We start from the raw sequence: 230,686 nt of genomic DNA on the forward strand, positions 1-230,686 counted from the left end.
CCAAAACATTGACAGCATCGGACATACTGCAGTTCTTGGATTGTTGCTTGTGGTGACGCTGACTTGTTTTTACTTTTGCTTTAAAAATCATGTTGGCTTCAAAAAAGAAGAAGCGCCATTCCCCAATCCTCTTTATGATTATTTGGTCCTTACGGCGGTTATATTGAGTTGTACATTTGTGGGATATTTACAGTTTCAATACCAAACTTTCGGAACTCATTACGGATTGGCTACTTTGGTACCAACGGTTATCAGTCTTTTTTGTGCTTATTATTTTGACAACAAAAGTGTTTTATCGATCGGAATCACAGGTATGGCGGCTTATTTGGGGCTTTCTGTTGACCCAAAACATGTTTTTGATAACGAGATGATCAATAATACCTACTTGAGCTATATTGGCTTGGCCTTTGGATTGACGTTATTACTTTGGGTTTTATATACTACCAAAATCAATCTGAAAAAACACTTCAATCTAGTCTACCTTACTTTTTCCCTGCACTTGGTTAGCATTGCCTGTATTGTCAATTTATTTGAAGATTATTGGTTGGCTTTTGGGGTAGTTTTGGGAATTGCAGCTTACTATTTTTATAATCTAAGTTTCCAAATCCGCTCAATTTCTCTGTTTATTTTTACAGTTTTATATGGATATATTGGAATGAACATTTTATTTTTTAAAATTTTAGAATCAATCCATTCAGACGATATATTCTCTTTATTCTTTTTCACAACACCTTTTTACTTTATTGGGTCCATAATTGGATTTATAAAATTGATTAAACACTTCAACAAAAAAACTACTGATGATAGTATACGATAAGACACTTTTAGACAACGTTTATATAGACGAAGAAGCCCATCGATTGAAAGAATCAGGCTTTATTAGTACAGAACAATACAAAACTTTAAGCTATCAATTACCGAAGCTTAAAACTCAAAATAATATCTTTATCCGAATTGGATTTTTTATTTTGGGTTGTCTGTTGTATTCCTCGATTTGTGGAATGTTATCATTATTTGGATTGGCAATTATGGCTGACTCCTATTTATTTTTTATCTATGTCTTCGCCATAATTGGTTTTGGTACCAAGGAGTTCATGTCGAGAGAAATGAAGTATTTTGGTTTTGGTCTGGACGATGCTTTTATTTTAGGTGCTATTGCAACACTACTGACTGCAGTAGGACTCACCTTTGAACAAAACTACAATACAAACTATCTGGCTGTTATCATAGTGATGGCTGTTGTTTCAAGCGTGACCTATATCCGATATCTCAATCTATCTTTGGCGCTACTTGCTTGTCTTGGGATAACTGGAAGTTTAGCCTACACAACATTCGAGTATTTTACGATCGGAAAAACCATATTACCGTTTGTGATGTTGCTTTTTTCTGGTGGGTCTTATTTTATTTCTAAAAATAAGCTGCAAAACTTAACTGCTCCCTATTACGCTAACGGTCTGAAACTAGCCAAAGCCTTCTGTTTAATTCTATTCTATCTTGCAGGAAATTATTATGTGGTAAGAGAATTAAATTTTGCCCTTTCCGAAAATTATTATTATAATGATGTGAGTCCCGAAATTCCTTTTGCTATACTTTTTTGGGCTTTCACGATTTCAGTTCCCGCCCTTTATCTATTTTTCGCTCTGAAAAACAAAGACCGAGTAATGCTTTGGATTGGTTTTTTGGCGATTTGCTTTACTTTTTTCACTATCCGAATGTACCATCACGTTTTACCGCCAGAAGTAGCTTTAACGATTGGAGGACTTGCTGTATTTGCTTTTACTTATTTTTCGATAAAAAAAACAAAATACAACGAAACCGGAATCACATTCAAAGAAGACCGATTTGCAAATCCAAATGCTTTTGCCAATCTGCAAACTCTTGTTGTCGCTTCACAATTTGGACTTAAACCAGAAACAAAAGTTGAAGATTCTCCAATGGAGTTTGGCGGTGGTGGATTTAGCGGCGGTGGTTCAAGTGAGGAGTTTTAATCTAAAAAATCTACAGTAAAACTCCCGAATGGTTACATTCGGGAGTTGTTGATTATGCTTTTTTTCCAACATAAATGCAGATGGGATAATGAAGATAATACTTGCCTTCAATACGGTTTACGCTTATACCCAAATCATTTTTATCAACATCTTGTGTAATCATCAATCGAAGTTTTTCTTTTTCAATATTCGAAAGATAAGATGCATTCAGCTGTGTTTCTAATTCTATTGGCATTTCATAAAAGAACTTTTTGCATTCTTTTATTTGAGAGGCTTGAAATAATGCATCAAAACTTTCGCCCGTCAAAACTCCTGCATGAGATGAATCTCTAATTTTTTCCATCTGATCATATTTATTTACTTTTTCATTTGGCAAAACAGCATCAACAACCATAATAGTTCCATTGGTTTTACAAACTCTAATCATTTCATCAAAAACTTTTTCATAATCTATAAAATGATGAAAACTGAAACGGGTAACAACAATCGAAAATTGATTATCAAAAAATTGCAGCGGCACTACATCATCTAATATCCAATTGATGTTCGTTAGATTATTAGCCAATTGTAATTTCTCTGCTTCATCAAGCATTCCTTTTGTAATGTCAATTCCTGTAACATGATGAGCATACTTGGCAAACTCACATGTTACAATACCCGAACCACAGGCGATATCAAGAACAATGTCTTCTTTTGACACATCCGCCATTTCAATCAATAATTCCAATGAATCCCGATGTGCCGCAACAGCCGTATAGGATGTGGCCTGTTTTGAAAACTGTTTTTTAATATTTTCGTTATGCAATTGCTTATCCATATTTTTTTTATTCAAAAATAATTAAAAGCAATAGTGTAAATTTGCGACATTATGACAAAAAGTATCAAAAAAGAGACAATGTTTCCAATTGAATTGGGTTTCATCATAAATCCCGAATTACCCATTATAGCTTTGGCTTTAGATGTTTTTGAAACTCAATGTGCCGATAAACACTCACATCCAAGAGCACAATTAATTTATTCCTGTAGCGGAACAATGAGGGTAACCGTTGAAAATCATGTATGGCTAGTCACCTCAAGACAAGCCATTTGGGTACCAAGTCTGTATGAACATCACGTTGCTTTTTTAAAAAACAATCATGTTCGCAATTTATTTATTGACACATCGGTATTAAGCAATTTACCAGACACTTGCTTTGCTTTGGATGTTTCTCCTTTTCTTAGGGAATTAATTTTAAGAATTGTAAACATTGGAACAGATTACCAAATGAATAGTGCTGAAGGCAGAATCATTCAGGTTACACTTGATGAATTGGCAGGAATAAAGTCAACCAAATGTTTTTTACCTATTTCAAATGAACCTCGTTTAAAAAAAGTAATGGATGAGCTTATCAATAATGCAAGTGATAAAAGAACGATAGAGGAGTTTGCTTCGCTAGCCTGCACAACTTCCCGTACTTTATCCCGGTTATTTATCAAAGAAGTTGGAATGACCTTCGTAAATTGGAGAAAGCAAATCCGTATGATGGAAGCAATAGAAAGACTCGAAAAAGGAATTCCTATTGCTCAAATTGCATTAGAACTAGGGTACAATAGCACCAGTTCATTTATTGAAGTATTCCGCAAAGAATTTGGGGTTTCACCCAGCAATTATCTGAAAGAAAAAAATTAAACCTACAACCTCTCCACCAAATCTCCAGCATCAATATCACTATGTGAGACATCATAAACGGATTGACCATTTTTAATCAGCAATAATTGTGGCGACTGATGATAAACTCCAAAACGTGAAGCTATTTCATTGGAAATATCTCGGTATTCCAATAAATCCAAGAAATAAGTATCTACTCTATCTTCCAAAGCAAATTCATTTTCAAATTGTTTCAACGCAAATCTGCTTATACTGCAACGCGTGCTGTGTTTAAAAATCGCTACCGGTTTTTCATTTGATGCGCTAACAATCTCATTCAGTTGATCTAAATTGGTTAATGGAATCCAATTGATTTTGCCCACAATTTCTTTCTTTTCTTCTGAATTACCAAATAGGGAATTGAATATACTCATTTTGTCGTATTTTATGTCTTTTTGTCTTTATAAAGTAATGAAAATCATAGCTAAAACGTCAAATTGTCCGTAAATTTATAGTGGAATATAATTTGATATTTAGATTGCAAAGTTAGTTATTAAACATCTAAAAAAACATAAAACCTTTAATCATGAACATTAATAAATTTACCATTAAATCGCAGGAAGCCATACAGCTTTCACAGCAACTGGTTCAGAGTTTGGGTCAACAACAAATCGAGAACGAACACATTTTCAAAGCTATATTTGAAGTAGACGAAAATGTGGCTCCGTTTATTTTGAAAAAACTCAACGTCAATGTGCCTTTGTTTATTCAAATTTTAGACAGTACCATTCAGAGTTTTCCAAAAGTATCCGGAGGCGAAATTCAGCTTTCGAGAAGTGCCAATACGACCCTGAACGAAGCCGAAATCATTGCCAAAAAAATGAACGACGAATACGTTTCCATCGAGCATTTGATTCTGGCCATTTTTGATTCCAAAAGCAAAGCAGCCCAAATCCTAAAAGACCAAGGCGTAACCGGAAAAGGATTAAAAGCCGCTATCGAAGAATTACGCAAAGGCGAAAGAGTAACTTCTGCTTCTGCCGAAGAAACCTACAATGCTTTGAATAAATATGCCAAAAACTTAAACGAATTGGCTCGAACCGGAAAACTGGATCCAGTAATTGGCCGCGACGAAGAAATTCGACGAGTGTTGCAAATACTTACCCGAAGAACCAAAAACAACCCTATGCTTGTGGGAGAACCCGGTGTAGGTAAAACCGCCATTGCCGAAGGTCTCGCGCACCGAATTGTAGATGGCGACGTACCCGACAATTTGAAGGAAAAAATTGTATTCTCACTCGATATGGGAGCCCTGATTGCAGGTGCAAAATACAAAGGAGAATTCGAGGAACGATTGAAATCGGTGGTTAAAGAAGTAATCGCCGCCGAAGGAGATATCGTCCTGTTTATTGACGAAATTCACACACTTGTGGGCGCAGGCGGTGGCGAAGGCGCGATGGATGCCGCCAATATTCTGAAACCGGCTCTGGCTCGTGGAGAATTAAGAGCTATCGGTGCTACGACTTTGGACGAATACCAAAAATATTTCGAAAAAGACAAAGCCCTTGAACGCCGTTTCCAAAAAATCATGATTGAGGAACCAGATACCGAAAGTGCGATTTCGATTCTCAGAGGAATCAAGGAAAAATACGAAACCCATCATAAAGTACAAATCAAGGACGACGCCATCATTGCTGCCGTAACGCTTTCGCAACGCTACATCACCAATCGTTTCCTTCCAGACAAAGCTATCGATTTGATGGACGAAGCTGCTTCGAAACTGCGTATGGAAATCAACTCCAAACCAGAAGAATTGGACGTTTTGGATCGAAAAATAATGCAGCTGGAAATTGAAATCGAAGCCATCAAACGCGAAAAAGACGAAAGTAAACTCAAAGTATTGGGAATGGATTTGGCCAATCTCAAAGAAGAACGAAACGAGATTTACGCCAAATGGAAATCCGAGAAAGAAGTTGCCGATAATATTCAGGATGTAAAAACCGAAATCGAGAATTTCAAATACGAAGCCGAACGTGCCGAACGTGACGGGGATTACGGTAAGGTAGCCGAAATTCGTTACGGAAAAATCAAAGAAGCCCAAGAACGGCTAGCAGTTTATACCAAACAATTACAAGAAAACCAATCGGGAACTTCGTTGATCAAAGAAGAAGTAACCCGCGAAGATATTGCCGAAGTGGTAGCCAAATGGACCGGAATTCCCGTAATGAAAATGTTGCAGGGCGAACGCGAAAAACTGTTGCATCTGGAAAACGAATTGCACCATCGCGTGGTGGGTCAGGAAGAAGCCATCCAAGCCGTGAGCGATGCCGTAAGACGCAGCCGTGCCGGATTACAGGACGTAAAAAAACCGGTGGGAACCTTCCTTTTCCTTGGAACAACAGGAGTGGGGAAAACCGAGCTTGCCAAAGCCCTTGCCGAATATCTGTTTGACGATGAAAACGCCATGACCCGAATCGATATGAGCGAATACCAAGAACGACACAGTGTGAGCCGATTGGTAGGAGCGCCTCCAGGATATATAGGCTATGAAGAGGGTGGACAATTAACCGAGGCCGTACGAAGAAAACCGTATTCCGTGATTCTGTTGGACGAAATCGAAAAAGCCCATCCCGACACCTTCAACATTTTGTTGCAAGTGCTTGACGAAGGCCGTTTGACTGATAACAAAGGACGCTTGGCCGATTTCAAAAACACCATTATCATTATGACTTCCAACATGGGAAGCCAAATCATACAAGAAAAATTTGATAATCTAAAAGGAAGTATTGAAGCCGCCACCGAGATTGCCAAAATCGAAGTACTCGCCTTATTGAAACAAACCGTGCGCCCCGAGTTCATCAACCGTATCGACGAAATCGTAATGTTCACGCCATTAACCAGTGCTAACATTGCTCAAATAGTGGGATTACAATTGAAAAATGTGACCAAAATGCTTGCTCAACAAGGCATCACGATGGACGCCACACCTGAAGCCATCGCGTATCTGTCCGAGAAAGGTTATGATCCGCAATTTGGTGCCAGACCCGTAAAACGAGTAATTCAAAGAGACGTTCTCAACCAACTCTCCAAAGAAATTCTCGCCGGAAAAGTACATCCCGACAGCATCATCCTACTCGATGCCTTCGACAACGAACTCGTTTTTAGGAATCAAACCGAGTTGGTACACGAATAAATAAAAATATCCGTAAAAACCTTTGCCAAAGTTTTGAACTTTGGCAAAGGTAACAGAAAGCACTAGTCGAAAGATTGGTGCTTTTTTTTTTAGGAGCAGAGATATTCGGTTTTTCATCAGCTTTACTCCCGCTGTCCGCAATATCTTTTATGCCAAACCCCGGCATAAAAGGATATTTGCTCTCATCGGGGCTAGTCGAGATGGCTTGTTTTTAAATAATGCTTTCTTTTAAATTTTATGGTAAACCGTAAAACATTAAGTAATATCTTTATTAAAATTACTTTAAACAAATAATTTAATGATAGTTAATAATATTTTCAATACAAAAAATCACGATTTAGGAAATGGAAATACTCTAAATATTATCGAAATTGATGAAATTGATGGTAATCTAAAAAATTATCTTGACGAAAAATTAATTTCAATATGTTATGGTCCAAGAGAAATAGATATATCAACTGTGAAATTAAAAATATTGAAATTCTTAAATAGCAAAAAGAAAACGCTTAATGGAGTTTCAGATAATACAATAGTAATGGGTGCAATTACCGAATTTATGGTACATCTTTTTTTAAATAGTCTAAATTTTGTACAAGAATTTACATTTAAAAATTTGGAAGAAGGTTCTATGAAGAAAGGATTTGATGGTTATTACAGTTTGGAAGAAAATTGTTGGATTGTCGAGAGTAAATCTGGAAGTATTCAAACGAAAGGCAATTCACATGCTACAAAAATAAATGAAGCTTATTCTGGTTTAATAAAAATGCTTGAAGGAAAAACAAATAATAGTCCTTGGGAAAATGCTTATAACCATTCCATAATGGTTAACTCAAAAAAGAGTATTTCAGATAAATTGAATGAACTTGATATTAATTATACACGCGGAAAATTTGAAAACATTAAAGATTTTAATATTATTCCAGCATCAACAATGATTTATAATAATGAATGGGACAATAGATGCAATAATTTTGAAGATGAAGTTATAAAAGCAATAGATGACTTTAATTATAAAAACATTAGAGTAATTTGTATAAATAAAAAGTCTTTGAGTAATTTTAGAAAATACCTTGAAAGCTAATGCAAAATCCAAATCGACAATTTACAGCAGCTTTCAAAAACAATAATTTTAGGAATGTTATTGAAAAATTAACAAGTGATAAAATTCTTGATACAAATGAAAAATCATATGTTTTAGCTTGTGCTTTACTGTTTCTAAAAGAGTATGAAAATGATAAAAGATATAAAAGTTTTGCGGATTTTGCATATTTTTTAATTTTAAAGTACTCCGTTTTTTATAAAGACTACAAACCTCTTTATGATTTCTCAACAAATTTTGGTTTTTACCCCATTACAAAAATAATTTTAGAAAATAATTTACTTGAAACAACTGGAATAAATGATGAATTAATTCAGATTGGGCTTGATAATTTTCAGAATATAGACGAGAAGTATTACGAAACACTAGAGCAAAATAAGAATAAAAATTTATTTTTAGAAGACCAAACAAATGAAAAAAGTTATTTAGCACCAACCTCATTTGGTAAAAGTTCAATAATTATTGATTACATTAAAAGACTTGAAAACAAGGAAAGGATAGCAATAATAGTACCTACTAAATCATTATTGATGCAAACATACAAGATGATTAAAGGAGCTAATTTAAATTACAAATTACTTTTTCATGATGAAATGTATGAGAAAGAAAAATCCTTTATTGCAATTTTCACTCAAGAAAGAGCATTGAGGTTATTAAAAAAACAAAAAAAAATATTTTATGATGTTTTGATAATTGATGAGGCACACAAAATTTTAGAGAGTGTTAAAGACAAAAGCAATAGAAGTGTATTATTATCAAGATTAATATCATTAAATAAAAATTTAAACTCAAATCATAAAGTCATATACTTATCTCCTTTAATTGAAGATGTCGAAAATATAAAAATCTATGAGAATCAAAACATTAAAAACTACAGAATTAATTTCAACATAAAAGAACCTGAACTATTCGAATATAAGTTAAATGGCGATGTTATAAAACATAATAGGTTTTTTATAAATAATAATTTTGAAGGTTTTCTAACAGATAATATTACAAATTATTTTAAATATCTTATTTCTAATTCAGGAGAAAAAAATTTCATTTATCACGCAAGGCCAATAAAAGTAGAGGAAATAGCTAAAGACTTTTGTAAAAATTTAGAAAAAACGACTGATTTAGTCAATATCAAAATAATTATTGATATCCTAAAAAAGGAAGTACATAAAGATTTCTATGTTATAGATTATTTAGAATATGGTCTTTTATATATCCATGGCCAAATGCCTGATTTAATTAAAGAATATTTAGAAAAAAAATATAAAGAGTTAGATGAAATAAAGTATTTAGTGGCTAATTCTGTTATTCTTGAAGGAATAAACATGCCAATAGACACACTATTCATATTTAATACTTATGGATTAGGAGGAAAAGGATTAACCAATTTAATAGGAAGAGTAAATCGTTTAAATGAAATATTTAAGGATAACAAAGATAAGTTATACAAATTACTACCAAAAATCCATTTTATAAATACCAAAGAGTATAACTCAACCGAAAACAAAATTAGTAATATGCTTCCAATAATTAAATCATTAAGATCTAGTGTTTTTAAAGATGAAGTCAAGAATCCTCTTCTCTTAAATTATGATATAGAAAGCATTAAAAATAAAGATTCTAATGAGCAGGAACGGTTAAGAGAATCAAAAAGAAAAATCCAAGAACAGGAAAGATTTTTAAATACTATACCTGAAAATAAATTTGAAAAATTAAAACAATATTTAATAGAATCTGGAATTATCAATCTATACAAATGTGAAATAGATGAATTGACAAAAATGATATTACTCAAATTAGACTTAAAAAATCAGTGGGAAGATATTGAAATATTAGAAAAAATATATTCAATTTTTATTGAAGATAATTTAGATATAATTTCAGATAATGAATTTAAAAGGTTTGAATATAAAGAAACTAGAAATCATTATAAATTTTATATAACAGTAAATCAAAAGAGATCTTTAAAAGAAAATATAGAGGATTTATTAAGATATTTTATTGAAAAAGCAAAATCTCCAATAAAAAAAGAAAGAATGTTTTATTTTGGAACTGCTTATGGTAGAGAAGTATATGATCAAATAAATAGTCCTAAAGGATCTAAAGTCTATATTGACTTAAGAACAGTTGAGAAAGAGAATGAATTGATTAATTTGGCAATTGTTAAGTTAAAAATGGAAGATAATTTTATTAGTTTCACACTGAATAAATTTATTGTATTTCTTTATGATTATGACTTAATATCTGAAGATATCTATAATCTATATGTTTATGGAACGACTGAAAAAAACAAAATAAAATTCACAAAATTTGGAATGAATGTTAGTCTTGTAAGTAAACTTGATCTTGATAATCAATTAAAAAACATTGAACTTGATAAAAATAATAACATAAAAGTTAATCTATTATTTAAAGAATACTTAAAATCTTTAAATGACTTTCAAAGATTTGAAATTGAAAGATTTATAAATTAAATACTAGCTCCGATGGCACGGATATATTGCCCGATAGCGCGGATTTGCAATCCGTGCCCATTCCTATCGTCAAGTCCAACTTACTATTCTCTATTTATTAAAGCATTCTTTATACTATCATTATCGAATCACTTTACAAGCACGGATTGCAAATCCGCGCTATCGGAGCAAACAATACAACACTTATCAAAACTATAGGCACCCCCGCTAGCGCGAGCGTCCCGCTCGTGAACACTAGCATAAACAAACAATTATAAATTTGAAATCGGCACGAGCGGGACGCTCGCGATAGCAGAGAAATAAATAACTAGATTACGAATTATCTAAAAATCCTTTCAGCATAAGTGCACCTATCAAAAGTATAGGAACTCCGATCAAAATAGTAGGTCTTCCTACAAAAACTATAGGAGCTCCTATCAAAACCGTAGGTCCTCCTACTAAAACCGTAGGTCCTCCTACCAAAACTATAGGAGCTCCTATCAAAACCGTAGGTCCTCCTACTAAAACAGAAGGAGCTCCTATCAAAACTGTTGGTTCTCCTACCAAAATCATAGGAGATCCTATCAAAACTACTGGAGAACTAACCACAAAAAAAGCCAGCCTAAAAATAGGTTGGCTTTTAAACATACAATCAAATCATATAACTATAAATCAGCAGGGATTTCAGTTGCAGGTTCTGTTTTGTGTGCAAAACGCTTGTTCCATTGATCTACTTCTCCCATGGCAAGATCGAGAGAACCTTCGTTTCCTCGAGATACCTGCAGGTTTATAGCGTAACGATCAACCAAAGTCATTACATCAGTTGCAGCACCCAACTGAATTTCTTCGATAGTTTCCATTGCCTGCATTAGTGCAATTTTGTTAGCTTCTAGACTATTGTAATAATCCAAAAGATTGGCTAACTCTGAGGGAACATCGGCACGGCTCAATGAATTGGGAAATTGATTGGCAATTCTAGAAATTAAACGGGCATACCCTTCTCTTCCTTCCGCCATGGAACGTGTTCCTTTTTTTTCCTCATCGGTCAAATTGATTTTGAAAGGATTCAATGGTGTTAATGCCGACGTAACGGCTGTTGTGAAAGCAGTCAGCACTGCTGGTGGCGCGATGGCCGCAATTAATTTTGACATAAAAAAGTTATAGTTTGGTTAATAAAAAATGAATTTAAATAAACTTATTCTTACTTTTAAATTATTAACAATAATTTAACGTATAACTTTTCCTATAAATAATCTAAATTCGATTACTACTGCTTTTTTTGGAATGATGACAAAAAAGCAAAATACCTCCTTTTAGCCCCGATAGAAGTGGAAATCCTTGTGAGCCGGGGTTCGGCTCACAAGATTGAAGCGGAAAGCGGGACCAATACCGATAAAAGAGCCAAAACTTTCTGCTCCTAAATAATAACAATAGAACATAGCTTACCGTCAAATTGTACAAACCATTATTGCTTAACTTTGTCTTTATAATGAATGCTATAAAACATCAAAAAAATAGAACTATGGATATTTTAGAATTAATACAAAAAAGATATACAGCAAAGAAATACAACTCTGATAAAGCGATTCCGCAAGAAAAAATTGATGCCTTGAAAGAAATTTTACGCCTCACTCCTTCTTCCATAAACATTCAACCTTGGAAATTTACATTTGTGCAAGATCCAGAAATGAAGACAAAATTAGCTTCGGTTTCAAAGCATAATACCGAAAAAGTAAATCAAGCCAAACTATTGATTGTATTTAGCGTAGCGGATGATTTGGATGCTTTTCAAAAAGTGGTTGACAACGAGTTGCCGGAAGCCAGAAGAGATTGGTACAATCAAATAAGAGCTAGTACCCCAGAAGCCGACCTGAAAGTTTGGCTAGCCAAGCAAGTTTATATAGCCTTGGGAGTTGGTTTGACAGCCAGTGTTGCATTAGGTCTGGATTCGTCACCTATGGAGGGTATTGAAGCGGATAAATATGCGGCTATCCTCAATATGACGGCTTACAAGCCGCTGTTTGCAATGGCTGTAGGTTACGCTTCGGAAGATGATTTTAACCGAATTGAAGTTATGCCAAAATCCAGAAGATCACTAGAAAATGTAATTGAAAGCATTTAAATACAAGCTGAATAACTACAATCCAAAAAAAAACAAGAAAGCAACTCCATTACGAGTTGCTTTTTTAATTTATGCCATTTTAAAGAATAACCCGTAAATAATATAACTTTTCTAAAAAGTATTATAATACAATCTTTAACCTATACTCTGACCTTTACAAAGTTGAAATTAATTTAAAAACAAAACATTATGAACAATATATTCAGAGGTCTATTGGCAGGTTATGGAGCAAAAAAACTAGGAGGCGGATGCTTCGGTACAATTTTAGTTTTTATAATTATCTGGATGCTTTTGGGGCAGTGTAGTTAAAAATTTAAATTCTATTCAACAAAAAAATATAAACAATCTAAAACAAAACAGTTATGAGTACAGGTAAAGTAATATTAGGAACAGTAGCGGGACTTGCCGTAGGCGGAATTTTAGGAATTCTATTTGCTCCCGAAAAAGGTTCGGTAACCCGAAAACAAATTTTGGATAAAGGAAATGATTATGCTGACGATTTGAAATCAAAACTTAACGAGTTTTCAGGTTCAATCACAGATAAACTTCAGAACGCAAAAGAATTTGCTAAAGGGTTAGCAGATGATGCGAAAGCAGAATTTGATGAAGCAAAATTTGATACCAATCACAGCGCTTCAAAATATTAATTCGAAATAAAATAAATTATGACTGACGATGCAACTCCCATAGCAATGCTTTTTGAGCGGGCAGAAGATTACAGCAAAACAACCTTAAGGTTGTTTAAGCTAAATGCCATTGACAAATCCGCCGACGTAGCTTCAACTCTCGTTGCACGACTTGCAGTGATTATGACGGTTGTATTCTCAGTTTTAATTATAAGCATTGGCGTGTCAATATGGTTAGGAAAACTGCTTGGTGATGCCTCTTACGGATTTTTTATAGTAGGTGCTTTCTATGTCTTCATGGCAATTCTTCTTCATCTATTTCGTAAGCAATGGCTAAAATATCCCGTTAGCAATTCTATTATTAAACAATTGCTTAAAGAAAAAATGGTATGAAATGAGCATTAACGTAAATTGGTCACAAACATCGCTTTATATATGCAACCCGAGCGAAAGCGAACAGGTGAAGCAATTACATATGACCGATAAAAAACAATAAATATCTACATATGAAAATGAGAAACGAAACAGATTCATTAAATGAATTGATAGTTCTTCAGGAACAGAAGCATGATTCTGAATTGAAAGCCCTAAAAGAGCAATTTGATCTTGCCTATGAAAGTTTAAAACCTGTTAACTTGATCAAAAGCCTATTTCACGAAGTAACCGCTTCGCCCGAAATAAAAAATGATTTTGTTGGAAATATCATTGGCTTAGGTACAGGATTTATTTCCAAAAAATTTTTTGGAATCAATTCACAAAGTCCTGTCAAAAATATGTTAGGAACCATACTCCAATTTGCTATGACCAATGTGGTTGCTAAGCATTCCGATAGTATCAAAAACATTGGAAGCAATCTTTTGAGTCATTTTTTGCATAAAAATAAAAGCTAAGCAAATTATTTTGCAGACAACAAATTAGATTTTCTTTTATCAATAAACCAGCTCTGTGATTCCAATACTAAATTATAAAAGTGTAGTTTTTTAGTAGATATTCTTCAGATTTATATCATCTCTTAAAATAATGTTATTTTCTTACTTTTAAATAAAATAAACGTATTTTATCGATATTTTAATAAAGTTTAACTAATTTTATAACAGATTTTGAGAACCAAATACAAGCTAAAAAACAGTAACAGTTTGTCTTTCAAAGAATTTAAAAACAAAAGGAATAAAACAACTATACTTATGAAATCAACTTTACACTTCTTTATTGATTTTTTTGCAACAATATATGATTTGGTTATAGAATTTTTTGCTTTGCAATATGATTTGGTCGTTGGCTTTATAGTTTTTTTAGGAGAGTATTTAAAATGGGTTACCACTAGCTCTCGCAAGTCTGCTGATTTTGTCAAACACGCTGAGGAACCAGTAAAAGTCAACAATCAAAATCCTTTCGATATCCGATAATTGTTTCCTACAAAAGCAAATCAACATATGCGTCGGAGAACCATTGCAAAAGGCAAATAACTATAATTTATAAAATCCACAAACGTTTAAAAAACAATATTCCTACCTTTGGCACAATACAACAATCGAAAAGGCTATCTTTTCGATTGATTAAAGAGTAAAAAATGAAGTTCAAAGGAGTTATTTTTGATTTAGACGGAACACTGGTGAATTCACTTGAAGATATTGCAGATGCTATGAACAGTGTTCTTCAAGGTCGCAACTACCCTACTCATGATTATGATGCGTATCAATATTTCATTGGGAGCGGCCTTCGCAATCTGGTGAGCAAATCATTGCCAGAAACACATAATGATGAAAAGCATATCGATCATTGTTACCAATTGATGATTGAAGAATATCGTGATAATTGTACCAATAAAACAAAACCTTACGACGGGATTATCGAATTATTGGATCACTTAATTTCACACAATATCAAGCTAAGCGTATTCTCCAATAAATCGGATGAACTTACCAAGAAAATCACGACTGCCTTATTCCCAAACTATTTTAACCCAATAGTGGGTTTGAGTATTGAATCACTAAAAAAACCAAATCCCTCTGAAGCCATAGAAATAAGCAAAAGTCTAGGATTAAAAACCGAAGAACTTATTTTTGTGGGAGATTCTGGTATTGATATGCAAACGGCTGCCAATGCCAATATGTTTGCGGTGGGGGTTTCATGGGGATATCGACCAGAAGAAGAGTTAACTGCAAATGGAGCAAAATATATATTAAACCATCCACTGGATTTAATTAAAGTTTTGCAGGCCGAAGGCGTTAAAATATTGACATAGCTATTCGGTTCCTCCCAAAAACTCAACTCACATCAAACTTTGACCAGGAATTGGTATTCAAAAAACGAAAAATAATAAAACAAATTTTTCTATATCTTTGATATTCAATCCAAAAAATTATAATTATGGTCAATAACATCTTAAAAAATGGAATTTTAGGAGGCATGATTGCTGCAATTGTTATGGCTTCGATGGTATTTTATATGAAAGCCAATCCGGGAGAAGAGCCCAATGCAATTATAAGTTTTATCAGTATGCTTTTGGCTTTTACCTTCCTCATATTGGGTATCAGAGAACAACGCGAAATCAATAATGGCACAATCACTTTTGGAAGTGCATTCCTAACAGGATTGGGAATTTCATTTGTCATCGCAACCATTTACGTATTGGTCTGGCTGTTTATTTATAATAATTTTTTTCCTGATTTTATGGATAGATATGGTGAAATGGTCTTAAAAAACGCCAAACCCGAAGGTCTAGCAGCCAAAACCACCGAAATAAACCAAATGAAGGAATGGTATAAAAGCCCCGTAATGGTGGTCTTACTCACTTATATGGAAATTTTTCCAATTGGAATTGTAATTTCTTTAATTGCAGGATTAATTTTAAAGAAAAAATAAGCTGTTTTTTTATTGTACTATTTTTTCAAAAGTCAGATAATCAATGGCAATTTCATCCTTACTGTCATCTTTCAACATCAAAGAACTACCGGTGTTATCCATTACTTTCCAATCCCATTCAAGTCCTAAAAAATATCAACTGGACTCATGGAAATTTTAAAAATCGTACTGAAAAGATCATCATCGCTAGTGCTTTTGGCTACAAAACACCATCCGGTATAGGTATTGATTTCTTTGGAAGCATTCAATACGTTATTGCCTTCAAAAACAAAATTATATCCTGTATAATTTACAGTTTTATCTTTTCCTGAATCGTAAAAATAACTAACCTTCCACATCCCTTCTTTCACAGTATCGGCTCCCCCATCTACTGTATTTTTACTTTCGTCGCTACTGCAAGATACAAAAGTTGAAACCACTACAGTTATCAATAAAACGAATCGGAATATATTTCCTAATTTCATATTCATTTACAAGTTTTTAAGTTATCTAATTTTAAAATGCTTCTTTTGTTAAAATCAACAATTAAAATTCGACTTCAAACAAGTACTGGAAAGTAATATGTTATTAAAATATCCGATGCAAAATCTAAAAAAACCTTTTTTGAAGCTAAATAATTACCAAAAACTACACATTTTTAACTCTTATTTACATCTCTTTTTTTTATTAAATCGATACATTTGTTAAGTAACCATATTTATAGTATCATGAGAATAGAAACCGAACTTAAATTAGGATTTAAAGATGTAATGATCAGGCCCAAACGCTCTACTTTGAAGAGCCGATCACAGGTTTCTCTAGAGAGGGAATACAAGTTTTTGCACAGTTCTATCGCTTGGTCAGGAGTTCCTATCATGGGAGCCAACATGGATACAGTGGGAACTTTTGAAATGGCATTGGCACTGGCCAAAGAAAACCTTTTCACGGCCATCCACAAACATTATTCTTTGGAAGAATGGAATGAATTTATAAAAAATGCACCCGAGAATATTGAGGATTATATCGCGGTGAGCTCAGGAACCGGGAAAAATGATTTCAAGAAAATAGGCGAAATATTTGAGCAGAGTCCGCAATTAAAATTCATTTGCATTGATGTTGCCAACGGCTATTCCGAGCATTTCGTTAGTTTCCTAAAAAAAGCACGTGAGCAATATCCGGACAAAGTAATTATTGCAGGCAATGTAGTCACTGGCGAAATGGTCGAAGAATTGCTATTGGCCGGTGCCGATATCGTAAAAGTGGGAATCGGCCCAGGATCAGTATGTACCACAAGAGTAAAAACAGGTGTTGGCTATCCCCAACTTTCCGCCATAATTGAGTGTGCTGATGCCGCACATGGTTTGGGAGGACATATCATCAGCGATGGCGGATGTGCCACGCCAGGCGATGTTGCCAAAGCCTTCGGTGCCGGTGCCGATTTTGTAATGCTTGGCGGTATGCTTGCCGGACACAACGAAAGCGGTGGCGAAATGGTTGAAATCGGAGGTGAAAAATTCAAAAAATTCTACGGAATGAGTTCGGAGACGGCCATGAACAAACACGTTGGCGGTGTTGCCGAATACAGAGCCAGCGAAGGAAAAACAGTTCAGGTTCCGTTCAAAGGGGATGTCATTAATACCTTAAAAGATATTCTTGGCGGCATTAGAAGTACTTGTACGTATGTAGGCGCTTCCAAATTGAAAGAATTGACCAAAAGGACCACGTTTATAAGGGTTATGGAACAAGAGAATGTTATTTTCAACAGGTAATCATAATAAAAGCACTATTCAAATGGCTGGTGTTTTTTTTAGTAGCACGACAATGGTTTTTTACGACAGCTGTACTCCCGCTGTCCGCTTCAATCTCCCGAAGAAAAATCGGGAGGATTTTCACTTCCATCGGGGCTAAACCAGAAATATAGTATTTCAAAACACCGATTTCATAAATAAATTCAACCAAAAAGTAGTAGTTTCGCATAAATAATCAAAACGTATTGACTCAATTTTTGACAAAACAATACCAAAATCAATTCACTTTTTAAACCAAATTATAATGGCATCAGGTTTTTTCGCACTATTGGATGATATCGCAGCACTTATGGATGATGTTGCAGTAATGAGCAAAATTGCAGCAAAAAAAACGGCAGGTATTTTAGGAGATGATTTGGCAGTTAACGCCGAAAAAGCCTCTGGATTTGTCTCATCAAGGGAACTTCCCGTATTATGGGCAATCGCAAAAGGTTCTTTTATCAATAAATTGATTATTTTGCCTATCGCCTTTCTGCTGAGTGCTTTTTTTCCTTTGGCAATTATAATAATTTTGGTGCTTGGAGGTCTTTTTTTGGCGTATGAGGGCGCCGAAAAAATATACGAATACTTCTTCCCACATAAACATTCAATTGTAGAAACAACAATCCAAGATTATACAGAAACCGAAATTCTGGCATTTGAAAAAGACAAAATAAAATCCGCGATAATAACTGATTTTATTTTATCGGTAGAGATTGTAATTATTGCGCTTGGAACCGTAATTGAGGAAACGCTAACATCTCAGATTGTGGTTGTCTCATTTATTGCCATATTGGCCACCGTTGGTGTTTACGGCATTGTAGCGATTATTGTAAGAATGGATGAACTGGGTTTCAAACTTATTGGAATGAGTACCAAAGAAAACAGCCCGTCAAAAATTATTGGAAATTTACTGGTACAGGCCTTGCCAAAAGTAATTAAAAGTTTAGCAGTAATTGGCACTATAGCTTTGATTTTAGTAGCTGGAGGTATATTTGTCCATAATATTGATTTCTTGCATCATATATTACCTCAATTGCCTTCCTTCTTAAAAGAATTTATCATCGGACTTACAATCGGCTTGGTGGTTTTAGGAATTGTAAACGTATTCAAAAAGGTATTTGGGAAGAAGTAAGGAAAACATTTTTAACCGATAAAGTCATATTAGATATGAAAATAAATCGAGAATGGCATTTGGAACACAGAATGCCCAAAAATCCAACTTTCGAACAAAGAGTCGCATGGCATTTGGAACACGAAAAAAATTGCAAATGCAGACCAATTCCCGAGAAACTCCTGGAGGAAATGGTAAATAAAAAAGCCAAACCCAATAAGCGCTAATTATTGGGTTTGGCTTTTTTATTTTATACTTCCACTATTTTTCTCTCGCCTATTTGTTGTCTCCACATTGCATAATACAACCCTTTTTCATTCAATAAATCTTGGTGCTTTCCTTGTTCGATAATGGATCCCTGTTCCAATACATAAATTCTGTCTGCGTGCATAATCGTGGACAAACGATGGGCAATCAATACCGTAATTTGGTCTTGCTTGGAAGAGATGCTTCGAATGGTTTGCGTAATCTCCTCTTCGGTGATGGAGTCCAGAGCCGAAGTCGCTTCATCAAATAACAGTAATCTTGGGTTTCTCAATAACGCTCTTGCAATCGACAATCGTTGTTTTTCTCCTCCCGAGACTTTAATACCGCCTTCACCGATAGTCGTGTCCAAGCCTTTTTCGGCACGAGACAATAAATTTTGACAGGCCGATTTTTGCAAAACATCATTTATCTCTTCATCGGTTGCATTGGGTTTTACGAACAGTAAATTGTCTTTTATGGTTCCTGAAAACAGTTGAGCATCTTGAGTCACAAAACCCAATTGTTGACGCAACTCGGTTAAGTCTATTTCTCTGGCATTTTTTTCATTATAAAAAATAGCACCTTCTTCTGGAGTGTATAATCCAACCAGCATTTTGACCAATGTCGTTTTACCGCTTCCCGAAGGACCGACAAAAGCAATTGTTTCCCCGGCTTTGGCCTCAAAAGAAATGTCTTTGACAGCGTAAGAAGTTGCTGTTTGGTGCTTGAACGAAATATTTGAAAATCTCAAATTATTAATAAAACCAATCGTTTTTGGAAACAAAGGTCTTTCTTCGCTTTTGGCATTCATCAAATCACCAAAATTATCCATCGAGGCTTTTGTTTCGTTATAAGTTGCTATAACATTCCCAAGTTCCTGCAGCGGATTAAACAAAAAGAAGGAGAAAAACATTAGCGTGATCAAATCTCCCGGCTTGATGATTCCTTGAAAAATAAACATGTATAACGCAAAAACCAATCCAGTTCTCATAAAATGAACCGTAGTTCCCTGTATAAAACTCAATGAACGGATAAATCTAACTTTCTTCAACTCCAGTCCCAATATTTTTATCGTGGTACTGTTGAGACGATTCACTTCCTGCTCCGTCAAACCCAAACTTTTCACTAATTCAATATTACGTAGCGATTCGGTGGTAGCACCTGCCAAAGCGGTTGTTTCGCCAAGAATTTCCTTGGACACTTTTTTGATTCTTGTTCCTAAAAATGAACTGATAAAAGCAATAACGGGAACGGTTGCCAAAAAGATAGGCCCCAACAGCCAATGGATATTAATCGCATAAGCCATCACAAATACAATCCCAATAAGCGTTTGAAAAATTAGGGAAATGGACAAAGTGATGAACTTTTCACAATCTATTTTTACCTTCTGAAGCTTTCCGAGTGTTTCACCGCTTCGTTGGTCCTCAAAATCTTGAAATGGCAACTCAAGCGCCTTTTGAATACCGTCAGTGTACATTTTTGCACCTGTTCTCTGAATAATGATATTGGTGAAATAATCCTGAAAATTTTTAGCAATTCTTGACATCATGGCGGCTCCTAAAGACAGTGCCAACCAGCCCAAAACGGCTTTGGTGAAAAGAGCAAAATTGTGATGAAACCCAGCAACTCCAACACCGCATTGATTCAATAATTTACCAATAATAATGGAGTCACATAGGGAAAAACATTGGTTGATAGCCGCTAAAAATAAAGCTAAAAATAACAGGGACTTGTGTTCTTTGATGTAGGTATATAATATTTTCATGTGTTTTTCTAAAATTAAAATACAAAACTACAACTATTGGCTTCAAAAAATTAAAATTAACTCCAATAATAATACCGATTATACAAAATATATAACTCGATGAATTGTTCCATTATTTTGTTATATCGGCATTATACCAGAAAGCTTATTTGTAAAAACAATAAATACAATTGCTATAACATGCAAAAATTATTAGTGTCAATTGTCCAATAATAAATCTCATGATCAGCACTTGTATCTTCAAAGTTAAAATAAATATAATAGATAAATATTTATTGTTTATCAATAAATATTTATCTATATTTGACTATTATTTTTTAATTAAGAAGATTATGAAAACAAAAACAGAAAGCATTTTGACAGCAATGAATGTCTTAACATGGATTGTATTCATTGGTTTGTTAATCCATACGGGAGCCATTATTATTTCCTATTCGATTAGCATTTTCAATCCTGACGGAGCCAAAAATCTGTATATGGGACTAGATCTATTTTCACTTAGACAACTGGATATTTGGAAATATTCCGTCACAGTATTCTTGACGATTACTATATTGGGGCTAAAAGCATACACAGCCTATTTGGTGATACTAATTTTGTCAAAAATCAATCTTGAACACCCTTTCACCATGAGCATAGCCCTATTAATCGAAAAAGTCAGCCATGTGATACTTGGTACTTGGGTTGTTGCCATGCTTGCCAATGCCTATCAGGAATGGTTACGCCAAAAAAGTTTTCCGATACCCGAGAATTGGATTTCGGGAGAGTTCATCTTTCTGGCAGGAGTGATATTCATTATAGCCCAGATTTTTAAAAAAGGAATAGAATTACAATCCGAAAACGAACTAACTATCTAAATTATGCCTATAGTAGTAAACCTTGACGTCATGATGGCAAAAAGGAAAATGTCATTAAACGAACTTTCAGAAAAGGTAAATTTGACCTTGTCCAATCTTTCTATCTTAAAAACAGGAAAAGCTAAAGCCATACGCTTTAGCACACTCGAAGCAATCTGCAAAGCTCTGGACTGCAAACCAGGTGATTTGCTGGAATATAAGGAATAACTCTTTTACATTCCCAGCAGCATAAATATTATTCTTGTTATATACAATCTGTCTCCTATTCAATCATTAAAACATCAGTTAAAAGCTAGTATTTTTTTTGTGCTATATTTACAATAACAATATTCCAATTCAAGAACTATCACCTGAAAAAATGAAAAAAGAAACTTTAGAAATTCCTTTTTACGGCGAAATCAATGACTTTTTAGCATCGGTATCTTTACACAACAGGACTCAAAATCCACTTTTTTATTGCCTGCGATTAAAACCTAATGACGATACTATACAATATTATAAGCCCTTGTTTAAGAAAAACTTTTATTTTATCAGTCTGATTACCAATTCCGAAAACACAAAGATAATTTACGACACCACCAAAGAAGAACAACTGGATAGTTTCTTGGTCTTCCAATCGCCAAACCAAATCTATAGTTTTCACAGGGACAACAACGCACAAGGATATTTAATTTATTTTAAAAAAGAATTATTCGATTTCTATAAGCCCCATTTCGATAAAGAGTTTCCTTTTTTCGACATATTGAAAACCAATTTTTTCAAAATAGACAGTAACAAGTTCAAGGAATTTGCACCGCATTTCGAATATGTTTTTGAGGCTTACGACAAATCCCCTAATCAAAAACACCAATTGTCCATTTATCGTTTTCTGGCATTATTATTTCAACTCAAAGAATTCACTAATGCCTATGATCAATGGGAAACCAGTTTCAACACCCCCCAACAATTACTCTATAAAAACTTTATGCGACTCCTGAATAAATTTTATATAGAAAAAAGAACAGTTGAAGACTACGCCCTACTCCTTCATGTAACGGCCAATCATTTGTCAAAAACCATAAAAAATGTCTCTGGACAAAATGCATTAAGCTTAATCAACGAACGAATTTTGGCTGAAGCCAAATCCTTAATCCATTATACTGATAATGATATGGCTCAAATTGCCTACCAACTCAACTTTTCGGACCCTGCCAATTTTGGAAAATTTTTCAAGAAACACACTCTTTTGTCCCCTTTGGAGTATAAGAAATCCAGTCAATCCTAAATGGAATATTTACACCCATTTTTGGACTATTAGCTTCCATCATTACCGTTCTATATTTGCATTATCAAATAACCAAATAAAATTTACAAGATGAAAATAGCAGTTTTAGGAACAGGAATGGTAGGTACAACCATAGGTTCAAAATTAGTGGAATTAGGACATGAAGTAATGATAGGTTCGCGAACAGCCACCAACGAAAAAGCGGTTGAATTTGCAAACAGCAACGGAAAAATTGCCAGTGCAGGAACTTTTGCCGATGCAGCTAACTTTGGCGAAATTATTTTTAACTGCACCAAAGGTGAAATTTCTATAGATGTATTAAAACTCGCAGGAAACGGAATTGATGGCAAAATCATTGTTGATATTGCAAATCCTCTAGATTTTAGTCAAGGTATGCCTCCATGTTTGATTCCTGCTTTGTCTAACACCAATTCACTGGGAGAGGAAATCCAAAAAAACTTCCCAAGAACAAGAGTGGTAAAAACACTAAATACTATGTGGTGTGGCCTTATGGTAAATCCAGCAATGATTGGAAATGGTGACCATATCAATTACATTAGTGGAAACGATGCCGAAGCCAAAGCCACCGTAAAAACACTCTTGAATGACTTTGGTTGGAAAAATGAAAATATCTTAGACCTAGGCGACATCACCAATGCTCGAGGAACTGAAGCTACTTTACCAATTTGGCTAAGAGTTTGGGGAGCAACTAACAACGGTGCTTTCAACTTTAAAATTATCAGCTAATTAAAAAAACTTTCAACAATAGAGAACTCCATCGAAAGCTGGAGTTTTTTTGTTTTTAATAGCCTTTTCATCACCCTAATACAATAATAACACAACAAATTCCCGTTATTATATAACACTTCGTTTTGATCAAATTGTCATTTTTACAACAAAGAAATTAGTTATGCAAAAAGCAGCCTTTATAGCAATCCTCCTTGTTTTTTTCTGTTCGTGTAAACAACAGAATCAGGAGATTTTGGTATCCAAAAAAACAATAATTCGAAAACATCCCAAAAAAATTTCGTTTCATTTCGAAAACACAAAAGAATGGCTCGCAAAGACTTCGGATAACGCACAAATCCGAATCGTTCTCGCCGTTAACCGCACAGACAAAGCTAATTTAGGTAAAATGGATTCAATCATTATTCCTGAGGATTTAACTGGTGATATAGAATTTTATCTTCCGTTTCCAATTGCAGTTCCCTATCTAAAAGACATCAATAAAGTGATCTTCTTTTCATATCCTACACAAACTTTCGCCGCTTATGAAAATGGTGACTTGATTTATACCGGTCCCACCAATATGGGGCGAAAAAAAGATCCCACTCCCATTGGACTTTTTTATACCAATTGGAAAGCCGAAAAAACCACAAGCACGTTTAATGATGAGTGGGATTTGCGTTGGAATTTTAATATTGCCAATAAATTAGGCGTCGGTTGGCATCAATATGAATTGCCGGGATATCCAGCTTCGCATTCTTGTTTGCGACTGCAAGAAAAAGACGCCAAATACCTTTATACTTGGGCGGACCAATGGATATTAAAGGATGATGAAAATGTACTCGTGAAAGGAACTCCCGTGATCGTTTTTGGCAAATACAATTTTGACGCCCCAAAACCCTGGCTGCAATTGGTTCAAAATCCTAAAGTCTTGAACATTTCAGTAGCCGAAATAGAAAACACAACGAAACCCTACTTAAACAGTATTTTATCCGAACAGAAAAAAAGAGAAAATACCGCAAGCAAGGAGTGAAAAAGATTGCAGTCCGCAGATTGCAGAAAGCTAAAAATGCTTTATTTCTTGCAAAAGCGCAAAGTTAAAAAACTCCTCTTCTTTGTGCCTTCAGGCCTTTGCGAGAGACTGATTCAGTAAAATCTTAGCATGAAACTATATCAATACAGTCTCATTTATCCCATCAATAACTTCCTTAGTTATCTTCAAACTCTTCAATTTATCCTGATGACTAAAAATCGGACTAGTGATCATCAATTCATCAACTCGAGAATGCCTGATAAATTCTTTTAATTCTTTAGTCAATGTTTCTCTGCTGCCTATAAAAGAACCGGCCGTCATTTGGTTAACATGAAAACGAGCTTCTTCGCTCATATCATTCATCAAATTGGTCAAGGAATCTACAGGAGGCTGCAGCGGTTTTCTCGTGTTTTGAACTAAATTCTGAAACATTTGATACAAACTGGTCGATAAAACTTCGGCTTCACTATCCGTATCGGCGGCAATAACATTGACACAAGCCATCGATTTTGGTTTATCCAAATATGCGGAAGGCTTAAAATTATCCCGATAAAACTCAAAAGCCTGAATCATCAGTCTTGGCGCAAAATGTCCCGCAAAAGCATACGGCAATCCATAGGCTGCCGCCAATGTGGCGCTGTCCATACTCGAACCCAAAATCCAAATAGGAACATTTGTCCCTTCGGCTGGAAAAGCCCGCACTTTGGCAGTAGCGTTCGCTTCCGAAAAATAGTCCTGCAATGCCGATACATTCTTAGGAAACCGCTGTGATTCCTCAAAAAAATCAGGTCTTATGGCTTGTGCCGTCAGAGAATCGGTTCCGGGAGCTCTTCCCAAACCAAGGTCGATTCGGTCCGGATACAAAATACCCAATGTCCCAAACTGCTCGGCAATAATCAATGGCGAATGATTTGGTAACATAATTCCACCCGATCCAACTCGAATATTCTTGGTCTGGCTTGCAATAAAACCGATTAAAACAACCGTTGCCGTACTCGCAACGTGAGCCATATTATGATGCTCGGCCAACCAAAACCGTTTATAGCCCAAACCATCGGCAAGTTGCGCCAGTTCTTTCGTCTTTTGCATGGTTTCGCTGGCATCGCTGTCTTGCGTAATTATCGCTAACTCTAATAGGGAAATCGGAATTGGGTTTTTCATATTCATCATAAGTTTGTACAAATTTAATCATTACCGCTTAGGGTATTTATGCCGAAACGTTAATTCAATTATAATATTTAAACCGAGTTCCTTTACAATTATTTTGGAGCAGAAGTATTTGGTTTTTCATCAACAGTTGTCCCGCTATCCGCTACAATCTTGTAAACCGAACCCCGGTTCACAAGGATTTTCGCTTCTATCGGGGCTAGGTGAGGTATTTAGTTTTCCAATTGAATTGATGCCGAAGTATGATTACTAAGATTTTAGTTTCAAATTAAATACATATATTTACTACAATCACAACATAAAGTTTCTCAATTATATAGTTAGTGGCAATTTAAACAGAACAGTACTATGGCAAAAAAAGGATTATGGATTTTATTAGTTTCATTAGCAATTATAATTGGACTCTACCCAACTCTTTATTTTATGATAGACAGGAAATTCGGGTTATTAAGTTCAAAATCCACTGAGTTATTGACAAACTCTTTTTGGAACATAGGTTTTTATACTCATATAATTTTGGGAGGAATTGCTTTGCTCATTGGATGGACACAATTCAGTTCAAAAATCAGAATATGGAATCTTACTTTACATAAGCGAATTGGTAAAATTTATCTAGTTTCAGTTATTTTTAGTTCAATAGCAGGTATTTATATTAGCTTTTATGCAACTGGAGGACTTATCAGTTTCTTAGGCTTTATTTGTTTAGGTATTGTATGGTTTTACACAACTTTAAAGGCTTATTTATACATCAAGAATAAACAAATTGAACAACATCAAAAGATGATGATTTATAGCTATGCTGCTTGTTTTGCTGCCGTAACATTAAGAATATGGCTTCCACTTCTGACATTTATTTATGGTGATTTTGTAAAGGCCTACGTTATTGTAGCTTGGCTATGTTGGATTCCAAACTTAATTGTTGCTAGTCTAATAACAAGACGATTTGCTTCGCAAAAAAAATAAACGGCCACTGTCACTTCCTACTGAAAAAAAAGCAACTTTTGATTCTTAGAATAGAGTTTTTCATAACTTTAACACATCTTTTTAAAACAATAAAAGTCATGGAACCGAAATTTATATGGGCAAACTTAGCCTCAAGTGATCTGGAAAGAACGACCCAATTTTATACAGCATTAGGTTTTGAACCAAATGGGAAAATGGATGAAGGAACCAGTTTTTTCTTTGGACAAAACAAGTTTGTTGTCAATTTCTTTACGGAACAAAGACTAAAAAAAGACGTAAATGGCAATATTGCTCTTCCAGAAGAGAACGAAGTAATATTTTCCCTTTCTGCAGACAGTAAAGAAGAAGTAAACAATTGGGTCGAAAAAGTTAAATCGGCGGACGGAACAATCTTCGCCGAGGCACAAGATTATGAAAAAGGTTATACTTTTGGCTTTGCTGATCCAGATGGTCATAAATACAATATTTTGTATTGGCCAGGAATGTAATACCTTCCACTAACCATAAGCTTAAAAAAATATAGAATTATGAACAACAATTGGATTAATCATCCTGTACTATTAAAAGGAGACGAAATAGAACTGCTCCCTTTAGAGAAAGAACATTTAGAAAATCTATTTCTTGCCGCAGCCAATAAAGAAATATGGGAACTGACATCTGTAAACTATTCAGTTGAAGAAATATTTTACCCCAATTTCAACAATGCAATAAATGACAGAGAAAAAGGAACAGCATATCCTTTCGTTATCGTTCACAAACACTCCAATAAAATTATTGGAACCACACGATTTCTTGAAATATATCCTAATGACAAAAAATTAGAAATAGGCGTTACTTGGATAATGAAAGAATATTGGGGAACAACCGTAAATCTGGAATGCAAATTATTATTACTCAACTACTGCTTCGAAACTTTAAAAATCAACAGAGTTCAATTTAGGGCAAAAGACAATAATTTACGTTCCCGCAAAGCAATCGAAAAAATTGGTGGACAATTTGAAGGAATTTTGAGAAAAGATAAAACAGAACCGAATGGAGTACCTAGAAACACTGCTTTTTATAGTATTCTGGATGATGATTGGGAAAATGTAAAACTAAGTATTAAAAAACAAATTGAGATAAAAGCCGATCGCTAAAATTCCGGTTATCAAACTAAATGTTAATCTGAATACTTCAAGTCTTAACAAGCTGATAAACTTACCATTTCCGTTGCCTGTTTACATTATTTTTTTAACTTTATAATTCAATAACCCAAAATAGAGTATAATGAAAATAGCAATTTTAGGAACTGGAGCCGTTGGCACAACAATAGCCACCAAATTGATTGAGTTAGGTCATCAGGTAATGATAGGCTCCCGTAGCAATACCAATGAAAAAGCAATCGAATTTGTTAATAAATTTGAAAAAAATGCGAGTAATGGTACTTTTGAAGAAGCAGCAACTTTTGGAGAAATCATCTTCAATTGTGTTAAAGGTGAATTTGCGATGACAGCATTAAAATCAGCCGGAAAAGGTCTTGAAAACAAAATCATCATCGATATTTCCATCCCTACCGATACAAGCAAAGGAGCACCATTGAGCTTAATTCCTGAACTTTGTAATACTAATTCATTGGGAGAAGAAATCCAAAAAGCCTTTCCGAATACCAAAGTAGTAAAAACGCTTAATACGATGTGGAGTACTCTGATGGTGGTTCCGACAATGCTAAAAGAGGGAGATCATACCAATTTTATATGCGGTAATGATGAAGAAGCCAAAAATACAGTAAAAAAATTACTCCATGAAATAGGATGGAAAGAAGGCTCAATCCTAGATTTAGGTGACATCACAGCTTCCAGAGGAACCGAAAGTCTAGTACTGTTATGGCTAAGAATCTGGGGGACAACTATAGGGACTTTTAGTTTTAAAGTTGTCAATTAATGCTTCAACTGTTTATACTCGGATACTAAAACACATTTGAAATGCCTCCAAAAAGCCATGACCTTTTTGGAGGCATTTTTCTTTACTATTTATGCAAAACTACAACCGATTGAACTTTAAAAAAAATCTAAAAACCATTACCGCTACTCTTTTAAAAAATAACTATTTTTGCAGTCTAATTTTTTTACCATGTCAAAGAAGAAATATAAAATAGCGGTGATCCAATTGAATCTCAACGATGTTGCCGAAAACAATCTAAAAAAATGTTTGAGTTGGGTGCGTGATGCCGCAAATCAAGGAGCTGAGGTGATTTCGCTCCCTGAGTTATACAGTAGTCATTATTTTTGCCAAAGCGAAGATGTTGACAATTTTGCTTTGGCAGAACCATTATACAGCACTTCGTTTATTGCTTTTAGTGCATTGGCAAAAGAATTGGGAGTGGTTATTATTGTTCCTTTCTTCGAAAAAAGAATGGCAGGAATTTACCACAACAGTGCTTATATCATCAATACCGATGGATCGGAAGCAGGATTGTACCGCAAAATGCATATTCCGGACGATCCACATTTCTATGAAAAATTCTATTTTACACCAGGTGATTTAGGTTTCAAGGCCTTTCCAACCGAAAAAGGAAAAATAGGAACTTTAATTTGTTGGGACCAATGGTATCCAGAAGCAGCTCGATTGACGGCCTTACAAGGCGCCGATGTGCTATTTTACCCAACTGCAATTGGTTGGCATCCACTTGAAAAAGAACAATACGGAGAAAACCAACACGGTGCGTGGATGAACGTAATGAAAGGTCATGCCGTTGCCAATGGTGTGTATGTAGCTGCCGCCAACAGAATTGGTTTGGAACAATATATTGAAGGAACTGCGGGAATTCAGTTTTGGGGATCATCGTTTATTGCGGGGCCACAAGGTGAAATTTTGGCGCAAGCCTCACATGATAAAGAAGAAATTCTGATTGCAGAAGTAGATTTGGATTTACAAGAAAATGTACGCCAGAACTGGCCTTTCTTTAGAGACAGAAGAATCGATGCCTTCGGAGATATTACCAAAAGAGCAATCGACTAATCATGAGCGCAAACAACAGACGTTTCCCCGCAGAATGGGAAAAGCAACAAGGTATTTTATTGTGTTTTCCACATAACGGTAAAGATTGGCCGGGCAAATACGAAGCCGTACAATGGGCATTTGTTGAGTTTATCAAGAAAGTTGCTACTTATGAGCAAGTATTTTTAGTCGTTGCAGATGAAAATCAAAAAGAAAAAGTAGCCGAAATGCTCGAAACAGCTCATGTTAAAATAAACAATGTCTCTTTCATTATTCATAAAACCAATCGTAGCTGGATGCGTGATTCCGGACCGATTATTATAAAAAATGGCACAAAAAGAGAGGCTTTAAATTTTAATTTTAATGGTTGGGCAAAATATAAAAACATCAATTTAGACAAACACGTTCCTTCCAAAGTAGGTGAATTTCTAAATATCCCTGTTACTCAGGTGATATACAAAGGAAAACCCGTAATTGTGGAAGGAGGCGCTATTGATGTGAATGGACGTGGTACTTTATTAACCTCAGAAGAATGCTTGATGCATCCCGATATCCAGGTTCGAAATCCAGGTTTTACAAAAGAAGATTACGAAGCAGTTTTCAAGGAATACCTGGGAATTACCAACGTTATCTGGTTGGGTGACGGGATTGAAGGCGATGATACACACGGGCATATCGATGATTTATGCCGATTTGTAAACGAAGACACTATTGTGACAATAGTCGAATTAGACCCTAACGACAACAACTACAAACCACTGCAAGACAATCTGAAAAGACTTCAAAATGCCAAACTTGAAAACGGTAAAGCTCCAATCGTAGTAGCCTTACCAATGCCAAAAAGAATTGATTTTGAAGGATTACGTTTGCCTGCCAGCTATGCCAATTTCTTAATTTTAAACAATTGCGTTTTGGTTCCTACTTTTAATGATGTAAATGATAGAGTTGCCCTAAATATTTTGGCAGAATGTTTCCCTGATAGAGAAATTATAGGAATTAGTGCCATTGATTTCATTTGGGGATTTGGAACGTTGCATTGCTTGAGTCAACAAATTCCGGAGTAAAAATTATCAGAATAAAAGAAACTTAAACTCATTGAAGTTATATTAACAAAAAAAAGACTTGTAGAAACCTACAAGTCTTTTTTTTGTTGTATGACAAGCCTTTTTAATCTCTCGTAAAAGGCAGTTTTTGATTTGAACTAATAATCATATCAAATGCGTTTTTAGCGTCGTTAAACTCAAATGTAACTCCTGCTTCTTTGGATTCAAATTTATCTTTACCAATTGGTTCAAGTGAGAATTTTGGGTAATTGGTAATTTCAGCAAAAAGCACACTATTTTTCTCTGTAATTTCAATTTTCAAAGGCGCTGCTTTAGTAGAAAATTTACCTAAGTAACCGTCCAAAACGACATCTTTTTCAACAGTTCCACTTCCCGATTTCCATGTGTTATTACTTTCGTTTACGTCCGGAAATGCATGATCAGGATCAATAACTACGCTCTCTATTTCTTCAGTGGTATTAACCTTGAAAGACCAGTCTGTATTGCGTTGCCAAATTTCCACAGGTAATTTGATGCGGGTTACTTTTCCACTTTTAGTTTTTACGTCCAAAACAACTGGCATGGCCATTTTTTCAAAGTTTTCAATAGTGATTATAGCTCCTTTACTTGAATCATTTTTCACGTATTTAACAGAATTCACGCCTTGATCCAAACGCCAGTTATTAACAAACCAACCTCTCCAAAACCAACTTAGGTCTTCACCCGCCACATTCTCCATTGTTCTGAAAAAATCGTCTGGAGCTGGGTGTTTGAAGGCCCAACGATCTACATAAGTCCTAAAAGCCAAATCAAAACGTTCTGGCCCCAATACCTGTTCTCTTAAAACAATCAATCCAGAACTTGGTTTGAAATAGCACAAAAGACCAATATTTCTTTCCTTCATATTGTCTGGAGAACTCATTATTGGCTCGTTCTTTGGATCTGTAAAGTATTCCGCATTTTTATGAAGATCAGTTATCTTGCTTTTATATTCTCCATTATTAAAATCAACCGAACTAATTGAATTGATAAAAGTATTGAATCCTTCATCCATCCAGCCAAACAAACGTTCATTCGAACCTACAATCATTGGAAACCAACCATGACCAAATTCATGATCCGTAACTCCCCATAAATCCTCTCCTTTGGATTCCCATCCACAAAACACAATACCTGGATATTCCATTCCGCCTTCATTTCCAGCTACGTTTGTCGCAACAGGGTACGGATATTCAAACCATCTTTTGGAATAATTCTCAATTGAAGTTTTAGTATATTCTGTTGCACGTCCCCAAGCTTCTTTTCCTGCACTTTCAACAGGATAAGCTGATAGGGCTAAAGATTTTTGTCCACTTGGCAAATTAATTCTGGCTCCATCCAATATAAATGCCGGTGAAGATGCCCAAGAAAGATCACGAGCGTTTTTGATTTTAAAATGCCATGTTTTTTCAGAAGTAACTGCTCCTTTTGACGCATTGGCTGCCACTTCTTCAGCAGTGCGGATCATCACTGTATTTTCACTTTGTTTGGCTTGGGAAATTCTTTTTTGTTCTTCAGCAGAATAAACTGCAGATGAATTCAACAACTCTCCTGAACAAACTACAACGTGGTTAGAAGGTACGGTAATATTTACATCAAAGTCACCGTACTCCAAATAAAACTCAGAAGCGCCTAGATAAGGATTGGTATTCCAGCCTCTCAAATCATCATAAACACACATACGAGGATACCATTGTGCTATAGTAAAAATTTTACCGTTTTTGGTTTCCAAGACTCCCGTTCTATCCGAACCTTCTTTTGGTGAAATGAAAGAGAAATCAACTTTTATTTTCACAACTCCACCTTTCGCTTTCAAATCGTCTGTTAAAAAAACTTGCATTCTAGTGTCAGTGACGATATATTTTGCCTCTTTTTCTATAGATTTACCACCTTTGGAAGTGGTTACAATTTTAACCGATTTAATTTTGTGGCCTCCGTCAAAAACTTCTCCTCTAGCGCCGTTACGACTACCAGTTAATGGAATAAGCGCATTTCCTCTGGAATCAGATTTGAATAGATTTTGATCCAAATTCATCCATACAAAAGACATTTTATCATAACTGTTGTTTGTATAGGTAACGATACCTGTTCCAACAATTTCATTGGTTTTTTCATTCAGCTTGGCAGTCAATTTATAGTCTGCCCTATTTTGCCAGTATTCATGTCCCGGCTCACCGCTTGCAGACCTAGTTGATGTACCATTATTTACATAAAAAAATGGCCCAAAGGCATCATGATAATCATACTTTGAAACTGGTTTGGTAATAGATGTGCTAGTTGGAGGAGCATCCTGACTCCATGAAGTACTAAACACAATTAATAAAGTCAGTTGAAACAAGACTCTAATACAATTATTTCTCATAAGTTTATTTTTTATTGATTTTTATTTGGGGGTATTATAATTAGCATACCTGTAATCGATATTTGAAACTATTTTCTTTATGCTTATTTCATAAAATTTGTGTTTCTAAAACAAATTAATGGAAAAAAAATCATATTTCAGCTTAAAATTAAGAATTTGATTGATTTCTTGTCTCAAATATATTCTCTATTTTCTTTCTTAAAACAAGAATTATAAAATATCTTTACAACACTAATTTTGATAACAAAAAAAGCTATTATTGTGACCACAACTATATCCAACTCCTATTTAACTGCTCAAATAAAACATATTGGAGCTGAATTATGCTCCTTAAAAGACAATTCTAACAAAGAATACATTTGGAATGGAAACCCAGCATTTTGGGGAAAACACTCGCCGGTTTTATTCCCAATTGTAGGTACCCTAAAAGACAATTCCTACCAATATAACAATATTCAATATCAAATGTCACGACATGGTTTTGCTCGTGAAATGGAATTTGAACTGATTGACAGGCAAGAAAATAGCGCTACTTATTCATTAGTTGTATCTCCAAAAACTAAAGAGAAATACCCTTTCGATTTTGATCTGCACTTAGTTTATACTTTAGAAAATAAATCCTTAAAAATAGAGTATAAAGTCTTTAATAACGGAGAAACAAAAATGCCGTTTTCGATAGGAGCTCATCCAGCATTTGATTTACCAGGCAATTTTGAAAATTACAGTTTGGCTTTTGAAAAAGAAGAACCTTTGAAATATTATATACTGGAGGATGGTTTGATTTCGAATACGACCAATGAATTGACTTTGGACAAAAATGAATTGCACTTGAATTATGAACTTTTTGCAAATGACGCTTTGGTTTTCAAAAATATAGCTTCCAAATCGATAACTATTTTGGAAAAATCCAAACCATTTTTGAAAGTAAGTTATTCTGATTTTCCGGATCTGGGAATTTGGACTCCCACAAATGCGCCTTTTATATGCATAGAACCTTGGTTTGGTTATTCTGACACAATCGATAAATTTGGAAATCTTTTTGAAAAGGAAGGTATTCAAATATTGGAAGCAAACGCTGCTTTTCATTCTGTTTTCAGTATTGAAATTCTCTAAACTAATAATAATTGAACGCTATGCTAGAAATTAATTTTTTACCATTTCCAATATTAAAATCCCAGCGTTTACTATTGCGTCAAGTCGGTGCAAATGATGCTGATGCTATTTTATCCTTGCGTTCGAATGATGAAGTCATGAAATACATTCCGAGACCTTATCTCAAGAGCAAAGAAGATGCATTGGAACTTATCGCCATGTTTGATGATAAAATAGAAAATGGTATTGGCATCAACTGGGGTATTTATTTTCTTGACGAACCTGAAAATCTTATAGGAATCATTGGCTATTACCGCATGAAACCTGAGCATTACAGAGCTGAAGTAGGTTATATGCTATTCCCTGAATACAATGGAAAAGGAATCGTATCGGAAGCATTACAAAAGGTTGTAGAATATGGTTTCAAGGATATGAAATTACATTCCATAGAAGCTATTTTGGACCCTGAAAATAAAGGCTCAGAAAAGGTTTTGATAAAAAATGGTTTTGTAAAAGAAGCACATTTAATTGAAAATGAATACTATGAAGGTCGTTTTCTTGATTCGATGATCTATTCCCTTTTGAATAAATAATTTTAAATATCTGCTAATGCATAATTGCTTCAATTTAAAAAAATGAAAATCAAAGAAGCAAGTATAAATGACAATGAAATTTTGACAGAAATAACAAAAAAGTCAAAATCATATTGGGGATATTCTGAAAAGCAGATCTTAAAATGGAATGACAACCTAACCATTTCCGCAGCCTATATTGAAAACAATTGTGTTTTTGAACTAATAAACAACAATGAAATAATTGGTTATTATTCTTATCTCGTAAAAGAAGAAAAGAATGTAATACTTGACAACTTATTTATTTTACCAGAATACATTGGAAAAGGATTTGGAAAATATTTGATGACCGATTTTTTGAATCGAATGAAAAACGGGAAGTTTGAAAAAATAACACTTAATTCTGATCCGAATGCTGAAAATTTTTATCTAAAAATTGGATTCAAAAAAATTGGAGAGTTCAAAACTTCAATAAAAAATAGGTTTATGCCAATTATGGAAATGAGTCTTTAAAAAACAGCCAAAATGGATTTAGACAATCAAAAAGAATATTGGGACGAAGTAGCCGAAATCAAAACTTTTACACATCCAATAGACATAGAGTTAATAAATAAATTTTTAAACAAGCAAAGCCGAGTCGTTGATTTTGGGTGTGGCTATGGCAGAATTGTAAAAGAATTGACAGATTTAGGTTTTGAAAATGTTTCGGGGTTTGACACTTCCAAAGAATTAATTGCGCGAGGAATATCCGAAAACAATCTTTCGATTTACCATATTGAAAATCCAACCGATCTGAAACTTGAAGATAATTCTGTTGATTGCATTATTCTTTTTGCTGTTTTAACTTGTATACCTTCCAATGAAGGGCAAAAGAGTTTAATAAATTTACTGTTGTCCAAACTTAAAAAAGGTGGCATAATCTATATAAGCGATTACTATATACAAGAAAAATCAGTTGAAGTTGAACGATATGAATATTTAAATGGAGACGAAAACAATTTTGGCGTTTTTAAACTTCCGGAAGGAGCCACTTTTCGTCATCACACAAAAGAGTGGATTAAAACATTGATGAAAGATTTTGAAATTTTAATCAAAAAACCTCTAATTGTAAAAACAATGAATGGAAATATTGCCAATGGATTTCAAATAATAGGTAAAAAATAATCACTAATCATTCTTATGAAAACCAATGCCCTAGCCCTGATGGAAGCGATATCCTTATTGTTTTTTTTAAAACAATAAGATAAAGCGGACAGCAGGATAAAGCTCCAAATTATTTGGATGGTTTTTTTTGGATGGTTTTTACATACAACTCTTCGACTTGTTTTCTAGCCCAGTCGGTTTTTCGTAAAAAAGTGAGGCTTGATTTCACACTTGGATTTTCATTAAACGATTTTATTTTAATCAATTCTCCCAAGGTGTCAAATCCATAATATTCCACTAATGTTTCGACTATTTTTTGAAGTGTGACTCCGTGAAGCGGATCCTTTGACTGTTGTTTTTCCATAATGCAAATTTATAGCATTTTCCTAAAAACAATTGGTCTTTCATTAATTAGTTCCTAAATTTGCCCAACTATGCAAAAAACTGTCAACATACTCAATAAAAGAGCTCGTTTCGATTATGAAATCCTTGAAACCTATACCGCTGGTATTGTTTTGGCTGGGACCGAAATCAAATCCATTCGATTAGGAAAAGCAAATATTACTGAAAGTTTCTGTGAATTTAGTGGCAATGAACTTTTTGCCATCAATACTTATATTGAAGAATACACTTTTGGGAATCAATTTAACCATAAAGCAAGAAGCGAACGTAAATTGCTTTTGAACAAAAGAGAATTGAAAGGTTTGCTCAGAAGTGTACAAGCCAAAGGACTTACTATAGTTCCACTAAAATTATTTACTAATGAAAAAGGTTTGGCCAAACTACAAATTGGTCTTTGCAAAGGTAAAAAAACATACGACAAAAGAGAATCGCTTAAGGAACAGGACACTAAAAGAGACTTAGACAGAATAAAAAAAGCATTTTAAAGCAATTCGGGTTAAAATTTAACCTCTTTTCATAGTTTTTATTTTTAAATTATAATTACTTTTACTTACATTATAACGAAAAACAAACAAACTATGAAAAAATTATTTATCACATTAATCTGTGTATGCTTAGCAAGTTGCGGAAGTAATACAACAATTGTATCCAGCTGGAGAGACCCTAACTCTACACTTGCAAAAGAAAACTTCAAAAAAGTTTTGGTGGTTGCCTTGGTAAAAGATGAAAGCACAAGAAGAACAACTGAAAACAGAATTGCTTCCATAAACCCGAGCATTTTGCATCCTTCTTACAATTATTTAAACCAACAAAATCTAAATCTTACTCAGGAACAAAAAATAAGTATTGTACAATCAGAAGGTTTTGATGGTGTAATCACAATGCGTTTCATTAGAGCAGATAAAGAAACACAATATGTTCCGGGAACAACAAACTACTATAGCGGTATGGGATATCCTGGTATGGGATATGGCTATGTCGGTGGTTATGGTATGGGTTACGGAGCAGGATTTGGTGGATGGTACGGTGCATATGCTCCGGCTTACTACTCTCCAGGGTACTATCAAGAAAACACCTATTACTATATTGAAACCAATATTTTTGACTTAAAAAACAACAAACTTGTTTGGAGTGCCACCACAAAATCTTTGGATGTATCGCACGTAGATACTACTGTTGATGAAATCATGGAAGCCTGTGTAAAACAAATGAGAGCTGATGGTTATATGGCTCCAAAATCAAAATAAAATATAGTTCATTTCCCTTAAGGATTGAAACTAAAAAAGCAACACGGAAAATTTGGTGTTGCTTTTTTTTATGTCATTCGTTTTTTTTTAATTTTTATCCTCCAATAAAGGAACAAAACGAAACTCTCCAAATTCATGTTTTTCAAATTGCGTTTCATTGATTCGAATTAACAGCGTCATAATTTGAATATCCTCTCCTAACGGAATTACAAGCCTTCCTCCTACTTTAAGTTGTGCCATCAAAGGCTGGGGAATTATTGGAGCGCCCGCAGTAACAATGATACTGTCAAAAGGAGCGTGATTGGGTAGACCTTTATATCCATCACCGAAAGAAAGATGTTTGGGGCGAATTCCGAGTTTAGGCAATAATGCAGATGTTTGTTTGAACAACTCATTTTGTCTCTCTATGCTAAACACCTGAGCTCCAACCAAACACAAAACGGCCGTCTGATAACCGGAACCTGTTCCTATTTCCAAAACTTTATGTCCTTTTTTTATTTCTAACAACTGGGTTTGAAAAGCAACGGTATAAGGTTGGGAAATAGTCTGACCTGCAGCGATAGGAAAAGCTTTATCTTGATAGGCGTAATCTTCAAAACTTGAATTTAAAAATAAATGGCGTGGGATTTTTTTAATAGCTTCCAGAACATTCTTATCTGCAATCCCCTTTTTCTGTAAAACGGTTACTAATTGATTTCGAAGTCCTTGATGCTTGGCTGTATCTTTCAAAATTTAAGGTTTTATTATAGAACAAAAATAGAAAACTAAATCAATTTCCAATCCAAAATAAAACCTAATTCGCATTCTAAATAATAATACATATCAGCTGAATTTAGTATTTTTATAAATTGGATTTTCTTAATTTATTACTATTTTTGTGGAAACAACTTTATTATGCTGAAAATTGGAGTATTGGGTGCTGGGCATCTAGGTAAAATACATTTGCGTTTATTACAACAATCTGAGAAGTATGAATTAGTAGGTTTTTATGACCCCAATCAAGAAAACGCTGAAAAAATAAGTAAAGAATTTGGATACAAAAATTTCAGTACTATAGCAACATTGATTCATGCAGTTGATGTTATTGATATTGTCACTCCTACCCTTTCCCATTATAAATGTGCCAAAGTAGCCATCAAATCGGGTAAACACGTTTTTATAGAAAAACCTATCTCCAATACGGTTGAAGAGGCCGAAGAAATTATTGCTCTTGCTAAAGAATATAATGTGAAAGGACAAGTTGGGCATGTAGAAAGGTTCAATCCTGCATTTATTGCAACCAAAAACATGATTGAAAATCCCATGTTTATCGAAACTCATAGATTGGCCGAATTCAATCCTCGCGGAACTGATGTGCCTGTAGTTTTAGATTTAATGATACATGATATTGATGCCATTTTGAGTGTAGTCAAATCAAAAGTAAAAAACATCAATGCCAGCGGAGTTTCTGTTATAAGTGAAACTCCAGATATTGCCAATGCCAGAATTGAATTCGAAAATGGCTGTGTTGCTAATTTGACTGCTAGCCGAATTTCGATGAAAAACATGCGCAAATCACGCTTTTTTCAAAAAGACGCCTATATCTCAGTTGATTTTCTGGAAAAAAGATGTGAAGTGGTAAAAATGAAAGATGCCCCAGAAGTGCCCGGAGATTTTGACATGATTTTACAAAATGCTGAAGGAGTAAAAAAACAAATCTACTTCTCGAACCCTGATGTAGAGCAAAACAATGCTATCCTTGACGAATTGGAATCATTTGCAGATGCTATCAATAACGATACAACTCCAGTAGTTACATTGGAACAAGCTACTGAAGCTTTGAGAGTAGCGTATCAAATTATAGATTGTTTTAAAAAATAAAAACTAAAAAATATACATTGAAAGTTTAAAGTTTAAAGTCAATCACTGGTCTTTAAATTTTAAACTTTTTAACTTTTAAATACAAAAAAATGAAAATTATAGCTGTAATCGGGGCAGGAACTATGGGTAACGGAATAGCTCATACTTTTGCACAAAGTGGTTTCACCGTAAAATTAATTGATGTTTCCGAAAAAGCATTGGATAAAGGAATGGCAACAATAGCAGCCAACTTAGATCGAATGGTTTCAAAAGGAACTATAACCGAAGATGACAAAGCCAAAACAATTACCAATATTATTACCTATACCGACATTAAAGATGGTGTTGTTGGTGTCGATTTGGTAGTAGAAGCAGCTACCGAAAATGTAGAATTAAAATTGAACATTTTTAAGCAATTAAACGAAGCGTGTTCTCACAATACTATTTTGGCGACCAATACTTCGTCAATTTCCATTACTCAAATTGGAGCTGTTGTAGCACATCCAGAACGAGTAATAGGCATGCACTTCATGAATCCGGTGCCAATTATGAAACTAGTAGAAATAATCCGTGGCTATAATACGAGTGATGAAGTAACGAACATTATCATGAAGTTATCTGAAAAATTAGGTAAAGTTCCGGTAGAAGTAAACGATTATCCAGGTTTTGTTGCCAATAGAATTTTGATGCCAATGATTAATGAAGCAATCGAAACTTTATACAACAAAGTAGCGGGTGTTTATGAAATAGATACTGTAATGAAACTCGGAATGGGACATCCAATGGGGCCTTTACAACTAGCCGATTTTATTGGTCTTGACGTGTGTCTTGCAATATTGAATGTAATGTACGACGGTTTCAAAAACCCAAAATATGCTCCCTGTCCGTTATTGGTAAACATGGTGAGAGCCGGAAAATTGGGAGTGAAGTCTGGTGAAGGTTTTTATGACTATAGCGAAAGTAAAAAAGCTGAAAAGATTTCAAAACAGTTTATTTAATCTATAATAAATCAGTGTCATGTCCATTCAACAAAACCTCCTCGATATAAAATCGACTCTTCCAAAGCATGTTACTTTGGTAGCGGTTTCCAAAACCAAACCCGTTCCTGATTTGATGGAAGCCTATAATGCTGGTCAACGCGTTTTTGGTGAAAACAAAATTCAGGAAATGGTCGAAAAATGGGAACAAATGCCCAAAGATATCGAATGGCACATGATTGGACACGTACAAACCAATAAGGTCAAATTTATGACTCCTTTCGTGAGTTTGATTCACGGGGTGGACAGTTTGAAATTATTGGAAGAAATCAATAAACAAGCCTCAAAAAACAATCGAGTTATCGATTGCTTACTCCAAATACACATAGCCGAAGAAGAATCAAAATTCGGACTTGATGAAGAAGAACTGTCAGCACTCCTAGCCTCACCAACTTTTAAAGAGATGAAAAACATCCGAATTGTTGGTTTAATGGGAATGGCTACTTTTACAGATAATCAAGACCAAATCAAAAAAGAATTCTCGCATTTGAAATCGGTTTTTGATGGATTGCAATCACTGCAAACTGCAAACTGCAAACTGCAAACTGTTTCAATGGGAATGTCTGGCGATTATCAATTGGCAATTGCTTGTGGCAGTACAATGGTTCGGATTGGAAGTAGTATCTTTGGAGGAAGATAAAAATTTTTGATCCAGATTAAAAAACTGATTACTAAAAACCGTAAACTGAACACTGAATTTTGTACGCAATACTCGACATAGAAACCACTGGAGGACAATTCAACGAAGAAGGAATTACGGAGATTGCTATCTATAAATATGATGGGCACGAAATCGTAGATCAATTTATCAGTTTAATCAACCCAGAAATCCCTATTCAGCCCTTTGTAGTCAAACTTACTGGCATAAACAATGAAATGCTTCGTGGCGCACCAAAGTTTTTTGAAGTAGCCAAACGCGTTATCGAAATGACAAACGACTGCGTACTTGTGGCACACAATGCTTCTTTTGACTATCGAATTCTCCGTACCGAATTTCGTCGATTGGGATATGATTTCAACATAAAAACTCTATGTACCGTAGAATTATCCCAACGATTGATGCCAGAACAACCCTCCCATAGTTTAGGAAAATTAGTTCGTGCACTAGGAATCCCAATGGCTGACAGACACAGAGCCAGCGGTGATGCAATGGCAACAGTCAAACTTTTCAAGATGCTTTTGGACAAAGACCTCGAAAAAACCATCACAAAAGAGCTTATCAAATTTGAAGTTATCAAAGGGGTCTCTCCAAAACTACTGGATATTATTGAAAGCCTGCCTTCAAAAACCGGGATTTATTACATCCATCGCGAAGACGGTAGCATTATATTTATCGGGCAAAGCAAAAACATCAAAAAAAGGGTCAATCAGCATTTTACCGGTATAACCAAAAGTTCCAAGAAAATCCAAGCCGAAGTATTCACCGTAACTTTTGAGGAAACAGGAAGTGAATTGATTGCATTATTAAAAGAGTCAGAGGAAATAAAGAAAAACAGCCCCATTTACAACCGAATGGCGCGCAAAAACACTTTGTCCTGGGCTATTTATGCCGAAAAAGACCCAAATGGATATTTGAATTTAAAACTTCAAAAAGCCGATGGCCGTAAAAAAGAAATAACGGCATTTGCCAATCAACAAGAAGGAAAAGGCGCCCTGAATCGTATTACTGTCAGCTATCAGTTATGTCCAAAACTTACTAGTCTTTCCAATTCAAAAACTCCTTGCGCCCAACATGAAAACAATCAATGTGATGGCGCTTGTATTGGACAAATAACTCCCGAGGAATACAATTCAAGGGTTCAGGTTTTCATCGACAAAAATCTTTTCGACAACAAAAACATGATCATCATTGACAGAGGAAGAAAAACAGGTGAACACAGTGCAATATTAATCGAAAAAGGAATTTGCAAAGGATACGCATTTTATGATTTAAATTATCAAATCATAAACCCCGAAATCCTAAAAAACATATTGGTCCCAATACCAAATAACAGAAACACTCGAACTTACATCCAAAGCTATTTAAGAAAACATAGAGTAATGAAAATTATTAATTTTTAATATGTAACAACAATAATTTGGGAAAGATAAAATCAAAATATAATGTTTTCAGACAAAAAGCACAAATTATAATCTACGGAACAAATACAAAAGCCGGGAGATTATTTGATTTGATTCTTTTAGGAGTTATTCTATTGAGTGTCTTTTTAGTGATGATGGAAACAGTAGAAGGTTTTGATGCAAAATACCATAATCAGCTTGTTTTTGTCGAATGGGTAATTACCATTTTCTTCACTCTTGAATATATCTTACGAATAATTTCTATTGACAAACATATAAGATATATATTCAGTTTTTACGGCCTAATAGATCTAATTGCGACATTACCAATGTATTTATCTTTATTTTTCCCCGGAACAAGAATATTATCAGTAATTCGGGCATTGCGCTTATTACGGCTATTCAAAATCCTCAATCACCCCAAATTTACAAGCCAATCCTTACACATGAAACAGGCTCTCAATGCCAGTAGGGGAAAAATTATAGTCTTTATTTATTTTGTACTTATTAGCACCATTATAATTGGATCAGTAATGTACATTGTAGAAAGCAAAGAAAGTGGTTTTACGAGTATTCCCATGAGTATTTACTGGACTATTGTGACCTTAACAACAGTTGGATATGGTGACATTTCACCTCAAACTCCCCTAGGTCAATTTTTAGCCGCATTGGTTATGATACTGGGGTATGGAATCATCGCAGTTCCTACCGGAATTGTAACCGCTGAATTTGCAAAAAGAAACACTAATCAAGAGACAGACTTAAACGCGACTAAAACTACTTGTTCATCATGTGGCACATTCACTCTAAATAAGGAAGCTAAATTTTGTTACCGTTGCGGAAACAAATTAAACAATAATAATTAGGAGCTAATCCAGCTGTACACTGCAACTCCTCATTATTCCAGAAGTTTTTCTAAGACATAAAAGGAGCTTCTTTCAGTCGCTCTTTTACACCAAGAAAAATAAACTAGAATAACTCCGGGGTTTTCGCTACCATCTGGGCTAGTGACACAATTACGTTAAAAAGAGGAAATGAAAACATTGCAATAAAACTAAATGAAATATTTAATCACCATAGTCGGACCAACAGCCATAGGTAAAACAGCCTTGAGCATCGACCTTGCCAATCACTATAACTGCGAAATAGTTTCCTGCGACAGCCGGCAGTTTTTCAAAGAAATGACAATTGGAACAGCTGTACCCAGCCCAGAAGAATTGGCTTTAGCTACACATCATTTTATCCAAAACAAATCAATTTTCGATACTTATACCGTAGGTAATTTTGAAAAAGAAGCGCTTTTAAAAATAGAAGAGTTATTCCAAAAAAATGATTACGTAGTTCTTGTTGGAGGTTCCGGATTGTATATAGATGCCATTTTAAAAGGCTTTGACGAGTTTCCAACTATAGATCCCTCCATTCGTGAAAACGTAAATTTAAATTATGAAAATCTAGGAATAGAATATTTACAGCAACAATTAGAAACACTCGATCCAATTTATTTTCAAAAAATAACTTCAGAAAATCCACAAACTTTACAAAACCCGCAACGAATGATGCGATTTGTGGAAGTTTGTCTTGGAACCGGAAAACCCTATTCCTCTTTTTTAAATCAGAAGAAAAACAATCGAAACTTCATGCCAATCATCATAGGACTTGAAGCCGATAGAAATGTGATTTACGAAAGAATAAACCAACGAGTAGACATTATGCTCAATCAGGGGCTTTTGGCCGAAGCTCAAGCTTTATATGAACATAAAGAATTAAATGCGTTGCAAACGGTAGGATATAGAGAATTATTCAGTTATTTTGATGGTGATTTTACACTGTCTTTTGCCATCGAAGAAATCAAAAAAAACACCCGCCGTTTTTCAAAACGCCAACTCACTTGGTTCAAACGCAAAGAAAACACAAAATGGTTTGATTATCTAACTGATAGAAATGACATTATTAGCTATATAAATCAACAAATTCATAATTCATAATTCATAATTATTTCCATGCCAATAGATCCTAATTTCACTTCCATATTGAGTAAAGACTGGGAAATCAATTTTACCCAGTGTACACCCAATGGCTATTTAAAATATACTGATTTATGCAATCTGTTGCAGTTAACAGCCGCTGCCCATTCAGAATTGGGAGGAATTAGTTTTACCGATATGCAGGAATTCAACCAAGCTTGGGTTTTAAGCAGAATGAGGGTAGAAATTACCGAGTTGCCTAAATGGAGGGATGTTGTAACCGTAAAAACTTGGATCAATTCCCTAGAAAATTCACGTTCGGTAAGAGCGCTTGAAATGTATGTCAACGGGAAAAAAATAGTTGGATCCGAAACCTTTTGGGCCGTTTTTAATACCAAAGCCCGCAGACCGGAACCTTTAGCACTTCCTTATCAGCATTTTCAATTGTATCCTGAAAACAAAGCTACAGAGATGGGTTTCTCAAAAATAAATCTACCTCCAGAAAAAGAAATAATTTTTGAAAGAACCGTTTTTTTGTCTGATTTAGACATTGTCAATCATGCCAATAATGTAAAATACTTGGAATGGTGTTTGGATTTGGTTGATGAAAACAAAATACTTTCCCAACAGGTAAAAAGCTTTGAGATGAACTTTTTAAAAGAACTTTCGCTAAAAGATAAAGTTACTATTCACGAATGCATCAATGACAATAATGTTGTTTTCAGCATCACCAAAGAAGACAAAACATGCTTTGCTTTACAGATCAATTGGAAATAAAAAAAGCTTCGAATAATTTCGAAGCTTTTTTATGATTTAACGAGACTGATTATTTTCCTTTCACAACTAGTCTGAATCCTTCACCATGAATGTTTAAAATTTCAACATCTTCGTCTTGTTTTAAATACTTTCTTAGTTTGGCGATGTAAACATCCATACTTCTAGAAGTAAAATAGTTATCATCTCTCCATATTTTTGTTAAAGCCAATTCCCTTGGCATCAAGTCATTTTCATGTAAAATTAACATTTTAAGAAGTTCATTCTCTTTTGGAGACAACTTAATCGGTTCCTCGTTATTAAAAGTTAAGAAACGAAGTTTTGAATTAAGATGAAACTTACCAACATTAAATTCAAATTGAACAGCTTCTGTTTTAACATCAGACGCTTTTCTTTGAATGATCGCTTTAATTTTCATCAATAAAACCTCAGAATCAAAAGGTTTGTTCAAGTAATCATCTGCACCTGCTTTATATCCTTTCAATACATCCTCTTTCATTGACTTTGCAGTAAGAAAAATTATAGGTACATCATTGTTCTTTTCTCTTATTTCTTTTGCTAAAGTATACCCATCTTTGTAAGGCATCATCACATCGAGGATGCATAAGTCATAGGTGTCTTTTTTGAATTTTTCAAAACCTTCCATACCATTTTTAGCCAAAACAACATCAAAATCATTTAGCATTAAATAATCTTTTAGAACTGCACCAAAATTAAGGTCATCTTCTACTAATAGTATTTTTTTATTTGTGTTTTCCATACTCTAATTTATTAAAGGTAATTTTATAATGAAGGTACTTCCTTTTCCCTTTTCACTTTCTACATATATTTGACCATTATGATCGTCTACAATTCTTTTTACATAAGCAAGACCTAAACCATGTCCTTTCACATTATGTATGTCTCCGGTATGTTCTCTATAAAATTTTTCAAAAATTCTTTTTTGAGCAATTTTACTCATACCAACGCCATTATCTTTTATTTTAATAAGAACCATATCCTTGATGTTTTCCGTATAAATATCAATTTTAGGAATACCAGGCGTATATTTTATGGCATTTTCCAAAATATTAACTATTACATTGGTAAAGTGAACATCGTTCAGTAGTACTGTTTTTCTAACAGCTCCAAAATGAATATCAATAGTTCCTTCTCTATCCTCTAAAATCAAGTTTACATGCTCGATAGCATCATTTATAACTTCTTCAATATCACTAGATTCCTTAATAATATTTAATTCTTTCTTTTCTAATTTAGAAATCCTCAATACATTTTCTACTTGGGCATGCATTCGTTTATTTTCATCCCGAATCATTTCGAGGTACTTAAAAACTTTCTCTTTATCTTCAATAATCTTAGGATTTCGGATAGCATCCAAAGCCAAATTTATTGTCGCAATTGGTGTTTTAAACTCGTGCGTCATATTATTAATAAAATCGGTCTTAATCTCCGAAATTTGTCTTTGACGAATCAACTGATTTAAAGCAGTGGTATAAGCGATTATAATAATTAACGTAAATATGATAGACAATATGGTAATACTTACTAATTCAGACAGTAAAAATTTCTTTTTATGTGGAAAATAAACCAATAATTTATATTTTTCATTTCCTTCATTATCTGTAAAAATTGGAATAGAATAAGTAGCATCCTTAACATACATGAAATTATCAGACTTGACTTTGGTTTGTATACCATTACTTAAAATTCCAAACTCAAACTTGGTTTTCACACCATATTCTTCTAATTCCTTTTTAATAATATCTCTTAAAACTTCCTTTGAAATTCTTTCTTGAAGGGGCATTGCAGAAGCAATATCTTTAAAGAAGATTTCAAACTGAGCATTATCCAATATGTCTAAATTACCCGATTTTTCAATTTTCACATCCGGAATCAAACTCTGTTGTATACTGGAATTATCAAGGCTATTTTTATTATAAACTTCGGTAACCCTTCTAGAATTGAAGTTTTTAAAACTTTCAGTATCAAATTTTTTATCAAAAAGACCAGCTGAAATTTTAAAATCTTCGGATATTATACTATTCGAATAAATAATAGTCTGATTTGTCTTTGGATTTTTTTGAACATAATAAAATTCTAATAAATCATCTCTTTTAGGTATTTTACCGGTACTATCTTTATAGTGATTGTATTTATCATAAAAACTGTAAGCTTCACGATTCTGCAGTTTTTCAGCAACATTCCCAATTACCTGTTTAACATGAAACTTAAATTGTTCATCATTATTCTTAAATGAGCTATTAAACCAATATACTTGCACAAGAATTATCCCTATCAAGGATAAACTCATTAGCAATACAAGCAATCTAAAAAATAATTTATTCATTCAAGCAAAATTAGTATTTTAACAATATAATAGATAAAGCATTAACCAAAGATTAACATTTAAGACTTCATTTGTTTAATTCCTAAAAAATTAAGAATTTTAACAATTTCTAGCTTTATCGCCTCCATACTAGTATTTTTAACAATAAAATCACTTTTTGATGATTTTTCCTCATCATTCCACTGATTTTTTACTCTTTCCAAAACTTTTTCACGCGTTGTTTTATCTCTTTCTATAACTCTTTGAATCCTAATTTCAAGAGGTGCCACAACATTTACAATATAGTCACACTCTTTATAACTCCCGCTTTCAAACAAAATTGCACTCTCGTAAATGACACATGGATTGTTTTGATGCTCTAAAAGCCATTCTTTGAAATGTAGTTTCACTGCTGGATGCACAATATTATTAAGCTTTGCTAATTTCTTCTTATCATTAAAAACAATTTCAGATAGTTTATCCCTAAGCAAAACACCTTTATCAAAAACTGTGCTTCCAAATTCTTCTTTGATTTGATTCAAAACAGAATCAGTTTGCATCATTTTTTTAGCTTCCAGATCTGCAATGTAAACTGGAATTCCAAGAGTGGCAAATTCATTAGCAACGGTAGTTTTACCGCTCCCAATTCCTCCAGTTAAACCAATTATTTTAGTCATATCATACTTTGAAAAACAATTCAGGAAAAGCCTCCTTTGGATCTTGTTTTAAAATTATTACTTTAATATAAGACTTTAAAAATCCAATACCATATCCATAAAACTGTTTCCACACTGCAATAATAGATAAATAGCCAATTTTAATACTTTTATTCTGAATAGAAGACAGCAAAAATAATGCCAAAAAGTAGCCAAAATAAAATTTAAGCAGAATATCTTGATTAAAAACCAACAATACTAAAGATACAAAAAATCCTATTATAAAAAACGTTGGGAAGAAAAAAGTTAATTTATTATATTCTGGATACCAACTATTTAGTATTGGTCTGGCTTTACCAAATTTATTTACTTGCACAGAAAATTTTCCCCAATCAATTCTTCTTTTATGATAAACAAATGCTTTCGAAAAAAGTCGGGTTTCAAAACCTAAATTCCACAAACGTATAGACAAATCTGGATCTTCTCCAGGATGAATATTACCAAAGCCTTTTGAAACTTCAAATGCTTTGCGGGAAATCCCCATGTTAAAACTTCTAGGTTGAAATTTTCCTATTTTTTCCGAACCTCCTCTAATCCCTCCTGTAGTAAGAAAAGAAGTCATTGCAAAATTAATGGCTTTTTGAATATCCGAAAAACTATCCAAAGCTTTATCAGGGCCACCAAAACAATCCACATAATTTTCTTTTAAGGCTTTTTCAACTTCATTCAAATAATTACTTGGTATAATACAATCAGAATCGAAAATGATATAATAATCCCCCCTAGCCTTATTCATTCCGTAGTTTCTGGAATCACCTGGACCTGAATTTTCTTTATAGTAGTACGAAATATCCAATCTATCACCATATTTTTTAGCAACATCTTGACATCGAATTGTAGAACCATCCTCTATCAATACGATTTCAAAAATTTCCTCATAAGTTGATTTTGCTAAACTTTCTAATAATTCATCTACTTCATCAGGGCGATTATAAACGGGAATGATCAATGAAAACAACATAATAGTAATTGGGTTATTATTTTTTATTCTTTTAATTTAAATTTTGGCAAAGGTACTCTTTATCAATAAAAAAACCATCAAATAAATAATGATGGTTTTTTTATTGCAAGCGTCTTTATATTCCTATTCAAACATTTCCATCACTTCTTGACTAACCCCCATATTGGAGAATCCGCCATCATGTAATAAATTTTGCAAAGTCACTTTTCTAGTAAAATCCGAAAACATAACAACTATATAGTCAGCACATTCGGCAGCTGTTGCATTACCCAAAGGAGACATTTTATCTGCGAAAGCAATAAAACCACCAAATCCCTTAACGCCTTGTCCAGCTCTAGTGGCAGTTGGAGATTGAGAGATGGTATTCACTCTCACTTTTTTGTCTCTCCCAAAAAAATAACCGAAACTACGGGCAATGGATTCCAGAAAAGCTTTATTGTCTGCCATGTCGTTATAATCCGGAAAAACACGCTGTGCAGCCATATATGATAATGCTACAATACTACCCCATTCATTCATGGCATCTTTTTTATACAACACCTGCATCAGTTTATGAAACGAAACGGCCGAAACATTCCAGCCTTTTTCTGTATATTCATAATTTTGATTCGTATAATGATTTCCTTTTCTAACATTAACAGACATTCCGATAGAATGCAAAACAAAATCAATTTTGCCACCAAGAATTTCAATGGCATTGTCTACCAATACTTCTAAATCAGCAACCGAAGTAGCGTCGGCAGGAATAACTTGACATCCAATTTTTTCAGCCAATGAATCAATATTTCCCAATCGCATTGCTGCAGGAGCATTTGTCAAAACAAAAAAACCTCCTTCTTCGTGAATACGTTCAGCAGTTTTCCAAGCAATTGAATTTTCATCCAAAGCACCAAAAATAATTCCTCTTTTTCCTTTTAATAAGTTATACATAAAATGACATTAAAAATTATACGATAAATCCGATATTGTATCTCTCTTTTTTTTAGAATGATTACAAAGAAGCAAAAATCTCTTCCTTTAGCCCCGATTACTTCACTTTAATTTCATTTTTACAGGAGTTCAGTGAACTTCGTTTGAAGTGGAAATCCTTTTCTTTTTTTTTTATTTAAAAAAGAAAAGATTGCAACGGAAAGCGGGACGATCTTTCCAAAAATGCAAAATCTTTCTGCTCCTAATTTAATTAATCAAAACTAGGCTATAAAAAAACACCTTATTCTCTTGATTTTAAACCATCAAGTAATAAGGTGTTTTTGAAAATTATAAATATTGTTTGCTAATTACCCAATACTTGGAATAGCAACCATTTCGTTTGTGTCTGCTTTATAATCAACACCATCAAATCCAAAACCAAACAGATTGTAGAAATCACTTCTGTATCCTTCTAAATCTCCTAATTCAGCAAGATTCTCAGTTGTAGCTTCCAACCAAAGCTTTGCTACTTGAGCCTGAACATCCTCACGCATTTCCCAATCATCAATACGGATTCTTCCTTTGTCATCAGTAATCATAGGTTCTCCCGTATATAATCTTTGTTGGTACAAACGCTGAATTTGTTCAATACATCCTTCGTGAATTCCCTTTTCCTTCATTATTTTGTACAATAAAGAAATATACAATGGAATAACCGGAATAGCGGAACTTGCTTGCGTTACCAAAGCTTTATTTACAGAAACATAAGCTTTACCGTTGATATCAGCTAAACTATCCGAAATAGTGAATGCTGTAGCTTCAAGGTGATCTTTGGCACGACCAATTGTTCCTTTTCTATAAACAGCCTCAGTTAATGATGGCCCGATGTATGAATAAGCAACAGTTGTAGCTCCTGGAGCCAATAAATTTTCAGCTTTCAAAGCATCAATCCACATAGCCCAATCTTCACCACCCATTACTGCTACCGTATTGGCAATGTCTTCATCAGTACAAGGTTCTATAGAAATATCAGAAACTTTTCCAGTATGAAAATCAACTGTTTTATTGGTAAAAGTACTTCCGATAGGTTTCAAAACCGAGCGGTGCAAAACTCCTGTATTTGGATTTAATCTCACTGGTGAAGCAAGACTGTATATAATTAAATCAACTTGACCTAAATCAGCTTTAATAAGGTCTAAAGTTTGTCTTTTTACTTCATTAGAAAAGGCATCTCCATTAATGCTTTTAGCGTACAAACCAGCTTTATGAGCTTCATTTTCAAAAGCAGCTGAATTATACCAACCTGGAGAAGCTGTTTTTCCTTCTGCAGGTTCTTTTTCAAAAAACACACCAATTGTAGCGGCATCAGAACCAAAAGCACTTGTTATTCTTGAAGCCAAACCAAATCCTGTAGAGGCTCCAATAACCAATACTTTCTTGGCTCCGGCTATAGTTCCTTTTGATTTTACATATTCAATTTGATTTTTAACACTTTGTTCGCATCCTTTTGGTTGGGCTGTCAAACAAATAAATCCTCTCATTCTTGGTTCTATAATCATATTATCAGTACGTTAATTTATATTATATATTTTCAATTAATTGAATCTTTTAAAGCTTTTAAAATTGAATGGGCAAATATAGTCCAATTATTTAGTTCAACAAGGCTTTTGCGTGATTTAAGGCCGAATCTGAAATAACAGTTCCTGACAACATTTGTGCAATTTCCACCACTCGTTCATCGACTGTCAGTAGTTTTAATTCTGATTGGGTATCCTCTCCAACAGTAGATTTGAAAACTTTAAAATGCTCCGTTCCCTTAGCCGCAATTTGAGGTAAATGCGTTATGGCAAATATCTGCATCTGAGTACTCATTTCTTTCATAATTTCTCCCATTCTATTGGCAATTTCTCCAGAAACACCTGTGTCAATCTCATCAAAAATCAATGTCGGTAATTTTGAATATTGCGCCAAAATCGCTTTCACTGCCAGCATAATTCGTGACATCTCACCTCCCGAAGCCACTTTTTTCAATAAACCAAAATCAGTTCCTTTATTGGCAGAAATTAAAAATTGCAACTCGTCTTTACCATTTTCAAAATAAGTTAGAGTACTATTTAATTCCATATTAAAACGCACATTAGGCATTCCCAAAGTCTCCAAAATAGTTACTAATTTCTGCGACAAAAGAGGAATTGCCTCTTGCCTATTCTTATGTATGGTATTGCAAACTTGATCTAATTCCTTGATATTGTCATCAACCAACTCGGTTAGTTTTGCGATCTCTTCATCAATATTCCCCAATTCCAATACTGAGTTTTCCAATTTGGATTGAAGGTCCAATAACTCATCTACCGTTTTTACCTGATGTTTCTTTTGTAAATTATAGATCAATTGCAATTTCTGATTAATCAGATTCAATTGTTCAGGATCATTGATTAATTTTTCGGAACAGCGGTTGAGTTCTATTGCAATATCTTCAAATTCTATTTTCAAACTTGTTATTCTTTCAAAAAGCAAATTATAATCGGTTGAAAAAGGAGCAATTTTCTGGATGGCATTTTTTATTTCGTTCAAATTATGAAAAACCCCAATCTGCTCTTCATTGGCAATAGCTAACGATTTATCAAGCGATTCTTTGATAATTTCAACATTATTCAGTTGCTCATAATTTTCTTCCAGAAATTCTTGCTCGCCAGATTTTAGTTTGGCAGACAATAATTCTTCCAAAAGAAAAGTATTGTATTCTTGTTCTTTAGAAGCCTCCGATTTTCTTTTGGTTAAAGCATTTAATTTAGACTTATTCGATTTATATTTTTTCAAAATCGATTGATAAGCCACAATTGTATCTAAATTACCAGCAATGGCGTCAATAATTTTGAATTGCACCTCTTCATCGGACAGCTCTTGAGTTTGTTGTTGCGAATGAATATCTATTAAATACAAACTTAACTCCTGTAATTCCTGCAAATTGACAGGACTGTCATTTATAAAGGCTCTTGATTTCCCTGAAGGTAAAATTTCTCTACGAATAATTGTTTCTGGTTCATAATCCAAATCATTAGCTTCAAAAAAGGGAAGCAAATTGTATTTAGATATATCAAAATGAGCCTCAATCACACATTTTTCTTCTTTATTTTTAAGTGAAGTTAAGTCGGCTCTTTTTCCCAAAGCCAAACCTAAAGCTCCCAATATTATTGATTTCCCAGCTCCAGTTTCTCCTGTAATTATTGAAAACCCTTTTGAAAAATCGATTGTTAATTTTTCGATTAAGGCATAGTTTTTTATAGCTAGTGAAGTTATCATTTTTGAAATTTTATAAGTAGATTGGGTTAAATAAAAGAAATTATAAAAAGACTAATATTTTAACAATTGCCATTTACCGGAGTTTGATGAAGATGTTTTATTTAAACTATCTACCATGTCATTTATTGCAATACTTGGCCCTCCAGAAAAAATAGATACAATTTCATCTGATTTTGAATCCATAAAAACGCGTAACAAATAGGAATTAGGTTTGGTATTATTCAATTTGGACAAATTCATTAAAGAGCCTTTAACAATTTCTTTCGCTTTTTTAAGATCTTGGTGCATCGTATCCAAACCTAAATAATACTGAAAACTCGATTGTCTTATTTCATTGTAAGTTGGGGACATTAAATCATTAATCAAAACAAATCTACTCAATGTACCATCAGACTGATTCCATCCTTTGTAACCACCTTGTTGTGCCAAATTAGAAATATTCAATGCCTCTTTATAATAGCGATCTCCAAATAATGGAATAAAAGTATCAGCATCCATTCCTAAAATTATGTAACTATAAAATGAAAGTACAGAAACCAGATTGGAATCATAACTTGTTGGGATATAAGTCAAATTCTCGAATTCAGTATAATTAAAAGTAAAGTCTTTGTCATTTATATTTATAACTGGAGAGGAATAAGTTGAATTGTAAATATTTCTGGAAGATTGCACTTGGATATTCGCTACAAATTGATCAGAACTATAACTAGAAATGGTAATATACATCGAACAATTAACCTTTTCTTTTTGCGAAAGTGATTGCCCCGTCCAATCCGTTTTATTAACAAATTCATTTATGGCAGTTTCCAGCGTTTTGAAAACCTGTTGATTGGCATTGCTTATCTTTTGTGTATTTAAAGTCACTGTACAATTCAGCTGTTGGGCCTGGATAAAGCCACAACTTAAAAATAAAAACAAAACAAATCTAACCATAAAAATGTGCTATTACTTTGTTTAAAATATCATAGGCGACAGCTTCTTTCGATTTCAAATCCATTGGCTCGATTTGAAATTTACTATCTATAAAGGTAACTTTATTGGTCTTTTTCCCAAATCCAGCACCTTCATCTTGAAGCGAATTAAGAACTATCAAATCTAAGTTTTTTTTCTGAATTTTTGCTTTAGCATTCTCAATTTCATTTTCAGTTTCTAAAGCAAAGCCAATTAAAAACTGATTTTTCTTAACTTCCCCGAGCGAAGCCAAAATATCTTTGGTTTTCTCAAGTTCAATAGTAAAATCATCCGCTGCTTTTTTTATCTTTTGCGTAGCGACATTTTTTGGTTTATAATCGGCTACAGCAGCAGCTGCAATAGCTACATCCACCTCCTGATAATACCGATGACAGGCATCATACATTTCTTGGGCAGAAACAACTGGAACTACTTGAACCAAAGGATGATTTATTTTACAATGAGTTGGCCCCGAAATCAAAATAACCGATGCGCCAAGATTGGCTGCGCTTTGAGCAATATCAAATCCCATTTTACCTGAAGAATGATTACCTATAAAACGAACCGGATCAATAGCTTCATAGGTAGGCCCTGCGGTAATTAATATTTTTTTACCTTTTAAAGGTAATTTACTTTCGAGATCTGCTTCCAGAAAAGCAACAATATTTTCAGGTTCAGCCATTCGTCCTTCTCCAGATAATCCGCTTGCTAATTCACCGTTTTCGGCAGGAATCATTGTGTTTCCAAATTCCTTTAAAGTTTTAAAACTTTCCAGTGTAGAAGGGTGAATATACATGTCTAAATCCATTGCTGGCGCAAAATAAACGGGACATTTTGCAGATAGGTAACAGGCAATTAACAGATTATCGCACAAACCATTTGACATTTTGGATAAAGTATTGGCAGTAGCAGGTGCTATAATCATTAAATCTGCCCAAAGACCCAATTCTACATGACTATTCCATTCCTCGTTTTTTTCATCTTTATTGTAAAATTCTGAAAAAACGGGATTCTTGGATAGTGTGGATAAAGTAAGTGGAGTTATAAAATCCTTAGAAGCAGGTGTCATTATCACTTGGACATGTGCACCTGCTTTTATGAAGAGTCTAACTAATGAAGCCGTTTTATATGCAGCAATTCCGCCAGAAATTCCCAGCAAAATCTTTTTTCCGCTTAAAACTGACATTAGATTGATTATTTATTTGCTTCTCTATGGTAAATTTTACCGTCTAACCACTCTTGAACCGCCAAAGCGTGTGGTTTTGGAAGTTTTTCGTAAAACTTTGAAACTTCTATTTGCTCTTTATTTTCAAAAACTTCTTCTAAACTATCATTATAAGTAGCAAATTCTTCTAATTTTTCTGTTAATTCTTTTTTAATTTCAGAATTAATTTGATTTGCTCTTTTAGCCATAATTGTTATCGCCTCATACACATTTCCAGTAGGTGCTTCAATAACCGTTTTATTGTAAGTTATTGTATTTACTGGAGCATTTGTCTTTTTTAAATCCATGACTTTATTTATTTATTATATTTTTGCAATTCAACATCAATTTGTGCTAACATTTCGTCAGCTTTCTTTTTATATTCTGTATTTGGTTTGAATTTAACCAAATTATTGTAACTTGTTTTGGCTGTAATCAATCGTTCTTCCATTTTTGAAGGAACACTGTTTATTGCCAACGAATAAGCGGAATCCAATTTATAATACAAAGCTTTTTCTTTTAAAGTAGTTCCCGGGTAATCAGCAATAAAGTTATCAAAAGCGATAATAGCCGATTTATAGTTAGAAATCCTATTGTATTCTAGTGCATTTTCGTAAACTTTACGTTCAATCTTATCATTTAGCTTTCTGGAAATCGCATTAGCTTCAGTAATATATTGAGAATTTGGATAACGGTCAATAAAACCTTGAATCTTTTCTATTGCCTTGAAAGTATCCGTTTGGTCAATACTGTAAACCGGTGACAACATTGAATAACTTTGAGCACCCAAATAAGCACATTCTTCTGATTTTTCACTTTTAGGATAACCAGAAACAAAACTATCGAATTGATATCCAGCCAAATAATATTGTTTGGTTTTGTAACATGATTGGGCATACATGTAAAACAATTTCTCCCCTGAAGGTTTACCTCTATATGCTGGCGCCAACTGTTCAAAAAGACGAATTGCTTTCGTATATTTCCCAGCTTCGTACATTTTAGTTGCAACATCAAACTTTGCTGCGACATCCTCATTCTTCAATGCTGCCTGATAATCACTACAAGAGTACAAAAAGAGAGCAACAAGCAATACAGATATTATTTTCTTCATTTTATTCACTGATTTTATTTTTACAGCATAATGTTATATGCAATAAAAGCCACCAAAGTTAGGTGGCAAATTTAGTTATTAATTTAGCTATTACAAAATATTTCTTTATTTAAAAAAAACTACAGCTATTTATGTGTTTTTAACAATTTTCTTTACAAAAGAATCCAATCGGCTTGCCAAAAATTCATCAACAGAAACCAACGGCAAACGAACAACATTCTCTGTAATACCAAGGATACTGAATACTTCTTTGATACCTGCAGGATTACCTTGCTCGAAAATCATATCTATGCAATCCGCCAATAAATAATGCAATTTAAAGGCATCATCTACTTTTCTATTCAAGCCCAATCGAATCATCTCTGAAAACTCTTTTGGAAAACCTTGTCCAATAACCGAAATTACTCCCGCACCTCCAGCCAAAACTACTGGCAAAGCAATCATATCATCACCAGAAATAACCAAAAAATCTTTAGGTTTATTTTTCAATAACTGCATTGCCTGAACCAAATCTCCAGCTGCTTCTTTTATTGCTACAATATTATCAAAATCATTTGCCAATCTAAGAACCGTTGACGGCAGCATGTTACTGGATGTTCTTCCCGGAACATTATATAAAATCACAGGAATAGGCGACGCTTCAGAAACGGCCTTAAAATGTTGGTATATTCCTTCTTGACTAGGTTTATTATAATAAGGAGAAACAGACAAAATAGCTACAAAAGCGGATAAATCTCTAGTGCGTAATTCTTCAACAACATTTAAAGTATTATTTCCTCCCACACCAAGAACTAAAGGCAATCTACCAGCATTCACTTCAATTACTGTTGCGATTACAAGCTCTTTTTCTTCCTCCGACAAGGTCGCATTTTCGGCAGTTGTACCTAAAATAACAAGATATTCGATTCCTCCGTCTATTGAAAAATTCACAACTCTTCTTAAAGCATCAATATCAATTGTAAAATCGTCTTTAAACGGTGTGATTAGGGCAACACCTGTTCCTATTAATGATTGCATATTTTAAATTATATTTTGTTTAATATTTTTAAGTACCGAAATAACTCACTTGTAAACCCCTTGTAATTCTCTGGATCAATATTTATCAGAAAATGATTTAATCTTTTATCAACAGTTGAAAAACCAACCTTAAATTTTGCATTAGAACTATTCGTTAAAATCAACAAAAAGGGGTTTTCCTCACTATAATAATTAATCAATAAATCAAATTCCTCTGAAATAAACTCATTTATTGGCTGTTGTGTAAATTCACTTTTGAAATTCAAATCCTTTAAACCAAATGTAGGTTCTAAATAAACTTCTTTACTTTTTAAAACATTTCGGAAAACAATCACTTTAATATTGTTCTCTAAAACTCCATTGGAAATAATTTCCTGTTTCAAAGCTTCTGTTTCCAAAAAATTGCTTTCATCAACAATCAAACCAACCTTAATAATAGGCGAGTTTAATGACTCATCCTTTACATTACGCAGGCTCTTTTTTAAAGTTTTTTTTAAGATAAAGCTCTTTATATAATTTAAAAACATAGCACTTTTAAAAGATTACAAATTTAATTATTTAAGTTACATTTGAGACGGCAAATCTAAAAAACTATAGCGACTTTTTAAAACTTTTTGTTATATTCTTAACATTTTTTATGTTTTTGATTTAAGTAAAACCAAATCAATTTTCAGTTAAAGCATCTCAACCTTTATCTTTTTCCAATAAATAATTCACCATAAAGAAATAGGATAAAAATTGGGTAATAATGCTAAGCAAAGTAAAAGCATAATTGTAAAAATAAAATTTGTACAACACAAAAAAGATATCCGTTATTATAAAACAAATACACATTAGCATAGCATTAAAAAAAGCATAACTCCCACTTTTAATGTAGTTTATAATAGAAAGAATACTCAAAATACTTAAAATTATACCAAAAGTCACATATAATGAAAAATCAAGCTCTAAGTTTTCAAGCTCTAAGTTTAAAACAGAATAGCAAATACTCCCAATTCCCAGAATCAAAATAAAAATCGGAAAACCATCTCTAAAACTAAATTGCAGGTATTTAAAATCTTTTTGTCCTAAATATAAAAGCAAAATATAAACTGTCAGTACACATATAAAAGAACCCATTGCAGATTCACTAATATTGAGAGTGGTAAAAATATCCCTCACAAACAGCAGCAAGAAAATCAAGCCCTTAAAGAAGGTAATCTTGTAATTATTCGAAACAAAATAATAAATAAACAAAGAAGGAATTATAATTGACTTACCGCATAATACTAAACCATCATAATTTAATAACTTAAACAGCACTACTAATGCTGAAGTAACAAAAAACAATATAAGTGATGGTGTACTAGCTTTCATTTAACATATTTATAAATTGATCTTCTGAGATTATTACTACATTAAGTTTATTAGCTTTTTCAAGTTTAGCAGGCCCCATATTATCTCCAGCCACAACAAAATCTGTTTTGGTTGATATAGAACTTCCAACTTTTCCTCCATTGTCTTCAATAGCCTTTTTTAATTCATCTCTAGAAAAAGTCGAAAAAACACCTGAAACAACAAATGTTTTTCCTAAGAATTTATCAGTTGCATTTGGATTCACTTTTTCGACAATTTCAAATTGTATTCCGTAACTTTTCAACCTTTCGATGATGATTTTATTTTCATTATTTTCAAAAAAGTCAATCACACTTTGCGCAATTCTTTCTCCAATTTCATCAACCAAAACCAAATCCATAAGAGTTGCCCCTCGCAATGCATCAATATTTTTATAATGCTTAGCCAATTTCTTAGCCACAGTTTCACCTACAAACCGAATTCCTAAAGCAAACAAAACGCTTTCAAAAGGCATCTTCTTAGACTTTTCAACTCCCTTTACTAAATTCTCAGCCGATTTTTGCGCCATTCTATCCAATGGCAAAATTTGCTCGACAGTCAATTCATATAAATCGGCATAGTTATGAACCAATCCATTATTATACAGCAAGGCAACCGTTTCTCCACCGAGCCCTTCAATATCCATTGCTTTTCTCGAAATATAATGCTGGATTCTTCCTATAATTTGTGGAGGACAACCATAAAAATTAGGACAATAATGATTCGCTTCACCTTCTCCACGAATCAATTCTGTACTACACTCAGGACAATGGGTTATATACTTTGTAGGCACAGAATTATCAGGTCGCTTACTCAAATCGACAGCTATAATTTTAGGAATAATCTCCCCTCCTTTTTCAACAAAAACAGTATCATGAACTCGAATATCCAACTTTTCAATTTGGTCGGCATTATGCAAAGAAGCTCTTTTAACAATCGTCCCAGCTAATTGTACAGGCTCAAGATTAGCAACGGGTGTAATAGCTCCAGTACGCCCGACTTGATACGAAATGGAATTCAGTCTTGTAGTAACTTGCTCTGATTTAAATTTATATGCAATCGCCCAGCGCGGTGATTTCGCGGTATATCCCAATTCTTCCTGGTGGCTAAATTCATTTACCTTTATAACTACACCATCTGTTTCATAAGGCAATTCATGACGATGTACATCCCAATAGTCAATAAACTCAAAAACTTCATTCATATTTTTTGCCAACTTCGCTTCGGTTGGAGCTTTGAATCCCCAGTTTCTTGCAACTTTAAGCCCTTCAAATTGAGTGTTAAACGGTAAATTTGGCCCAATCAAAAAATAAAGCAAACAATCCAAAGGACGTTTTGCCACTTCAGCACTATCCTGTAATTTTAAACTTCCTGATGCAGTGTTTCTAGGATTGGAATAAGGTGTTTCGCCAATTTCGATTAATTCCTGATTCATTTTTTCGAATCCAGCAAAAGGCAAAATAATTTCACCTCGAACAGCAAATTGCTCAGGATAATTTCCTTTCAACTGCAAAGGAATAGATTTTATTGTCTTTATGTTATTGGTCACATCATCTCCCTGAAAACCATCTCCACGAGTCACTGCGCGTTTTAGTATGCCATTTTCATAGGTAATGCTTATTGATGCTCCATCATATTTTAATTCACAGGTATATTCCAAAGGCACGTTTCCTAAAACCTTTTGGATTCTATTTTCCCAATCAATCAAATCTTCCTTGGAATAGGAATTATCCAAAGAATACATACGATATTCATGCGGTATAGTCTCGAAATTTTTTGTTATTGTTCCTCCCACTCTTTGTGTTGGAGAATTGAGATCGAAAAATTCAGGATATTTATTTTCTAAATCTTGGAGCTCCTTTAATTTCATATCAAACTCATAATCAGATAATGTTGGCTTATCCAAAACATAATAATTATAATTGTGAAGATTGAGTTCTTCCCTAAGCGTTTGTATGGTTTCCTTTATATTCATAAAACAAAAATTGGCTATTCTAGTCGATTAAATAATCTACTAAAATAACCAATTTAAAGTTTAAAAATCAAATTTATGATTCAATAATCGTATTAATTTGATTGTATAATTGTCCATCGCTCAAAAAAGAACCTTGTTGAATCAACTGAAAAATAGAAAGATTTCGTTCTTCCGTAAATTCCTTTTTTCCAGCTTTCATTTCTATTGTTTCTGTAAACATATTATCGCTAAGCCACTCTAAGCCTTCTTTGGTTAAAAAATCAACTTCCGGAACTAATGATTTCAAAACAATAGATTTTATATAAGTATCAAAACAATGAAAAAGGAAAATATGATTTTTGGAAAAAAATTCTAAATAAGTTGCTTTTGTAAGCACTCCTTCCCAAATCAAATCAGAAAAAACATCCAATTCCTGTTCGGCGACTTCTGGTTTTTCGGCTTTAATTTGATCCCACTCCGCTTTATCAATTGCCTGAGTAGCCAAAAAATTAGTAAATTCTTGCGTTAACTCTTCAAATTGTTCTTTTGTTAATCTAGTGTATTTCATGTATTTTTATTAAATTCTTCTGCTTTTTTGACAAATTATTTCAAATGCAAATTTAAACTTTTTAGACCATAAAAAAGCCTTCTTTTTCAAGAAGGCCAATTAAAATAATTGTTTTTTTTTTAGAAAATATATCTAATTCCGAATTGCATTTGCCATCTAGAAGCAAGACTGGCGTCATATGCAAACGTTTTGGTTTGAGTTCCATTAAAAGTATAAGTTGGACTATTACCTGCAACCGAAACCCCAATTGGCTGAATACTTACTGGAGTTTGAACTAATCCCCAATCAGAATTCAATAAATTAGTCAAATTCAAAATATCGATACTAAATTGAATTGTATTCATTTTTTCTGAAGCTGATGAAACTTTGAAATTAAAATCTTGTAATATCTTCATATCCCACTTACCTCTCCATGGGGATAAAACACCATAACGTTCCGCATACTGACCTCTTCTATCACTCAAATATTTGTCCTGACTAATAAACTTATCAAATGCATCAGCTTGACCTGCACCAGAAAAATTCATAGTTTGTATTTCGGCAGATGTAGGAACATATATCAAATCATTAGCCCCCGAACCATCATTATTGATATCCCCTCCATAAGTATATGTAAAACGACCACCTTGAGCATATTCAAAAACTGTTGAAACCGTTGTAGCCCATTTGTCTTTTCCATATTTCCATTTTTTAGAACCAACACCAACAAAACGATTATTATCACCATATTTAGAGTTAGCAAGCACATCTTTGTTTACATCTCCTAAAGCTGGATTAAAGGCAAAAGCATCCCCAGTAATTTCTGCTTCTATAGAGTTCACATCTTTAGAAATCATATAATTATAAGCAATACTCGCATATAATCCGTTATCAAAAGTCTTTTGTACTTTTATGGAAGAGTTGAATGCATAACCTTTGTTAGAGTTAGTCATTACATAAGCATTATTTACCCCTTTGTCACTTGCCAAATAAATCGCTCTATCATCAGCACCTGCAAGAGTTCCCGAAGGTGTTTTCAATCCCCAGTTTTGAACATGCACTGCATTTATATCCTTATTATAAGACATATCAATCGTTAAAATATAATTATTCTTGAATTTATGGTCATATCCTAAACTAGTTCTCCACACTTGTGGCCATTTGTAATCAGGATCCATAATTTGAAAAAATGAATCATCCGCTCCACTTACTTGATTCCCTAACCACACAAAAGGAATTCTTCCCGTAAAAACACCTGTTCCACCACGAAGCTGAGAAATATTATCCCCGTTTATGTTCCAGTTAAAACCTAGTCTTGGAGACCAAAGAATTTTATCCGATGGCAAATCAGTAGAAATTAACTTAACAGCTTGTCCTGTTGCTGGATCATAGTAATCAATAGTTTCGTCACGAACTGCACCACTTGCAGCATTAACATCCATGTATTTTTGAATCAAATCTGCTGTATTAAAATACAAAGGCTTATCTGCTCTTAAGCCTAAAGACAATTTAAAATCATCATTTAAATTCCAATCGTCTTGTCCATAAAAAGCAACTTGCCCAACATTCAATTCTGATAATTTCCAACCACCAATATCTCCAGCGGCAATTTTACTTTTACTGTTGTATGTATCTATTGCATATTGCATGTTTTGGGCAACGATACTTGCTGCATAAGGTTTTGCCGCATCAGCTAAGAAATCAGCAACAGTAAAGTATGGAGAAAAGAACAAACCTGCATATCCATTTGGATTACCAAAATTTTCATACCCAGTTAAGTTAAATGAATTTTTAAAAGCAAATTTTTCAAATGACCCCCCAAATGTAAATGAATGATTCCCCACAACATAAGTTAAATTATCAGTAATCTGGAAAACCTTTTGATCTAAAGTATTATTAATTGAAAAAGGTTCATGCCCTGCAATGATATAATTGGCCCCAGCACCATCTTGAATATTAATAATAGGCGCAGGAGTGGAAAACGGATTTCTAAAATCATTGAAATAAGTATAACCAGCCTGCAATTTGTTTGAAACTTTCTCACTGATTTTTGAATTCAACTCGATCAAAAATGAACTCAATTCATTATTGATTTGATATCCTGCATTTTGAAATTGCAGAATAGAAGCGCTTGGACCTCGAAATCCTAAAGCCGTTGGATGTGCCGGCTTATCTTTGGAAGCATCCAAGAAGTTATAAATAACTGCCAGTTTATTATTGTCGTTGATGTTCCAATCTAATTTTATAATCCCTTTACTGGAATTTGAGTTGTGAATAAATCCCTGATAAGCCCCTGGATCATAACCAAAACTATTACCGTTAGCATCTTTCAAATTAGTTAAAGCATTGTAAACAGCTATCAAATCACTTTCCAATACTCTCGATTCATTCACGCCCGTAACTCCATCACCATTGTTTGCTACAAAGCTTGAACCTAAATCACTTCTTTTATCAATTTCATAATTTGCAAAAAAGAATAATTTATCTTTTATAATTGGCCCTCCTATACTAAATCCAGCTTGCGTTTGTTCTAAAGAAGGCACAAAAATATTTTCGCCATGTACTTTGTCGCCTGTCATATCCTCATTTCTAAAATAACCATATGCAGTACCGTGAAATTCATTTGAACCCGATTTTGTTACAGCATTAACCGAGGCTCCAGTAAAACCTGACAAAGTTACATCATAAGGTGCAGTCGCAACTTGTATTTGATCAATTGCATCCAATGAAATAGGTTGAGCATTTGTTTGACCTCCAGGTGTTGCTGCATCTAATCCAAAAGGATTATTAAAAACAGCTCCATTCAAAGAATAATTATTGTATTGGTCATTTCTACCTCCAAATGAACCTCCACTTGCAGTTGGCTCCAATCTTGTAAAATCTTCTGCTGATCTTGAAATAGATGGCAAAGCCGCCAATTCTTTTCTTCCAATTGTTGTTTCAGCACCAGTTTTATTGCTTTGAAAAATTTTATTTTTAGAATTTACAATTTTAACTTCTTCTAATGTTTGACTTTCATCAGTCAAAACGACATCCAAACTAAAAGTCTTTCCTAATTCAAGATAAACATCACTGAACTCTTCTTTATGAGAACCTATAAAGGTCACTGTCACTTTGTAAGGACCACCAACTCTCATGTTCAAAATACTAAATCTTCCTTCGTCATTCGAAATTGACGAATATTTAGTCCCGGTAGGAGTATGAACAGCCAGAATTGAAGCTCCGGGAACCGACTCCCCAGTTACATTTTTCACAACTCCCTTAATATTAGAGGTTGTCGTTTGCCCCGTCATCACAAAGAAGCCGAAAACAAAAAAAAACAATGTTAATAATTTTTTCATTTTGGAAGGTTTTTATATTGGTTTAACCTCAAAATTAGATAAAAAAAAATCACTCCGAAGAGTGATTTTTTAATTTTATTAACAAAATGTTAACTGAATGTTATTTTTCAGCGATAATTTCATAAGGTAATTCAACGATAACATCTCTGTGTAATCTAACAGAAGCGCTGTATTTACCAATACGTTTTACAATCCCTGAAGTGATAAATTTTCTATCAATTACTTGACCACCTTTAGCCAAAGCTTCAGCAATATCAATATTTGTAATTGAACCAAATAATTTTTCACCACCTGCTTTTGCAGAAATTTTAATTTCGATAGCTTTCAAAGTTTCAGCCAATGCTTTAGCGTCAGCTACAACTTTAGCTTCTTTGTGAGCTCTTTGTTTTAGGTTTTCAGCCAATACTTTCTTTGCAGAAGAAGTAGCCAAATGAGCGAATCCTTGTGGAATTAAGAAATTACGACCGTATCCGTTTTTCACAGTTACTACATCATCTTTAAATCCTAAATTTTGAACATCTTTTCTTAAAATAAGTTCCATGTTGTTGTCCTTTATTTGAGAAGTTAGGTTTCATATTTCAGAAAACCAACAACTGTTAATTTTTAATTATTTTAATAAATCGGCCACGTATGGCATTAAAGCTAAGTGACGAGCTCTTTTTACAGCTACAGACACTTTTCTTTGGTATTTCAATGAAGTACCAGTTAAACGACGAGGAAGAATTTTTCCTTGCTCGTTAACGAATTTCAATAAGAAATCAGCATCTTTATAATCGATATATTTGATACCTGATTTTTTGAAACGACAATACTTTTTAGTTTTGTTAGTTTCTATGTTCAAAGGCGTAAGATATCTGATATCCCCGTCTTTTTTTCCTGAAGCAGATTGTTGTAATGTTGCCATGATAATTAAGCTTTTTGAGATTTAAGTTTTGCTCTTCTTCTTTCAGCCCAAGAAATAGCATGTTTGTCAAGACTTACAGTTAAGAAACGCATAACTCTTTCGTCACGTCTAAATTCAGTTTCAAAAGCGATAAGAACTTCTCCTGATACTTTGAATTCGAACAAGTGGTAAAATCCACTTTTTTTGTTTTGAATTTCGTAAGCCATTTTTTTAAGGCCCCAATCTTCTTTCGACACCATTTCTGCTCCTCTACTAGTAAGAAAATCTTCAAATTTGCTTACTGTTTCCTTTACCTGAACTTCAGATAAAACGGGATTTAAAATGAAAACAGTTTCATAATGATTCATAAAAAATTTATTTATTTGTTAAATTGGGTGCAAAAGTAACCTTTTTTTTTGAACATGCAAGCACAAAAATATCATAATCGACGTATGACAAAAAAAGATTTGATTTTTTTAGTTTTATAAAAAAAAAAAAGGTATTTTTACTTGACCAAATCAAAAATTTGAAATTATGAAACTAAACTGTGTAGTCGTAGATGATAGTTCAATACAAAGAATGATTATTGCAAAGTTAGTTAATAATCACACTAATTTAAATTTAATTGGTGATTTTTCTAATGCAATAGAAGCCAAAAGTTGTATGACTGTTCATACGGTAGACTTAATATTTCTTGATATTGAGATGCCTGTTATTAGTGGTTTTGATTTCCTTGATGGTTTAAAAACCAAGCCCCAGATTATCTTCATCACATCAAAAGCCGAATACGCAATGAAAGCTTTTGACTATGATGCCACAGATTATCTACAAAAGCCTATTTCTATTGAGCGCTTTAACGCCTCAGTTCGTAGAGCTATTGATCACTACCTTCTTAAGAAAGAAAACAAAGAAGATGAAGGCGAACATATATTTATCAAAAGCAATCTGAAGAAATTAAAAGTTTTTACTTCCAAGATCAAATGGATTGAAGCTTTTGGTGATTATGTAAAAGTAGTTACTGAAGACGACAGTAATCTTGTACTTTCAACTATGAAATCTTTTGAGAATGATTTGTCAAAAGATAAATTCATAAGGGTTCACAAATCTTACATTGTAAATATCGATAAAATTGATCGTTTCAACAGTAAGTTTGCCGAAATTGGAGTTACAAAAATTCCTTTAAGTCGCAACAAAAAAGAAGACTTGGTAAAAGCACTGGCTTATTCTTAAAAATTTACCCTAATAAAAATCTACATTTACAGTAACTTTTATAGCTCTGTATTTTGATACAGCTTCAAAACTATTCAATATCTTCTGAATAGTTTTTTTTGTGCTTACAATTGAGGTGTTTTGAGGAATCTTAATAATTATAGTCCTTATATACTCATTCCGTATTCTACTAATTGCAGGTTCTTCCGGACCTAAAACCGGCATAACCAAATTTTGACTCAATACCTGATACAACCACATGGCACCTTCCTTGAGCTTATCAAAATCACGTTGTTTCAAAGTTAATTTCACAATCCTAAAATAAGGCGGATATTTATAAATTTGCCTATCATACAATTGCTCCTTGTACATTCCAATATAATCGTTATTTGTAACTTGTTGTATGGTATTATGATTCGGGTTATAAGTCTGAATAATTACTTTTCCTTTCTTTTCAGATCGACCTGAACGCCCTGCGACCTGTGTCATCATTTGAAAACTTCTTTCGAATGCCCTAAAATCGGGATGATATAACATGGTATCAGCATTCATAATACCAACCAAATTAACATTGTCAAAATCCAATCCTTTGGCAAGCATCTGGGTTCCAACCAAAATATCAAGTTCTCTGTTTTTAAAACTGTCAATAATTCTCTCAAAACCAAATTTGCCCCGTGTCGTATCTTGATCCATCCTGCCGATTTTTGCACTAGGAAAAATAGATAGTAATTCTTGTTCAATTTGTTCTGTCCCCAAACCTTTGGTTGTCAAATCAACACTATGACAAGCATGACAATGAGTAGGATTCGCAATAGAGTAACCACAATAATGACAACGCAACTGATTCTTGTGTTTATGATAGGTCAAACTTACATCACATGACTGACAGTGCGGAACGTGACCACAGGTAATACATTCGATAATAGGCGAGTATCCTCTTCTATTTTGAAACAAAATCACTTGTTCTTCCAAAGACAAAGCAGTCGTAATTTCATCTATTAAAACATCGCTAAAATGACCATTCATTTTTTTTCGAAAGTATTTATCTTTCAAATCTACCAATTCAATTTCGGGCAAACTTACATTACCAAAACGTTTCAAAATTTCGACAAAACCAAATTTACCCGATATTGCATTATAATACGTTTCAATACTTGGCGTAGCTGAGCCCAAAAGCACTTTGGCCTGATGTGCATTTGCCAAAACAATAGCCGCATCGCGGGCATGATAGCGGGGCGCAGGATCGGATTGCTTAAAAGTCTGCTCATGCTCTTCATCAATAACCACAAAACCTAAATCATTAAAAGGTAAAAACAAAGCCGATCTGGCTCCAATTACAATTTGGGCTTTTTCTGCATTTAACAAAACCTGGTTCCAAACTTCGACTCTTTCATTATTACTGTATTTCGAATGAAAAACAGCCACTTTATTTCCGAAATGAGCCCGTAATCTGGAAACCAATTGAGCCGTTAAAGCAATTTCAGGCAACAAATACAATACTTGTTTCCCAATAGCCAAATATTCTTCTATAAGTTTAATGTAAATTTCAGTTTTACCGCTTGAAGTGATTCCATGTAAAAGACATACTGCTTTTTCCTTGAAATTTTCTTTTATGGATTCAAATGCGAACTGTTGGTTAGCACTTAATTCAAGTTCACCATCTCTTCCATTTCCGGAAAAATTAATTCGGTCTTCCTGCAAAAAATACTCTTCAAAAATTTCTTTTTCGACTAATGCTTTAACAATAGCAGGAGAAGATTGAGCTGTTTCAACCAACTTTTTTACGGTAATTGGCTTTTTTTCAGTAGCGCTTAATTGGAAATAATTCAAAACTACTTCCTTTTGCTTATTGGCACTTTTTAGAATTTCAAGCAATTCCTTTAAACCATCGTTCGTATTGTATTTTGGATGCAATCGAACATATCGCACTAACTTTGGTTTGTAACTTTCCTGAATTTCTTCTTGTAATACTAAAATATTTTTATCGATCAATTTTTGAATAACAGGAAAAATACTCTTCCTATTCAGAATTGAAATAATATCCTGAACTTTTAAAGAACTTTGTTTTTGAAGAGCCTCGTAAACTAAATATTCATCATCCGAGAGTAAACTTTCATCAACAAATAAATCATTCTTTTTAGTAATCACTGTTTCGCTTTCCAGCAACAAGGCGCTTGGCACAGCACCACGATACACATCACCAAGAGCACACATATAATAATCGGCGATCCAAATCCAATGATTGATTTGAAATTCGGTCACTATAGGAGTGTTGTCTAAAATTTGATGAATTTCTTTGGCTTCGTATAATGTAGGTTTGTTATTGTGAATTTCAATCACCAAAGCAGTGTAGATTTTACTTTTCCCAAAAGGTACCGTCACCCTCATTCCTTTTTTTATAAAAAGAAACTCAGCTTCAGATACACGATAGGTAAATGTTTTAGCTAAAGAAAGTGGTAAAATGACTTCTACGAAATACATGTAAAGGTTTTATAGTCTGTAAAATTACTTTTTATTTAATCCAGCAGATGCATTTTTTTTATATTCCTGAACCAATTTCAAAGTATGATCCAAAGACCCTGTATCAGTCCAATCTTCATGGCCCGGAATAATATATTTTGGATTTTTAAATTTAGCCTGTACTTTTTTAATAGATTTCTCCCACTCATTCACATTGGAATCTCCCAAATAACCTAAATCTTTTGCCTCCGCGCTTTTAACAAAGCATCCTCCATAAAGTACTTTTTCTTTGCCAAACCAAACTACAATATTGTCCGGCGCATGTCCTTTTCCTGGATAATAAACTTCAAACTGATAGTTTCCTACTTGAAAAACAGTATCATTCGGAATTACGAATTCAGCTCTTTTTTCATTTTTATTTTTTAGAATCTCGTCAGTTAATTTTATAGTATAGGTTTTAATTCCTTTTTGTCTAAAAAACTCCAAACCTCCTGCACGATCCTCATGAGAATGTGTCGCAAAACACATCACAATATTTTTATTATGTTTAGATTTTATACTATCTAATAAAGGCTGAAATTGAGATTTATCCCAAGGTGCATCAAATAAAACAGCTCCTTTATCTGTTATCAAATACAACGCGTTTGCAGAAATGAGAGTTCCTTTATAGTCATGAAAAGTTTTATAAACATAAAAGTCACCTACAAGATGACTTATCTGCAAAGGCGAATTTTTAGATTGTCCAAAACTATTTGACAGTATTATGAAAAATAAAACTATAGCTGCTACTTTTCGCATATTATATATTAAGAAATTAATTTTTCAATCTATACCAGTATTGTGTTCTTCCAAATAAAGAAACACCAACAAAACCTCTCACTTTTAGTTTATCTTTACTGTCAAGTGCTATTAAGCATTTATATTCTTCACCTTTTAAAGGATCTAAAATCTTGCCTCCATTGTATTCATCTCCATCTTTCTCGAGACCTTTGATGATTATTAATCCCATAATCGGTGCATTTTTATCTTCACCGGAACATTTTGTACAAAGGGATTTTCTTTTTTCTGGATTTAATACATCTATAATTTTTCCGTAGATTTTACCTGATTTCTCATAGATTTCCACTATAGATTTTGCTTGTCCTGTTTCATCATCAATTGTTTTCCATTTTCCAAAAACAGTTTGGCTTTGGGCATTGAAAATCATTGTAAAAAACACAACTAAACTAAATACGATACTTTTTTTCATTTTTCTTAAATTATTGTCTCACTTTTTTATTATTCCAAATCGCTGTAAAAAAACAGCCAATGGGTTTCTTTCGACAAGAATACAAAATTCCATTTAAACAATCTCATTATATTGTTAAACTTTAATACTGTCCTTTGTCTTTTTTAGCTTATGAATTGTAGCATTCAACTCAAATCCAAGCAACAAAATCATACAGTTAATCCAGATGTAAAACATCATAATTAATAATGTCCCAATCGAACCATACAATTCGTTGTATTTTGAAAAGCGAATCACCCAGATTCCAAAAAAATAGGAAGAAATAATTATAAGTACCGTTGTAAAAACTGAACCTACACTAATAAATGGAGGTTTATGTGATTGTTTTGTTCCATATCGCAATAAAATTGAAGAGGTAATTAATATCATTAATATTACGAAAATATACCTTCCTAAAATAATCAACGGAATTCGATCACTTAAAACATCTTGAATAATTGTTTTTTGAATAAAAACCTCAAAAACAACTATAATAGAAACAGTCATTAACAAAAGAATTGATAATATTAGTGAAATTCCCAATGCAACAAAATATTGATTTAAAAAACCTCTTTTTTCTATTACATGACGGGAAGATTCAAAACCCCCCAAAATACCATTTATACCATTTGCCATCAAAAAAATAGACAGCAAGAATCCTGAAGACATCAACCCTGAATGACTATTGTTAAGGATGTCGTTTATGATATTTGCAATGGCATCGTATGTATTAGGAGGAACACCTTCTTTCACAAATTGAAGAAAATCGCCCTGAAATCCTTCGATAGGAATATAAGGAATTAAGTTTAAAATAAACAATGCAAAAGGAAATAAAGCCATGAAAAAACTGAAAGCAACTGCGCTGGCATGGTATGAAAATGCCCCGTCGATGATTCCCTCAAAATACAGTTCTAATAAATCATAAAAAGAAAACCCTCCCAAACCGGGAACTTTAACCTTTTTCAAGATGTGCATTAAGTTTCTTATAACGGGAATTTTTTCGAGTTTAGCCTCAATTATTAAGCTCATAATTCTAAATTGCTTTTAGACTTAAATCCATATTATAAACAGAATGAGTTAACGCTCCCGATGAAATATAATTAACACCACATTCAGCATAAAACCTCATGGTATCTTCGTTGATATTACCCGAAGATTCTGTTTGGCATTTGTCACCTATTAAAGCCACTGCGGCTTTTGTATCTTCATAATTAAAATTGTCTATTAAAATCCTGTGCACTCCTTCGCTTTTTAAAATTTCTTGAATTTCAACAAGGTTTCTGGCTTCAACAATAATTTTAAGATCTAAATTATTTTCCTTGAGATAGGCTTGTGTTTTGGCAATAGCCAATGTAATACCTCCTGCGAAATCAATATGATTATCCTTTAACATAATCATATCATACAATGCAAAACGGTGATTTTCGCCGCCACCAATTTTAACAGCCCATTTTTCAGCCACACGAAATCCTGGTGTTGTTTTTCGTGTATCCAATATTTTTGTATTTGTGCCTTTCAATAACTGTACAAAACTATTTGTTTTGGTAGCAATCGCACTCATGCGTTGCATTGTATTTAATACCACTCTTTCGGATTTTAAAATAGATTGAGAACTGCCCGAAACATGAAAAACAACATCTCCTTTTTTGACTGCAGTTCCATCTTCAATGAAGGTTTCAATTTGCATTTTAGGATCTACATATTCAAATATCAGTTTGGCAAATGCAACTCCTGCAATTATACCATCTTCTTTTACCAATAACTTTGCTTTTCCTTGAGCATCTGCAGGAATACAGGCTAATGAGCTATAATCTCCAGATCCTAGATCTTCTCTAATAGCATTAGCAATTAAAGTATTTAATTCGTTTTGAAACTGTGCTTCACTTATCATTTTTTCATTCTTTTAATGGAATGCTAAAGTAGGATTTATTTTGTGTATTAAAAAGTAAGTCGGTTTTAAAAATTTGGAATTTCACATTTATTTATGACCATTCATTCCTTCAATTACTAAATCGTCAAAATAACTCTAAATAAGACTATTTTTTAAAAGAAAACCTGCAAGCATCTGGATTACTTACAGGTTTTCAATTTCTTTTATTTTGGTTTTAATCTCAATTATTCAATAGCATTTTGGTCCATCATATAGATCAAAGCAGCCATAGTTCCCGCTCCTAGTTCTAATTCTCTTTTATTGATTGCATCAAATTTATCGTTTGCTGCGTGATGGTAATCAAAATAACGTTGTGAATCTGGCTTTAACCCGGCTTTCACAATTGCTTTTCCTGTTAATGGACCGATGTCCGATCCTGAATGTCCTTTCACAAAACTATGAATTAGATAAGGCTCGAACAATGTTTTCCAATTTGTAATCTTACTAAAATTAGCGTCATTACATTCTAATGAAAAACCTCTTGGGGTAAAACCTCCTTCGTCACTCTCTAAAGCAAAAATGTGATTTTCTTTGTTTGCTAATGACAATTCTTCGTATTTCTTCCCGCCTCTTAACCCGTTTTCTTCATTCATAAAAAGAACTACACGAAGCGTATTTTTAGGTTTGTAATTTAAATTTTTAAAAACATTCATCACTTCCATGCTTTGCACTACTCCTGCTCCGTCGTCATGCGAACCATCAGCCAAATCCCAAGAATCTAAATGACCTCCTACTACCATGATATTATCTGGATGCTCAGTTCCTTTGATTTCACCAACAACATTGTAAGAAAGAGCATCTTCCAATTGCTGACAGGATTGCTTGAAATAAAATTTCAAATTAGGATTGCTTTTTAAAGTCTTGCTTAACAATTCGGCTCCATTAGTACTAATAGCAGCCGTTGGAATGTATTTTTCTTTTGCAATATCTCCATAGCTCTGTCCTCCTGCATGCGGATAATCGTCCAATCGCAAATTCATTGAACGCACGATTGTTCCAACTGCTCCCATATTGGCAGCTTCTTTAGCACCGGCATATCGTTGATCAACCGCCCCAGAATAGGCATCAAAGGCTTCAATAGCCCCATTATCCATAGGTCTATTATAGAACACTATTTTTCCTTTTATTTTATCCGCTCCCAAAGCTTTCATTTCATCAAAACTATGAATTTCGATTACTTCGGCAGTCAACCCATTTTTCGGAGTTGCAATTGACCCACCCAAAGCACAAATTGGCACTTTGATTTTGGTTTTATTATCTTGAATATAAGCTGTTTCTTTTTCTCCACGAACCCAATGAGGCACCATTACCTCTTGCAAATACACTTTATCAAATCCTAATGTTTCCATTTGACTTTTGGTATATTGAACCGCTTTTTCAGCTCCCACAGAGCCAGATAAACGAGATCCTACATTATTTGATAAATGATCCAACCAAGAATAACATTGTGATTTTGTTAACGCAGAATTGTAAATTTCCTTAAAGAACTGTTCGTCTTTGTTTTGGGCAAACAAAGCAACACTATTTACAAAAAGTAAAGAAAGAAGTAGGTTTTTTTTCATTTTGGGTTATTCTTAATTTATAGTTTTAATTAATCGATGTGCAATTTCGAAATTCTAAAGTAAAATTGATGTTAAAATCAAAAAAAAATCCTGCTCACTTTAAAAGTTTACAGGATTTAATGAAATCACAACTAAGTTTATTACTTAATTGGTTCAAAACTAACGGCAGTTCCTCCACCAGGAGCCAAAACCAAATTTAATTTAGATTTATTCGTTACCTCAACAGTTCTGATTTTGTAAGCCATTGGATTCTTTTTCCAATCGGCATCTTTAGCATCTTCATAAATAATAGCTTTATACTTTTGACCTTTGGTTAAAAAATCTAGTGCTATTTCAGATTTTCTGGCATTTTCGTCTGTAATTGCTCCTAGGAACCAAGTTTCCTTTCCTTTAGTTTTTCTGGCAATGGTCAAATAATCTCCTGGTTCTGCTTCCAAAATTTTGGTATCATCCCAATCCAAAGCAACATCTTTGATGAATTGAAAGGCATCCATGTGTTTCTCGTAGCTTTCAGGTAAATCGGCGGCCATTTGCAAAGGAGAATACATCGTTACATACAAGGCTAATTGTTTGGCCAATGTAGTGTGAACTTGTTCTTTTTTATTTTTATCATAATAGCTCATTTTGATTTCGAAGATACCCGGTGTATAATCCATTGGTCCACCAAGAAGTCTTGTAAATGGTAAAATGGTTTCGTGACTTGGTGCATTACCAACACTCCAAGCATTAAATTCATTACCTCGTGCGGCTTCCGCGTCGATGTAATTTGGATACGTTCTACTGTAACCTGTTGGTCGAGACGATTCATGTGAATTGAGCATTAATTTATAATCAGCAGCACGTCTTGCTACAAAGTTGAAGTGGTTCACCATCGTTTGTCCGTCATGAAATTCGCCACGAGGAATAATTTTGCCAACATAACCGGTTTTTACAGCTGGGTAATCGTATTTTTTCATCAAATCGAAAGCGCGGTCCAAATGACGCTCATAATTAGCAACAGAACCCGAAGTTTCATGATGCATAATCATTTTTACGTTTTTTTCTTTGGCGTAAGCCGTAACTTCTGCCAGATTGAAATCAGGATAAGGAGTCGTAAAATCAAATACTTCTTCTTTCCAATTGCCCGCCCAGTCTTCCCAGCCTACATTCCAACCTTCGACTAATACTCCATCAAATCCATTTTTGGCAGCAAAATCAATATATTTTTTGGTATTTGCTGTTGTTGCGCCGTGTTTTCCTGTAGGAATTAAATCTTGCGACGATAAATTTTGTGCGTTTTGTGAACCTGCATAGTCCCAAGTAGATATTCCAACATGCATTTCCCACCAAATCCCAACATATTTCATTGGTTTTATATATGAAACATCGTCCAGTTTACAAGGCTCATTTAAATTCAAAATCATTTGTGACCCCACAATATCACGGGCATCTTTGCTTATCATAATTGTTCTCCATGGAGATACACAAGCTGCTTGCAAATAGGCTTTGTCGCCAATTGCATTCGGTACCAAATGTGAAGTAAGTTTATAATTGGTAACATCAACATCTAAATGCATGACTGGATAATTCACAACAGCTGCTTCAAATATATTGACATACAATCCCGAAGGAGATTTCATCATTAAAGGTGCTTGAACTCTACTTTTACCAAGATCCGTTGTCATGCCAATTCCTGTATTTTTGTCCAATTTTGCATTGTCAATTTCAGAAAGTTTGGTTTCGTTATAAGGATATTCATTGGTATCAAAATCGCCAGGAATCCAAAAGGCCTTATAATCTTCGGTTAAATTAAAATGAGTTTCTTCATCAGAAATAATGAAATAATTTAGTTTCTCTTGTTTTGGAAATTCATATCTAAAAGCCACTCCTTCGTCATAGACTTTGAAAACAATATTCATTTTTACATTGGTCGCTTTTTGAACCAAAGCAATGGTAAGTTCATTATAATGATTTACAATTGATGCTTTTTGACCTAAAACAGGTTTCCAAGATTCATTGAAAGTATCTGCTTTTGAAGACTGAACCTCAAAATTGGCATCAAGAGCCGTTTTGTCTTTGAGTTTTATCCCCAAAGTACTTTCTACAATAACGGGTTTGCCATTGTAATTTACAGTATAAGATGGTTGCCCATTATTTACCAATTTGAAATTTACCTCAAGGGCATTGGATGGGGATTTTACGCTTTGCGCATGAAGCAAACTCAATGCTAAAACGAGAATAATAGAAAATATTTTCTTCATTTGGTTATGTATTTATATAGATAGTAAAAATACTTATTTACATTATTAAATTCTAAATAAAATACAACTACCACCTTGTAGTAAAATCGAAAACGTTTTCGATTTTACTAATAAAGTAATTTAAAAATTCAATTCTTTAAAATGTATAAAGAATTGAATTTTTAGTCATCGTTTTTTTAAACTAATGTTTCTCTTTTACTGCTAAATCTAAACTTAATTCGAAACAGGAAGAGTGGTTTTCGCCCCAATTCCATTTTCATTAAACGCTTCTATCGCAAAATAATACCCTGTTCCCTTGTCTAATCCTCTAAAGTCATATGAATTTGCATCATAAACCATTATGCTGTTGTATAGTTTATCAGGGGCAATCCCATAGTAAATATTATAGCCGACAGCTCCAGGTTGTGTGACCCAATTAATCATTGCATTGCGGGAATCCTCAACACTTCTGCTTACTTTAAATCCAGTAACCGATTTTGGTTTTTCTGATAATCCATTTCCAAAAACACGAAAATCAGAAACAGCAAATAATCCTGATGCGTTGTGAATATTCACCATTTTTACATAACGGGCTTCAATTGGTTTTGTCAATTCAAGATAATCGTGCGGACTATCTTTATCGCTTTTGGATTTATCAACTACCAAAGTCCAATTTTGATTATCATCCGACATGAATATTTGGTATTGATAATAAATATCCATTGCCTTGTTATATTGAGTAGCTTTATGATCGGCATAATTAATTTGTAAAGCGTTAATTCTCATTTTTCTGCCCAAATCAATCTGCAGCCATTCTCCTGGTTTATCAGTTTTGGCCGACCAGTAGGTTTGAATATCCTCATCAGTCAAATTCTGGGCATTGTAACAAATTTTTTCAAATACTTTTTTTCCACCTGTATCCACTCTGTGTGTTTGTACATCCATACATTCTTCCGAAGAAGAAACTGTTGCCACTTTTCTATACGAAAGCAACATCCAACCTGAGAAAGTTCCTTTGGTTTGGTCACGCTTGTTATTTGGCAACAAAGTTGGGAAATCTCCATAAGAAGTAATCGAATACATAACATCATCTTTGTCAAATCCTGCAGGAAACATATCAATCCGGCGTTCAAAACGATCTTTAACCGAAATTTTACAGGTTCCGGTATTCCAATAATTACCGTAGTTATCGGCAAAAGTATTTCCGTGCCCTGCCCCAATTACAAATCCTCCCGGTTTATATGACATTGGATTATGCTTTTGATACGTAAACGGCCCCAAAGGACTATTCCCAACATGAACACCATTGGCATAGCCCTTAAATTCGGTGGCTGGAGCTCCATATTGCATGTAATATTTACCGTTGTGTTTCGTCATCCAAGCTCCTTCTATAAAATTGCCCCAAGGTGCTGGTTCCATATCATTATTGGGTCCAAAGCGCTCCCAACCGTGCGTAGAAGGATCCAAACCTACAACTGCTTTTATATCGCCATAAGGACGCTGAATATCCTCAACTTCGGTTGCTGCATATAGCTTTTCATAATCTGTCTGATTCCCCTTCGGTAACCAAGTATTATAATCTACCTCTACTCCACAAAGCGGTAATTTCCCACTCGAACCATAATACATATACACTTTTTTGTCATCATCCTGAAAAATTGCGGGATCCCAAGTAGGCAACATCGCAGTATTGACATGACGAACCCAGCGACCCGATTTTGGATCAGCAGTTTTCCAAACCGGGTGATCTTTTTTCCAAGTTGACCCTACATAAAACAAAGTATCGTTTACTACCCAAGCGGCTGGTGCGCACTGGTCATCATCACCAGGATTTCGTTGAAAACTACCGTAAACAAATTTCCAGTCCGATAAATCTTTGCTCCAGAAGAAACCAGCTTGATTGGTTGCAAACAGATAATAATCTCCTTTATAGGTGATAATTAATGGATCAGCACTGGAACGACGAGAATCAGGAATTCCATTATGGTTTGCTGTAGTATAATTGTACCCGATATTTATGGGATTACAATAAGTAGACGCTGATTTATTAGGATCAAACCATTTCGTTTTTCCAATACTATTGGTTTTAGATTGCGCCATACTGACTTGAAAGCAAATCAATAGCAACAATGCTGATATTAAATATAGTCTTCTCATTTTTATTTTTTTTATAACCATATAAGAAATATAAGTTCATTTAAGCAAGAATATAAAAATCAAAACCTTATATCTTCTTATATTTCTTACATGGTAAATCTTTAATTCTGGGTTTAAAAAAAGCCCTCCGTCTAACCAAAAACGAAGGGCAACCAAACAAACTAACCAAGCTTAATTTACTAAATTAAAACTTACCTTATTGTCTGCGTTTGAGTTCCCTCCAACGAAAACTTCAAACTGTCCAGGCTCAGCAACAAATTGCAAATCAGAATTGTAAAATTTCAAATCTTCAGCGCTAATTTCGAATGTTACCGTTTGTTTTTCTCCTTTTTTAAGGGCTATTTTCTGGAAACCTTTAAGTTCCCTAACTGGTCTTGTTACAGAACCAACTACGTCTCTTATGTACATTTGTACGGTTTCTTTTCCGTCATAATTTCCAGTGTTTGCAACCTCAATGCCTACGTTTACTTTACCATTGGAATTCATTTTATCCGATGAAATTTTCAAGTTTGAATAATCAAAATTGGTATAACTCAATCCGTAACCAAAAGGGAATAATGGCTCGTTTCTTTCATCTAAATAATTGGATCTGAATTTTTCGAATTTACCTTCTGTGTTAGAAAGTGGTCTTCCTGTGTTTTTATGCGCATAATAAATTGGCAACTGCCCAACACTTCTTGGAAAAGTAGTCGTTAATTTCCCTGAAGGATTTACATCTCCAAACAAAACATCGGCGATGGCATAACCTGCTTCGCTACCGGCAAACCAAACATTCAAAATTGCCGGAACCATTGCATTTTCATCATTTAATATTAATGGGCGACCATCAAATAAAACTAGAACTACAGGCTTCCCTGTTTTTAATAATGCATTCAATAAATCTTTTTGAGCCTGAGGAATTTCCAAATTAGTACGGCTACTGCTCTCTCCGCTCATTTCGGCAGATTCTCCTAATGCAGCCACAATAACATCTGCCTGATTGGCAATTTTTAAAGCTTCTGCAGTCATTTCTTCTTTGGAACGTTTGTCTCTGTTTAAAGTTTTTCCAAACATTGTAGCATTAGTTTCAAAAGTTTCGTCATAGTCTAAGTTACTTCCTTTGGCATAAAGTACATTAGTCGATTTACCCGCTACTTCTTTGATTCCAGCCAATAATGAAATACATTTATCCCCATTTGTGGCCACACTCCAAGTTCCAGACATATTGTTTTTGGCATCCGCCAATGGTCCGATAAGCGCAATAGTTCCCGATTTTTTCAAAGGCAACAACTGGTTTTTATTTTTTAGTAAAACCAATGATTGAGCAGCCGTTTTTCTAGCTTCATCTCTACTGCTTGCAGTAAAAATTTCAGTTTTAGCTCTTTTTTCATCACAATATTTATAAGGGTCTTGGAACAATCCTAAATCGTATTTGGCATTCAAAATAAGTGTTACTGCATTGTTGATTTGTTCAATAGTAACTTTCTTTTCATCCAATGATTTTTTCAAAGTGGTCAAAAATCCTTCACCAACCATATCCATTTCAACTCCGGCATTTAGAGCCAAAGCAGATACTGCTTGCAAATCACCCATTCCGTGAGCAATCATTTCAGGAATTCCTGTAAAATCAGTAACCACAAAACCTTTAAAACCCCATTGTTTTCTCAAAACATCTGTCATCAACCATTTATTTCCGGTTGCAGGAATTCCATCAATTTCATTGAAAGATGCCATAACCGAACCTGCTCCAGCATCAATAGCTGCTTTGTAAGGTGGAAAATAGTCATTGTACATTCTAATGTGACTCATATCGACTGTATTGTAATCGCGACCTGCTTCAGGAGCACCATATAACGCAAAATGTTTAACACACGCCAAAATGGAATTGTTTTTGGAAAGGTCGTGTTGTTGGTATCCGTTTACCATCGCTTTGGCAATTTGGCTTCCCAAAAAAGGATCTTCTCCAGAACCTTCGGAAATTCTTCCCCAACGTGGGTCACGAGAAATATCAACCATAGGCGAAAAAGTCCAATTGATTCCATCCGCACTTGCCTCCTGTGCGGCGATTTGAGCACTTCTTTCGATCAATTTCATATCCCAGGTACATGACAGTCCAAGAGGAATAGGAAAGGTCGTCTCGTACCCGTGAATTACGTCCATTCCAAAAATCAAAGGAATTTTCAAGCGGCTTTTTTCGACTGCAATTCGCTGAACTTCTTTTATTTTCTGAACCGATTTGATATTAAATAATCCACCGACCTTGCCTTCTTCGATTTTCTTTGCAACATCAGAGCTATTGGCTTGACCGGTGGTTATATCTCCCGAAGTTGGTAAATTCAATTGACCCAATTTTTCATCCAAAGTCATTTTGGATAACAACTCGGCCACAAATTCAGCTTTAGGTTTAATTACAACGGCTTTTTTATTTTCTTTCTTTTGGCTATAGCCCAAAAAAATGGAGCCTAAGAGTATTACAATTAATGTCTTTTTCATTTTTTTATTATTTTAAATACATCCCTCCCTTTATTGATGCACATCAGTAACCGTGTCGGGTTATCTGACTCTTTTAGAGCTTAGTATATATATTACTGTGTTATTTTCTTCGAATATTAGTATTTTATAACTCTATTATTGGTTCAAACAACCAATAGTATTGGTTTTAACCACCCCCATTACTGGTACAAACAACCAACAATACTGGTTTTAACCACCACTATTACTGGTACAAAGAACCAACAATACTGGTTTAAACTACCACTATTACTGGCAAAAACAACCAACAATACTGGTTTTAACTACCCTTATTAAGGGGTGTTTGTACCCCTATTAATGATATAAACAACCAATAGTTATGAATTATAATAACTTGTTATCTCTTTTAACTTAAAACCCATATTTTCCAGAATGAAAACCAAGATTCAATAAACCTTGCTTTACCTCCGGTGCATTCATAAACAATTTCCATATCAAGCCAGTACGATAATTTTCAATCATTGGAGCTATGGTTCCTTGGTCTATTGCCAAATAACGTGGTGTAACCCAACTATAATGTGGTGAAAAAGCATCATAAGGCCCTGCAATTCCTACATAAGTACTTTTCTTTTCATCATATAAATAATGTAAAAACTTCATACTTTCCGTCGGAGTATATGGAAAAGAAGACAATGCAGCTGTTGGAGTAATAACCCCTAAATCATTATCGGTGTCATGAGCAGAATAGCCTGTTGTTCCGTCAGTATTTCGGGAATAACTAGCTGTAAGACCCCAACATTTTTCAGAATAGCCGCCCCAATTTTTTGGATTAGCAACACAATGACTGTAAATGATTTTTGCCTGATTTTGGGTTAATTCCCAATAATTTGCATATTTATCCGATAATTGAGAAGGATCTAATCCTAAGTAAGAATATTGAGCCCAAAATAAAGGTCCAGTATTTCCACTTCCTGTATTGTATTTGAATACTAGAGGAATTCCATATTGTGTTTTACTAGTTGTAATCGTTCCGTTTCGTGCCCATCCTTCGTGATATGCGGCGGCAGGAATTGGATGAGTTGTGGAAGCAGCTCCTAAAATATAGGCAATCAAACATTCGTTGTATCCTTCCAATTTGAATTTCATTTCCCATTGATAGGTTGGTGACCAATGCCAATACATCGCGTTTTCACCATTTGTGTACCAACTCCATTCTACCCCTTTCCAAAGATTATCCGCTTTGGCAGACAATGCTTTTTCTTGATTATTTCCATCTTTGAAATATTCTCTCATGGCAATCAAACCTTGGCATAAAAAAGCAGTTTCCACTATATCCCCACCATCATCTTTATTCCCAAAAGAAATGGCATGACCAGTGTTTCCATCTATCCAATGTGACCAAGCTCCGTGAAAACGGTCGGCTTTTTCCAGAAAATCCATTGCGATGGTCATTCGAGTAACGGCTTCGGCTCTTGGAATAAAACCTCTTTCTACTCCAACAATCAAAGACATTAAACCAAAACCTGAACCTCCAGTGGTTACTTTGTTGGCTTCGAAACTTGGATCGTCTGTGTGATAACGCTCTCTGCCTAATTTTGAATTAGGTTCGGCATAATCCCAAAAATACTTTATGGCATCTTTTTGAACCTGATTCAAGACTTCATCATCTGTCAAAGCTGTGACAGGAGGTTTTGGAGTTGTAGGCAATGGCGTACCTCCAGTATTCCCATCCGATGGATTTGATGATGAACATGAATTGAAAAAACTCAAAAAAAATATTAAGAATAGATGATTTTTCATTTTTAATTTATCTAATTAATTATTCCATAAATTAGCATTAGACCAAGCACTAAAATCTGTTTCTCCACCATCAAGACATTTAGACTTTACTCTAAACTTAATAAATTTTTCTCCTGAAATTGAGCTTGTAATAATTGTTGTAGCATATGAAGTACTTGAAGTACTAAAAGTCCCCGATACTTTTTGGCCTGCTAAATTATATATCATATATTCTCCATTATACATTTGAGAATTCGCACTTTTTATCCAATTGAAAGTTCCCGTTCCTCCACTGTTATAAATATTTAAACCTGTTGGCCTTTCACAAGTTGGAGCTAGAATAGTTACCCAATCTGTATGCATATTACACTCTTGAAGAAATCTAAACTTAAAGTTGTGATTAGATGGTATATTATAGAAAAAACAATAATAATAATCTGGAGCTGATGAATATGCTATTTGAGTCGCTCCACCACTATTACTCACTAAATCAAAATATTCCATCGTATAATATGTAACATTTGGAACTGGAACAAACGATATTCTCCATGCTCCATCCAATGGAGTTGCATTTAGATTAGTAGGTTTAGATGTTGGGCAAGGGGGAGGTGGTAATGTCGAAACTGATCCAAATGCCCAATTTCCAGAATAATAATCCGGAAAATTAGTAGAACACTCAGCTCTCAATTGCCAATCGTATTTAGTATTAGATGTTAAATTAGTAATAGTCTGTGTACATGTAGTAGAATTGCAAACTACATTATCCAAAAGTAAAACAGAACTACCACTAACTCCATTTGTCGAATACCCAAAAGTATATGAAACTGCTCCCGGAACTTTATTCCATTTTATTGTTATAGCGTTCTGTAAACCTTTAGCGTCTATGCCAGTTGCTATTGGCAAATTACAAGTGGGAATAGTTATTGGAGCACCAATATAGTTGACCGTAATTCTTATTTGAGGAGAGTTACAGCTTCCATTATTTGTAAATAAGTAAGTAATCGAAGTATTTGCGGTTACTGTTTTTTTAAATTTAAATTTTATTACCGTAGAGTGACCTGGAGTTAAAGAAGTTATATTATCAGTGTAGTTAATCCCTGTATACCCATCAATATTAGAACAAGTATTCGCTGGCTGAACTCCAACTAATGTGGTTGGCATATTACCTGAACAAGTTACAGTTATAGGAACTAAGACTTCAACTCCTGAATTCGCTGAAATTGTTGTTGACGAAGGGGAATAACTTACTGAATTTTGAGATAACATAATTTGAGTACTAAACAATAGAAACAGTACTATGCCTGAAGTATATTTATTCATTTTTTTGTTTTTTATTTTACTAATTAATGACTAAAAAAATACACACCTGATTTTGAGTTGATCAGGTGTGCAAATAAATCCTTATCTTTTATCTTTTTCTAATTTGTATAAAGCAGTAACCTCATTATCAGTAAGAGCGGAATCATAAATTCTGAATTCATCTATTAATCCTACAAAACTAGTTGCCCAACCTTGATCAGAACCGTTATTTAAAGGGGGGGTTGTTTCAAATTGGTGTGTTCCAAAAACAATTTTCCCATTTGTGCCAACCATTTCAAATGCTCCGTATTTTGGTGCATTGTTTGGGTTACTCGGTCCACCTGGGTCATTTGCATACCATATAGCGCTTGTGTTTAATACCCCGTTTGCATAACATGAAATTGTACTTGTTCCAGAATTATAACATAAAACAACATGAACCCAGGTATTTAAACTATTATCAATATTCATAATAATGGCTTGTGTTTTCCAAACCACACCAGTTCTTCCATTTTCTACTTCCAATTTTACTCGCAATCTATCAGGAAAAGGACTGTCCGGGTTTTCTAAAAACAAATTAATTCCTCCCCAAAATTCCGTTGGTCTAACGATTGAAAAAATACCTTGTGCTCCTTTTCCTTGAGCAGGGCTTCCTCCATCTGGAACTGTATTAGCTGTATTCATCCAAAATGAAATTGAGTAATCATTTAAAGAAGTAATTTTAGAAGTAGCATTTCCTATAGCATATCTAGCTTCTGAACTAGAACCTAAATAAGCATTTCCTTTTATTCCATCACCAAATCCTACATTAGTTCCTACAAGACCTGTAATATTACTTTTACTGTCATTTAAATTTCCATCAAAACTAAATTTAGAAATTAAATGGTCTGCCGCAACATCATCAGAGCTATCATATCCACCAATTGACTCATAAGGAATTGGGTCGTTAACTTTATCTATACTATCCTCATTACAGCTCCCAAAAAATTGTGCAGCTATAACCGAAGCAAATAAGAAAATATATTTATTTTTTTTCATTTTTACAGTTTTTAAGAATTAATAACCAGGATTTTGTTGTGACAATCCGCCTGCTTGATTTATGAATAAAGCTGGAATAGGAAACAGTTCATTTTTCCCTTCAGTAAAGACTTTTCCATCTACCTCAAAAGCTGCTTTAGCTTGACCTGTGCGAACTAAGTCAAAAAATCTATCATGCTCAAAAGCCATCTCTACTCTTCTTTCTTTCCAAATAGCTATTCTAACATCCGTTTGAGACACAGCAGTAGTATTCCCCAGCCCCGCTCTGTTTCTTATTTGGTTTAAAAACGGAATTGCTTCTGATGTTTGTCCTAATTCATTTAAAGCTTCAGCCTTCATTAACAAAACTTCAGCATATCTAAGGTATTTAATATCAACATCCGTTTCCCATGCATTTGTATAAGCTGATGAATACGCTTTGTAGTTATAACGCTCATTCTCTACTGTATTTGGCACTAACCTGCCATCATATAATGTTTGACCTCTAAAAATAATAGTGGCTGCTTTTCTGACATCACCTGCTTCATATGCATTAACTAAACTCTGAGACGGCGTATTGAAACCCCATCCCCAACCACCAGTACCACGAGCACCTTGTGTGTTAGAATATCCCTCAATTCCTTTGACTGGATCTGCACCGTAAGCATAAATTTCGAAAATAGATTCAGAATCAAATTTTCCTGTAGCTTTGAACATTGAGGCATAATCACTAACGATAGAATAACCTGTAACCTTATTACAATTATCAATTACTTTTTGCCAATTTTCTTGATACAAACTAACTTTTGCCAATAAAGCATAAGCTGCACCTTTTGAAGCTCTTGATCTTTCATTTACTGAATAAGCTGATTTATCTGGCAATGCAGCAATTGCCTCGTTTAAATCACTTTCGATAAAAGCATAAACCTCTGCAGATGTTTTACGAGTCAGCTGCATGATTCGATCAGAATCTGAACCAGGAACCGGCAAATGATCTACAATTGGTACTCCACCGTAGCATTTCACCAAAGTAAAATACATAAAAGCTCTTAAAAATTTAGCTTCCCCAATTAACCTAGCTCTTAAATTTGGATCAGCCTTATCTAATTTTGGAATAATGTTTAAGGCTTGATTGCATCTGTTAATTCCATCATAATTTGCAATAAAAGTACTTTCTGCAGAGGGGTTTGAAGCATTGTAAGTTAAGGCATCCAGCACATCCTTATCAGTACCGGTATCTCCAGGTGAAGAACCTTTATCGGCATCATCGGAGGTTATACTTGAAAGACCTATCCATCCGAATGAAGTCATATCCCAATTCAAGAATTTATTATAAATGGCCGTAACAAACTGAGCTGCACCTGCATCATTATTATATAATTCTGTATCTTTTGTAGAAATAGATTCTGTTTGGTCTACATCTAAATAATCGTCTGCACAACCCGCAAAAAAGAACGTTGAAAATACAAACGTTGCTATATATATCTTTTTCATTGTATTAAAATTTTAAATTAGCACCAATTACAAATGATCTTAATGTTGGATAAGCATCAAGCTCGACACCTTGCGTTCCATAAGGATTTCCATCTCCGTTTAATTCAGGAGAGAAACCTGAGAATTTTTGTGTAATAAATGGGTTGATAGCGTTTACATAAATTCTGCAAGAACTAATAAAATTATTACTTTGAATTGGCAGTTTATATCCTAATGTAATATTGTTGATTCTAAAGAAATCGCCAGACTCTAAATAATAAGTAGATGCAACTGGCACTTGATTAAATGGTGCAGGATTAGAAGCGTTCAGGTTATTTGGTGTCCAGAAATCTGTAGCAAGAGATTCTTCGATGTTCTCGCCTGAAAAACGCTGAGCTTTTTTACCGTTATAAACTTTTGCACCATTAGTTCCATATCCATCAACTGAAAAGTCAAAGTTTTTGTAATTAAACCCTAATGATACTCCGTAGTTTGATTTTGGTAAACTAGAGCCAACATATTTTTTATCTGTACCTGCTTTTAATGCATCTTGCGTAACTTTTTCTCCAGCGGCATTATAATACATCATTTTACCGTTTGTAGTATCGAAACCAGCATATTCATAGATATAAAAACTTCCTAGTGGTTGGCCAACTGTAGTATTATCTAACATTTTAGTATCTTGCCCATTACCTAATCCTCCTCCAACTTGTTGAGTTAAAATAACATTTTTTAAACCTGTTAGTTCATTTTTGTTATTCGAAAAATTACCACCAACCCAATAGCTAAAGTCGTCATTGATTTTATCATCCCAACGCAAAGAAATCTCATATCCTTTGTTAGAAACTTCTCCAACGTGTGCTGGCGAAGCTGCTGTGATTCCAGAAGTTAAATATGGTTTAGTATTTAAAATTACGTTTGAAGTATTTTTATCATACAAATCAAAAGCTCCTTTTAATCTGCTGTCTAATAATTCAAAATCTAAACCAACGGAAGATTCTTCTGTTATTTCCCAAGATAAACTAGGATCAATTTGAGAGCTGATAGTTGTTCCTTGATTTAAAATTGAACCTCCTAAATAAGCATTTGGACCAGAAGTATAAGACTGATTGTTAAGCGGCACGTTTTGATTACCTAATCTACCCCAACCACCTCTTAATTTCAACATATTAATTACTTTCACATCTTCCATAAAGTTTTCTTTGGTTATAACCCAACCTAAACCAAAGGCAGGGAAATTACCCCAACGGTAATCTTTTCCGAAATTTGAAGATCCGTCACGTCTAATAGTTCCTGTAAATAAGTATCTCTCCATTAATTTATATTGGAAACGACCAAAATAAGATGCTAGCTTTGTTTCGTTAAAAACTTCATCTTTGTAATTCTTAATATCTGCTTCATAATCATTATCTCCTGTTAAAGACCAATAGTTAGAATTCGAATTAACATTTTTCCTAGCAATTGTCAGTTTTTCTCTCGGGCCTCTAACTGAAGTCTCGATACCTGCTGTCAACTCTACATCATGAATTTCACCAAACACTTTGTTATAAGTCAGGTAGTTAGATAAATTCCAGTTAAAATATTCTTCTCTACCTTTAGTCAATAAATTTATATTATCATTTGGAAATTCATTTTCATAATCACTTGGAACCTTGTTAGGGTTTGCTGCCAACCAAATGTTCTTAGTGTCATCAAAATTGTATTGCTTCCAAGTGTAATATTCCCCATTAAATTGTGAAGTAAATTTTAATGATTTTATAATTTCATAATCTAATTTCAAACCACCCTGTAAAGTTACACTTCTTTGTTGCTCATCAAAAAAATTCAATTGAGCCACTGGATTTCCAACATTGTTAAATGAAGATCCAGTTTCGCTTGCAAACCCGTCATCGCCTACACGAGAAACTCCATATTTCCCATCAGGAAAATAAACTGGCACAATTGGCGATTGTTTGTATGCATTTGTAAAAGCACTTAACGGCTTAGGCTTAGATTTTGCAGATGTAAAACTGAAAGTTTGATTTAAAGTCAGTTTTTTAGAAATTTTATATTCATTATTATTCCTAAAAGTTGTACGACCATAGTCTAAACCATTTAAAACTGCTTTTTCTTCGTAGTTTCCTAAACTGAAAAAGTATTTTATGTTTTCAGATGCGCCTGAAATAGATATGTTATTTTGAGTATAACTTCCAGTTCTGGTAATCTCGTCAAACCAGTCAGTGTTAACGGGTTGATCTTGCGAAAATGTAGTCGATTGTAATGCTACATTAGAGTAATGTGAATATTTATTACTACCGGCCATTTTAACCCTTTTTAAAGGCTCTCTCATACCTGCAAAGCTTTCAATTTCAACAGAAATTTTCTCCCCTTTACCTTTTTTAGTCGTAATAATGATTACTCCATTAGCAGCTCTAGTACCATAAATTGCAAGTGCAGAAGCATCTTTTAAAATTTCATAAGAAGTAATATCATTTGCGTTAATGTTATTGATGTTTTCTGTTTGCATTCCATCAACAACATATAAAGGGGTTCTCCCTCCTAAAGCAGTACCCAAACCTCTAATAATTACTGAAGGTGTACTACCTGGTAAGTCAGATGAAATTACCTGTACACCAGCAGCTTTACCTTGAATAGCTTGTGAAGCATTCAAAACTTTTGTTTTGGTAATTTCTTCTGCTTTTATGGAAGAAATAGCTGTAGTATTATCTATTTTCTTTCTTGTACCGTATCCAATAACTACTACTTCTTTCAATGCAGTGTCTTTGGATTCTTTCATAATTATAGTCATTGGTGTCAAAGTTGCAGCGACTGATACAGATTCAAAACCGACTAAACTAATTTTTAGTATATCGCCCTCTTTGGCATTAATACTAAAACTTCCATCAAAATCAGTATCAGCGGAAACATTTCCTGCAACAACAAATGCTCCAGGAATTCCCATTCCATTCTGATCCGATACTTTTCCTTTGATTACTTGACCAGACATATAGGCTGGAAGTAGAATGAGTGCTAAAAAGCTAAAAATAAAATTTCTCATAGGTTTGTTAAACGTTTAAGTTAGTTCAGCTAAATTAGTTTAATACAACGTTGTAGTAACCAAAACAGCACTACTACACGAATACATCAAATCATGATAATTCGCCAACAAACCCTTATTTTAAAGAACTTTACAAACCTAATGAAGTACTGCATCAAAGGTATATGATGTAGTGATGATGCGTTGTTATTCCGTAATAAAAATGCAAAAAAAGTATATTATCTATAAAAAAACAAGCTATTTTATACAGATAATAAAAACTTAGAAAGGTTTTCTTCTTGAGAAAGCCCCAATTTTTTTCTTAAACGATAGCGATGAAGTTCCACTCCCCTAAAGGAAATATTCATCATAGGGGCTATTTCTTTGGATGAAAGATTCATTTTTAAGTACACACACAGCTTAATATCCTTTGGAGTTAAATTTGGATATTTCTTTGAAAGGGCAATAATGAATTCATTATTAATTTGATTGAGATTGGTCTCAAAAACTTCCCATTCATGCTTATTCACAGCATTAATTTTTATGGCTTTCTTAATCTCACTTTTTAATTTATTGAAATCGGATTCCGTATCCAAGATATTCTGAATATTTTCAATCATTTCACTTTGCTTAGCTATTGAAAGTGATTTACCCGCAACTTCAGAAGATTTTGATTGTAATTCCAATTCCAAAATATGTTTCTCATATTCCTGGCTATTCAATTCATTTTCGGCTTTTAATTCCATTTCCAAAATTTCCTTCTGATGCTTTAATTCTTCTTTTTGCAATTTTAGCTTCTGAATGTATTTCATCTTATTCCATTTATAATAAAGATAAAGGATGAGCCCGATCAAAATCATATAAACCAAAATCATCCAAGCAGAAAAATACCATGCTTTGGCCACAACAAATTGAAAATTGGCTATTTTATCATAATTTAAACCGTCATTACTATAAATAGTGACATCGTGGGAACCGCTGCTTAAGTTATTCAAAAGAATCAATCCTTCTTTGATAGGAAAAAAATCTTTTGTTCCATTTATTTTATAAAACAAATCTGGTTTTGTCGCACCATAAATCCCAGATATTACATTTATCCTAAGCTCTGAATTATGATTAATTTTTGAATTATTCTCAACCAAAATATTATCATTAAAAGCTTCAATCTTCACTGCAGGCCTCTTCTTTGCGTCGTATTTTAGATCAAGTGAAATAAAACCATCATCCAAATTCAGTAAATAATTATTTCCGTCCTTAAAAACTTTTAGATTGTCATTGATGATTTTTCCTTTATAGTACTTCTCTTGAATACTGTTTCTGATGAATTTAGTACCCTCCGCATATATATGGTACAAAAGTCCATCCTGAAGTACCATAAAATGATTTTCATCAATAGTCACAATATCAGAGGCATTTTTAAAATTAGCATTAAACAGTTCATTTGCTTCTAGTTGATTAGTAATGGAATTAAAAGTATACCAAGAATTGTCTATCAAAAAAAGAATTTCATTTCGGAATTCAAATATCTTAACTCCAAAGTCATTGCTTATTTTACTGCGTTGAGTGACATTATCAACTTTGGGGGCCACATAGTCTTCATTATACAAAATACGATACAACCCTCTGTTATTATCTGCAGCCCAAATTTCATTTTTCCGGTTTTGCGCAAGATATTTGATAGGTTTCAATATTCCTTTTATTGCTATATTTTGTTTTAAATCATTAGCATCATTGTAAATAACAACCCCACTGTAGGTCGCCTGCAAATACGAATTATTAATACTGCTTTTGGCCAAATTCCAACCTCCATTAATGTTGTTCAATTTACTGAACAAACCGTTTTTATAAGTATAAGTTCCCTCGTTATGACCAATCAGATACTGATCGTTTATTTTACTGATATTCCAAGCTTGCCCTTGCGTGTTGGGGATTAATGAAAGTTGTTTATTTTCATATTTGAAAACACCATGATTGGAGGCCATCAAATAGCCTTTTGGAATACTTGCCACTGAATATACAGAACCTAAAATTCCAGAGCTGTCATAAAATATCGAAATTGGAGAATTGACTTCAATATGGGCTATTCCATTATCGAGTCCCAGCCATAAATCATTCTCTTTATCCTGACCTATACTCAAAATTGAGTTGTTCATCAAGACGTTATTTCTATTAATATTTTTATAGGATTCATCATTTAAATCCAAAATATAAACACCTTTATTGGCAGTCCCAATAATCAACTTATTGTTTTTGATGAATTGAGCCACATTAATATTGGCCGTTTTCAATATGTCGTTTAAATCATTCTTCCAGGGGCTCAAAACATTATTCTCAAACACATAAACTCCACTTTTTTTTGTGAAAAAATAAATTTTATTTTGATGTTTTTGAATACTATGAATTACATTATTTTCCAAAAGAGACAATCCATTTACTTTTTCGATTTTTCCATTATCCAACCGAAAGATTCCTTTTTCAACAGAAGCGATCAATATTTGGTTATCGACAACAAAACAATAGGAAATCAAAAAACGAAATTGTTTTTCCTTTATAACCTTACCGTCAAACACGAAAATACCATTAAAAGACTGAAAGTAAATTTTGTTGTTAAACTTGAATATTTTCCAGATTTCTTCATTATTATTGGCGTCAAAAACCTTTTTCCCTTTCGTAATGGAAACATAATGCATCTTGGCGTCTTTACGAAACCAATAACCAAATTCTTGATAAGAACCCGAATAAATACGGTCTCCGTCCACCATTATGGATCGAATAATTGTTTTGTTGGGTAGCGTATATTTCTCCCATTTTACACCATCATATCGCAACAAATAATAATTATTGGCAAAATACATGGCATTGTCATTTCCCTGTACCACATTCCAAATCTGGTTATCACCTTGATAATTTGATTTACTATAGTTTTCAACAAAAGGAAGCAACTCTTGAGCAAATAATTGCGATGACGTAAAACAAAAAAAGAGTATGTGGAGTAGTTTAGTTTTCAAAACGCGAAGATTTTTCATCAAATATAATTACATTTCTTCAATAAAAATCACAAAAAAAGCCCCTGAACACAGAAGCTTTTTGATGAAATAATTTTATTTTATTTTAATAGCAATTCATAAACCTGATTTGCTATTTCTATTTCTTCATTAGTAGGAATAACTAAAATTTTTGTTTTTGAATCCGGAGTATTTATTTCCCGAATTTCTTTGGAACGAATTTCGTTTTTGGCAGAATCCAATTCTAATCCAAAATAATCCATATCGGTACACACTAATTTTCTGATGTAGGATGAATTCTCTCCAATACCGGCAGTAAAAATAATAGCATCCAGCCCATTCAAAACGGCAGTATAAGAACCTATGAATTTCTTAATCCTGTAGGCATTCATATCCAAAGCCAATTGGCAATCCAAATTTCCTTTTTCGGCATTAGATTCGATGTCCCGTAAATCGCTATATCCGGTAAGGCCAAGCATTCCGCTTTGTTTTTGCAACAAATTATTCACGGCATCCAATGAATAACCTAATGAATTAACCATGTGAAAAATTATTGACTGATCTACATCGCCGCTTCGCGTTCCCATAATCAAACCGTTCATAGGCGCAAATCCCAAGGTATGATCAATACTTTTCCCGTCTTTTATGGCAGTCATGCTGCATCCGTTTCCTAGATGTATGGTAATAATTCTTGATGATTTCCCAGAATTCTTTTCATTCAAATAACAAATTGCTTTTTCCGAAACATATTTATGGCTTGTTCCATGAAAACCATAGACACGTATCTTATTTTCTGTCAAAAGAAAATTAGGTATCGCATATTTGTGGGCTACAACCGGAATTGTTTGGTGAAAAGCGGTATCAAAAACAGCTACTTGTTTTGCAGAACTGAAAATTTCTTCAGCAACATTTATTCCCTCTAAATTGGCAGGATTATGTAAAGGCGCTAAATCTGAAAGTTGTCTGATTTTGTCCTTTACTTCTTTTGTAATCGTTACTGTATTCGAAAAATCACTTCCTCCGTGCACCACACGATGACCAACAGCCTCAATCTCCGAAGTACTTTTGATAACCCCAACTTTATCATCCATCAACAATTGGGAAATCTTCTGCAATCCAATTTTATGATTGGCAATTGGTAGTGTTTCCTCTACTTTGACAGTATTGGTCACATAACTAAAATTTGAAGACTCTAAACCTATTCTGTCAATCATCCCACTACAAATTACCTCATTGGCAGGCATGTCAATCATTTGATATTTAATAGACGAACTTCCCGAATTTATAATTATTATTTTCATTTAAAATTTTATTTAATTAAAAAGCTATAATCCCTGTGCTTGTATAGCTGTTATTACTACTGTATTTATAATGTCGTCAACGGTACAACCACGACTCAAATCGTTTACGGGTTTGTTCAAACCTTGCAACATTGGTCCAATCGCCAATGCTCCCGTTTCTCTTTGAACCGCTTTATATGTATTATTTCCTGTGTTCAAATCGGGAAAAATCAATACACTGGCACGTCCTGCTACTTCAGAATTTGGCATTTTGCTTTGACCCACTTCCAAATCAACAGCAGCATCGTATTGTATTGGTCCTTCGATTTTAAGATCTGGACGTTTTTGTTTTACTATTTCGGTAGCCGTCCTTACTTTATCGACTTCATCTCCTTTTCCAGATGAGCCTGATGAGTACGATAACATGGCTATTTTGGGCTCAATTCCAAAAGCAATACTTGAATCGGCGGATGAAATCGCAATTTCTGCCAACTGTTCCGCAGTAGGATTCGGATTGATGGCACAATCTCCAAAAACAGAAACACGGTCTTCCAAGCACATAAAAAATACTGAGGACACCACTGATGAGTTTGGTTTGGTTTTAATAAACTGTAGCGCTGGTAAAATGGTATGTTGCGTTGTATGTGCAGCACCGGAAACCATTCCGTCTGCATGCCCTTTGTATACCATCATTGTTCCAAAATAAGAAACATCTTCCATTAAATCCCTAGCCATTGCAAGAGTTACATTTTTTGCTTTTCGCAACTCATAATAGGTATTTACATAATCCTCATAATTTTCAGATTCAATTGGATTAATGATTGGTACTTTAGAAAAATCAAAATCCAAGCCTAATTCGGCAACTTTACTTTCTATTTGTTTTTTATTTCCAATAATAGAAATATCCACTACATCCATTGCCAGCAAACGGGATGCAGCAATAATAATCCTTTCATCATTTCCTTCCGGCAAAACAATATGCTTTCTATGGGCTTTGGCTCTTTTCACCATATTGTATTGAAACATTTTAGGTGTCATTCCTTCTGCTTTAAAAGCATTAAATTTGTCGATTAAAACATCCAAATCAACGTATTTATCAAACGTATTTATCGATGTCTCAATTTTTTGAATATTATTGGCATATATTTTTGACTTAATATTTCCAATTTGATTGGCAATATGATAGGTACCGCCTTCGACGGTTATGATTGGCACCACAGAAGAAAGCCCTTCTATTAATTTCAAAATACTGTCTTCTGGAATTATATTCCCCGTTAAAACAATTCCTGAAACGGTTGGATAATTAGCTGATTCATTTGCCTGCAATGCCCCAAGGATAATATCGGCTCTATCGCCTGGAGTGATAATAAGGTTATTTTCTTTAAGGTGTAAAAGATAGTTACATAATTGCATCGCACCAATGCTATAACTACTCACCTGATTGTTCAAATATTCCTGGCCAAACAATACTTTAGCATTCAATACTTCAACAATTTCTTGCATCGTAGGATTATTCAAACTACCAATTAATGGAATCGAATTGACTAGAATTGATTCTGGCAAACTTTTTTGTAATCCAGTTGTCACCAATTCTAAATTTTCAGGTTGTACTTTATTTGCAATTACCGCCAATACTTCAACTTCTTTTACTTTAAATGAATTATAGGCTAAATTCAAATTGTCGATTAATTCTTCTAATGTTTTCCCTTCTCCGGAGCCAACAATTATGGTAGGAATTCCAAGATTTTTGGCAATCAGCACGTTCATGTCCAATTCTATGACAGTTCCTTCTCCCGTAAAACTAGTTCCTTCTACCAACACAAAATCAAAACGGTCTTCCAGTTGTTTGTATTTTTCAATAATCAAATCAACAACTTCGCCTAATTTTCCATTATTTTTTTTCTTTATTAATTTACTTTTAGTAATCGCATATGCATCTTCATATTTAATATCTAAATCAAAATAAGATATAACCATCTCGATATGAGTATCCTTTTTTCCCTCTTCATAATCTTCAATCACGGGCCTGAAATAACCCACTTTTGCAGTCTTTCCCAACAGCATTCTCAGTAACCCCAAGGTAATTATTGTCTTACCGCAATTCTCCTCAATCGTTGCGATATATATAGCTTTTTTCATATTCATACTTTTAAAATTTAAAACCTTTAAACGCTTTATACAAAATTATATCTTTAATTTTCCACTAAATATGACCAAAATCAGCTTTAAATAATAAACTGTTATTTAAAAAAAAATTAAAACCATCTTCGCCTTTTGAAATAAAAAACCATCCCAATTACTACCAAGGACATAAAGACCATTACCAAATAATATCCGTTGTGAGCTCTTAATTCGGGCATATTGTCAAAATTCATTCCATAAACTCCCACAATAAAAGTAAGCGGGATAAATATGACAGAGATGATTGTAAGTGTTTTCATAATCTCATTCATTTTATGAGTTTGTGCCGCAAAAAAGAAATTTGAGGCGCTTTCCAGAGATCCCATATCGGATTCTATTTGTTCCAAAAGCTCCAAACACTTTTGATGCAAACGGGTAAAAAAGCTAAAATTATCCGATTCAATTTCATTAAAAACATTGTCCTCTTTTATACTTTTAATAGCATATAATGAATCACGAAGTGGAATAATGGAGCGTTTCAAGAAATTAAAATTATCCCTATGCTTCTCTATTCTTTCCAAAATAATAGGATCAGCGCTAGTTTTGGTGAGGTTAATTAGATCTTCTATTTTATCTTCCTCGTTTTCTATAGTTATATAAAAATTACCAATAATGGCATCCAACAGAATATACAATAGATAATCTGCATTCTTGGTTCGTACAATTCCTGAATTGGTTCGAATGCGTTCGCGTATATGGGTAAAAAAATCACTCCTTTTTTCCTGAAACGAAATTAAAATTCCTTTTTTTAATAAAAAACTAATTTGCTCCACCCTTATATCATCTGAGTTTTCTGTCGGTAACATCGATTTTATGTTAAAAAACAAAACGTCTTTTTCCTCCTCGAGTTTGGTTCTTTTTCCGATATTCAAAATATCGGCCAACATGAAATTGTCTATTTCAAAATAATTGGCAACTTCTTTGAGCAAATCAATATCATTCAGACCGTGAATATTTAACCAATTTGTTTTAGTATAATCAATATGCTTTTCCAAATTGGCAATAGTACCATTCTCATATTCACTTACCGTACAATCGTTATAAACAAACAATTGCATTTCGATTTCCTTGTTTCTGTGTAGACCCGTATATTCTAAACTATAGGGCTGTAATCGTTTGCCTTTCTTGTATTTAATCTTTCTCATAAAATAATTTGTATAGTAATATTACAAAAAAAAACTGTACGTTCCTGACTTTAAAACACAAAAAAACCGAGCTATTACTAGCTCGGTTTCTCATTTATTATGTTGCAGTGACGCACTACAGTGCATCTCTACGAGAAATAATTATTTTACTTCTTCGAATTCAACGTCTTCAACATTGTCTCCTTGTGCTTGAGCTTGTGGCTCAGCAGCTTGTTGACCACCTTGTTCTCCTTGAGCGTACATAGCTTCAGTAGCTTTTTTCCAAGCTGCATTGATGTTGTCAAGAGCAGTTTGAATTGCAGGAATGTCTTGAGATTGGTGAGCCATTCTCAATTCAGTCAATGCATACTCGATAGCCACTTTGTTATCATCAGACAATTTAGCTCCAAGTTCTTTCAATTGAGACTCAGTTTGGAAGATCATTCCATCAGCTTCGTTCAATTTTTCAGCTCTTTCTCTTGCAATTTTGTCAGATTCAGCATTTGCTTCAGCATCTTGTTTCATTCTTTCGATTTCTTCAGAAGTTAATCCAGAAGAAGCTTCGATACGAATGTCATGAGATTTACCTGTTCCTTTGTCAGTAGCAGTTACTTTGATGATACCATTAGCATCGATATCAAAAGCAACTTCGATTTGAGGAACTCCTCTTGGTGCAGGTGGAATACCATCTAAGTGGAAACGACCGATAGTTTTGTTATCTGCAGCCATTGCTCTAGCTCCTTGCAATACGTGAAGCTCAACAGATGGTTGAGAATCAGAAGCAGTAGAGAATACTTGAGATTTTTTAGTTGGAATAGTTGTGTTAGCCTCAATTAATGTAGTCATAACACCACCCATAGTTTCGATACCTAAAGATAAAGGTGTAACGTCAAGTAACAATACATCTTTTACATCTCCAGAAAGAACTCCACCTTGAATAGCTGCTCCAATTGCAACAACTTCATCAGGGTTAACTCCTTTAGACGCTTTTTTACCGAAGAATTTTTCAACCTCTTCAACGATTCTTGGGATACGAGTAGAACCTCCAACCAAGATAACTTCGTCAATGTCATTTACTGTTAAATTTGCATTTTTCAACGCTTTAGCAACTGGTGCCATAGAACGTTTTACTAAAGAGTCAGTCAATTTTTCAAATTGAGCTCTAGTTAATTTTTTAACTAAGTGTTTTGGTCCTGAAGCTGTAGCAGTTACGTAAGGTAAGTTGATTTCAGTTTCAGCAGAAGATGACAATTCAATTTTAGCTTTCTCAGCAGCTTCTTTGATACGTTGCAATGACATTGGATCCAAACGCAAATCGATACCTTCTTCAGCTTTGAATTCGTCAGCTAACCAGTCAATAATTTCGTGGTCAAAATCATCTCCTCCTAAGTGAGTATCTCCATCTGTAGATAATACTTCGAATACACCGTCTCCTAATTCAAGAACAGAGATATCAAAAGTACCTCCACCTAAATCGTAAACAGCAATTTTTTGATCAGTTCCTTTTTTATCCAAACCATAAGCCAATGCCGCAGCAGTTGGTTCGTTGATGATACGCATAACTTTAAGACCTGCAATCTCACCAGCTTCTTTTGTAGCTTGACGTTGAGCATCATTAAAGTAAGCAGGAACAGTAATAACTGCTTCAGTAACTGTTTGACCTAAATAGTCTTCAGCAGTTTTTTTCATTTTTTGAAGTGTCATAGCTGACAATTCTTGTGCAGTGTACAAACGACCATCAATATCCACACGTGGAGTATTGTTGTCACCTTTTACTACAGAATAAGGAACTCTTTTTGCTTCTTCAGTAATTTCAGCAAAAGAATGTCCCATAAAACGTTTGATAGAAGCAATAGTCTTAGTTGGGTTAGTTACTGCTTGTCTTTTCGCAGGATCACCCACTTTAATTTCTCCACCTTCAACAAAAGCGATGATAGATGGTGTTGTTCTTTTTCCTTCAGCATTAGGGATTACTACTGCTTCATTACCTTCCATTACAGAAACACAAGAGTTTGTTGTACCTAAATCAATTCCGATTATTTTACCCATTTTTAATATATTTAATTTTTATTGTATACTTATTTTAACGGCTCGAAGACTCTAAGGCAATCTTTATGCCAATATAAAAAACCGAGTAAATTGTCAGTTTTCATTACAATTGGCATAAAACAATATGACAAACTGACATTTTAAAATCAGTTGGGCAAGTCCTCATTATGCAAAGAGGCCAAATATAGCGTATGCTTATTTGGCCTCTTTGCATAATGCGGTCGGGCTATTATCGTTACTTCGGTAATTAATTGCCATTCATCTGCAGTCTTAACATCATTAGTCTATGAAAAGAAATTTTATCTTTTTAAAATAAATTTTGAAAATTATGCGATTAATTTGAAACCAACAAAAAACAACATAATTGCTATGGCATTTCTTAGTAATAAATCAGGTAATTTACCACTTAGCATACTGCCTATATATATTCCCGGAAGTGACCCCATTAATAACTGCCCAAGCAAAGTCAAATCTAAATTCCCCATAGATGCATGTCCCAATCCAGCAACAAGCGTTAAAGGTACGGCATGAGCAATTTCGGTTCCAACCAATCGAGGCGTTGGTAATATAGGATATAAGAAAAATAAAGTTACAGTCCCTAATGCACCTGCTCCAATCGAAGTAAGTGTCACGGTAGCACCCAACATTACGCCAATAGCAACTGTCAATAAATTTTGGGTTCTACTCTCGCTATGGAATTTATCCCCTGCATGTTTTTGGGAAAACACCATTATTTTATTTTTGAATAAAATAGCAACTGATGTAAAAACTAGCGCCCACCCTAAGCTGTATTTTATCATTTTATTCAACTCGGTCGTATCAGTATTCAAACTATGGAGAATCCACAAAGTCAATAAAGCCGCGGGAACACTACCCAAAGAAAGCCAACCTGTAATCGTCCAATTGATATTTTTCTTTTTATTATGTACAAAAATCCCTCCTGCTTTGGTCACTGCTGCATATAATAAATCGGTACCAACGGCTGTAGTTGGTGGAATACCAAACCACAATAAAATTGGAGTCATCAAAGAACCTCCTCCTACACCAGTCATTCCTACCACAAAACCAACTACTAAACCTGCAACTACTAAACCTACTTGAAAATCCATAAAAGAGACTTTATTTTTTTTGGTGGCAAAAATAAAGAAAACATCTTATATTATACTAATATTGTCGAGTTAAGATTTTACTTTTCATTATTAAATCCAACGAACTAAAACCCAAACAACATCATTATAAGTTTGCCACACTCTACAAGAAAACCAATTTATTGTCAAAATCATTTTAAATTCGACCAAAATAATAGAAATTCACTTTTTTTTAGAAAAAATTCAAATATTTATAAATAACCCTATAGATTATGTAGAATTAATTTAAATTACAAAAATCAAATATTAAAACATAAAAATATAAGAAATATTACATGAAAATATTCATAAAAACAGAAAAATTTTTCTAGATAAGTAAAAAACCTGCAAGCAAAAGCGTCAATTGTCTTTATGATCCACTTGAATATGCTTAAAAATTAAAATCCCTTTTTTGTAACTTTGCACCATTGAAATCGAATAAAATGAACATCAAACTTATCGCAATCGGCAAAACCGACATTAAATCATTACAAACCTTAATTGACGATTATACCAAACGATTGTCTTTTTACATCAAGTTTGATTTAGAAATTATTCCAGATATCAAGAACGTAAAAAACTTATCGGAAAGCCAGCAAAAAGAAAAGGAAGGCGAACTTATCTTGTCCAAAATCAGTCCAACAGACCAGCTTATTTTATTGGATGAAAACGGGAAAACCTTTTCCAGTGTTGCCTTTTCAACCGAATTGCAAAAGAAGATGAACTCAGGAGTAAAGACACTGGTTTTCGTGATTGGTGGTCCTTATGGCTTTTCGGATACGGTTTACGCCAAAGCAAATGGAAAAATTTCCCTTTCTTTAATGACATTTTCACATCAAATGGTGCGCTTATTTTTTATCGAGCAATTGTATCGTGGATTTACTATTTTGAGAAATGAACCGTATCATCATCAATAAGCTCTAAACTTTTAAAATATCCCCAATACCTCACAACATATTCACAATCAATTTTTTACTCTAAAAAAAAATATCAATCAAAAATAAAAGATTAACTTTGATGTCTCACTTATCTTTTAAGATAAAAATCAATAAATATATTTTTTAAACCAGTTATTAATTTAAAAATATATTATTATGAACAAATTTGCTGGTTATTTAGTAATTATATTCTTATTTATTAGCTCGATTTCTTGTTCAAATAGTGATGATTCACCACAATCAACAATCGTAACTTTTAATGCTACTTTGGAAGGAAGTAATGAAGTGCCTCCAACCGCCTCAACCGCAAAAGGTACAGCAAAATTGAGTTATGATAAGAATACCAAAGTTTTTACACTGACTGTAACATATTCTGGCTTAACCCTTAGATCTGGGCATGTACATGTGGGAGCCAACGATATTAATGGTGATATTCTTTACACATTTACAAATTTGACCTCCCCTATAACTTTCACTAGTCCTCCATTAAATTCAAATCAAGAAAACCTTCTTATGTACAATGCTTTTTACATAAATCTAGGTAGCGATGCTTTCCCCGAAGGAGAAATAAGAGGTCAACTTATCAAATAGAAAGACTTTTATTATTTATAACAGAAAAAAAATAATTAATAAACACATTCTTCCGAAACAATATTTTTAATCTCTATTGTCTGGATAAAAACTTTATTTTGAATATAGCTTCCATAACTACTGTTCATATCAAAGCAATATCTTATTTCTTCCTGTTTATCATTGAAATTGTTGATGAATTTTTGCAATTCATTTTTAGAAACCAGTTTATTGTTTACTCTAATCTTTCCATCCTTTGAGAAAAAAATCACTATCCCTTTTTGAGGCTTTTCCATTTTATAATACACTTGCGTAAAAGGAATAAATGCTAGATTTTTATCAATACGATCCGCATAGGAATAATAATTAAGTGCCAATTCGTTTCTGTGTTCTTTTTCGTCACGTTTGCGCTGTTGCAATTTCATTACTTCTGGAATAACCAATCGCAAAGGCAAGCGCCTGTCGATATTCAGTATCCAATTGGTCGTAATAATACTATTTTTTCTGTTTACTTCAGCCAAAGTATCTTTGCCGTTCACTCTGAAAAAAATGTAAATAGGCGAAAGATCGGCAACTTCTTTTACGACAGTTCGATCTGCTTTTGGCAATAAAATATCTTCTTTATTTCCACAAGAAATGCTCAGTAATAATACAATACCAAATAAATATTTCATCATTTTAATTTAGTCTATTTAACAAACGAACACATTCGACTGCTTCTTTCACATCATGAACGCGAAGGATTTTTGCGCCCTTAGTCAAAGCAATCGTATTTAAAACTGTGGTTCCGTTTAAGGCCATTTCTGCGTTTGTTTCCAAAGTTTTATAAATCATTGATTTTCTTGAAACTCCAATTAACAGAGGTAATTCAAGCATCTGAAACAACTCCATTTTTTGCATGACAGCATAATTTTGTTCCAATGTCTTGGCAAAGCCAAAACCGGGATCCACAATCAAATCATTTATCCCTAGTGATCTTGCTACAGCAATTCGTTCCGAAAAATAGAACAGCATTTCCTTTATTATATCCTCGTATTGTGTAAGTTCTTGCATTGTTTTTGGGGTTCCTTTCATGTGCATCATAATATACGGAACTTGAAATTTAGCAATGGTTTCTAGCATTTTATCATCCAATTTACCAGCCGAAATATCATTGATAATTGCAGCCCCATTTTCTATACAAGTCTTTGCCACCCCAGCGCGAAAAGTATCTATTGACAATATAATCTCCGGAAAATGCTTTTGAAGTAAATTCACAACTGGAATTATCCTCAAAATCTCTTCTTCCTCCGAGACAAACTCGGCATTTGGCTTGCTCGAATACGCTCCGACATCAATAAAATCGGCACCTTCATTGAGCATCTTTTCAACTCTTACCAGAAGTTCGCTTTCATTTTTATATTTTCCACCGTCAAAAAAAGAGTTGGGAGTTATATTCAAAATCCCCATTACTTTTGGCGTGGACAGGTCTATCAGTTGCCCTTTACAATTCATTTTACTTTTTGTTTAAAGTTTATTTTGTTTAAAGTTGCCCAAAAGCTCAGTTACCCAAACAACTTTGAACATTAAACTTTAAACCTTTTAAATTTTATTCTTATTTTTGGTGCAATTTTTATACAAATATACACCAATAATGAAGAATACTTCACAAGAATATGACAAGGTGATTGCTATTTGCCGCACACTTTTTATCAATAAAATGAAAGATTACGGCAGTGCCTGGCGCATTTTGAGGCTTCCTTCCTTAACCGATCAAATTTTCATAAAAGCCCAAAGAATCAGAAGCTTGCAAGAAAACGAAATTCGAAAAGTCGATGAAGACGAAACTGGAGAATTCATCGGTATCATCAATTATTCGATTATGGCATTGATTCAATTGGAGTTGGGTGTAGTTGATCAACCCGATTTGAATACCGAAAGAGCAACTCAATTATACGATGCCAAAGTAGCTTTGACCAAAGAATTAATGGAAAACAAAAACCATGATTATGGAGAAGCTTGGCGCGAAATGCGTGTAAGTTCACTAACTGATTTGATTTTGCAAAAACTTCTTCGTGTCAAACAAATTGAAGACAACAAAGGAAAAACTATCGTCTCAGAAGGAATTGATGCCAATTATCAGGATATAATTAATTATTCTGTTTTTGCATTGATTTTGATGAACAAAAAATAAAAACCCTCCAAATATCAAAAAGCACCCCAAAAATGAAAAATATCATCACACAATTCTCCCGAATTTTCGTTGGAATCCTATTCATAATCTCAGGATTAATCAAGCTGAATGATCCTGTAGGTTTCTCCTATAAATTAGCCGAATATTTTAGCGAGCCAGTTTTCAACATGCCTTTTTTCGTTCCTTTTTCCTTGGCAATAGCCCTATTTATAGTAATCTTGGAAGTGGTCTTAGGTGTTATGTTACTCATTGGTTTCAAATCAAAATTGACAATTTGGCTATTATTACTTCTAATTATTAAGTTCACGTTCTTAACCTTCTATTCCGCTTATTTTGATGTGGTAAAAGACTGTGGATGCTTTGGAGATGCCTTACATCTTACGCCTTGGCAATCGTTTACAAAAGACGTTGTTTTATTGTTCTTCATACTGATTCTGTTTGTGAACATGAAATTGGTTAAACCTTTATTCAACAATAAAATTCAAAACGGTTTAGCAATATTATCTCTTATTTTGTGTTTCTTTATGGGATATTGGGTAATCAATCACTTGCCACTAAAAGACTTCCGCGCGTTCAAAGTGGGAAATAATATTCAGAAAGGAATGGAAATTCCTGAAGGTGCACCAAAATCCGTGGTGGAAATGATTTTCATCTACAAAGTAAATGGTGTTGACAAAGAATTTACTGAGAAAGATTTGGCCAACATTCCGGCTGGCGCCACTTTTGTGGACAGAAAAGACAAAATAATCACAGAAGGCTACGTCCCTCCTATTCATGATTTTGTCATGGAAAAAGACGGATCCGATTATAAAGAAGAACTACTTCAAGAACCTAAGTTATTGATGGTTGTTGCCTATGATTTGGCTCTAGCCAATGCAGAAGGTCTTGCAAAGATGGAGCAAATCAGTAAAATCGCTTCCGCAAAAGGTTATAAAACCATCGGAATGACAGCTTCTACTCCAGAAGAAATTGCAAAAATCAAAAAACAATATGGTATCACTTTCGATTTTTATTTCTGTGATGCCATTCCGTTAAAAACTATCGAAAGAGCCAATCCAAGTTTTGTGATTCTTGAAAAAGGAACCATAAAACAAAAAGTTCATTACAACGATACAGATGATTTAGCTTTTTAATTTCAATTAAAATAATGAATATAGCAGCCTTGTGGGAATATCATTTTCCTGCAAGGCTTTTTTCTTGTTGGTAATAAACATAAAAAAATCACAAAAAAATATCAACTATAACGATATTGTAATTACTTTTAAAGATTTTCATATTAAAATTCCAAAATCAGTTTACCTTAATTACAATTCTTTGGTTAACTTTGTGAAAATTAATTTTTAGATAAAATCGCTATGATTCCAAAATGCCAAAAGGAATGATAAAATAGTGATTCTATGTTCCGATAAAACACAAGTATTAACTTCATATGAAAAAAATAGCCCTTTTATTTATTGCTTTTGCAACATTTTCTTGTACCCAAGCTCAGAAAACTGAGTTCTCCAAAAAAGCACTTTCCGAAACTTTATTAGCTACAGACGGAAATCAAATTAAATTTAAAGATATTCTGAAAAACCAAAAAGGCAAAACGACCATTATCGAATTTTGGGCATCTTGGTGTGGTGATTGCGTAAAAGCGATGCCAAAACTAAAAGAACTTCAAACCAATAATCCAACCGTATCTTATGTGTTTATGTCAATGGACAAAACCGCAGATAAATGGAAAGATGGTATCGAAAAACACCAACTAAAAGGCTTGCACTTCATGGCAAATGATGGCATGAAAGGTGTTTTTGGAAGCGCAATTGACTTAGATTGGATTCCAAGATACATCATTATAGATAAAACCGGAAAAATTGTTGTTTATCGCGCCATAGAAACCGATTTTGACAAAATTAACGCAACCCTAAAACAGTTACAATAACAACTGTCATGTCAAATTAGAAAAGAATTAATTTAAAAAGAAAAAACTATAAATACTACAAAAAATGAGAAAGAAGATTGTTGCAGGAAACTGGAAAATGCATAAAAATGCAGCACAAACAAAAGAATTATTGAATGAACTATTGACTCAAATTCCAGCTGAAACTGCTGCACAAGTAATTGTTGCTCCAACATTTGTGAACTTAGCTTCGGCAGTAGAAAACTTAACACACTCCAATATATCGGTTGCTGCACAAAACGTACATCAAGCAGAAAGCGGTGCTTTTACAGGCGAAATCTCTGCAGATATGCTTAAAAGTGTAGGTGTAAATACCGTAATTTTAGGTCACTCAGAGCGTAGAGCTATTTTTCATGAAACGGACGCTTTAATTGCCAGCAAAGTAAATACAGCCTTGAAACATGATATGACCGTAATTTTCTGTTTCGGTGAAGAATTAAAAGATCGTCAATCAGGAAACCACTTCAATATTGTTGAAAACCAATTGAAAGATGGTTTATTCCACATTGAAGCCAAAGATTGGGAAAAAATTGTTTTGGCATATGAGCCAGTTTGGGCTATTGGAACTGGTGAAACAGCTTCTCCAGAACAAGCACAAGATATGCACGAATTCATCAGAGAAACAGTTCGTAAAGCTTTCGGAAGCGATGTAGCTGAAGATGTTTCTATCCTTTACGGAGGAAGCGTAAAACCGGATAATGCCAAAGAAATCTTCTCTAAACCAGATGTAGATGGTGGACTTATTGGTGGTGCTGCCTTAAATGCTAAAGATTTTATTGCTATCGTAACCTCAATCTAAAAAGCAATTATAATATTACTTCAAAGCGGTGCAAAATTATTTGTACCGCTTTTTTTTGCAATTCATCAAAATTATTTGGGCAAGACCACATTAGGAAAAGAGGCCAAATCCGCTTTTGCATATATTCGCCCCTTCCCTAATGCGGTCGGGCTATCCATGCTACTTCGGTAGCTTATTCCTATCCCTCTTGCACTCCCAACATCCTTAATTTCAACACAATAAACAATAGTGTTTTCAAACGTTTTTTATCAATCAAAAATAGTTTGGCACCATTATTGGGAAGTACTAAGAACAAAAAGGAATTGAAGTTCCCGATCGAGTAGTAAACAATGCTAACGGTAATATTGAAAAGAAAGATTATTACTCGATCAAACTTCAAAACCCAAAATCATTGTGACTTTTTTTTGTTCATCAATATTTCAAAAAAGAAATATTTCCACCTTAAAAGGTTCAAGAAACTGCACATCGAAATTAATTAAGCCCGATTTGCCCAAAATCAAAAACAAAAAAAGGAAACTTAGTTTCCTTTTTTTATTGGAGTTAACCAAAATCCATAAAAAAACCAACGTCATGAATACCGTTGGTTTTTCAACAATCAAATTACAAATAAACTTTATCTTAATAATTTTAATTGCTCAATTGCATTTTGGTTACTAGGATCGATGCTCAGTGTTTTACCAAAATTGTCTTTAGCTTTGACCTTATCGGTATCTGCATAAATAATACCCAAATTATTATAGGCTTCGACTAATTTTGATTTCATTTTTATAAGTTCAGCAGGATCTTTCTTGTTGGCTGTACTTATGAAGTCCTCATAATTTTTGGCTACCAATATATTATTTTTAAGCAAAACTTGAATTCTGGCTTTAAAAAGATACGCATCCTGAGTTGTTGGCGAAGCTGTTATAATAGTATTTAATGCCATGTCCGCTTTATTCAATTGCTCGATTTGTAATGGAGACAAATTTTCAATACCACTGCAGGCCCAATAAACGGATGAAGCAAAAAAGAAATTATCCATTAAGTATGATTTTGTCTCTGTGTTTGCAATTGCAATTTCATAAACGGTAGCAGCTTGGTTATATAACTTTTTCTCATACAATTTTTTGGCCAAGTCAGGAAGCTCACCAGCAATAGCAGGACTCATATCAAAAGATTTTTTAAGATCTAAAATTCCATTCTCAATAAGTGAATTATCAATTGGAACCAAGCTAACTCCTTTACTCAATTTTGCTGCACCAATATAAAAATAATCTCTTCCGATAACTCTATTTGAAGGATCCGAGACATAGGATGTCAAAGAACTTATAGCCGTATCAAAATTATTATTGTAATAAGCCGAATACCCTAAATAACGATAAATCCTTGGATTTACTTTATCAATTTTAGTCATTTCGTTGGCTTCAATTTCTAACGCTTTGTAATCTTTGGCAAGAATAAGGAAATCAGCATGACGCATACGGGATTCCAAAGAATAATCCGTCAAGGACATGTATTTTTCATAAAAAGCCAATCCTTTCGCAATATGAGTATCGTAATTTCGCGCATCATTTAATGCCCATAAATATTGGGTTTCAGCAAGTTCTCGATATACAGGTCCATAATTAGCATTTAAAGCAATCACTTCGTCAAATGCACTTAATGCATAAGGAAAATTATGGGCATTTTTTATTAAAGTTCCCAATCCCATTTTGGCTCTTAGCAAAGTATTGTCCAATCTAAAAGCTTCACGATAGCAATCATAAGCATCGTTTTGTTTTTTATTGAATTTGTAAGCATCTGCCAAAGCTAATAAAACACTGGTATTTGCCGGATCAATTAATCGGGATTTACTCAAAATCTCAACTGCCTTTTTGTAATTCGGATGATCCGAATAGGTATAGGCCTTACCTATATATACCGTTTCTTCTAAATCTTTTTTACTACTATTTTGTGTAGCTAATGCAAAATATTTTTCAGCTTCGGCAACATCGCCTTTATCCAACGCAATATAGCCTAATCCGATATAACTAAAATTTCCTTTGGTGGAACACGAAATGCCAAAATCAAAATGTTTTTTGGCGGCTGCATAATCCCCTTGCAACAGACACACATTGCCCAAAAGAAATTTAGCATAGCCATCAGTAGGTTTTGAGGCGGTAATGGTTTCCAAAGTATTCTTAGCTACTTCATACTGTTCGGCATCAATAGCGTTTTTCGCTTGTTTTATATCCTGCGCCTGTCCCAAAAAACCAAAAAACAGTGTTGCGACGGTATAAATAAAAACTTTTTTCATGGTAGATATAATTAATTTGAATATTAAAATAGTGCTGTATTTAATTGGTATAAAACAGCACTACAAATATAAAATAATATTAAAGAAAAACAGCATATTTTATCAATTAAATAACTGTAATTCAGTTAGTTATATTTTAAAAAACATGATAAAAGTCATTTTTTTATATTCCAAAAAAAAGTATAAGATTAGCCTAACAAGAGAAACAAAAATTAAAAAACAACGCTTTTAAAATCGTAAAAAAACACTACCTGTTCATTTTTAGATCATTAACATAAATCGTAACACTAAATTTGTATTTGCCAAAAAATTAAATGCAATCTTCTTTAAAGCAAAGCTCCTTTTCTGAAAATTTATTAAAATGAAATACTTAAAAAAAATAAGCTAAAAAACATTCTGCCAAAATATTTTTAAAATTCAAAAAAGGATTGCATCCTATTGTTACCTTTGCAAAAAAATTAAACATGTCAAATATTTATATAGGGTATCATTTTTCAATTGAACCAAAGGAACTGGGGTCGGAAATATTAATTGCTGAATTGGGCGAAAAAGCTTTTGAAAGCTTCACAGAAACCGAAACCGGAATTTCTGCTTTTGTCCAAAAAGACCTTTGGGACGAAACGATATTGGAAGACATTCAAATATTACAATCGGAAGAATTCAAAATTGATTATACTTTTGAGGAAATCGAGCAAGTAAACTGGAATGAAGAGTGGGAAAAGAATTTTGAACCTATTGACGTAGAAGGAAATTGCCATGTTCGAGCACCATTTCACCCAAAAACGGATGCAGAATATGATATTGTAATCGAACCCAAAATGAGTTTTGGAACAGGGCATCATGAAACTACACACATGATGATTCAGCATTTATTGGAAATGGATGTTACCGGAATGAAAACACTTGACATGGGTTGCGGCACAGCAATTCTGGCCATTCTTGCCGAAATGAAGGGAGCAAAACCTATAGATGCTATTGACATTGACAACTGGTGTTACCTGAACTCCATTGAAAATGCCGAACGCAACAATTGCAAGCAAATTACAGTGTACGAAGGGGATGCTGCTTTATTGAAGGACAAAAAATACGATTTGATTATAGCCAACATCAACAGAAATATTTTATTAAACGATATGCAAAGCTATGTTGACAGTTTAAATGCGGGCGGAACCATATTATTTAGTGGTTTCTATGAAGAAGACATTCCTTATATTGATGCCTCTTGCACAGAAAAAGGATTAACTTATGTGAAAAAGTTTAAAAGAAACAACTGGTTATCAATAAAATACGTAAATTAGTATCTCCTTTTTTATAAATCAACAAAGTACAAAAACCTAAAAGCATGAGTACAATAGAGAAAGTAAAAGAAAGAACCCGAGAAGAGGAAGTTACAACCAAAAACAATGAAATAATAGTTTACAATGACGATGTAAATACATTTGATCATGTCATTGACACTTTAGTTCGTGTTTGCGGACACACTCCTATTCAAGCAGAACAATGTTCATTGATTGTACATTACAAAGGGAAATGCACCGTAAAAACGGGGGAATATGACAAATTAAGAGTACAATGCTCTAGATTACTTGAAGCTGGCTTAACTGCCGAGATAATCTAAACTATACAATACTATTTCCAAAAATTAGTTATTTATTAAACCTACTTGAGCAAGTACAATCTCAAGTAGGTTTTTTTATGTTTTCTTAATACACAACTAATTTTGAAACCAAAATTCTCGCCAACAACTCCATTACTTGATAAACTTTCATTATTGAATACGCAAAACTACCTATAAAAAAATAACAATATTAATGATATTGCCAACAATTATTTTATATTTGGATAAAAATACCCCTCAAATGGAAGAATACGGCAAAATATTAGTTTTTGTAATGCCCATTTTTTTGACTTTAATTATAATCGAAAAAATATACGGTCGTTACAAAGGAGAAGACACAGTTCCAAACATGGATTCGGTTTCAAGTATCAGTTCGGGAATGGTCAATTCGGTCAAAGATGTTCTTGGCCTTAGCATTACATTAGTTTCTTACGAATGGTTTGAAACCAAGTTTGCCATAATGCATTTAGAAGCCAATGTTTGGGCCTACATCATTGGATTTATAGTGATTGATTTTTACGGCTATTGGAGTCATCGTCTGTCTCATCAGATCAATTTTTTATGGAACAAACACGCGATTCATCACAGTAGCGAAGAATTTAATTTGGCTTGTGCCTTGCGCCAAACAGTTTCTAGCTTCGTCAATCTGTTTACCTTCCTATTGATTCCCGCAGCTCTATTGGGCGTTCCACCAAGAGTAATTGCGATAATACTGCCTATTCACTTATTTTTACAATTTTGGTATCATACCAAACATATCAAAAAAATGGGCTTTTTGGAACACATCCTTGTGACCCCCTCGCACCATCGCGTACATCATGCCATCAACCCCATTTATATGGATAAGAATCATTCGCAAATATTCATTTTTTGGGATAAACTTTTTGGCACTTTTCAGGAAGAATTAGATTCGGTTCCTCCTGTTTTTGGTATTACAAGACCAGCACAAACTTGGAATCCTTTCCGCATTAACTTCCAGCACTTGTGGTTATTGATTACCGATGCTTGGCGTGCCGAAAAATGGAAAGACAAACTCACTATTTGGTTCAAACCTACTGGCTGGCGTCCTGAAAATTTTGAAGAAAAATACCCAGTCAACAAAATAACCGATGTCTATGCCTTTGAGAAATATGGGACACAGCATTCCAATAAATTAATGTATTGGTCATTATTTCAAGCCATGTTCACTTTATTACTTATTACCTATATGTATAATTCGATTGTGATTATTGGTTTGCCAAACGTATTCGTGTACGGTGCTTTTATCTTTCTATCCGTTTACAGCTACACTGAATTGATGGATACCCGAAAAATCTCATTGCTATGGGAAACAATCCGCCTTTTTGTGGGAATAGCAATCATTGCATACTTTGGTGATTGGTTTGGCATGAATACACTTTTTCCTTTTGCCTCTTACATCATAATTGGATATCTCGTTTTATCGCTATTGGTCACGTTTTATTTTGTAAACACCAATTTTGATGGAAAAAAATCAATTGTCGCAACTTCTTAAAAAAATCTATGCAACCATCTTTACTTCTCAAAACCTTCATCGGATTTACCATTATTTATCTTGCAATCCAATTCCTTAATTTAGAAGGATTCGACATCTATATGAAACCAATTTTGCTTCCTATTTTAATGGGAGCAATTATACTTTCTGAAAGTTTTTCAACCAAAAAAATCCTTTTAACCGCGTTGACATTTTCCTGGATAGGTGATATTATTTTGCTTTTTACAGATAGAGGAGAACTCTATTTCATCTTCGGGCTAGTTGCTTTTCTTATATCGCATTTGGTTTATATTGCCCTTTTCAGCAAACAACAAAACACAAGAACCAACGATAACAAAGCCTTATTTTTGATTGGTGTTCTAGCTATTTTAGCCTATTTCGTCTTTATGATAGACACTTTGTTTCCTAAACTTGGACCTTTAAAAATTCCAGTTTTGGTCTATGCAATCGTTATTACAACTATGCTTTTCTTTGCTTTCAAAGGCAGTTTAAAATGGGCGATTCCTGCAAACAATTACATCCTTATCGGCGCGATTATATTTGTAAGTTCCGACAGTATTTTAGCATTCAACAAGTTTTACGCTCCAATTGAACACGCTTCATTTTACATTATGGCGACCTATTGCTTAGCGCAATATTTAATAGTGGCCGGAATTTTAAAGTTGAATTCCAAAGTATAAAATAATATTTAGGGAGTGCCACCATAAATAAAAATGGCCAACTCATCATGCTGGTGAGTCGGCCATTTTTCTTTGTGCTGTCGGGCTATACACGCTACTTCGGTAGCTAGTTTCTATCCCTCACTCACATATAACAAGTCATTTATCCAAAAAAAAAAGCATTTTTCGGTTTAGAGAAAATGCTTTTTTTGTTTAGAAAATTTTATATTATTAATGAGGCAACTTACTTTTTAAAGCACCATAAATAATAGTTCCAATCAGTGCCCCAATAAGCACAATAATTACAGACATAAATCCGGCTCCTATCAATATAAAAATTGGTCCTGGGCAAGAGCCCACCAAAGCCCAACCCAGTCCAAAAGAAATTCCTCCGATCCAGTATCTGGCATTGTCTTTTGGTTTTTCCTGAATTTCAATTGGAAAACCATCGATGTCTTTGATGTTATATCTTTTGATAATCTGAATACCTACAATACCTGTCGCAACAGCAACCCCAATAATTCCGTACATATGAAATGATTGAAATTGAAACATTTCATAAATACGGTACCAAGAAACCGCTTCCGACTTGGTAAGCACAATTCCAAAAAGGAATCCTACTAGAAAATATTTTAAAGTTTTCATAGTTTAAAAAAGTAAGGGTAATAAAAAGTGAGCCATAATCAATCCGCCAATGAAGAAACCAATAACTGCTTTCAACGAAGGCAGTTGCAAATTACTCAATCCCGAAATTGCATGCCCAGATGTACATCCACCTGCATAACGCGTTCCAAAACCTATTAAAATGCCGCCACCAAGAAGTATCAAGATACTTTTGGGAGATTTCCAAATTTGTTCTCCAAATAAAGCTTGAGGCATTAATTGACCATTGGGAGCATCGATTCCCATTTGAGAAAGCTGTGCTATCGTTTTTGGATTAATTGCAACATTACTTGGGTCACTCATAAAATGTACAGCAACAAAACCGCCAGCCATCGCTCCCAAAACTACCAGTAAATTCCAACGATTTGCTTTCCAGTCAAAATCAAAATACTCAATACGCTTTCCTAATCCAGTCATAGAACATAATGACTGAAGATTGGTTGACATACCAAAATTCTTTCCGAAATAAATCAGTGAAAGCATCACCATTCCGATTAAAAAGCCAGCGGCATACCAAGGCCATGTTTGAAAAATCACACTCATATAAATTTGTTTTGGCTACAAATATAAAAGGATTTTGATAAATCCATCAATTCAGCTGGTTTTTGACAAAAATTTATAAGGATTACAGCTGGTTTTTGATAATCGAGTAAAGTTCTTTTTATATTTGTGGTAAGAAATACATCACTTTAAAAATTTAAACTCTCAAAATGAAAAAAATAGCCTTATTCATAACGGTACTCCTACTACTCGCTTCATGTGGAAGTGTTAAATCTTCTTTGAAAAACGTAGACAATAATGCTCCGATGCCTGTTGTGGGTAAAAATAATGCCTTCATAATTACTCAATACAGTAAAGACAAAAAATACGGTTACAATAAAGACTACCCTATTAATATTTTTTACAAAGGCACCAAAAACGACACCATCAACCAAAAATATTTCATGAACGCTTTGGCAGGACCAAAGGGAGAAAAAATAACTTACAAAAAACTGGAAAACTGCTGCCCTTTTCCAACCAAAACAAGCGATATGGGTGCTGGATTTTTGGATGTTTACGAATTAAATTGGGAAGGTTTGAAAAAGCCAATCATCTTGTACTTGAACATCTACGAAAGAGGTCAATTGATGGTTCCGGTAGGTCTTAGTTTGAAGAAAATATAATCAAAACCACTACTGCCCTAGCCCCGATAGAAGTGGAAATCCCACGCTTTTGGGCGTGGATTGCAACGAATAGCAGGAAATAGCTCCAAATTGCAGCTATTTCTCTTCTAAAAATAATTAGGAAATCTAATTAGGAAATCGCAAAATCGAACTACCTTTGCACTTTCAAAAAAAACACAATATGAACATACACAATATTCCACAAATCAAACATACTGAGAGTGATAACTTCTTTTTATTGGCTGGTCCATGTGCCATTGAAGGCGAAGAAATGGCAATGCGAATTGCAGAAAAATTAGTTGGTATCTCTGATAAATTACAAATTCCTTTTGTTTTCAAGGGATCTTTTAAGAAAGCAAATCGTTCTAGAATAGATAGTTTCTCTGGAATTGGAGATGAAAAAGCACTTAAAATACTGGAAAAAGTATCTAAAACTTTTGGTGTACCAACCGTTACAGATATCCATACTAATGAAGATGCCGCAATGGCTGCCGAATATGTGGATGTATTGCAAATTCCGGCTTTCCTTGTTCGTCAAACTGATCTAGTGGTGGCTGCTGCCAATACCGGAAAAATAGTAAACTTGAAAAAAGGACAATTCATGAGTCCGGAAAGCATGAAACATGCGGTTCAAAAAGTATTAGACTGTAATAATCAAAACGTGATGGTGACTGATCGTGGTACTATGTTTGGCTACCAAGACATGATTGTAGATTACCGCGGTATTCCTACGATGCAACAATATGCTACAACTGTTCTGGATGTTACCCATTCATTACAACAACCAAACCAAACTGCTGGCGTGACTGGAGGAAGACCGGATATGATTGAAACTGTTGCCAAAGCTGGTATTGCTGTTGGTGTAGATGGTATTTTTATTGAAACGCATTTTGACCCAGCAAATGCTAAAAGTGACGGTGCTAACATGTTGCACTTGGATTACTTTGAGCCATTGATGAACAGATTGGTTGCCATTAGAAAAACAATTAATCAATTTTAATTTAACATAGAATACCAATACATTGAAAACATTTTTTTTTTACGCCTCATTTTTAGTTCTTTTTTTATCAATTAATACTTTTGCCCAAGGAGATATCCCCACTACCGAAAGATTTACTGCACACAATAAAGGCAAATTCTTTATTTCATGGGGTGGTAACAGAGAGAGCTATACTGAATCTGATGTAAACTTCAGAGGAAAAGATTACAACTTTACAGTTGATAATATGGTTGCTCACGACAAACCAAAAGGTTGGCATATTGATTACGTGAATCCTGCTAACATGACAATTCCTCAAACTAACTTTAGAATGGGATATTTCATTAGCGACCATTACAGTGTTGCTATTGGTTGGGATCACATGAAGTATGTAATGAGCCAAGCTCAAACGGCTAATGTAACTGGGTATATTAATTTACCTGCTGATCAATCTGGATCTATTTACAACGGAGTTTATAATAATACTCCTGTAGATATGTCTCAAGGTAATGCTCAGGAAGGTGGTTATGAGAAAAATGTTGCTCAGCCAAATGGTACTGCTTTTTTAATGTACGAACATACAGATGGTTTGAACTATGTTAATACTGAGGTTTCCCGACATGACGATATTTCGAAATTATTTAAATTACCAAATACAGATAAAATTCAGATTAACTTAACTGAAGGTTTAGGAGCCGGACTTTTATATCCAAAAACAAATGCTACTGTGTTAGGAATGCCTCGTCATGATGATTTTCATATTTCTGGATATGGTTTGTCTGCAAAAGCGGGGATTAACTTTACGTTTTTCAAATATTTCTATATACAAGGTGAGCTTAAAACGGGTTACATCAACATGCAAGATATTAGAACAACAACAAGTAGTGATGATAAAGCTTCGCAAGATTTCTTCTTTTTCCAAAGAATTATTGCTTTTGGAGGTATTTTTAGATTATAAAATACTCTCACACAAAATCAAAATCTCCTGCGGGAGATTTTTAGTATAAGATAGATTTTAGTTGCTTTAATAAAAAATATTAATCAAATTTAAAGACATTGAAAACAAAAATTTTACATACTGCTTTTTTAGTACTTTTCTTTATTGCTAATGCTTTTGCTCAAGACAGTACGCCATCAAACACACTATATACTGCCCACAATAAAGGAAAGTTCTTTGCACATTGGGGAGGAAATAGAACTTATTACACTACTTCTGATTTACATTTTGAAGGAGAAGGATACAATTTTACAGTAGAAAATGCGCAATCTCATGATTTACCAAAAGGCTGGAATATTGATTATGTTAAACCAGGAAGCTTAACTTCATCACAGACCAATTGGAAAATTGGGTATTTTATCCATGACAAATTTAATGTTTCCATTGGGGTTGATCATATGAAATATGTGATGACTCAAAATCAAACAGCGATGGTTAATGGCACTATTAATTTACCTTTGACTGAAGCGGGTTCTCAATTTAACGGAACGTACAATAACGAACCAATAGATTTAACTGACGGCAAATTTTTAAAATTTGAACATACAAATGGATTAAATTATGTCTTTACCGAAGCAGCTTATTACACTGATATCTCTTCAATTTTTGGAATTACAAATACTGATATATTTCAACTAAATTTCACACAAGGATTAGGACTGGGATTAATGGTTCCAAGAACTGACGCTACAGTATTACAAAAACAAAGACATGATGAGTTTCATATTTCAGGATATGGTTTTTCTGCTGATGCTGGTTTAAATTTCACTTTCTTCAAACATTTTTACATGCTAACCGAATTAAAAGGCGGCTATATTAACATGACAGATGTTAGAACTACTTATACTGGTGATCATGCTCAACATCATTTTTGGTACGGAGGAACAATCGTCTCTTTCGGAGGCATCTTTAGACTTTAATTAAACCTCAAAATAGTCATAAAATCTCCTTCGGGAGATTTTTTATTTATATAATGTCACAGCTTCCTTTATCACATCAACCAAAATAGCATTGTCAATATCCTCTAAATTATAATACCGAAGCGACTTAACTGTATTCCTCTTTTCCCCCACAAGATAATCTTGGTTTCTTGCTAATTGAAATCCTCTAGCAAAACCGGCATCAACAAATCCCTTTTTATGGTTTGGAGCCAAATAACAAAACATCTTTTTCTTATAATAAAAATAAGGGATTCCCCATTTAAAAAGCAAGACCAATTCAGGGATTTCCCGTTCGAACACACTTATTAAATGCAAAAGAATTGATCTGACCTTTTCGGGTTGCCGATAGATATATTCATCTGTAATCTTCATCCAATAAAAATAATTAAAAAGTATTGTTTTTCTTGAATTTTATTATTTACTTTGTAATTCAAAGTACTTTTTATATGGACGATAAATATTTACAAGACATCAGCGAGATTAAAAGCATGATGAATAAATCCTCTCAGTTTATATCTTTAAGCGGTTTAGGTGGAATAATGGCAGGCATATATGCCTTGATAGGTGCTTTTATAGCCCATGTATTAATTGAAAACAACAACAATAATTATGGCACAGGTAATTACGACAAGATTATCACTTTAGAAAGCCATACTTTCAAACTAATCGTTTTGACTGCACTTGTAGTATTAGTTTTGTCAATAGCCACAGCCATATTACTAACCTATAACAAAACAAAAAGAGGAGGTGAAACAGTATGGAATAGCAGTTCAAAGAGACTGTTAACCAACTTCATGATTCCCCTGGTAACCGGTGGGATTTTTGGCTTGTTATTATTGCGAAATGGAAGCTATGGATTGATTGCTCCAGTAACTTTGATTTTCTACGGTTTGTCCTGTGTAAATGCAAGTAAATATACACTTCGGGATGTGCGTTATCTAGGCATCACAATTATCATAATAGGGCTTTTGGCTACCGAATTCTCAGGATACGCATTAGAATTTTGGGCATTGGGATTTGGAATCTGTCATATCGTTTATGGAAGCATGATGTATTTTAAGTACGATAGAAATTAGAAAAGGAATGTAGAATTCAGACTGCAGATTGTGAAATTTAAAGTATAGAGAATCCGATGTAAAATATGGAGCCAAAAAGAGAAAACATGAAAAAAACAAAATATATTTTTGCCATAATTACCTTTTTGATGAGTTTTGGATGTGCATTATTCATTGCTAATTCAATGTTTGGAAATATTCTTTTTGGTACACGACCTGTCTCCATTTTAGATAAAATAAAAGAAGGCGACATGATTTTTCAAACTTCTGAATCCAAACAATGTGAAGCCATAAGAATAGCAACAAATTCTAAATTTTCCCATTGTGGTATTGTATTTATTGAGAAAGGTGAAAAATATGTTTTTGAAGCGGTACAACCCGTAAAATACACGCCACTAGAAAATTGGATTACACATGGAAAAGAGAATCATTTTGTAGTAACCAGAGTAAAAAATGCATCTACACTTTTAGGTTCGGAAACTTTACAAAAGATGAAAAATTATGCAAAAGGATTCAACAACAAAGACTATGACAACTATTTTGAATGGTCTGATGATAAAATATATTGCTCAGAATTGATTTGGAAAATATACAAAAATGGTGCTGGAATCGAACTGTGTCCTCTTCAAAAATTAAAAAATTTTAATTTAAGAGATACCCGAGTACAAGAAATACTGGCAGAAAGATACGGAAATAAAATCCCTCTTGAGGAAAACGTTGTTGCTCCATCAAATTTGGAACAATCCAAAATAATAACCACCATAATTGACACATACTAAGACTTGAAAAACATTATTCAAAATATAAATAAAGCATTTGACCACCGCATACGACTTGGAATCATGTCGGTTTTGATGGTCAATGAATCGGCAGATTTTAGTACTTTGAAAGAATTATTAGGAGTTACCGACGGTAATTTGGCAAGTCATACCAAAGCCTTGGAACTGGAGAGCTACATCGCCATCGAAAAACAGTTCATTGGAAAGAAACCAAATACTAGCTACAGAGCTACCAAAGATGGTCGCAAAGCATTTCAAGATCATATTGATGCACTCGAAAAATTAATACAGAAACGATAATCTATTTTTTTAATCACTTACTTTGAAATTCAAAGTACTTTAAAACTTAAAAACATGCAAACTACCTTAACACAAGAAGAGCCTTTTGATGGCAGGACTTCAACAGAACTCGCCATTGGATGCTTTACAATTGGAACGCTTTTTTTCATTCTTTTTCTAACGCTACAGGACACTTCATTTGTTTTAATCATTGGATTTATCTTCATGATTATGGCAATATTTCTCAATGCAATAATGTTCTGCCATCTCTTATATCATTTTTACATTTTACCCCAACAACGGAAATACATTGGGCTAAAAATTCTAATTCTATTGGGTAACATCCCCATTGCATTTCTGTATTACATCATTATAAACTATTTCGCATCTGCAAATTCACCTTTCTAATCAAATAACTTTAATAAACAAAAAATGGAAACTCAAGAAAATCAAAACTCAGCCCCTACCTCTTTTTTTCAATCTATTTTTCAATCAACGACTGCCAAAATGTTGATGGTAGGATTCCTAACTCTCATTTTGCTCATTCCACTGGAATTTGTCAAAAATTTGATTCAAGAACGCTCTAACCGTCAGGAAGAAGTTATCTCCGAAATCAATGACAAATGGGGTGAAAGTGTCTATTTTTATGGTCCAATCCTAAAAGTACCTTATACCGTTTTTGAAGAAACCTTGTCCATTAACCAAAAAACGAATGAAACGGTAAAACAGCAAAAAGCAATTACCAAATACTCCTATTTCTTCCCGGAAGACTTGAAAGCCAAATCCAACGTTATCACCAAATTACTAAATAGAAACAACTATGAATCGGTAGTGTATAGTTCCAAAATGAATTTTGAAGGGAATTATATTCAGCCCGATTTTAGCAGTAAAAACATTTCAACCGAAAACATTCAATGGAATAAAGCTACCATATTGATAAAAAACACAAACTTAAAAAGTATCAAAGACGAGGTAAAAATAAATTTTGGAGGTAATAAAATGACATTTGAACCTGTTTACAGCGCTAACATTACCGATTCAACCCAAGCACTGGAAACTGGTTTTATAGACTTAAAAAGCACCTTAAAGACAGACAAAACCAGCTTTAGTTTCGACATCACCTACAATGGAAGTAAGCAAATAAAAATGGTTCCGATTGGTAAAACAACGCAGTTAAGCATGCAATCCAATTGGGCTTCACCAAGCTTCATCGGTAATTTTCTTCCTGATGACAAAACCAAAAAAATCGACAACAACGGTTTTGTGGCCAACTGGAAAATTCTACACATCAACAGGCCATTTTCACAACAATTCTTTGAAATTTTACCTGATTTAGGAACCTATGCCTTTGGTGTTGACTTTGTGATTCCAGTAAACCAATACCAACAAAATGAAAGAGCCGCGAAATATGGCTTTCTGGTGATTGGCCTAACGTTTCTGATTTTCTTTCTAATCCAATCCATCAGCAAAATCAAGATTCATATTTTCCAGTACACTATGATTGGGTTAGCGTTGATTTTATTTTACACCTTGCTCATTTCCATAACCGAACACAGCAGCTTCACGAAAGCCTATCTAATCGCCGCAACAGCAATCATAACATTGATATCGCTATACTCCGTTTCTATTTTAAAAGACAACAAATTCCCCATGTTCATCGCAGCATCACTCAGCGGACTTTATACTTTTATCTATGTCATCATTCAACTGGAAAACTATGCGTTATTGGTGGGAAGTATAGGTTTGTTTGCTATCCTTGCAGCAGTAATGTACTTTTCCAGAAAAATAGATTGGAACAAATAAATTCTTATCCTAAGCACATTCGAAAGAAGGAACTAATCCTCCTATACGTAGTAATCCACGCCTAAAAGAGTGGAATTTCCAGTGCAAACGTGGTTCACTGGACTCCAATTATATTAAAAATTTAGTGAAGTAATAAGGGCTAGAACATTTATTTTTATAAGAGCTTTTTATTAATAATTAAATATACTGAAAGCTCCTTTTTAACAAACAAAAAAGCCACAAAGTAGAACCTATTACTTTGTGGCTTTTTGCTTAAATTACTCCTTTTACTGTGTGGCTCAGTTTAAGGAATTCGTTGAATTGTACTTTGCAAAGCTGACTACAAACTGAATTTATTACCATTCAATTCTACGTCGTTTAAATCATGATTTCTTATCGCTAAGATTTTTGGTTTATTTTATTCGCAAAGGAGATTAGCAGTACTAAAAGTAAAATTCCTGCAACAATACCTAATTCTAAAATTAAATGCATTTTGGATTTTTTTTATGTTAGACTTTACGATTTTATTAGCTGTTGTGAATGCAAAAAGAATCGCTTTTCTATTCGAAAATACTTTATAATCAACACAAATCATCTAATAATTCAAAGTTAAAAAAAATAAGATTATATCAAAATATTGTCGATGAAATACACTTTTTTTGAAAAAATAAACGAATTAATCTTACGCAATAACCACAGTGCTTTATGTCGTTTTTGTTTTAATCACCTTTTCGTACAGTACACAAAAATCGATAGTACGAAATAACTGATGTATTCATTGTCCAAAATAAAATTTGATTATCCTAATAACAATATTGATTTTCAAATCGTTACTTTTTTCCTTTATGCGAAGATTTTTATACCTAGCTAATTGCAGAATGATGAGAATATAATTTACAAATCCATTTTTTTAAAATGAAATTATATTCCCAATTTTCATTTTAAAAAAACCTGTTTCAAGGCATTTTTACACAAGGGATTGCGCCGATATTCCATCTCGTTTCTTCTATGATACGGATAAAACCAAAAGCCCGACCCTATTGCGAAAAACAAGGGAGCTACAAGCGAGATTTTCACAACAGGTAACGCCATAGCAAGATTATACATTTTAGATGCTTTACCCTTGGTTTTGATTCTTTTCTATCATAACACTATTAATTTTCATCACAATAACTCAAAAAGTTTAGTATTTTTGAAAACTGAAAATGAAATGATGAAAAAATTTATGATTTTACTGATGGTTTTGGCCATCGGTGTTGCTTTATATGAGCAAACAAGTGCTGATAAAAATGTATATGTGATGGTTATCGCCATTGTCATTTTTATGATGGGAATGATGAAGTTGAGCAGTAAGACTCCGAGTAAAAATCAAGATAAAGAAGAAGATAATGTTTAGTAAAGGTGATAAAGTTTCTGTTCTCGATGAAGCGGTTGACGGTGTTGTTGTGTCGGTCAAAGACAAGGTGGTCACTATTGAAACAGTTGATGGTTTTGTGATGAATTTTGCTGCCAATGAGCTCATCAAAATAGGAGAATCTGCCAACTTGATGGAAGAAATAAAAGGTATCAACATCAATGAAATAAAGAAAGAAAAGGAAATTCCAAAACCTCGAAGCTTTGTAAAAGAGAAGAAAGACAAGCATGAATTGCCTGTACCTGAATTTGATTTACATATCGAGAAACTGGTACCCAATAAACGTGGGATGTCAAATTACGATATTTTGACTCTACAGTCTGAAACCGCTAAACGCCATATTGAATTTGCGATTCGCAATCGGATTCCAAAAATTGTTTTCATTCACGGTGTGGGTGAAGGTGTCCTGAAAGCCGAATTGGATTTTCTTTTTGGACGTTATGACAATATTGTTTTTCAGGATGCCAATTATCAAAAATATGGCGCGGGTGCAACCGAAGTTTATTTTAAACAGAACAAATAACTATCATTTAAATTAATAAAAAACGTCAATGCTGGAAATTCAAGCATTGACGTTTTTTTTATTTCAAAATTCTTTTATGATTTGATGGTTTGCAGCTCTCCGTATTTATAACTGGTTCCCAATTGAAAATTATTAGTATCTTTTTCAAGGGTTACATTCTTAAGAATAATGGTATGTTTGAAAGTATTTGGTCCACTTGTGGTAGTAGTGACTTCTATAATACCCCCTGCTTTTCCTAACCATGTTTGATTAACTGTAGGTAGTAATGGATCTGTCGCCTGGCAAAAATAAGATTGTGGTACAACGCCATTAAATAAACGGTAAACTAATTTGTTTTGGGAAAGTCCTATTACTCCAGTTCTTGGAGAACCAACAGGAGTAACCTCATTTGCAATTAAGGTTGGGTCAATATTTAATGTAAAAGCCTCGCTTTCGGTAAAATCATATACTTGCCCATTCGCACATATATTCAAAAGCCCCTGAAAACCAAAAGGCAATGGGTCCACAGTTTTTAAATAATCCCCAAAAGGAAAAGTTTCATAAAACTGGGTCGTGCCATCAGGTTTTGTGAAAGTGATATTTTGGAAAATAATATTATTATTGTATCCTGTTATTCGAGTACTGTTATCTGTTTCGTTCAATTTCTTTACAGCAGTAGTTGTAATTTGAATGATACCCGAAGATGCTTCCCATTGATTTTTTATATTGGGAGTAGCCGGAGGAATTAAATCACATATATTTCCGATCGCTACTTTACCATCATAAAAATTATATACCACCTGATTTGTACTATTAATGTCTAATTTTATCGGGGCATTCACAGGTGTAGGGTTCTCTATAAAAGTTTCTTCTGGAATATTTAAAATTAAAGATTCACTTTCTTTGAGTTTAAAAATAAGATTATTATCAGAACAACTGCTTGCGGTTACATCCGAAAAATCAATAGTATCCACTATTAAATCACCATCATCACAGCCCGAAAAAGCAAATACACAAATCAAAATTCCTAAAAATCGTTTCATTATTTTTTATTTTGAACAAAAATAGAATTTTTAATTTGTTTCTTAAACTTTACGAACCGAAAAGGTTTATTTTAACACAGGATTTTAAAAGTTTCTAAGTTACTGAGAACCTAAGTTTCTAAGTTTTAAAATTGCTGATTATCTAAATATAAATTCTCTTATTATTAATTTTTGAGTCTTAGTTACATAGAAACTTAGTCTCTTAGCATCTCTATTAAGCTACAGAATTCCTTATCTTTGTGGCGAATTTTACTTTTCGATGAAAAAACACAAATACTATTTCGCCGCTTTTTCAGCATTTTTTATCTGGGGTTTCTTTAGTCTTGCCTTAAAACCAATATCAAGTTATCCTTCTTTGGATATTTTGTTCTATCGCGTTTTTTTTAGCGTACTGACGATGACGGCAATAAATCTTATTTTTAGAAAAAAGAATATCCGTAAAAACTGGAATGATTTTTCAGCAATGTCATCAAAAAAGAAAAGAAGTATACTTGTTTTAACTCTTTTGGGAGGTATGATTCTGGCTTCCAATTGGTTTATTTTCATTTATGTTGTCAACCATGTAAGTGTAAAAGCTGGCTCACTCGCCTACTTGATCTGTCCTATTTTGACGACTGTTTTTGCTTTCTTTCTACTTCACGAAAAACTGGGTAAATGGAAATTGTTAGCAGTTTTCATAAGTATTGTAAGTTGCACTTTATTGTCTCTAAATCATTTTCAGGACATTTTTTATAGTTTGGCCGTAGCGGCAACTTATGCCTTATACTTGGTCAGTCAACGCAAGAACAGCGAGCTTGACAAGTTTCTTGTTTTGAACATACAGTTACTTTTTATTGCCTTGTTAATTTTACCTTTTTATCCAAAATACAGTGGTGTAATCCCAACGGAGCCTTTATTTTATACTTGTCTATTTTGCATTGTCGTGTTTTTTACGATTGTTCCGCTTTTCTTAAATTTGTATGCTTTAAAAGGTATAAACTCATCGACTGTAGGCATACTGATGTATATCAATCCAATAATCAATTTTACCTTAGCCATATTTTACTTTAAAGAACAGGTCACTTTGCTTCAAATGTTTTCTTATTCTCTAATTTTGATTTCAATCATTGTTTTTAATAAGAACATAATTTTTGGCAAAAAACACAAATCCAAAGTAATTGCTGAGAGTTCAAAATCTATATTAAAATGAAAAAAGTATATCTCGATAACGCTTCCACTACTGCACTTCATCCAGAAGTGATATTGGAAATGACCAAAATATTGACCGAAGATTACGGCAATCCCTCCTCTACGCATAGTTTGGGAAGAAATGCCAAAAGCATCCTTGAACTTTCTAGAAAATCAATTGCAAAACAAATAAACGCTTCCGCAGCCGAAATTATTTTTACTTCCTGCGGCACTGAAGCCAATAACTGGATTATGCGTTCCGCCGTGAAAGATTTGAAGGTAACCCGCATTATCACCAGCAAAATAGAGCATCATGCGGTATTGCATACCGCCTTGGCACTACAAAATGAATATGCCATCCAAGTGGATTTTGTAAAAATTAAACCAAATGGAGAAGTGGACTTAACGCATTTGGTTGAATTATTATCAGAAGAAAGAAAGACTTTGGTTTCCTTAATGCATGTTAATAATGAAACGGGAACTATTTTGGATCTTGATCGAGCAACTCAAATCTGTATGGAAAATCATGCTTTATTTCACTCAGATACAGTACAATCCATAGGAAAAACCAAAATTGATTTGCAACATACCCTAATCGATTTTGTCGTTGCAAGCGCACATAAATTTCATGGGCCAAAAGGTGTTGGTTTTGCTTTTGTTAGAAAAAATTCAGGGTTACAACCCTTGTTTTTTGGTGGTGAGCAAGAAAAAGGACAACGACCGGGAACCGAGGCCTTACATCAAATTGCAGGAATGGCAAAGGCATTAGAGCTTTCTTATACCAATTTAGATAAAGACAGAAATTATATATCTGATTTAAAAAGGTACTTATTACAACGATTAAAAGCTGATTTCCCAAATTCCAAAATTAACGGAGAAAACACTTTTTACAATATTGTCAATGTGACTCTACCATTTACAGCTGATAAAACTTCGATGATAGTATTCAGTTTAGACATGAAAGGAATTGCAGTTTCAAGAGGCAGTGCCTGTCAATCTGGTAGTATTAGACCTTCACATGTTTTGGCCGAAATATTAAGCCAAGAAGACCTAAAAAAACCAAGTTTACGAATTTCATTGAGCCATTTTAATACCAAGGAAGATATTGATTTATTAATTGAGGGATTAAAAGCCATATAATTCAATTGGCCTTTTTTTGGGCTTTTTCTTGTTTTTTAAAATAGCCCTTCAATAAAAAACTATGTTTCATCGCTTCAAGATCTTCATTCAACAGAAGAGTCGCTTTATTTAAATTTGTTATAGTGGAATCTATTTTTTTGACTAAACTAGGGTCATTCGACAAATAATTGATTGCACCTTTTCCGTTTTTGATATTCAAAATTGTGCCATTTAAATTGGCAACCACATTGTTAATCTCTTGACTGGATTGATCCAGATTGCTTACTATTGTTTTAATATTTTTAGCAACTGCAGGATCATTTAAAACTCCAATAACACTATTTTTATCTCCCAAGGCTGCTACTATTCTATTTAAATTCTCGACCGTTTCAGTGGTTCCTTTGGTTGTCAATTTGAGATAATTCATTGTTCTTTTCAAATCAGATGCCATAAGAGTATCGTTGACAAGTGTCCCTAAAGTTCCTTTTCCTTGAGTGATTTCCTTTGTGATTTTTAGCAAATCTGCGGTGAGTAAAGCCGCATTTTTATTGGTTACACTCAATGTGTTCAATAATTCCTCCGTACGAACACGATCTGAGGATTGTATCATGTCCCCAGGTTGAATTTGAGGTTGATTTCCCTTCCCTGGTATTATGTTAATAACCATACTTCCAACCAAACCATCAGAACCTATGCTCGCCAAAGCATTTTTTTTAATATGTGGAAAAATAGATTTATCAATAATCATATCTACATTGATAGTCGTATCATTTATCATATCTATAGCTCGAACTGTTCCAACATTAACTCCAGAATAACGGACATTATTGCCTAATTGTAATCCATTAACATTACTAAAAACGGCTGTTATATGATCCGTACTCCCAAACATTTTTTGCTTATTGCCAATAAAATAAACAACAAGAACGAAAAGCGTCAATCCTGTAATAACAAAAAATCCCAATTTAATTTTCTCTGAAGCAGTTTTTTCCATTTTTAAACTATTTAAAGAATGCTTGCACTTTTGGATCCTTAGAGCTTAATAAAGCTTCAAAAGTTCCTTCGGCATAATTAATCCCGTCTATTAATAAAATCATACGATTTGAAATCATTCTAGCACAATCCACATCATGCGTTATAATTATAGATGATGTATTGTATTTTTTTTGAACAGATACCATTAGCATTAAAATTTCTTTTGAGGTAATTGGGTCCAATCCTGTTGTAGGCTCGTCGTATAAAATAATTTTTGGTTTCAAGATTAAGGTTCTGGCCAAAGCAATTCTACGTTTCATCCCACCCGAAAGTTCATTGGGCATCAGATTCATTGTATTTGCCAATCCCACACTTTCTAAAGCTTCCATAACCAAGGGGGTTGTATCTTTAATGACTCCAAATTTTTTGGTGTGTCGCCGCAAAGGAAATTCAAGATTTTCCCGCACCGACATTGAGTCATATAATGCACTCCCTTGAAAAAGAAAACCTACTTCAGTTCTGAGTTCATCAAGCGCTTCGCGAGAAAGTTGTTTGATATCTTTTCCCATTACTTCAATACTTCCTGAATCCGGTTCTTCCAATCCTATGAGGCATTTGATCATCACGGATTTTCCAGATCCCGATTTTCCCATGACCACCAAATTTTCTCCTTGAAATAATTCTAGATTAAATCCATCCAAAACACAATTCTCACCAAAGCTTTTTTTCAAATCTTTGATTACAACAATGGCTTTTGTGTTTGTACTATTTAATTCTATCATATTAGACATCATAAAAAATATTAGCTACAAAAACAGCAATAAAATCAATTATAAAAAGCAACATCGATGAAAACACAACAGCAGAATTGGCCGCTAACCCAACTCCTGCTGTTCCTTTTTTGCAATAATATCCTTTAAAACAACCAACTAATCCTATTGCAAAACCAAAAAAAAATGTTTTTATGGTAGAAGGGATGACATCAAAAAATTCTAGATGATTGAAAACCTGAGTGAAATATAACAATAGCGACACATCCCCTTTTAAGTTTTCGACCAAAAAGGAACCCAAAAGTGCCACACCATCTCCAATAAAAACCAAAATTGGCAACATCAAAGTGGTTGCTAAAATTCTAGTAACCACTAAATATTTGAAAGGATTGGTTCCTGAAACTTCCATCGCATCTATTTGCTCGGTCACACGCATGGAGCCCAATTCAGCTCCGATTCCTGAGCCAATTCTCCCTGCACAAATCAAAGCTGTTATGATTGGACCTATTTCTCTTATAATGGAAACACTTACCATAGCCGGAATCCAAGAAACCGCACCAAACTGCTGCAAAGTAGGACGAGATTGCAAAGTAAAAACCAATCCAATAATAAAACCCGTTACTCCTACTAGCAATAAAGAACGGTTCCCCATATTATAGCATTGTCGGAGGAATTCTTTAAATTCTAATGGCGGCTTGAAAACTTCTTTGAAAAAACGACCTGCAAAATCCGAAAGCTCACCAATTTCAAGGAGAAAATTTTTGAATGCCTCAATGATTCTTAGAATAGTGTTCATTCCATTTTTATGATTAATTTCTATTACGAATGCTACTCAACTTTACAAATAATACATCAATTTATAATGTATTACTCGTTACAAGATGAATTATATCATGCTTTTTAATTCTCAAATAATCGAAGTCGGTTATTGGTTGCAATTAATTCTTTTTGCAAATGATCTATTTTTTGCAAAAGATTAAAAACAACATCAATCCCTTCGGGATTTACATTCAATTCGTTGTGTAACCTAATCATTCGCTCCAAATTATGCATTTGATTTTCGTGAATATAAGGCGATTGTTCCATGATCTCAATTTCTAACAAGCCCAAATCATGAAGATGGTTAAAAAATGAAAGCTCTACTTGATAGTAAGAGCTAATTGTTTGCAAAAGGATTCTGTTATCGGTTTTCATATTGTTCTAAGCTTAGCCAGTTCCGCAAATAACTCTTTTTCTCTATGTGTAAGGTTTGTCGGCAATAAAATTTGATACGAAATATATAAATCCCCATACTCCCCTTCTCTTTTATAAACAGGAAAACCTTTACATTTTAGTTTTACTTTAGTGCCGTTTTGTGTACCGGGTTTGACTGTTAATCTTACTTTCCCGTCAAAGGTATTAGCAGTGATTTCGCCTCCTAAAATCGCTGTATACAAATCCAAATCGACCGTTGTATACAAATTATGTTTGTCCAATTTAAAATTGGTGTGATTTTCGATATTAAAAGTAAGATACAAATCGCCTTTTGGTCCTCCATTGGCTCCTTCACCTCCTTGGCCTGGTATCTTTATAACCTGACCGTTTTCAACACCGGCAGGAATGGTTAGGCGTATGTTTTTCCCGTTGACAGTGAGCGTGCGTTTGTGAGTAGTATAAACATCTTTTAAGTCCAAATTCAATTCGGCATTAAAATCCTGTCCTTTAAATGCTGTACTTCTGCGGCTTCCTCTTTGTCTACCACCACCAAACATCGATTCAAAAAAATCCGAATAGTCTCCACCACCAGAAAACCCTCCAAAACCACCAAATTGACCACCAGAATATTGTTGTTGCTGTTGCTGTTGTTGCCTTCTGGCTTTTTCATATTCTGCGCCTTGTTCCCAATTTTCGCCATACTGGTCGTATTTTTTGCGATTCTCAGGATTGCTCAAAACCTCATTGGCTTCATTGAGTTCTTTAAATTTTTTCTCCGCTTCTTTATCGTTGGGATTTAAATCGGGATGGTATTTACGCGCTAATTTTCGGTACGCTTTTTTTATGTCCGCTTCAGATGCGCTTTTATCAATTTCTAATACTTTATAATAGTCTATAAATGCCATTTCCACTTCTTTTATCTAATTTAGACATCGTGTGAATTCCTGTTTTGAGTAATTAAGAAAAAACAGAAACAATAACTTAAATCGAAATAATTTTACTCTCAAATTTAGTTATTTTTTTGCTACCATTAGGAATTAAGATTTACTAAATGATACACATATTTGTGCCATAAAGAGCAAAAAGCTCTAGAGTAAATTCGCAATCTTATAAAGCATAATACAAAGCGCCCGATTGTTGAAGCAACCCTTTTTTTAAATTAGCGAAGGGCTGGCATTTTTTATTCCCAATTCATTTTTCTTCTTTAAATCAATCAAAAAATCTTTGTAATTCTTATATTCATTATCATTAGGGTTTATTTGAAGGACAAAATTTACTTTGCCTAACAAATGTTCCAAATAGTTTTTTTGCACAATCTCCTTATACTCCTGATGCTCTTTGAGTCCAAATTTTTTAATATAATAGAGCGCCTGTCTTAATGCATTTCGTTTATGGGCGACAACCTGTGGTTTTTGGTTTACCACAATGCCCGTTACAGTTTGTCGGGTATTGGGTGTCATGAGTTTTGTTTTGGTGTTGTTGATTTTAAAACCCAAACTTTCTATAATATCTGTGACTTTTCCCAACAGCATTTTTTCATCAAAATCGCCCGAAAAACTCAAGTCATCAGCATATCGGGTATATCTGATTTCTCTTTGTCTGCAAAAATCAAAAATCAAGGCATCTGCCGATTTAAAAATTAAATTTGAAAGATAGGGACTCGTTGGCGCTCCCTGTGGCAAAGAATCCTCCTTGGTGCATAATTTAGACAATATGTTTGCCATATATTTTGAATAACCCAAATTGAGAAAAACATTTTGGGTTGCTTTCATTTTTATGGAAGGAAAAAAATTTTCCAAGTCAAGTGTCAATACTTTAGGTTGATTTCTATGAAATTTCAGGTTTTCTATAATTCTAGCTTTTGGTTTATAGGCCTTGGCAACAGGACTAACGGGAATTTTATAAAGGATATTTTTAAGAATCCAAAGTTGGATTTCTTTTAAACTCGGAAGCGGTTCAGAGATAAGTCGCTTGGTTCCATTTCTTTTTGTTATTTCAAAATTTCTATAAAAATTGTCGCCGTATGTACTCGCTTTCTTGAGATATTCTTTTTTGTATCCCACCAGCTGGCCCAAATGGGAAATATTATAAATAACCGGAACATTATTTGAAAACAAAACAGCTGCATAATCCAAACAACGGACTACATTCTGTTCCGAATAGCCCAATTTTAGAGCTTCTTTTGAAAAATTATTACGGTATTGTTCAAAATCCATAACATAAAATCATTAATGGAGTGTGGAAATATACATCCCACACCCCAATTAAGAAACAGGTTTAAAAGGTCGTAGCTCCGCGGAGATCTTTTAAAGCCTGTGCTTGAAAAAGCATTCAATTACAGAGCAATGACTCACGGCTCCGTTGTTAGCCTACACTAACAGCTCTTTGGGAAATGGCCAAAAAACAATTCCTTTTGATTGGGCACAAAAATTACTTTCTTACTCAATTTTGAAATTTTATTTTTGGTGTCTTTTTGAATCCATTCCTCATATTTTTTATTTTTCATTGCAAAAAATGTTTTACATAACACAAATATTAAAATATTCAAAATCAATATTTTATACAATAAATTTACAAAAAAAATGTAAAATATTATATATAAAAATGACTATTTTTTTGCTAATAATTAACTCTTATTTAAAGTGTCATCTTTCAGTTTCATTAAATAATTTCCTTTAAATTTTCCTTAATTTATTTTACTTTTATTGAGTTTATCACCACAAATTCAGAGAGAATATCCGCATCTAAAATTCCAATAAGTAGATTCTCTTTTTTCACAAGTAAAACAGTTGATTTGTTTTCATATATGCTATCAATTATATTTTCTAACGGTGCACTTGCATCAATATAAAGTAAATTTCTATCCATCACATTGTAGATATATTCCTCATTTCCTTTCTCGGAAAGAGCCTTTATAATGTGTTTTTTGCATAAAACTCCAACAACAGTATCATTTTGTGTTACCAAAAACTTTTTGTGTTCACTATTCAAAATAATTGCAATCGCTTTTTTTAATTTCTCGTCCGCAGCAATAGTTTGATACTCTTTCATAGCTACATCCCCTGCCGTATATCCTTTGAGTGAATTTTTGAAGTTTACCGATTCCGCTTCTATTTGAGCCGAAAAAATAACAAAAAAACCAATCAAAACCAAAACAGGATTAGAAATTATTCCTATAAAAATAAAACCAATCGCAATAAATTGACCAATTCGAGCTGCAATCATTGTAGCTGTTTTTCGATCTAATTTAAATGCCAATAATGCTCTCAAAATGCGACCGCCATCCATTGGAAAAGCAGGAATCAAATTAAAAAATGCCAATGTTATATTTACAATATAGAAATTTAAAAAAAAATTTTGCGAATTTATTCCATTGCCTAATTGAGACAATAATTTCTCTGAATCTAGAGGTATTAAAACAAAAAATTGTGTTATAGCAGCCAGCATTAAATTTACGATAGGTCCTGCAATTGCCACGAATAATTCTTCAACCGGTTTTTCTGGTAATCGCTCCAAACGCGCAATTCCACCAATGGGCAAAAGAGTGATACTTTTGGTATTTATGTTATATTTCTTTGCCATTAAAGCATGTCCCAATTCATGCAGAAGAACAGTTATAAAAACACATAAAATGAATAGTATTGACCATGCTATTTGCCCTGGACTTTGTCCATTTTTATAATTTATAACAACAATAAATGCAATCAGCAAAACAAATGTCCAATGCATAAATATGCCGATACCTGATATGGTTCCAAGTCTTAACAAACCTTTCATTTTATTTTATTTCATTAAAAAATACCATTTATCATTCAAAATACATCTTCTCTTTTATCGCATTTTATCAATCATTATAGATCAAACACCCATTTTATTTTTGATATAACCAACTAAATCATTTAACGTATTCGTTTTTCCATAATCTTTCTCCGGTATTTCAATTCCCAACTTTTCGCTTATGGCAATGATGAATTGCAAAGCATCAAAAGAATCTATCCCCAGTGTTTCCCGAATATTTTCTTCTGGTTTCAATGCTGAAGGTTCCGTATCCGGAGCTATTTTTTTCAATAACTGAAAAATATTTTTTTTAATCTCGTCTTCATTCATAACAATTCCGGTTTTTGTAAATTTTCAGATAAAACATTTAAAAAACGGCTTCCCGTAAGTCCATCGGTGGCACGATGGTCACCGGCCAAAGTAGCATTAACCACAGTCCGAATACCCAACATTCCGTTTTCGGCAAAGGGCTGTTCCGAAATGCTTCCAAAACCAATGATGGCAACTTGTGGCGGATAAATTACACCAAAAACTGAATCGGCACCACGGTCACCCATACTGGTCAGGGTAATTGTCCCATCACTCAATTCTGAACTTCTCAATTTCATGGCCCTTGCTCTTGGGATAAGATCATTTAATGCTTCCATGATCTCATCAACTGTTTTTAAATCAGCCTGATGAATTGCGGGAACCATAATTCCGCCATTATGCAAAGCAACCACAAAACCAATGTTAATATCCTTTTTGGTGTGCAATCCATTTTCCCAAACTGCATTCAAATCCGGGAAATCTACCAACGATTTTGCAATGGCTTTTATAAACAAAACAACGGGAAGTAATCGCGCCTGTACCTTTCTCTGTTGATTCGCTTCCTGCAGCCATGCCAACGCTTTGGTCAAATCTATTTTTTTTTCCAAATAATAATGTGGGATTTCCTTATTGGATTTGCTCATTGCGGCGGCTATCGCAAAACGTATTGCTTCGGAATCCGTAGCTGTTTTTTCTGTTTTTAATATCGTTTGCTCTTTATCTATTGTATCCCGTTGTTCTATGGCATGCTCCACATCTTCTTTGGTAATCACCCCGTCGTAGCCACTCCCTTTTATTTGCTTGATATCGATATGATGGTCTTCCGCGATTCTTTTGGCCAGTGGAGAAGCTTTTATGTGGCTTTCCTCGGCTGTTTCCCGTGGCATAACTTCTGTTACTTTTTTCTCGATCGGATGCAATTCAATTGGTTTTTCTTTTTTTGTTTCTAAAGGGACTCCAATCGGGCTAATCAAAGCCATTATTGTCCCTACAGGCACTTTGGTTCCTTCCTTAATCAATATTTTTTCTATAATGCCTTCCTCAAAAATTTCAATTTCAATGAGTCCTTTTTGTGTTTCCACTTCGGCAATAACATCCCCTCGTTTCACTGAATCGCCAATTTTTTTCTTCCATTCAATCAGTGTACCGTCTTCCATATCTGCGCCCAAACTAGGCATTAAAAACTCACCCATGTCTTAACATTTTTTTAATGGCATTTACAATATCCTGTTTTTGGGGAACAGCGGCTTCTTCCAAATGGGCGGGGTACGGCATAGGCACCTCAACTCCACAGAGCCTTTGTACTGGGGCATCCAAATCATAGAATTTTTTTTCCATGATACGGGAACTCACTTCAGAAGAAACACTTACCGAGCGCCAAGCATCTTCCACAATAATTACGTGATGTGTTTTGGCCACAGAAGCGAGATAAGTAAAGTCATCCAATGGTCTCAAAATCCGTAAATCAATCACTTCTGCATCAATTCCAACTGTAGCCAATTCGGCGGCAGCCTCAAGACTTTTATAGACTCCCGTTCCATAGGTAATGACCGTAATGTCTTTTCCTTTTCTCAGCACTTTTGCTTTGCTGATATCAACTATGGGAGACTCGATATCTATTTCCTTTTCTAGATTCAGCATCGACGTATATTCAAATAACACTACCGGATCCGGGCTTTGCAATGCCAAACGCAACATACCTCGAGCATCTTCATGAGTGCCTGCGGATAAAACAATTAATCCCGGAATATGGGCATAAAAGGACTCCCAACTATGTGAATGCTGTGCTCCTAATTGTCTGCCTATACCATTTCCCATTCGGATAACAAGCGGTACATGCAATTGTCCGCCTGACATATGTTGCAATGTTGCCGCATTATTCACGATTTGATCCATGGCCAATAAACTGAAATTAACGGTCATTACCTCAACAATGGGTTTCATCCCGGCTATTGCCGCACCAATTCCTGCCCCCACAAAACCCGCTTCGGAAAGAGGAACATCCATAATGCGCTCCTCGCCAAATTCCTGCAATAAGCCTTTGCTCACAGCAAAAGCACCTCCGTAACGTCCCACATCCTCACCCATCAAAAAAACGTCTTGGTCATTTTGCAACGCTTCGCGAAGGCCTTGTTTTAAGGCTTCCCGATACGTAAGGGTAGTTTTCATAACAGGATTTTCCATGGATAGCTATTTTTATTAAACGGTTTAATTTTTTTTCCACCGATTTAAACCTGGCAGTATATTTATCGCTTTTTGAATAGCGTATTCATGCTGTTCCAATTTTTTCATTTGGTTTTGCACATTACTTTTCATGTCCTCCAAATTCATTTTGGGATGCTTGAATGCTCCATTTTCGTAACAGTATTTGCAATACTCATTACTTTTTTGACCGTCCTTTTCGGTTCCTTTTACGTCATCTGAGTCAAGTGGCATACCGCAACTTTGACAGATTGCTTTATTTTCCATGATTCTATTTTTTAAATTCCTGTGTCACTATAAACAAATTTTGTCAATTGATCTGTTGGTTCCCAAGTTCCTGCTTCCGCGAAATCGACCGCCAACTGGATTTTATGTTCAATCTTTTGCTTCATTAACTCTATTTCTGCTTCTGTAATCCATTCTTTTTGCAAAAGAAATTGTTGGAATTGCGGAATAGGATCTCTTTTCTTCCATTCCTCCACTTCCTTTTTATCTCGATATAATTCTGCGTCAAACATCGAATGTGCTTTAAAGCGATACGTATTGCATACCAAAAAGAATGGTTTTCCTTCACTTCTCACCTTCTGGACGGCCCTATTCGCTGCATCCATAACAGCATTCAAATCCATACCATCTACCTCGGCAGACTCAATACCATAAGCCGCTCCTTTTTTCACCATATCAGTCATGGCATGGGTATACTTTAAGGCCGTGCCCATAGCATACAAATTATTTTCACAAACAAATAAAACAGGGACTTTCCATAATGCAGCCAGATTCATGGCCTCGTGAAATTCGCCTTCGGCAGCGGCGCCTTCTCCAAAAAAACAACAGGTGATGTTTGTTTTCTTTTGCTTTTTGGAAGCCAAACCCATCCCTACAGCTACTGGAAGATGACCACAAACAATGGCATTGCCACCAAAAAAATTTTTGGCCACATCGAACAAATGCATTGAGCCTCCTCTTCCTCGGCTGCAACCTTCCTGCTTGCCATACATTTCGGCCATGATGACATCGGCGTCCATTCCCCTGGCCAAAGCATGACCATGTTCCCGATAAGTAGCCAACACATTATCATCCTCATTTAAAGCCTTTATTACCCCAACTGCAACTGCTTCTTCACCTATATACAAATGAAGAAATCCTCTAATCTTGGTTTTGGTATATTGTTCTGCTGCCTTTTCCTCAAATCTCCGAATGAGTTGCATTTGGTACAAAAATAAAAGCCCTTGCTTTAGATCAAAAGGAACTGTTGTTGTGACTGACTGTAACATATTCTAGTTTTTTTATTATTTTCATTTTTAAAGACCAAAAGCATAATAATAGTAAGTCGGATCATTTGCATATTTTCCTTCAATCATAATCCCTCTACTTTTTGACCCAACTGCATCCATAAAGGATTTAATCGTAGAAACAGGCCTGTTATTTATGGATGTAATCACAAACCCTTCTCGGATATCGGTAAACTGTTTCAACCTGCCTTCATCAATTTTTGTGATTTTCAATCCCGCTGTTAAGTTGTATCTTTTTTGATCTTCTTTGTTAATTTCGACAAGTGTAATTCCCAAATTTTTAAGTATATCCGTGTTTTTAGCTGACTTAATTGGTTGATTTACCTCTTGTTTCTTCAATGTTGCAATAAGTATTTTTTGCTCTTTACCATCTCGAATTAAAGCAATTCTAACTTTTTCTCCTGGTCGTTTTCGCATGATGATTTCCTGCAGTTTGGATGAAGTATTCGTTTCTATATCATCAATCTTTATAATTACATCTTTCGCTTTTACACCAGCCTCTTTTGCAGCACCTGTCGCTGAAACGCTATCCACATACACACCATTGGCACGCTCGATATTCAACTCCTTAGCAATGGTACTGTTCATATCTCGGATTGCAATTCCTAAAACTCCTCGTTCTACCACTCCAAACTTCATAAGATCATTCGTCACTTTTTTTACAATATCCACAGGAATCGCAAACGAATATCCAGCATAAACACCAGTAGGGGTGGCTATTGCGGTATTAATACCTATCAGTTTTCCTTCCAAGGTTACTAATGCGCCTCCACTGTTGCCAGGATTTACCGCTGCATCTGTTTGAATAAAGGATTCGATTGCGCCTTGATTGCTTAAAATGTTTATATTTCTGGCTTTGGCACTTACAATTCCAGCTGTAACGGTAGATGCCAGATTAAAAGGATTTCCAACGGCAACCACCCATTCGCCAACATCAATAGTATCACTGTCACCAAACATAATAAACGAAAGATTCTGTTCATCGATTTTAATAAGCGCAAGATCTGTTTGAGGATCTGTGCCAATTATTTTAGCGGGATAAGATCTTCCGTCAAACAAGGTAATCTCAATTTTATCAGCATCTTTTACAACATGATTATTTGTTACAATATAGCCATCAGGTGTTAATATTACACCCGAAGCACTGCCAATTAGTGGCTCCGAATTCTCGTTAGGCCGAAATTTATATTCTCTAAAATAAGGATCGTCTTTAAAAAAATCTTTAAAAAACTCTGGCAAATCATAAAAATCATTTCGGTCGTTGTTATCATAGTATTGTCTTTGTCTATTCAACGTACATTTAATATTAACCACCCCGGGCGTAGCAATCTTAGCAGCCATTTTGAAATCTACGTTGCCAGAATAGGATACTTTAGCATAGTTTACAGCATTACTATTCTGAATATCTTCAATATTCTTACCGCTATTTTTATCTTGTGCGTGGCATCCTTGTATCAAAAGAAAGAGGCTAAGCAAAAATATAGCTTGACTATATAAATGGATTTTTTTTAAAGTTGTCATGATTCAAATTAATTTTTTGTTACAATTTCTATTACTATTTTTTCAGGATTGTTCTAATGTTGAAATATCGCCTTCCGGTAAACCCAGTTCGCGCGCTTTCAATAATCGCCGCAAAATTTTTCCGCTTCGGGTTTTAGGGATGTTTTCGACAAATTCAATTTCTTTTGGAGCCACGGCCGGTCCCATTAATTTTCGGGCAAAACCCATAATATCCATTTGAATTTCCTCATCGGATTTTATACCACTTTTCAAAACCACGAATGCTTTTACCAACTCTCCAATTATGGGATCCGGTTTTCCAATAACTGCCGCTTCCGCAATTGCCGGATGCCGCATTAGGGTACTTTCAACCTCAAAAGGGCCAACCATATGCCCCGAAGTTTTGATAATATCATCAGCACGGCCGATAAACCAGAAATACCCATCTGCATCTTTTTTGGCCAAATCACCGCTGACATACCATTCGCCAATAAAACATTTATTGTACCGTTCTTCTTCATGCAGATATCCTCTAAAAAGGGATGGAAATCCTTTTTTTAAAACCATATTTCCCTGATTATTGGGTTCTGTAATAAACTTTAATTCTTTATCATTAATTTCGGCAATATCAATGGTAACGCCTGGCAATGGTTTACCCATCGATCCAGGTTTTACTGTCATCGAAGGATAATTAGCGATCATAATTCCACCCGTTTCGGTTTGCCACCAATTATCAAGAATTGGAATTCCAAACTTTTCCTGACCCCAGATCACAGCTTCGGCATGAAGCGGTTCTCCCACGCTCAGAATTAATCGCAGCGCTTCCAGATGGTATTCTTCACACGGCTTTATATCCAACCGCATTAATCGTCTAATGGCCGTAGGTGCCGTGTACCAAATCGATATTTTATGCTCTTCCAGAATCGAATACCATCTTGTGGCATCAAATTCTTCTTCGTCAATAATACTCATTACACCATGAAGCAAAGGAGTAATTATACCATACGAAGTTCCTGTTACCCAACCCGGATCTGCAGTACACCAATAGCGATCATCATCATGAAAATCAAGTACATATTTCCCAGTGGCATAATGAGTTAGTACAGCTTGATGTACATGTAATACTCCTTTAGGCATACCGGTCGTTCCACTGGTAAAATGCAGTAATGCCGCATCTTCAGGATTGGTTTGTGGAATATTAAATTCCTCACTGGCCTGTTCCATAAGTTTAGCAAAAGACATTACTTGCTCTGAAAAATGTTCGGTAGCATCTGTTAGGATAATGAAACGAAGTGAGGGAAGTCTTTCCAGTAATGGTTTTATTTTTTTATCAAATAAAAGAGAAGTTGTAACTAAAACTGTGGCATCGCCCCTACTCAACCTTTGGAAAACAGGCTCTGGACCAAAAACGGAAAATAACGGACAAAAAACAGCCGTATATTTTAATGTTCCCAAAGCTGTAATATACAATTCGGGGATTCTTCCGGCAAAAGAAAAAACACGTTCTCCTTTTTTAACGTCCAACTTTTGAAGCACATTCGCAAATTTGGATGTCTGTTTTTTCAGTTCGCCATAATTAATATCTTGAAAACTTCTGTCTTTTCGAATAAAACGAAGTGCAACCGTATCTTTCAAATGGGTTTGAGCATGACGATCTATAGCCTCATAAGCGATATTCAATCCTTTCCCGTCAGGTAGCCCATTTAATTCTTTGGCAATTTCATCCCATGAAAAAGAAGCTTGCACTTTTTCATAATTCAAAAGATGGTGCTCAATATTGTTTTTGGCGGAAATCATATCTTATTTTATATAAATGGAACCAAATCAAATCATAAAATGTTTTTATTTACTGTATAATGTCAATATATAAGGGCTCGGAATTTGAAAAAAACAGGAAGACTTGGGACTGCTTCTCGCTTGTCAATTGATCTTAAAATTACTTCATAAGCTTATGAATTTTCATGAATTCAAACGCTGCTTTATTTTTTCTATACGTACAGCTGTTATTTTGTATTCGGGTGTTTGTACATAATTATCTCTAAACGGTCCAGTTATTTTGTTTATAAACACTTCTGTATTACTGAATGTTGTAAAACACTCCCCTTTTCGAACATTGTCATCCATTTTTACTTTCAAAAAAGCAGTTCCGTATTTACTTGAAATTTTAGCCTTTTCCCCTTCTTTCATTTTTATATCGATGGCATCAGCAGGATGAATATGTAAAAAATCAGTAGGATGGATTTTTTTATTGGAAGTTCTGTAAGTCATCGTTCCAGAATTGAAATGATACAATTCCCTGCCGGTGACAAGAATAAAAGGATACGATTCGGAAGCTTGCTCAAGTGTGTGAACGAAATCGATTTGAAAAAGTTTTGCCTTATCACCAATCGGGAAGCTTTTCTCGTGAAGGATTTCGGTACCGGGATGATTTTCGTCGGGACATGGCCATTGCAAACCATTGTTTTCAATCCGTTGATAGGTAATTCCATGAACCGCTTTCCACGCCAATCTGATTTCATTCCAGATTTCTTCAGCGGATGTATAATTGAATAACTCCTTTTTATCCATTTTTTTAGCCAATGCGCATACAATTTCCCAATCGGTTTTTACCTCTTCTGGCGCCGGGATTACCTTTCTGATTCTTTGTATTCTTCTTTCGGAATTCATAAAAGTGCCTTCTTTCTCGAATGAAGAGGCAACAGGAAGAAACACATTGCCAAATCGTTTTGCGGTTTCGGTCAGGAACATATCTTGCACAATGAGCAAATCTAGATTGCTGAACGCTTTTTCGGTATGACTTGAATCCGGCATGGTAAAATAAACATCGAAACCCACAATCCACATCGCTTTGAGGTTGCCCAATGCACCATTGTCAATCATTTCGGGAAGCGTGAGTCCTTTTTTATCGGGTAAATTGGTTTTCCAAAGTGCTTCAAATTGTACCCTTTCCTTATTTACGGAAGCAAGCCCCGTATAGGATCCCGGCTCGCAGCCCATCACGGCCGCTCCCTGCACATTGTTTTGTCCCCTTAAAGGGTTGATTCCGGATCCGGATTTACCGATGTTTCCTGTAATCAGTGCCAAATTTACCAAAGCCATTACCGATTCAGTTCCTTGCGTATGCTCGGTTAATCCAAGTCCATGAAAACACATCGATGGCGACTTAGTGGCATATAAACGGGCGGCTTCCCGAATCAGTTGTGCCGAAACATTGCATATCTTGGAAGCGCACTCAGGAGTCCATGCACTGATGAATTCTTTAAAAGTATCCCAACCTTCCACTCGATTTTCTATAAACTTTTCATCAATCAATCCTTCCGCTATGATAACATTTGCCATGGCGTTAAAAAGCGGAATGTTAGTGCCTGCCTTTAACTGCAAATGATATTTGGCATATTTGGAAAGTTCAATTTTTCGAGGATCTATTACAATCAAATTGGCACCATTCAACACGGCCTGTTTGATTCTTGCCCCAACAATTGGATGGCTTTTGGTAGTATTGCTTCCTGAAATTAAAATTGTTTTGGTTTTCTCAATATCGTCAAACGAATTGGTTGCCGCTCCGGTTCCCAACATCATACTCATGGCTTTGGCTGTGGGCTGATGGCAAACCCTTGCACAATTTTCTATATTATTTGTTCCAATAACCGCTCTTGCAAATTTTTGTATCAGATAATTTTCTTCGTTTGTTGCTCGGGCTGAACCAATAATTCCAATGCTGTCTGGGCCATACTGCGCAGAAATCGCTTTAAATTTCTCGGAACAAAAAACGAAAGCCTCTTCCCATGAAACCTCTTCCCATTCTCCATTTCTGCGAATCATGGGGTGTTTTATACGATCCTCAGCATAATTATAATTCCACGCATAGCGTCCTTTCACACAAAGATGTCCTTTGCTTACGGGAGATTCCATTACAGGATGAATCCCTATAATTTTTTCGTTTTTGGTTTCCACGTTTATTTCGCATCCCACACCACAATAGGCACAAACGGAACGAGTTGTTTTCTCCGCAATACCAAATTGAATAACATTTTTGTCTTCGATAGCGCCTGTCGGACAGGTATCTGCGCAAGCGCCACAACTTACACAGGAACTTTTGTTAAACAATCCTTTTGAATCGGAAACAATTTGTTCTTGGTCTCCCCTTTTCGACATATGCCACACGAACTGTCCTTGCAGTTCATCACATATCCTGATGCATCTCTCACACTTGATACATTGTGACATATCAACCTGAATATAGGGATGGGAAATGTCTTTATGCGTTTTGGTTTTAATTGATAATTTGCCTTTTAGATTGTAATGATTCAACCAATAATGAAACTCCTTATCAGGATTTTTTTTAACGGCTGATTGTGGATACTCTTTGGCCATCATGCCAAGAATCTCTTTTCTGTAATCCTCTATTTCCGGTGATGTGGTTTCGATTATCATTCCATCCAAAAGCAGGGTGCTGCAAGACGGTTGCCAATGCGAATCCTCATTTACTTTTACAAGGCAACTGCGACACACCGATGAAGATGAAATGCGCCTATCATGGCACAGCGCAGGGATTTTAATAGCATTGTTTTGCAACAATTCTAAAATGGTTGTTCCTGCTACAAAGGAAAAAAGACGATTATCAATTTTTACTGAAGGCATCCATTTATTTTTATGGTATTCATTTTTTACTTCTTCTTAAAAAAACAAACCAATACAACAAACCCACCAATACGGCTCCACCTATTATATTGCCAATAGTAACAGGAAGTAAATTATTAAATAGGTAATTACTCCATGAAATAGAATCATAATTTAGCTTCGATTGATGAACTAACTTTAAAAATTTATGATCACCATGATTTAACACCAAAATAGCTTCGGGGATAAAATACATGTTTGCAATACTATGCTCAAAACCACAAGTAACAAAAGCAGTTATGGGAAATAGAATCGATGCAATTTTTCCGGCTATTGAACGCGAACTGAAACACAGCCAAACTGCCAAGCAGACCAAAATATTGCACAAAATTCCTAACATTATCGCCTGGACAAATCCCAATTCGCATTTGGTTTTGGCGATATTGAGCATGTTTATTCCCACAGCACCGGAAGCAAATGAATATTGCTTGGAAAAAAACAGTAAAAGGGCAATAAATAGTGCTCCTATCATGTTTCCCAGATAGACCGAAAACCAATTCTTTACGATTTGGAAAGTACTTATTTTTTTATTTGCCCAAGCCATGATAATCAAATTATTGCCGGTAAACAATTCTGCACCACCTACGATCACAAGAACCAGTCCTAGACTAAAAGAAAATCCCCCAAAAAGTCTTGCCATCCCATAAGACATAGTCGAACCCGCTGTAACAGTTGTAAAAAATATAGAGCCAAAAGCGATAAAAGCTCCTGCAAGCATAGCTAGAACAAGCGTTTTTGATACAGTCATATTCACTTTTGAAACGCCTATCAATTCCGCTTGCAGTGCCATTTCGGGAGGAAGCAGGGAATCTACATTTTTTACATTCATTTTTTAGTATTTAAATAGTAAAACAATGCCTTAAAATAGCTGATCCAATTCAGCGATGCTTTCAATTATTTTTTTTTGAAAATCTTTTTCCGCTTCCAAAATGTTTTCAATTCCTTTTATCAGTGCATCAGGATTAAAAGAAATACTGTCAATGCCTTCTTCAACCAGAAACTTCGCAAAAGCGGGAGTATCGCTGGGTGCCTGACCGCATAGTCCCACTTTAATTTTGGCTTTTTTCCCCATTTTTATTGTTTGTCGTATCAAAGCTTTGACAGCTGGATTTTCTTCGCTAAACAAGTAACTCACTAATGAAGAGTCACGATCCAAGCCCAAAGTCAGTTGCGTTAAATCATTAGAACCGATCGAAAAACCATCAAATAGTTTTGCAAATTCCTCTGCCAATAAAACATTGCTTGGAATTTCAACCATTACATACACTTCCAATTCGTTGACGCCTTGCACCAATCCGTTTTTGTCCATCTCTGCCAATACCATTTTTCCTTCTTCAACCGTTCTGCAGAAAGGAATCATCAATTTCACATTGGTAAGCCCCATTTCGTTCCGTACTTTCTTCATGGCTTCACATTCCAAAGCAAATCCTTCCCGATAGAAATCACTGTAATAACGTGAAGCTCCCCGAAAACCAATCATTGGATTTTCTTCCTCTGGCTCAAAGAATTCGCCCCCAATGAGGTTTCTGTATTCATTACTTTTGAAATCACTCATTCGCACAATAACATCCTTCGGATAAAAGGCCGCGGCTACTATCGATACCGCTTGCGCCAATTCATCCACAAAATATTTTTTAGGATCGGTATAGTCTTTGGTTAATTCTTTTATAGTCGAGATTACTTTTTCATCTTTCACTTTTTCGAGTTCACACAAAGCCAGCGGATGAATTTTTATAGTATTCGAAATTGCAAATTCCATTCGCATGAGACCGACGCCCTGATTTGGAAAATAACTCAACTCGAAAGCTCTTTCAGGATCGGCCAAAATTAACATAGGATCGGTTTTTGGCATTTCAAGTTTACTGAAATCATGCTCTTTTACTTCCCATTTCAATACGCCTTCGTAAATGTTTCCTTCTTTACCCTCGGCACAGGAAACCGTAATTTCCTGACCATTTTTTATAATGGAAGTGGCATTACCGCAACCCACAACAGCAACAGTCCCCAGTTCGCGCGCAACGATGGCGGCATGGCTTGTGCGGCCTCCTTTGTTGGTAATGATTGCCGCAGCTCTTTTCATTATAGGGTCCCAATCCGGGTTGGTCAAATCGGTTACTATAATTTCACCGTCTAGCAATAAATTTCCCTCATGTGGACTGTTTAGGATTCGCGCTTTTCCTGAGATTATTTTGTCTCCTAATGCTATTCCTTTCACCAGAAGCGTCCCTTTTTCTTTCAGTTTGTAAACTTCCCGGACTTGTTTATTTATTTTTCCGTGAATAGTTTCCGGGCGAGCCTGAACGATATAGAGTTTATTATTGAATCCGTCTTTGGCCCATTCAATATCCATGGCTTTTTTATAATGTTTTTCAATTTTATAACACCATTGTGCAAGCTGGATTACATCTTCATCGTTTAACGTAAATTGATTTTGTTTTTCGAATGCAGTATCGGTATTTACAATCGTATTATCAACAGATAAGCTTTCGGATGTATCAGAATAAATCATGGTAAATTCTTTCCGTCCACAATGTCTTTTTAAAATAGGGTTTAAATTTTGGTTTTCTAAAGTAGGTTTAAAAACCATCCACTCATCTGGTGTAATGCTACCTTGCACAATATTTTCACCCAATCCCCAAGAACCATTGATAATGATGGTGTTTTCGAAACCCGTGTCGGGATCTATCGTAAAGGCCACTCCGGAAGATGCTTTGTCACTGCGCACCATTTGCTGAACTCCTACTGAAATGGCAATGTCTAGTTTGTCAAACCCCATATCAATTCGGTATTTTATGGCGCGATCTGTATATAAAGAAACAAAGCAGCGGTGAACGGCAGTCACTAATTGTGCTGACCCACTGATATTCAAAAAAGATTGCATTTGCCCCGCAAAACTTGCCGTAGGCAAATCTTCAGAAGTTGCACTGCTACGTACTGCCACATCAAGATTGTCTTTCCCACATTGCTCACAAAGGGATTGATAGGCTTTGTCAATTTCTTTCCGAATCTCTTCAGGAATTATTGCCGATAAAATAAGGGCACGCGCCTTTTCGCCTATAACGGAAAGATTCGAGTAATTTTTAGTATCCAATTGAATCACTAATTCTTCAAGTGGTTTCTCCAAATGATTTTTTTTGATAAAAAAACGGTATCCATTTGCAGTGAGGGCAAAACCGTTGGGAATGGCAACCCCCATGGGGCTAAGTTGGTTATACATTTCTCCAAGTGAAGCGTTTTTTCCACCAACTTTACCAATTGCGCTAATATCAATTTGGTCAAAGAAAAGTATGTGGCTGTAGTTTGACATGTCTTATCGCTTTTAACGTTAGAATGACAGTTTGAGTAAAAGACTTCAAATTATAAACGTATTTTGACACACATTTTAATTGAATAAGTAAATCTGTTTTTTAAAGTTTTCTAAACACTAAAATTGAGGCTGTCCGTAAATGACTTTTAGCATTTTTATTGGCATTTTTTTACCATTATGGGAAGTAACAAGTAGGAATACTTCCTTAATAGAACCGGCGTTTATCGAAAATAAAATTGCAGTGGCCTAAATAAAAACCAATTAATATGTATTTATTGTATTACAGGACGCAATAAAATACAACTCTGAAATTCTCTTGTTTTTTAATTATTGATAACTCCGTAAATTTAATGAAATATAATGGTTATTTAAATATTAAGAGCCTTTTTTATCTCAAAAAAACCTTATTTAAAACGCTGCTAAATAACTACTTACACATAAAAATAACATAGAAATCGGCATAGTGTCAGCAAATTGTTTAATTGCGTAAAATGCGTAACAAATAAATTTTACTTGGCTTATTTAAGGTTTTAATATCACTCCATAAATGCTCGAAATATTTCAATACTTTTAGCTCAAAGCAAAAGCAACAGCTGCATTTGAATGAATCAAAGCAGTATCAAAAATGGGAACTGTTACCATTTCTTGCTTAACTAATAATGGAATTTCAGTACAACCCAAAATAATTCCTTGGGCTCCTTCATTTATAAGTTTTTCGATAATAGAAAGATATTTCGCCTTGGTATTTTCCAGAATTACTCCTTTTCCTAACTCATTAAAAATAGTATCGTGCAAAAAATCTCTGTCGTCTGCTTCAGGTATTATTGCTTCAATATCAAGAGCTGATAATTTTTCTTTAAAAAAATCCAATTCCATCGTAAACTTTGTTCCAAGTAATCCCACTTTTTTAAGATTGCCCTTTTGAATTTCCTTTGCAGTTTCAGTGGCAATGTGTATTAATGGTAAATCGACGCTCTCCTGAATTCGATCAGCAATAAGATGCATTGTATTGGCACAAAGAATAATCGCTTCGGCACCACAGTTTTTTAAATTTTGACACGCTTTTGACAACATGTTGAATGTCGAATCCCAGTCGTTGTTTTCATTATTCCTTTTGATATCATCATAATTAAAAGAATAAATCATGCACTCGGCAAAATTAACTCCGCCTAACTCTTTATTGATTCCCTCATTTATAAACTTATAATAATCTGCCGTTGACACCCAACTTATTCCACCTATGAGTCCTAATTTTTTCATTTCTTTTTTATTAATTTATTCCTGCCAAGGATTAAAAATAAGAATATAAACCTATGAAAAGACTTAGCACACCGCTATTAATAAACTTAATCTGGTTTTTCCTTTGATAATTATCCAATATTCAATACTTTGACTACTACAATTCCTTGTTTTTAACTTCCTTATTCAAAAAAAATAAAGCAATGTATTTCAATGAATTAAAGACAATTTTAATACTTTTAAAAAGAAATTTTTAAAACAAAAAATAAAAAATAAGGGAAGAAAAAAACTTTCTTAAATTTTTCAAAACAACTGATTATCCTTTCATAAAAAAATATATTTTTACAATATAAACTTACAATTAAACTTTAAAAATGAAAAAATTAATTCTTGCTATGTTATTTGTTGCCTTTTGGGGTACAAATTCCTTTTCCCAAGAAGCTGTTTTTGTCACTTCGGTAGAAGGCATAAAAGAATATAGCTTACCAAATGGAATGAAAATTTTGCTAATTCCAGACGCTGCACAATCAAATGTGATTGTGAATATTGTCTATGGTGTTGGTTCGCGCCACGAAGGATATGGTGAATCGGGAATGGCCCATTTGCTGGAACATATGTTATTCAAACGCTCCTCAAAGTTTACGGACATCAAAAAAACAATTGCCGATAAAGGTGCTCAAGCCAATGGTACAACCTATTATGACCGTACCAACTATTATGAAATTCTACCAGCAACTGATGAAAACCTAAAATGGGCCTTAGACATGGAATCGGACAGAATGATAACTTCCGCCATACTGCAATCCGATTTAGACAAAGAGTTTAGTGTAGTTCGAAATGAGTTTGAAATAGGAGAAAATGACCCATCTGGAGTGTTAAGCGAACGTATTCTTTCTACTGCCTATTTGTGGCACAATTATGGAAAATCAACCATTGGAAGTAAAGAAGATATCGAGCGTGTTCCTGCCAGTCGTCTAAAAGTATTTTATCAAAAATATTACCAACCCAATAATGCTACCCTAATTATAGGTGGAAAATTTGATGAGAAAAAAACACTTTCCTGGATTAAAGAATATTTTGCCCCAATCCCAAAATCAAAAAACGAAATTGAAAAAACATATACTGTAGAACCAGCCCAAGACGGGGAACGATTTGTAGAACTCAAAAGAAATGGTGATCTTCAATACATAGGTATGGCTTATCACACTCCTAGTTATTCAGACAAAGAATATGCTGCCAATAATGCGTTAATCTCAATATTGACCAATAACCCTTCCGGTATTTTGTATAAGACTTTAGTGGAAACTAAATTATCAACTAATGTCTATGGATATACCTTGACATTAAAAGACCCTGCATTCAGTTATTTTGCCTGTGAAATTGCAAAAGATAAAGACATAAACACGGTCCAAAAAGCCTTTTTGGAAACTATGAATAATGTCCCTAAAATGACTTTTACGGAGGATGACCTTAAACGTGCCAAAAATGAATTGCTAAAACAATTTGAAAACACTTATAACAAAACCCTTAACTTATCAGTTGCCATGACAGAATTCATTGGAGCCGGTGATTGGCGCTTGTTTTTTATAGACAGGGACAATATCGAAGCGTTGACAGTTGCCGACATTCAAAACGCTGCCAAAAAATACTATTTGCAAAGCAACAGAACTTGGGGTCGCTTTATACCCGAAGCAACTAGCGAACGAACCAAAGTTAACGACACTAAAGACATAGCGGCTCTTGTAAATGGATACAAAGGAAAAACAATGGAGGCAAATACCAATACCTTTGAAGCCTCTGTTGCCAATATTATAAAATCCACTGAAGAAGGAAAATTAGCATCAGGAGGAAAATATGCTTTACTGGAAAAACCAGCCAAAGGAAATAAAATTGAAGCCCGTATATTGTTGAGAATGGGAGATGAAAAATCATTGAGTCAAAAATCAATGATTGCCAATTTAACAGCAAACATATTAAAATTAGGAACTAAAACCAGAACCAAAAAAGACATAAACGATCAGCTTGACCAATACAAAATAAACTTAAGCGTCGTTGGATCTGTTGATGGTTTATATGTGAGAATCAGTACCGACAAGGCCAATTTAAACAATGCTCTAAACTTGGTACAAGACATTTTAAGAAACCCTTCTTTCGATGCTACTGAATTTGAAAAATTGAAACTGGAAACCAAAAGCGGATTGGAATCGAACAGAAATGAACCTCAAGCTGTTGCAACTCAAGAACTGACAAAAATGACCTCTTTGTATCCAAAAACACATCCTTATTACTCGAAAACAATTGATGAAAGCTTGGCTACCTTAGACAAAATCACTATTGAAGACCTTAAGATTTTTTATGCAAACTTCTATGGCGGATCTAACAGCATATCTTCGTTTGTAGGAGGGATTGATAAAGATGCCATTAAAAAATTCTTGAGCAGCACTTTTGACAACTGGAACCCCAAAATTGCATACAAAAGAATTCCAACACAATATTTTGATGTAAAATCAACTGATAAGACCATGCAAATTAATGACAAAACGAATGCTATTTTATTTGGAAAAATAAATTTGAATGTTGGGAAGAAAAATCCAGATTATCCCGCTTTGGAAATGGCAAATGAGTTGTTGGGCGGCGGTGCTTTCCTTTCTTCTAGAATTCCGCAACGTTTGCGAGAAACAGAAGGTTTGAGCTATGGCGCTGGTTCTTATATACAAGCAAATGCTATTGATCCAACATCAGAATGGGGAATTTATGCCTTTTATAATCCAACAATGAAGGATAAACTGACTACAGCACTTAATGAAGAAATCCAAAAAGCAATCAGCAAAGGTTTCACCAAAGAAGAATTTGAAAGTTCTTTAAAATCTTGGTTACAAAACAGACAAACAATGCTTGGAACTGATGAGTTCTTGGTTCGTGAACTAAGAGAAAATATGGATTCAGGTCAAACTTTCAAAGACTATGAAGATTTTGAAACTAAAATTAAAAACTTAGATGTTCAAAAAGTAAATACTGCTTTAGTCAAATATTTTGATCCAAAAAAACTAGTGATTGTTCAAGCTGGAGATTTTGTTAAAAAATAATTTTTTGCTACTAAAAAACTAAAGCTCTTAGTTAAACAAAGAAGCTTTAAATTAGCAAAAACTTAAATCGGAAAAAGGTGTTGAGCAATCAACACCTTTTTTTATCACTATTTTTTCTTCGTGATTAAAATCTAAGACCAAATCATTGCTGTATTATTTGTAGCAAGCCACTTGGCCTTTATATAAAAAACTGATATTATGTATTTTACAAAAATAGTATCAGAGAAAAACTAAAACAAAACGGTGATTAATAATTTAAAATCAGCACTATTTTGTAACTTTATAAACCCAATTATTTTCCTAAAAATTATCTTTTTATTTCAAAAAACAGAAGTAGTAATTCATTTTTTAAATCTGCTAATCTCTCTTTAATAAATATTTTTTTGCCCTTTAAATAGTAAAGTTCATTTTAATTTTAAAAAACAAAGTCATGAAAAAACAAACCGGCATTTGGATTGATTCATCAAAAGCAATTATTGTTACTCTTGATGGTGGAAAACAAAGGATATCAAAAATCGAATCTGATTTAGAAAATAAAATATACCATGAAAAGGAGGGAAACAAAGGAACCTTTAGCGGAAGTCACCACAGTAATAACGAAAATAAATTTGAAGAACGACGAAAAAACGAAACAAATCATTTCTTAAAAAACATTCTATCGCATATCAAATTAGTCGATGAGCTTTATATTTTTGGCCCTGGCGAAACAAAAATAAAATTAGAACAAAAAATAAATACCGATAAATCATTCGATGCAAACAAACTAAAATTAGTTGAACCGGCAGAAAACAACATGACCACTAATCAAATAGTAGCCAAAATAAAAAAATTCTATCATTAAAAAAAAGGAGTATATTTATTACATCTTGGGAATAACCCCATTATTCAATTCAATATTAATGAACAATAAAAATGAAATATAGGATCGAAAAAGACACAATGGGTGAAGTGCAGGTACCCGCTGACAGATATTGGGGAGCACAAACCGAACGTTCCCGAAACAACTTCAAAATTGGTTCACCGGCATCTATGCCAAAAGCCATTATTGAAGGCTTTGCCTATCTCAAAAAAGCTGCTGCCTATACCAATTGCGAGTTGGGTGTGTTACATGTTGAGAAAAGGGATTATATTGCTTTGGTATGTGATGAAATTCTTGCGGGACGACTTTCAGATGAATTTCCACTTGTGATTTGGCAAACTGGCTCTGGTACACAAAGCAATATGAACGTTAACGAAGTAATTGCCAATCGCGCTCAGGTGCTGAAAAGATTAAGTATTACGGAAGACAAACCTTTTATAAAGGCCAATGACGATGTCAATAAATCACAATCTTCCAATGATACTTTTCCAACCGCAATGCATATTGCAGCCTACAAAACAGTAGCGGAAAATACCATTCCGAATATCGAAAAATTAAGAGATACACTTCAGAAAAAGGCAAAACAATTTCAATTCGTAGTCAAAATTGGCCGTACACATTTGATGGATGCCACTCCCCTTACTTTGGGACAAGAAATTTCGGGCTATGTGACACAATTGGATAATGGCCTGAAAGCAGTTAAGAACACTTTGGAACACTTATCCCAAATCGCATTGGGAGGAACCGCTGTAGGTACAGGATTGAATACCCCAAAAGGCTATGACATAAAAGTTGCCGAATATATCGCCCAATTTACGGGCCATCCTTTTGTCACTGCACCAAATAAGTTTGAAGCGCTGGCTGCCCACGATGCAATTGTAGAAACCCATGGTGCACTCAAACAACTGGCTGTTTCTTTGAATAAAATAGCCAATGATATCCGAATGCTGGCTTCGGGTCCACGTTCAGGAATTGGTGAAATACTGATTCCGGAAAACGAACCTGGTTCTTCTATCATGCCCGGAAAAGTAAACCCAACACAATGCGAAGCACTGACCATGGTTTGTGCCCAAGTGATAGGAAATGACATGGCAATTACCGTTGGCGGTATGCAAGGTCAATATGAATTGAATGTATTTAAACCGATGATGGCTGCCAACTTTCTGCAATCGGCCGAATTACTTGGTGATGCTTGCCACTCATTCGATATACATTGTGCTCAAGGAATTGAACCCAACTACAAACGTATTAAAGAATTAGTCAACAATTCGTTGATGCTTGTTACGGCTCTAAATACTAAAATTGGCTATTATAAATCGGCTGAAATTGCCCAAACGGCACATAAAAATGGCACTAGCCTTAAAGAAGAAGCTGTAAGGCTAGGGTATGTAACTCCCGAAGAATTTGATGAATGGGTAAAACCGGAGGATATGGTTTGAGAAGAATTTTAGATTACAGATTTTAGAATTCAGAAATTTGAAAAATGAATCCAAAGACCTATCAATTATTTACCGAAATCCTGTCATTTAAGCCTTATAACTGAAAAACCTGCAAATTGACAATTTTGCAGGTTTTCCTATTCCAATTATATTTTGGGAATTAGTCCTTAACTTTATTTTCCATCAACGTAATCCTGTAAATAACTAAAACGCTCGGTTAGTTTTCCGTTTTCGGTTATTTTAGCTCGTTTTAGGATACCGTCTTTGTCTCCGTTAAAAAAGGCAGGAATAACGTGCTCCGAAAACATTTCACCAAAACCTTCGCTGGCATCTTTAGGCAATTCACAAGGCAAATTATCAACGGCCATTACTACAATCGCTGCGGGATGAAAAACATCTACCTCTTTGTTTTCGCTAGGCAAGTAACCATATAAAGGTTCTGCAATGGTCGAAGAACGCAACGTACAGGCGACAGGTCCGTTTACATCACAGGAAATATCAGCCACAACTTTTATCTTGCAATCATTGGCCTGAAGCATTTCTCGACTCAAGATTACAGGAGCACCATTGCCATAAAAATGACCCGCAATGTAAATATCTGAAACTTTGGTAAATCGTTCAAAATCGGAAACATATTCCGATGGATTTTCGTGAAAATCAGTATAATCGAGTACTTGACCGTCTTTTCTTTTATTATAATCCAACACATCTATTTGAGTGTACACTGCTTGGGTGTAATTTTTAGTCAAATAATTGTCTGGTGTGACTTCCTTGATTTTCATGGCATCCAAAATTTCTTTGGCACCATTCCCAACTTTTCCGGTTCCTGTTACCACAATTTTTAAAGGAGGCAAAACCAATCTTCTTAAATGGGCTATCAATGCATCTTTGCCCGAAAGTGTTTCGGCTTTTGGCATTTTAAACAATTCAAATTTTAAACCGAACGCCCGAAAAGCATTGTAAGTACCTACAATTCCAGCATATCTTCCAAAACCGATTAATCTACGATTGTGCGAATCTATAATGGTTTCATGGTCATACAAGTCAATGTTTTTTTCCAAAATAGCTTGCAATAACTTTCTGTTATACGGTTGTTTTTTTATTGTATGCGAAAAAAAGAAATAGGCTTTATTAGGAATCAAGTTCTCAACCGGTACTTCTTTTACCCCAAAAAGAACATCACAATCACTTACATCATTGGTAACTTCAATTCCCATACTTTGGTATTGAACATCGGTAAAAATACGAATATCAGAACTTTCTACTTTTATAATACAATCATGATACAGTTGCTTTATTTTTGCCAATTCATTGGGTGAGAAAACAACTCTTCTATCGGGTGGATTTTTTCTTTCTTTTATGATTCCAAACTTCATTTCAATTATTTTAAAAATAATAAATATAACTTTATTTACTTAATTTGTTACAAACATAACAATTTATTTTAAAAACAAAATATATTTATATGATTAATTACAAAAGTCAATAAAAGTAGTCTAAACATTCCGTTTGGACAAAGTCGTTGCCTAATTAAGTCCCTTTTACGGTAAATTCTTTTGTTACTAGTACAATATTTCACCCCAATAGATACTATTGCCAACTACTTTCCATTCTCTTATCAAGAATAATGCTATTAAATTCCAGTCAATAACTAAATAGAATTTATTATCTTATTCTGAGCATCAGCCAAATAAAAATTGCTTTCAAAAAAAAGTTAAATTTTGAAAAAAACTATAAACCAAAAGTATTTGTTTCTATATATTTGCTTTTTTAGTACCACGAAAATGAATTATACAAAAAAGGCAATTATACTAAATTTACTGCTCCTAAACGTAGTAGTGAGCTCCTGTAAAAAAGAAACCAAACAGATAGAAAAAGCGGAAATAAAAGATGCCGATCTTCCGAAAAACGTATTGCCAAAAATGAAACCTTTGGTTAATGAAACGCCTAAACTCACCGCAGATTACATAGCAGAAAAGCATAGACAAATAGATTCTTTTTACAAGAAAAATTGGCCTAATAATAGTATGAATGGTGGTTTTCTTGTGGCTAAAAATGGGCAGATTATATACGAAAAATATGAAGGTTATGCCAACCTAAGGGACAAAACTCCCATAACGAGCACCACTCCTATTCATATCGCATCAGTGAGTAAAGTACTTACAGCTACGGCTGTTCTAAAATTAGTCAATGCCAAAAGAATAGACTTGGATCAAAAAGTGACTGATTTCCTTAAAGAGTTTCCCTATCCGGATGTTACGGTAAGAATGTTATTGGATCACAGAAGCGGAATGCGTAGTTATGCCTATTTTACGGATCGCGACAAAAGTGTTTGGGACAGGCACAACACGCTCACTAACCAGGATATTTTGACCATCATGGGGACCAAAAATATTGCTTTGGAGCAAAGAACGGGTACTCGATTTGCTTATTGCAATACTAATTATGCGATGCTGGCTTTAATTATCGAAAAAGTAACCAAGATGTCCTACAGAGATGCAATGGCTGAAATCATTTTCAAACCATTGGGTATGACCAACACTTTTGTACTGGATTTTGACAAGGACAAACATAATGTGGCTCCTTCCTACAAAGCCAACAGGGTCGAAATTGGCATTGATTATCTTGACAAAATTTATGGTGACAAGAACATCTACTCCACCCCCCGCGACTTATTGAAATTTGACAGAGCAAGGAATTCGCCCTACTTTTTGGAACCAGAACTTTTGGCACAAGTGTATACTGGATACAGCAATGAGCGAAAAGGTACCAAAAATTACGGATTGGGTATTCGAATGATTAATTGGGAAAATGGCAAAAATTTCTATTTCCATAACGGATGGTGGCATGGTTTTACATCTTCGTACATTCCTTTAAAAGACGAAAATGTCACTATAATTGCGTTGTCCAATAAATTTACAAGGAACACTTATGCGGTTCGAAAACTATCTGTAATATTTGGTGATTATCCCTTTAAAGTGGCAGATGAATAGATTGCAGACGACAAAATTCGGATATTAGAATATTGATTTTGGAAAACAGAAATTAAATTTTAGATTTGTTATTAATATTGATATTGAACTTACCATTGACTTTGCCAATAAATTAAACTATCTTTGCACAAGATTTAACCTGCACTCTTAAATCTAAAATAAAATGGGGTCGACTGGTTTTGACAGCAAGTCGAATTGGAAAGTAAGCACGTCGAGAACTGGGACAATTCTCGTAAATAAAAGGTCTCAAACATTTTACACGGCGAAGGAAACTACGCTCTTGCTGCATAATCTGAATCATAGTAAGATTAGCCTCGTCCTACCAGGTAGGAAAGCAGGATTCATCTCGAAAGCTTTGGTTTATAGCGGTCGATAAAGATGAATCGTAAATTTAAACCTAGATTTCCACAAGCTTCGGGTGGATTTCGAAACTAAAGAAGCTAAGCAAAGAGCGGTTGTTCCTGACCTAACTCCAAGTCGAAAATTAATTCAGGAAATAAACGTGTAGAAAGCTCTTTAGTTGCTTGTTTGGACCCGGGTTCGATTCCCGGCGATTCCACAAATTCATTTTCAAATGAATCCCACATCAAAGGAAATTTTTCTTCCTAACAAATGAAAAAGTGGGTTCCTGACATCCAAAATTTAAATACTTTTTGGAAGAAATCAAAAGCCTGTAAATCTTAGGATTTACAGGCTTTTTTGTTTTTACTGCTCACAAAATCCATCAAAATAATAAGCACAGGATAGAAATACTATTATCAAAAGAATAAAAAGATTGGAAGACCACAGTCTTTTTTAAAATAAGTTGGAGGCATATTTTTTTTTATTTAAGCCTCAAATAATTAAAGCAAACTGCCTTTATAAAAGGTTTGATTTTTAGTGCTTAAAATCAGTTTTTTTATAAAGGAAGCCTTGTACGTTTTATTATTTCACTATAATAAATTCGCTTCTTCTGTTGACTTGATGTTCAGCTTCCGAACATGTAACGCCATCCGAACATTTATTAAGCAGCTGAGACTCTCCATATCCTTTTGCTGTCAAACGCTTTTTGTCAATTCCATTTTTTACTAACCATGCCATTGTTGATTTTGCTCTTCGATCAGACAATTTTTTATTATAATCAGCACTATTTCTGCAATCAGTATGAGAACGAATATCGACTTTTATGTTTGGATTTTGTTGCATTACGTCCAAAATTTTAGCTAATTCTATAGCTGCATCAGGTCGAATGTTAGATTTATTCAAATCAAATAGAATTGTCTTTAATTCCAATACGATTGCTAAATCATCACCTATTTTCAATTCCTTAACTGATTTATCCAACATCAATGGCACAAATGTTGTTCCGGATTCACCTGCAATAACAACTGGCACTTCAATAGTGTTGTAGGCTTCTTTTTCTGCTTTAATGTAATATTTGGTATTACATCCAACTGGTCCAAAATTAAATTCTCCCTTGTTATCAGCCATGACTACTTTTAGCATTTTATACTCGCTGTCAAACAAAGTTACTTTTGACCCATCAAGTGATATTCCTGATGCTTTATCGGTTACTTTTCCGGCTAAAAATTGTTCGCAGGGATATTGAATTTTTTTAAGTTCTTTGAACTTATAAATGTCATCATTACCTACGCCTCCGTCTCTATTCGAGGTAAAATAACCAAGTCGTGTAGCCGTATTAATTAAGAAACCAAAATCATCTTTGGAACTATTCAATGTTTCGCCCACATTTAGTACTTTTTTATACCACTTCTCATTTTCTACTTTATAAACAAACACATCTAATCCACCTAACCCTGGATGTCCATCTGAAGCGAAATAAAGTTCATTGTCTTCTGTCATGAAAGGAAATGTTTCTCTCCCTTCCGTATTAATAATATCACCTAAATTCTCGGGTGTGCCAAAACTGCCATCTAAATTAATAGCGACTTTAAAAATATCCGATTGTCCTAATGTCCCTGGCATGTCAGATGCAAAATATAAATATTTTTCATCTGGACTTAAAGCAGGATGTGCCACATTGTAATTGTTACTGTTAAATGGCAATTCCGTTATATTATCCCAAGTCCCTTTCTTTAATGTTGCTCTATATATTTTCAGTAATATTGTTCCGTCTTTATCTTTTCCTTTTTTTTCTAAATAATTGTTTCTGGTAAAATAAACCGTTTCGCCATTTTTTGTAAAAACAGCCGTTGATTCATTGTATTTGGAGTTAATATTTCCAGAAATATGTTCAGCTGTAGAGAGTGTTCCATACTCATTTTTATCGGCCATATAAAGGTTTGTGTAACCTTCACCTGTCCAAGAATCCTTTCTTTCGTAAACATTTCCATTGGGTCTGGAAGAACTAAAAACTACTTTGTCTCCAAAAAACGAACTACCAAAATCAGAATATTCGGTATTGATTCCAGCATTTTCTATAGTATATCGTCCAGAATTTTTCTTGATTATAGCCAAATAGTCTTTTTGTTCAATCGCTAATTTTGCTCTTCGGTCATTAGCATTCATTTGACTGAATTTTGCCATCATTTGGTCGGCAGTATCATATTCTTTAACTGCTTTTAAGGATTGTGCATAACGATAATAATATTCTGGACTTAAATCGGGAGTCAAAGAATGTAATTCGCCATACCACTTGGCGGCATTCTGCAAATCTGCTTTAAAATAATAGGAGTTTCCTAATTTTTCGAGCATATCTGCTGATTTGTATCCTTTCTCAAATAGTCGTTCATACGTTTTTATGGCATCAACATAGGCAAATTGATCGTATTCTTTATCACCTTTGGCTAAACTTGACTTTTGCGAATATATATTTATCACACTAATGATAAACACTATAAAATAGGTAGTTATTTTTTTCATATGTAGATAATATTTGTTTTTTATAAGAATATGTACTTCACATATCTTCATTGGTGTTTGCGACCAATTTTCGGTCATGCTCATTTCATAATTATCTCTTTTTTTTTAGAAAAATCTCGGTGATACAACTCTCTCATGTTTTTTCAACAACTCAAATCGCAAAAATATTTCATGCGAGCCCGAATTATAATTGGTTAATTTGGTGGTTTCTAAATCATATCCATACCCAATATACAACCCCTGACTGACTTGAAAACCGGCCATAAAACTCACAGCAGCATCCCACCTCCATGCAGCACCCAAAACAAATTTTTCATTGAATAAAAAATTAGCGGATAAATCCACTTGCAATGGAGATCCCACCGTTGTTTTACACATAAAGGCAGGTTTAAATTGAATACTGGAACTTAAATCGAAAACATAACCTCCTATGAAATAGTAGTGCATACGCTCTATGGACGTTGCCATGGCATTATCGCTATAAAGATCCGTTTCCAAAAAATTAGGAACTGATAATCCTAAATAAAGCTTGTCTGAGTAAAAATAAACCCCAGCACCAATATTAGGCGAAAATTCATTGTCAATATTATTTTGAAATTTAGGGTCATTCAGATTGTACCGATTTAGTTTTGTATAATCGACATTCAACAAATGGACTGTTCCTTTCAGTCCTGCTGACAATCTATATACATTGGAAGTTTGAATGGTATAGGATACATCAGCCGAAATTGAAGACTCGTTTGATGCTCCTATTCTGTCATTTACAAAAGACAAACCAATACCAATATTTGAATTTTGAATTGGAGAATTTACAGAAAGCGTATTAGTCACCGGAGCTCCATCCAGTCCAACCCATTGGGTTCTATGCAAACCAAAAATGCTTGTCACTCCGCGACTGCCCGCGTACGCTGGATTGATATTAATTGTATTATACATGTAATTTGTATATTGAGCGTCTTGTTGTGCATATATCGATATATTCACTAACAATAAAATAATTACTAGGTTTTTCATATGTAGATATTTATTGTTTTTTTATCTGAAGAAATAATAATGATGACTCGAAAATTTTTAAATTAATCTCTGCTTAAATCCAAATAACCCGATTTATCAATTCCGTTACCACTAAAATCTTTGTACTTAACAATATAAAAATACGTCCCGCTTGGCAACCCTTCCGATTTATTGACTGTTACCCTTCCTTCAGAAATACCACTAAAAATTACATTGTCGTTATTATAGCCTTCGGACTCATATACCTTAATTCCCCAACGATTAAAGATTTCTACTGTGTTTTTTGGATAGCATTCTATACCTCGAATGCGAAAGAAATCATTTAAACCATCACCATCAGGAGATACGGCATTAAATACTTCCAGACTACAGCCATCGATACCCAAAACTGTAGGGTCATCTTGTAAAGGACTATCATCATCAGACATATCAACAACTTCTGCACCAGATGGGGTTGTTCCTTTCACAATTGCTTGATTGCTTACAGATCCCTTAATAATATCTTGGAGAGTTAAATGATAAATGCCGTGAAATGATGCACCATCTGTTGCTCCTGCCACTAAGTTTATTGGCCCACCCATAATTACAATTCCTGGTAATGCATCCGTAACTATAACATTCGTAAGAGGTAAATTTCCGGTATTCATAACTATAAAGGAGTAACTTATTGTTTCCCCTATTTCTGCATACCCATCTCCATTATTATCATCAAAGACTGCTTTTTTTAGAATAGCTATAGAGGGAGACTGAGGGATAGCGGTTATTGTGCAAGTCAGACAATTAGAGTTTATTGGACATACAACACATGGAGTAGGATCTTCAGACAAAGCTGTAATTGTTGCGTTTGCAGAAGAAATCGCCGATGCGAAAGCTGAATTATAAACATATCCTAATGCAATATCTGAATTGGTAATTGAATACTCTGCCGTAAAAGTGATACCATCGGAGGCGCCTGCGGCCAAAGTATTCAAAACACCTCTAACCGCAGGTACATTGTCGTCTTTTATTGTAATGTTTCTTATAGCTGTATTACCTGTATTAGATATCGTAAACGTATAATTAACAACATCACCAATATTAGCTATACCATCTTTATTTTTGTCTTCATAAATTCCCTCTTTCATGATTTTAATATTAAAAAGGGGATTCACTATAGTAACTGTTGGAGTGTCATTTATAACCGTTGTCCCTGAAGTATCGGTTACTGTTCCAGCCGTTGGCGCAGTTCCTACTACAGTTGCACTGTTGGTCACTTTCCCGTCATCAATATCTGATTGTTTGATTGTATAGGTTGCAGTCGCAGTACCGATCCCATTTGGTGTCAATGTACTTGGAGTTACAGCTAGATTCACACTACCTGTTAATGGGTCATTTACAATGATATTGCTCAAAGTCGTATTTCCGGTGTTAGTCACTGTGAAAGTATAGGTAATCAAATCTCCCACAGTTCCTGTTCCGCCCAATACTCCAGTTTTTACCAAAGCAATACTTGGGCTTGGAGTCAAAGTGGTTACTGTCGGAATATCATTGGTAACCGTTGTTCCTGAAGTATCTGTTACTGTTCCATTGGTTGGTGTAGTTCCCGTTACCGTGGCGCTGTTGGTAACTATTCCGGCATCAGTATCCGATTGTTTGATTATATAGGTTGCAGTCGCAGTACCGATTCCATTTGGTGCCAATGTACTTGGGGTTACCGCTAGATTCAAACTACCTGTTAATGGGTCGTTTACAATGATATTGCTCAAAGTCGTGTTTCCTGTGTTGGTAACCGTAAAACCATAAGTGATAACATCACCTACTGTTCCTGTTCCACCAACTGCTCCTGTTTTGACCAAGGCAATCCTTGGACTTGGAGTCAAAGTCGTTACTGTCGGAGTATCATTGGTAATCGTTGTTCCCGAAGTATCGGTTACTGTTCCACCCACTGGCGTAGTTCCCACTACCGTGGCGCTGTTGGTCACTTTCCCGGCATCCATATCCGATTGCTGAATGGTATAAGTAGTAGTTACTATTCCTATTGCATTGGGAACCAATAAACTTGGAGTTACCGCCAAATTCACACTGTTCGTCAAAGCATCATTAATAATAATATTACTTAATGTGGTATTTCCTGTATTGGTCACCGTAAATGTATAGGTAATCATATCTCCTGCCGATCCAGTTCCTCCAACCGCCCCAGTTTTCACTACAGCAATGCTAGGATTTGGAGTCAATACAGTTTCAGTTGGGGTATCGTTGGTAATTGTTGTTCCTGAAGTATCGGTCACTGTTCCGCCCGTTGGTGTGGTTCCTGTTACAGTAGCGCTATTGGATACTTTCCCGGCATCCATATCCGATTGCTGAATAGTATAACTAGCTGTTGCTGTTCCAATCCCGTTTGGTGCTAATATACTTGGAGTTACCACCAAATTCAAGCTGTTCGTCAAAATATCATTGATGAAGATAGTACTCAAGGTCGTATTTCCTGTATTAGTAACCGTAAAAGTATAAGTAATCATATACCCTACTTCTCCTGTTCCTCCTATTACTCCAGTTTTCACCAAAGCTATGCTTGGATTTGGTATCAAAGTGGTTACTGTTGGGGTATCGTTGGTAATCGTTGTTCCCGAAGTATCGGTTACAGTTCCGTTGGTTGGGGTGGTTCCTGTTACCGTGGCGCTATTGGTCACTTGCCCAACATTAACATCCACTTGTTGGATTGTATAAGTTGCAGTCGCAGTACCGATCCCATTTGGTGCCAATGTGCTTGGAGTTACCGCTAAGTTTGTACTTCCCGTCAATACGTCGTCAATAAAAATGTTAGTCAATGTAGTATTACCGGTGTTGGTCACCGCGAAAGTATAGGTAATTACATCTCCTGCTATTCCTGTTCCGCCAACTGCTCCAGTTTTGACCAAGGCGATACTTGGACTTGGAGTCAAAGTCGTTACTGTCGGAGTATCATTGGTAATCGTTGTTCCCGAAGTATCGGTTACTGTTCCGTTGGTTGGAGTAGTTCCTGTTACAGTAGCAGTGTTTGTTACTTGTCCGGCATTCACATCCGCTTGCTGAATCGTATAACTAGCTGTTGCTGTTCCTACAGCATTTGGCGCCAATGAACTTGGTGTTATTGCTAAGTTTACACTGCCTGTCAATAGGTCGTTGACAATAATATTGGTCAAAATAGTATTTCCTGTGTTAGTAACTGTAAAAGTATAGGTAACGATATCTCCTGCCATTCCTGTTCCTCCCACAGCTCCTACTTTTACCAAAGCAATACTTGGAGAAGACACAAAAACAGTAACAGTAGCTGTATCACAATTTGCTGGGTTTAATTTTTCACAAATAGTATAATCTACCGTATAAGTTCCTCCTGGAGTATTTGATGCTACCAACACACTCCCGTCTGTATTTACAGTTAATGGCCCATTCGGAAAAGAAGTCATAACAACATCTGATGCATTTACTGGACTACCGTTTAGAGTATCATTAGCATAAACATTAATCCCTGTATTACCTCCAGTTGCTCCATAAATTGTTCCCGTGTTGGTATCATTTATTGCATCAATTAGCGCTGCCGTCACATTTACTGTTACGATAGCCGAATCACAAGTCAATGAATTCAATTTGTAGCAAATTTGGTAAGTAATAGTATAATTACCCGCAGGAGTTCCCGCAGGAATAGTTATAATTCCTGTCAAAGGATCTATAAAAGGCACGAGTGCTCCAGCTGACATTGGGGTGGCTGGGGTGGTTATTGATAAGTTAATGTCACTAAGCGTGACTGGAGTTCCATTTATAGTGTCATTCGTCAACACATTACCCGCATCGATATTCCCAGTAGCTCCAATAATTGAAGGCAGAGGATCATCGACAGCTTCAATAACAGCACAAAATAATGTACCCCCACTGGTACTTGCAGTGTTAATAAATGCTCCATATACATTAATGTCATTAATTACACTTGCAAGCGACCCAACACTAATCCTAACTTCGTCAAAAGTTTGAGTGGTACTGAAACCTACATTATAAATTCCGGAACCAGAACCATAAGGAGTCAATAAAGACAGATTTAATAACTGCGAAGCACTTTTTGATTCCCTAAACACTCCATCCAAATAAGTGGAAATTGTTAAAGAGTTAAATAAATCCAACTGAACCAAACTGTTCAAGTCCTTTATTGTAAATCCGGCAAAAGTTCCCACAGGATAAGTTGATAATTGATCCAGAACGGCAATAGAAGCAGGTGCTATTACTCCCGCCGTAACCAAAATAGTAGCAAAATCTGTAGTGCTTGCTGTCAATACATTATTGGTGTTATTCACTGCACACGCTACACAAGCTACACCATTCACACCTGTTTTGCCACTATCAATGACTACTGGAAATGTTGGATTCGTTAATGCATAAGTCTTGTTACATTCCAAAGTTACTGGACACAATTTTTGAAAAACAGCATTATAAACATTTACAACGCCTAAATTTACAGTTGCTGTATTTGCTATAGTAATACGAGCTTCATCAAAAGATTTAGTCGATACAAACCCAATAGTTTTTATGCTACTTCCCACCAAAAGATTGGTGCCAACAGTGGCTAAAGCAGAATTCCCAAATTTAGTCTCCTGAAGTACTCCATTGAGGTAGGTCCTTATAGTAACAGCATCAAGGGCATTTACATTCAACAATGAAGGATTTTCAACCGTAAAACCAACAAAAGAACCTATCGGATAATCCGTTATCTGATCCTTTACCGAAATACTGCCACTGTTTCCAACACTTGCCGTTAAATTGATTTGCGCAAAATTTGATCCATTTTGATCTATTAAATTCTCCGAATTACTTATAGAACAAAGCGCACAAACCAAACCATCTATGCCAGTATTTATGCCGTTAATATAAACTGGATATGTAGGTGCCACCATTTCAGTTTGTGTATTACAAGCTAAATCTGGTCCAGCACAGAAATTTTCAAAAACAGCACTGTAGACTCTTGTTGAACCCAAACTCAAAGCTACTGTTTGATTAATTGAAATCTGAACTTCATCAAATGATTTTGTTGATACAAAACCTACTTTATATCGACCTGAATTATTTAGCAAAGCACCATTTACAACTAAATTATTACCAAAGAATTGGTCTTGTGGTGCTCCGTTTAGATAGGTTGTTATACGTATATTTCCTAAAGCCGAAACGCTTAGTAAATTGGAATTTTCTATTTCAAAACCAGCATAAGTGCCAAGGGGATAATCCGTAAGTTGATCTTTTACAGAAATACTGCCTGAACTTGCAATACCTGCTGTTAAAGTTATTGTGGCATAATCTCCCGTACTGGAGCTAATCACATTCTCAGCATCAAAAATATTGCCTACTGTAACACCCGAAACACCTGTATGAGAAGCCTCTATACTGACGGGGTAAGTTGGAAGATTCATTGGAGATGCAGTATTGCAACTCAAGGCTGGGCCTGCGCAATAATTTCTTATTACAGGATAATAAACATCAACAGTATTCAACAGGCCAACTAAGCTTCCAACGGAAATTTCAATCGCATCAAAGCTTTTTGTCGTATTGAAACCCAATACATAATTATTTCCTGAGCCATTTAGCAATCCCAAACCCAAAAGCGAAGAACCTGTAGCTGTTTCTCTCAGAACACCATTCAAATAAGTTCTGATCGTAATGGAGCCCAGTAAATTTACACTCAACAATCCACTAACATTGATTCTGTATCCTGCATAAGTGCCCGCAAGATAATCCGTATCATTATCGGTAACTCTATAATTTGCGGAGCCAGCAACACCGATGGAGACAGATGCAGTAGCAAAATTATTCAAATCAGCGTCTATAAGTCTTGATGCATTAGAAGCTGAACAAAGCAAACACAATCCACTAAGACTACTTGTCGCAGACAAATTACCAAAAGTACTATCAATAAAAGGAAGTGGAGTTTCGGTATTGCATTGAGCCAAAATATTCGTTGTAGCAAACAGATAGAATATCATTGAAAACAATACTCTTCTGAACACTACTTTAATAAGTACTTCTAATGCAATGGATTGATCTAATTGATTAATCGAAAGGGTTGGGTATTTTTTTCTCATACAATAAAGAATTAAACTTTTAAACAAGACCAGGTTCCTAACTATTTTTATATTTAACAACAAATAGATATTAGGCGTAAATACATTTAACAAAACATTTATTATATGTTTAATTTTGACATATAAAATTGTATAGTGACTCAAAGAACTTATTACTACAGTAAAATTATTGCATTATAAAAGAGCATAGCTAAAATTCTCACAAACAAAAACCGATAATTGTATAGAATTAGTACTAGAAGAAAATTAAATTAGTACTATATTTTTGTCAGAATTAATCTAGATTTAAAATACAGTTCATTCTTACTATAAAAAAGTAAAAAACATTAACTTAATTTCTTAAATTTCAATTTCAAATAATATAAACGATTATGACCGAAATCAAGAAAATCAAAAAATCAAAAAACCACAACATAATCCTTCTATATATTATACTGTTTTTTTCATGCACCTCGTTAATTGTTATAAACTACATCACGATTAGAATTTTATCGGCATCAAGGGCATATATAAATGGCGAATCCCATTATTCCAAAGGACAGAATAAAGCTTCACGCCATTTAATTACTTATTTATACACCGAAAACAATAAAAGCTGGGAATCGTTTAACAAAGAAATAAGCGTTCCCTTGGGAGACCAATTCGCAAGAGTCGCTTTAACTAAAAACTTAAATGACAGCATCACAAAAATAGGATTCAGGGCAGGGAGAAATAAAGAAGGAGATTTGGATGACTTAATCTGGGTATTTAAGAATTTTAATTCCGTTCCGTTTCTAAAAAAAGCAATTTTGGAATGGACAACTGCTGATGAATCGGTTAATCAACTACATATAATGGGTGTTGAAGTTCACGAAAAAATTATATCAGGTAAATTAGATGAGGAAACAAAGCATAAACTTTCATCAGAAATCAGTTTAATATGTGAAAGATTAGGTGCTGCAGCAGATAGATTTTCAAATATTGTTGGTGATGGTACACGAGAAATTAAGGACAATTTAATTATCATAAATATTTTTTTCATATTAATAATAATCAGTAGCGTAAGCATTTATTACGTCATCACATTAAAAAAAATAATAGCTTCTGAAAAAGATCTTAAGAGTAAAAAAGAACAATTACACGACATTATAAAGGACTTAGAAAAAACTAAAATTGAATTGTCTACAGAAATAATTCAACACAAAAAATTAATAGGAACTATAAGCCATGATATAAAAAGTCCCTTAAAATATTTGGCAATGACCAATAAATATATTTATGAAGAATCTATAAGTTATGATGACGAAAAATTTAAAAAAATGACAAAATCTGTTTATTCATCAACGCTCCAATTATTCAATTTCATAGATAGCCTACTAACCTATTCCAAGATATTCTTTGGAGGTAATTCTTCAGAGAATTCAGATTATTTTTTAAAAGAACTGGTGCAGACAAAATGCAATTTATTCCATGAAATTGCAGAGGCATCAAACAATATTTTAATAAACGAAATCGATAAAAATATTACCACAAAAATAAACAAGGACATATTGTCTGTCATTCTGCACAACATTCTTGACAATGCCATAAAAAATACCGAAGAAGGAGTAATTAAAGTATACAGCCATATTAAAAACAAAAAACTATACTTGGTTGTCGAGGATTCAGGAAAAGGTTTTAAAGAAGAAGACTTAATATATTACAATGAATTGAGTAATCAACAATCTGCAGAGAAATTGATGCTAAGAAACAGTGGAATTGGGCTACATATGATTGTAGAATTAATTCATATACTTCATGGTGATTTAAAATTTTATAGCGAAGATGGTAAAGGCTCTAAAATTGAAATAATTACAGATCTGAACTAGTCAACCCTTGAATTTTTTAAATAACTCAGACAGCTCAATAATATTGGTTATATGTGTTTTTTTAAAGATATTTAATTTATGCGTGCTAACTGTGGTCATTTTTATATCCAATTCATTGGCAATTTCAAGATTACCATATCCTTTTACAAGAAGCTCTGCAATTTCAAATTCACGGTGGGTAAGATCTTCCAACGGATTATTACTTTCTCTTTTGTGCTGGGAAAATGCAATAAATTTATCCAGAATATCAGTAGAAATATATTTTCCTCCTTCCAAAACTGTTTTTACAGCTTTGACAATGGTGTCACTATCGCTCAATTTGTTCAAATATCCATTAGCTCCCGCCTGGATATAACGAAAAGCATAAATTTCTTCTTCATGAGCAGAAAAAATTAATATTTTTACATCGTTTTGCAGTTCTCGTAAATCATCAACCATATAGCATTTTTTTCCGCCTGGCAAATTGATATCCAATATCACTAAATCGAAACTGACCTTACCGCATTCAGCAAGTGCTTCCTGAAAATCATTGGCCCCAAAAATTTGAACACTATCTATTTCGTTTTCCAATAAAAGTGACATTCCAGATCTTACAATAAAATGATCATCTACAATAAGTATTTTTTTAATCATATAAAAAAAATTAATTTAAAATCTATTATAAACGAAATAATAAAACCATCAACTATAATTTCATTTAAAAAAAACACTACAGTAAAACAAAATCTCTCAAACTTTATATCAAAAATGAAGTTTATAAACTACTAATATAATAAAAATTTAACCATACAACTCTGAAATATATTAATTTTATTCACAGTATTAAAAAGCATTACCTATGGAAAAGTTATATTCGCTTGTCATTCACCCTCCCGAGTCTGTTCTTACTTTGGTGAAGTCTATGAAAGAACAATTGGCATCTGAAGTAGGCTGGTTCAACAGTAAAAATTCAGTGGGACATATTACCATCTGCGAATTCAAAGCGACGGAAAAGGGAATTGAAAACATCAAAAAACAAATCAATAAAGTGTGTGATACACTGTCACCGGTTGAAGTGCATTTAAATGAATTTAATTCCTTTCCAAACGGTGCTTTTTTCATTGCACCCGACAATGATTCCAAAAAAAAATTGAAGCATATCATGAAACTCTTTCATAAATCACTGCTCATTCCCAATATGCTAAAAAGCGACAATCCACATCTCTCCATTGCCCGAAGACTCAAACCCGAAAATCTTACCAAAGCCAATCGTTTATTCACCGAAATAGATCTTAATTTTGTTTGTGACGGAGTGGTTTTACGGCAATTTGACGAAAACGTAAAACAGTTTTTTGTAACCGATACTTTCAAATTTAACAACAATCCGCAGTCCGAAATGATACAGGAAACGCTTTTTTAGGAGCCATTTCCAGCTGTCCACTATATCTGTTGCCCCTCCCGTCTTTTGGGACGAGACGGGACAACAGGATGCCGTTTCCATCTGGGCTAGGGCATTTAGTATTCATAAATTCATTTTGATTTGAAAAGTGAACAAATACTTAAAGCTACTTTTAACAGGCTAATCGTTAATATTATTTAAAATCGAATGGTTTTTTATTTGAAATTCGTAATTTTATCTAATGAACAAAGTCGAAACCATTGCCGAGTTTTATCAAAGAAAGTATGATTTCATGCCCGATACGCTGCGCAAGGAAATTGGACATTTTAATGTATTCAAATTAGAACCTTTTACAGGTAATACTACCAAACCTGTACCCTATAAAAAAAGGGATTATTACAAAATAACATTACTCGTAGGTGAAAGCACCATCCAATATGCGGATAAAGCCATTAAAATACAAAAACAGGCATTGGTATTTTCAAATCCACAAATTCCATATAGTTGGGAACATACAGAAAAAATGCATCACGGTTATTTTTGCATTTTCGAACAGTCCTTTTTTCATCAATATGGAAACCTCAATCAATATTCCCTTTTTCAACCAGATGGAAACCACGTTTTTGAAATTACCGATGAGCAATTAAAAACAATAACTACCACCTATAAACGTATGATTGAGGAAATTACTTCCGACTACATTCATAAATACGACGTACTCAGAACCATTGTTTTTGAGATTGTTCACTTCGCTTTGAAAATGGCTCCTTCAGCTAATTTGCCTAAACATCCACTCAATGCTGCCCAACGTATTTCCACTTTATTTTTAGAACTGTTGGAACGTCAATTCCCTATTGATAATCCGCGCCAAATACTTAGTATTCGCTCTGCTTCTGATTATGCCGAAAAACTAAACGTCCATGTGAATCACCTCAACAGAGCTATAAAAGAATCTACAGACAAAACCACTTCGCAGATTATTGCCGAACGTGTTATGCAGGAAGCCAAGATTCTGCTAAAACAAACCGCCTGGACAGTATCTGAAATTGCTTATGCATTAGGTTTTACAGAAGTGACACACTTCAATAATTTTTTCAAAAAACACGTTCAACTAAGTCCAATGAAATTTAGAAATGTTTGATTTTCGTAATTTATCGTTTCTTTTTCGTTATTTATCAAACTAGCTCCATCCTACCTTTGCAACCTACAATTTACTAATTAAAAAACTTAAGGATATGGAAATGCAAAAAAGAAAATTAGGAAATAGCGGACTGGAAGTTTCCGCACTTGGATTAGGCTGTATGGGACTTAGTTTTGGCTATGGCCCTGCAACGGATAAAGAGGAGGCGATAAAATTGATTAGAGCAGCCTATGAGCAGGGAATCACTTTTTTTGACACAGCCGAAGCCTATGGAGCAGACAACGAAAAATTATTGGGTGAAGCTTTGGCTCCTTTTCGTAAAGAGGTAGTTATAGCAACTAAATTCGGATTTAGAGAGGGCGATGCCACCAAAGGCCAGGACAGCCGACCAGAACGAATTAGAATTGTTGCTGAAAAATCATTACAGCACTTAAAAACAGATGTAATTGATTTATTCTACCAACACCGTGTTGACACTACTGTTCCAATCGAAGAGGTGGCTGGAACCATACAGGATTTAATCAAAGAAGGCAAAATTAAACACTGGGGACTTTCGGAAGCGGGTGCAGCAACTATTCGCAAAGCGCATGCTGTTCAACCTGTTGCGGCTCTTCAGAGTGAGTACTCTCTCTGGTGGAGAGAACCTGAAGTGGAAATCATTCCAACACTTGAAGAATTAGGCATTGGTTTTGTTCCGTTTAGTCCATTGGGAAGAGGTTTTTTAACTGGAAAGATTAGCGAAAATACCACATTCGACAGCACCGATTTTAGAAACAACTTACCTCGTTTTTCCCCAGATGCACGCAAAGCCAATCAATTACTGATTGATTTGCTGAACACTATTGCGACGGAAAAAAATGCAACTCCAGCTCAAATCGCATTGGCTTGGCTATTGGCACAAAAACCTTGGATAACACCGATTCCTGGAACTACAAAACTACACCGATTGACCGAAAATATTGGAGCAACAAATGTAGCACTCAACACTTCTGACTTACAAAAAATTGAAGAAGCAGCCAGCCAAATACAAATAGAAGGAGCACGCTATCCTGAACATTTGCAAAAAGCAGTGGGAAAATAATTTGAGAAAGTGAAAACAAAATAAAAATTGGTCTGAGTGATTTAAAAAACAAGTTTTTATTAAATTGCTTTATTCTTCAATCTATCGATTAATTCCCTTTTATAAGTAATCCCAATAGGCAATCTTTCATTTTTAATGATGACAAAATCTTTTTCGGTGGTATCAATTTTATCCAATGCAACAATATAGGATTTATGGATGCGCATGAAGTTTTTTTCAGGAAGACATTTCTCAAATTCGCTGGTCGTAATCGAAGCCAAATACGTTCTTTTTATAGTGTACAATTTTACATAATTACCAAAGCTCTGTGCAAACAAAAGCTGGTCTAGTTCGATATCAACAAAATAACCGTCCACTTTTACACTTACTGAATTGATTGCGTCTTCTTCAACTTTAATTGCGTTTTCAGTTAAAAAAAACCTATCAATAGCCTTTAAAAATCGGGGGAAATAAATGGGTTTTAACAAATAATCAATAACGCCATAATCATAACTTTCGAGCGCAAATTCAGAATAAGCGGTAGTTAAAATAGTTTTGGGATGGGTAGGAAGGATTTTCAACAGTTCCATTCCAGAAATCTCGGGCATGTTAATATCCAAGAACATCAAATCAACTTTATTTTCACGGAGATAATCCATGGCTTCAATGCCATTATAACCTTGAAAAACCAATTCCAATTGCGGATTTTGCCTGATGTAATTCGCCAAAACATAATGCGCGGCCGGCTCATCATCAACAATAATACACTTTTTGGGTTCTTTCATCTGTTTATAATTTGTTTTTTATCGGAGGATGTAACGCCTAGATAATAATTCCCCTGTGTGATGTTAATCATGGGCGTTTCATTATACTGTCTTTTTGAGTTGTAATTTCAAATCTACAATATACGTATTTTTGTCATCTTGAATATCTAATTTATAGTCTTTACCGTAAATTAGATTCAAACGTTCAATGGTGTTTTTTAGACCAATTTTCGTCGAAATCACATCCGTTTTCTTTGGAATTGAATTCACGACATGCAAATGCAACAAACCGTTTTCAACAGTGATTATGATTCGGACAAAACATTTTTCTATAGCACAAGTTCCGTGTTTGAAAGCATTTTCGATAAAAGCAATCAGTAACATCGGCGACACTTTATAGGCATTTTCATTGTCAATTTTACAATCATAGGTAATGTCGCAACGGTAACCTACACGTTCTTTCTCCAGTTGCACATAACTGTTTATAAAATCAAGTTCGTCTTCAAGAGACACACATTGTTTGCTGTTACTTTCGAGTTGATAGCGCATTAATTGCGACACTTTCATAATCAAATCAGATGTTCTTTCAGGAAATTCTAAGCTGATTCCGTAAAGTGTATTGAATGTGTTGAATAAGAAATGAGGGTTCAATTGTCCTTTAAGTGCATTCAACTGCATTTGATTGAACAATAAAGCTTCATCCGTTTGTTTTTTATGAATTCTATAAAATTTAAAAACAATTATTGGGCTCAAAATACAAACCAAAGTCCCTAAAACACTCGCCAATTGATATACATAGCTTCTTTGATGCGAGTTTTGATACAAATGACTTTTACTGAAAATATCCAAAGTAGACATTTCAAATAAAAGAACCGAAAATACTAATACTCCCAATAAAGTTAAAGACAAATAAGTTAATGGTCTTTGTCCCTTAAATAGTACTGGAAGCAGAAAAAAACGGTTGAATTGGGCGTGCATGTACAAAATGAGATAGAAAGAAATCCCCATTAAAATAGATGCCAAAGAACTAAATAACATCCAATCGTTCTTTAACGTATAAATCGTAAATGAAAAACCAACAACGGCAATTTCTTGCCACCATTTGTTGTCCATTAAATTATCAAATTTTTTATTCATCAGAAATACTTAAATAGGTTGCAAATTAACCACTAATTTTTAGTTTTTATTTCTAATAAATGACCAATTGAATTGGTCATTTATAATCGTATTACATCATTTAAGAAAGCTTATTTCCCTGTAAGTGAAATAATTTTGTGCCACTAATTATATTTTGAATTTTATGTGTTTTAAAAAAATCACTATATTGTTTTTCATGATTTTTGCCTCCGTGAGTTACTCACAGACCTTGTCTTTGAAAGAAGCCATAAAAACTGGTCTTGAAAACTTTGGCTCTATCAAAGCAAAAAACAATTACGCCAACGCTTCGCGAGAGACTCTCAAACAAACTCGTCGCGATTATTTACCCAATCTTAATCTATCTGCCCAGCAGGATTACGGAACTATCAATGGGCAAAACGGTCCTTTATATGGATTTAATGGTTTAGGAACTGCTTCTTCCGGTCCAGCATTGACAGAACAAAACTGGAACGCCGCTTTTGGCGCTTTGTATTTGGCCAACGTGAATTGGGACTTTTTTACTTTTGGAAAAACCCAGGAAAAAATCAATCTGGCCAAAATTGATGTTCAGAGCCGTGAAAATGACCTGCAACAAGAACGATTTCAACAAGAGATTAAAATTTCCTCGGCTTATCTGAATTTATTGGCCAGCCAAAGATTATTGATTTCACAGCAAAAGAATTTAAGTCGTACCGAAGTTTTCAGGAAAAATGCTGTTGCAAGGGTAAAAAATGGATTACTTGCCGGAGTAGATTCCACTTTGGCGACCGCCGAGGTTTCTAAAGCTAAAATTGCCTTAAATCTGGCCAAAAATTTAGTTAAGGAACAAAACAATAAATTAGTCGATTTGATGGGTATTGCTCCTCAAGACATCGTCACCGATACCGTTTTTGTGAATCGAATTCCAAAAAACATCGTAATGGATGAAAAAGCCAGCGACAGTCTGCATCCTTTACTTCAATTCTATAAAACAAAGATTGACTACAGCAATCAACAAGTCAAATTGTACAAACGATTTTACTATCCGACGATGAGCGCTTTTGGCGTTTTGCAAACACGAGCTTCTGGCTTTAATGCAAACTACGCATTGGATAGAAATTCCTTTAGCAGAAATTATTTGGATGGCGTTAATCCTGACCGTTCCAATTATTTGGTAGGAATAGGAATCAGCTGGAATTTGACTACTCCGTTTAGAACGAGCAAACAAGTGAGTGCACAAAAATTTGTTTCGCAAGGTTTACAGGAAGAATACAACCAAGCGGACCGTGAACTAAAATCACAATTGACATTGGCCGATGACAAAATAAGAATCACACTTGACAATTATGTGGAAGCCCCTATTCAGGTAAAAGCAGCCGCTCAGGCCTATTTGCAAAAATCAACTTTATACAAAAATGGTTTAACCGATTTGACTGATTTGACACAAACGCTGTTTATTCTAAATCGTGCCGAAATTGACCGTGACATCGTCAACAATAATGTTTGGCAATCGTATTTGCTAAAAGTAGCCGCAATAGGCAATTTTGACTTATTTATAAATGAATTTTAATAAAAGATCCTGATGAATTTAATACGATTTGCACTCCGCAAACCCATCTCCATAATGGTACTGGTAGCAGGCTTATTCTTTTTTGGAATAGGTGCCATACAAGATATCAAAGTGGATATCCTACCCAAAATGAACCTTCCGGTAATTTATATAGCGCATCCTTTTGGAGGATATACTCCTGACCAAATGGAAGCTTATTTTGGAAAAACCTACGTGAATATTCTTCCTTTTGCCAATGGTATAAAATCAGTGGAGACCAAGAATATCCAAGGTTTGATGATTATGAAATTAACCTATTATGAAAACACCAATATGGCACAAGCTGCTGCCGAATTGGGTGCGCTTTCCAATAGAATTCAAGCGGCATTTCCTCCTGGAACACAACCGCCTTTTATCATTCGTTTTGATGCTTCTTCATTACCGATAGGACAATTGGTTTTGAGCAGTAAAATCAGGTCCAACAATGAATTACAGGATATGGCAAACGTATACGTTCGTGCTTCCTTTACTTCCATTCCCGGTTTATTGTCGCCGGCTCCCTTTGGCGGAAGCCCGAGAACAATCGAAGTAAATGTTAATCCTGATTTGTTGCGTTCCCATAATATGACACCTGATCAAATTGTGGAAGCGATACGACTAAACAACCTTACCGCTCCTTCCGGAAACGTGCGAATTGGAGATAAAAACTATATCACACCTACAAACAATACGATTAAAGAAGTTAAGGATTTTGAAAAAATTCCGTTGTTTAAAGGTGGAGTTCAAAACCTGACTTTAGGCGATGTGGCTACCGTAAAAGATGGTGCCGATATCACGGCAGGTTATGCTTTGGTCAACGGAAAACGTTCGGTTTACATCAGTATTGCCAAAGCGGGCGATGCTTCAACTTGGGATGTGGTTAAGAAACTAAAAGCTGAATTACCAAAAATTCAAAGCACACTACCTGAAGACGTTAAATTGTCTTATGAATTTGACCAATCCGTTTATGTAATCAATTCGGTAAAAAGTTTAATTACCGAAGGAATTATCGGAGCGGTATTGACGGGATTAATGGTTTTATTATTTCTTGGAGACAGAAGAGCCGCTATAATTGTGATTTTAACGATTCCGATTTCTATCATTTCAGGAGTTTTATTCTTGAAATTATTTGGACAAACCATCAACTTAATGTCCTTAAGCGGACTGGCTTTGGCGATCGGAATTTTGGTCGATGAAAGTACAGTAACCATTGAAAACATTCACCAACATCTCGATATGGGAAAACCCAAGGCACTCGCTATTTGGGATGCCTGCAAAGAAATTGCGTTACCAAAATTACTGATTCTGCTTTGTATTTTGGCCGTTTTTGCCCCTGCCTTTACGATGGTAGGAATTCCGGGAGCGTTGTTTTTGCCTTTGGCTTTAGCAATTGGATTTTCAATGGTATTTTCATTTTTATTATCGCAAACCTTTGTACCGGTTATGGCCAATTGGTTGATGAAAGATCATCCAAAAACAGCCCACGCACCAAATATTACAGATGATGAAGCCGAGTTTAATGCTTGCGGATTAACACCTGAATCAGAAAAAGATATCATCAGCCAAAAAAAGGTTATGGTTGAAAGAGATGATTTTAATAATGACCATAAAATAAGTCATTTTGAAAGATTCAGAATTCGATTCATGAAAACGCTGGACCGTCTTTTTCCATACAAAAAAGCGGCTACTTTCGGGTATCTTATCGGAATTACACTTCTTGCCATAGTCTTCATTACTTTTATTGGAAAAGATGTTTTCCCAAAAGTAAATTCGAGTCAGTTTCAGCTTAGAATGAGAGCTGCAGACGGAACACGATTGGAACGTACTGAAGAAAAAGTGGTTTTGGTTTTGAAAGAATTAAACAAAATGGTGGGCAAAGAACACGTTGGGATTTCATCGGTTTATGTGGGGCAGCACCCTTCTTTATTTTCCATTAACCCGATCTATTTGTTTATGGCAGGTCCGCACGAGGCCGTTTTTCAAGTCAGTTTGAAAGATTATGAAACCGACATGGAAGATTTTAAAGACGCGTTTAGAGCCAGAATTAAAAAGATTCTGCCTGATGTGAAAATCTCATTTGAACCCATCGAGCTTACGGACAAAGTATTGAGCCAAGGTTCTCCTACTCCAATTGAAGTTCGAATTGCCGGAAAAGACAAAAAAAGAAATGAATTGTACGCCAATCAAATTGTCGAAAAATTAAAGAAAATATCCTATTTCAGAGATGTGCAAATTGGACAGCCAATTCATTATCCTGCAATGAATATTAACATAGATAGAACACGTGCAGCCGAATTAGGAGTTGACATGAATGATATTTCACGCTCTTTGGTCGCTTCGACATCATCTTCAAGATATACCGAAAAAAACACTTGGATTGACGAAAAAGCGGGCTTGTCCTATAACGTTCAGGTGCAAGTGCCTTTGAACCAAATGAAAAGTAAAAATGACATTGATGAAATTCCGCTGTTAAAAAATTCGCTTCGTCCTGTTTTGAGTGATGTGGCTACAATCACACCTACAGTTGTAAGTGGTGAGAACGACAATTTAGGAGCGATGCCTTATATCACGGTTACCGCAAACACCTATAAAACCGACTTAGGGAAAGCGACTAAAGATGTGGCGGCCACGATAAGTTCATTGGGGGAATTACCTCGTGGTTTGTTTATCGAACCAATTGGAATGACCAAAGTATTGAACGAAACATTAAGCAGTTTACAACTCGGATTATTAGTTGCCGTGTTTGTAATTTTCTTAATGCTTGCCGCTAATTTTCAATCATTCAAAGTTTCTGCTGTTATTTTGACAACCGTTCCGGCCGTAGTTTTGGGAGCCTTATTAATGCTGACCATTACAGGTTCAACGCTAAATTTACAATCGTACATGGGAATCATCATGTCGGTTGGGGTTTCAATCGCCAATGCCGTTTTGCTGGTCACCAATGCCGAACAATTACGAAAACGAAATGGTAACGCACTAGAATCCGCAAGAGAAGCTGCGGCATTACGACTTCGACCTATTATCATGACCTCTGTGGCCATGATTGCGGGAATGTTACCTATGGCGATTGGCCATGGCGAAGGAGGCGATCAAGTTTCTCCATTAGGAAGAGCCGTAATTGGTGGATTATTATTTTCGACTTTTACAGTATTGCTGATTTTGCCTTTAATTTTTGCCTGGGCACAAGAAAAAACATCCATAAAATCGATCTCTTTAGACCCTGAAGACGAAGAAAGCGAACATTATATTTCATCCCTAAAATAATAAAATGAACACTAAAATATTACAACCGACCGCGCTATTTTTTGTAGCACTATTTATTCTAAGCAGTTGCAATTCGAATAAAAAAGAAGAGCCTGTTGCCGAATTAGAACCTAAAATGGAAACCTTTTCTTTGGCAAAATCAAAACTGACCACCGACTTGCGTTTACCGGCCGAATTATCCGGTTTTAGCCAAGTGGATTTATATGCTAAAGTGAACAGTTATGTAAAAACACTCAAAGTAGATATTGGTTCTGATGTAAAAAAAGGGCAATTACTTATTGAACTGGAAGCGCCCGAAATCAGTTCGCAATTATCGGCTTCTGAATCTCGCCTGCATTCGCAAGAAGCAGTCTATACTGCCAGCAACAGCACCTACCAACGATTGCTTGAAACGAGCAAAGTTGAAGGAACGATTTCCAAAAATGATTTGGAATTGGCTTTGTCCAAAAAGAATTCAGACTTTGCGCAATTAGCCGCTGCTCGCGCTGGGCACAAGGAAATCAAATCGATACAAGACTATTTACAGATACGAGCTCCTTTTGACGGAAAAGTAACTGCACGAAATGTAAACACTGGCGCTTATGTGGGACAAGGAGCCCAAATTCCGTTGCTGACTGTGCAGGACCAGAAGAAACTTCGCTTATCATTATCTGTACCTGAAGCATACACAGGTTACCTAAAAGTGGGTGATATGATTGGATTTAATGTAGTGTCTTTACGTGGCGAAACATTCCAAGCTAAAATTAGCAGAATGTCGGGAGCGCTAGACCTCAAACTACGCTCGGAACGTGTCGAACTGGATGTAATCAATGCTGATGAAAAATTACTTCCGGGAATGGTTGCCGAAGTGATCCTACCACTTAACAGCAAAAAAGAAACTTTTGTTGTTCCTAAATCGGCGGTTGTGAATACTGCTGAAGGAATCTTTTTGATAAAAGTAGTCAACAAAAAAGCGCAACGCATCAAAGTAAGCCTAGGACTTGAAGTTGATGATAAAATTGAAGTTTTCAGTGATTCATTGCAACAAAATGATGTTTTGCTCAGTAAAGCAAATGAAGAAATTAAGGACGGTGATGATATAAAGGAATAGTTTTTAATTAGGTTAATTTGGGAAGAAAGTGCTGTAAGACTTAGGTTTTACGGCATTTTTTTTAGGAGCTGATTCCTGCTATTCGCTTGTATCTTTTTTTGGTCTCGTTAGAAAAAAACGAGACCAAAAAAAGGATATCGCTTCTATCAGGGCTAGGGCTTTGGTAATTTATAAGATGATTTCACTCTATCTCACAAATAAAATTCTCATAATAATTTGTAAAAATTTTTCCTATATTAGCTAAATAAACATCCGCAGCTTTATGCTACAAAGCCAACCCAAATTGGGGGAATTGGAGCTATTTTATTGATGGTATATACAAATTTAGCGGTAAGCATAAAAAAGATATTTTCGAATGAAGAACTGTTTTTATTTATTGACAATTATAGGATTCTTCTTTTTTTCATGTGAGCAAGAGCAGATAAAGTTTAATCAAAATCAATGGAACACTCCTGATGATATACTTTATAACCATAGAGAGACTATGATTAAAGATTTGCAAACAAATTATCTAAAAAAAGGAATGAAACTGAATGATGTTGAAAAATTACTTGGAGAAAATCAATTGACAGGTGAAGAAGATTCAATACAACTCCAATATGAAATTTATACTGATTATGGTTCTGATATTGATCCTGTTGAAACAAAAACTTTTATTGTGAATTTTAAAGCTGACTCAACTCTAATTAATACCCATGTATATCATTGGACAAAATAATGCTTACTGCTAACAGGTACAATGGATTTAGACAATAGGTTAATGGAAAGTTGGTTTTGTATTTATAATATTTTGCCCCGCTAGCGCGAGCGTCCCGCTCGTGCCCGCAATCTGAAGAAAACTTATTTTAATAATATGAGCGAAAAGTACAAGTTTGGAGAAAAATCGGGAGCTTATTTTATAAGTTTTGCTACAGTGAATTGGATAGATGTTTTTACAAGAGACGTTTATTTTTCGACTATCACAGAATCTCTAGATTTTTGCAGAAAAAACAAAGGAATGGAAATTTATGGATATTGTATTATGCATAGTCATGTTCATTTAATCTTCCGTTCCGCATTAGGTGATCCATCAGGATTAATTAGAGATTTCAAAGGCTTTACATCCAAAAAACTATTAAAATTAATAGAAGAGAATCCACAAGAAAGCAGAAAAGAATGGATGTTGTGGATGTTTGAAAGAGCAGGCAAAAAAAACAGCAATGTAACCTTTAGACAGTTTTGGCAACAAAACAATCATCCAATTGAAATGTGGTCATTGAAAGTATTTGAACAAAAACTAAATTACATTCATAATAACCCAGTTGAAGCAGGATTTGTAACAGATCCCATAGAATGGAAATATAGCAGTGCTAGAAATTATGGCAATAATGACCATACAATTCTGGAAATAGATATAAATTAATTTTGATTGCGGGCACGAGCGGGACGCTCGCGCTAGCATAGGTAAATAAACATAAATTTGCAATAGACACAAGCGGGAAGAAATATCTACATTATGAATAAAATATTTTTTTTACTATTACTTTTTACTGCTTTTTCTTTCGGTCAGGAAACAAATACAAACACTAAAATAATCAGAGGTTTTGTTTTTGAAGATTATTGCCTGCCAGCACAGGTAGAAGTTAGTGTAAAAGGAACAGATGTGAAAACGTTTACAGATGCAGATGGAAAATTTACTATACAGGCAAAAGTTGATGATGTTTTAGTTATTTCATCTTTCGGAGAAAGACCAATTGAAATTACTGTAACTGAAAAAAATTGCTATACAGCCCAATTATTCAAAGACACGGGATTATATTACTATACCAAAAAAGGCGCTAGAAAAACAAAGAAAATCAGGCGCAAGACAATACGAAAGTATAAACAAGGCTTTTATGATTGTAACGACTAACGATATAATAAAACAGACCCGCTCGTACACGCAAAGCACAACAATACAATCCCCCGCTCGTGGACGCAAAGAACATCATTTTAAACAATACAAAAAGATAATAGTAAGATTAAGGACAACTAATCCTAAAATGATATTTTAGAATACTGTTACCTGAATTGTGCGCACGAGCGGGACGCTCGCGCCAGCTGCCACCCATTCCAATTATCACGACCAATTTACTTTTCATATTTTCTTTCTTCGTTGATGTACTATGTGGGCACGATTATAAATCCTCAATCACGTTTTAAGAATGGAACGCCATAATAATATTAGGGTGTGCCTATCGATTGTGTAGGCGTCACCTTCATTTTTGATAGGCACGCCTACCACTTTAGTAGGCGCGCCTATCGATTTCATAGGTATCGCATTTGATTTTGATAGGCGCGCCTATCAATTTTGTAGGCACCTCCTTTGATTTTAATAGGCGGGCCTATTGGATTGTTTAGGCGTGCCATAGTTTTAGATAGGCTCGCCTATGGTTTTGGTAGGTGCGCCTATAGTTTTGGTAGGTGCGCCTTTGGTTTTGGTAGGTGCGCCTTTGGTTTTGGTAGGTGCGCCTATGGTTTTGGTAGGTGCGCCTATGGTTTTGGTAGGTGCGCCTATGGTTTTGGTAGGTGCGCCTTTGGTTTTGGTAGGTGCGCCTTTGGTTTTGGTAGGTGCGCCTATGGTTTTGGTAGGTGCGCCTATGGTTTTGGTAGGTGCGCCTTTGGTTTTGGTAGGTGCGCCTATGGTTTTGGTAGGTGCGCCTATGGTTTTGGTAGGTGCGCCTATGGTTTTGGTAGGTGCGCCTATGGTTTTGGTAGGTGCGCCTATGGTTTTGGTAGGTGCGCCTATGGTTTTGGTAGGCAAGCTACCAAAACCCCGCTCCTCAAAATCTCCCGAGTTATTCCGTGATTGTCTTTAGAATTCAACGCATTTCAAAATTGCAAAAAAGCGAAACAATCCATACAAATTGACTTTTTGTAAAAGACTTTTGGTTTGTTAATTTATAGTTATTTATGACGATTTGAATCGGAAGGATTATCAAGTTCATCATTTACAATTTTCAAATTTCCATCAACGTCAAACTCGTCATCTTCTAAATCTAAAACTGTATTTAAATTATCATTTGTTTCATTGGAAGTAGGGTCTTCCAACGGATTTGGGTTGTTTGGGTTGTGACCGTTTCTTACCGTAAAACCTTGCTCGGCAATTTCAGCTAAAGTTTGATTTTTTTTACTCTTATCAAGTTGATTGTCTCTCTTTTTCATAATCGTTGTTTTTAAAATAACTATTATAAAATTAACCTAAAACAAGATAATATAGTTTCAACCAAAACTTTTATTGTTACATAATTATCAGCTTTTTATATTTAAAAATCTCCTTATGAAAAACTAAATTTCTCGTTTAGCCCCGATGGAAGCGATATCTCCCGATTTAGAAAAACAAGGCTTTTTAGCCGTAGTTTTTCTAAATCGGGAATTTAGCGGACAGCGGGACTAAAGATCTTTATGAGAATAGATTTTCTGCTCCTAAAAATAATCTCGCTATTCTCCAGCTCCCAAAGAGTTCAATGGAAACATCTCATCATGAAAAAAACGAGACCATTTCTAAAAAGAAACAATCCCGTTTAATCAACTAAAAAAATCAGAGTATAATTTATCTGTGTGCGGCTGCAGAAACGTCAGCCCATTCCTCCCAGGTAGCAATTTTTTGTTCGTAGGTATGTTTAGCGAATGGCAAGGCAACTTTTCCTAAAAATAGACGCAAAGGTGGGTTTGAAGCTTCAACCAGTTTAATGATCGCCGGAACTGTAGCACTTATTGTTCCGAAAGTATCAGGATCATGTCCATCTACAATTGCTTTTTTTAGTCCATCATAAGCATCGATGCTTTGGCTGTTGAATCCATTACCCCAAATATCAGTTACATAACCATTTGGTTCTAATAAAGTTACATTAGTTCCGAATTGTTTTACCTCTGAAGCCAACGTTTCAGTTAGACCTTCAACGGCAAATTTAGAAGCGTTGTAAAGCCCTAAAACGGGTAAAGCGACAATCCCTAAAATAGAAGAAACCTGAATGATGTGACCGCTTTGTTGCTTTCTCATAATCGGCAGAACGGCCTGTGTTAACCATAAAGTTCCGAAGAAATTGGTTTCGAATTGTGCTCTTGCTTCGCTTTCGCTGGCTTCTTCAACAGCACCGTTTAAAGCATAACCGGCGTTGTTAATCAGGATATCGATTTTCCCGAAATGCTCTTGTACTTTTTTCACTACTTCAAACGATTCTTCACGTTTGTTTACATCTAATTTTAGCGGTAAAATGGCATTTCCATATTGTGCTTTTAAGTCGGCTAAGGTGTCGATATTTCTAGCTGTTGCAGCTACCTGATATCCTTTTGCTAAAAATGCTTCTGCCCAGACTCTTCCGAATCCTTTTGATGCTCCTGAAATTAAAATTGTTTTTGACATGGTTTCTAATTGTTGATTATTAATTATTAATGTTGTTACTATTGAAATTGTTTTTTGTTATTATTGTTTTAAAAATGACCTTTCGGTCATTTTTTTGATAAAAAAAATTAGAGGCTATTTTCCTCTATCATTGATTTTAGGGTACTGGTGATTATTTTCATCTTATCATTATTGCCTGACATTCTTGAGATTAAATGACCGCCTTCCATCATGGCAACGATTACGGTGGCAAATTCGATTGCATTCCAATCCGCTCTGAATTCAGAGTTGGCAATTCCTTTGCTTATGCTGGCTTCTAATAGCTTCTGATTTAAGTTGATACCCTTATTTACTTTTTCTTTTATAACAGGATTAGTGTCATCAGCCTCTGTCCCGAAATTCAATAAAGGACAACCTCCGGTAAGGGGTGGATTTACAGCATTACTGAAGAAATCGATATACGTAAACAACTCCTCTTTCGCTGTTTTGCTTTTGGCCAGTCTCGCCATTAATTTATCTCCCAATACTTTCATATTGTAATCTACGGCAGCACAGGCAAGGACTTCTTTATTTTCAAAATGAACGTACATGCTTCCTTTAGACAATTTGGTAGCTTCCATAATATCACTCATAGCCGTTGCTGCAATCCCTTTTGTGTTAAAAATCGGTGCTGCTTTTTCAATGATGAATTGTCTGGTTTCTTCGCCTTTTGCCATGATAATTGTTTCTTCACTTTTTATACCCAGAAGAATTACAGTGCAAATATATGACCGATTGGTCATATATAAAAATTTTTTATCATTTATTTTTGATAGCAGTTATTTTTATCCTGCCAGACGAAGTCTTCTAAATACAAAAATATGTGCTGGCGCAAGCGGGACGTTCGTGTCAGCACGGAGTACAGCAATACAATCGGCTAAAAGTTTTATGAAAAACTAAATTTCTCACCTAGCCCCGATGGAAGCGATATCTCCCGATTTAGAAAAACAAGGCTTTTTAGCAGTAGTTTTTGTTAATCGGGAATTTAGCGGACAGCGGGACCGAATATGTTTATGAAAATGAATTTTCTGCTCCTAAAAATCATGAAAAGCTCCCCAAATTCAACAATAAATGGAATATTAATTTGAATTAAGGCATATTCAAAAATGGCTCTTTTGAAAAAAAATAAAAAAAATATCGATTCTGAAACGCTTGTTTCAAAAATAGTTTTACATTTGCAAAATAATATTTAAGTCTTATGGCTCGCTGTGTAGAATTTAACGAGGTCGAAAAAATTGAAAAAGCAATGAATGTCTTTTGGGAAAAAGGATATAATGCTACTTCTATGCAGGACTTAGTGGATGCTATGCAGATCAACAGAAGCAGTTTATACAACACCATTGGCGACAAGCATCAATTATTCATGAAATGCATTGGCAATTATTTTGATACTGCCATGTGTGAATTAAAAGAAAAAGTAGCCAAAGAAACATCGGCCAAGCAAGCATTAATCAAGGTTATTAGTGATAAGGCAGATTGGATTGTATCCTGCGACAAAGGCTGTCTAGGAATGAAAACTATTTTCGAAATTGCTCCGGAAGACAGCATAGTACGAAATGTGATGAGCAAAAATAATGATATTTTCATCGAATTTATGGCAACAATAGTTCAGAAAGCAATGGATGACGGTGAAATGGATGATACCGAAGATGCAGCATTAATGGCCGAATACATTGCCACTTCTTTTACAGGATGGAAGCAATCGTACATTCTTCATAAAAATCCCATCAAAATCAAAAAAATGTCAGAATTCCTGATTAAAAATATATTTAAATAACCCTTTTTTTTTTACCTACTTTCTGAAACGTTTATTTCAGAAAACAATACACAATAAGCATACGAATTTTTAAATTACAGCATTGATTCTGAAACGATTGTTTCAAAATTATAGCTATAGGAAACTACTAACCTTTAAATAAAAAACACCATGAATTCTGAAACGTTTATTTCAAAAACAACTGCAATATTTAAGACAAATTTTAAACTAATTCCAATCATGAAAAAAATCACCTTTTTAAGTTTAATGGCTGTATTTTTAATAAGCTGTGCAGATAAAACGCAGGCACCTGCCGCTGCGCCCGCTCCTCTCCTGCCTGTCATGGCAATAACTACCGAAACCACTACTACCGATGCTGAATATCCTGCTGCAATACAGGGAACTGTGGATGTGGAAATCCGCCCGCAGGTAAGCGGGAATTTAGACCGCGTTTTGGTCGATGAAGGCGCTTATGTTACTAAAGGGCAGTCTCTATTCAAAATAAACGAACGCCCTTACCGTGAGCAATTAAACAATGCTTTGGCTAGTCTTCATGCGGCCGAAGCCTCATATATCAACGCGCAGCTTGAAGTTGATAAACTGACACCATTAGTTCAGAACAAAGTGGTTTCTGATTATCAGTTGAAATCGGCTAAAGCTTCACAAAAAATTGCAGCCGCCAATATCGAACAGGCCAAAGCAATCGCTGCATCAGCAAAAATCAATTTAGGATATACGAATATTACAGCACCCATAAATGGCTACATTGGAAGATTACCTAAAAAACAAGGAAGTTTAGTTTCTGCAACAGATATTGACGCATTGACAACTCTTTCGGATGTTCAGGAAGTGTATGCTTATTTTTCGTTGAGTGAAACTGACTTCATCCAATTTAAATCAAAATATGCCGGAAACAGCATTGGTGACAAAATCAAAAAACTGCCTCCAGTTACCTTGATTTTAGCTGATAACAGCGATTATCCGCAAACTGGAAAAATCGATATGGTCGATGGACAATTTGATAAAACCACTGGAGCAATTACCGTAAGAGCAACATTCCCAAACCCACACAAAACTTTGCGTTCTGGAAATACAGGAAAAATCCTTTTAGGATTGCAGCATGATGACGCTATTTTGGTGCCGCAATCCGCTACAATAGAAATGCAGGATAAAGTTTTTGTCTTTACAGTAAGCAAAGAAAACAAGGTTACCAAAATGCCTATTACAGTTATTGGTAAAAGCGGTGCTAATTACCTCATCAAAGACGGTGTAAAAACAGGTGATCAAATTGTATTAAGCGGTATCGACAAACTTCAGGAAGGACAACTTATTCAGCCTGAGAAAGCAGCGGCAAAAATTGCTCAAATCATTAACAAAAAATAATTTTTTCAGATGTTCAAAATATTTATACAAAGACCCGTACTGGCAACCGTTATCTCCATTTTGCTGGTGATATTAGGAGTACTTGGACTTACGAAGTTGCCTTTACAACAGTTTCCAGATATTGCACCTCCCTCGGTTTTGGTTACGGCAGTTTATCCTGGGGCCAACGCAGAAACGGTTTTACGTTCTGTTGCACCATCTCTGGAAGAATCTATAAATGGTGTGGAGAATATGACCTACATGAGTTCTACTGCCAGTAATGACGGTACGTTGGCGATAACTGTTTTCTTCAAATTGGGAACTGATGCCGATCAAGCTGCTGTGAACGTTCAGAACAGGGTGGCTCAGGCTACAAGCCAATTGCCTGCGGAAGTGGTGCAGCAGGGAGTTATCACTGCCAAACAACAAAACAGTTTTATCATGGCAATCGGTATGTATACTGAGGATGAGTCAAAATATGACCAAACGTTTGTTGCTAATTATGCTCAAATCAATATTATTCCTGAAATCAAACGCATTCCTGGAGTTGGTGCTGCCAGTATTTTTGGCGGTGTAAAAGATTATTCTATGCGTGTCTGGCTGAATCCAACACAAATGTCAACTCATAATGTAACACCAAATGAAGTTATGGCAGCGATTCAGGACAAAAGTCTGGAAGCTGCTCCGGGTAAATTTGGAGAAAGAAGTACCGAAGTTTTCGAATATGTAATTAAATATAAAGGGAAACTAACCAAACCCGAAGATTATCAAAATATTGCCATTCGTTCCAATGCTGACGGTTCAATTCTTCGATTAAAAGATGTGGCAAGAGTGGAACTTGGTGCTTATTCATACAACAGTTTAACGCGTTTGAACGGTAAAAAAGGAATTGTTATTGGTGTCATTCAGCTGGCGGGTTCTAACTCGAATGACATTCAGATTGCGATTAATAAATTGATGGTTAAAGCCTCAAAAGATTTTCCTGCCGGAATAAAACACAATATTTTCTACAGCACAAAAGTTTCTCTAGATCAGTCTATTGAACAAGTGGAGCATACTTTGCTTGAAGCTTTTATACTGGTATTTATAGTTGTTTTCATCTTTTTACAGGACTTTAGATCGACTTTAATCCCTGCAATTGCAGTTCCGGTAGCGATTTTAGGAACGTTCTTCTTTATGCAGTTATTCGGATTTTCGATTAATTTATTGACATTATTCGCTTTAATTCTTGCGATTGGTATTGTAGTCGATGATGCGATTGTTGTTGTCGAAGCCGTCCATGCCAAAATGGAACACAAAGGTCTGTCTCCAAAAGTAGCAACGCACGAAGCCATGCACGAAATTACCGGAGCGATTATTTCGATAACACTGGTAATGGCTGCGGTATTTTTACCTGTTGGTTTTATGGAGGGTTCTACGGGAGTTTTCTATCGTCAGTTTGCTTTCACTATGGCGATTGCGATTGTAATTTCTGCTGTAAATGCTTTGACATTGAGTCCTGCCCTAGCCGCTTTGTTCTTAAAAGATAATCACGCTAACGGAGATGCTCCTTATGAGAAAAAAGGATTTAAAGAGAAATTCTTTACTGGATTTAATAATAGTTTTGAGTCTTTAACAAACCGTTATGTTGGCGGATTGAAATTCTTAATTCGTAACAAATGGGTTAGTTTAGGAGGTTTGGCCTTAATTACTATTGCAACTATTGTAATGGTAAAAACGACACCTTCAGGATTTATTCCAACAGAAGATCAAGGATTTATTGCCATTGCAGTAAACACTCCTTCGGGAACTTCTCTAGACGGAACTCAAAAAGTAATGACTAAAGCAGAGAATACTTTGAGAGGTTTAGAATCATCACGATTTGTAACTGCTATTTCAGGTTTCAACTTATTGACAAATTCTACAAGCCCATCATCGGCAGTTGTTTTTGTATTGCTTAAACCAAATGAAGAACGCGGCAGCATTAAAAATATCGATGAAATCATGAATCAGGTTCGTGGCAAATTGGGTGCGATTTCAGAAGGCAGTTTCTTCGTATTTAGTTTCCCAACTGTACCTGGTTTTAGTAATGTTGAAGCTTTGGATTTGGTACTGCAGGATAAAACAGGCGGTAAACTGGATAAGTTTAGTGGTATCTCGCAAACCTTCATTGGGGAATTAATGAAACGCCCAGAAATTGCTGTTGCTTTTACCAGTTTCAAAGCCGATTATCCTCAATTACAATTGGATATTAATGACGAGAAAGCGGATCAATTGGGTGTAAAAGTTAAAGACATTCTGCAGACTATGCAGGCATATTTTGGAAGTGCACAGGCCTCCGACTTTAACCGATTTGGGAAATATTACAGAGTGGTTGTACAAGCAGATATTGCCGACAGAGCAGATCCTTCTGCTATTGACCGTGTATTTGTAAAAAACAAAAACGGCGAAATGGTTCCGATAAATACTTTGGTAAAACTAAGCCGTATTTATGGTTCTGAAACCGCTTCGAGATACAATTTGTTTAATTCTATTTCGGTGAATGCGATTCCGAAACCTGGATTTAGTTCTGGAGACGCCATCAAAGCAATTGAAGAAGTGGCAGCACAACAGTTACCTGCAGGTTACAGTTATGAATTCTCGGGGCAAACCCGTGAAGAGATTTCTTCGGGAGGACAGTCAGCAACAATTTTCTTATTGTGTCTGATATTCATTTACTTCCTGCTTGCAGCACAATACGAAAGTTACATTTTGCCTTTGGCAATAATCTTCTCCATACCAGCTGGAATCTTTGGAGTATTTGTAGCCATCGGGTTGACCGGAATCGAAAATAACATTTATGTACAAGTTGCCTTGGTAATGCTTATCGGACTGCTTGCTAAGAATGCGATTCTGATTGTAGAGTTTGCATCCCAAAAAAGAAAATCTGGCCAGGCATTAGTCAAAGCATCCATAGATGCAGCAAAACTGCGTTTACGTCCAATTATCATGACGTCACTGGCTTTTGTTGTTGGATTAATACCAATGATGAGCGCCAAAGGTCCATCGGCTCAAGGTAACCACTCTATTAGTATTGGTGCCGCCGGAGGAATGGTTTCGGGAGTAATTCTAGGGTTGTTAATCATCCCTGTTTTGTTCATCGTATTCCAATATTTACAAGAAAAAGTTACTGGAAAACCAGTAGCTGTAACTCATAACCACGAAAATAAAAATGGAAAATTATATCACAACAATTCTGGTGACAATCATCATCAGCCTCACGTACATAGCGTATAAAGTGTCAAAAGATCTTGAAACAAAAAAAGATACCTGTCCAGAAATTTAATTACGAAAAAGTAAAATGAAAAAGTATATAACCAAAACCGTGATGATCGTCATTTTGATCACCACAATAATATCCTGTAATGTTTCTAAGGATATTGAAACTCCAAAAAATGCATTTCCTGAGAATTTCAGGAATGCATCGGTTTCAAAAGATACTGCAAGCATCGGTGATTTGGAGTGGAAAAATTTCTTTACAGAAAAAGATATTATTCAGCTGATTGATAGCGCCGTGGTCAGAAATAACGATTTGAAGATCGCCACTAAAAACATCGAAATTGCACAATACAAATTCACGCAATCCAAATGGGGAAATGTACCGCAAGCCAATTTATTTGTGACTGCCAATACCAATAATCCTTCCGATAACAGTTTTACGGGAAGAACTCTGGACCAGGCCTTAGGTGCAAAACATATTGATGATTTCTCAACTGGAGCTTCACTTTCATGGGAAGCCGATATCTGGGGAAAAATCAAAAGCCAAAAAAAGGGAGCTTTTGCCAGTTATCTTCAATCGGAAGAAGTGAAAAAAGCATTGCAGACTACTATTGTGGCCAATGTTTCAAGCGGGTATTACAATCTTTTGATGCTGGACGCGCAATTAGAAATCGCTAAGAAAAATGTACAGCTAATAGACAGTACCACCACTATTATCAAATTGAAATTTGATGCAGGGCAGGTAACTTCATTAGCTATTCAGCAATCGGAAGCACAGAAATTAAATGCGGCGCAATTGGTTCCTTTATTGGAACAAAACATTGCGATTCAGGAAAATGCATTGAGTGTTTTAACGGGTTCATTTCCTAATTCGAAAAAAAGAAGCATTGTTCTTAGTGCTGTTGAAGTGAAAAATAATGCCTCAATCGGGATTCCATCCTCAATAGTAAGCAGAAGACCTGATGTAAAAAGCGCTGAATTGGCTCTGAAAACTGCAAATGCAAATGTTGGAATCACAAAAGCCGATTTGTATCCTGCACTAAAAATTACAGCTCAAGGCGGATTAAATTCATTTGAATCCAGTAATTGGTTCAATATTCCTGCTTCCTTATTTGGAACTGTTGCCGGAGGTCTAACACAGCCTTTATTGAATAACAAAAAACTAAAAACGCAATATAATATCGCCGTAGCCGAAAGAGAAAAAGCAGTTTTAAATTTCAGACAATCTGTATTAGTTGCAGTTAGCGAAGTATCGAATGCTTTAGTAAGTGTCGAAAAATTAAACCAGCAACAGTATTTTCTTCAGGAACGCGTAAAAACATTGCATCAGGCTATCAAGAATTCGAAAATGTTATTTCAAAACGGAATGGCAGAATATTTGGAAGTGTTGTCCGCCCAAGCGAATTTATTGCAAAGCGAACTGGAACTGGCAGATATTAAAAGAGAACAACTTACCGCCAATACGGAATTGTATCGCGCATTGGGCGGAGGCTGGAGATAAAATCTAATATGACTGTCCGCAAAATGTACCAAATATTTTTTTGCCACTGATTACACAGATTATCACAGATTTTATACACAATTACTAAATAAATCTGTGTAAATCATTTTAATCTGTGGCTAATTTAATCTGTCGGTATTAGTCACGGATAGTCATAAAATCTAAAGTGATACAAACAAATTATATAACATCTAAATTATAAATAGTTATGAGTACAACTAATTTATTTACACCCTTCAATCTGAAGACGTTAAATCTTAAAAACAGAATCGTAATGGCGCCAATGACGCGCTCCTTTTCTCCAAACGGAATTCCAACTGATGAAGTCGCTTCTTACTATCAAAAAAGAGCCGAAGGTGAAGTTGGTTTAATATTATCCGAAGGAACTGTTATCGACAGACCGTCATCATCCAATGATGGAAATGTGCCTCACTTTTATGGCGAGCAGGCACTAAAAGGATGGCAAAAAGTAATCAATGAAGTTCACGCTGTCGGAGGGCAAATGGGACCGCAAATCTGGCACATGGGAATTATGGACAATCATCATTCGGGCTGGGTTCCTCCAGTTCCTTTTGAAGGTCCATCGGGATTGAACCGTCCTGATTTTAATAATGGAAATACGATGTCTGAATCAGCCATTGAAGACACGATTATTGCTTTCGGAAAAGCTGCTGCTGATGCCAAAAGATTAGGCTTTGATACTATCGAAATTCACGGTGCGCACGGTTACCTGATTGACCAATTCTTTAGAGCGGAAACTAATTTACGTACTGATATTTACGGTGGAAAAACATTGAAGGAACGCAATCGTTTTGCTGTTGAAGTGGTGAAAGAAATCAGAAAACAAGTAGGAAATGATTTTGCTGTGATTATGCGTTTCTCTCAATTCAAGCCTTCGGATTACAATTATAAACTAGCGAAAACACCTCAGGAATTAGACTCCTGGCTTACGCCTCTTGTGGATGCAGGAGTTGATATTCTCCATTGTTCGCAACGCCGTTTCTGGGAACCCGAATTTGAAAAATCAGATTTGAATTTTGCTGGCTGGGCCAAAAAAGTAACAGGAGCTGCAACCATTACCGTTGGTTCTGTTGGACTTTCAGGAGATTTCTTTGGTGCTTTTGCAGGCGAAAGTTCTGAGCCTGCCTCTTTGGATGAATTGACAAGACGTTTCGATAGAGGCGATTTTGATTTGGTTGCCGTTGGAAGACCTTTACTATCTGACCCAAATTGGACTGCAAAAATAAAATCCGGAAAAATGGATCAGCTTGTTGGATTCAGTAAAGAAGCTTTAGCCGAATTGATATTGGAATAAATTTACAGATAAGTAAGCTGTATTAGCAGCTGAACAGCCGAGATAATACCCTTTTTAATTATTTAATTTGATGAGCGTTGCAAGACTTCGGTTTGGCAGCGTTTCTTCATTTAATCAGCTTTCCAATTAGTAAAAATAGTACATAACAATTGCTTAAGAATTGAATTATACAACACTTTTAAATAATTATGTAAAGGGATTCAATAAAAAGTGAAATACATTTGACTTTAACTTTAAAACTTCAATGTTATGCCATTAGTTACCGTATTGCTCGTATTAATTATTGTTGGTGTCCTTCTTTGGCTCATTAACACTTATATCCCGATGGATTCTAAAATCAAAAATATCTTTAACATAGTCGTTGTAATCTTTGTTATTATCTGGCTGCTTAAAGTATTTGGAATTTTTGATAATCTAATGAATGTACATGTGTAAAGTATATCTCGGAGCATAATATAAAAAAAGCAAGAGCATGAAAAAACAATCCTTCAAAAATCACATTCAATATTATACACCGCATCATTTTATTTATTATCCGGTTGTGATGACGTTGTTGGCTTTTAGTCTGTATTTCATTTTCACTTCAGAAGATAAATTGATTTGGACTTTTATTAGTGCTGTTTTTATTGTGTTGTTTTTTCTAGCTTTTATGCTGCGTCAACATTATGCACTTACTTTGCAAAATAGAATTGTATGCTTGGAACTCCGATACCGCTATTTTTCGCTTACTGGAAAAAGAATGGAGAATTTCGAGCAACGATTAAAAGATGATCAGTTATTTGCTTTACGATTTGCCCCTGATGATGAATTAGTAAAACTCGTTGAAAAAACGCTTTATGAAAATCTTTCAGGAACTGAAATTAAAAAAGCAATTAAAAACTGGAAAGGGGATTACAACAGAGTTTAAATACTAATAACTGCAGACAAACTTATATAATCTAAGGATTCAACTTCGCTTGGCCTATAACATCTGCTTGGCTTACATTCTGAAAAAATGTATGTAGGTCGTTGGAAGGCCTTCACTTTCTGATCCAAATTGATACTATAAATAGAGAACTTATTCTTTTACCACAAATAGTAATTTTAGGATACCGTTGAGCTAATTGTATGTACGAACAAGAAGCTCTTGCCAGTATGACGTATAACAATACAATTGGCTGATTTTTTTATGAAAAACTAAATTTCTCGTCTAGCCCCGATGGAAACGGCATCTCCCGATTTAGAAAAACAAGGCTTTTTTGCCGTAGTTTTTTCTAAATCGGGAATATAGTGGACAGCGGGACTGAATATGTTTATGAAAATAGATTTTCTGCTCCTAAAAAAACATAAAACACTTTTGTTAATTACCACAATATGAAATAATTAACCAAAAACTCAGTATCTTTATGTGCCTTGAAATAACATATTTAAAAAAATAATTTAAAAATCTAATCGAATGGAAACCACAAATGTAAAAGCTTACGGCACTGAGGCATCTGATGCTCCTTTAAAACAAATGGATATCCAACGCAGAAACGCAACTGCGAAAGATATAGAAATCGATATTTTGTATTGTGGCGTCTGCCACTCTGATTTGCATACCGCCAGAAATGACTGGGGATTCACAACTTATCCGGCAATTCCGGGTCACGAAATTGTTGGAAAAGTAACCAAAGTGGGAAGCGAAGTTACCAAAGTTAAAGTAGGTGATTTTGCCGCTGTGGGTTGCTTGGTGGGTTCTTGTCAGACCTGCGATAACTGCAAACATGACTTAGAACAATATTGCTCCAACGGGTGGATTGGTACTTATAACAGTCCGGACAAATATTTGGGTGGAATGACTTATGGAGGTTACTCTGAAAAAATTGTGGTCGAAGAACACTTCGTTCTGAAAGTGCCTGCGAATCTTGATCTTGCTGCTACTGCACCTTTGTTGTGCGCAGGAATTACGACTTGGTCGCCGCTTCGCCACTGGAAAGTTGGAAAAGGCAGCAAAGTTGCGGTTGTGGGATTGGGAGGATTGGGTCACATGGCCATAAAACTAGCCAAAGGTTTGGGTGCCGAAGTTACCCTGTTTTCAAGAACTCCAGGTAAAGAAAAAGACGCTTTGGAATTGGGTGCCGACTTTGTTATTATTTCAACTGAGGCTGAACAGATGGGAGGCGTAAGCGGAAAATTCGATTTGATTATTGACACCGTACCTTATGTTCACGACGTAAATCCTTATGTTGGGACTTTAAACACCAATGGAACGTTAGCTATTGTGGGATACTTGGGCGGTTTGGAGCCTTTTCTAAATACTGTCCCTATGATAATGGGGCGAAAATCAGTAGCGGGTTCTTTAATTGGTGGAATTGCCGAAACTCAGGAAATGCTTGATTTTTGCGGTAAACACAATATTGTGTCCGAAATTGAATTAATCAAAATGCAAGACATCAACGAAGCCTATGAAAGAATGTTGAAAAGTGATGTTCGTTACCGTTTTGTGATTGATATGGCTTCGCTTAAAGGGTAATTTAAGAGACTAAGCTTCTGAGATTCTAAGTTGCTGAGATTTTTTGACTCTTAGTAACTTAGAATCTTAGCGTCTTAGAAACTATAAAATAAAAAAATATGACCACAACAGATAAAATAGAACAAAACCCTCTTTTCCCTCAAGGCGACAAAGCAAATCCAGATTATTTTACGGGAAATGCCTGGGTTAAATTATTGGTGAGTGAAAATGAATTTAATAGCGTGATTGCTAATGTAACTTTTGAAGCCGGCGCCCGAAACAATTGGCACACACATCCGGGAGGTCAAATCCTTATTGCAACGGATGGAATTGGATATTATCAGGAAAAAGGCAAACCGATTCAATTAATTCAAAGTGGAGATGTGATTAAAATACCTGCAAATGTTAAACATTGGCATGGCGCCTCGCGCGATAATAATTTAACACATATTGCTATTACCGCAGTTACTCCAAAAGGTTCGATTGATTGGCTGGAGCGAGTAACTAATGAGGAATTCAATAGTTACAATCAGTAAAAAAAGGCAATTAATTCAAAATTCACACCTTCAAAAAATGGTATTACTCAGGGCTTAGTAATACTTTTTTTTTTGCATTTAAATAACCCAATAATATCATTCAATTACTTCATAGGTGTTTACTGGTAATGATTTGTTTTTTAGAACATATTCACCATTTAGTTCACACTTAAAAGATTCTTTTACAATATTAAAAACTGCTTCTGAAATAAGAATTTGACCTGGTTTGGCTATACTTTGCAATCTTTGTGCCGTATTTACTGCATCACCAATAACGGTGTAATCAAATCGTTTTAAAGATGCCGAGCCAATATTTCCGGAAACCATTTCCCCAGAGTTGATACCAATCGAAATTTCCGGTTTGTATTTTTTATCTCCAACTGTTATTTCTTCACTGTTTTTAATTTGATTTTTTAAAGCGAGTCCTGCATCAATAGCCCTGTCCAGATGATATTTTCCTCTAAAAACAGCCATAACCGCATCACCCATAAATTTATCTACATGGCCTTCCTGGGCAATAATTTCTTTTACGATTGTATCAAATAAGCCGTTAAGCAAATTCACGATTGTATTTGCCGGAAATTGTTCTGTAATGGTAGTAAAACCACATACATCTACAAAAAGTACCGTGGCTTCCAGCATTTCATTTTTAAGAAGACTAGTTTCGAACTCCTTATTAGTCATAAAATTTATTACATTTTCATCAACATACATCTTCAGAATATTATTCTCCTTGATTGCTTTAATGGTTTCCTGTAATTGTCTGACATGAGAAATCGTTTTTTCCATGGTTAAGTCCAAATCATCAAAATCTACGGGTTTGCAAACAAAATCAAAAGCGCCTCTATTCATCGCTATTCGTATATTGTGCATATCTCCATAGGCAGATACCATAACCGCTTTCAACATTGGATTGGCTTCGGGGAGTTTACTTAACAAAGTTAACCCATCCATTATAGGCATGTTAATATCACTTAATATAATATCTAAGTCTGGATGTTCCATAATTTTCTGCAAAGCCTCTTCCCCATTCTGCGCAAAAATAAATTCGTAAACATTTTCCCGAATCTTTTTTCTGAACTTTTGCTTTACCAAAATCTCTAAATCCGCTTCGTCATCAACTACAAGTATCTTAGCCATTGTTCATCACTTTTTTTAGTTTTTCTTTCAGTAAATTAAAATCCAGCGGTTTTGTCAAAAAATCATCCGCACCTTTTTCCATTGCCTGTTTGTAATTTTCTTCATCCCCATAAGCAGTAATCATCATCACAACGGGTGACAAATAATTATAATCCTGTCGGATTTTCGATAATAAATCAATACCACTCATTCCTGGCATATTAATGTCGGATAGAATTAGCACCACTTCCAGACTATTCCCTTTTAGATATTCCAATGCTTCCTCACCCGAAAGAGCAAAGTCGAATTCAAAATCATGATGACGTAATTCTTTACGAAAATGCTGCAAGAAAAGCGGCTGTATATCGGCTTCATCATCTACTACTAGTATCTTCATTTAAATTTATTTTAAACTATTATCATTTAAACAACACCCCTATAATCACTAACTATCAATCATTTACGCACCATTAAATTTACAAATTTTATTATTTGAATATTTTACTATTATTCCGTTGGAAGAAAAATTGTAAAGACAGTATAGTCATTTTCCCGACTATCAATGGTAATTGTACCACCATGTGCCTTTACAATAATATCGTAACTAAGTGATAAGCCTAAGCCGGTTCCTTCTCCTGTAGGTTTGGTGGTAAAGAAAGGCTGCATTATTTTATCTTTGATGGCTTCCGGGATTCCAATTCCATTGTCTTTTACCGTTATTTCAATTCCCTTACCTTTTAATTCAGTCTTTACACTGACCATTGGTTTGTATGTTTCTCCTGATTTCTTTTGCTTTTGATGTGTTGCGTAAAAAGCATTTGTGAATAAATTCAGTAATACACGGCCAATTTCTTGTGTCAAAACATTTATTTTAGGCAGGTTTTCATCAAAATCAGTAACTAGGTCGGCATTAAAGCTTTTGTCTTTGGCTCGAAATCCATGATAGGCAAGCCGTAGGTATTCATCGGCAAGTTTGTTAATGTTTGTGGGTTCTTTTACATTATTTCCTATTCGGCTGTGTTGCAGCATTCCTTTTACAATACTGTCGGCACGTTTGCCATGAAAGTTTATTTTTTCTAAGTTTTTTTTGAGGTCGATTGCAATATTTTTTACTTCTTCAAAATCTCCTTTAACTATTTCCTCATTCATTTCATCCAGAAGTTCACTACTCACTTCACTAAAATTATTGACAAAATTTAATGGGTTCTGAATTTCATGGGCAATACCAGCAGTGAGTTCACCAAGAGATGCCATTTTTTCAGATTGTATTAATTGCACTTGCGTAGTTTTGAGTTTATCAAGTGCCTTTTGCAATTTTTCTTTTTGACCAAGAATTTCAGCAGTACGTTCTGCTACTTGCGTTTCTAATTTTGCTTTTAAAATTTCAGACTGTTGAAACTCTTTTTCAAATTCAATGGCTTTTAACTGTTCTTTTTCCATTTCTTTTCGTTGTTTTCTGGTAATGAAAAACATGGCAAAAAACCAAACGATTGAAAAAAAGATTGCCGTATCAAAATAATTATTCCATTCATCATGAAAAGGAGAATTGATCAGCTCAATACAATCTTCTATAAAATTTACAACTACAAAGGGTAATATGGAATAAATAAAAGACTTAACCGATTTAAACTCTTTTTGAGTAAGGCAAAAGTAGATTAGAGTAAATAACATTGCATGTGCTATCCAAGCATTTATTTCTTTGGTAAATTTTAAAAAAAATCCTGCGATTAGAAGTACAATTGAGAACCAAAACCCTATAGCCAAATATTTATCTATTTTAGGCAATAAAATTTTGCTCTGTAATGCTCTTCGCAAATAACTAAAAACAATTAGTAATAGAATATAATCAAAGTTCATGTCTAATAAATTAAATATTAATAAATCTGCTATATACTTTTATAATAGTACAAGACTAAGAAAATATGAAACTTACAACTTGCGTACTGTGGTGATAAAAAAAAAGCATAACTAAATCTATATCAATAGATTACAAATACTAAAATTACATAAAAATTAACAAACTTATTACTCCATTTTCAATTTTAAATGCTAACCCGTTTATAAAGAGCAATTTCACCACAATACAAGAAATTAGATTATGGAATCATATAAGCTCTATTAAATCCACAAAAAAAACCGTCACCTCTTAAATAAGCGGCGGCGGTTTCCCTTAAAAAAAAATTTATTTCTTTACTAATTCAAAACTATTTTTTTTCTAATTCTCGTATATAGTTGACCAATTTCCATCGTTGGTCGTCTGTTAAAAGTTCAAAGTAAGTAGCCATTGGAGCTTTCCCATTGGTTATCTTCCAAAAAATAGCACCATCGGGTTGGTTTTTTACATTCAAAGCCAAAAAATTAGCAGGATGGGGTTGCAAAGTGAGTCCTGCTTCTCCATTTCCCTGTCCTTTTACACCGTGACACAATACACACATCTGATTGAATATTTCTTTTCCATCATCGGTTGCCTTCTGATTTCCTACAAATGGATTTTTCAATGAGTTAGAATATTCTGGTGCAACCCAGCTTATTTCTTGCGCAATACATTTTGTTCCTGACACAATTAGTAAAGCTAATACTACGAAAATTTTGAGTTCTACTTTCATGGCTTGATGCTATTAAATTATAGATCAAATTTAAGAAAACGTTGTAGCAATAAAACTGATATTTGTCATGAAACCATTACTTTTTTAAGCAAAAAACAAAATAATTAGAAAAAACTAATAAATATCAAATAAAATCAAAATTTACTGAATATTCCATAAATTATTTAACGGAGTAGCATCCATAAATATACCATTATCAAGAGAAATCGATTTTATTGCTTTATTTAATTTCAAAGAAATTACTGCATTTTTTTGATTGGCTTGCCAAATGGCCGGATTTTGATGCAAAATATCTTTTGTATCATCCTTATACACAATAACAACATCAAAAGGAATGGCAAAACCACCTACATTTTTAACCCAAATTGTACTTTTTGAATTAGTACCTTCCACTTTTTCAATCATTAAATCAATGTAATTGTTGGTAAAAAACCAATTGTTGAAAAACCAATTTAAATTTTTACCTGAACTGGTATTTATACAATTGAAAAAATCCCAAGGAATTGGATGCTTCCCATTCCATGTATCCATATAAAAATGCAGCGATTTTTTGAATTGCTCATCACCAAGCATGTCTTTCAGGGCAAGATAAGAAAGGGAAGCTTTACCATATGAATTATTGCCGTAGCCCGCATCCGAAACTTGGCTTGACATTGAAATTATAGGTTGATCTTCCTCTGTTGACGAGTCATTAATGTAATGATTAACTCGGAACTCTTTATAAAATTTATCGGCTGCCTCTTTTCCATGTTCCGCTATACCAATCAAATATTCAAAAGTAGTAGCCCAGCCTTCATCCATAAAAGCATATCGGGTTTCGTTTATTCCCATATAAAAAGGGAAATAGGTATGCGCTATTTCATGATCCTGTACTAATTGCGCAAAAACAGGATCATCCATTTGAGAATCGTTAACCATCATAGGATACTCCATATCTGCAAATCCCTGAAAAGCAGTCATCTTAGAGTACGGATAAGGTACACCTGGCCAATTATTGGAAAACCAAGACAACGCGTAATTATTATTTTTGATAGAATTTCTAAAGTCGGTTCCTTTTACTAAATCATAAGCCGCTTGTGTACTCGTACGACGATTGGTTTTGGCATCTACAACAACACTGCCGGCATCCCATACATAATGATTGCTTAAAGCAAAACAAACATCAGTGATATTATTGGCTTGAAATTTCCAGCTGTTCCAGTCTTTTTGTTGGGTTACAAGTCCTTCCTTCATTTCCTGTTCGTTAGCAATGTGCATTACCTCATCTGTTGTGTATGATTTTTTTAAACGGGCTGCAAACTCGGGCTGCAAAACTTCGTCTGGGTTCAATAAATCACCTGTTCCATACACTACATAATTTTTAGGTGCTTTTACCGTATAGGTATAGTCATTAAAGTCATTATAAAACTCTTGACGGTCGGTATGGGGTAATCTATCCCATCTATTGTAATCGTCAAAAACAGATACTCTAGGATAGCTGTATGCAACATAAAAAGTAGTTTCGTCTATTTGTCCCTCTCTACCACTTTCTTTAGACAAAGGGTAATTCCATTCGATTTCAAGAGTTGCTTTGGACTTTGGAAGTATTGGGTTTTTCATTTTTATGTTACCCACCGTTCCCCATTTTCTGGCATCTTCCTTGTAAACTTCTCCATTAATTTTTAAAGAAGTAATTGTTAATCCATTTGACAAAAAATCATCACTTACATTACCACTTCTGGGTGAAGACGGTTTGTGCAAATTATTCACAAAACGTATTGGCATATTCTTCAAAGTATCACTGCTGTTATTTTCATACACAATAGTTTCGATTCCACTAACTATTTTTGTTGTGGCGTTTACGGTTATATCCATAGTATATTTACCATGATTCTGCCAATACTTTTTGCCAGGTAAACCATCCATCGAACGGGTTCCTTTTCCATAAGCGTCTTTGATGTTTCTGGGCATATAAAGTTCTTGCGCAAAACCACTTTGCGCCACAAATAGAAATGCTAATAATAATTTTAAGAAGGTTGGTTTTCTCATTTTTTAGATTTTTGGTTTTGATGACTATCACAAATAATAACCAGTAAGTCTAAAAATGAAGATTTTTGTAACAATTTTTTAAAGATTTTTTACCTTATCTGTCATTACAAATGATAAAACACTTTTATCAAATAGTTAATCAGTATATACAGAATAGTACCTACTACAGCAAGTGCTATAATAAAAGTGATAATATTAATTACAATATTAGGAATAAAACTCAGTTTGGGATGCACATAATATGGTTCACCATGCAAACGTTCGTGGATTCTTTTGGCTGCTATTTTTATTTTCCTTTTGATGGCAATTCTTTTTTAAATTTATAATCAAGAGTTAAACTGCATTTATCCAATAATCCACATTAAAAAATAGTATGTGTCTATTTACACAAATATAAACAATTTAAAGTCAAATTTAATACTCCATTATAAAACAAACAATTACACATGACATCACTCTCTTTTTACACTAAAAAAAAGCGTCTCATTACAAAAATGAGACGCTTTTTAAATTGTATAAAAATTGATTATAAAATATAATCGGTATTGATGAAATTTGATTCTTTACTGTTCAGCAATTCCTGCAAAATTTCATTGTTATAAGCATTATCTTTTGAAGCCACAAAAGTTCTAATAGAAAATGAACGCAAAGCATCGTGAATGCTCAATGTCCCAAAAGCTGAATCTTTTCTTCCTGTAAACGGGAAAACATCCGGACCTCTCTGGCAAGAACTGTTCAAGTTTACTCTACAAACCAAATTCACCAAAGTATCGATAAGCGGTGCAATGGTTTTGATATTTTTACCAAACAAACTTACTTGTTGACCATAATTCGACTCAGCCATATCGTTTAATGGCTCCTGTATATCTTTGAAAGTCAAAATAGGTACTACGGGACCAAATTGCTCCTCATGATACACTCGCATCTCTTTATTTATTGGAAACAAAATGGCTGGGAATATAAAATTATCCGTGTGTTCCCCGCCTTTTGCATTGATTACTTTTGCCCCTTTACTTGTTGCATCATCAATCAATTCTTGAATATAGGCTGGTTTTTCAGTTTCTGGAAGAGGAGTCAATGATACTCCTTTTTCCCATGGATTCCCAAAAGCAAGAGCATCTACTTTTTCTGCAAAACGTTTGTTGAACTCAGCAGCTATATTTTCGTGTACATATATAATTTTCAATGCAGTACATCTCTGACCATTAAAAGATAAAGTTCCTACAATACATTCTTGAATTGCTAAATCCAAATCGGCATCCGGTAAAATTATCGCTGGATTTTTGGCCTCCAAACCTAATACTAAACGCAATCTGTTTTTGTTTGGGTGCTGATCCTGTAAAGCAATAGCCGATTTACTGTTTCCAATTAAGGCTAAAATATCGATTTTTCCAGATTTCATTATTGGCGAAGCGATTTCACGCCCTCTACCATAAACAATGCTGATTACTCCTTTTGGAAAGCTGCTTCTGAAAGCTTCCAACAAAGGAGAAATTAATAGAACTCCATGTTTTGCTGGTTTGAAAATTACGGGATTCCCCATAATCAAAGCAGGAATAAGCAATGTAAAAGTTTCGTTTAATGGATAATTGTACGGTCCAAGACACAATACCACACCGATAGGTCCTCTGCGCACCATGGCATTAATTCCTTGCACTTTAGAAAAATGGGCTGAACGGCTATTCAATTCTTTATAGCTTTCGATAGTGTCATTAATATACTCTACCGTTCTATCAAATTCTTTTTCGGAGTCACCAAGTGTTTTTCCAATTTCCCACATCAAAAGTTTAACAACTTCGGTACGGGTTTCTTTCATTTGTGCAACAAACTTTTCCATACACTTAATACGGTCAACAACTTTCATTGTAGGCCATAAACCTTGTCCGTTATTGAAAGCAGCTTTTGCAGACTCCGCCACTTCTAGCGCTTCTGCTTCACCCATAAAAGGAATAGAACCTAATAATGTTGGTTCATATTTTTCGGTTGAAGAAATTGTAGAATATACAGGTGTTGTTTTTCCTGTCCATTTTTTCAATTTGCCGTTTACCAAATAAGTATCTTGAATAAGCTGGCTTTTAATTTGAAATTCTTGAGGTATTGTATTCATTCTGTGGTTATTTTGGTTGTTTTCTAATACATTTAAAAAAGAGGCAGAAGCCTCTTTTTATATTTTTGTGATATTATACTATATCACCATTCCATTCTATGATACCACCTAGCAAATTATAGGCATTTTCTATACCTAACTCGTTCATGATTTCACATGCTTTTGCGCTTCTCACTCCTGAGCGGCAGTATACATAATAATTTTTGCTTTTATCCAACGCTGCAATAGCATCTATAAATTCCTGTCCCTTATGAATATCGATATTAATAGAACCTTCAATTATACCTTGATCGCATTCGTCTTCAGTTCTTACATCTAATATTACTGCATTTTCATCGGCTTCAAATTGGGAAACCCATTCGTCTTGTGTCAAATTCATAATATTTATTTTTTCGTAAAAATACAAGATTTTCCTCAAACAATACACCTCTTTTTTGTGAATTAATCAATAAAATAAAGAAAACGTTTTCGTAAAAATCAATATTCAACAAATGCAAACATCTGTTATTTATAGTTTAAAATCAGGACTTAATTATCCGATTCTTTTCTGTATTTCATAATTTATTACATGTACTTTCCTTTTCATTTATCAAAGACTTCCCCTTTTTTATTACTTTTACAGTGTTTGAATTCCAACTCTTTCTAAAATCAAAATCAAAATGCCAGAACAGCTAAAAAAAGTTTTTCCTTCCTTTTCAAATGAATTGATTCAAGATATAAAAGCAAACGAAGTAATTAAAGACTTTAGTGCCGGTGAGATTATCATGCGAACTGGGCAGTACATCAAAAATACAATTTTGGTACTCAAAGGGGCCATCAAGGTATATCGTGAAGATGATGATGGCGGTGAGTTTTTTATGTATTATTTACAGCCTGGACAAGCCTGTGCTTTATCTATGGTGTGCGCAACCAAGAATGAAAAAAGCCAAATTATGGCAAAAGTGGTCGATGATGCCGAAGTTGTTATGGTTCCATTATCATTGATGGACAAATGGATGATGCAACACAGAAGCTGGTATGAATTTGTGGTAGGCACCTATCGCAATCGTTTTGAAGAAGTATTGGAAGTTATTGACAGTATCGCTTTTAGAGCTATGGACGAACGTTTAGAATTTTACCTAAAACGCCAAGTTGAAGCCACTGGAAGCAAAGAATTAAAACTTTCACATCAAGAAATCGGGTCTGATCTCAATACTTCGAGAGAAGTTATTTCGAGACTGCTCAAGAAAATGGAACAGAGAGGCTTGGTGGTTTTACATCGCAATCAGATTGAGATTTTGATGTAGCTTTTGAATTTTAAATCACAACTTCTTCAAAAAGTGACAAAAGTTACAGTCCGCCAAAAATAGTCTTCGCATCTTTGCTTCAAACAAAATATAAAACATGGAATACTTCGGTTATCTGGCATCTGTCATAATAGGTCTCTCATTAGGATTAATTGGTGGTGGAGGTTCTATTTTAACGATTCCCATCTTAGTTTATTTATTCAAAATAGACCCAAAATTAGCGACAAGTTATTCCTTATTCATTGTTGGTTTTACTGCTTTATCAGGCTGTTTTAGTCATTACCGAATGGGAAATCTCAAAATCAAATCGGCATTATATTTTGCCATCCCTTCTGTCTTTTCAATACTGGTTATTCGCGAAGTAATCTTTTTAAAAATTCCAAATGTCCTTTTTACAATTGATGATTTCCAAATAACCAAAAATCTACTCATCATGATCGTTTTTGCAGTCATGATGATGGCTGCTTCATTTTCAATGATTCGCAAAACCAATGCTTGCATTCAATCTTCGGGCACTAACTATTTACAATTGGCAATTATAGGTGGTATCGTTGGAATTGTAACTGGTTTTTTGGGCGCCGGCGGTGGATTTTTGATTATTCCGGCTCTATTATTTTTTGCCAATTTACCTATGAAACAGGCAGTTGGAACTTCTTTATTAATTATTTTTATAAATTCTTCCATCGGCTTTGCAGGTGATTTATATATTGGCACCCCAATTGATTATAAATTCTTATTAAGTATTTCAAGTATGGCTTTCTTAGGAATGATTATCGGTACACAAATATCTAAAAAATTGGACGGAGACAAACTCAAACCTATTTTTGGTTGGTTCGTTTTAGTAATGGGAATATATATTATTATTAAGGAAATCGTATTCAATTAAACTTACGTTAAAGTAATTTTTGTCACTGATTGTATCATAAAACAGAATTAACTTTGTATTATATTAAAATTAAAAATCATGCAAATAGAACAAATATATACAGGCTGTCTGGCACAAGGTGCTTATTATATCACTTCCAATGGTGAAGCGGCTATAATTGACCCGCTTAGAGAAACACAACCTTATCTGGATCGAATCGAACGTGACGGAGTCAAGCTCAAATATATTTTTGAAACTCATTTTCATGCCGATTTTGTCTCAGGCCATTTGGATTTAAGCAAAGAAACTAGAGCTCCAATCGTTTATGGACCAACTGCAAAACCAGAATTTGAAGCCATCGTTGCAGCAGACAATCAACTATTTGAAATAGGAAATATCAAAATAAAAGTACTGCATACGCCTGGTCACACCATGGAAAGTTCCACCTACTTATTAATAGACGAAAACGGAAAAGATTATGCTATTTTCTCTGGTGACACTTTGTTTATTGGTGATGTGGGAAGACCCGACCTTGCTCAAAAAGCAGCTTCGATGACACAGGAACAATTGGCTGGATTATTATATCATTCGTTAAGAGACAAAGTCATGACTCTGGCTGATGATGTAATCGTATATCCTGCTCATGGTGCGGGTAGTGCCTGTGGCAAAAACATGAGCAAGGAAACCGTCTCTACTATTGGAGACCAAAAAGCAACCAATTATGCTTTGAGAGCCAATATGACCGAAGCCGAATTCATCAAAGAAGTGACCGATGGACTACTGCCTCCCCCAGCCTATTTTGGAATGAACGTTGCTATGAACAAGAAAGGATATGCCAGTTTTGAAAATGTATTGGATCTAGGTCTGAAAGGTTTATCCGTCAATGAATTTGAAACAATCGCAGAAGAAACGGGTGCCTTAATTTTAGACACAAGAAATAATAGCGATTTTGCTAAAGGCTTTATCCCGCAATCCATAAATATAGGGATCAATGGTGATTTTGCCCCTTGGGTTGGCGCTTTGATCGCCGATGTAAAACAGCCTATTATATTAGTGACCGAATTAGGACGAGAAAAAGAAACCGTTACACGTTTGAGCCGTGTGGGTTTTGACAATTTAGTGGGACATTTAGACGGTGGTTTTGAGGCTTGGAAAAAAGCGGGCAAAGAAATTGACACCGTAAACCGAATCACTCCAGACCAATTCAAAGCGCAAGTGAAAATCGGTGAAAGCAAAATAATCGACATCCGTAAACAAAATGAATACAGTGCCGAACACATCGAAGAAGCATTCAATAAACCGCTGGCAAACATCAATGATTGGATAAAAGACATTGATCCAAAAGAGCATTTCTTTATGCATTGTGCTGGTGGTTACCGCAGTATGATTGCAGCATCAATTTTGCAAGCCCGTGGTTTTAGAAATTTTAGCGAGATAGAAGGCGGATTTAACGCCATTGCCAAAACCGATATTCCTAGAACTGATTTTGTTTGTCAAAGTAAAATTTAATAGCAATAAAAAAACATTTAGGGCGTGACCCCGTTGAGCAAAGGGACTTACTTTTAGCATCGCTTATACAGCCCCTTTGCTCAACGCTGTCGGGCTATCCGCGCTACTTCGGTAGCTTGCTACTATCCCTCACGCTCAAATAATATTGATACTATTTACTTTAAATTTGAAGTTTAGGTAATAAAGATTTTTAGCAATTAAAAATAATTCATTAACCAATAAATACTTTTATCATGAAAAAAAATATGGGTGCTACAGACAAATTGATTCGTTCGATAATTGGAATTATAATTGCAATATTATACTATTCAGGTATTATAACTGGCACACTAGCCATTGTTTTATTAGCCTTTGCCATCATCTTTTTACTAACCAGTTTCATTAGTTTTTGCCCATTATACACACTTTTAGGCATAAACACCAATAAAAAACAATAATATGGAAGAACTACAATGCTGTGTGGTATCCTGTGAAAAACCTTTGGATAAAGTCTATTGGGACAACCAATATCAATCCAATACAACTGGTTGGGATTTAGGAGAAATATCCCCTCCTATAAAAAGCTATATTGATACTTTAGAAGACAAAGCCATTCAAATTTTAATCCCTGGGTGTGGAAATACCTACGAAGCGGAATATCTTCTAGATAAAGGTTTTACAAACGTTACCGTAATTGACATTGCTCCAACATTAATAGAAAATCTAAAAACCAAATTCAAGAATACTTCCAATATCAATATCGTATTGGGAGACTTTTTTGAACATCAGGGCGAGTATGATTTAATCATTGAACAGACATTCTTTTGCGCCTTGCCACCAACAATGCGTCAAAAATATGTTTGGAAAATGCATCAGCTATTGGCCAACAAAGGAAAAATTGCTGGATTATTATTCAACCGAACATTTGAAAGTGGCCCACCTTTTGGCGGAAGCCAAGAAGAATATAATTTGCTTTTTCAACAAGCTTTTAGTTTTCTAAAAATGGATGTTTGTCAAAATTCTGCCACGCCAAGAACTGGTTCCGAATTGTTTATCGAATTACAAAAAAACAGTGAAGTGCTAGTCAATTTATATCCATTTGAAGGCATCACCTGTAATGGTTGCAAGAATACCGTTACCGAGAAATTCTCTACACTTGAAAGTGTTTTAAACGTAAGTATGAGCAGTAATTTTGCAGAAGTATTGATTGTAAGCAAAGTTGAAGTTGCATTAGAAACGCTGCAAAAAGAAATCGCTTATGATGAAAAATATAAAATTGGACAGAAACTATAAAAAGAAAAAGACACAAATTTCACCAATTAGCACGAATTTATTTAAAAAATATTTTGCTTATTCGATTGCAATTCCGCAATCCTTTAAACAACTTTAAACAACTTTAAACAATTTAAACTTTAAAACCATTTTAAACCCAAAAAATGAAAGATTTACTATTTACCAACTGGCATGTAATGCGAATTTTTCGATTGGCTTTTGCTGTGTTTTTATTCGCACAAGCTTATTATACAAACGAATGGTTCTTCATCGCTTTCGGGTTATTTTTCTTTATTCAGGCTGTTTTTAATACGGGTTGCGGACCAAAAGGCTGCACAATTCCTAAAAAATAAATACATAAAAAAATGAGCACATTCAACAATATCATCCAGTCCGAAAAACCAGTTTTGGTTGATTTTTTTGCAACTTGGTGTGGGCCTTGCCAAACATTGGCTCCTATTCTGAAACAAGTAAAAGACAATTTAGGTGATCGTATTTCAATCATCAAAATTGACGTAGATAAAAATCAGCAAGTCGCGGCACAATACCAAGTTCGTGGCGTTCCTACGATGATTCTTTTCCAAAACGGCAAACAATTATGGAGACAATCCGGAGTTCTGAGCAGTTCTGATTTGATCAAGGTTATTGTAGAAAAAAGTAACTCATGACCCGAAAAGCAATTATTATAACAATCATCGGAATTGTCTTTGGAGCTATTTCCGGTTATTTGTATTATCATTTTGTGGGATGTACTTCTGGCAGTTGCGCTATCACCTCAAAACCTGTAAACTCAACTCTTTATGGCGGTTTAATGGGTGGATTATTGTTTAATCTGTTTGTGAAAGAAGAGAAAAAGCAGAAATAAAACGTTAACTGCTAGATTAGAACGCAAGATCATAGAAAAATAAATCATAAGTATTTCAACCTGAAATACTTTTTTTATCTATCTTTGTTAACCAAATGGTTAAACCATATAGTTAGCACCAATGACTACCGAAGAAAAAATATTCAATGCCGCCAGAATAGTGTTCCAAAAAAAAGGATTCGCCGGGGCACGCATGCAAGAAATTGCAGATGAAGCAGGCATCAATAAAGCGATGTTGCATTATTGCTTCAAAAATAAACAATTGCTTTTTGAAGCAGTTTTTATGAATGCCTTTTCCCAATTGGCTCCACAGATCAATGAGATCTTCAACTCGGAAGCAACAGTTTTTGAAAAAATTAAAAAATTTACAAACAGTTATATTTCATTTGTCATTGTCAACCCTTATTTACCGTCGTTTGTAATTCAGGAGATGAACAACAACCCCGAATTTGTACTATCCTTTCTAAATCATAAAAACCGCCCCAATCCTACTCCATTATTGGCGCAAATCGAAAAAGAAATAGCAGATGGAATCATCAAACCTATTCCTCCAAAACAGCTATTATTAGATATTTTTTCGATGACGGTCTTTCCTTTTGCTGCCAAAATGATGATAAAAGGAATCATTCAGCTTTCAGAAACTGAATTCAATGAGATGATGGAAGAACGAAAAACAAGCATAGCCGAAACTATTATTAATTCGATTAAAAAATGAGAACTTCAAAATATACTTTTATCATCCTTTTTTTACTTCCCTTTTTTGCTTTCGCACAGCAAAAAATGACATTGAAAAATTGTTATTCATTGGTTCATCAAAATTATCCAACCGCCAAACAAATTACTTTATTACAACAAAAATCGGATTATGAAGTGAATGCTTTACAAACCGGAAAATTGCCAAAAATAGATTTGAATGCCCAAGGAACCTACCAAAATCAAGTAACCGAAATTCCAAATCCATTTATATCCCCACTAAATAAAGACCAATACAAAGCTACATTAGACATTAATCAGTTACTTTACAATGGTGGTTTGATTGATGCCAATACTAAACTCAAAGAGGCCCAAACCAAAACCCAACAGCAACAAGTAGAGGTCAATTTATACCAACTCAAATCTAGAATCAATCAGTTGTTTTTTTCTATTTTACTTTTGCAGGAGCGAAAAGACCTTTTGATTGCCAAACAAAAACAATTGGAATCCAAAATAAAAGAAGTCAAAACGGGAATTCAATTTGGCGCCATTTTACCTGCCTCCGAAAAAGTATTGGAAGCCGAAAACCTGAAAATCAAACAGCAGCTTTCGGAAATTCAATACGACAAGAAAAAGTTGTTTGAAAATCTTTCTTCCATAACCTATACCACAATTCCGGAAACAACAGAATTAGACAAACCAATTATTACAACACCAACAAACACAACCATAAATCGTCCTGAACTACACTATTTTGAATTACAGGAACAGCAAATCGATGTTTCAAAAAGTATATTGACTAAAAATAATTTGCCTAAAATCAATGCTTTTGGAACGGCTGGTTACGGAAATCCGGGATTGAATATGATAGAAAACTCTTTTGAACCAATTTTCATTGTAGGATTGAAAGCCAATTGGAATGTTTTCGACTGGAATAAATCAAAATCTGAGAAGGAAGCACTTACTGTTTCTGCTGATATAATTGCTACCGAAAAAGAAACTTTCTTGCTCAACAACAACATTCAACTGCAGGAAATCAATGCAGAAATACAAAAATCAGAAGCCAACATAACAACTGATACCGACATAATCACTCTAAGAGAATATGTAGAGAAATCAGCCAGTTCACAATTAAAAAATGGCGTAATTACTGCCTCCGAATATCTGACCGAATTCACTAATTTATACGAAGCTAAAAATAGCCAAAAAATTCACGAAATACAATTGGAACTGGCAAAAGCTAACTATCAAGTTGCCATTGGAATCCCAAACCACTAAAAGGAACACAGTTAAACTTTTAAACGATTAAACACTTAAACAAAATGAAACACCTATTTATCCTAATGCTCCTATTAAGCCTGTTTTCGTGCAACAACAGTGACAACAAAGCCGATGGTTATGGCAATTTTGAAGCAACCGAAATCACTATTTCGGCGGAAGCCAATGGGAAACTGGAGTTTTTAAATCTTGAAGAAGGCGATATCATTGAACCGAATACTTTGGTAGGATTGGTCGACACCATTCAATTGCATTTGAATAAACAGCAGCTCATCGCTTCAAAAGCGACAGTATATTCTAAATCTGAAAATGTATTGTCTCAAATCAATGTACTACAGGCACAACTCAAAACCACACTTATTGAACAAAAAAGGATTCAGAATATGTTTGCCGAAAACGCCGCTACCAAACGCCAAGTCGATGAAATAGAAGGAAAAGTGGATGTGATCAAAGAGCAAATAAAAGGCGTTCAAACCCAGAATGCACCTATTATAAATGAAATCGCTTCGATTGATGTTCAAATTAAAAAAATCAATGACCAAATCAAAAACAGTAAAATCATTAATCCGATAAAAGCAACTGTTTTGGCCAAATATGCAGAACCCAATGAAATAGCTTCCTTTGGAAAACCGCTCTATAAAATAGCCAATCTCAGCAAAATGACGCTGAGGGTTTATATTAGTGAAACCCAACTCCCACAAATAAAACTGAATCAGATAGTAACCGTAAAAATTGACAATGGAACTGGAATGAAATCCTATCCTGGGACTATTTCCTGGATTTCATCGGTAGCAGAATTCACTCCCAAAATCATTCAAACGAAAGAAGAAAGAGTAAATTTAGTCTATGCCGTGAAAGTAGATGTAAAAAACGACGGCAGTTTAAAAATAGGAATGCCTGCTGAAATGTGGTTGAAATAAACCAATGAAACTACAATTTTAAATTGATTTTTGACATTAAAATTGCCATTGAACATGAGTATAAAAGTCCAAAATATTTCCAAGTCATACAACAAGATAAAAGCTGTTGAAGCCATTTCTTTTGAAGTAAATGAAGGCGAAATATTTGGTCTCATTGGTCCCGATGGCGCTGGAAAAACAACGATTTTCAGAATATTGACCACTTTGCTGTTTGCCGATGAAGGAACTGCATCCATTGCGGATTTTGATGTTGTAAAAGAATACAAATCCATACGAAATTGTGTGGGTTATATGCCGGGGAAATTCTCCTTGTACCAAGATTTATCCGTTGAGGAAAACTTAACGTTTTTTGCGACGCTTTTTGGCACCACCATTGAGGAAAATTACGATTTAATCAAAGATATTTATATTCAAATAGAGCCTTTTAAAACTCGAAGAGCGGGTGCGCTTTCAGGCGGAATGAAACAAAAACTAGCTTTGTGCTGTGCATTAATTCACAAACCGAAAGTCTTATTTCTGGACGAACCCACAACAGGAGTTGACCCCGTTTCCCGAAAAGAATTTTGGCAAATGCTAAAACGTTTACAGCAGAAAGGAATTACGATTTTGGTTTCAACACCCTATATGGACGAAGCGGCTTTGTGTGACCGAATTGCATTAATCCAAAAAGGAGAGATCCTTAAAATTGATTCTCCACACAACATTATTGAGAAATACGACAAAACCATTTATGATGTCCGAGCCAAAAATACGTATCAGCTCCTACTCGATCTAAAAAGCTATACGAGTCGATACAGCGTTTATGCCTTTGGTGAATCGATACATTACACGGACAGGGAAACAGAATTTGATTCTGAAGCATTAAAGAAATATTTAGAAGATAAAAAACATACCGAAATAGAAATTCGAATGACAAAACCAACCATAGAAGATGTTTTTATGGATTTGTAATCTATGCTCAAAATAATTTGCCTCAAAAATGAATCAAGAAAAAATCATAACCGTAAACAAGCTCACCAAAGAATTTGGCAGTTTCACAGCAGTCAACAATATTTCCTTTGATGTATATAAAGGAGAGATTTTCGGGTTTCTTGGTGCCAACGGTGCCGGAAAAACGACCGCTATGAAAATGCTTATCGGAATTTCGAAACCTACATCTGGCAACGCCGTCGTAGCAGGATTTGATGTAAAAACCCAAGCCGAAATGGTCAAAAAAAGCATTGGGTATATGAGTCAGAAATTTTCCATGTATGACGATTTGACCATCAAGGAAAACATCACCTTCTTTGGTGGAATCTATGGATTGTCCCGTGCCCAAATCAAAGAAAAAACAGCACAATTAATTCAGGATTTGAACTTAGAGGATGTTGCTGACAAACTGGTGGGAGCCTTACCCTTGGGATGGAAACAAAAGTTATCTTTTTCTGTGGCCCTTTTGCACGAACCCAAAATTGTATTCCTCGACGAACCTACAGGAGGTGTTGATCCTATAACGAGAAGACAATTTTGGGAAATGATTTACGCCGAAGCTCATAAAGGCACCACGCTATTTGTCACCACGCATTATATGGACGAAGCCGAATATTGTGACCGAGTCTCCATCATGGTCGAAGGAAAAATAGAAGCTCTGGACAGTCCGAAAAATTTAAAACAAAAATACAATGTAAATTCCATGAATGATGTATTCCTGAAACTCGCACGAAATATTGAATAGTTGCAGATTGCAGTTTTTAGATTGCAGTCAAATACAGGTAAATAATCTAATAATTCAACAATATAAGTAGTCTAAAATGAAAAGATTCATCGGTTTTGTAACAAAAGAGTTCTACCACATTTTTCGGGACAAACGTACTATGTTCATTCTTTTCGGGATGCCGATGGTACAAATTATGCTATTTGGATTTGCCATTACCAATGAAATTAACAATGTCAATATCGCTGTTTTCGACCAATCAAAAGACAGCGAAACCCAACAAATAATCAATAAAATAAGCGCTTCCAAGTATTTTAAAATCGTGAACCAAATCACGCACGAAGCCCAAATAGAAAGTGTTTTCCGAACTGGTAAAGTCAAAGCCGTCTTGGTGTTTGAGAAAGATTTTATTCAAAACCTACAAAATAAAAAAACAGTCAAAGTACAAGTCATCACTGATGCTACTGATCCGAATATGGCCAATACCATCACCAATTATATCAACGCTATTTTACAGAATTACTCGCAGGAAATCAATAAAAATGTCAAACCTGTTTACCAAATTCAAACCCAAACACAACTGTATTATAACCAAGAACTCAAGAGTGTCTTCACTTTTGTACCCGGTGTGATGACGGTAATTTTGATGCTAGTTTCGGCTATGATGACCTCCATTTCCATCACACGAGAAAAAGAAATGGGTACCATGGAAGTCCTTTTGGTATCGCCCATAAAACCCTTTCAAGTAGTCATTGGAAAAGTTTTTCCGTATATTTTTCTATCCATTATCAATGCAGCTATTATCTTGCTTTTAGGTGTTTTTGTCTTCGAAATGCCCATTGAAGGCAGTCTTTTTCTATTGGTCCTCGAAAGTATATTATTCATCATCACGGCACTATCGTTAGGAATTTTAATCTCTACCATTGCCCAATCGCAACAAACCGCCATGATGTTTTCCTTAGCGGGATTAATGCTACCCGTTATTATCCTGTCGGGTTTTATATTTCCCATTTCGAGTATGCCATTGCCACTTCAAATCTTGAGCAACATCATCCCTGCCAAATGGTTCATCATTATCATCAAAGCCATTATGCTCAAAGGAGCCACCATACAAACGATCTGGAAAGAAACCTTAATATTGATAGGAATGACTGTTCTTTTCATTGCAATAAGCATCAAAAAATATAAAATTAGATTGGAGTAAAAAAAGAGAATAGAAACAAGAACAAAGAGAAAAGATAAAAAAATTTGAAATCTAAAATTAATAAGTAGCTAATCCTGCTATACATTACAAGTCCTTACTCCAAAAAGTGTTTTTCTAAGCCCAAAAAAGAGCTTCTTTCAGTCGCTTTTTTTAGTGCAAGAAAAAACTACTTTTTGTCGCTCCGGGCTTTCCACTGCTATCAGGGCTAGGACTTCAAAGAAACAAGAAAACTTCAATGACAATTTCACTGGTAATCTAAAAAATCTAAATATCACAAATCGTTGATCAACAATCTAAAATGAAAACAATCCTATTCATCATCCACAAAGAATTCAAGCAAATCTTTAGAAACAAAGGAATGTTGCCTATCATATTTGTTTTACCGTTAATTCAATTATTAATCTTGTCCAACGCCGCCAGCTTTGAAATCCAAAATATCAAGTTCTCTTACATCGATCACGACCATTCAGCTGCTTCTAGAGAACTCATCAGCAAATTTCAGGCTTCAAAATCTTTCAAAATAATAAACCAATTCAACACCAAAGAAGAAGCCAACCTCGAAATGCAAAAAGGAAACGTCGATATTATCCTCGAAATTCCCACACAATTCGAACGTAACCTCATCAAAGATAAAACCACCACACTCTCCGTAAGTATAAATGCCATCGATGGAGCATCTGCAGGAGTTGAGAATGTATATATTTCGCAAATCATTGGAACTTACAATCAAAAAATTCAGAGCCAACTTTTGCAATACAAAGACAATTCCTTTGTAACGCCACAAAACATAATCACCATCCCATCCTTCTGGTACAACAACACACTGAACTATAAAACCTATATGGTTCCTGGAATCTTAGTATTATTGGTTACCATGATTACACTTTTTCTTTCGTCCATGAATATCGTTCGGGAGAAAGAAATTGGCACTTTGGAACAAATAAATGTAACGCCTATCCAGAAACACCAATTCATTATTGGCAAATTATTCCCTTTTTGGATTCTTGGTTTAGTGATTTTAACAGTGGGCTTAATCATTGCCAAACTCGTTTTCAATGTTCCCATGTTAGGTAATTTGGGATTAATTTATGGATTTACGGCGGTTTATTTATTACTCATACTTGGCATGGGGCTATTTATCTCCAATCACAGCGATACCCAGCAGCAGGCAATGTTTATTTCTTGGTTTTTCATGGTGATTTTCATTTTGATGAGTGGTCTATTTACCCCAATAGAAAGCATGCCACAATGGGCGCAAAACATTACATTATTCAACCCGATTCGGTATTTTGTCGAAATCGTTAGAATGGTAATGCTCAAAGGAGCTACGTTTTCAGATATCACAACTCAATTTTTTATCATAACAACTTATGCTGTAGTTTTGAATACTCTTGCTGTATTGAGTTATAAAAAAGTTAATTAATATACATGATTCAAAAAAAATAATAATTTTGACTCATCATTAAAATCAAAAACCAAAAAACATGAAAAACCTAATCACAGTTTTGGCAGTAGCACTTTTTTCGGCAGGCATGAATGTTAGTGCTCAAGAAACAAAACCAAAAGAAACCCCTAAAAAAGAATGTACCGCCAAAGAAAAAAAGGCGTGCGACAAATCCAAAAAAAGTTGCTGTACAGCAAAATCTGAAAAGAAAGCGTAATGTAATTAATTATAATAATCCTAAAGAGTGTTTGTACCTTCAAACACTCTTTTTTTATTTCAAAAAAAACATTAACCGATAATTTCTTTCTATCCTTCCTTTGCCCAATTTCATACTTTCCTTTTTTTGAAAAATATTCTTCATACCCAAAAACTCATCAATGTCTATAACAATCCTTATTATTCTCATTCTGATTTTTTAGAGTTTTATTTTGGACAGATGCCATTCAAAAGATCCAAAACACACCAAATGTTTTTTTTGCCAATAACTCTCATATGGTAATAAATCCTGTGTAAAATATCACGCTGTCGAGCATCATTAATATAAACAATTAGACCAGTATATGCGACGCTTCTCACTAACGACTCAACTGTAAAAGGAGATTTTAACAATGCTACTTTCACTGCTACTGTATAACAAGTAAATTATATAAAAAAAGTCCCTCCTTTTTCATCGATACTGACAGAAGTGACGACAAAAACCACCCTTTTGAAGTTAAACAAATCCAAATTATCAGGAACTGTTTAAAAATTTGGGATTACAATAATAAGACAATTGTTATTTCTTTAGACAAATTATGATAATTGCTTTTTGGGCAGCCATTTATGAAGTATAGCATCCAAATCATCTTCGGTTATTGGTTTGGAAACATAATCATTCATTCCAAACTCTAGGCATTTATCTTTTTCACCTACCATGATTCCAGCTGTTAAAGCTATAATGGGTATTTTTTCTCCTTTTTTGTGGCTTCGAATTTCAATAGTGGCGTCATATCCATTTTTAATTGGCATTTGGATGTCCATCAAAATCAAATCGGGATTATTAATTTCAAACTGCTCCACCCCTTCCTGTCCGTCTATGGCTTCCAAAATAATTGCATTCGGAATAATTCTTTTCACTAATGTTTTTGCCAAGAACATATTTATTTTATTGTCTTCCACAATCAAAATACGAAGTGCATCCAAATTGTTTGTACTTGCAACCTTCCGAATTGTCTTATGAGGCATCAACTCAGCAAAATTATCTTTAAGAGGTTGCGCTTTTTTAAATTTAACAAAAAAGAAAAAATCACTACCATCACCATATTTACTTTTCAGTTGCAAATTACTGTTCATTAATTCAAGAAGTAAATTGGAAATAGCCAACCCTAAACCTGTCCCTCCAAATTTTCTTGAAGTGGCACTATCCTCCTGTACAAAGGAATTGAAAATTTTCTTTTGATTGTATTGCTTGATTCCAATACCGGTATCTTTAATTGAAAATTTTATGGTTGCATTTTTTTTACCTCCTTTTACTTGATCAACATCCAAATGAATATGTCCAAAAGAGGTAAACTTTAAGGCATTACTAATTAAATTCACTAATATTTGTTTCAATCGAATCGAATCTGCATATATGTATTGCGGTACGCATTCTTCGATAGTTAGTGATAAAGCAATATTTTTCATATTGGCCTGATGTTTAAACAAATCTATAACTTGATGTAAGAGCCTAAAAAGATCAATATCCTCTATATGTAATTCTAATTTACCGGATTCAATTTTGGCGAAATCCAGAATATCATTAATGATTTCCATTAGTGAATTTGCAGAAACATTCACGGTTGACATATATTCCAATTGATTTTTTTCGAGATCGGTTTTCATCAATAAATCGGTAAAACCAACGATACCGTTTAATGGAGTTCGGATCTCGTGACTCATATTGGACAAAAAATCCGATTTGGCTTTATTGGCTTCCTCGGCCTGAATTTTAGCTTTTTTAAGTTCTTTATTGATTTGTTTTAATTGCTCATTAATTTCCTCATATTCAATGTATTTTACATACAAATCCTTCTCGTTTTCCTCCGCTTTTTCTTTGGAACGTATTAACTCTAATTCCAACAATTTATGATCGGTTATGTCCCGAATGGTTCCCACAACAACAGAGGGTTTGTTATTGTCATCCCACTTTAAGGTTCCAATTCCATGCAGCCAGCGTTCGGCTCCGTCATTTACCCGTATGATTTTGTATTCCTTGTCAAATGCCTTTCTTTTATTTATGACTTCCTCTTGAAAATACGCCTCCAAGTCCTCTTTCCAGGAAGGATGTACTATATTCCCCCAAGATTCTTGATTTAGGTCATAATTAGCATCTATACCCAAAATACTATTTAGTAAATCAGTCCTCGTCCATTTTCCAGTATTCATATTGATGCTATAAGTTCCTAATTGCCCTATGATTTGGGTTTCCTTTAAAAACTCTTCTTTTTCCCTTAACGCATCTATTGTTTGAATCCGCTCCGTAATGTCCTTCACAAATAATAAAACTTGCTTTTCTGACAGTTTAACGGCGTCAATAGACCAGCATCGCAAAGTCCCCTTTTTATGGATAAACTGAACTACATCATTTGAAGTTCTTTTCTTTGAAAGTGTTTCAAATATGCTTTCAATTTTTATCAGAGAATCCGAAGGAGTCAGATCCTTAAGTGCCTTCTTCAACAACTGAGCTTTAGAATAACCAGTGATTTTTGATACCGCCGGATTTACTTCCAAAAAATATCCTTCTTTATTTACTACTATCACACCATCGGGTGCATTCTCCACATAGTTTCTAAATTTGGCATTACTCAGTTGCTCTCTTTCTTTCTCTTTTATAGCCGCCACTTCTTTCTCTTTGGCCAAAATTTCGCTCTCGATTCTCCTATTTTCAGTTATGTCTTGAGCTACTCCTCTCAAAATAAGAATCTCTCCTTTTTCGTTTGCAATTGGAACTCCAGTACCATAAACCCATTTGAAGCGGTTGTTGGGAAAGTGAAGTTTATGGGTAATTTCATAAGGCAGTTTTGTTCTGACTGATTCATTTATCTTGTTATTGATAATCTCTTTATCTTCCTCTGAAAAATGGTTTAGATATCGTTGATACAAGTTTTCATTAGTATCGTTGGGAATCTCAAAAATACGATACAATTCTTTGGACCAAGTAAGTTCTTGAGTTTTTAAATTAAATTCCCAACTCCCTATTTTGGCTATTTTTTGGGCGTCATTTAATGAGTTTTCACTAGCTATTAGCTGCTCTTGAATATTTCTAATTTCAGTGATGTCTCGTCCAATGGAATACACAAGGTTTTTTGAAGGATTTATAATGGACGTCCATTGAACAGATAAAATTTCTCCTTTTTTTGAAATTATTCTATTTTCAAAAATTACTGAAGTCTTTCCATTTAAAAGTTCTTGAAGTGCTGCCCTAGTTTTGGCTATATCTTCAGGGTAAATGTATTTGATATAGCTATTCAATAATAACTCTCGTTTGGAATAGCCTAATTTTTTAATAAATACAAGATTGAATTCTTTGAAGTAACTATTTAAATCTGAAACACAAATGAAATCTGAGGTTTCTCTGGTAAAAAATTCATAATTAGCAATTGAATCTATTTTCTTTTGCAATAGCGAAATCTTATTTTCTTGTTTTTTTATTTTTTGCAGTAATTCTTCAATAGATGGTATAGTTTCTTTCATAATCTCAAAACAAAATTGAATTAATAGACAAAACCAAATGACAAAAAACAGAAAACTAAAGATATAAAATTTATATCACATAACATACTAATAAATAAACAATTAGAACACTACCACTACATTAGAACAAAAAAAATCTTCCTTTACTATTTTCATAAAAGAAGATTTATTATTACTAATAAAATAGTTTCAAAAGAAAGAAATTGTAACTTTTTAGATTAATTCTTCAACCATTTCAATAATACTTTTTCTAATTGGTTTTGAATAATAGGTTTTGTAATATAATCAGACATTCCGTGTTCCATACACTTTTCTTTTTCACCGTTCAAAACTCCAGCCGTTAAGGCAATTATCGGAATATGCTTGGTACTTTCCGATTTTCTGATTTCCAAAGTAGCATCATAGCCATTTTGAATTGGCATTTGAATGTCCATCAAAATCAAATCCGGTAAATTTTCCTCTGCCAAGACCACTGCATCATAGCCATTTGCAGCTTCTATCAGATCACAATTTTTTATAATTTTACGCACCAACGTTTTGGCCAAAAGCATGTTTATTTTATTATCTTCAGCAATTAATACCTTAAAATTAGTGAGTGAATTTGACAGATGCGAAGTCATATTTGAACCCAAATTCTCTTTTACTGACAAATCATTCTTCTCACAAAATATTTTCTCAAAAGCAACCGTAAAAAAGAATTCGCTTCCCGCTCCATAAGCACTGATCAATTCCAATTCGCTATTTTTTAATGCTAAAAGTTGACTTGAAATTGCCAATCCCAACCCAGTTCCTCCATATTTTCTGGTTGTGGTATTATCCGCTTGAACGAATGATTGAAAAATCTTCTTTTGATTATAGTCTTTAATTCCAATTCCCGTGTCTATTACCGAAAACTTAATTTTTGAAGTCGTTTTATCTTCCTCAACTTGAGCCACTTTCAATTTTATGTGCCCCGAAAAAGTAAATTTCATCGAATTACTTAACAAATTCACCAATATCTGCTTTAATCGAAAAGAATCTCCCTTAATACATTTTGGCACATTAGGATCAATATCAAGCAACAAGTCGATTTTTTTGAAATTGGCTTCGTATTTGAATAAATTTACGATTTGATTTGACAATTGAATAATATCAATTTCCTCAGTACTCAATTCCAGTTTACCTGATTCAATTTTTGAAAAGTCCAATATGTTATTGATAATTTCCATCAAAGTATTGGCAGATTCATTGACTGTTTTGAGATATTCCAATTGGTCATTATCAAATTTTGTCTTCAATAACAAATCCGTAAAACCAACTATCCCGTTGAGTGGCGTTCGTATTTCATGACTCATATTGGCCAGGAAATCCGATTTGGCTTTATTGGCGGCTTCGGCTTTCTCTTTGGCTTTGATGGTGTCATCAATTTGTTTTTTTTGAGTAATGTCTTGAACTACCCCCTTTAATGCCACTACATTATTATTTTTGTCCATTATAGGAACTCCAGTACAAAAAACCCATTTTGTTTTTTGATCTTTTAAAATAATTCGGTGCTCCATTTCATACGGCACCTTATTCGAAATGGTATTATATACATTTTTATTTAAGTCTTCAGCGTCCTCGGATACAAAACAGGATAAATATTTGGCATATAACTGCGGATCACCAGGGAAATTCTCTATTTCGAATATTTCATATAATTCATTGGACCAATTTAATTCTTGAGTCACTAAATTAAAATCCCAACTCTCGATTTTTGCAATTTTCTGAGCTTCATTAAGTGATTTTTCACTAGATAAAAGTTTTTCCTGTGTTTTTCTGATCTCTGTGACATCTCGAGCTATAGCATAGATTAAATTATTGGCGGTATGCAAATTGGCTCTCCATTGTAAACAAATCGATTCCCCATTTTTTTTTATATATCTATTTTCAAAATCGACTGTAGGATTGTTTTGGGTTAAATTTTGGACTTCTTCCAAAGTTTTATCTAAATCATCAGGATGTATAAATTCAAGAAAAGGCCTTGATAATAATTCTTCCTTTGAATAGCCTAAAATTTTAGGAAATTCATCATTGACTATTTTGTAATAAGCATTAGTATCGGCGATGCAAACTAAATCTGGGGATTCTTTTACAAAATATTCAAAATTGGTTATAGCAAACTTTTCATCATTTAATTTTTTAATTAGCAATTCTTGTGCCTCAACTTTTTGGAGTAATTCGTCATACGTAAACTCCTTTTTCGTCTTTTCCATTATTAGAAATTAAATAATTAGTGATTGCTGTTCCAAAATTTTTATAAATATAGCACAGTCTTTCACAAAAAAAAACACCTATTGAAAAAAGAAAAAAATTATTATTTTTTCAGTGATAAATCAATTATGAATAAAAATTCGCTTTGAACCCTGATTTTAAAACCAGATTACAATCCTTTTAACAAAAAAAACAATTCTTTAGAAATTATTAAAAGTTAGTCTGTCTACATTTATTTCGATGCATTGAATAGTGTTTTTTAAGTTTTTTTTATTCTAACTGCTCATTGTGACAATTGTTACTGACTATCGTTTTTCATCATTCTAAATTTGCTTCATAATTTAGAAAATCAATTATGAAAAAAATCAATTTTATACTACTGGGAATTCTTTCAATTACACATTTTGCATACAGTCAAGATACAATAGCTATTTCTAAAAAAGACATTTGGGCAAAAGCAGCTGACAAAAATTTGCAAATCAAGATGGCTAATCAAGATTTCAAATCAGCTCAGGCCGACTATCGTCAATCGAATTCGTTGTTCTTGCCCAATATTTCAGCTTCGCATACATCTATGGCAACGACCAATCCGTTGATGGCTTTTGGTTCCAAATTGAATCAGGGGATTTTAACACCTTCGGACTTTGATCCTGTAAAACTGAACAATCCGTCACAAACCCAAAATTTTGCGACCAGAATTGATGTTTTGCAACCACTTATCAACGTTGATGGATTGTACGGGCGACAAGCTGCCAAATCCAAAATGGATGCGTATCAATTGCAAACCGAAAGAACCAAAGAATACTTGGAACTGGAAATCAACAAAGCGTTCATGCAATTGCAAATGAGTTACAAAGCAGTAAAAGTGATTGAAAAAGCAAATGCCACGGCGGAAGCCAATTTGAAATTAATTCAAAATTATTTCAATCAGGACATTTTGCAAAAAACCGATTTATTATCGATGCAAGTGCGCGTCAATGAAGTTCAAAATCAATTGCAATATGCCAAAAGTAACATTCAAAACGCTTCGGATTATTTGGCTTTTCTATTAGATGAAGGCACTGCGAATAAAGTGTATAAACCCATTGAAGAATTGGACAATGTCATTATAGTTGATGCTTTCAACACTTCTTTATCGGATAATCGAAAAGACATTCAAGCAATGAACAAAACAACCGAATCCTATGGCAAAATGTTACAGTCGAGTAAAATGAATTTCTTGCCCAGATTGAACGCTTTTGGAAGTTATGAGATGTATGCACAGCAACTTTTCGGATCCAATTCAAATGGCTATGTAGTGGGTGCACAATTATCCTGGAATGCTTTTGACGGGTATAAATCGATTGGAAAAATGGAAAAAGCCAAAGCCGATTTTCAAAAATCGGAAATCGAAACCCAACAATACAAAGCCCAAAGCCAAATGGAATTGAGCAAAGCCAACAGACAACTTAGAGATGCCGAAAACAAAGTGAATTTAGAAAAACTGGCTTTGGAACAATCCAAAGAAGCCTACCGAATAAGAAGCAATCGTTTTACGCAAGGGCTTGAAAAAACCACCGATTTATTGCTCACAGAGACTCAAATGTATCAAAAAGAATTAGAGTATTTACAAGCTGTTTTTGAATACAATTACACACAGGAATACTTGCAGTTTTTGACAAAATAAAAAAGTTCAATTTCAATGGCAATAGCAAAAATCAATTTCAATTTTAATATCAATTATAAAAAATATACAATGAAGAACATCTTATTTAAATCAGCCATAATCACTCCCTTATTTGTTTTACTGCTTTCCTCTTGTAATGGCGAGAAGAAAGAATCTCTAACTAAAGAGCCTGCTATCGCTGTAAAAGTTAGTGGTGCATCTGAAAACAACAGCGGGCAATTTATAACAGCCAGTGGAAAAATTGAAGCCGAAAACTCGGCCAATTTGAGCACTAGAATGATGGGTTATGTAACCAAACTTCACGTTCAAGTGGGACAAAAAGTGGGTGCGGGACAATTATTAGTCAGCATCAACAACACCGATTTGCAAGCTAAAAAAGCGCAAGTGGATGCCAGTATTTTGCAAGCAACAGCGGGCTACAACAATGCCAAAAAAGATTACGATCGTTTTGTGAATTTATTCAAACAACAAAGCGCTTCACAAAAAGAATTGGATGATATGACTGCCCGTTACGAAATGGCAAAAGCAGGTTTGGAAGGCGCCAAACAAATGCGCAACGAAGTGATGGCACAATTCTCCTACTCGAATATCACCGCTCCTTTTTCGGGTGTGGTAACCAATACTTTTGTAAAAGAAGGAGACATGGCCAACCCTGGTATGCCATTGGTAAGCATAGAAGGTGCCTCAAGATTGCAAGTTACAGCTATGGTTTCAGAAAATGACATTGCTGCTATCAAAAAAGGGATGGCGGTGAAAGTGTTGGTAAAATCCTCTAACGAAAGCTTGAGCGGAAAAGTAAGCGAAGTGAGTCTATCAGCAAAAAATACAGGAGGACAATATTTGGTGAAAATCAATTTGGACAAAACCGACAATACTGTTTTGTCCGGAATGTTTGTGAACGTACAGTTTCCCGTTGCCAATGCTATTCAAACAAAAACAAACGAAAAAGTTTTGGTTCCCAAAAGCGCTTTGGTGCAACAAGGACAGTTAACTGGAATTTATACTATTGGAACTGGAAATATAGCCATATTAAGATGGTTACGTATTGGTAAAAACTTTGGCAATCAAGTAGAAGTTTTGTCTGGCTTATCGGCAAATGAGCAATATATCGTTTCGGCTGAAGGGAAATTGTATAATGGAGCTTTGGTAAGTGTTCAATAGTCAGACTGCAGAAATCAGATTGCAGGTTGCAGATTTTAGAATGCAGATTACATTAAGAAAATAGTTTGATAAAATATTGAATTCATCATTAATTCCGCGTGAGGGATAGTAGTGAAAATCCTTTTTATTAATAAATCCCGATAGGGTTTATTAATAAAAAGATTGAAACGGATAGCCCGACCCAACCTTTTTCGGGAGGGTCACGCCCAAATAAATAAAAGAAATTATGCAAGAAGGAATTTCAGGTAAAATAGCCCATTTTTTCATCAATTCGAAATTAACGATATTGTTAATGGTAGCTTTGATGATTATAGGAGTGTACAGCTCGTTTCTAATCCCTAGGGAGGAAGAACCACAAATAAATGTTCCGATGGCCGACGTAATGGTGGGCTATCCCGGCGCAAATCCCGCCGAAGTAGAAAGTCGTGTGATCAAGCCTTTGGAGAAAGTAATCTCGAATATCAAAGGGGTTGAACACGTGCACAGTATGGCTATGAACGGTCAAGCGATGTTGATTGTACAGTTTTTTGTGGGGCAGGATGTGGAGCGTTCGTATGTAAAATTATATGACGAATTAGCGAAACACGAAGACATGTTTCCGCAAGGCGTTTACAAACCAATGGTAAAAACCCGCTCGATTGATGATGTGCCGATGCTTGGAATAACGCTTTGGAGCGAGAAACAAGATGCTTTTCAGTTGCGTCAGCTTGCCGAAGAAGTGACTTCGGAAATTGAGAAAGTAAAAGATGTGGCCATTACCAAGGAAATTGGTGGAAACAATCGTGAACTGAAAGTGATTTTGGACAAAGATAAAATGGCCGAAAATGGCGTGGATGCTTTGGGCGTTATGCAAATGATTCAGGCCAATAACAGCAGTTCACAATCGGGTAGTTTTGTCAATGCGGACAAAGAATATTTGGTTACCACGGGACAATTTTTATCGAATGCCGAAGATGTAGAAAACTTGGTTGTGGGTGTGAATAAAAACCTGCCTGTCTATTTGAAACAAGTAGCCAAAGTGCAAGATGGTCCCTCTACTGCCAGAAGTTATGTATCGTTTGGGTATGGCAAAGCCAATGAAAAATTCAAAACTGCTAAATCCGAATATCCTGCTGTGACTATTTCTGTAGGTAAAGTGAAAGGTGCAGATGCGATGAAAATTTCGGCAAAAATTATTGCCAAAATTGAACAATTAAAAAAGAGTTTAATTCCAAATGATGTACACGTTGAAGTAACCCGCAACTATGGCGAAACGGCTTCGGACAAAGTGGGCGAATTGTTGCTGCACTTAGGAATTGCTATTATTGCCGTGACGCTTTTGGTAATGCTTGCTATGGGCTGGCGCGGTGGATTAGTCGTTTTCTTCTCCGTTCCATTGACGTTTGCGCTGACGTTGTTTGCCTATTATTTATTGGGCTACACGTTAAACAGAATCACGCTTTTTGCCTTGGTTTTCGTGGTAGGAATTGTAGTCGATGATAGTATTATTATTGCCGAGAATATGCACCGCCATTTCAAAATGAAGCGGCTACCATTCAAACAAGCGGCAATTTATGCTATTAATGAGGTAGGAAATCCAACGATTTTGGCAACGTTTACCGTAATTGCAGCGATACTTCCTATGGCATTTGTATCTGGAATGATGGGACCTTATATGAGTCCGATGCCAATTGGAGCTTCGATTGCGATGTTATTGTCATTGTTTGTGGCTTTGACAGTTACACCTTATTTGGGATATCATTTACTTCAGGAAAAAGAAGAGCAACAACACAAAGAATCCGAAGGAATGGAAACGAGTTGGGTGTATAAAATTTACAGCAAACTGGAACGCCCTTTCTTGGAAAGCAGTGCCAAAAGACGCATTCTGGTGGCAGTAACGGTGTTTTTGTTATTTGGATCTGTACTGATGTTTTTTACCAAATCGGTAGTGGTAAAAATGTTGCCATTCGATAATAAAAACGAGTTTCAAGTGGTGATTGATATGCCCGAAGGGACTACGCTGGAACGTACGGCTGCCGTTACCAAAGAAATTGCTCAGTATCTGTCGACAAAACCCGAAGTGGTGAATTATCAAAACTATATTGGGACATCGGCACCTATTACGTTCAACGGTTTGGTACGTCACTATGATTTACGTGGCGGTAGCAATATGGCCGACATACAGGTGAATTTATTGCACAAAGAAGATCGTGATTTACAAAGTCACGCTATTGCAAAAGAAATGCGTCCCGAGATTCAAAAAATAGCCAAGAAATATGGAGCCAATGTGAAAATTATTGAAGTGCCGCCAGGGCCTCCTGTATTATCGACTTTGGTTGCTGAGATTTATGGACCTAATTATAAAGAACAAATAAAAGTGGCGCATCAAGTAAAATCGATTCTTGAAAAAACCACTGATATTGTTGATGTCGACTGGATGGTTGAGGATAACCAAACCGAATACAAACTGAAAATCGACAAAGAAAAAGCGATGTTGAATGGAATTGCACCTCAACAAGTGGTAGGCAATCTAACGTATTTATTGAAAGAATACCCGGTTTCGAATTTGTATGATGAAAATTCCAATGATAATGTGGGTATCGTGCTTTCGCTTGACTACAAAGACAAAACGAGTTTGCAGGACATTGAGAATCTAAAAATTAAAGGAAGTCAAGGAAATATGATTCCGGTGAGTGATTTGGTAAAAGTAGAAATGGACACTTTGCAAAAAACCATTTATAGAAAAGACCAAAAAAGAGTGGTTTATGTAACAGCTGATATGGCTGGAGCACTAGAAAGTCCTGTATATGCTATTTTGGGAATGAATGAAAAACTAGCCAAAATGCAATTGCCAAAAGGATACAAAGTCAACGAACTCTATATGGAACAACCTACAGACGAAAGTGATTTTACCGTAAAATGGGATGGCGAATGGCAAATTACTTTGGAAGTATTCCGTGATTTGGGAGTGGCATTTATGGTGGTTATCGTGATTATTTATATGCTAATTGTGGGTTGGTTCCAAAACTTCAAAACGCCGATGGTGATGATGTTGGCCATTCCGCTTTCGCTAATAGGAATTGTGTTTGGTCACTGGTTGCTGAATGCATATTTCACCGCTACCTCTTTCATCGGAATGATTGCATTGGCTGGGGTAATGGTGAGGAACTCGGTATTGCTTATCGATTTTATCGAAATTAGATTGAACGAAGGCGTACCCTTGAAACAAGCCATTATTGAGGCTGGAGCAGTTCGAACCACACCAATTTTGCTTACCACAGGTGCCGTAGTTATAGGAGCTTCCATTATTTTGTTTGACCCTATCTTTCAAGGTTTGGCTATTTCATTAGTATTTGGAGCCATTGTCTCTACAGTATTAACCTTGCTGGTAGTGCCTTTGATTTACTACATCACCGAAAGAAAAAAATGGGAGAAATAAAAAACTAGTTTCATGTTTAAGGTTTCAAATATCAGAAACCTTAAACTTTTAAACTCATAAACCTTCAAACACGAAAAAATGAAATTATTACTCATAACCGCAGTCAAAGAATTTGAAAAAGAAATCAAGCAATTGCTCAAAAAGGCAGCCGTTCATTCCTTTTCATATCAAGAGGTAAAAGGATTCAAGAACAATACTGTTGAAGCAGTGGAGTCCAATTGGTTTGGAAGCGAAATGAACGAAACCGATTCCATTCTTTTTTATGCTTTTACAGCAAAAGAAAAAGTGAATGCTTTATTTGAACTTGTGGAATATTTCAATATGGAGCAGGAATCGGTATCTCACATCCATATTGCCGTTCTTAACATCGAAAGATCAAATTAATTTAATATTAAAGAAAATGAAAAATAGAATCGTACGAGGTATAGCAGGTACTTTCATCTTAGCCAGTTTGTTATTATCCATCTATGTCAATCAAAATTGGCTGTGGTTTACGGCCTTTGTAGGTGCCAATTTACTACAATCATCTATAACCAAATGGTGTTTGATGGATCAAATCCTAGACAAATTAGGGGTGAAAGACTAGAATAAAAACGAAATCTTATAAAAAACCGAAGCAAAATGTTTCGGTTTTTTTGTGCTTTGTATCAGCCCCCAATTTTTTTAAAGATTACCCTCATTAATATGACGTAAATCATTTATTATCAGCGATAAAATTATTAAATTTAACAATTAAAATTTATTTTCTAGTAAAAACAAACTTATAACTAAAAACTAATGAAAGTAAGACAAAAATCAAAAAAAATCTACACTATTCACCTATGTGCTTTGCTGTTGGCAATTGTATCGGTGCAGGCACAAAACACAACAAGTGAATTTGATCGTTCCGTACTTCCTATCAAAGAACCAGTGCGAAAAAGCTATACCGAACTCGATGTTCGCAACGCCACTGCACCTCCCCGATTTAATGTTACAGCACCAAAAGGAGCTCCCAATGTGGTAGTGATTCTAATCGATGATATGGGTTTTGGCGTTTCGGAAGCTTTTGGTGGTCCTATCACTACTCCAAATATGGATAAATTAGCAAATAATGGAATAAAATACAATCGATTCCATACCACTTCACTTTGCTCACCTACGAGAGTAGCATTGCTTACCGGATACAATCATCACAGCAACAATATGGGTTGCATAGGAGAAGCAGCAACTACCTTTTCTGGATATA

Annotated in this window: 205 protein-coding genes and 1 other RNA gene (2 of these 206 only partly in view); 111 read left to right on the forward strand and 95 right to left on the reverse strand. The window is 34.7% G+C overall.

The features are described from left to right. Positions 1-817, forward strand: the 3' portion of a protein-coding gene (locus tag DOS84_RS03090; protein WP_111408657.1) for a DUF2157 domain-containing protein. It extends 182 nt beyond the left edge of the window; only the last 817 of its 999 coding nucleotides appear in the window; the start codon falls outside the window, past its left edge; its stop codon occupies positions 815-817. Then, complete coding sequence (locus DOS84_RS03095; protein ID WP_111408658.1) at positions 801-1,988, forward strand: hypothetical protein; 1,188 nt, start codon at positions 801-803, stop codon at positions 1,986-1,988. Before DOS84_RS03090 ends, DOS84_RS03095 begins: the two co-directional genes overlap by 17 nt. A gap of 52 nt (positions 1,989-2,040) precedes the next feature. On the opposite strand, the gene DOS84_RS03100 is transcribed toward DOS84_RS03095, so the two are convergent. Continuing rightward, positions 2,041-2,805: a class I SAM-dependent methyltransferase gene (locus tag DOS84_RS03100; protein WP_111408659.1), complete on the reverse strand. Its 765-nt coding sequence runs from the start codon at positions 2,803-2,805 to the stop codon at positions 2,041-2,043. A gap of 51 nt (positions 2,806-2,856) precedes the next feature. Here DOS84_RS03100 and DOS84_RS03105 point away from each other — a divergent pair, with 51 nt between their 5' ends. After that, positions 2,857-3,657 (forward strand): AraC family transcriptional regulator, encoded by an 801-nt coding sequence (locus DOS84_RS03105; protein ID WP_111408660.1) that lies wholly within the window; start codon positions 2,857-2,859, stop codon positions 3,655-3,657. A gap of 2 nt (positions 3,658-3,659) precedes the next feature. Here the strand turns inward: DOS84_RS03105 and ytxJ are convergent, their stop codons facing one another. Continuing rightward, entirely contained in the window at positions 3,660-4,049 is a 390-nt protein-coding gene (ytxJ, locus tag DOS84_RS03110) for a bacillithiol system redox-active protein YtxJ (RefSeq protein WP_111408661.1), read from the reverse strand. A 152-nt stretch (positions 4,050-4,201) separates the two neighbouring features. Here ytxJ and clpB point away from each other — a divergent pair, with 152 nt between their 5' ends. The 3 genes from clpB to DOS84_RS03125 all read left to right on the forward strand — a co-directional run bounded on the left by clpB (position 4,202) and on the right by DOS84_RS03125 (position 10,378). Further along, positions 4,202-6,808, forward strand: coding sequence for an ATP-dependent chaperone ClpB (gene clpB, locus DOS84_RS03115; RefSeq protein ID WP_111408662.1), 2,607 nt, complete (start codon positions 4,202-4,204; stop codon positions 6,806-6,808). A 298-nt stretch (positions 6,809-7,106) separates the two neighbouring features. Then, on the forward strand, positions 7,107-7,889 hold the full coding sequence (locus tag DOS84_RS03120; RefSeq protein ID WP_111408663.1) for a hypothetical protein: 783 nt from the start codon (positions 7,107-7,109) through the stop codon (positions 7,887-7,889). Then, positions 7,889-10,378 (forward strand): DEAD/DEAH box helicase, encoded by a 2,490-nt coding sequence (locus DOS84_RS03125; protein ID WP_111408664.1) that lies wholly within the window; start codon positions 7,889-7,891, stop codon positions 10,376-10,378. Before DOS84_RS03120 ends, DOS84_RS03125 begins: the two co-directional genes overlap by 1 nt. Before the next feature lie 312 nt (positions 10,379-10,690). On the opposite strand, the gene DOS84_RS03130 is transcribed toward DOS84_RS03125, so the two are convergent. Together DOS84_RS03130 and DOS84_RS03135 are read right to left on the reverse strand one after the other, a co-directional pair. Further along, positions 10,691-11,005, reverse strand: a complete 315-nt coding sequence (locus DOS84_RS03130; RefSeq protein ID WP_111408665.1) for a type VI secretion protein — start codon at positions 11,003-11,005, stop codon at positions 10,691-10,693. A gap of 17 nt (positions 11,006-11,022) precedes the next feature. Further along, the gene (locus DOS84_RS03135) at positions 11,023-11,508 is read right to left on the reverse strand and encodes a hypothetical protein (RefSeq protein WP_111408666.1); all 486 of its coding nucleotides are present in this window, start codon (positions 11,506-11,508) and stop codon (positions 11,023-11,025) included. 371 nt (positions 11,509-11,879) lie between these two features. Here DOS84_RS03135 and DOS84_RS03140 point away from each other — a divergent pair, with 371 nt between their 5' ends. The 7 genes from DOS84_RS03140 (at position 11,880) to DOS84_RS03170 (ending at position 15,970) form a co-directional block, all read left to right on the forward strand. Continuing rightward, the gene (locus DOS84_RS03140) at positions 11,880-12,479 is read left to right on the forward strand and encodes a nitroreductase family protein (RefSeq protein ID WP_111409059.1); all 600 of its coding nucleotides are present in this window, start codon (positions 11,880-11,882) and stop codon (positions 12,477-12,479) included. A gap of 362 nt (positions 12,480-12,841) precedes the next feature. Beyond that, positions 12,842-13,126 carry a YtxH domain-containing protein gene (locus tag DOS84_RS03145; protein ID WP_111408667.1) on the forward strand — a complete coding sequence of 95 codons (285 nt, stop codon included), beginning with the start codon at positions 12,842-12,844 and terminating at the stop codon, positions 13,124-13,126. An 18-nt stretch (positions 13,127-13,144) separates the two neighbouring features. Continuing rightward, on the forward strand, positions 13,145-13,498 hold the full coding sequence (locus tag DOS84_RS03150; protein WP_111408668.1) for a hypothetical protein: 354 nt from the start codon (positions 13,145-13,147) through the stop codon (positions 13,496-13,498). Between the two features lie 113 nt (positions 13,499-13,611). Then, the gene (locus DOS84_RS03155; protein WP_111408669.1) at positions 13,612-13,995 is read left to right on the forward strand and encodes a hypothetical protein; all 384 of its coding nucleotides are present in this window, start codon (positions 13,612-13,614) and stop codon (positions 13,993-13,995) included. A gap of 294 nt (positions 13,996-14,289) precedes the next feature. Next, entirely contained in the window at positions 14,290-14,511 is a 222-nt protein-coding gene (locus tag DOS84_RS03160; protein ID WP_124020615.1) for a hypothetical protein, read from the forward strand. 164 nt (positions 14,512-14,675) lie between these two features. Next, positions 14,676-15,350: an HAD family hydrolase gene (locus DOS84_RS03165; RefSeq protein WP_111408671.1), complete on the forward strand. Its 675-nt coding sequence runs from the start codon at positions 14,676-14,678 to the stop codon at positions 15,348-15,350. A gap of 125 nt (positions 15,351-15,475) precedes the next feature. After that, complete coding sequence (locus DOS84_RS03170) at positions 15,476-15,970, forward strand: DUF4199 domain-containing protein (RefSeq protein WP_111408672.1); 495 nt, start codon at positions 15,476-15,478, stop codon at positions 15,968-15,970. Between the two features lie 125 nt (positions 15,971-16,095). Here DOS84_RS03170 and DOS84_RS03175 read toward each other — a convergent pair whose 3' ends face one another. Further along, a complete protein-coding gene (locus DOS84_RS03175) occupies positions 16,096-16,440 on the reverse strand; it encodes a hypothetical protein (protein ID WP_111408673.1) in 345 nt (114 codons plus the stop codon). A gap of 237 nt (positions 16,441-16,677) precedes the next feature. Between DOS84_RS03175 and DOS84_RS03180 the strand changes: the two genes are divergently transcribed. The 3 genes from DOS84_RS03180 to DOS84_RS19050 all read left to right on the forward strand — a co-directional run bounded on the left by DOS84_RS03180 (position 16,678) and on the right by DOS84_RS19050 (position 19,077). Continuing rightward, positions 16,678-17,718, forward strand: coding sequence for a GMP reductase (locus tag DOS84_RS03180; RefSeq protein ID WP_111408674.1), 1,041 nt, complete (start codon positions 16,678-16,680; stop codon positions 17,716-17,718). A 283-nt stretch (positions 17,719-18,001) separates the two neighbouring features. Next, on the forward strand, positions 18,002-18,871 hold the full coding sequence (locus DOS84_RS03190) for a DUF808 domain-containing protein (RefSeq protein ID WP_111408676.1): 870 nt from the start codon (positions 18,002-18,004) through the stop codon (positions 18,869-18,871). 35 nt (positions 18,872-18,906) lie between these two features. Next, positions 18,907-19,077: a hypothetical protein gene (locus tag DOS84_RS19050; RefSeq protein WP_165830389.1), complete on the forward strand. Its 171-nt coding sequence runs from the start codon at positions 18,907-18,909 to the stop codon at positions 19,075-19,077. A gap of 23 nt (positions 19,078-19,100) precedes the next feature. Here the strand turns inward: DOS84_RS19050 and DOS84_RS03195 are convergent, their stop codons facing one another. Beyond that, positions 19,101-20,861 carry an ABC transporter ATP-binding protein gene (locus DOS84_RS03195; protein WP_111408677.1) on the reverse strand — a complete coding sequence of 587 codons (1,761 nt, stop codon included), beginning with the start codon at positions 20,859-20,861 and terminating at the stop codon, positions 19,101-19,103. A gap of 332 nt (positions 20,862-21,193) precedes the next feature. Between DOS84_RS03195 and DOS84_RS03200 the strand changes: the two genes are divergently transcribed. The 5 genes from DOS84_RS03200 to DOS84_RS03220 all read left to right on the forward strand — a co-directional run bounded on the left by DOS84_RS03200 (position 21,194) and on the right by DOS84_RS03220 (position 24,741). Further along, complete coding sequence (locus DOS84_RS03200) at positions 21,194-21,718, forward strand: DUF2975 domain-containing protein (protein WP_165830390.1); 525 nt, start codon at positions 21,194-21,196, stop codon at positions 21,716-21,718. Positions 21,719-21,721: 3 nt separating this feature from the next. Then, positions 21,722-21,925, forward strand: a complete 204-nt coding sequence (locus DOS84_RS03205; protein WP_111408679.1) for a helix-turn-helix domain-containing protein — start codon at positions 21,722-21,724, stop codon at positions 21,923-21,925. 151 nt (positions 21,926-22,076) lie between these two features. Beyond that, on the forward strand, positions 22,077-22,982 hold the full coding sequence (locus DOS84_RS03210; protein ID WP_124020616.1) for a helix-turn-helix domain-containing protein: 906 nt from the start codon (positions 22,077-22,079) through the stop codon (positions 22,980-22,982). A 90-nt stretch (positions 22,983-23,072) separates the two neighbouring features. Beyond that, positions 23,073-23,729 (forward strand): NADPH-dependent F420 reductase, encoded by a 657-nt coding sequence (locus DOS84_RS03215; RefSeq protein ID WP_111408681.1) that lies wholly within the window; start codon positions 23,073-23,075, stop codon positions 23,727-23,729. A 163-nt stretch (positions 23,730-23,892) separates the two neighbouring features. Continuing rightward, positions 23,893-24,741, forward strand: coding sequence for a L,D-transpeptidase (locus tag DOS84_RS03220; protein WP_111408682.1), 849 nt, complete (start codon positions 23,893-23,895; stop codon positions 24,739-24,741). A 135-nt stretch (positions 24,742-24,876) separates the two neighbouring features. Here DOS84_RS03220 and DOS84_RS03225 read toward each other — a convergent pair whose 3' ends face one another. After that, positions 24,877-25,902 carry an LLM class flavin-dependent oxidoreductase gene (locus DOS84_RS03225; protein WP_111408683.1) on the reverse strand — a complete coding sequence of 342 codons (1,026 nt, stop codon included), beginning with the start codon at positions 25,900-25,902 and terminating at the stop codon, positions 24,877-24,879. A gap of 354 nt (positions 25,903-26,256) precedes the next feature. Here DOS84_RS03225 and DOS84_RS03230 point away from each other — a divergent pair, with 354 nt between their 5' ends. The 6 genes from DOS84_RS03230 (at position 26,257) to DOS84_RS03255 (ending at position 30,911) form a co-directional block, all read left to right on the forward strand. Continuing rightward, the gene (locus DOS84_RS03230) at positions 26,257-26,871 is read left to right on the forward strand and encodes a DUF2306 domain-containing protein (RefSeq protein WP_111408684.1); all 615 of its coding nucleotides are present in this window, start codon (positions 26,257-26,259) and stop codon (positions 26,869-26,871) included. 98 nt (positions 26,872-26,969) lie between these two features. Next, a complete protein-coding gene (locus tag DOS84_RS03235) occupies positions 26,970-27,359 on the forward strand; it encodes a VOC family protein (RefSeq protein WP_111408685.1) in 390 nt (129 codons plus the stop codon). Between the two features lie 39 nt (positions 27,360-27,398). Continuing rightward, a complete protein-coding gene (locus DOS84_RS03240) occupies positions 27,399-28,007 on the forward strand; it encodes a GNAT family N-acetyltransferase (RefSeq protein WP_111408686.1) in 609 nt (202 codons plus the stop codon). Between the two features lie 130 nt (positions 28,008-28,137). After that, complete coding sequence (locus tag DOS84_RS03245; RefSeq protein WP_111408687.1) at positions 28,138-28,791, forward strand: NADPH-dependent F420 reductase; 654 nt, start codon at positions 28,138-28,140, stop codon at positions 28,789-28,791. Between the two features lie 189 nt (positions 28,792-28,980). Then, the gene (locus DOS84_RS03250; protein ID WP_111408688.1) at positions 28,981-29,868 is read left to right on the forward strand and encodes a carbon-nitrogen hydrolase; all 888 of its coding nucleotides are present in this window, start codon (positions 28,981-28,983) and stop codon (positions 29,866-29,868) included. Between the two features lie 2 nt (positions 29,869-29,870). After that, positions 29,871-30,911, forward strand: a complete 1,041-nt coding sequence (locus DOS84_RS03255; RefSeq protein ID WP_111408689.1) for an agmatine deiminase family protein — start codon at positions 29,871-29,873, stop codon at positions 30,909-30,911. Between the two features lie 103 nt (positions 30,912-31,014). Here the strand turns inward: DOS84_RS03255 and DOS84_RS03260 are convergent, their stop codons facing one another. Beyond that, entirely contained in the window at positions 31,015-33,291 is a 2,277-nt protein-coding gene (locus tag DOS84_RS03260; RefSeq protein WP_111408690.1) for a M1 family metallopeptidase, read from the reverse strand. Between the two features lie 261 nt (positions 33,292-33,552). On the opposite strand from DOS84_RS03260, the gene DOS84_RS03265 reads away from it, so the two are divergent. From DOS84_RS03265 to DOS84_RS03280, 4 genes are read left to right on the forward strand one after another with little or no spacing between them, the layout of a single operon-like run. Next, a complete protein-coding gene (locus DOS84_RS03265; RefSeq protein ID WP_111409060.1) occupies positions 33,553-34,404 on the forward strand; it encodes an aldose 1-epimerase family protein in 852 nt (283 codons plus the stop codon). 20 nt (positions 34,405-34,424) lie between these two features. Continuing rightward, positions 34,425-34,976 (forward strand): GNAT family N-acetyltransferase, encoded by a 552-nt coding sequence (locus DOS84_RS03270; protein ID WP_111408691.1) that lies wholly within the window; start codon positions 34,425-34,427, stop codon positions 34,974-34,976. Positions 34,977-35,018: 42 nt separating this feature from the next. Then, a complete protein-coding gene (locus DOS84_RS03275) occupies positions 35,019-35,468 on the forward strand; it encodes a GNAT family N-acetyltransferase (protein ID WP_111408692.1) in 450 nt (149 codons plus the stop codon). 12 nt (positions 35,469-35,480) lie between these two features. Then, on the forward strand, positions 35,481-36,119 hold the full coding sequence (locus DOS84_RS03280; protein WP_111408693.1) for a class I SAM-dependent methyltransferase: 639 nt from the start codon (positions 35,481-35,483) through the stop codon (positions 36,117-36,119). A gap of 109 nt (positions 36,120-36,228) precedes the next feature. Here the strand turns inward: DOS84_RS03280 and DOS84_RS03285 are convergent, their stop codons facing one another. Beyond that, on the reverse strand, positions 36,229-36,462 hold the full coding sequence (locus DOS84_RS03285; protein ID WP_111408694.1) for a VF530 family protein: 234 nt from the start codon (positions 36,460-36,462) through the stop codon (positions 36,229-36,231). Positions 36,463-36,532: 70 nt separating this feature from the next. Between DOS84_RS03285 and smpB the strand changes: the two genes are divergently transcribed. Together smpB and DOS84_RS03295 are read left to right on the forward strand one after the other, a co-directional pair. Beyond that, complete coding sequence (gene smpB, locus DOS84_RS03290) at positions 36,533-36,985, forward strand: SsrA-binding protein SmpB (RefSeq protein WP_111408695.1); 453 nt, start codon at positions 36,533-36,535, stop codon at positions 36,983-36,985. A 93-nt stretch (positions 36,986-37,078) separates the two neighbouring features. Then, positions 37,079-37,747, forward strand: a complete 669-nt coding sequence (locus DOS84_RS03295) for a DUF4136 domain-containing protein (RefSeq protein ID WP_111408696.1) — start codon at positions 37,079-37,081, stop codon at positions 37,745-37,747. A gap of 87 nt (positions 37,748-37,834) precedes the next feature. Here DOS84_RS03295 and DOS84_RS03300 read toward each other — a convergent pair whose 3' ends face one another. Beyond that, positions 37,835-38,476 (reverse strand): protein-L-isoaspartate(D-aspartate) O-methyltransferase, encoded by a 642-nt coding sequence (locus DOS84_RS03300; RefSeq protein ID WP_111408697.1) that lies wholly within the window; start codon positions 38,474-38,476, stop codon positions 37,835-37,837. 165 nt (positions 38,477-38,641) lie between these two features. Between DOS84_RS03300 and DOS84_RS03305 the strand changes: the two genes are divergently transcribed. The 7 genes from DOS84_RS03305 to DOS84_RS03335 all read left to right on the forward strand — a co-directional run bounded on the left by DOS84_RS03305 (position 38,642) and on the right by DOS84_RS03335 (position 45,425). After that, positions 38,642-39,607 (forward strand): Gfo/Idh/MocA family protein, encoded by a 966-nt coding sequence (locus tag DOS84_RS03305; RefSeq protein ID WP_111408698.1) that lies wholly within the window; start codon positions 38,642-38,644, stop codon positions 39,605-39,607. 89 nt (positions 39,608-39,696) lie between these two features. Further along, on the forward strand, positions 39,697-40,584 hold the full coding sequence (locus DOS84_RS03310; RefSeq protein ID WP_111408699.1) for a 3-hydroxyacyl-CoA dehydrogenase family protein: 888 nt from the start codon (positions 39,697-39,699) through the stop codon (positions 40,582-40,584). Between the two features lie 19 nt (positions 40,585-40,603). Beyond that, entirely contained in the window at positions 40,604-41,263 is a 660-nt protein-coding gene (locus DOS84_RS03315) for a YggS family pyridoxal phosphate-dependent enzyme (RefSeq protein ID WP_111408700.1), read from the forward strand. A gap of 59 nt (positions 41,264-41,322) precedes the next feature. Continuing rightward, positions 41,323-42,684, forward strand: a complete 1,362-nt coding sequence (locus DOS84_RS03320; RefSeq protein WP_111408701.1) for an exonuclease domain-containing protein — start codon at positions 41,323-41,325, stop codon at positions 42,682-42,684. A 17-nt stretch (positions 42,685-42,701) separates the two neighbouring features. Then, complete coding sequence (locus DOS84_RS03325; protein WP_111408702.1) at positions 42,702-43,550, forward strand: ion transporter; 849 nt, start codon at positions 42,702-42,704, stop codon at positions 43,548-43,550. Positions 43,551-43,742: 192 nt separating this feature from the next. Next, on the forward strand, positions 43,743-44,669 hold the full coding sequence (gene miaA, locus DOS84_RS03330; RefSeq protein WP_111408703.1) for a tRNA (adenosine(37)-N6)-dimethylallyltransferase MiaA: 927 nt from the start codon (positions 43,743-43,745) through the stop codon (positions 44,667-44,669). A gap of 15 nt (positions 44,670-44,684) precedes the next feature. Further along, entirely contained in the window at positions 44,685-45,425 is a 741-nt protein-coding gene (locus tag DOS84_RS03335; RefSeq protein ID WP_111408704.1) for an acyl-[acyl-carrier-protein] thioesterase, read from the forward strand. Between the two features lie 49 nt (positions 45,426-45,474). Here DOS84_RS03335 and DOS84_RS03340 read toward each other — a convergent pair whose 3' ends face one another. From DOS84_RS03340 to rpsF, 20 genes are all read right to left on the reverse strand, one after another. Then, complete coding sequence (locus tag DOS84_RS03340; RefSeq protein WP_111408705.1) at positions 45,475-46,182, reverse strand: response regulator transcription factor; 708 nt, start codon at positions 46,180-46,182, stop codon at positions 45,475-45,477. A gap of 3 nt (positions 46,183-46,185) precedes the next feature. Beyond that, positions 46,186-47,769 (reverse strand): sensor histidine kinase, encoded by a 1,584-nt coding sequence (locus tag DOS84_RS03345; RefSeq protein ID WP_111408706.1) that lies wholly within the window; start codon positions 47,767-47,769, stop codon positions 46,186-46,188. Between the two features lie 59 nt (positions 47,770-47,828). Next, the gene (gene coaE / locus DOS84_RS03350; protein ID WP_111408707.1) at positions 47,829-48,425 is read right to left on the reverse strand and encodes a dephospho-CoA kinase; all 597 of its coding nucleotides are present in this window, start codon (positions 48,423-48,425) and stop codon (positions 47,829-47,831) included. Position 48,426: 1 nt separating this feature from the next. Next, a complete protein-coding gene (locus DOS84_RS03355; RefSeq protein ID WP_111408708.1) occupies positions 48,427-49,425 on the reverse strand; it encodes a glycosyltransferase family 2 protein in 999 nt (332 codons plus the stop codon). Positions 49,426-49,548: 123 nt separating this feature from the next. After that, the gene (locus DOS84_RS03360; RefSeq protein WP_111408709.1) at positions 49,549-50,355 is read right to left on the reverse strand and encodes an enoyl-ACP reductase FabI; all 807 of its coding nucleotides are present in this window, start codon (positions 50,353-50,355) and stop codon (positions 49,549-49,551) included. Positions 50,356-50,702: 347 nt separating this feature from the next. Further along, entirely contained in the window at positions 50,703-51,893 is a 1,191-nt protein-coding gene (gene fabV / locus DOS84_RS03365; protein WP_111408710.1) for an enoyl-ACP reductase FabV, read from the reverse strand. 91 nt (positions 51,894-51,984) lie between these two features. After that, positions 51,985-53,637 (reverse strand): DNA repair protein RecN, encoded by a 1,653-nt coding sequence (recN, locus tag DOS84_RS03370; RefSeq protein WP_111408711.1) that lies wholly within the window; start codon positions 53,635-53,637, stop codon positions 51,985-51,987. Between the two features lie 51 nt (positions 53,638-53,688). Further along, positions 53,689-54,570 carry a type IX secretion system protein PorD gene (gene porD, locus DOS84_RS03375; protein WP_111408712.1) on the reverse strand — a complete coding sequence of 294 codons (882 nt, stop codon included), beginning with the start codon at positions 54,568-54,570 and terminating at the stop codon, positions 53,689-53,691. After that, positions 54,563-55,774, reverse strand: coding sequence for a bifunctional phosphopantothenoylcysteine decarboxylase/phosphopantothenate--cysteine ligase CoaBC (gene coaBC / locus DOS84_RS03380; RefSeq protein WP_111408713.1), 1,212 nt, complete (start codon positions 55,772-55,774; stop codon positions 54,563-54,565). The genes porD and coaBC overlap by 8 nt, the downstream gene beginning before the upstream one ends. Before the next feature lie 8 nt (positions 55,775-55,782). Further along, positions 55,783-56,100 (reverse strand): DNA-directed RNA polymerase subunit omega, encoded by a 318-nt coding sequence (locus DOS84_RS03385; protein ID WP_111408714.1) that lies wholly within the window; start codon positions 56,098-56,100, stop codon positions 55,783-55,785. An 8-nt stretch (positions 56,101-56,108) separates the two neighbouring features. Continuing rightward, positions 56,109-56,903, reverse strand: a complete 795-nt coding sequence (locus DOS84_RS03390) for an outer membrane protein assembly factor BamD (RefSeq protein WP_111408715.1) — start codon at positions 56,901-56,903, stop codon at positions 56,109-56,111. 129 nt (positions 56,904-57,032) lie between these two features. After that, complete coding sequence (gene dapA, locus DOS84_RS03395; RefSeq protein ID WP_111408716.1) at positions 57,033-57,920, reverse strand: 4-hydroxy-tetrahydrodipicolinate synthase; 888 nt, start codon at positions 57,918-57,920, stop codon at positions 57,033-57,035. Positions 57,921-57,928: 8 nt separating this feature from the next. Beyond that, entirely contained in the window at positions 57,929-58,447 is a 519-nt protein-coding gene (locus DOS84_RS03400; RefSeq protein WP_111408717.1) for a DUF6913 domain-containing protein, read from the reverse strand. 157 nt (positions 58,448-58,604) lie between these two features. Then, positions 58,605-59,276: a hypothetical protein gene (locus tag DOS84_RS03405; protein ID WP_111408718.1), complete on the reverse strand. Its 672-nt coding sequence runs from the start codon at positions 59,274-59,276 to the stop codon at positions 58,605-58,607. Further along, positions 59,266-61,269 (reverse strand): NAD-dependent DNA ligase LigA, encoded by a 2,004-nt coding sequence (gene ligA, locus DOS84_RS03410; protein WP_111408719.1) that lies wholly within the window; start codon positions 61,267-61,269, stop codon positions 59,266-59,268. Before ligA ends, DOS84_RS03405 begins: the two co-directional genes overlap by 11 nt. A 73-nt stretch (positions 61,270-61,342) precedes the next feature. Further along, positions 61,343-61,816 carry a DUF6495 family protein gene (locus DOS84_RS03415; RefSeq protein WP_111408720.1) on the reverse strand — a complete coding sequence of 158 codons (474 nt, stop codon included), beginning with the start codon at positions 61,814-61,816 and terminating at the stop codon, positions 61,343-61,345. A 119-nt stretch (positions 61,817-61,935) separates the two neighbouring features. Next, positions 61,936-65,136: a TonB-dependent receptor gene (locus tag DOS84_RS03420; protein WP_111408721.1), complete on the reverse strand. Its 3,201-nt coding sequence runs from the start codon at positions 65,134-65,136 to the stop codon at positions 61,936-61,938. Positions 65,137-65,236: 100 nt separating this feature from the next. Further along, the gene (gene rplI / locus DOS84_RS03425) at positions 65,237-65,677 is read right to left on the reverse strand and encodes a 50S ribosomal protein L9 (RefSeq protein ID WP_111408722.1); all 441 of its coding nucleotides are present in this window, start codon (positions 65,675-65,677) and stop codon (positions 65,237-65,239) included. A 66-nt stretch (positions 65,678-65,743) separates the two neighbouring features. Next, entirely contained in the window at positions 65,744-66,040 is a 297-nt protein-coding gene (rpsR, locus tag DOS84_RS03430) for a 30S ribosomal protein S18 (protein ID WP_007138295.1), read from the reverse strand. Positions 66,041-66,045: 5 nt separating this feature from the next. After that, positions 66,046-66,387, reverse strand: coding sequence for a 30S ribosomal protein S6 (gene rpsF, locus DOS84_RS03435; RefSeq protein ID WP_077370382.1), 342 nt, complete (start codon positions 66,385-66,387; stop codon positions 66,046-66,048). A gap of 166 nt (positions 66,388-66,553) precedes the next feature. Here rpsF and DOS84_RS03440 point away from each other — a divergent pair, with 166 nt between their 5' ends. Next, entirely contained in the window at positions 66,554-67,249 is a 696-nt protein-coding gene (locus tag DOS84_RS03440) for a LytR/AlgR family response regulator transcription factor (protein ID WP_111408723.1), read from the forward strand. Between the two features lie 9 nt (positions 67,250-67,258). On the opposite strand, the gene priA is transcribed toward DOS84_RS03440, so the two are convergent. The 20 genes from priA to DOS84_RS03540 form a co-directional block, all read right to left on the reverse strand. Next, a complete protein-coding gene (gene priA / locus DOS84_RS03445; RefSeq protein ID WP_111408724.1) occupies positions 67,259-69,709 on the reverse strand; it encodes a replication restart helicase PriA in 2,451 nt (816 codons plus the stop codon). A 24-nt stretch (positions 69,710-69,733) separates the two neighbouring features. Continuing rightward, the gene (gene bla-B1-FLAV, locus DOS84_RS03450) at positions 69,734-70,486 is read right to left on the reverse strand and encodes a subclass B1 metallo-beta-lactamase (RefSeq protein ID WP_111408725.1); all 753 of its coding nucleotides are present in this window, start codon (positions 70,484-70,486) and stop codon (positions 69,734-69,736) included. A gap of 16 nt (positions 70,487-70,502) precedes the next feature. Then, complete coding sequence (locus DOS84_RS03455) at positions 70,503-70,937, reverse strand: DUF2147 domain-containing protein (protein WP_111408726.1); 435 nt, start codon at positions 70,935-70,937, stop codon at positions 70,503-70,505. A 114-nt stretch (positions 70,938-71,051) separates the two neighbouring features. Continuing rightward, on the reverse strand, positions 71,052-71,984 hold the full coding sequence (locus DOS84_RS03460) for a YihY/virulence factor BrkB family protein (protein ID WP_111408727.1): 933 nt from the start codon (positions 71,982-71,984) through the stop codon (positions 71,052-71,054). Between the two features lie 4 nt (positions 71,985-71,988). Beyond that, positions 71,989-72,846 (reverse strand): carboxylating nicotinate-nucleotide diphosphorylase, encoded by an 858-nt coding sequence (gene nadC, locus DOS84_RS03465; RefSeq protein WP_111408728.1) that lies wholly within the window; start codon positions 72,844-72,846, stop codon positions 71,989-71,991. Between the two features lie 224 nt (positions 72,847-73,070). Next, positions 73,071-74,447: a M28 family peptidase gene (locus DOS84_RS03470; RefSeq protein ID WP_111408729.1), complete on the reverse strand. Its 1,377-nt coding sequence runs from the start codon at positions 74,445-74,447 to the stop codon at positions 73,071-73,073. A 140-nt stretch (positions 74,448-74,587) separates the two neighbouring features. Beyond that, positions 74,588-76,687: a glycoside hydrolase family 97 protein gene (locus tag DOS84_RS03475; RefSeq protein ID WP_111408730.1), complete on the reverse strand. Its 2,100-nt coding sequence runs from the start codon at positions 76,685-76,687 to the stop codon at positions 74,588-74,590. Positions 76,688-76,900: 213 nt separating this feature from the next. After that, entirely contained in the window at positions 76,901-78,823 is a 1,923-nt protein-coding gene (locus DOS84_RS03480; protein ID WP_111409061.1) for a discoidin domain-containing protein, read from the reverse strand. 171 nt (positions 78,824-78,994) lie between these two features. Then, positions 78,995-81,295, reverse strand: coding sequence for a beta-glucosidase BglX (bglX, locus tag DOS84_RS03485; RefSeq protein WP_111408731.1), 2,301 nt, complete (start codon positions 81,293-81,295; stop codon positions 78,995-78,997). A gap of 390 nt (positions 81,296-81,685) precedes the next feature. Beyond that, positions 81,686-83,074, reverse strand: coding sequence for a glucoamylase family protein (locus DOS84_RS03490; RefSeq protein WP_111408732.1), 1,389 nt, complete (start codon positions 83,072-83,074; stop codon positions 81,686-81,688). Positions 83,075-83,089: 15 nt separating this feature from the next. Further along, positions 83,090-84,373 carry a fibronectin type III domain-containing protein gene (locus tag DOS84_RS03495; RefSeq protein ID WP_111408733.1) on the reverse strand — a complete coding sequence of 428 codons (1,284 nt, stop codon included), beginning with the start codon at positions 84,371-84,373 and terminating at the stop codon, positions 83,090-83,092. Between the two features lie 81 nt (positions 84,374-84,454). Then, positions 84,455-85,390 (reverse strand): LamG-like jellyroll fold domain-containing protein, encoded by a 936-nt coding sequence (locus tag DOS84_RS03500; protein ID WP_111408734.1) that lies wholly within the window; start codon positions 85,388-85,390, stop codon positions 84,455-84,457. Between the two features lie 18 nt (positions 85,391-85,408). After that, on the reverse strand, positions 85,409-86,863 hold the full coding sequence (locus DOS84_RS03505) for a RagB/SusD family nutrient uptake outer membrane protein (RefSeq protein ID WP_111408735.1): 1,455 nt from the start codon (positions 86,861-86,863) through the stop codon (positions 85,409-85,411). Between the two features lie 4 nt (positions 86,864-86,867). After that, on the reverse strand, positions 86,868-89,879 hold the full coding sequence (locus DOS84_RS03510; protein WP_111408736.1) for a SusC/RagA family TonB-linked outer membrane protein: 3,012 nt from the start codon (positions 89,877-89,879) through the stop codon (positions 86,868-86,870). A 242-nt stretch (positions 89,880-90,121) separates the two neighbouring features. Then, complete coding sequence (locus DOS84_RS03515) at positions 90,122-92,866, reverse strand: helix-turn-helix and ligand-binding sensor domain-containing protein (protein WP_111409062.1); 2,745 nt, start codon at positions 92,864-92,866, stop codon at positions 90,122-90,124. A gap of 98 nt (positions 92,867-92,964) precedes the next feature. Beyond that, on the reverse strand, positions 92,965-94,164 hold the full coding sequence (locus tag DOS84_RS03520; protein WP_111408737.1) for an acetate/propionate family kinase: 1,200 nt from the start codon (positions 94,162-94,164) through the stop codon (positions 92,965-92,967). Between the two features lie 24 nt (positions 94,165-94,188). After that, positions 94,189-96,282 carry a phosphate acetyltransferase gene (gene pta / locus DOS84_RS03525; RefSeq protein ID WP_111409063.1) on the reverse strand — a complete coding sequence of 698 codons (2,094 nt, stop codon included), beginning with the start codon at positions 96,280-96,282 and terminating at the stop codon, positions 94,189-94,191. A gap of 116 nt (positions 96,283-96,398) precedes the next feature. Continuing rightward, a complete protein-coding gene (gene corA / locus DOS84_RS03530) occupies positions 96,399-97,469 on the reverse strand; it encodes a magnesium/cobalt transporter CorA (protein ID WP_111408738.1) in 1,071 nt (356 codons plus the stop codon). A gap of 141 nt (positions 97,470-97,610) precedes the next feature. Beyond that, positions 97,611-99,497, reverse strand: a complete 1,887-nt coding sequence (gene dnaK, locus DOS84_RS03535) for a molecular chaperone DnaK (protein ID WP_111408739.1) — start codon at positions 99,495-99,497, stop codon at positions 97,611-97,613. Between the two features lie 326 nt (positions 99,498-99,823). Further along, positions 99,824-100,606 (reverse strand): sulfite exporter TauE/SafE family protein, encoded by a 783-nt coding sequence (locus DOS84_RS03540; protein ID WP_111408740.1) that lies wholly within the window; start codon positions 100,604-100,606, stop codon positions 99,824-99,826. A gap of 461 nt (positions 100,607-101,067) precedes the next feature. Between DOS84_RS03540 and rlmH the strand changes: the two genes are divergently transcribed. Together rlmH and DOS84_RS03550 are read left to right on the forward strand one after the other, a co-directional pair. Beyond that, positions 101,068-101,541: a 23S rRNA (pseudouridine(1915)-N(3))-methyltransferase RlmH gene (rlmH, locus tag DOS84_RS03545; RefSeq protein ID WP_111408741.1), complete on the forward strand. Its 474-nt coding sequence runs from the start codon at positions 101,068-101,070 to the stop codon at positions 101,539-101,541. A 177-nt stretch (positions 101,542-101,718) separates the two neighbouring features. Beyond that, the gene (locus DOS84_RS03550; protein WP_111408742.1) at positions 101,719-102,153 is read left to right on the forward strand and encodes a CHRD domain-containing protein; all 435 of its coding nucleotides are present in this window, start codon (positions 101,719-101,721) and stop codon (positions 102,151-102,153) included. A gap of 35 nt (positions 102,154-102,188) precedes the next feature. Here the strand turns inward: DOS84_RS03550 and DOS84_RS03555 are convergent, their stop codons facing one another. Continuing rightward, positions 102,189-102,809, reverse strand: coding sequence for a hypothetical protein (locus DOS84_RS03555; RefSeq protein WP_243636312.1), 621 nt, complete (start codon positions 102,807-102,809; stop codon positions 102,189-102,191). A gap of 1 nt (position 102,810) precedes the next feature. Then, positions 102,811-103,626 carry a dihydropteroate synthase gene (gene folP, locus DOS84_RS03560; protein WP_243636313.1) on the reverse strand — a complete coding sequence of 272 codons (816 nt, stop codon included), beginning with the start codon at positions 103,624-103,626 and terminating at the stop codon, positions 102,811-102,813. A gap of 139 nt (positions 103,627-103,765) precedes the next feature. On the opposite strand from folP, the gene DOS84_RS03565 reads away from it, so the two are divergent. From DOS84_RS03565 to tpiA, 4 genes are all read left to right on the forward strand, one after another. Further along, positions 103,766-104,305, forward strand: a complete 540-nt coding sequence (locus tag DOS84_RS03565; protein ID WP_111408743.1) for a DUF1599 domain-containing protein — start codon at positions 103,766-103,768, stop codon at positions 104,303-104,305. Positions 104,306-104,337: 32 nt separating this feature from the next. Then, a complete protein-coding gene (locus DOS84_RS03570; protein WP_111408744.1) occupies positions 104,338-105,438 on the forward strand; it encodes a BT_3928 family protein in 1,101 nt (366 codons plus the stop codon). A gap of 296 nt (positions 105,439-105,734) precedes the next feature. Next, complete coding sequence (locus tag DOS84_RS03575; protein WP_111408745.1) at positions 105,735-106,229, forward strand: TlpA family protein disulfide reductase; 495 nt, start codon at positions 105,735-105,737, stop codon at positions 106,227-106,229. A gap of 64 nt (positions 106,230-106,293) precedes the next feature. Then, on the forward strand, positions 106,294-107,046 hold the full coding sequence (gene tpiA / locus DOS84_RS03580; protein WP_111408746.1) for a triose-phosphate isomerase: 753 nt from the start codon (positions 106,294-106,296) through the stop codon (positions 107,044-107,046). A gap of 613 nt (positions 107,047-107,659) precedes the next feature. On the opposite strand, the gene DOS84_RS03590 is transcribed toward tpiA, so the two are convergent. Continuing rightward, complete coding sequence (locus DOS84_RS03590) at positions 107,660-109,321, reverse strand: tetratricopeptide repeat protein (RefSeq protein ID WP_111408748.1); 1,662 nt, start codon at positions 109,319-109,321, stop codon at positions 107,660-107,662. A gap of 464 nt (positions 109,322-109,785) precedes the next feature. Between DOS84_RS03590 and prmA the strand changes: the two genes are divergently transcribed. From prmA to DOS84_RS03610, 4 genes are all read left to right on the forward strand, one after another. Next, positions 109,786-110,619: a 50S ribosomal protein L11 methyltransferase gene (gene prmA, locus DOS84_RS03595; protein WP_111408749.1), complete on the forward strand. Its 834-nt coding sequence runs from the start codon at positions 109,786-109,788 to the stop codon at positions 110,617-110,619. A gap of 44 nt (positions 110,620-110,663) precedes the next feature. Beyond that, positions 110,664-110,939: an ATP-dependent Clp protease adaptor ClpS gene (locus DOS84_RS03600; protein ID WP_077370286.1), complete on the forward strand. Its 276-nt coding sequence runs from the start codon at positions 110,664-110,666 to the stop codon at positions 110,937-110,939. Between the two features lie 241 nt (positions 110,940-111,180). Next, on the forward strand, positions 111,181-112,452 hold the full coding sequence (locus tag DOS84_RS03605) for a sterol desaturase family protein (protein ID WP_111409066.1): 1,272 nt from the start codon (positions 111,181-111,183) through the stop codon (positions 112,450-112,452). 8 nt (positions 112,453-112,460) lie between these two features. Next, a complete protein-coding gene (locus DOS84_RS03610; RefSeq protein WP_111408750.1) occupies positions 112,461-113,132 on the forward strand; it encodes a lysoplasmalogenase in 672 nt (223 codons plus the stop codon). A gap of 210 nt (positions 113,133-113,342) precedes the next feature. Here DOS84_RS03610 and DOS84_RS03615 read toward each other — a convergent pair whose 3' ends face one another. Beyond that, entirely contained in the window at positions 113,343-113,756 is a 414-nt protein-coding gene (locus tag DOS84_RS03615) for a DUF6691 family protein (RefSeq protein ID WP_111408751.1), read from the reverse strand. 3 nt (positions 113,757-113,759) lie between these two features. After that, positions 113,760-114,317 (reverse strand): YeeE/YedE family protein, encoded by a 558-nt coding sequence (locus DOS84_RS03620; RefSeq protein WP_111408752.1) that lies wholly within the window; start codon positions 114,315-114,317, stop codon positions 113,760-113,762. Positions 114,318-114,484: 167 nt separating this feature from the next. Here DOS84_RS03620 and DOS84_RS03625 point away from each other — a divergent pair, with 167 nt between their 5' ends. From DOS84_RS03625 to DOS84_RS03640, 4 genes are all read left to right on the forward strand, one after another. Then, positions 114,485-114,937, forward strand: coding sequence for a 2-dehydro-3-deoxyphosphooctonate aldolase (locus DOS84_RS03625; RefSeq protein WP_111408753.1), 453 nt, complete (start codon positions 114,485-114,487; stop codon positions 114,935-114,937). Between the two features lie 181 nt (positions 114,938-115,118). Beyond that, positions 115,119-115,937, forward strand: a complete 819-nt coding sequence (gene kdsA, locus DOS84_RS03630) for a 3-deoxy-8-phosphooctulonate synthase (RefSeq protein ID WP_111408754.1) — start codon at positions 115,119-115,121, stop codon at positions 115,935-115,937. Between the two features lie 22 nt (positions 115,938-115,959). Beyond that, positions 115,960-116,874 carry a hypothetical protein gene (locus DOS84_RS03635; RefSeq protein ID WP_111408755.1) on the forward strand — a complete coding sequence of 305 codons (915 nt, stop codon included), beginning with the start codon at positions 115,960-115,962 and terminating at the stop codon, positions 116,872-116,874. Positions 116,875-116,972: 98 nt separating this feature from the next. Continuing rightward, on the forward strand, positions 116,973-117,833 hold the full coding sequence (locus DOS84_RS03640; protein ID WP_111408756.1) for a hypothetical protein: 861 nt from the start codon (positions 116,973-116,975) through the stop codon (positions 117,831-117,833). A 42-nt stretch (positions 117,834-117,875) separates the two neighbouring features. Here DOS84_RS03640 and DOS84_RS03645 read toward each other — a convergent pair whose 3' ends face one another. Continuing rightward, complete coding sequence (locus DOS84_RS03645) at positions 117,876-118,226, reverse strand: DUF1801 domain-containing protein (protein ID WP_111408757.1); 351 nt, start codon at positions 118,224-118,226, stop codon at positions 117,876-117,878. 74 nt (positions 118,227-118,300) lie between these two features. Between DOS84_RS03645 and DOS84_RS03650 the strand changes: the two genes are divergently transcribed. The 7 genes from DOS84_RS03650 to DOS84_RS03680 all read left to right on the forward strand — a co-directional run bounded on the left by DOS84_RS03650 (position 118,301) and on the right by DOS84_RS03680 (position 123,686). Further along, positions 118,301-118,930: a hypothetical protein gene (locus tag DOS84_RS03650; RefSeq protein ID WP_111408758.1), complete on the forward strand. Its 630-nt coding sequence runs from the start codon at positions 118,301-118,303 to the stop codon at positions 118,928-118,930. 86 nt (positions 118,931-119,016) lie between these two features. After that, positions 119,017-119,688, forward strand: a complete 672-nt coding sequence (locus DOS84_RS03655) for a YiiX family permuted papain-like enzyme (protein ID WP_111409067.1) — start codon at positions 119,017-119,019, stop codon at positions 119,686-119,688. Between the two features lie 3 nt (positions 119,689-119,691). Next, the gene (locus tag DOS84_RS03660) at positions 119,692-119,988 is read left to right on the forward strand and encodes a winged helix-turn-helix domain-containing protein (RefSeq protein WP_111408759.1); all 297 of its coding nucleotides are present in this window, start codon (positions 119,692-119,694) and stop codon (positions 119,986-119,988) included. Positions 119,989-120,042: 54 nt separating this feature from the next. After that, positions 120,043-120,375, forward strand: coding sequence for a hypothetical protein (locus DOS84_RS03665; protein ID WP_111408760.1), 333 nt, complete (start codon positions 120,043-120,045; stop codon positions 120,373-120,375). Positions 120,376-120,399: 24 nt separating this feature from the next. Then, positions 120,400-121,770, forward strand: a complete 1,371-nt coding sequence (creD, locus tag DOS84_RS03670) for a cell envelope integrity protein CreD (RefSeq protein WP_111408761.1) — start codon at positions 120,400-120,402, stop codon at positions 121,768-121,770. A 1,171-nt stretch (positions 121,771-122,941) separates the two neighbouring features. Further along, a complete protein-coding gene (locus tag DOS84_RS03675; protein WP_243636314.1) occupies positions 122,942-123,145 on the forward strand; it encodes a hypothetical protein in 204 nt (67 codons plus the stop codon). Then, positions 123,138-123,686 carry a Smr/MutS family protein gene (locus DOS84_RS03680; protein ID WP_111408763.1) on the forward strand — a complete coding sequence of 183 codons (549 nt, stop codon included), beginning with the start codon at positions 123,138-123,140 and terminating at the stop codon, positions 123,684-123,686. Before DOS84_RS03675 ends, DOS84_RS03680 begins: the two co-directional genes overlap by 8 nt. Before the next feature lie 74 nt (positions 123,687-123,760). Here DOS84_RS03680 and DOS84_RS03685 read toward each other — a convergent pair whose 3' ends face one another. After that, entirely contained in the window at positions 123,761-124,708 is a 948-nt protein-coding gene (locus tag DOS84_RS03685) for a hypothetical protein (protein ID WP_111408764.1), read from the reverse strand. Between the two features lie 259 nt (positions 124,709-124,967). Here DOS84_RS03685 and DOS84_RS03690 point away from each other — a divergent pair, with 259 nt between their 5' ends. Next, positions 124,968-125,897: an EamA family transporter gene (locus DOS84_RS03690; RefSeq protein WP_111408765.1), complete on the forward strand. Its 930-nt coding sequence runs from the start codon at positions 124,968-124,970 to the stop codon at positions 125,895-125,897. Next, positions 125,894-127,015 carry a cysteine desulfurase family protein gene (locus tag DOS84_RS03695; protein WP_111408766.1) on the forward strand — a complete coding sequence of 374 codons (1,122 nt, stop codon included), beginning with the start codon at positions 125,894-125,896 and terminating at the stop codon, positions 127,013-127,015. The genes DOS84_RS03690 and DOS84_RS03695 overlap by 4 nt, the downstream gene beginning before the upstream one ends. A gap of 1 nt (position 127,016) precedes the next feature. Here DOS84_RS03695 and DOS84_RS03700 read toward each other — a convergent pair whose 3' ends face one another. From DOS84_RS03700 to DOS84_RS03785, 19 genes are all read right to left on the reverse strand, one after another. Further along, positions 127,017-127,988 carry an MlaD family protein gene (locus DOS84_RS03700; protein WP_111408767.1) on the reverse strand — a complete coding sequence of 324 codons (972 nt, stop codon included), beginning with the start codon at positions 127,986-127,988 and terminating at the stop codon, positions 127,017-127,019. 7 nt (positions 127,989-127,995) lie between these two features. Then, a complete protein-coding gene (locus DOS84_RS03705) occupies positions 127,996-128,751 on the reverse strand; it encodes an ABC transporter ATP-binding protein (RefSeq protein ID WP_111408768.1) in 756 nt (251 codons plus the stop codon). 1 nt (position 128,752) lies between these two features. Continuing rightward, the gene (locus DOS84_RS03710) at positions 128,753-129,535 is read right to left on the reverse strand and encodes an MlaE family ABC transporter permease (RefSeq protein WP_111408769.1); all 783 of its coding nucleotides are present in this window, start codon (positions 129,533-129,535) and stop codon (positions 128,753-128,755) included. Between the two features lie 104 nt (positions 129,536-129,639). Further along, complete coding sequence (locus DOS84_RS03715; protein WP_111408770.1) at positions 129,640-129,933, reverse strand: chaperone modulator CbpM; 294 nt, start codon at positions 129,931-129,933, stop codon at positions 129,640-129,642. After that, on the reverse strand, positions 129,930-130,838 hold the full coding sequence (locus DOS84_RS03720; RefSeq protein WP_111408771.1) for a J domain-containing protein: 909 nt from the start codon (positions 130,836-130,838) through the stop codon (positions 129,930-129,932). The genes DOS84_RS03715 and DOS84_RS03720 overlap by 4 nt, the downstream gene beginning before the upstream one ends. Positions 130,839-131,087: 249 nt before the next feature. After that, entirely contained in the window at positions 131,088-132,149 is a 1,062-nt protein-coding gene (locus DOS84_RS03725) for a reverse transcriptase family protein (protein WP_111408772.1), read from the reverse strand. A 158-nt stretch (positions 132,150-132,307) separates the two neighbouring features. After that, positions 132,308-132,439, reverse strand: a complete 132-nt coding sequence (locus DOS84_RS19370) for a hypothetical protein (protein WP_279386387.1) — start codon at positions 132,437-132,439, stop codon at positions 132,308-132,310. Positions 132,440-132,624: 185 nt separating this feature from the next. Continuing rightward, positions 132,625-133,710 (reverse strand): site-2 protease family protein, encoded by a 1,086-nt coding sequence (locus DOS84_RS03730; protein WP_111408773.1) that lies wholly within the window; start codon positions 133,708-133,710, stop codon positions 132,625-132,627. Positions 133,711-133,791: 81 nt separating this feature from the next. After that, a complete protein-coding gene (locus DOS84_RS03735; RefSeq protein WP_111408774.1) occupies positions 133,792-134,040 on the reverse strand; it encodes an acyl carrier protein in 249 nt (82 codons plus the stop codon). Next, complete coding sequence (locus DOS84_RS03740; RefSeq protein WP_111408775.1) at positions 134,037-135,212, reverse strand: dihydrolipoamide acetyltransferase family protein; 1,176 nt, start codon at positions 135,210-135,212, stop codon at positions 134,037-134,039. The genes DOS84_RS03735 and DOS84_RS03740 overlap by 4 nt, the downstream gene beginning before the upstream one ends. Next, entirely contained in the window at positions 135,205-136,203 is a 999-nt protein-coding gene (locus DOS84_RS03745; RefSeq protein ID WP_111408776.1) for an alpha-ketoacid dehydrogenase subunit beta, read from the reverse strand. The genes DOS84_RS03740 and DOS84_RS03745 overlap by 8 nt, the downstream gene beginning before the upstream one ends. Before the next feature lie 24 nt (positions 136,204-136,227). Further along, positions 136,228-136,488, reverse strand: coding sequence for a zinc ribbon domain-containing protein (locus DOS84_RS03750; protein WP_111408777.1), 261 nt, complete (start codon positions 136,486-136,488; stop codon positions 136,228-136,230). A gap of 11 nt (positions 136,489-136,499) precedes the next feature. Then, positions 136,500-137,495 carry a pyruvate dehydrogenase (acetyl-transferring) E1 component subunit alpha gene (pdhA, locus tag DOS84_RS03755; protein ID WP_111408778.1) on the reverse strand — a complete coding sequence of 332 codons (996 nt, stop codon included), beginning with the start codon at positions 137,493-137,495 and terminating at the stop codon, positions 136,500-136,502. A 27-nt stretch (positions 137,496-137,522) separates the two neighbouring features. Further along, positions 137,523-139,034 carry a Do family serine endopeptidase gene (locus DOS84_RS03760; RefSeq protein WP_111408779.1) on the reverse strand — a complete coding sequence of 504 codons (1,512 nt, stop codon included), beginning with the start codon at positions 139,032-139,034 and terminating at the stop codon, positions 137,523-137,525. A 42-nt stretch (positions 139,035-139,076) separates the two neighbouring features. Further along, the gene (gene acsA, locus DOS84_RS03765) at positions 139,077-140,810 is read right to left on the reverse strand and encodes an acetate--CoA ligase (protein ID WP_111408780.1); all 1,734 of its coding nucleotides are present in this window, start codon (positions 140,808-140,810) and stop codon (positions 139,077-139,079) included. Positions 140,811-140,972: 162 nt separating this feature from the next. Further along, entirely contained in the window at positions 140,973-143,654 is a 2,682-nt protein-coding gene (fdhF, locus tag DOS84_RS03770; protein ID WP_111408781.1) for a formate dehydrogenase subunit alpha, read from the reverse strand. 19 nt (positions 143,655-143,673) lie between these two features. After that, positions 143,674-144,522, reverse strand: coding sequence for a formate/nitrite transporter family protein (locus DOS84_RS03775; protein ID WP_111408782.1), 849 nt, complete (start codon positions 144,520-144,522; stop codon positions 143,674-143,676). Between the two features lie 30 nt (positions 144,523-144,552). Further along, a complete protein-coding gene (gene ppsA, locus DOS84_RS03780; protein ID WP_111408783.1) occupies positions 144,553-147,000 on the reverse strand; it encodes a phosphoenolpyruvate synthase in 2,448 nt (815 codons plus the stop codon). Between the two features lie 570 nt (positions 147,001-147,570). Continuing rightward, complete coding sequence (locus tag DOS84_RS03785; protein ID WP_111408784.1) at positions 147,571-148,260, reverse strand: aspartate/glutamate racemase family protein; 690 nt, start codon at positions 148,258-148,260, stop codon at positions 147,571-147,573. A 353-nt stretch (positions 148,261-148,613) separates the two neighbouring features. Between DOS84_RS03785 and DOS84_RS03790 the strand changes: the two genes are divergently transcribed. The 3 genes from DOS84_RS03790 (at position 148,614) to fumC (ending at position 153,623) form a co-directional block, all read left to right on the forward strand. Beyond that, positions 148,614-151,325 carry a M16 family metallopeptidase gene (locus DOS84_RS03790; protein WP_111408785.1) on the forward strand — a complete coding sequence of 904 codons (2,712 nt, stop codon included), beginning with the start codon at positions 148,614-148,616 and terminating at the stop codon, positions 151,323-151,325. 430 nt (positions 151,326-151,755) lie between these two features. Continuing rightward, complete coding sequence (locus DOS84_RS03795) at positions 151,756-152,166, forward strand: hypothetical protein (RefSeq protein ID WP_111408786.1); 411 nt, start codon at positions 151,756-151,758, stop codon at positions 152,164-152,166. A gap of 71 nt (positions 152,167-152,237) precedes the next feature. After that, positions 152,238-153,623 (forward strand): class II fumarate hydratase, encoded by a 1,386-nt coding sequence (gene fumC / locus DOS84_RS03800; protein WP_111408787.1) that lies wholly within the window; start codon positions 152,238-152,240, stop codon positions 153,621-153,623. Positions 153,624-153,796: 173 nt separating this feature from the next. On the opposite strand, the gene DOS84_RS03805 is transcribed toward fumC, so the two are convergent. Continuing rightward, positions 153,797-154,999, reverse strand: coding sequence for an NAD(P)-dependent oxidoreductase (locus DOS84_RS03805; RefSeq protein ID WP_111408788.1), 1,203 nt, complete (start codon positions 154,997-154,999; stop codon positions 153,797-153,799). A 408-nt stretch (positions 155,000-155,407) separates the two neighbouring features. On the opposite strand from DOS84_RS03805, the gene DOS84_RS03810 reads away from it, so the two are divergent. Both DOS84_RS03810 and ssrA read left to right on the forward strand, forming a co-directional pair. Further along, entirely contained in the window at positions 155,408-156,616 is a 1,209-nt protein-coding gene (locus DOS84_RS03810) for a serine hydrolase domain-containing protein (protein ID WP_111408789.1), read from the forward strand. 165 nt (positions 156,617-156,781) lie between these two features. Further along, positions 156,782-157,178: a transfer-messenger RNA gene (gene ssrA / locus DOS84_RS03815) on the forward strand. A 362-nt stretch (positions 157,179-157,540) separates the two neighbouring features. On the opposite strand, the gene DOS84_RS03820 is transcribed toward ssrA, so the two are convergent. From DOS84_RS03820 to DOS84_RS03830, 3 genes are all read right to left on the reverse strand, one after another. Continuing rightward, positions 157,541-159,478: an OmpA family protein gene (locus DOS84_RS03820; RefSeq protein ID WP_111409068.1), complete on the reverse strand. Its 1,938-nt coding sequence runs from the start codon at positions 159,476-159,478 to the stop codon at positions 157,541-157,543. Positions 159,479-159,583: 105 nt separating this feature from the next. Continuing rightward, a complete protein-coding gene (locus DOS84_RS03825) occupies positions 159,584-160,492 on the reverse strand; it encodes a PorP/SprF family type IX secretion system membrane protein (RefSeq protein WP_111408790.1) in 909 nt (302 codons plus the stop codon). A gap of 62 nt (positions 160,493-160,554) precedes the next feature. Beyond that, a complete protein-coding gene (locus DOS84_RS03830; RefSeq protein ID WP_111408791.1) occupies positions 160,555-166,572 on the reverse strand; it encodes a DUF7507 domain-containing protein in 6,018 nt (2,005 codons plus the stop codon). 371 nt (positions 166,573-166,943) lie between these two features. Here DOS84_RS03830 and DOS84_RS03835 point away from each other — a divergent pair, with 371 nt between their 5' ends. Then, positions 166,944-168,419 (forward strand): sensor histidine kinase, encoded by a 1,476-nt coding sequence (locus DOS84_RS03835; RefSeq protein WP_111408792.1) that lies wholly within the window; start codon positions 166,944-166,946, stop codon positions 168,417-168,419. Here DOS84_RS03835 and DOS84_RS03840 read toward each other — a convergent pair whose 3' ends face one another. Continuing rightward, the gene (locus DOS84_RS03840) at positions 168,420-169,052 is read right to left on the reverse strand and encodes a response regulator (protein WP_111408793.1); all 633 of its coding nucleotides are present in this window, start codon (positions 169,050-169,052) and stop codon (positions 168,420-168,422) included. 205 nt (positions 169,053-169,257) lie between these two features. Between DOS84_RS03840 and DOS84_RS03845 the strand changes: the two genes are divergently transcribed. From DOS84_RS03845 to DOS84_RS03855, 3 genes are all read left to right on the forward strand, one after another. Beyond that, complete coding sequence (locus tag DOS84_RS03845; protein ID WP_111408794.1) at positions 169,258-169,818, forward strand: 2'-5' RNA ligase family protein; 561 nt, start codon at positions 169,258-169,260, stop codon at positions 169,816-169,818. Positions 169,819-170,038: 220 nt separating this feature from the next. Then, complete coding sequence (locus tag DOS84_RS03850; protein ID WP_111408795.1) at positions 170,039-170,938, forward strand: helix-turn-helix domain-containing protein; 900 nt, start codon at positions 170,039-170,041, stop codon at positions 170,936-170,938. A gap of 94 nt (positions 170,939-171,032) precedes the next feature. Then, positions 171,033-172,019, forward strand: coding sequence for an aldo/keto reductase (locus DOS84_RS03855; protein WP_341537924.1), 987 nt, complete (start codon positions 171,033-171,035; stop codon positions 172,017-172,019). Between the two features lie 59 nt (positions 172,020-172,078). Here the strand turns inward: DOS84_RS03855 and DOS84_RS03860 are convergent, their stop codons facing one another. Both DOS84_RS03860 and DOS84_RS03865 read right to left on the reverse strand, forming a co-directional pair. Next, positions 172,079-172,783 (reverse strand): LytR/AlgR family response regulator transcription factor, encoded by a 705-nt coding sequence (locus DOS84_RS03860; RefSeq protein ID WP_111408796.1) that lies wholly within the window; start codon positions 172,781-172,783, stop codon positions 172,079-172,081. Positions 172,784-172,864: 81 nt separating this feature from the next. Continuing rightward, positions 172,865-173,899: a sensor histidine kinase gene (locus DOS84_RS03865; protein ID WP_111408797.1), complete on the reverse strand. Its 1,035-nt coding sequence runs from the start codon at positions 173,897-173,899 to the stop codon at positions 172,865-172,867. 196 nt (positions 173,900-174,095) lie between these two features. On the opposite strand from DOS84_RS03865, the gene DOS84_RS03870 reads away from it, so the two are divergent. From DOS84_RS03870 to DOS84_RS19055, 7 genes are all read left to right on the forward strand, one after another. Continuing rightward, on the forward strand, positions 174,096-175,448 hold the full coding sequence (locus DOS84_RS03870) for a TolC family protein (protein WP_243636315.1): 1,353 nt from the start codon (positions 174,096-174,098) through the stop codon (positions 175,446-175,448). A 12-nt stretch (positions 175,449-175,460) separates the two neighbouring features. After that, positions 175,461-178,730 (forward strand): efflux RND transporter permease subunit, encoded by a 3,270-nt coding sequence (locus DOS84_RS03875; protein ID WP_111408799.1) that lies wholly within the window; start codon positions 175,461-175,463, stop codon positions 178,728-178,730. Positions 178,731-178,734: 4 nt separating this feature from the next. Next, positions 178,735-179,820: an efflux RND transporter periplasmic adaptor subunit gene (locus DOS84_RS03880; protein WP_111408800.1), complete on the forward strand. Its 1,086-nt coding sequence runs from the start codon at positions 178,735-178,737 to the stop codon at positions 179,818-179,820. Positions 179,821-180,175: 355 nt separating this feature from the next. Next, positions 180,176-180,538 (forward strand): hypothetical protein, encoded by a 363-nt coding sequence (locus DOS84_RS18975; RefSeq protein ID WP_124020617.1) that lies wholly within the window; start codon positions 180,176-180,178, stop codon positions 180,536-180,538. Between the two features lie 135 nt (positions 180,539-180,673). Next, on the forward strand, positions 180,674-181,222 hold the full coding sequence (locus tag DOS84_RS03890) for an REP-associated tyrosine transposase (RefSeq protein WP_111408802.1): 549 nt from the start codon (positions 180,674-180,676) through the stop codon (positions 181,220-181,222). A 93-nt stretch (positions 181,223-181,315) separates the two neighbouring features. Beyond that, positions 181,316-181,711 carry a carboxypeptidase-like regulatory domain-containing protein gene (locus DOS84_RS03895; protein WP_111408803.1) on the forward strand — a complete coding sequence of 132 codons (396 nt, stop codon included), beginning with the start codon at positions 181,316-181,318 and terminating at the stop codon, positions 181,709-181,711. Between the two features lie 517 nt (positions 181,712-182,228). Beyond that, entirely contained in the window at positions 182,229-182,657 is a 429-nt protein-coding gene (locus DOS84_RS19055; RefSeq protein ID WP_165830392.1) for a ribosomal eL19 family protein, read from the forward strand. A gap of 88 nt (positions 182,658-182,745) precedes the next feature. Here DOS84_RS19055 and DOS84_RS03905 read toward each other — a convergent pair whose 3' ends face one another. The 3 genes from DOS84_RS03905 to DOS84_RS03915 all read right to left on the reverse strand — a co-directional run bounded on the left by DOS84_RS03905 (position 182,746) and on the right by DOS84_RS03915 (position 184,965). Continuing rightward, on the reverse strand, positions 182,746-183,003 hold the full coding sequence (locus DOS84_RS03905) for a hypothetical protein (protein ID WP_111408804.1): 258 nt from the start codon (positions 183,001-183,003) through the stop codon (positions 182,746-182,748). Positions 183,004-183,391: 388 nt separating this feature from the next. Beyond that, positions 183,392-184,204: an SDR family NAD(P)-dependent oxidoreductase gene (locus tag DOS84_RS03910; protein WP_111408805.1), complete on the reverse strand. Its 813-nt coding sequence runs from the start codon at positions 184,202-184,204 to the stop codon at positions 183,392-183,394. A 107-nt stretch (positions 184,205-184,311) separates the two neighbouring features. Beyond that, on the reverse strand, positions 184,312-184,965 hold the full coding sequence (locus DOS84_RS03915; protein WP_243636316.1) for a TetR/AcrR family transcriptional regulator: 654 nt from the start codon (positions 184,963-184,965) through the stop codon (positions 184,312-184,314). Between the two features lie 455 nt (positions 184,966-185,420). On the opposite strand from DOS84_RS03915, the gene DOS84_RS03920 reads away from it, so the two are divergent. The 9 genes from DOS84_RS03920 to DOS84_RS03960 all read left to right on the forward strand — a co-directional run bounded on the left by DOS84_RS03920 (position 185,421) and on the right by DOS84_RS03960 (position 196,402). Further along, positions 185,421-185,999: a TetR/AcrR family transcriptional regulator gene (locus DOS84_RS03920; protein ID WP_111408806.1), complete on the forward strand. Its 579-nt coding sequence runs from the start codon at positions 185,421-185,423 to the stop codon at positions 185,997-185,999. Between the two features lie 219 nt (positions 186,000-186,218). After that, entirely contained in the window at positions 186,219-187,361 is a 1,143-nt protein-coding gene (locus tag DOS84_RS03925; protein WP_111409071.1) for an efflux RND transporter periplasmic adaptor subunit, read from the forward strand. A 9-nt stretch (positions 187,362-187,370) separates the two neighbouring features. Next, on the forward strand, positions 187,371-190,595 hold the full coding sequence (locus DOS84_RS03930; protein ID WP_111408807.1) for an efflux RND transporter permease subunit: 3,225 nt from the start codon (positions 187,371-187,373) through the stop codon (positions 190,593-190,595). A gap of 64 nt (positions 190,596-190,659) precedes the next feature. Further along, on the forward strand, positions 190,660-192,078 hold the full coding sequence (locus DOS84_RS03935) for a TolC family protein (protein WP_111408808.1): 1,419 nt from the start codon (positions 190,660-190,662) through the stop codon (positions 192,076-192,078). 208 nt (positions 192,079-192,286) lie between these two features. After that, positions 192,287-193,393: an NADH:flavin oxidoreductase gene (locus DOS84_RS03940; RefSeq protein WP_111408809.1), complete on the forward strand. Its 1,107-nt coding sequence runs from the start codon at positions 192,287-192,289 to the stop codon at positions 193,391-193,393. Positions 193,394-193,642: 249 nt separating this feature from the next. Continuing rightward, the gene (locus tag DOS84_RS03945; protein ID WP_111408810.1) at positions 193,643-193,828 is read left to right on the forward strand and encodes a Thivi_2564 family membrane protein; all 186 of its coding nucleotides are present in this window, start codon (positions 193,643-193,645) and stop codon (positions 193,826-193,828) included. Between the two features lie 37 nt (positions 193,829-193,865). Then, on the forward strand, positions 193,866-194,300 hold the full coding sequence (locus tag DOS84_RS03950; RefSeq protein ID WP_111408811.1) for a DUF6526 family protein: 435 nt from the start codon (positions 193,866-193,868) through the stop codon (positions 194,298-194,300). Positions 194,301-194,828: 528 nt separating this feature from the next. Next, the gene (locus DOS84_RS03955) at positions 194,829-195,887 is read left to right on the forward strand and encodes an NAD(P)-dependent alcohol dehydrogenase (protein ID WP_111408812.1); all 1,059 of its coding nucleotides are present in this window, start codon (positions 194,829-194,831) and stop codon (positions 195,885-195,887) included. A 98-nt stretch (positions 195,888-195,985) separates the two neighbouring features. Further along, a complete protein-coding gene (locus tag DOS84_RS03960; protein WP_111408813.1) occupies positions 195,986-196,402 on the forward strand; it encodes a (R)-mandelonitrile lyase in 417 nt (138 codons plus the stop codon). A gap of 96 nt (positions 196,403-196,498) precedes the next feature. Here DOS84_RS03960 and DOS84_RS03965 read toward each other — a convergent pair whose 3' ends face one another. From DOS84_RS03965 to DOS84_RS03995, 7 genes are all read right to left on the reverse strand, one after another. Next, positions 196,499-197,542, reverse strand: coding sequence for an adenylate/guanylate cyclase domain-containing protein (locus DOS84_RS03965; protein ID WP_111408814.1), 1,044 nt, complete (start codon positions 197,540-197,542; stop codon positions 196,499-196,501). Then, a complete protein-coding gene (locus DOS84_RS03970; RefSeq protein WP_111408815.1) occupies positions 197,535-197,918 on the reverse strand; it encodes a response regulator in 384 nt (127 codons plus the stop codon). Before DOS84_RS03970 ends, DOS84_RS03965 begins: the two co-directional genes overlap by 8 nt. Positions 197,919-198,028: 110 nt before the next feature. Continuing rightward, positions 198,029-199,378, reverse strand: a complete 1,350-nt coding sequence (locus tag DOS84_RS03975; RefSeq protein ID WP_111408816.1) for a sensor histidine kinase — start codon at positions 199,376-199,378, stop codon at positions 198,029-198,031. Between the two features lie 347 nt (positions 199,379-199,725). Beyond that, the gene (locus tag DOS84_RS03980) at positions 199,726-200,127 is read right to left on the reverse strand and encodes a c-type cytochrome (protein ID WP_111408817.1); all 402 of its coding nucleotides are present in this window, start codon (positions 200,125-200,127) and stop codon (positions 199,726-199,728) included. A gap of 141 nt (positions 200,128-200,268) precedes the next feature. Further along, positions 200,269-202,155, reverse strand: coding sequence for a M1 family metallopeptidase (locus DOS84_RS03985; protein ID WP_111408818.1), 1,887 nt, complete (start codon positions 202,153-202,155; stop codon positions 200,269-200,271). 526 nt (positions 202,156-202,681) lie between these two features. After that, on the reverse strand, positions 202,682-204,262 hold the full coding sequence (locus DOS84_RS03990) for an NADP-dependent glyceraldehyde-3-phosphate dehydrogenase (protein ID WP_111408819.1): 1,581 nt from the start codon (positions 204,260-204,262) through the stop codon (positions 202,682-202,684). Positions 204,263-204,335: 73 nt separating this feature from the next. Beyond that, positions 204,336-204,641, reverse strand: coding sequence for a rhodanese-like domain-containing protein (locus DOS84_RS03995; protein ID WP_111408820.1), 306 nt, complete (start codon positions 204,639-204,641; stop codon positions 204,336-204,338). A gap of 280 nt (positions 204,642-204,921) precedes the next feature. Between DOS84_RS03995 and DOS84_RS04000 the strand changes: the two genes are divergently transcribed. The 16 genes from DOS84_RS04000 (at position 204,922) to DOS84_RS19060 (ending at position 217,487) form a co-directional block, all read left to right on the forward strand. Then, positions 204,922-205,548: a Crp/Fnr family transcriptional regulator gene (locus DOS84_RS04000; RefSeq protein WP_111408821.1), complete on the forward strand. Its 627-nt coding sequence runs from the start codon at positions 204,922-204,924 to the stop codon at positions 205,546-205,548. Positions 205,549-205,645: 97 nt separating this feature from the next. Next, positions 205,646-206,434: a sulfite exporter TauE/SafE family protein gene (locus DOS84_RS04005; RefSeq protein ID WP_111408822.1), complete on the forward strand. Its 789-nt coding sequence runs from the start codon at positions 205,646-205,648 to the stop codon at positions 206,432-206,434. Between the two features lie 78 nt (positions 206,435-206,512). After that, a complete protein-coding gene (locus tag DOS84_RS04010) occupies positions 206,513-207,922 on the forward strand; it encodes an MBL fold metallo-hydrolase (RefSeq protein WP_111408823.1) in 1,410 nt (469 codons plus the stop codon). A 233-nt stretch (positions 207,923-208,155) separates the two neighbouring features. Further along, positions 208,156-208,359: a YgaP family membrane protein gene (locus DOS84_RS04015; RefSeq protein WP_111408824.1), complete on the forward strand. Its 204-nt coding sequence runs from the start codon at positions 208,156-208,158 to the stop codon at positions 208,357-208,359. A gap of 1 nt (position 208,360) precedes the next feature. Further along, positions 208,361-209,194, forward strand: coding sequence for a methyltransferase domain-containing protein (locus DOS84_RS04020; protein ID WP_111408825.1), 834 nt, complete (start codon positions 208,361-208,363; stop codon positions 209,192-209,194). A gap of 143 nt (positions 209,195-209,337) precedes the next feature. After that, on the forward strand, positions 209,338-209,526 hold the full coding sequence (locus DOS84_RS04025) for a hypothetical protein (RefSeq protein WP_111408826.1): 189 nt from the start codon (positions 209,338-209,340) through the stop codon (positions 209,524-209,526). A 12-nt stretch (positions 209,527-209,538) separates the two neighbouring features. Then, complete coding sequence (trxA, locus tag DOS84_RS04030) at positions 209,539-209,841, forward strand: thioredoxin (protein ID WP_111408827.1); 303 nt, start codon at positions 209,539-209,541, stop codon at positions 209,839-209,841. Continuing rightward, a complete protein-coding gene (locus DOS84_RS04035; protein ID WP_111408828.1) occupies positions 209,838-210,038 on the forward strand; it encodes a DUF6132 family protein in 201 nt (66 codons plus the stop codon). The genes trxA and DOS84_RS04035 overlap by 4 nt, the downstream gene beginning before the upstream one ends. Before the next feature lie 121 nt (positions 210,039-210,159). Continuing rightward, complete coding sequence (locus DOS84_RS04040; protein ID WP_111408829.1) at positions 210,160-210,753, forward strand: TetR/AcrR family transcriptional regulator; 594 nt, start codon at positions 210,160-210,162, stop codon at positions 210,751-210,753. Next, positions 210,750-212,009 carry a TolC family protein gene (locus DOS84_RS04045; RefSeq protein WP_111408830.1) on the forward strand — a complete coding sequence of 420 codons (1,260 nt, stop codon included), beginning with the start codon at positions 210,750-210,752 and terminating at the stop codon, positions 212,007-212,009. The genes DOS84_RS04040 and DOS84_RS04045 overlap by 4 nt, the downstream gene beginning before the upstream one ends. A gap of 44 nt (positions 212,010-212,053) precedes the next feature. Further along, positions 212,054-212,929, forward strand: coding sequence for an HlyD family secretion protein (locus tag DOS84_RS04050; RefSeq protein WP_111408831.1), 876 nt, complete (start codon positions 212,054-212,056; stop codon positions 212,927-212,929). Positions 212,930-212,983: 54 nt separating this feature from the next. Then, the gene (locus tag DOS84_RS04055; RefSeq protein WP_111408832.1) at positions 212,984-213,880 is read left to right on the forward strand and encodes an ABC transporter ATP-binding protein; all 897 of its coding nucleotides are present in this window, start codon (positions 212,984-212,986) and stop codon (positions 213,878-213,880) included. A gap of 28 nt (positions 213,881-213,908) precedes the next feature. Next, complete coding sequence (locus tag DOS84_RS04060) at positions 213,909-214,643, forward strand: ABC transporter ATP-binding protein (protein WP_111408833.1); 735 nt, start codon at positions 213,909-213,911, stop codon at positions 214,641-214,643. Between the two features lie 76 nt (positions 214,644-214,719). Then, a complete protein-coding gene (locus DOS84_RS04065) occupies positions 214,720-215,826 on the forward strand; it encodes an ABC transporter permease (RefSeq protein WP_111408834.1) in 1,107 nt (368 codons plus the stop codon). Between the two features lie 298 nt (positions 215,827-216,124). Further along, positions 216,125-217,249 (forward strand): ABC transporter permease, encoded by a 1,125-nt coding sequence (locus DOS84_RS04070; RefSeq protein WP_111408835.1) that lies wholly within the window; start codon positions 216,125-216,127, stop codon positions 217,247-217,249. 61 nt (positions 217,250-217,310) lie between these two features. Continuing rightward, the gene (locus DOS84_RS19060) at positions 217,311-217,487 is read left to right on the forward strand and encodes a hypothetical protein (protein WP_165830393.1); all 177 of its coding nucleotides are present in this window, start codon (positions 217,311-217,313) and stop codon (positions 217,485-217,487) included. 575 nt (positions 217,488-218,062) lie between these two features. On the opposite strand, the gene DOS84_RS04075 is transcribed toward DOS84_RS19060, so the two are convergent. Continuing rightward, positions 218,063-220,984: a PAS domain S-box protein gene (locus tag DOS84_RS04075; RefSeq protein ID WP_111408836.1), complete on the reverse strand. Its 2,922-nt coding sequence runs from the start codon at positions 220,982-220,984 to the stop codon at positions 218,063-218,065. A 218-nt stretch (positions 220,985-221,202) separates the two neighbouring features. Further along, the gene (locus tag DOS84_RS04080) at positions 221,203-223,218 is read right to left on the reverse strand and encodes a PAS domain-containing protein (protein WP_111408837.1); all 2,016 of its coding nucleotides are present in this window, start codon (positions 223,216-223,218) and stop codon (positions 221,203-221,205) included. 353 nt (positions 223,219-223,571) lie between these two features. Between DOS84_RS04080 and DOS84_RS04085 the strand changes: the two genes are divergently transcribed. The 6 genes from DOS84_RS04085 to DOS84_RS04110 all read left to right on the forward strand — a co-directional run. Then, entirely contained in the window at positions 223,572-224,882 is a 1,311-nt protein-coding gene (locus DOS84_RS04085; RefSeq protein WP_111408838.1) for a TolC family protein, read from the forward strand. A 69-nt stretch (positions 224,883-224,951) separates the two neighbouring features. Next, positions 224,952-226,043 (forward strand): efflux RND transporter periplasmic adaptor subunit, encoded by a 1,092-nt coding sequence (locus DOS84_RS04090; RefSeq protein WP_111409072.1) that lies wholly within the window; start codon positions 224,952-224,954, stop codon positions 226,041-226,043. Between the two features lie 226 nt (positions 226,044-226,269). Then, a complete protein-coding gene (locus DOS84_RS04095) occupies positions 226,270-229,461 on the forward strand; it encodes an efflux RND transporter permease subunit (RefSeq protein ID WP_111408839.1) in 3,192 nt (1,063 codons plus the stop codon). 78 nt (positions 229,462-229,539) lie between these two features. After that, positions 229,540-229,845, forward strand: a complete 306-nt coding sequence (locus DOS84_RS04100) for a hypothetical protein (protein WP_111408840.1) — start codon at positions 229,540-229,542, stop codon at positions 229,843-229,845. Positions 229,846-229,861: 16 nt separating this feature from the next. Beyond that, positions 229,862-230,047, forward strand: coding sequence for a YgaP family membrane protein (locus tag DOS84_RS04105; protein ID WP_111408841.1), 186 nt, complete (start codon positions 229,862-229,864; stop codon positions 230,045-230,047). Positions 230,048-230,238: 191 nt separating this feature from the next. Continuing rightward, positions 230,239-230,686: the beginning of an arylsulfatase gene (locus DOS84_RS04110; RefSeq protein ID WP_111408842.1), read on the forward strand. 1,910 nt of this gene lie beyond the right edge of the window; 448 of the gene's 2,358 nt are visible here — the first part of the coding sequence; it begins with the start codon at positions 230,239-230,241; its stop codon lies beyond the right edge, outside the window.

The organism is Flavobacterium aquariorum, from assembly GCF_003254745.1.
In the GTDB taxonomy this organism is placed as follows: domain Bacteria; phylum Bacteroidota; class Bacteroidia; order Flavobacteriales; family Flavobacteriaceae; genus Flavobacterium; species Flavobacterium aquariorum.

Bases quoted from the DNA above. Each gene is read 5' to 3' on its own strand.
- DOS84_RS04095 (WP_111408839.1), top strand. From the start codon at position 226,270: ATGCAAGAAGGAATTTCAGGTAAAATAGCCCATTTTTTCATCAATTCG.
- DOS84_RS04025 (WP_111408826.1), top strand. From the start codon at position 209,338: ATGAAAGATTTACTATTTACCAACTGGCATGTAATGCGAATTTTTCGA.
- DOS84_RS03620 (WP_111408752.1), bottom strand. From the start codon at position 114,317: ATGAGTGTGATTTTTCAAACATGGCCTTGGTATGCCGCTGGCTTTTTA.
- DOS84_RS03475 (WP_111408730.1), bottom strand. From the start codon at position 76,687: ATGAAGAAAATATTTTCTATTATTCTCGTTTTAGCATTGAGTTTGCTT.
- DOS84_RS03275 (WP_111408692.1), top strand. From the start codon at position 35,019: ATGAAAATCAAAGAAGCAAGTATAAATGACAATGAAATTTTGACAGAA.
- DOS84_RS03715 (WP_111408770.1), bottom strand. From the start codon at position 129,933: ATGAAAACCGATAACAGAATCCTTTTGCAAACAATTAGCTCTTACTAT.
- DOS84_RS19370 (WP_279386387.1), bottom strand. From the start codon at position 132,439: ATGAAAAATAAAAAATATGAGGAATGGATTCAAAAAGACACCAAAAAT.
- recN (WP_111408711.1), bottom strand. From the start codon at position 53,637: ATGATAACTTCACTAGCTATAAAAAACTATGCCTTAATCGAAAAATTA.
- DOS84_RS03775 (WP_111408782.1), bottom strand. From the start codon at position 144,522: ATGAATGTAAAAAATGTAGATTCCCTGCTTCCTCCCGAAATGGCACTG.
- DOS84_RS03215 (WP_111408681.1), top strand. From the start codon at position 23,073: ATGAAAATAGCAGTTTTAGGAACAGGAATGGTAGGTACAACCATAGGT.
- porD (WP_111408712.1), bottom strand. From the start codon at position 54,570: ATGGTTAGATTTGTTTTGTTTTTATTTTTAAGTTGTGGCTTTATCCAG.
- DOS84_RS03495 (WP_111408733.1), bottom strand. From the start codon at position 84,373: ATGAATAAATATACTTCAGGCATAGTACTGTTTCTATTGTTTAGTACT.
- DOS84_RS03995 (WP_111408820.1), bottom strand. From the start codon at position 204,641: ATGAATTTGACACAAGACGAATGGGTTTCCCAATTTGAAGCCGATGAA.
- DOS84_RS03690 (WP_111408765.1), top strand. From the start codon at position 124,968: ATGAAAAAACACAAATACTATTTCGCCGCTTTTTCAGCATTTTTTATC.
- DOS84_RS03845 (WP_111408794.1), top strand. From the start codon at position 169,258: ATGGAAAAGTTATATTCGCTTGTCATTCACCCTCCCGAGTCTGTTCTT.
- DOS84_RS04085 (WP_111408838.1), top strand. From the start codon at position 223,572: ATGAAAAAAATCAATTTTATACTACTGGGAATTCTTTCAATTACACAT.
- ytxJ (WP_111408661.1), bottom strand. From the start codon at position 4,049: ATGAGTATATTCAATTCCCTATTTGGTAATTCAGAAGAAAAGAAAGAA.
- DOS84_RS03245 (WP_111408687.1), top strand. From the start codon at position 28,138: ATGAAAATAGCAATTTTAGGAACTGGAGCCGTTGGCACAACAATAGCC.
- DOS84_RS19060 (WP_165830393.1), top strand. From the start codon at position 217,311: ATGAAAAACCTAATCACAGTTTTGGCAGTAGCACTTTTTTCGGCAGGC.
- DOS84_RS04105 (WP_111408841.1), top strand. From the start codon at position 229,862: ATGAAAAATAGAATCGTACGAGGTATAGCAGGTACTTTCATCTTAGCC.
- DOS84_RS03965 (WP_111408814.1), bottom strand. From the start codon at position 197,542: ATGGCTAAGATACTTGTAGTTGATGACGAAGCGGATTTAGAGATTTTG.
- DOS84_RS03355 (WP_111408708.1), bottom strand. From the start codon at position 49,425: ATGTTGTTTTCATTGATCATTCCCGTTTATAATCGCCCTGATGAAGTA.
- DOS84_RS03980 (WP_111408817.1), bottom strand. From the start codon at position 200,127: ATGAAAGTAGAACTCAAAATTTTCGTAGTATTAGCTTTACTAATTGTG.
- DOS84_RS03145 (WP_111408667.1), top strand. From the start codon at position 12,842: ATGAGTACAGGTAAAGTAATATTAGGAACAGTAGCGGGACTTGCCGTA.
- DOS84_RS04035 (WP_111408828.1), top strand. From the start codon at position 209,838: ATGACCCGAAAAGCAATTATTATAACAATCATCGGAATTGTCTTTGGA.
- DOS84_RS04005 (WP_111408822.1), top strand. From the start codon at position 205,646: ATGGAATACTTCGGTTATCTGGCATCTGTCATAATAGGTCTCTCATTA.
- DOS84_RS04065 (WP_111408834.1), top strand. From the start codon at position 214,720: ATGAAAAGATTCATCGGTTTTGTAACAAAAGAGTTCTACCACATTTTT.
- DOS84_RS03505 (WP_111408735.1), bottom strand. From the start codon at position 86,863: ATGAAAAAGATATATATAGCAACGTTTGTATTTTCAACGTTCTTTTTT.
- priA (WP_111408724.1), bottom strand. From the start codon at position 69,709: ATGTATTTCGTAGAAGTCATTTTACCACTTTCTTTAGCTAAAACATTT.
- DOS84_RS03385 (WP_111408714.1), bottom strand. From the start codon at position 56,100: ATGGATTTAAAAAAGACAAATGCTCCAGTAAATACAATAACTTACAAT.
- DOS84_RS03790 (WP_111408785.1), top strand. From the start codon at position 148,614: ATGAAAAAATTAATTCTTGCTATGTTATTTGTTGCCTTTTGGGGTACA.
- DOS84_RS03285 (WP_111408694.1), bottom strand. From the start codon at position 36,462: ATGGAAAAACAACAGTCAAAGGATCCGCTTCACGGAGTCACACTTCAA.
- DOS84_RS03180 (WP_111408674.1), top strand. From the start codon at position 16,678: ATGAGAATAGAAACCGAACTTAAATTAGGATTTAAAGATGTAATGATC.
- DOS84_RS03785 (WP_111408784.1), bottom strand. From the start codon at position 148,260: ATGAAAAAATTAGGACTCATAGGTGGAATAAGTTGGGTGTCAACGGCA.
- DOS84_RS03830 (WP_111408791.1), bottom strand. From the start codon at position 166,572: ATGAGAAAAAAATACCCAACCCTTTCGATTAATCAATTAGATCAATCC.
- DOS84_RS03455 (WP_111408726.1), bottom strand. From the start codon at position 70,937: ATGAAAAAAAGTATCGTATTTAGTTTAGTTGTGTTTTTTACAATGATT.
- DOS84_RS03175 (WP_111408673.1), bottom strand. From the start codon at position 16,440: ATGAATATGAAATTAGGAAATATATTCCGATTCGTTTTATTGATAACT.
- DOS84_RS03200 (WP_165830390.1), top strand. From the start codon at position 21,194: ATGAAAACAAAAACAGAAAGCATTTTGACAGCAATGAATGTCTTAACA.
- DOS84_RS03120 (WP_111408663.1), top strand. From the start codon at position 7,107: ATGATAGTTAATAATATTTTCAATACAAAAAATCACGATTTAGGAAAT.
- DOS84_RS03205 (WP_111408679.1), top strand. From the start codon at position 21,722: ATGCCTATAGTAGTAAACCTTGACGTCATGATGGCAAAAAGGAAAATG.
- corA (WP_111408738.1), bottom strand. From the start codon at position 97,469: ATGAGAAAGATTAAATACAAGAAAGGCAAACGATTACAGCCCTATAGT.
- DOS84_RS03440 (WP_111408723.1), top strand. From the start codon at position 66,554: ATGAAACTAAACTGTGTAGTCGTAGATGATAGTTCAATACAAAGAATG.
- DOS84_RS03925 (WP_111409071.1), top strand. From the start codon at position 186,219: ATGAAAAAAATCACCTTTTTAAGTTTAATGGCTGTATTTTTAATAAGC.
- ligA (WP_111408719.1), bottom strand. From the start codon at position 61,269: ATGAATATAAAGGAAACCATACAAACGCTTAGGGAAGAACTCAATCTT.
- rplI (WP_111408722.1), bottom strand. From the start codon at position 65,677: ATGGAACTTATTTTAAGAAAAGATGTTCAAAATTTAGGATTTAAAGAT.
- DOS84_RS03490 (WP_111408732.1), bottom strand. From the start codon at position 83,074: ATGAAAAATCATCTATTCTTAATATTTTTTTTGAGTTTTTTCAATTCA.
- DOS84_RS03875 (WP_111408799.1), top strand. From the start codon at position 175,461: ATGAATTTAATACGATTTGCACTCCGCAAACCCATCTCCATAATGGTA.
- DOS84_RS03605 (WP_111409066.1), top strand. From the start codon at position 111,181: ATGGAAGAATACGGCAAAATATTAGTTTTTGTAATGCCCATTTTTTTG.
- DOS84_RS03825 (WP_111408790.1), bottom strand. From the start codon at position 160,492: ATGAAAAACCTAGTAATTATTTTATTGTTAGTGAATATATCGATATAT.
- DOS84_RS03860 (WP_111408796.1), bottom strand. From the start codon at position 172,783: ATGAAAGAACCCAAAAAGTGTATTATTGTTGATGATGAGCCGGCCGCG.
- DOS84_RS03570 (WP_111408744.1), top strand. From the start codon at position 104,338: ATGAAAAATATCATCACACAATTCTCCCGAATTTTCGTTGGAATCCTA.
- DOS84_RS03710 (WP_111408769.1), bottom strand. From the start codon at position 129,535: ATGAACACTATTCTAAGAATCATTGAGGCATTCAAAAATTTTCTCCTT.
- DOS84_RS03960 (WP_111408813.1), top strand. From the start codon at position 195,986: ATGACCACAACAGATAAAATAGAACAAAACCCTCTTTTCCCTCAAGGC.
- DOS84_RS03240 (WP_111408686.1), top strand. From the start codon at position 27,399: ATGAACAACAATTGGATTAATCATCCTGTACTATTAAAAGGAGACGAA.
- DOS84_RS03345 (WP_111408706.1), bottom strand. From the start codon at position 47,769: ATGAATAAATTATTTTTTAGATTGCTTGTATTGCTAATGAGTTTATCC.
- DOS84_RS03835 (WP_111408792.1), top strand. From the start codon at position 166,944: ATGACCGAAATCAAGAAAATCAAAAAATCAAAAAACCACAACATAATC.
- DOS84_RS03810 (WP_111408789.1), top strand. From the start codon at position 155,408: ATGAATTATACAAAAAAGGCAATTATACTAAATTTACTGCTCCTAAAC.
- DOS84_RS03555 (WP_243636312.1), bottom strand. From the start codon at position 102,809: ATGATGAAATATTTATTTGGTATTGTATTATTACTGAGCATTTCTTGT.
- DOS84_RS03880 (WP_111408800.1), top strand. From the start codon at position 178,735: ATGAACACTAAAATATTACAACCGACCGCGCTATTTTTTGTAGCACTA.
- DOS84_RS03740 (WP_111408775.1), bottom strand. From the start codon at position 135,212: ATGGGTGAGTTTTTAATGCCTAGTTTGGGCGCAGATATGGAAGACGGT.
- DOS84_RS03190 (WP_111408676.1), top strand. From the start codon at position 18,002: ATGGCATCAGGTTTTTTCGCACTATTGGATGATATCGCAGCACTTATG.
- DOS84_RS04045 (WP_111408830.1), top strand. From the start codon at position 210,750: ATGAGAACTTCAAAATATACTTTTATCATCCTTTTTTTACTTCCCTTT.
- DOS84_RS03590 (WP_111408748.1), bottom strand. From the start codon at position 109,321: ATGAAAAAAGTTTTTATTTATACCGTCGCAACACTGTTTTTTGGTTTT.
- DOS84_RS03625 (WP_111408753.1), top strand. From the start codon at position 114,485: ATGAAAAAAATAGCCTTATTCATAACGGTACTCCTACTACTCGCTTCA.
- DOS84_RS04040 (WP_111408829.1), top strand. From the start codon at position 210,160: ATGACTACCGAAGAAAAAATATTCAATGCCGCCAGAATAGTGTTCCAA.
- DOS84_RS03105 (WP_111408660.1), top strand. From the start codon at position 2,857: ATGACAAAAAGTATCAAAAAAGAGACAATGTTTCCAATTGAATTGGGT.
- coaE (WP_111408707.1), bottom strand. From the start codon at position 48,425: ATGACTAAAATAATTGGTTTAACTGGAGGAATTGGGAGCGGTAAAACT.
- DOS84_RS03100 (WP_111408659.1), bottom strand. From the start codon at position 2,805: ATGGATAAGCAATTGCATAACGAAAATATTAAAAAACAGTTTTCAAAA.
- DOS84_RS03295 (WP_111408696.1), top strand. From the start codon at position 37,079: ATGAAAAAATTATTTATCACATTAATCTGTGTATGCTTAGCAAGTTGC.
- DOS84_RS04010 (WP_111408823.1), top strand. From the start codon at position 206,513: ATGCAAATAGAACAAATATATACAGGCTGTCTGGCACAAGGTGCTTAT.
- DOS84_RS03280 (WP_111408693.1), top strand. From the start codon at position 35,481: ATGGATTTAGACAATCAAAAAGAATATTGGGACGAAGTAGCCGAAATC.
- DOS84_RS04100 (WP_111408840.1), top strand. From the start codon at position 229,540: ATGAAATTATTACTCATAACCGCAGTCAAAGAATTTGAAAAAGAAATC.
- DOS84_RS03220 (WP_111408682.1), top strand. From the start codon at position 23,893: ATGCAAAAAGCAGCCTTTATAGCAATCCTCCTTGTTTTTTTCTGTTCG.
- kdsA (WP_111408754.1), top strand. From the start codon at position 115,119: ATGAACATACACAATATTCCACAAATCAAACATACTGAGAGTGATAAC.
- DOS84_RS03955 (WP_111408812.1), top strand. From the start codon at position 194,829: ATGGAAACCACAAATGTAAAAGCTTACGGCACTGAGGCATCTGATGCT.
- DOS84_RS03135 (WP_111408666.1), bottom strand. From the start codon at position 11,508: ATGTCAAAATTAATTGCGGCCATCGCGCCACCAGCAGTGCTGACTGCT.
- DOS84_RS03160 (WP_124020615.1), top strand. From the start codon at position 14,290: ATGAAATCAACTTTACACTTCTTTATTGATTTTTTTGCAACAATATAT.
- DOS84_RS03655 (WP_111409067.1), top strand. From the start codon at position 119,017: ATGAAAAAAACAAAATATATTTTTGCCATAATTACCTTTTTGATGAGT.
- DOS84_RS03600 (WP_077370286.1), top strand. From the start codon at position 110,664: ATGAGTACAATAGAGAAAGTAAAAGAAAGAACCCGAGAAGAGGAAGTT.
- coaBC (WP_111408713.1), bottom strand. From the start codon at position 55,774: ATGTCAGTTTTAAGCGGAAAAAAGATTTTGCTGGGAATTTCTGGCGGA.
- DOS84_RS03950 (WP_111408811.1), top strand. From the start codon at position 193,866: ATGAAAAAACAATCCTTCAAAAATCACATTCAATATTATACACCGCAT.
- pdhA (WP_111408778.1), bottom strand. From the start codon at position 137,495: ATGTTACAGTCAGTCACAACAACAGTTCCTTTTGATCTAAAGCAAGGG.
- pta (WP_111409063.1), bottom strand. From the start codon at position 96,282: ATGAAAAAAGCTATATATATCGCAACGATTGAGGAGAATTGCGGTAAG.
- DOS84_RS03270 (WP_111408691.1), top strand. From the start codon at position 34,425: ATGCTAGAAATTAATTTTTTACCATTTCCAATATTAAAATCCCAGCGT.
- DOS84_RS03990 (WP_111408819.1), bottom strand. From the start codon at position 204,262: ATGAATACAATACCTCAAGAATTTCAAATTAAAAGCCAGCTTATTCAA.
- DOS84_RS19050 (WP_165830389.1), top strand. From the start codon at position 18,907: ATGAAAATAAATCGAGAATGGCATTTGGAACACAGAATGCCCAAAAAT.
- DOS84_RS03905 (WP_111408804.1), bottom strand. From the start codon at position 183,003: ATGAAAAAGAGAGACAATCAACTTGATAAGAGTAAAAAAAATCAAACT.
- smpB (WP_111408695.1), top strand. From the start codon at position 36,533: ATGCAAAAAACTGTCAACATACTCAATAAAAGAGCTCGTTTCGATTAT.
- DOS84_RS04075 (WP_111408836.1), bottom strand. From the start codon at position 220,984: ATGAAAGAAACTATACCATCTATTGAAGAATTACTGCAAAAAATAAAA.
- rpsR (WP_007138295.1), bottom strand. From the start codon at position 66,040: ATGGCAACATTACAACAATCTGCTTCAGGAAAAAAAGACGGGGATATC.
- miaA (WP_111408703.1), top strand. From the start codon at position 43,743: ATGAAATATTTAATCACCATAGTCGGACCAACAGCCATAGGTAAAACA.
- fabV (WP_111408710.1), bottom strand. From the start codon at position 51,893: ATGATTATAGAACCAAGAATGAGAGGATTTATTTGTTTGACAGCCCAA.
- DOS84_RS03985 (WP_111408818.1), bottom strand. From the start codon at position 202,155: ATGAGAAAACCAACCTTCTTAAAATTATTATTAGCATTTCTATTTGTG.
- dapA (WP_111408716.1), bottom strand. From the start codon at position 57,920: ATGCAATCATTAATAGGAACAGGTGTTGCCCTAATCACACCGTTTAAA.
- DOS84_RS03540 (WP_111408740.1), bottom strand. From the start codon at position 100,606: ATGGATTTTCAAGTAGGTTTAGTAGTTGCAGGTTTAGTAGTTGGTTTT.
- DOS84_RS03130 (WP_111408665.1), bottom strand. From the start codon at position 11,005: ATGTTTAAAAGCCAACCTATTTTTAGGCTGGCTTTTTTTGTGGTTAGT.
- DOS84_RS03850 (WP_111408795.1), top strand. From the start codon at position 170,039: ATGAACAAAGTCGAAACCATTGCCGAGTTTTATCAAAGAAAGTATGAT.
- DOS84_RS03705 (WP_111408768.1), bottom strand. From the start codon at position 128,751: ATGATAGAATTAAATAGTACAAACACAAAAGCCATTGTTGTAATCAAA.
- DOS84_RS03405 (WP_111408718.1), bottom strand. From the start codon at position 59,276: ATGAAAGCTAGTACACCATCACTTATATTGTTTTTTGTTACTTCAGCA.
- DOS84_RS03195 (WP_111408677.1), bottom strand. From the start codon at position 20,861: ATGAAAATATTATATACCTACATCAAAGAACACAAGTCCCTGTTATTT.
- DOS84_RS03805 (WP_111408788.1), bottom strand. From the start codon at position 154,999: ATGAAGTTTGGAATCATAAAAGAAAGAAAAAATCCACCCGATAGAAGA.
- trxA (WP_111408827.1), top strand. From the start codon at position 209,539: ATGAGCACATTCAACAATATCATCCAGTCCGAAAAACCAGTTTTGGTT.
- DOS84_RS03645 (WP_111408757.1), bottom strand. From the start codon at position 118,226: ATGAAGATTACAGATGAATATATCTATCGGCAACCCGAAAAGGTCAGA.
- DOS84_RS03260 (WP_111408690.1), bottom strand. From the start codon at position 33,291: ATGAGAAATAATTGTATTAGAGTCTTGTTTCAACTGACTTTATTAATT.
- DOS84_RS03700 (WP_111408767.1), bottom strand. From the start codon at position 127,988: ATGGAAAAAACTGCTTCAGAGAAAATTAAATTGGGATTTTTTGTTATT.
- DOS84_RS03720 (WP_111408771.1), bottom strand. From the start codon at position 130,838: ATGGCATTTATAGACTATTATAAAGTATTAGAAATTGATAAAAGCGCA.
- DOS84_RS03615 (WP_111408751.1), bottom strand. From the start codon at position 113,756: ATGAAAACTTTAAAATATTTTCTAGTAGGATTCCTTTTTGGAATTGTG.
- DOS84_RS03795 (WP_111408786.1), top strand. From the start codon at position 151,756: ATGAAAAAACAAACCGGCATTTGGATTGATTCATCAAAAGCAATTATT.
- DOS84_RS03415 (WP_111408720.1), bottom strand. From the start codon at position 61,816: ATGAAATACACTAGATTAACAAAAGAACAATTTGAAGAGTTAACGCAA.
- DOS84_RS04080 (WP_111408837.1), bottom strand. From the start codon at position 223,218: ATGGAAAAGACGAAAAAGGAGTTTACGTATGACGAATTACTCCAAAAA.
- dnaK (WP_111408739.1), bottom strand. From the start codon at position 99,497: ATGGGTAAAATAATCGGAATTGATTTAGGTACAACAAACTCTTGTGTT.
- fdhF (WP_111408781.1), bottom strand. From the start codon at position 143,654: ATGCCTTCAGTAAAAATTGATAATCGTCTTTTTTCCTTTGTAGCAGGA.
- prmA (WP_111408749.1), top strand. From the start codon at position 109,786: ATGTCAAATATTTATATAGGGTATCATTTTTCAATTGAACCAAAGGAA.
- DOS84_RS03680 (WP_111408763.1), top strand. From the start codon at position 123,138: ATGTTTAGTAAAGGTGATAAAGTTTCTGTTCTCGATGAAGCGGTTGAC.
- DOS84_RS03940 (WP_111408809.1), top strand. From the start codon at position 192,287: ATGAGTACAACTAATTTATTTACACCCTTCAATCTGAAGACGTTAAAT.
- acsA (WP_111408780.1), bottom strand. From the start codon at position 140,810: ATGATTTCCGCCAAAAACAATATTGAGCACCATCTTTTGAATTATGAA.
- DOS84_RS03470 (WP_111408729.1), bottom strand. From the start codon at position 74,447: ATGAAAAAAAACCTACTTCTTTCTTTACTTTTTGTAAATAGTGTTGCT.
- DOS84_RS03315 (WP_111408700.1), top strand. From the start codon at position 40,604: ATGTCCATTCAACAAAACCTCCTCGATATAAAATCGACTCTTCCAAAG.
- DOS84_RS03565 (WP_111408743.1), top strand. From the start codon at position 103,766: ATGAAGAATACTTCACAAGAATATGACAAGGTGATTGCTATTTGCCGC.
- DOS84_RS03760 (WP_111408779.1), bottom strand. From the start codon at position 139,034: ATGACAACTTTAAAAAAAATCCATTTATATAGTCAAGCTATATTTTTG.
- DOS84_RS03250 (WP_111408688.1), top strand. From the start codon at position 28,981: ATGTCAAAGAAGAAATATAAAATAGCGGTGATCCAATTGAATCTCAAC.
- DOS84_RS03170 (WP_111408672.1), top strand. From the start codon at position 15,476: ATGGTCAATAACATCTTAAAAAATGGAATTTTAGGAGGCATGATTGCT.
- DOS84_RS03730 (WP_111408773.1), bottom strand. From the start codon at position 133,710: ATGAAAGGTTTGTTAAGACTTGGAACCATATCAGGTATCGGCATATTT.
- DOS84_RS03550 (WP_111408742.1), top strand. From the start codon at position 101,719: ATGAACAAATTTGCTGGTTATTTAGTAATTATATTCTTATTTATTAGC.
- DOS84_RS04090 (WP_111409072.1), top strand. From the start codon at position 224,952: ATGAAGAACATCTTATTTAAATCAGCCATAATCACTCCCTTATTTGTT.
- fumC (WP_111408787.1), top strand. From the start codon at position 152,238: ATGAAATATAGGATCGAAAAAGACACAATGGGTGAAGTGCAGGTACCC.
- DOS84_RS03745 (WP_111408776.1), bottom strand. From the start codon at position 136,203: ATGGAAAATCCTGTTATGAAAACTACCCTTACGTATCGGGAAGCCTTA.
- DOS84_RS03970 (WP_111408815.1), bottom strand. From the start codon at position 197,918: ATGAAGATACTAGTAGTAGATGATGAAGCCGATATACAGCCGCTTTTC.
- DOS84_RS03520 (WP_111408737.1), bottom strand. From the start codon at position 94,164: ATGAAAATAATAATTATAAATTCGGGAAGTTCGTCTATTAAATATCAA.
- DOS84_RS04000 (WP_111408821.1), top strand. From the start codon at position 204,922: ATGCCAGAACAGCTAAAAAAAGTTTTTCCTTCCTTTTCAAATGAATTG.
- DOS84_RS03225 (WP_111408683.1), bottom strand. From the start codon at position 25,902: ATGAAAAACCCAATTCCGATTTCCCTATTAGAGTTAGCGATAATTACG.
- DOS84_RS03930 (WP_111408807.1), top strand. From the start codon at position 187,371: ATGTTCAAAATATTTATACAAAGACCCGTACTGGCAACCGTTATCTCC.
- DOS84_RS04060 (WP_111408833.1), top strand. From the start codon at position 213,909: ATGAATCAAGAAAAAATCATAACCGTAAACAAGCTCACCAAAGAATTT.
- DOS84_RS03735 (WP_111408774.1), bottom strand. From the start codon at position 134,040: ATGAATGAAGACGAGATTAAAAAAAATATTTTTCAGTTATTGAAAAAA.
- DOS84_RS03840 (WP_111408793.1), bottom strand. From the start codon at position 169,052: ATGATTAAAAAAATACTTATTGTAGATGATCATTTTATTGTAAGATCT.
- DOS84_RS03665 (WP_111408760.1), top strand. From the start codon at position 120,043: ATGCAAACTACCTTAACACAAGAAGAGCCTTTTGATGGCAGGACTTCA.
- DOS84_RS04055 (WP_111408832.1), top strand. From the start codon at position 212,984: ATGAGTATAAAAGTCCAAAATATTTCCAAGTCATACAACAAGATAAAA.
- DOS84_RS03855 (WP_341537924.1), top strand. From the start codon at position 171,033: ATGGAAATGCAAAAAAGAAAATTAGGAAATAGCGGACTGGAAGTTTCC.
- DOS84_RS03935 (WP_111408808.1), top strand. From the start codon at position 190,660: ATGAAAAAGTATATAACCAAAACCGTGATGATCGTCATTTTGATCACC.
- DOS84_RS04020 (WP_111408825.1), top strand. From the start codon at position 208,361: ATGGAAGAACTACAATGCTGTGTGGTATCCTGTGAAAAACCTTTGGAT.
- DOS84_RS03400 (WP_111408717.1), bottom strand. From the start codon at position 58,447: ATGTTTTTAAATTATATAAAGAGCTTTATCTTAAAAAAAACTTTAAAA.
- DOS84_RS03725 (WP_111408772.1), bottom strand. From the start codon at position 132,149: ATGGATTTTGAACAATACCGTAATAATTTTTCAAAAGAAGCTCTAAAA.
- DOS84_RS03895 (WP_111408803.1), top strand. From the start codon at position 181,316: ATGAATAAAATATTTTTTTTACTATTACTTTTTACTGCTTTTTCTTTC.
- DOS84_RS03820 (WP_111409068.1), bottom strand. From the start codon at position 159,478: ATGAAAAAAATAACTACCTATTTTATAGTGTTTATCATTAGTGTGATA.
- DOS84_RS03335 (WP_111408704.1), top strand. From the start codon at position 44,685: ATGCCAATAGATCCTAATTTCACTTCCATATTGAGTAAAGACTGGGAA.
- DOS84_RS03340 (WP_111408705.1), bottom strand. From the start codon at position 46,182: ATGGAAAACACAAATAAAAAAATACTATTAGTAGAAGATGACCTTAAT.
- nadC (WP_111408728.1), bottom strand. From the start codon at position 72,846: ATGATAAGTGAAGCACAGTTTCAAAACGAATTAAATACTTTAATTGCT.
- DOS84_RS03480 (WP_111409061.1), bottom strand. From the start codon at position 78,823: ATGAGAAGACTATATTTAATATCAGCATTGTTGCTATTGATTTGCTTT.
- DOS84_RS03915 (WP_243636316.1), bottom strand. From the start codon at position 184,965: ATGACCAATCGGTCATATATTTGCACTGTAATTCTTCTGGGTATAAAA.
- DOS84_RS03975 (WP_111408816.1), bottom strand. From the start codon at position 199,378: ATGAACTTTGATTATATTCTATTACTAATTGTTTTTAGTTATTTGCGA.
- DOS84_RS03210 (WP_124020616.1), top strand. From the start codon at position 22,077: ATGAAAAAAGAAACTTTAGAAATTCCTTTTTACGGCGAAATCAATGAC.
- DOS84_RS03140 (WP_111409059.1), top strand. From the start codon at position 11,880: ATGGATATTTTAGAATTAATACAAAAAAGATATACAGCAAAGAAATAC.
- DOS84_RS03750 (WP_111408777.1), bottom strand. From the start codon at position 136,488: ATGGAAAATAAAGCAATCTGTCAAAGTTGCGGTATGCCACTTGACTCA.
- DOS84_RS04070 (WP_111408835.1), top strand. From the start codon at position 216,125: ATGAAAACAATCCTATTCATCATCCACAAAGAATTCAAGCAAATCTTT.
- DOS84_RS03685 (WP_111408764.1), bottom strand. From the start codon at position 124,708: ATGAAACGATTTTTAGGAATTTTGATTTGTGTATTTGCTTTTTCGGGC.
- clpB (WP_111408662.1), top strand. From the start codon at position 4,202: ATGAACATTAATAAATTTACCATTAAATCGCAGGAAGCCATACAGCTT.
- DOS84_RS04015 (WP_111408824.1), top strand. From the start codon at position 208,156: ATGAAAAAAAATATGGGTGCTACAGACAAATTGATTCGTTCGATAATT.
- DOS84_RS03920 (WP_111408806.1), top strand. From the start codon at position 185,421: ATGGCTCGCTGTGTAGAATTTAACGAGGTCGAAAAAATTGAAAAAGCA.
- bla-B1-FLAV (WP_111408725.1), bottom strand. From the start codon at position 70,486: ATGCGAAAAGTAGCAGCTATAGTTTTATTTTTCATAATACTGTCAAAT.
- DOS84_RS03945 (WP_111408810.1), top strand. From the start codon at position 193,643: ATGCCATTAGTTACCGTATTGCTCGTATTAATTATTGTTGGTGTCCTT.
- DOS84_RS03650 (WP_111408758.1), top strand. From the start codon at position 118,301: ATGGACGATAAATATTTACAAGACATCAGCGAGATTAAAAGCATGATG.
- DOS84_RS03150 (WP_111408668.1), top strand. From the start codon at position 13,145: ATGACTGACGATGCAACTCCCATAGCAATGCTTTTTGAGCGGGCAGAA.
- DOS84_RS03310 (WP_111408699.1), top strand. From the start codon at position 39,697: ATGAAAATTATAGCTGTAATCGGGGCAGGAACTATGGGTAACGGAATA.
- bglX (WP_111408731.1), bottom strand. From the start codon at position 81,295: ATGAAAAAGACATTAATTGTAATACTCTTAGGCTCCATTTTTTTGGGC.
- DOS84_RS03610 (WP_111408750.1), top strand. From the start codon at position 112,461: ATGCAACCATCTTTACTTCTCAAAACCTTCATCGGATTTACCATTATT.
- rpsF (WP_077370382.1), bottom strand. From the start codon at position 66,387: ATGAATCATTATGAAACTGTTTTCATTTTAAATCCCGTTTTATCTGAA.
- tpiA (WP_111408746.1), top strand. From the start codon at position 106,294: ATGAGAAAGAAGATTGTTGCAGGAAACTGGAAAATGCATAAAAATGCA.
- DOS84_RS03870 (WP_243636315.1), top strand. From the start codon at position 174,096: ATGATTTTTGCCTCCGTGAGTTACTCACAGACCTTGTCTTTGAAAGAA.
- DOS84_RS03155 (WP_111408669.1), top strand. From the start codon at position 13,612: ATGAAAATGAGAAACGAAACAGATTCATTAAATGAATTGATAGTTCTT.
- DOS84_RS03575 (WP_111408745.1), top strand. From the start codon at position 105,735: ATGAAAAAAATAGCCCTTTTATTTATTGCTTTTGCAACATTTTCTTGT.
- DOS84_RS03360 (WP_111408709.1), bottom strand. From the start codon at position 50,355: ATGTATAACTTATTAAAAGGAAAAAGAGGAATTATTTTTGGTGCTTTG.
- rlmH (WP_111408741.1), top strand. From the start codon at position 101,068: ATGAACATCAAACTTATCGCAATCGGCAAAACCGACATTAAATCATTA.
- DOS84_RS03095 (WP_111408658.1), top strand. From the start codon at position 801: ATGATAGTATACGATAAGACACTTTTAGACAACGTTTATATAGACGAA.
- DOS84_RS03510 (WP_111408736.1), bottom strand. From the start codon at position 89,879: ATGAGAAATTTTATTTTTAGCTTTTTAGCACTCATTCTACTTCCAGCC.
- DOS84_RS03230 (WP_111408684.1), top strand. From the start codon at position 26,257: ATGGCAAAAAAAGGATTATGGATTTTATTAGTTTCATTAGCAATTATA.
- DOS84_RS03165 (WP_111408671.1), top strand. From the start codon at position 14,676: ATGAAGTTCAAAGGAGTTATTTTTGATTTAGACGGAACACTGGTGAAT.
- DOS84_RS03890 (WP_111408802.1), top strand. From the start codon at position 180,674: ATGAGCGAAAAGTACAAGTTTGGAGAAAAATCGGGAGCTTATTTTATA.
- DOS84_RS03865 (WP_111408797.1), bottom strand. From the start codon at position 173,899: ATGAATAAAAAATTTGATAATTTAATGGACAACAAATGGTGGCAAGAA.
- DOS84_RS19055 (WP_165830392.1), top strand. From the start codon at position 182,229: ATGGTTTTGGTAGGTGCGCCTATAGTTTTGGTAGGTGCGCCTTTGGTT.
- folP (WP_243636313.1), bottom strand. From the start codon at position 103,626: ATGAATTGTAAAGGGCAACTGATAGACCTGTCCACGCCAAAAGTAATG.
- DOS84_RS03500 (WP_111408734.1), bottom strand. From the start codon at position 85,390: ATGAAAAAAAATAAATATATTTTCTTATTTGCTTCGGTTATAGCTGCA.
- DOS84_RS18975 (WP_124020617.1), top strand. From the start codon at position 180,176: ATGAAGAACTGTTTTTATTTATTGACAATTATAGGATTCTTCTTTTTT.
- DOS84_RS03125 (WP_111408664.1), top strand. From the start codon at position 7,889: ATGCAAAATCCAAATCGACAATTTACAGCAGCTTTCAAAAACAATAAT.
- DOS84_RS03420 (WP_111408721.1), bottom strand. From the start codon at position 65,136: ATGAAAAAATTATTAACATTGTTTTTTTTTGTTTTCGGCTTCTTTGTG.
- DOS84_RS03235 (WP_111408685.1), top strand. From the start codon at position 26,970: ATGGAACCGAAATTTATATGGGCAAACTTAGCCTCAAGTGATCTGGAA.
- DOS84_RS03305 (WP_111408698.1), top strand. From the start codon at position 38,642: ATGCTGAAAATTGGAGTATTGGGTGCTGGGCATCTAGGTAAAATACAT.
- DOS84_RS03390 (WP_111408715.1), bottom strand. From the start codon at position 56,903: ATGAAGAAAATAATATCTGTATTGCTTGTTGCTCTCTTTTTGTACTCT.
- DOS84_RS03695 (WP_111408766.1), top strand. From the start codon at position 125,894: ATGAAAAAAGTATATCTCGATAACGCTTCCACTACTGCACTTCATCCA.
- creD (WP_111408761.1), top strand. From the start codon at position 120,400: ATGGAAACTCAAGAAAATCAAAACTCAGCCCCTACCTCTTTTTTTCAA.
- DOS84_RS03255 (WP_111408689.1), top strand. From the start codon at position 29,871: ATGAGCGCAAACAACAGACGTTTCCCCGCAGAATGGGAAAAGCAACAA.
- DOS84_RS03910 (WP_111408805.1), bottom strand. From the start codon at position 184,204: ATGTCAAAAACAATTTTAATTTCAGGAGCATCAAAAGGATTCGGAAGA.
- DOS84_RS03460 (WP_111408727.1), bottom strand. From the start codon at position 71,984: ATGAGCTTAATAATTGAGGCTAAACTCGAAAAAATTCCCGTTATAAGA.
- ppsA (WP_111408783.1), bottom strand. From the start codon at position 147,000: ATGTCAAACTACAGCCACATACTTTTCTTTGACCAAATTGATATTAGC.
- DOS84_RS04050 (WP_111408831.1), top strand. From the start codon at position 212,054: ATGAAACACCTATTTATCCTAATGCTCCTATTAAGCCTGTTTTCGTGC.